Origin of the sequence: Gimesia algae, assembly GCF_007746795.1 — a bacterium.
GTDB classification, from domain to species: Bacteria; Planctomycetota; Planctomycetia; order Planctomycetales; family Planctomycetaceae; genus Gimesia; species Gimesia algae.
Window position 1 is genome coordinate 2,518,382 of sequence record NZ_CP036343.1, and the last position, 230,686, is coordinate 2,749,067.

Sequence of the window (230,686 nt, forward strand, 5' to 3'; positions counted from 1 at the left end):
GTGTTTCTTCTGTTGACAGGGTATGCCCTTCTCCTGTACTGCCACAAACCGCCAGTCCGTGTACTTTGGCAGTCGCAATCAGATATTCCGTTTCTGTGCGTAAGGCTCCTTCATCGATCGAACCATCTGCTCGAAAGGGAGTGACCAGGGGAGGGATGATACCAAATAGCTCTTCGTACATTCGCGTGCTCTTTAATTAAAATGAAATGCCTGGGCGACAGGGAAATCCCCAAATCTGCAATCACAGACGTTGTGTTTCTTCGGGGATAATAAAATCGTAGGTTGTATTTTCTTGGGGCAGTGTCACACTTAATTTGACTGGAGCAAAGAGTGAATTATCTACATCAGCCGAAGCAGGTTGTGTTCCATCAGTAGCCATAATCAGAACCTGATGCGGTCCTCCGACATGCCCTTTTCCTTCACGAGTGTCAAACTGACCGTTTTTGATATCGGCTACACCGGCAGGCCCCTTGTTTCCCTGTTCGTTATCAGGCTGGAGTAAAATCCGTCCGAAAGGAATCGGCTCTCCCTTGAAATATGCGGTCCCGGTCAGAGTAAATCGCTCAGGTCCGTCTGCAGCCGATTGACAGCCTGACAACAAGAGCAGACTGCAGCTGGCTAAAGCGAGCTTCCACATCCATTGAACAGGCATGGCTATTGCAGCCCTCCCAGCGGAAGACCATCGGCCCGTTGGGCTAACTGGCGATAGACACTCAGATCTATATTTTCGCCAATAAAATGCACGGAACCATCTGCCAGCGCGAAGTGCGTGCCCCCCTGATGCCAGCTGCCAAAACAACGCGTGTGCGTCCCGACGACAGCACCGATCCCGGCGGGATGATTTGTATAAGGACCATCGGAAGGAAAATAATCAACCAGCGGGGCATTGATCGGGTCTGTTGCACTCGCGACCACATTCACATGACTGGAACCACCCGCATTTCGTGTACTGGAGGCCCAGGTAAAGTAAGTGCCATACGGTGAATTTTGCCCTACCGCAAACCACCAGCGGGATTCCCCCACCAGAAAAGTATTCGATGTACCATCGATGACATCCCGCATCTTGACATTGGAATTGATATACAACATGCCATTCTTGTAAAACAAACGACGATTACTGGCTGTTCCAGCCGTGCAGAAAGCCTGTGATTCACCACCGCCCCCCTGCACTCCTCGATAATTAGTATTCGGTTCACTGGTAGCAGCATTCGGGTCCGTCGGGCATTGGAATTTGGAATTCGGGCGAATCTGTTCCGATTCATTAGTATGTGCCGATTCGTTAGCGATCCCGGCAAAGGTGCCTTCAAAGTTAAAGTTATTGTAGCGGGGAACATCATCAAGAAACGGGAGAATCAAAATCGTCCAGGTCGCCCCGCGTCGAGCTGATCCCGCAGGCGGACAACTTGAGCTGGTCACTATCGACCCTGGTGGAAAACAGCGATGTGTCTCGTGATAGTTGTGTAAAGCCAGCCCGATCTGCTTCAGGCGGTTCTTACAATCAGATCGACGTGCTGCCTCGCGGGCCTGCTGGACCGCCGGAAGCAGCAAGGCGATCAAAATTGCAATAATGGCAATAACAACGAGTAGTTCAATCAGCGTAAATCCACGACATTTCCTGGACATGAGCGAGCGCCTTTATTAAAAGGAGAGTCCGTGCGATTCATTTAAAACACTGTATTATTTCAAGTCTTTCATTCTACGGGTGGTTATAGTCGATACAATATTGCATAGATGCAGCCCGGCGCGCGAATTCACATAGTTTTGGAAACGGGAAAGTATGGAAATGACTCAGAGCCCGATGAAATCGGTTACCGAACTCCGGGCGACGCTGGAAGGTTTTGCAGCGAGGTGTGCTGCGTTCCAGATCAAACAAGGCAGTGATCCTCAAGGCCTGCTCAAACAGTTTATCGATCTCAAACGGGCATCTGACGCCGGTAATTACCGGCGGTTTGCCACCGCAGATCGTCGGCTGCATCAAACGATCATTGAGCTGGCAGATGTCCCCGGCCTGAAATCATCCTGGCTGGCAGCATTTGAAGCGCAGAATACATTTCGGATTAAAACCCTCGAACAATGCTGGCCTGATCTCGCCGTCCTGTTTGAATCGCATCGTCCCCTGGTCGATGCGATCGCCGCCGGGCATCCCGAGGAAGCAGAAGAGGAAGCGCTGGCGCATCTGGATGCAGTCTGGTTTCGACTGGCTGATGCGACTGACGATCAGTCTCTCCCTCGCGATCCTCTCTCTCGCGCATGTGCATTTCTGGCATTCCATTTTCATGAACCGATTCGTCTGCCGGAGTTGGCTCAGAAAATTGCCTGCTGTAGCCCCGGTCATCTGGCAAGACTCTTTCGCGATAAACTCGGCTTGAGCTTCAGCGATTATCTGATTGAACTCCGTATGCAAAAGGCGGCCCAGCTGCTACAACGCTCTGACAAACCGATTCAGGAAATCGCCCGCCGTCTGGGATATGCCGATCCATCCCGATTCACCATTCATTTTCGGCGCCGGTTTGGACTGGGTCCCCGTGAATTCCGTGCCTGTTTCACTCGGATCATGAACTGAATTTATTCTACATCACCCGATCAAGCCGTTATTTAATCGAATTCAAATAGGCAAGCAGGTCGGCCATTTCCTGTTTGTTGATCTGTTTTTCCATTCCTTCAGGCATGAATGACAGACGCGAACTGATCAGCTCATCAATGTCGATCCGCAACACAGTATCACTCGTGCCATCCGCCCGGGCGATCGTAATGCTGTTCGCGTTTTCCTCTTTGATCAGACCCGTAATCGTTCTCCCCTGCGTGGTTACCAGCAGGTAGGTCACATACTGCGGCTTCACCTCCCGGTTGGGGTCCAGAATATTCAGCAACACGGCTTCCGTCCCCCGGTCTTTAATCGCTTTCAGGTCGGCTCCCAACTGTATGCCGACATTCTCCAGGCGATGACAGGCCGAGCACGATTTCTTGAAGACCAGCTTCCCGTTGGCAGCACTCCCCTTGAGTTTCAGAGAGGACTGATACTCTTTGATCACATCGGAACGCCCAGTCAATCGCTCATTATCAAACAGGGACTCTGCCATTTTCTTGACCGTTTTGTCCTGATTCGTCTTCAACAGTTGCACACGGTCAGGACCAATATCACCTGGATTGATATCGCCCGCCTTCACTGCCTCCAACAAACTGACCAGCCATGGCTTACGGGAAAAGAGCGTCTCGACGGCACTCATCCGTAATTGAGGACTCAGGCCAGGCCAGGCTTCAATCAGCAGTTCCGCCACGCGATTATCGTTGATCAGCCCCAGCGCCGTGATCGCTTTCTGGCGAACCGGCAGAGGCTGTTGCACGGAAAGCAATTCCTCAAAAACCGGTTGCGTCTCATCGAATGATCCGATACTTAAAGTCGGAATGGCTGCTACGCGTGTTTTCACCACTGCTTTACCATTCGTCGCCTGAGAGATCGCGGTCTGCATCATCCCTTTCAGCAGTTTCGCGATTTGATCACTGTTAGATTTCGCAACGACCTGTTTTGTCTCATTGGAGGCACGAGAGAGCAGATTACGGAACAGAATCTCCGCCAGCTTCTGATGCGATTCAGGCAGAACGGCAATCGAAACCAACAGGCTGCTTACACTCTCCTCATTTTTCTGAGCGCCAATCTGGACGGCTAAGTCAATCAGAAAAGGCTCAATCCGTTTGTCATCCAGTGACTTGGGGTTCGCTAACAGAATTTCAAAAACATCACCGGCTCCCTGATCCAGCGAACTCTGTACCGCCATCCGCATCCATTGATTGGCAGCATGACGCTCCAGCAGATCCGCCAGCGCTGCGTTGCGTGCCAACGATTCAAATGCCCCCAGCGAGAATGCAGCCTGATACTGCACTTCCAGTGAAGGATCTTTAGCCAGAGCAATCATCTGCTGTTGAATTGCTTTCGCGCCAGCAGACTGTTCGGCAATTTTTAAAGACTGCTTGCGGACCTGGAAACTTTCATCCTGCAGCCCTTTCAGTAATGTAGATTCATCTAATGATTTCAAAGCCTCCAGGGACCAGAGTGCCGTCGCCCGCGTAATCGGTTTTGAGGAGCCGGTCGCCAGCTGTTTCAGATTTGCGGCGATTGACGTATCCTGACGTTCATACAACAACCTTTGAGCCGTATCGCGCGTCCAGCCATTATCACTTTCCAGTAATTCAACCAGTTCCTGTAAACTAAGCTTCGTCAGATCGGCTTGCTGAGGCTGCTGAAATCCTTTCGGAACGATGCGATAGATTCGCCCCTTGTCCTGTCCCCCCACCGGATCCAGATGCTTGATCACTTCCTCTGGAATAAAAGGAGCACCTTCAATCAATTCACGATACATGTCTAAAACGTAAAGCGCGCCTTCAGGTCCATTCTCAAATTGAACCGGTCGGAACCAGACATCCGTCGAAGCCAGAAACTCCGCATCCTGGTCAGCACGCGGAGCCACCAGCGACAGTCCGTCCGGCTGAGGAGCTGCACGATAAACAAGATTGTTCGCCGGTTCGCCGACAAAAAGATTTCCCTGATATTCCGCAGGCCAGGCTCCCCCACGATAAACCGTGATCCCCGTCGCCGCGGTAAAGAAACCGGAAGGCTGACCTTTTTCATAGTCACCCCGCTCACTTGCTGCACGAATCCGGGACCGCAGCACACGCCACGGTTCCACTTGACTGATACGCAGCAGCTTCGTGAACTTCCCCCCCGGCGCAATCGAAACCGGAGCTGCCGGCGGTGCCAGGTAAGGATTACGGGCGATATATCGGTCATCGTACATCAGCACCTGCATCGGGATACTGTTGGCACAGACAAACTCACGGTTCCAGTTCCCCAGGCTCATGCCATGCTGTCCGCCGCCAGTCGTCAGTTCAATCGTGCGGGTTTCGGGGTCCAGAATCACGCCCCGCCCCTTGGTATTGTATGTTTTCTTGTTCTCATCAGCGGCGAGAGTCACATTACCGCCATCAATGCCTGTCGAGAAATGGATTTTGTTATCCAGCCCCCAGCGGAAGGAGTTAATCATTCCCTCATCGCCTTTATCGCGACCAAATCCTGTCATCACCACTTCACGCACATCAGCAATGCGGTCACCATCTGTGTCTTCACAGTAATACACATAAGGCGGTGCCCCGACAAAGACGCCCCCTTTGTAGCTGAAAACAGCGGTCGGTAATGTCATGTCAGACAGAAACGGGTAGCTCTTGTCGAATCGGCCATCGCCGTCGGTATCTTCCAGCAGTTTGACCGAACTGTAGCCCTCCTTATTCGCATCATTGTATTCCGGCATTTCCACAACGTACGCACGACCGCGGGCATCAAAGCACATCGCAACGGGATCGCGTACCAGAGGTTCTGCCGCCACCAGTTGAATCTCAAAATCAGGATGGATCTTGAATGACTCGACCGCCTCTTCCGGCGTGAGCGGCAGTATCCGAGGCATCTCCGCGGAATAATCGACCTTGGGTTTGGTCTCGGATTTATCTGCCGACTGAACGGTCAGCGTCAGTCCCGTCAACAGAATCGAAATGAGAGCGAATGCGAACACAGAAAGACGGAAACGCGAGGCAGCAATAGAGGCAGGCATGAATCAATCCTGTTGAAGGCTCAGGAGGCGGGAAAGGGACTTTATTTAAGATCCCTAATTTATAAGTTTTCTGCATTATAAAGCAGGGATCATAGCAAGTTGAAGCATGTGATGCAGAAACTGATCCATTTTCTACAAATCAGTATCCGCTGATACATTTTACTATTTGTATTCAGAAATCCGTTAATCCTTCATCAGTTGTTTCAGCTCCGCCTGCAGCTGTTTGACCGTCTCTTTCGCCGCCGGATCGTTGATCAGGTTCTGCATTTCATACGGATCATGCTGCACGTCGTAGAGTTCGTTCATCCCATCCAGTTCATTGAATTGAATATACTTCCACCGAGGCGTGCGAACCGCCGTGTAACCCATTTTGACCAGCCGCGGAAACACGGTGTCACTGTTGTACTCCACCAGGAACGACTGCCGCCAGTCCGCCGGATGCTCCCCTTTGAGCAACGGAACCAGGCTGCGACCATCATACGTCTGATCCGTTTTGACATGCGCCAGATCCAGCATCGTCGGCGCCAGGTCCACACTCACCGCAAATTCGTCGATCAGCGTGCCCGCTTTGATCAGAGGCGGATAACGCACGAGTAAAGGCACGCGAATCCCCTCTTCATAAGGAAGCCGCCGTTCCACACTCAAACCATGCTCGCCATACCAGTACCCGTGATCGCTGGTGAAGACAAATACCGTGTCGTCAAGTTTTCCCTGCGACTCTAACAGTTTGCAGAGCGAACCCACCCCTTCATCAATGCCGGCCAGCATCCGCAGTCGATCGCGGATCACTTCATCACTGGTACCCGTCTTCTGACTTAATGGCGGCAGCCCGGCCACACTTCGTTTTAATGCTCGTTTGCCTTCGAGCGTGTCCACCACATTCAAACGACGGGGAATCGCATCATCGCTGTACAGTTTTTCGTGTCGCTTGGCGGGCATGAACTTCGCTGCGGAGGGATCGGTAATACTGCCATCGTCGCGTTGCGTCAGTTCCGGATGCAACGCCTTGTGTGCAATATACAGACAGAACGGTGTCTCACCCTGCGCTTTGACGAATTCATTCACCTTCTGATTCAGCACATCCGTTGTATGCCCCTTGATCTGAATCCGCTTGCCATTGATATTCAACGTCGGATCAAACGATGTCCCTTGCCCCTTCATACTTACCCAGTGATCAAAACCGGGGCGGGCTGTATCATCATTGCCCATATGCCATTTGCCCACATAGGCAGTCGCATAACCTGCTTTTCGAAGTTCCTGCGGAAATGTTTTCAGCGTATGACTGTGTTCGCTGCGGTTGATGTTATCGAAAATACCATGGTTGTGCGTGTACCGCCCCGTCAACAGGCAGGCTCGCACGGGAGAACAGAGGGGCGTCGAACAGAAGGCATTCCGGAACCGGGCCCCCTCGCGAGAAATCCGATCAATATGCGGCGTCCGCACAAACGGATGCCCCATGCACCCTATCTCGTCCCAACGCAGGTCGTCCACCAGAACCACAACCATATTAGGCTGCGTCGGGGCTTCTTTCGCAGAAACCACATTCAGAGTCGAACAGACAATCAGAACACACCAGACCAGAGCCTGCAGCATGACAAACCGGGGAAAACGTTTCACGAAAACTGCTCCTGGTTGAGATTCAATAATCATTGTCTGAGCACACTGACGAACAAGTTGAAACTTCACTGTATCAGACTGCTCGGGTGAATCAAGTAAACTGGTAGCTTTGATGAAACAGTAACCTGATCGGATTCCTATCTGGTCTTCCAGACCTCGGGAACCAGCACATCACCACAAACTGTACATTCACACAACAAAACCCCATACAGGTCATGCCGGTTATACGGGTTGCTCCCATGAGACGGCCCTTGAAACCCCTGCTGCAGTTCGAAACGGGAGAACGGGTTTATCAAGCATAATCCGAAGAACCGATCAGAGAAGAGGATTCGTATTCTCTTACTCATAGCCAGGATCTCAGGATGAGACAGTGGTTTAACAAATTGATCTGTCTCTGCTTTGCAGTGACGATACTCATACAGACGCTCGTGCCCTGCGCAGCCTGCTGCAGTCATCATCATGAGCCGGATGCACATTGGGAGGCAACTCATGTCTGTCACCATCATGGCCACGCCAATCCGGCTTTTGAAACCGCTCATCAAATTCCCGACTCACACTGCCCGTTTTGCGTTTGTGGGGTGAAGCGAAATCTGGTCCTGACTCCCAACAAAACACCTCGGTTACAGAACCCGAACCTGTGCTGTTTAAGCAGCCTGCTGGCTTCCGGCGATCAAACCTTTGAACTCGCCATAATCAGAATCGGGCCGCCGAATGATACTTATAAAAATCAATGCTCCATCGTCACAGCCCTGGGGAGGCATCTCATTTAAACCGGGCACAACTCCGTTTGTGTCTGATCTAATTCTTCTCCCCTGAAAAGTAACGATGTAAGGAATCTTCCATGATTCATTCACGACTGATTCGGTTCTGCATGGTCCTGCCATGCTCTTGCCTGGTCTCCTGCGCCCACTTCAGTGAGACGACTGTCACTAAACACAAGACGCCTGCCAGTATTGATGTTGTCCAGCAGGAAGACACTCCCCCATCGTCTCAAAAGACGGTTAAGAAGAAGGTCTCAAAGTCAAACCAACTCGCTGATGCCTCTCGTTCAGAAGTCACCGAAAACAGCAGAACGCAACAGGCTGATCAGGACATCATCATTCCGCTGGACGATATTTCCAGTGAAGCCGATCAATTCCTCCAGACCGGATTTCAACCCAAAAGCACAACCATCCCCCCTGCTCCCGGAATAGGCGCTGATGAAAACACACCGGCTGAACCGGACCTGATCTCTATGAACCTCGATCTGGACACCCTGCTGCAGATGGCGATGGAATCGAACCCCACGCTCGCGGAAGCGAACGCGGTCGTCTATAAAGCCGAGGGGATCAAAACCCAGGTCGGCCTGCGTCCCAACCCCGTCTTCGGATATTCCGGTAACGAAATTGGAAACGATGGCAGAGCCGGTCAGCAGGGAGCCTTCTTCAGCCAGACTTACGTGCGAGGCAACAAGCTGCAACTCAACCAGGATGTCGCCCATCACGATGTGCAGTCCCTCTCCTGGCAACTGGAAGCGCAGCGGTTTCGCGTCAGTAACGATGTCAAATCGCAGTTCTACGCCACCCTCGGTGCCCAGAAACGGCTGGAAATCACTTTGAAACTGGAGAAAGTTGCGGATGCCGGCGTCGAGATTGCACAGTCGCTTTATAAAGCAGGTCAGGCCGCTCAGCCCGATATCCTGCAGGCCGAAGTCCAGTTGGGAGAAGTTCGCATCCTGCGTCAGAACGCCGAGTACGATCTCGAATCTGCCAAACAGCAGCTCGCAAGCCTCGTCGGCCATGAAGACCTTTCCTATTATTCATTCAGCGGAGAACTCGACGTCGATACCGTGAAATGGGACTGGGACGAAGCATACAGCAACCTTGTCACCAACAGCCCGGAAATCCAGGCGGCGTGTGCACAAGTCAATCGGGCCCGCGCCCAGATCGCCCGTCAGGATGTCCAGGCCATGCCGAATGTCCTCGCCCAGATCGGTGCCGCCCACGACAATGCCACAGGCTCTGATATCGCGAACGTCCAGATCGGTCTACCCATCCCCATCTTCAACCGCAACCAGGGGAATATTGAAACAGCCAACTCCGAATACCATCGCGCCGTCAAAGAAGTCGAACGCCTTCAGCTCTCTCTCAAAGTCGAACTCTCCAAAGCGTACCGCGACTACAAGAAATCGCTGAAACAGGTCGAACGTTATCGGGAAGACATCCTGCCCCGCGCCCAGAAAAACCTCGATCTCACCACCCAGGGTTACGAAAGTCAGCAGTTTGACTTCCTGCGTGTCTTAACCGCACGTCGCACCTACTTCGAAACCAACATCAGTTATGTCAATTCGCTGATCAACCTGAGACAGTCCGAAGTCGGCGTCAATGGCATGGTCCTCTCGGGCGGTTTAAACAGTGTCCAGGATATCTCCCAGGGTGTTGGCGGCACCAGCAACCGCGGACAGGCCCTCAGCGGTCAGTAGTCTCCGTTGATCATTTCCACACGACCAGGTCAACACATCAGACCTGGTCGTGAAAGTTCATTGCTGTCTCTCTCCTCTCCATATCAATTCTGAAACACCTGCATAATCTGCCCTGCTGAGAATCGGATCACCTCGACTGCTCATACTGCACTTGACCCCGTCGCGCCGCCGGCGATTATGCGTTGAACTGAGTCGCGCGCGTGCCCAGTTTACAGTGCACTGAAACACGAGCCACCTGCTCTCGTTCTTCACTACAAATGAGCCTGTTTTTTCCAGATTATCAGTTCGCATATTCACACTCGTTCGTGGTGTATGCCTGCGGGTCGCCGCACTTCGCAGCCCTTCATCCCGGCACCACCTCAACATCGCAATATATCGTCCCGGTATCAACCCATATCGCCACTTCATTCCCCATCTCCACTTGATGCCCCCGCGCCCTTGCATAAGATTTATCCTCGAACAGAATATCCAATAACCGATTCAAAACGAAGCAAAAACCTGCCATATGAGAAACGCCGAATGCCCCGACCATCCAGACGAAAGCATTATTAAAAAGTGACCCAATACACTCAGAACCTGGCATCCAACCCAATCCTTTTTCGTGAAGTTTCGTATTTTTCGTGGTAGAAATAATTCTGTTGGTTGGCTCGTCCAAAAGTGCTGGCACAACCCTCTCATTTCAGAGTTCAAACATCATTATAAAAAAAGCACACCAGCCCCCGCAGATGAAAATCCCGAACCACTGACACCTTCTTCATCTACCTGGAGCAAATCCCATGTAACCATAGCGTCTCTCAATCTAGATACTCGGTACAAATGGCCTCAAAGATGCTACAGTATAACTGGACACCGTCTAACGTATTGTGTGGCCTTCGCTCCGCAATCGAGGAGCCGTGCGTGTCTACAGGAAGGCTGGATCTCGGTCTTCGGAACTGTCTGTTGAAGAACAGATTCGAATTTATGGACATGGGGAATTTTCAGATACGATTACCCTCGAATGCAACATGGTGTGATGACTGGATCATAGGACTCAATGCACATCCGGGGGGCAAAACTGAACAGTGGTCAGAAAATGTCGGAAAAACCTTTGAAAGTTTGACTCTGCATAGGTGTTTTATTAGTCTGGATTTGTTCTTCCCTCAACCCAAATGGGAAATCCCTGTTTAATAGATCCCGTTGCCGGTTACCGATAAACAGATGGTCTGAGGCTTGAAATTCGAGCCGAGAGTTTTCCGAACCAGGGACACTCTGCACCAAAAATAATAGATCAAAGACCGAATCAATCAGATCTATATTCAAAGCAAGGAAACAAAGATTGCACCCAATTACCGTCCTTATACTCGTGTTAATTCCGCTGACTGTGGCTTATGCAATTATGCTTATGGCGAAACGTCTGGGCGTTAATTATTTTGATCACTTTGTGGGTGAAGCAAGCCCTGAAGCTCTTGGCGCGATCCGATTTTGGGTATTTATGATTTTGGTCATGAACGTCGCCTGGGAAGACCTGCCAAGCGTATCCCATCTTCCTGCACAACTGCGGACTAAAATGGGCATTATGTCATTGCTTCACATGATACCGGATTGGGGCTCTGTCTATGCCAGCTACACTAAACTTCTCGCTCTGAAAATTGTAACCCTCACCTTCCTCGTCTTTGCAATGGTCGGATTTAAGACGCGGTTAAGCGTTCCGTGTGCCACTATTCTTGTCTTAATCCACGCTGGAATTTTGCGAGAACATTTTAATTACTATCATACAGGCCTGGTACCAATACTGGTTGGCATCGCATTGTCATTCATGCCCTGCGGACATGGATTGTCGGTTGATCAACACTTTTCCAGAAAAAAAACGGCGGACGCGATTTTACCTTTGGCCGTTTATGGCTGGTCCCGCTACTTATGCTGGGCCGTCATCGCCAGTGCATATGTAATGGCAGGCATTAGTAAAATCCGTAACGGTGGTTTTTGGTGGTGGCACGGTGCCAACTTGAAAAGAATCGTCATGACTGATACGCTCAATCCCATGCACTTCGAGTGGGGGCTCGAACACGAAATTGCCAGCTTGCCGGTCTTCGTCTTTTCAGCCCTGGGCATCTCCGCTGTCGTGGCAGAGTCGCTTTACGGCCTGGTCCTATTCTCAAAACGCGCCCGATTCGTGATACCGATGCTAACAGTGGGAATGCATCTTGGGATATTGTTTTTCCAAGGTATTTTGTTCTTCGACCTCATTCTAATTCAGGCTGTATTTTACAACCTCAGTGAGTGGGTCCCGCAAGCGTGGCGTGGGATAAATACAGTAAATCACGATCCACTGAGCGAAACGCAACGACGCAGACTGCACAAAAAATACTTCAGCGTGCTTATATTTATGACGTTGGGGTTAAGTATCTGCTGGTTATCACGGATCGAGTACTACCCCGCAACGGCAATGCAAATGTATAGCAACACGCAGACAGATGGTTTGATTCATTATAAAAAAGTTTGGGCAGTTTATGAAGACGGACACAAGGAAGAAGCACGCCTCGAAAAGTGGATTGGCGCCGTTGCCGACTCACGATACAGATTCGTTTTAATAAAAGCACCAGAAGCGCAACAAGCATTTTTCAAGGAAATAATAACAATCGCAAATCGTGATTCTCAAAAGAGAAATATTATTCGCTTCGATGTCGAAACCTATCAATGGAACTTCCTCACCGATCAAAACAATCCTGACTTCGGTAGGGTCATTAACATTGCTACGTACCCCAAAGCGGTCACCGAGAAAAAAACACCTTCAAACTCTCCGAACAACTCAAGTAGAAACTGATATCAGAGAAAAAAAAGATTCTACAGCTGGTTACGGACAATTATTGACGAAGACACCTTTGTAATTCCACCCAACAGGATTTTACTACCTCGAAAAACCGCACGAAAGAAACAATGGGTGGTTTTGTGTTATTCGTGGTAACAATAAGTGGTAGTAAAAAATAGATATAAACTGCGGCTGATATTGGTTCCTATTCAACCACCTTCTCACGACACGGAACCGTGATTGCGAAGGTTACGTTCTGCACAGAAGTATTCAATTGCAACATCTATATTCTCCGCAAATTCTTTCTCGTATGAAATTCCTCCAGCATCACCAAGAATTCCCGCTACTATCTGACATCCTTCCAGCGAGCGTATATAGACAGTTCCCTCGGATTCTATTGCAATCCCGTCGTCAGACTGCAATAAAATTTTTATTGTATCTCTGAATTCTTGCTCATTCTCAACCATCTCGATCTCATATAAAAAATGGGGTTTCAAGAATATACCAGCGACACCTTCTTAATTCTGTTCTGTTCTCCATCATGTTATTTGTAAAAGATCACCTGGAAGAAGTGGTGGAATCGCTGTGATTTGTTTCCCCAGATTAGTATAAACCGCGGCTAACACCCTACGGTTAATGTAAAAGAAAAGGGTGGCCCCGGATGCAATCCGGGGTTGTCGCAGACAACAGGAAACTGTCAGGGCAATCGCACAATTCAAAACAACATATCCCACCGGTTCATCATACTGCGTGCCCCATGCGTCCGCCCGCCTGGCAAGTATCGCCCCGGTATCACACACAATGGAAACAGAATGAAACATCTAAATCAGATTTTTCTACCACGAAAAACACGAAACCGCACAAAACAAACAATGGGTGGTTTCGTGCTTTTCGTGGTAGCAATTAATTTTCTTGAACCGCGTTAAAAGCCATCCGTGGTCCCTATTCAATCACTTCAGCACCGCAGCCCAGGCGCGGACCGCTTTTCTGATCGACTTCTCGTCAAAAGCCGCGAAGCCCAGGATCAGCCCGCGGGCCTGTTTCGGTTCCCGGGCATAGATGTGCACCGGATGAAATTCCAAACCGGCCCGCCTCGCAGCGTCCATCAGAGCCCGGTCCTGTTTCGCCGTCTTACCCTGCACCACCAGATGCATGCCCGATTCGGGCGGTTCCAGGTCAAGCTGATCCCCGAACTCGCTCTTTAATGAGTCATACAGGCACGTCTGACGCGTATGGTATAACGATCGCATCTGTCGAATGTGTTTCAGGAACTGACCTGATTCGATAAATCGATGCAGCACCATCTGCATCAACGGCGGCGAGAACCGATCGTTCAACCAGCGGGCGTACGCAAAAGCACCTGCGAGCTGTTCAGGCACAATCAGGAACCCCAGCCGAATTGCCGGAAAGAGCAGCTTGCTGAAAGAACCCATATAAATCGTTCTGCCGCGCTGATCCAGACTGCAAAGTGCCGGATGCGGACGTCCCGTGTACCGAAACTCGCCATTATAGTCATCCTCGATAATCCAGCTCTGCTGCCGTTCTGCTTCCGCCAGTAGTTCCAGCCGCCGATTCAGACTCATCGTCATCGCCAGTGGCCACTGTCCGCCCGGCGTCACATACATCAGCTTCGGAGATTTCTTCCGCGCGGGTACCCGCGTCAGGTCAATCCCTTCCCGATCCACGGGCACGGGGACAATTTTGAATCCCAGCAGTTCCAGTAACTGGTTGGCAGGTGCGTTGCCCGGCTCTTCTACCCAGATCTCATCACGTGGCTCCAGCAGAACCTGTGTCACCAGGTTCAATCCCTGCTGCGCCCCCGACGTGATAATCACCTGCTCCTTACTGCAGGAGACACCCCGCGAAACCCCCATGTACTCGGCAATCGCGGCCCGCAACGGTTCATACCCCTGGGCATCACACTGTTCCAGATGCCGCATCGACCAGCGGGCCTGTTCATTCGCCAGACGATTCCACGCCGCCCGCGGGAACTCTTTCACCGCAGGCAGATGCGGACGGAACGGTTCCGCCTGCGAAGCAAATTCCGGCATCCAACTTGCATACTCATCAAGCAGTTTCCCCGAAGTCGAGAGCGACGCTTTGAAATCATACTCCTGCGTCTGCGTCCCACTCACATTACCAAATTCAAACGCTTCAGGAGGAAACAGGGAGACCTGCGTTCCCGAACCGCTTTCCGATTCCAGGTAGCCTTCGGAAATCAACTGCTCATACGCGGTCAGCACCGTATTCCGCGACACCCCCAGCATCTGCGAAAGCTTGCGACTGGAAGGCACCCGCGATCCCGGCGTCAGCTTTCCGCTGGAAATCCCCTCGCGAATCTGATCTTCCAGCTGCTGATACTGGCTTACATCCGCCGATTTCTCGATAAAAATCGCTTCAAATTCGAATCGTTCTTTCGCGCGTCGGCTCATCAAAGTGGCCCCATCCGATTAACCCAAAGTGGTTCTTTAACGGGTCCATCGTACTGGTATAATCACAGCATCACAAGCAGCTCATTCTGACAATTTCACTGATACATTAAGGAGAGGAAATCATGTCCGGAACCCGCGTCAATTATTACAAACATGTCGGCAAAGCCGCCCAGCACCTGATGGCCATCGAAGAACTGCTCGAGCACACCACGCTCGGCCCGAAACTCCTGGAACTGATCCGCCTGCGCACCTCACAAATCAACGGCTGTTCTTTCTGTGTGAATTACCACACCCAGGTTCTCGGCTTACTGGAAGAGACTCCCGAACGCATCAACCAGGCCGCCGTCTGGGAAGAAGCCCCCTGCTTCACCGATCAGGAAAAAGCCGCTTTTCGCTGGGCAGAAACCCTGACCAAAATCGCCGACACCCGCTTTATCAACGATGACCTGTACCAGGCCACCCTCGACGCCTGGGGCGAAGCCGGCATCAGCGAACTCACACTCGCCGTCGGCATGATCAACACCTGGAATCGACTGGGCATCGCCTTCCACACCGATCACGGCTTCATCGATCAGCTCCTCCGCGCCAAACGCAACGAACTGGCACATGCTTAAAAGGTGTCAGGAACGAATGGCACTGCCTGTTGTTGTGAAAGAGTTTGCGTTCATACGGTTGCTTTTCTTTGTTGATGGTAATGGTATCTTGGTTGCTTCAGCAAAGCCAGCACTTTGGTTCGACGTTTATTAGCCCTGGGTTCTGTTCGGCCGATGCGATGCCCTACACGTTCGCTGCAGGGGACCTGCTGTCCGAGTGTGGCTAATTCCTCAGTCGTTTTTGTAACCGCGCCCAGCAACCAATTCGCAGCCAGCATCTGCTGAGTGGTGGTAAACGAGAGCGAGCGTGGATCTCGGCCTGTCGCCAGGCTACTCTGCAGCATCTTCAATCGAATCAGATTGTACGCCAGCAGACATGACCAGAGTTCGGTGAGCACCATGGCCGGAGACTTTGCACGCAGAATATCCATGCCCAGAGAACACTTGATACTGCGAATGTCCAGTTCGATCAGCCAGCGGCTCTGATACACGGCGGCGATCCAGCGCGCCGGGCATGCTTTCCGATCTGTGATCGTGGTGGCAATCGTAAACGTTTTGACGCGATACCCCGGCTGACTGACCTGCACATCGACCAGGCGCAGAGTGAGTGTCAGCGGCTGTCGCCGGTATTCCTGACGGGCCATCCAGGCAGGACGGACGGGGGGACGTAACCATGTCACCAGGCGCTCTCGCTTGTTCAGTCGGCGTGCGGTTTGCGGATGATCGTCTCGCAGGTGATGGTTCTTCATCAGGATCTGAACGCCCCGCGCATGGCAAGCACTCACCAGCCAGTACGTGCAGTAATACGAGTCTGCCACCAGAGTATCTCCCGGCCGGAGTACATCGAGCATTTGCCAAAGCAGGGCTGTTTCTCCACTCCCTTTACCGCTGTAAGGTCCGCTCACCAGGTCAACCAGCAGTCCGGTAGTCATCGAAATCAGAGAAACGCAGCGGAGAACGGGGAACCCGAGCCCTGGCTTCTGTGCCGGATTCTGCGGATAGGACCGCTGATTCTCAGGCGTATCGGCGGCCGTGATGGTGAAGCCGTCGACAAGCAGAATGCGACCGCCGGTGCTCCGTGATTTCACATCGGCGACGCTGGAAGGACTGAGGCGCGCCGCCGACTGTTCTCGGGACAGGACACTGTTCTGGTCACAGGCCGCTTCGGCATCAGCGGCAAGTTGCCGGACGATCTCACGGATGGCGGTAAAGGACAGTTTGAGTCGCGCCCGACAGTAAGCACCGGTATTCGTGCTGCAGACCCGTCGGCCCAGCGCCGCCCATAAGCTGGCAACACGGATGACGGCTGCCTTACAGCTGCGTTGCTCGCCGGAAAAGAACACCTGAGAGATTAACGCCCAGAGAGTGATTGCCGGTGTGTAAATGGCATCGCATGCTTAAAAGGTGTCAGGAACGAATGGCACTGCCTGTTGTTGTGAAAGAGTTTGCGTTCATACAGTTGCTTTTCTTTGTTGATGGTAATGGTATCTTGGTTGCTTCAGCAAAGCCAGCACTTTGGTTCGGCGTTTATTGGCTCTGGGTTCTGTTCGGCCGATGCGATGCCCTACACGTTCGCTGCAGGGGACCTGCTGTCCGAGTGTGGCTAATTCCTCAGTCGTTTTTGTAACCGCGCCCAGCAACCAATTCGCAGCCAGCATCTGTTGCGTGGTAGTAAACGAGAGTGAACGGGGATCACGGCCTGTCGCCAGGCTACTCTGCAGCATCTTCAATCGAATCAGATTGTACGCCAGCAGACATGACCAGAGTTCGGTGAGCACCATGGCCGGAGACTTCGCCCGCAGGATATCCATCCCCAGCGAGCACTTGATACTGCGAATGTCCAGTTCGATCAGCCAGCGGCTCTGATACACGGCGGCGATCCAGCGCGCCGGGCATGCTTTCCGATCTGTGATGGTGGTGGCAATCGTAAATGTTTTGGCGCGATACCCCGGCTGACTGATCTGCACATCGACCAGCCGCAGAGTGAGTGTCAGCGGTTGTCGCCAGAATTCCTGACGGGTCATCCAGGCAGGACGGACGGGGGGACGTAACCATGTCACCAGGCGCTCTCGCTTGTTCAGTCGACGTGCGGTTTGTGGATGATTGTCACGCAGGTGATGGTTCTTCATCAGGATCTGAACGCCCCGCGCATGGCACGCACTCACCAGCCAGTACGTGCAGTAATACGAGTCAGCCACCAGAATATCACCCGGCCGGAGTGCATCGAGCATTTGCCAAAGCAGGGCCGTTTCGCCACTCCCTTTACCGCTGTAAGGCCCGCTCACCAGATCGACCAGCAGTCCGGTGGTCATCGAGATCAGAGAAACGCAGCGGAGAACGGGGAACCCGAGCCCCGGTTTCTGAGCCGGGTTCTGCGGATAGGCCCGCTGATTCTCAGGGGTATCGGCGGCCGTGATGGTGAAGCCGTCAACGAGCAGAATGCGACCGCCGGTACTCCGTGATTTCACATCGGCGACGCTGGAAGGACTGAGGCGCGCCGTTGACTGCTCTCGAGACTGGACACAGTTCTGGTCACAGGCCGCTTCGGCATCCGCGGCAAGTTGCTGGACGAGATCGCGGATGACGGTAAAGGATAGTTTGAGTCGCGCGCGACAGTAAGCACCGGTATTCGTACTGCAGACCCGTCGCCCCAGTGCCGCCCATAAGCTGGCAACACGAATGACGGCTGCCTTACAGCTGCGTTGCTCGCCGGAAAAGAACACCTGAGAGATTAACGCCCAGAGAGTGATTGCCGGTGTGTAAATGACATCGGGGTCATTGCCAAAGTCGATTTCGTGTTCGTCAAACACCTGCTGCCAGCGTTGATCGTCAAGGACGTCGGCTAGCGGCAGGCTGCTCTCCTGCATCATCGAACGTTTGAAAAGAGAAAATGATGCTGCATTCACTCGGGAAGATGATATAAATGGCATAGGACCTTCCTTGGTCAAATGTTTTGCCCACACCAACCCAAGGAAGGCCCTGCCAGAACGCAGCATAATGCCAGGAGACGTTTTGCCAAACACAATTTCCAGCGAACTGGCAAAAAAATCAGAAAATCAAGCATGTGACGATGTCACATGGGAACCGTTGCGCATACTCAAAGCAAAAAAACACCGGCAGTGCCATTCGTGTCAGGAACCATTTACGAATACAGCCAAAGGAATATAACAGTGCAACAACAGATTTTATTCAAAGTAACCTTGTTCTTCAGTGGCTTTTGCTGCCTTGCTGCATTCACGTTTGCAGCAGGTGCAGCAGAACCGAAGGTCCACGTCAAAATCCTGCGCGCGGATGAACTCAAACTGCAACAGAACGGCAAAAGCATGACGGCCACCCTGCTGGAAGTCACCCTCGATCCCCTCGCAGGCAGTCCCCCGCATCGGCATCCCGGTTCCGTCTCCGGTTATATCCTTGAAGGCACCTTCGAATTTCAGGTCGGCGACGGTCCCCTGCAGACCTTCCAAGCCGGCGATACTTTTTTCGAACCTGTGATGGTCCTGCACCGCATCGGCCGCAACCCCGATCCTCACAAACGAACCCGCTTCATCGTCACCATGGTGCATCCCTCCGACGCCAAACAACTGGTGATCCCCGAACCCCAATAAAAAAGCATCATAAATTTAACCGTCGCACACACATTAGCCGCAGGGCCTTCCCGGTTGTATTACGAAATTGGCATCAACCAAACCTACCTCCTGATGACTGAAGCCGGGAAATCAACTACCACGAAAACCACGAAACCACACGAAATTTGTAAATGATCCACAGAAAGCAGCACCGTGAACTCCCCTGCTCCTGGACACAACCGCCTCACTCGACTCGCCCTCTGTTTCGTTCGTCTGGCTCTGGCGGCGTCTTTCCTCTCCGCCGTCGCCGACCGTTTCGGTTTGTGGGGTACAACCGGAACCGGTGAAGTTGCCTGGGGCAGCTTTCCCCCGTTCGTCGAATACACGCGACTGCTGCTCTGGTTTTTACCCGAACCGCTGATCCTTCCCTTCGCCTGGACGGCCACGATCCTGGAGGTCCTGCTGGCGATCGGTCTCATCATCGGCTTTCATCTACGCTATGTCGCATACGCCAGCAGCCTGTTACTCCTCACCTTCGCCCTGGCCATGACATTTGGCACCGGCCCCGAAGGCCCCCTCTCCTTCTCCGTCTGGACCGCCTCCGCCGCTGCATTTATGCTCGCCACACACCCGCAGGTGCAACCGGCGACTGTAATGAAGTAAGATTTTCGACATAGACAGTAAAAATTTCGGCCTTTCGGTTCCCTGACATATTTCCCCTGAAATCGCTATTTTGCTTCTCTGATCAATCTGACCGTGACTATAATGGAGGTCGCTGTTCAGGAATGACTGTTTACTCAATCAACCAGAGAGGAGAATGCAAATGAGAGGCCTTGGAATGAAAGTATTGACTGCCGCAGTGGCACTGGCAATCAGCCCCCTGCTCCTGTCCGCTGCGGAACCGGGTTCCCAAGCCAGTGACGCCATCCAGTTGGATCCCATCGTCCGTGAAGGGACCGCGCATCTGAATTACGACGACGCGACCCGGGCGCGTTACCACTTCCACAACGGTCACTGGATGTTTGAAGCCGTAGCGGGACAATGGCTGATCCATCAGAACGGCGTCTGGAAACGCTCCAGGCCAATGAAGGACATTACGCCGACACTGCAGATGAGTTCCTACACTTCACAGGTTCCCGCTGAGCCTGGGCTGGAGCCTGTTCCGGAAAATCCGCCTATGATTGAGTCTCTACCTGACGGCGGCGTCATCTTCAGACCACCCCCAGGAGGCAATCCGCTCGGCCCCTACTTCGATCAGTTCATCCCCAGCTACGCCAGCACAGGGCGCGGCGGTTATGGAGGATATGGTGGCGGCTGTTATGGCGGCAGCTATTACGGTTCGTACCGCCGCTGGTAAAGCCGGAAACAGGTTACCGCAACAGCGAACCTGCTTCAGGATTGATGAGAACAGATAGCAACCGGTGTCAGGTCCAGTATCTTTTGGACCTGACACTTTAGTTGGTTCCCATATGCTGCTCACAGGGAATGAACCTAACTCCGTTCAATTTGTGATCTCTGATATTCTGACACAGCTCACTCGAAACAATGATCGCCTTCCAGGCAGATGCACCACTCCCAAAATACTCTTGTGTTTTCAGAATGGGACCGGCGGGCGGTTCTGTTAAAGCGGGAAACAGCCCCTTGTTGATCGACAGATATTTTGTGCGACCACAACTGACACAAGTTTCACAGGGCTGATCTTTCGAGAGTCGCAGGCCAGATTTCCCGGACGCTTTGAGATCCAGTTGTACTACCGACTGTAAGACTTGACCGGTCTTATACTGGATGACCGGCTGGCAACCAACGCCTGATGTTTGGAATACACTCTCCCATACATCAGGAATAACAAAAAACTCATCATACAACCAATGCAGTTGCAAAATATTTTTTCTCCCCCATTTGGGTTCATGTTTCATTTGAATGGGAGCGACCTGCCGTTTACCAATCCCACATTTCTCACAATATTCAGAGAGATCAAAGCTGGTGGAGAGGTATCCCAAGTCATCATCAGGCTGGGGGTAACCGTGATACCAGTCTGATTGCATCCGCAATGAACGGGCTTGATTCAATTCACTTCTGGTAAACTTCATCATAATCACATCGCCCATCTTCCAGTCTTTGATGAGTGACGCTACTTCAGGCCAGGCTGGATGTGATTCTTCAATATCAAATGCCACCAGCCGTACAAGAGAACTTTGTGAGCCTTCAACATCAAGACCCAGATCACGAAGCTGTTCAAGCTGCCAGAGCTCAGGAGTGAATGATACTCGATGAATTGTTTTCATTCTCAGGTTAGACTCCCGATCTATCACAATCACCCAGATTAAAGAACAGACATGGATTTTTTCGCTCCATAACTGCACTACATTCGCGAAATGACTTCCCATTCGTCTTCACGTACTCGGAACTCCCACTCGGCTTGAGCGACGGCTTTTTCGATGGCTTCATGGAATGTATCTGTCATCTCAACCCCATACGGGTCACAATACAAGAGGTAGAAACCGGGCGAATGAGGATATTGGACAATTTTCAGTTCCGCTGGCGGCATCATTTCTTCGGCTGCCGCCCCGAAATAGTGACGGGTCTTTCCGGTTGGCTGATGATGGTCAGCAAGCTTGATGCGCCGCCGCAATATTTCTTCTGACATCGTTGAGTCCGAGAGTTCTCTCAAATTGAAACAATGAGCTCGATCTATGATATACTTCAAGGACAATTCACTTTGACATTCTATTCTCAAATCTGGAAAATATCATAATCCATTTTATGACACACTACATTTAGAAAATGTTCGTTCTTAAATCCACTCTTACGTCTTGTACTTATTATGGCGTCTCACACCATGCCCGTCTCTACTGAAATACAGGTTCGTGTTGCCCATGCGGATGTGGTCATGAATATGGCGTTCCAGCGCTCGCTGGAATACTGGCAGCGCGGCGAAAAGGAAAGCGATCCCTGGCTGCAGCGGGCGGGCGACTCGGGTGCCATCTTCCTCGAAGAAAAACAAGCCCTCATCATCGAAGGGGACTGTCTCCATCAAGTCTCGGCTCCGGAAGGGGGCACGATTATTGTCTGCGGCAATCTGTACTCCACCCTGGATGTCAACGGCTTCTCCGAAATCATCATTACCGGCGATGTCAGACCAGACGGTTATATCAGAGCAGATAACTTCTGCCATGCATTTATTGGAGGCCGCCTCGAAGGCACGCTGCAGTCAGCCGGTTCGACCAAAGCCTGGATCGACTCTGATTTTTCAGGAGTGCTGAAAACCGGATCCCCTTCCGCACGCATCCACGTCGGCGGTGATTACACCGGGCGCATCATCCCCCATGAACAACCATCCTCACTCTTTCTGAACGTCGCCGGCTTCGCTGCGAATGAATCACTCTATAGAATCATGGAATACTACCCCAACCATGTCAACGCATCTATCGCCGTCAGCGATGTCCCGCCAGGCCTGTACCCGCTGGAGGAGTCTCATCGAAGAAACGAACGTGGCTATTGTTTTACCCGCTGGTCTGTTCAACAACAGCGATAATCAGCAATCAGTTGGGCATAAAAAAATGCCAGCGAAAAGTCACATTTTTCGGCCCCCACTCTCAGGTAAAACAAGACTCCCCCTGGGACGACTGATATACTGACACAGAATAGAACTCCGGTTCGCTGACAGAAATGTCGCGTCCCCCTTAAATCCTGCACTCGATTTCAAGGACCACTGATAATGTACCGCTTGAGTCTGCTGCTGTTTGCGCTGTTCTGTACCGCTCCGATATTCGCTGCGGAGAGACCCAACGTCCTGTTTATCGCCGTGGATGACTTGCGGCCTGAACTGGCATGTTATGGTAAGCAGCACATTCATTCGCCAAATATCGACAAGCTGGCGGAGAGCAGTGTACTGTTCGAGCGGGCGTTCTGCATGGTGCCCACCTGTGGTGCTTCGCGGGCCAGTCTGATGACAGGCATCCGCCCTTCGCGGAATCGCTTTGTCAACTTTCTCGCCTGGGCCGAACGCGATGCGCCCAAAGCGACGACCATGAATACGCAGTTCAAACAGAATGGCTACTACACGGCCTCGCTGGGTAAAATCTTCCATCACCCCGCCGACAACAAGCAGGGCTGGTCGGAACCGGCGTGGCGACCGAAAGGGGTGCAATGGTATCAGCGACCGGAAAATCAGGAAAAGCACGCCGCACGACAGAAACTGGGTAACAAGAAAAAAGGCCCCGCCTGGGAATCAGCCGACGTCCCCGATAACGCCTACATGGATGGCGTGCTGGCAGAGAAAGCTGTTGAAGAACTACAACAGCTCAAAAAGCAGGAACAGCCTTTTTTCCTGGCGGTCGGATTCTTCAAGCCACACCTGCCCTTCATCGCACCACAGAAATACTGGGATCTGTACGACCACGACAAGATCCAGTTGCCCGACAATTACAAAGTACCGCAGGACGCACCAAAAGAATCAATTCACAAATTCGGCGAACTGCGAGCCTACGCTGACATCCCCGCGAAGGGACCAGTCTCTGAGGAAACCGCCCGCAATCTGATTCACGGTTACTACGCCTGCGTAAGCTACACCGACGCGCAGATTGGTAAGCTGCTGGCGGAACTCGATCGTTTGAAATTGAGCGACAATACCATCGTCGTTCTCTGGGGTGATCATGGCTGGAACCTGGGAGACCACACGCTCTGGTGCAAACATAGTTGCTATGAAAGTTCGCTGCACATCCCGCTGATCGTGCGGGCACCGGGTATTAAAGGAGGGGAGCGTCGCACCCCTCTTATCGAATCAATCGACATTTACCCCACGCTCTGCGATCTGGCCGGCATCCCGCAGCCGAAACACCTGAAAGGGCAAAGCTTCGTTGCCCTGATGAAAGACTCTAAAGCAGAATGGAAACAGGCCGCTGTCAGCCGTTATAGAAACGGCGACACGATTCGCACCGATACGCTCCGTTATTCCGAGTACACGCTTCCCAAAGGCAAGCTGGTCTCACAGATGCTTTACGACTACAGCACCGACCCACTGGAGAACGTTAACGTTTCCGCACAGCAGGCCGACGCCGTCAAAGAGTTGTCCGCACAGTTAAACCAGCTCAAAGGCCGTAACCGAAAGCCCGGCAAAAGCAAGCAGAAGCCATAACGGCATTTATGGAGGGTAAACTGCTTTATATTAAAATCAGAATCAGAACGATAATTAAAATCAATCCGATACCTCCACTGGGCCCGTAACCCCAGTTACGACTGTAGCCCCACGTAGGTAAGGCTCCGAGCAGAAACAGAATCAGGATGACTAATAAAATTGTCTCTAACATGACTTCACTCCTTAGATGTATATCTCATTGAATTGTTTAAAATTTGTCAGACTTGACGATTACTGGTAAATGCAGTTTGTATGCCAGTAAACCTCTTCCGGCATTATTTTTCTCACATTCAATGAGAACCCTGTCTTTAAAGGGCTTATTAACACTCCCATCGTCTGTTTTCCTAAATCAGCGGGCTCCGCGATCCTTGAATCCACCGTAAGATGAGCGATCACAAACCAGCCTGGCAGACAAACCGACTCAGCCAAAGCAAAAAAAAAGCAAAAAAGGTGTCAGGAACCATAAATTTAAGGTTCCTGACACCTTTATTTAAAAAGAACCCGGGAAACAGATTGTTTCTGTTTCCCGGGTCTGAACAGAAGGCCCCAGCCAGTGGAACGAATATGTTCAGATCCGTTCCGGCCAATTCCGCTATAAGCATTTCATAAATGCGACCAGGGCCTGCTTTTCCTGCTCCGTCAGATCGGTTTGCAGTACCAGGTTAAAGAACTCCACCGTATCCGCCAGCGTCATCAGACGGCCGTCATGATGATACGGGGGAGAATCTTTAATCCCACGCAGTGTGAAAGTTTTAATCGGACCATCGGGCATATTGTACTGATCACTAATCATTTCAGTCTTGTAGAAACGCTCCAGATGCAGATCATGCATTTTATCGTCCAGATAGAACGGCGCCGGATGACATTCGGCACAACGGCCTTTGCCAAAGAAGACCTTCTGTCCCTGCAGTTCCAGTTCGGTGGCTTTTTCAGGAACCAGTTTCCCGAAGACATCCAGCTTGGGAGCCGGGGGAAAATCAAGCATATTCTGCATCTGTGCCATCATCGCGACGGCGTCGCTGCGATCAGGAAGATGCACGCCTTTCTTGGCGGCAATCACATGGTCGCCATCGAAATAGGCGGTTCGTTGTTCAAACTCACTGAAATCTTCGACGCTCCGTAACGATCGCTTTGAGCCATGTATCTGTTGATTGAACATGCCTCGCAGACTGACGGTGTCAATCCGAAAACGAGCGGCTTGAGGTCGGGTATCAGGATTTAAATGAAAGGCCGCATTCGTATGACCGTTCACATGACAGTCCAGGCAGGTCACCCCTAAACTTGCTTCTTTCACTTTGCGGTCTTCTGTCTGGTTAAACTGCTGTTGCGGGAACGGCGTCAGCAACAGACGCATGCCTTCCATCTGCACGGGAGTCACTTTCCCTTTCAACAGTTTGTAATAATTTTTGATCGACAGCACCTGTCCTTGCGAAATATCTCCCAGGTCGGGACGATTGGAAAGAAAGATCGGCGGTGGAAATTCAGGGGTCAAGTGATCGGGCAGATCGAAATCCACATCAAAACGGGACAGATCGCGGTTTTCCAGCTTCTGGATCGCATCAATCTGATTCTTGGGAAAGACCTGCCCTCCGACCGGATGATTGGCGTGCGGCAAAGGACGGAAGCCATACGGAAAGGTATCGGTCTCTTTAATACGTTCGGGGGTCGCCGCCGAGAGTTGTTCCCAGGTTACGCCTTCGGGCAATTTCACGCGTACTCCCTCCTGCACCGCTTTACGACCGCCGGACATCATGGTTTCAGAGGGTTGATCGCTCATGTCATAGCGATTTTGAAACAGATTTTCCTGACGCTGCATCAACTTCGGTTTTTTCTCTACATCCGCCTGCATAACCTCTTCAAGAGGCTTCTCTTTGACTACTGGCATATATGTCTGATCGGGCAGTTTCGGTTTTGCCTTGTCTGCCTCCTGTGACTTCAAAGCGGGTGCAAAAGAAGTGCAAAGCACCCCGGTCATTAAGCTGAGCATCAATAATTTACTCAATCGCTTACGTCGCATTGTTTTGTTCCTTTTTCCTGGCGATTTTCTGTTAATGCTGATTCAACAATCACCCCTTCCCGTTCGGTATATTGAACCAAACGGGCGCAGAGCTAACCGACCCGAGAATTCCTCAAGCAGAGACAATCGTTTTCCTGTCGCGGCAGCTTGAAGTAAGAGCAGATGTTATGCCAAACCGAGAGAGGGTGAACAAGAAAGCGCAGACACATCCATCCACAACACGCTATTGTACCGAATAATTTCGCAAGCCAGAAAGCAGATTTTACCATAGGAGCGGTAGGGGAATCCCCGATGCGGAAGATTTCCGATCAGCGTGGTGGTTTTCAAGCCAGGAGAATAGACCTCGCACGGTCCCTGCTGATTCCTCTCTGCGGAACGGACGGAAGGTAGGAATTTTAATCGTCTGCGGCTATTTCCCTGCCTCAGTCAGCGGTACAATTTGAATCGCATTGAACATCGAATACCCGCTGGGCCCCCGATGGCTGATGAGCGTCACTTCTTCGCCCGCCCTCTTTTTGAAATTAAAACTCACATACTGCAGGCCTTCGCGGTAAGGCTGTGTGCGATATTCCCACGTGTCATCATTGGCGGTCGCTTTTTTACCGACCACCCGCTTGCCGACTTTCAGTTCAATCTCCGCATGCTGATCGGGCGCATCGCCATGAGCGAAGACATAGATTTTGTATTTGCCCGCCGGAAGATCAAGGACTTTAGTTTCCAGATCCACACAGCGACAATTGTGATAAATATAACCATGGAAGATCCCGCTCTGCCCTTGAATGCCCCACTCCCCATCGTGGCGGGTCACACGCAGTCGGGCTGTGCTGGGAGTCGCATCGCTATAACGCATATAGTCGACGGCGGTCGTCCCGATATCCACCGAGTTCCAGACATCACTGGGCCGCCCCACGATGCCATCATAGTTTCCGAGTCCCGGATCGTGGGCAAACACGATGTTCAATGACCGTACCGCCGGCCGATTTCGGTTCTGACTCAGATCCGGATGTGCTCCATTCTTCAATGTTCCTGGAACAGATGCGTCAGGGAGCGGCTTCAATTCATTTCGCTTCGGCTGTAAGGGGAGTGACTCCTGTCGGGACACTTGTTTCGGCAGCTGTGAATTTTGCGAATTCAGAAGCGCTGAGGGAACCGGCTTCACGGCAACGGAAGGCGCATCTTTCGTCACTGGCGGTTTGGCTTGAGATGTTTGCTTGAGAGACTCTGGATTAGATTGCTGCTCGGCAGCCTGATTTGTACTGCGCTGTTGCGCGTAGGCGGACCCGTTGAACGCCACCTGAAAGACTCCCAACAGGCCGGTCAAGCCGATAAACGTGATTGCCAGTGTGACCATGGTCCGCAGACGGACCGGGCGTCGATCCTGGGTCTCCTGGAGAATCGCCTGCAGCCGCTCTGCAAACCCATTGCGCGACGCCATCGAGACAGCCAGATACTTCAGCCTGCGACTTGCCTGAAATCGCGAGACTACCTGCAACAGTTGGTCGGCGTAGTCGGAAGCCCGTGTTCCATTTTGTAAGACAATATCATCGCAGGCACGTTCCCGTTCGAAATACACACAGCGGGCGGCGAACCAGACCAGTGGGTTAAACCAGTAGACTGCACACGTCAGTTGCACAAACAGTTGCAACAGGCAATCACGACGCGAGACATGCGCCAGCTCATGCAATAGCGCACAACGGACATCCTGCTCTGACCACTGCTCTGCTTCGCGCGGCAGCAGGATCGATGCACGCAGCATGCCCCAGGTCATCGGCATCGTCCACTCTTCTTTCACCAGCAAGGTAACGGGCTGCGCACAACCCAGCGTTTCGCGACAGGTCTGCAGCAGTTCAAACAACCGTCCCTCCGACACCATTTCACACTGCCGACGAACAGACCAAAGACGAACCGGCATCATCGCCAGCCGGAGACACATCAACGCGACTCCTGTTAACCAGCACAGGCTCAACCACTGCATCGACTGTGAAAGGTTAGAAATTGTCACTACCGAATCACTGCGTTGAACACGGTTCTGAGCTGCGAGTGCGGCCGCAGAGGGAATCTGAGGTAGTCTGGCCGAAACGCTTGTCAGAGCAGACTGTGCAGGATAATCAACCGGTTCGGTTGCAGGCAATGATGGAATCTGGTTCGCAGCGTTCGCCTGCGGCTGGGAAAACGCTCCCATCGTCCATTTCGGCAGACACACATTGATTACCGGCAAAGCAAGTACCGCCAGAAGCGCGACGCCCCAGACAGAATGCCGGACGGAGGCGCTCGCCTGTCGCAGCAGTCGCGTTATCAGGAAGGCGGCAACCAGTATCGCAGTCGACTTGATCATCAGGTCCAGCAGGAAATCGGGCTGCCCAAACAACGTAATGAGATTCAATTCTGTTGCCATCGCTTAATTTCCCTTTTCTCGTGCTGCTTTGATTAGTTTGACCATCTCACGCAATTCGTCGTCGGTCAGCGTATCGTCGCCACTGGTCAGCTGCGCCGCCAAAGCCTGTTTGAACGAACCATCAAAGAAAGTCTGGATCACATGCTTCAGCGCTTTCGTCCCTTCGGGTCGTCGTGGCGACGTGGGTGCGTACACAAACTCGCGTCCCTGCTTGTGCCTGCGCACGATGGTCTTTTCCATCAGGATACGCAGCATGGTCCGAATCGCGGTCGGTGTCGGGGCGTTCGGCAGATCACTCTGGATCTCCAGCACCGTCGCTTCCCCGCGCGAATAGATCGAATCCATAATCTGGCGTTCCCGCCTGCTGAGTTCGATGTGCTGTGACATTTCCCGTTCCCTGAATGGACTTTAAAACTGATACGCTAAATTATTAGCGTTTCTACGGGACGTGTCAATACGAAAAGCTAATTTATTAGCGAATGATAAAACAGAGAGTCATAAATTATCAGCTCTCAGACTGATCGTCGTTCTGATCCTGGCGATTAAGCAGCAGCGTTTTTTTATCCATGAGCGGCTTAATGGCGAAGAAATGAAACAACGCCACCCCCAGGACACAGGCTATCATCATCGGAACCTGGACATTTTTTGAACCAGCTAAATAGTAGAACAACAACAGATAACTCATCCACGCCAGCACATTCACGCCGATCTTCATTGCTTCCGTTTTCTGATCCATCGTCAGTCCCAGTTGACGTGCAAGCCGTTGGTCCAGGAATCGATTCGCCAGGAATTCAAAAACAGCGGTTCCGATTCCCCAGGCCACCAGCAGAAAATAATCGGGGGTGGTAGATAAGACAAACATCAGGAGCAGAGTGAAATAAGCAGCAAACGTCAGCAGTTGCACAATGATGAACGGAACGATCAATTTGCGATTCCAGAACTCCGGAACACTTTCGCCATACTTAACGAGAAATCTGGTAGCCCGGTGGCTGAACAATGCCGTTCCCCCCACCCCAAGCACTAGCACATGTGTGTTTCCGGCTGGTGTAAAATAATACCAGGCGAAAAAGGCAGCATAAAAAACAAATGCCAGAACCTTGACACCGATCCATAATTTTGCGACGAGTTTTAATTCCTGAACACACCGGGCAGACTGCGGATTGGTCATGTTCTCACCTTTTAAGCAGTAAACAGACAACCGTTGTCATTTCTGCTGCTCACAAATTAAGTCACCTCATCAACATAGTCACAGTAAAAACAGGTCTCTTCCGGATTTGAAAACAGGCACTCACAGTCGGGACTCTGACATCCCCAGACTTTGAATGTCGTCTTCGAACCCTCACAAATATTTGCAATGTCAACTGCATCCAGCTCGAGTTCCCATTTGGGGCGTCTGTTTGACACAGCGTTTGTTTCGGGAAAATAGGTAAATCCATATTCCCGAGAGCCCTCATCCATTAGACCGCCATAAGCCCTTTCATATTGCAACAGATCATCCGATTCCATCAGGGCTGACTCATCTTCGGTTTCAATCAACTCATGCACATGCTGCATGAATTCCCGGAAATCCTCCGGAATCGAAACCGTCTGCTGTAATTTCGGTTGCTTCTGTTCGCGACGCATCAAGAGATCACTACCTTCTATGAGAATTCGGGAACACCATTTCATCTAGTTATCAGAGAGATTCGAGAAAAAATGAGCCCCCCTTTTCAGGGATCTGCTTTTTCTTCTTTGCGTTCCGTGACGGTTCCCTCTTCTTTGATATAAACTCGAGTTCCTGCTGGGAAATCAAGACTCGAAAAAACAGTATCAGACAGTTGCTGCAGATCAAGCGAGATGCTGGTGACATGGAATTTTTCCCGCCAGGAAAGCTGCTGTTTCCCTTCCCGTTTGATCACGAACGAATCGTATCGGTCGGTGTGAAACCTGACAGGTATCCAGACGCCGGGTTGGACTTCCCGCCATTCATCGACCGTCGATTCCGCAACAGGCGACTCTTTTGACCAGCGATACGTATAACTCAAATTCCGCACAGGCAGCAGATTTCTGTCCACAGCCAGCCAGAGTTCCCAACCGTTATGGCGGGTTCCGTTGGAGAGAATGACATCAATCAGAATTCTCTTGCATTGAAGTCCCTGAAATTCACGATCTTCTAAAATTTGAGTTTCAATTTTCGAACCGGGAGTCACATACGATGGGTTCGGGTATGCCAATACCGCTGGCATCCCTTTCATATATGTTGAAAGAGGAACCTGGGGGCATCCGCTACCAAGCAGATACATATGCGGCCGAACCAGGTTCGTCAGGCTCGGGTACTCATCCGAAATCTGCCCCCTGTTCTGAGCTTGATTTTGTTTCGTCTTCTCTGTTGTCGGCATAATTTGCTTTCGCAGACTGCGAAACGTGGTTCCATCATAAACCTGAAGTGATACCGACTCACTATATCTGCTTTGGGGACGATTCCTGGGAATTTTCACTCTCCCAATATATCCCACCTTTAAACGTCCTTGGGATTTCTTCTCCAGTCGAAATTTCCGCCCCTGCAAAGTGAGTGAATAGTCCCACTGTTTTCGAATCTGCTGATCCGGGTCGTCCGCCTTGGGATAATCCTCGTAAACGCGTGTCAGCTTGAGCTGCTGGTCTACATAGAACTTCTCATTGCGTTCGATCTGGCGAATCAGATCCTGCAATGTTTCGACCTGCTGTCCCCCGGATGCAGGTTCCTTCGACTCAGCCTGCGCCCGGGGTTTATCTGGTTCCGCTCCTGTAGCAGAGACGGAGAATACATGGACTGGAATCAGTATCAGAAGAGAGAGTGGTAAGGAATTTCTCGTCAGATTCTTCTGTAACAGCACGTTGATTCTCCTGGTGACTCAATGAGAAACGAAGTCCAGCTTCTTCAATTCAGCTTTCTTCAATCTTTCGCATCCTGCTTGGGAATGATGTTCAGCTTGGCCAGCCATTCCATTGACTGCTTCTGCCAGGCGTCCCACATCGGGCCTTTGTATCCATTCAATCCATGTCCGCCGGAAGGAAGTTCCAGCAGTTGGGAAGGAATCTTCTGCGCCTGCAAAGCCGCATACAGATCCTGGCTGTTTTTGATGGGCACCGGTTTGTCGTCGACCGCATGCGCCAGGAAGATGGGCGGCGTCTGTTTGGTCACCTGCTTTTCATTGGAGAAGAGTTTCACCATTTCCGGCGTCGGATTGTTGCCCAGCAGGTTTTTACGCGAGCCCCCATGTGTGCTTTCTCCCATCGTGACAACAGGGTACACCAAAATCGCAAAGTCGGGACGACTGCTTTCGCGGTCGATCAGTTCTTTCGCCTGGGGGTTCCCATTATCAAAATGCGTCGCCGCTGTTGAAGCCAGATGGCCGCCGGCGGAAAAGCCCATGATACCGATCCGATCGGGATCAATGTCCCAGCGTTTGGCGTTCGCTCGTACCACACGAATCGCCCGCTGCGCATCCATCAATGGCACATACGTGCGACCGTGGGGCATCCGGTATTCCAGCACGATGCCGGTAATCCCGTGCTGATTAAGCCACCTGGCAATGCCGTGCCCTTCTCCGGCGGTTACCAGTCGCTGATAACCGCCGCCCGGACAGATCACAATCGCGGCCCCGTTTCCTTTAGCTGGTCGATGCACGGTGATTTTCGCGTCTTCCTTTTTGAAGTGCTCCCTGTCAATCGGTGCGTGACCGTTCCATAGCGACAACTCTTCCGGAGCCAGACTGGTGGCTTTGGTCGAGACACTGACCGTCGGCGGAACCAGCAACGCGGACAAGACCTGCGCGTAAACGCGATGCCCGAAATCATTCGGATGATTGACGCCGTTACCGGTCAGATCCCAGTCCTGTTTCTGCTTGAGAAACTCCGTCCAGATCGAAGTCATATCTGCCAGCGCGACTCCCGGCTCGCACAGTTCGGCCAATGCATCACGATACTGGGGAAACAGTTCGTGTTTGAGCCGCACCCAGTCCCGGTTGCCCAGCATGGGAGCAACGAGAATGAATTCGGCTTTCGGCAGTTTTTTTCGGACCGCTTCCATCAGGGCTTTCGTGTTGGCCTGATATTCTTTGGCAGAGCGACCGGCGGAATCGTTCATGCCAAACGCGATGATCACCAGGTCGGGCTGTGGTGCCACCACCTGATCCACTTCTGTCAAAGCCCAGCGCGTGTCTTTACCCCCGACTGAAGGATTGGTGACTTTGACCTTCGTCTGATACTGATGTTCCAGATGCTGCTGCAGCAGTTCCAGAAACGCCGGCTGAAACGGCGCCGCTCCTGCCCAGCCCGACGCATTACAGCCCGTGGAGATACTATCCCCCATTAATACGATGGAAACCGGTTTCTGGTCGCGCAGCTTGTTTATTGTGCGCGGCAGTGCTTTCTCATCAAAGGTCGCTACGATCGCCTGCCAGTCGACGGGTTCATGAGTGTAGGTAATGCTGGTCTGCATGTTGTGATATTCGAGTTTCCCTCCAAAGAAGATCTCACCATTCCCGTCGCGGTGCGTCAGTTTATGTCGCTGCGAATCATCGGGCCGCCGCAAGTCAGCCGGCGTCTGCGAATTGATTCTCGAATTCGCAGGCAGAACAATTTCGTGTGTGCCCGGTTTCCAGCGATAGTCGCGCCCTGCCTCATAGGTAACGGTGCCCGCGGAATTGGTCACCTTCAGAACTTTATCGACCGGAAACAACACCGATGCGCGTGCTTCCCCGGTTTTCGGATCTTTAATAAACAACACCGATTCCCCCCGCACCGTATCCTCCTGCCAGAACGGCTGCAGCAATTCCGGTTGATACTTCCACTTTGCGGAAGCGTCAGGATCAGCAGCGAATGTCATTCCTGACAGCAACAGGACTCCCACTGTCAGAACAGAGGTCAGTCGCCAGGATCTGTTGACTTTGAATGCAGAAAAGAAAAACCGACCGTTGATTCGATGAGGGCTGTTCACAAAAAACCTCCGATTGAGCTGCCTGGACGAGGATATCACTGTTACAATAAAATCGACCTGTATTGTACAGTGTTCGATTTCGTTTGTCTGCTGAATTGAAAGAAATGTCGACAAACCGAAAATATCAAGCAGATCGGAGACAATCATGCGTAATTCATTTCTTGTTGCCTCTATTTTCCTGATGATTATTCTGATCGGAACTGCAGATACGACCGCCCGGATTGGTGACGGAAAAACGCCGGAATTGAAACCGCCCGAGCCCACTCTGGATAATTCTGATGTCAGATTTGAGGGTAACTTTTTCGGTCTGGATCTCAGTATCTCCCGCCGCGCCGATCAGTTTGCCAAAAAACTGTCAGCCGACGATGTCAACTGGTTGTTGAAAAATCTGAAGCATAAAGATCGATTCGCGATCTGCCACGTCATCCTGTTAATGCACTGGGGACCTCCTGCTTCAGAAGAGAAAGCGGAACGGGATCTGGGAGACTGGTATGGATTGACTGTAGAAATTTCAGACAAAGTACGGTATCAGCTTTCGGATCGCGACAAATTGCATGCACTCTGGACTAAAGCGCTGTCTGATCCCAAATCGCAATTCAAATACGGCAAAGCGATGCCGATCGACCCGCCCTTTAAAAGAAAGCAGAAAAAGAAGCAGTAGGATTAAATGGCACTGTTGGCTGCTTCTCATTCCGAGAGTGAATACAACACATTTTCTTATTTATCCCTGATCTATTTATCCCTGATCTAAGTTACTCAACGACAACAGCCCGTTTGAATTTAGGGATGACTGGCGTAAGAACGCTGCTGATTTTTTGCTGGTCATCTCTGAGACGAACAGATTCAACCTTTCCAAGTGTCTGATCCAGCATTGAGAAAGCAGACGCTACGCTTTTGTGGAGGATTCTGAACTCGCTCTGAAAGTGATGCCCCGCATGCAGGCAGCGGGTGTGCCTGTGGTCTCAATAGATGAAATCAGGACGTAACGATTTTGCTGAATGGTCCTGCAAAAGAACGTCTTTTTCAGTGAAGTCATCACCATGCCCTGTCCGTTTGACCTGCAAGCTTTGGCAGCCTGTTTCGCGTTGTGTTTCTCAAGTCGGTCTTCAGCCGATCCCGCTCCGTTTTCAGATCAGGAATCGGCCAAGCAAATGACTCAAAAAACCGATTGCAGCCAGTAACTTTTTGTACCCTTATGTGAGCGCATATTCCTGCTGACTAAGACAAAATTAATCCGCTTTGCATTAGTTTTTACTGTTGCGTTGTGTATAGAATATAAGATACAGGTCCAGCCTGTCACTTCACTTGCAGTCTGGTACGCTGTCATATCTGAACAATTCAAGGAACGACTCTGGGAGTTATTGCATGTCAGGAAACCAAATTGGTCGCCGCGGTCTGATTGCGCGGCACTGGAAGTTAAGCAGTTGTTGTATTGCCGCCTTTGCATTCATCGTCTTCTCCAGCCTGCCCGACTCCGAGGCAGCACCACGACGAAAACCCGTCGCAAAGAAAGCCGCTCCGAAAAAAGCAGAACCGCTCCCGCCACGATTCACAGTCAAATCCAGGCCCGTCAGTACGACCAAACTTTCATCAGCCATCAAATCGGCAGAACAGATCGACAAGCTGGTCGAATCCAACTATCGGAAATACAAAGTCGAACCCAACCCGATGACGACCGACGAGCAGTTTCTGCGTCGCATTTACCTCGACATCACTGGCGCGATTCCGACTTATCGGGAAACAAAATACTTCCTGGCGTCACGCCACCCCGACAAACGTAAGATGTTGATCGACCGACTGTTGAACAGCGACGGTTACGCCAGCCACTTCTACAACTACTGGGCCGACGTATTACGTTACACCGACCGTTTGAACAACAACGTCGATGGTTCTCCTTATCGTCAGTGGATCAAACAATGCCTGGCAGAGAACAAGCCCTGGGACAAAATGGTCAGTGAAATGATCACCGCAGAAGGTCTGATCTGGGAGAATCCTGCGACGGGTTACATGCAGCGTGATTCCGGCATGCCGCTGGACAACATGAATAATACCGTGCGTATTTTCCTGGGAACCCGCATCGGCTGTGCCCAATGCCACGATCATCCCTTTGATCGCTGGAAGCAGAAAGAGTTCTACGAAATGGCGGCGTTCACGTTTGGTTCCTCAACCCGCGCCAGTGGCCGCGACAAACGCTTCTATACCGGTCAGGACCCGAACAGCCGTCTGCGTAAAGAATTTGCGGAACTGGATCAGGAAGAAAAAGACCGACGACGGAAACAAGGCAGATTCAATCGCATGATCCGCGTGAACATGATGGTTGTGCACGACAATAACCGGAAGATCCAGTTGCCCCACGACTACGCTTATACTGATGCAAAACCGAAATCAGTTGTGCAACCCAAAACCATCTTCGGCAAACCGGCTGACATTCGCAAAGGTGAAACACCTCGCCAGGCATTCGCCCGCTGGATGGTCGCTGAAGAAAATCCCCGGTTTGCCCTGACCATCGCCAATCGACTCTGGACACAGGCCTTTGGACGGGGTCAGATCGAACCTGTCGACGACATGATGGACAGCACCGTTGCAGAAAATCCCGAACTGATGAAATTCCTCGAATCTGAAATGAAACGACTGAATTTCGATATGAAGGAATACCTGCGAATCCTGTTTAACACCAAAACCTACCAGCGACAGGCCTCCACCAAGGATGTCCCGCTGAGTGAATTCTACCATTTCCAGGGACCGGTTCTGCGTCGCATGACAGCCGAGCAGGCCTGGGATTCCTTCCTGACGATCGCCGTCGTCGATCCCGAAGAATACCGGGAACTGCCCGCAGAAATGGAAACCGAAATCATCTCGGTCGACCTCAATAAAGCCACCGCCCAGGAGGTCCTGGATGCGGATGAAAAGAAACGGGAAGAAATTGACCGCACACGATACAAGCGGGAAAAGAAATATCGGTACAAAGGCCAGCTGCTGGCACGTGCTTCCGAACTTCCCTCACCGGTACCGCCCAGTCACTTCCTGCGTACGTTCGGCCAGTCTGATCGTGAGCTGATCTCAGGTTCGTCTGACACCGGCTCCGTGCCACAGGTACTGTTCATGTTTAACGGCCCGGTCACTCACATGATGCTGGAAAAAGGTTCCACGATCTATAACAACGTGATCGAGCAGAAAACGATCAAAGATGGCGTCGATGTCATTTTCATGACCATCCTCAACCGTCGTCCCGACGCTGACGAACAAAAAATTGCCATTAGTGAAATCGAAACGAATGGACCTGCGGGTTACGGAAACGTGATCTGGTCACTCGTGAATACACGCGAGTTTCTGTTTATCCAATAACACCACTCCGGCTCCCTCCGTTCGAAAGGCGGGAGTCGGTCATTAAATTCACAAATAATCCATATCAACATAAAAGGCATACAGATGAGAGAAATTTATAAAAAACTCGACGGAGTGGGTCGGCGGCAGTTTCTGGAATATGCTGCCAAATCTGCTTTGGGTGTCAGCGTTCTGCCCGTCTTTAACAACATGCTGGAAGCGGCTCCCACAAAAAAGAAAGGCCCTAAAGGCGCCCCCGTCACTGGAAAAGCCAAACGCCTGATTTACCTGTATATGGCTGGCGCCATGACTCACCTCGATACATTCGATCTGAAACCAGGCCATAAGAACCAGGGTGACACCAAAGGCATCAAAACCAGCGTTCCCGGGGCTCAGATCAGTGAGTTTCTTCCCACACTGGCAGAAGAATTTGACAAGATGGCCGTCATCAATTCCATGTATACCGAGACCGGCGCGCATGGACCCGGTGAATACATGATGCGGACCAGCTACAAAGAAATTGCTTCGACCCGGCACCCCTCCATGGGACCGTGGATCCAGCGCTTCCGCGGACGTCAGAATAAAAATCTGCCCGACACCGTTCTGATCAGTGCGCCCGCCCGACACCCGAGTTCAGGATTTCTGGACCCTTCTTTCAGCCCGCTGCCGATTGGTGACCCTAATCGAGGGCTGGAGAACACAGATACTCCTGCTTACCTGTCTGAAAACTCATTTGAAAAACGCATTGATCTGATCAATAAGTTCGACAAAAAGTTTCAGACCAAATTCAAGAATCAAAACGTCCTGGCTTACACGGACTTTTATTCACAGGCCACCAGCCTGCTCTCCAGCGATGAACTGAAAGCCTTCGACCTGAATGAAGAAAAAGCGGAAGACCGTGATAAATACGGCCGCAATTCATTCGGTCAGGGATGTATGCTGGCACGCCGTCTGGTCGAAAACAATGTCCGCTGCGTCGAAGTCAACTTTGGCGGCTGGGACATGCACCGTGATATTTACGACGACGGAATTCTTCCCACTCGAACCGGCATTCTGGATAAGGCACTCGGCAGCCTGTTGAAAGACCTGTCTGAGCGCGGGCTGCTGGATGAAACACTGGTGGTACTCACCACCGAATTCGGCCGTACTCCCGTAATCAACCAGAATGGTGGTCGCGACCATCACCCCGGCGTCTTCTCTGCCGCTTTAATGGGTGGCGGCATCAAGGGTGGTCACTTCTATGGGAAGTCTGATAAAGGGGGACAGAGCGTAGATGCAGACGGCGTACTGCCAGCCGACTTCAATGCCACTATCGCATCCGCATTGAACCTGCCGCTGGACAAGGAAATCTTCTCTCCCGATGGTCGACCCTTCAAAGTCGCCCACGATGGGGAAGCAGTGACGAAACTGCTCTAAACCAGGATATTTTTCACTGCAGAATTCAAAACGGCTTCCTTCATCGGGAGCCGTTTTTTTATTATTAGCAACCTTAAAAAATATTCGTCCTTCTCAGCGAAATATCCGGAAAATAGTAGACTACTAAAATTAAGCCGTTTATGATCAATATGTGCAATCATTGATATGAGCTTTGAATCTCCTTCCTCCATGCCAGAATGATTCACCAAAACAAAAGAGTATCCGAGCTTGAGTCCCGCCAGTGTTTCCTCAAAAACTGCAGTCTGAGAAAGCCGATGATGATACGATCCCGCCGCTTATGTTGGTTTCAGCTTATCCTGTCGCTGTCACTCTGTTGCTCTTTGGCTCACGCCGAAGACAATTGGCTACAGCTGAAAGGAGACAGCCAGCGTTCCGGTAACGCGTCTGCAAGTTCAATCCAAACGCCCCTCTCACTGGTTGCAGCTGTCCCCTTAACCGACGGCATCTACACATCGCCTGTCGTCAGTCAGGGAAACGCTTATGTCATCGATGGCGCAGGCATCGTTTTCGCAATCGAGGGACAGACTGGCAAAGTCCTCTGGAAACACGCTACCAAAGGGGGGCCGGGTAATTGCAATAACGTCGCGTCTCCCGCCATCATTGAGAACTACCTTCACGTTGGCACTGCCGCTGGCTACTACTACGTGTTCGATCTCAAAACCGGCGCTGTCAGCAAGGAACTGGACTGTCGGGAACCCATCTTCTCTGCCCCGCTGGTCAACAAAGGCCGCGTTTATTTCGCCACCCTTGGTGCCCAGGTTTATGCCGTCGAACCAAATGGTGAAGTCGCCTGGACCTGGGACTTTGTTAAAGAAGTTGTCGACTTTGACGGCAATCGCTGGAGCGGCGCCGACTGGCTGAAACACCGCAAGGATCGCGTCACCTGGCGGGATCACTTCGTCTGTTCCCGCGATATCTGCCTGGCCGGAGACTCCCTGGTCATCCCGGCGGGCGGGCGTACCGTCTTTCTGAAAGACACAGGCACCGCGCCGCAGCTGCAGGTCGTCGGAGAAATCCCCAAGTATGCCGGCGCTGAATTCCCCGCCACCTTCGGGCAAAGCGCGGATGCTGCCGGCAATGTATTCGTCCAGTGGCATCGTCGTGACAACGCGGGTCGCGTCGAAGTCATGCGACTGGATGGCGATAAAATCCAGGCAGATTATATCAAAGGCACGCAAACCTCCATCCGCGATCCCGGCCTGCTCAGCTTTGCCTCGGTCAGCATTCGCGGCAACAATGTCTTTCGCGTTCGTCCCGAAGCCGGCCTCGGCTTATGCCGTCACACAATCGACTCTGAAACAACCGAGGTGCTCTGTGAAGCCCCTTCCGTCTGCCCCCCTGTGATCACTGAGAACCACATCATCTATGGTGGACTGGACGGCGTCCTGTACGTCGTTTCGCTCTCCGATAAGAAAACAACAGAATTCAAGACCGCCTTCAACGCGCCCATTACTGCGCCCGTCGCCGTTGCCGACCAGAAGATCTATGTCCCCTGTGAAGATGGCTACCTCTACATCCTCAATGCCGACGGCTCACAACCTCAGACGCAGGCCGCGCTGCCAAAGCAGGATCTGGCGATCTGGAAGATTCGTAACCCCATCACCGGCCCTTTAGCCAAGCCCGAATTCGACTGGTACACCAACTATGGTGATTTTGGTGGCACGAACGCCAATGCCCAGGGCTTGAAGCCACCACTGCGAATGCGGTGGGCGCGGCGGCTGGAAGGCACGGTCAAACACCTTCCCGTCTGTGGCGGCGGTCGTCTTTATACGCATACTGCTGAAGGACAGATCATCGCCGTCGAACAGGATACCGGCCGTATGCTCTGGAGACGCTATTGGCCGGACGTTTATCTCTCATTTACTTCCCCCCTCTACATCGATGGCAAACTCTTGATTCCCCAGGCGGGCATCAAAAAGTCTGTCATGCGCTGTCTGGATGCTGCTACGGGAGACCTGCTCTGGGAAGCCCCCTTTACCGGTTCTCCCAGCTGGAGTCGACAGTTTCCCCCTGTCGTCGCAGGCAATATCGCTATCTACGCCTCGGGTTCCGGTGAATATGCGGCTCAGGGGACAGAGAAAGCCTTCACCTTCGGCGGTAAGCCAGCCGTCAAAGAAGACGGACGCGAAGTCATGAGCTGGATCTATTCCAATGACAATCCCTACTACCCCCGGGATCACCGCCCGCGGATCTGGGCCTGGGATCTCGATACAGGCAAAGTTGTCTGGGAAAAAGATTTCTCAGAATATGGTCGCGGCGGCAACGATTGTGGCATCGCTATTCTGGACGGTAAGCTGTATTACTCCACCTTCTTCGGTTACGCCAGCAGCCAGCGGAAACGACGTGGCTTACCCGTCGAGAATAACGGGATTACCGCCTGCCTCGATCCAGAGACGGGGGAGGTCATCTGGCTGACCAACAAATATTATGTCACATCCAAATGCACGCTCAGTGCCCGCGACGGACGCATTTACATAGGCGGCTACAACCGTGCGAAAGAAGACACGCAGGACCGGTTTGTCTGGTGCCTGGATGCAAAAGATGGTTCCCTGGTCTGGCAGTCCGATGCGGTCACATCCGCTTTAAATGTCGTTACCGTCGGCAAAGATTATATCTTTTCCAATGCGCTCCGGGGAAAAGGGAACGTCTTCGATCACAAGACAGGCAAAGTCCTCAACAGTATCGGACATAACTATGCCTGCTGCCGATTCACACTCTCAGAGCCTTATGTGCTGGGCGCCAATATGGATATGATCGATTTATCAGACGACGGCAAGCTGGTATCCACCGGTCCTGCGATCGACTCGCGCGAGTGTCTGGGAGCCGTCGTTTCCAACGGGCGGATTTTTTATACATCCCAGGCCAGCGGCTTTATCGTCTCTCAGACCTATGGGGAAGCTTCGAAAAAACTGCCCGCTGTCTGGGAACGCCCCTGATGAAAAAAGTTCCTAAATCACAAGTTGACTATTTCAGAGGTTAAGAAACAATGATATGACGTCGCAGTGTATCCCGAATTTTTCAGCCCATGGGTTTGCACTGTTGTTTCACACAAATTAGAATTTACCGATACGTTAGTATTAACGTATCATCTGCATCCCGCAGAAATTTTTGTCACGTATAGGAATTTGAGGAGAAATACATGAAAAGACTGCTTACACTTTCAGTCGCGTTGATGTTCGTTGCAGCCAGCTCATTCAGCTCAGCAGCCGAATTGAAATCTGGAATTGAAGTCGGTGGAAAACCCGGTGCATACACAGTCAATGATTGTACGGGACCCAACGCTGGGAAATCACTCTGCTATCGTTGCAGCTATGGCAAACGACCTGTTGTGAATATTTTCACTCGGGACATGAATGGCAACGTTCAGGATCTGATCACTCAAATCGACGCCAAAGTTGGCGAAAACCGGGATCAGAAAATGGCCGCATTCGTCGTGCACCTGACAGACGATGCTGACAAATCCAGCACTGAACTGAAAAAAGTTGCTGACAGCAAGAAAATCAAAAACACACCTCTGACCAACTACGAAGGCGAAGCAGGTCCTGCCGCCTACAAAATTTCCAAAGACGCTGACATCACCGTGCTGATGTGGGTCGATGGACAGGTGAAGGTCAATCACGCTTTCAAGAAGAGTGACCTCTCCAAAGCTAAAATCTCTGAACTCGTGAAAGAGACTTCCAAAATCTTGAACTAACGATTGATGAGATTGCTTTTTAACCAGGAATCGACCCCGCTTACCCTGACCGGTGAGCGGGGTTTCTACTTCCCGCCCGAAAAGTCTCAGACGAATCTACACAGTAACAAAAGGGGTTTACATGTTTCTTCGTGTCAGGTCCGTTCACTCTGCTCTACTGCTGACGCTCGTTTTATGTGCGAGCCTGTTATTCACCACGCGGCATCTTTCCGCCGGCCAGTCAAACAGTCTGCTTGACATTTCCACCGATGGGAAACTGCTGGCCTGCTCGAACAGAGACAGTGGCTCAGTCACCATCGTCGATTTGAAAACCAATCAGAAGCTTCACGAAATCAACGTCGGCAAACACCCCGAAGGGGTCACCTTCGTAGGTGACAGCCATCAGGTCGCAACCGCAGTCTACGATGAAGACCGGGTAGTGTTCCTTAATGCCGATTCAGGAAAACAGACCGGACAGACCGAAGTTTTCGATGAACCGTATGGCGTGGTTTCCACAACGGACGGGAAACGCATTTTTGTCACACTTGACTATCCCGGCCAGATTGTTGAGATCGATCCTGCCACTCAAAAAGTCGTCCGCGAGTTCTCATCGGGAAAGCATCTGCGAGGCATCGCTGTCTCCAGTGATAACCAGAGCCTGTTTACCACCGAATATTATTCCGCGCTGGTTCGCCAGGTGGATGTCAAAACAGGAGAAACCGTCGACGAATGGCCGGGTGGCAGTACCGATAACCTCTCGCGACAAATCACGCTGCACCCCCGTCGGGCCAAAGCCTACCTGCCCCATATTCGCTCACGGATCACCATGGCCCACGGTGCCGGCTCGATCTTCCCCATCGTTTCCATCGTCGATACGAAGCCCGGCGCAGGAAAACGCCGCCGTAAAATTCCCATGGATTCGTTCCGTGGTGCCCGCGTCACCTGTAACCCGTGGGATACCGCCATCACTCCCGATGGAAAAACATTTTTTGTCGTCTTCGCCGGCACCGACGATCTGTATGTCAGCAATGTAATTGATGACGACTACCGCGAACTCACCTTCCGCGGTTCACTCAATGTCGGATCAAATCCCCGCGGAGTGCGCGTCGCTCCGGATGGAAATACATTCTACGTTTACAATGCCCTCGACTTCGAGATCGTCGCTTACGACACACATTCACTCAGTCGACTGGCCACGATTAAAGTCACGGAGAATCCTTTAAGCGAGGAGGTCCTGCTGGGCAAGCGACTGTTCTATACAGCGCTGCAACCCATGACGAGCCGTCTGTGGATCTCCTGCTCCAGCTGTCATCCTGATGGGCAATCTGATGGTAAAACCTGGCATAATCCTGAAGGTCTGCGAAACACGCAGTCACTGGCCGGCATGGCCTGGACACACCCCATTCACTGGTCTGCAGACCGCGATGAAGTTCAGGATTTCGAACATACGATCCGTGGCCCCCTGATGCAGGGCAGAGGCCTCGTACGCGGCAAACTGAATGACGCGCTGGATAAACCTAACAAAGGCCTGTCACAGGCTCTCGACGCCATGGCCGCTTATTCCAATACGCACGACTTCACGCTCAGTCCGTATGCGAAACAAGGCTTATCGCCCGCTGCCCAGCGCGGGCGTAAGCTGTTTTTCTCAAAGCAGACCCAGTGTGCCACCTGCCACTCAGGTCCCTTCCTGACTGATTCGGTTCCTTCGGAGTCAATCACTCGTCACAACGTCGGCACCGCCGTCGATAACCCGGGTGAAAAAATGGGACCCGAATATGACACCCCCACTCTATTAGGCATCTATCGCACTGCTCCCTATCTGTCACATGGAAAAGCACAGACACTGGAAGAAGTCTTAACCACATACAACCATGATGATCAACATGGAAAAACCAGCCAGCTTTCCAAACAGGAACGCGCCGATCTGGTCGAGTTCCTGAAAGCACTCCCCTACGAAGACCCGGTACCACAGGCCAAAGCCGCCGGGCTGGTCAAAGTCACGAAATAATTTACCTCTTCTGAAACTCAATTTCTGGAAATAATAGAAACATGTCGCCTCAAGTACTCTGTATTCTCGGTTCACTCTTCCTATTCTTCGGCTGCAGCCAGGAAGGCAGCACAGCTGACACCCCGGTAGAACTGGATCCCCCGCTGCAGGCAGTTGATACTTCAGAAGCAGAGCCAGCAACAAAAAAACAGCAGGCCCCCGCCATTCCTGACGCGATAGCCATTGAACAGGATGGAATCATCGCCCAAATTGCCAACTGGGAACAGTTGCAGGAATTCATTGGCAGACAAAACGGCAAAATCGTCGTCGTTGATCTCTGGTCTACCTGGTGTGAACCCTGCCTCCGCGAGTTCCCGCACCTGGTCGCGCTACAAAAAAAGTATCCGGAAAAAGTCGTCTGCGTTTCGTTTAATCTGAACTACGATGGCAGTAAAGATTCTCCACCCGAATCCAGCAGCGATGAACTGATGGAATTCTTCACCAAACAGAAAGCAGAAATCGTCAACCTCATTTCCAGCACGCCTGACGAAGATCTTTACAAGAAGCTCAATCTCGCCGCGATTCCCGCAGCCTATGTATATGGCACCGATGGAAAACTGCAGAAACGGTTTGACAATGAAACCCTCGCCTATGGACAGGAAGGTTTCAACTACAAAGAACACATTGTCCCTTTTATCGATGATTTGCTCCAACAGCCACAAAAGCAGACAGAATAATCTTGCTCCCCTGTTTGATCGCTGATCAGGCAAACGTCACATAAATCCCCGACATGATTGCAGCTAATAGAATCGCAATCAGTCGCGGATCGGTCATTCCTGACAGGGGTTTCAGCACGATTTCTCTCAACGGATTTTGCCAGCACATCATTTTAATCTGATCTTCAGAGGGAGGTGGAGTCAGCAGGCTGACTGCCACAAACACCACCGAACAGATCACGAACAGCCACCACGCCTGCAGCAAAAAGGGAATTCCCAGATCTTTTGTGATCAATTCAAATCCAAAATCGAGCGCAAAAGTAAGTCCGCCCAGCATCGAACCGATGATTAAAGTTGCCAGTGAAGCTTGCGCGGTCCCGCGTTTCCAGAGAACGCCCCAGATGAATACGGCAGTGATGGGCGGCGCCAGGCAGGCGATCATGCTGTTCAACCCGGAAAAAATACTCTCAAATTTACTCCCCATGGTGGACCAGCCAATCGCCAGGATCATCACCACAACGGCGGTGATTCGCCCGACAACTACCAGTCGAGCATCACTCGTTTCCGGTTTCAGTTTTTTCACGACATCAATGCTGATTAAAGTCGCCGTGCTGTTCAAAGCCCCGGCAATCGTACTCATCAATGCAGCCAGCAAACCGGCGGCAATCAGTCCTTTTAATCCTTCTGGGACCAGTTGTTTAATCAACTCCGGCAATGCTTTGTTGGGATCATCGCCAATCTGATCCTGAAACAACACATAGGCAAGCACACCAGGGAAAACCATAATCAGCAACGGCAAGACTTTAATGAAGCCGGCGAATAAAGGCCCGGCCTGTGCATCCTTAACGGTCTCTCCCCCCAGAACGCGCTGCACGATCGTCTGGTCCGCACACCAGTACCAGATTCCCAGAACCGGGTAGCCCAGAATGAAGGCATACCACGAGTAGCCGCCGCTTTCGTGTAACATGCTCATATGTTTTTCAGGAAGCGCTGCACGCAGCTTCGTAAACGAATCGATTCCCTGTTCATTCAATGCGCCAGCTGCAAAATATGTCACCGCGATCGAACCAATGATTAACAGTACTGTCTGAATCGACTCGGTAATCACCACTGCTTTCAAACCACCTACCACGGTATACAATGTCGTAATCGCTGAAATCACCAGTACCGAAGTAATGACGTCAATTCCGAAGAATTCGTGAATCACAGTCGAACCGGCATACAGTGTCATGCCGATGTGAATAAACAGAGCAGCCACCACTCCCATAATCGCCAGCATAATTCGCGATCCTGCACTGAAACGCTGTTCCAGGTAATCGGGCAACGTGACCAGCCCACTGCGATGATAGATGGGCGCAAAAATCAGGCCCAGTAAAATCAGCGTAAATGCCGCCAGACATTCAAAATTACCAACGACCAGCCCTACGCGATATCCATCGGCAGCCAAGCCTATCAAATGCACGGTGGAAATATTCGTTGCAAATAAAGACAGTCCAATGGTCGGCCACTTCAAAGAGCGTCCCGCCAGGAAATAACTGTCGACAGTCTGTTTCTGTTTCCGACTGACGAACAATCCCATTCCGGTAATCAAAACCAGGTACGAGACTATGATTATGGAGTCGAGAACAGAAATATCCAGTTGATTAGCTGCCAGCAGGAATGGCGCGTTCATAGAGAGACAATCATGTCAAAGATTCGGTAGGCGAGACTTCTACTTCTGAAGCACTCTCTGTTTCGCAGATTGGTTCAGTTGTTTCCAGCGGTGGCAGACCGCTCGCGGAAGCCAGCTGGTTAAACTGATTGATCAATCGCAGTCCCACTGGAATCCCCGACCGCAGACGCTCAGCTCGCGTCAATGCCTCAGGTTCCCCCGGATAATAAACCTGCCCCCCCGCTTCCAGAGGCTGCAATGCCCCCCAGCGTTGAATGATTTCTGCAATGCGATCCTGAAATGTTTCCACAGTCGTAAAGCGGCTGATATCAATTGCCCCCACCATTCCCCCCAGCAGTCGTCGCTGTGTCAGATCGCCATACATTTTGGGAATATCGGGGCCGATCGGAGCACCGCCCAATAGCGCACACAAAACATCAATCATTAATCCCAGACCGGAACCTTTAAAACCACCAAATGGAAATAACGCTACCACCTCATTCGGATCTGTCGTGCCACGACCATTGGCATCCAGCGCCCAGTCCCCTGGGATCGAAACCCCTTCCGTCGCGGCATTCGCAATCGTATTCCAGGGCGTAATGCTCGTCGCCATATCCAGGCAGAGTGACTTTCCCTCTTTTCCCGGCGCGGTCATGCAGATTGGATTCGTCCCGCAGAATGGTTCCGCCGCTCCATGAGGAGTCACCATCGGATCAACGTGCGTAAACGCAAAGCCAATCATTCCCTCAGCTGCAATTCGTAACCCGTAATAAGCCAGAGCACCGCAATGAGAAGAATTACAGATCGACACCCAGCCGGCCCCCGACTCTCGTGCCAGTTCAACAGCATGATCGGCGGCTTTCACCATCGCCAGCTGCCCCAGCCCATGATCGCCATCCACACGACCTACCGCATCTCCCAGCGGTTCCCATTTCATTTCCGGTCGGGACTTGATGCTCTGCTGCCGAATGCGTTCCAGGTAATGCGGCAATCGCGCCACGCCATGCGAATCGATTCCACGCAGATTCGACTCCACCAGCGTATCCACAACCAGCACTGCATCCTCCTCGGTCAAATTTGCCTGCAACAGCAACTGCAGACAGAACTCCTTCAGAGATTCAGACTCAATCAGAGAACTCTCAACTTCGATCTGTGCCAAAGGTCACCTCTACTTATCATTCTTGTGACACATTCTTCAATGTGGCACGAAATACATTTCGACTCAATCAGGGTAGCGAATGAGTATAATCATCTCGTTATTCAAGCAAACAGGTCAGACATCACTTCGCCATGCACATCGGTCAGACGGAAATCGCGACCGGCGAACTGATAGGTTAATTTCTTGTGATTCAGACCCAATAAATGCAGAATCGTGGCATGCAGATCGTGTACGTGCACTTTATTCTGGACCGCATAATATCCATAATCATCGGTGGCTCCATACTGCAGCCCCCCTTTGATGCCGCCTCCCGCCATCCACATTGTGTACCCCTGGGGGTTATGATCGCGGCCGTCTGCTCCCTGGCTGACAGGCGTCCTGCCAAACTCACCGCCCCAGAGTACCAGCGTGTCCTCCAGCAGACCGCGGGCTTTTAAATCTTTCAACAATGCGGCGATCGGTTGATCGACCTCTTTACAGTTTCGAGGCATTGCCGTTTTCAATCCCGCATGCTGATCCCATTTATAACTGTGGGTAATCTGCACAAAGCGCACGCCCCGCTCCGCAAACCGCCGCGCCATCAGACACTGCCGACCAAAGTTTTTGGTCACATCCTGATCCAGACCATACCGCTTTTGTGTCGTCTCGGATTCATCGCTGATATCCTGGAGCTCCGGTGCCGCCGTCTGCATCCGATAGGCAAGTTCAAAAGAATTGATACGTCCCTCCAGTGCCGCATCCGGGCCGGACTCAGCCAGATGTTCGCGATTCATTTGACGCAGATAATTCAGTTCTTTCCGCTGCACCGACATCGGGATTCCGCTCTCATTTTTGATGAACGGAATCAATGCCCGATCCGCGGGGATACTCGCATTGCCGATTGGCGTTCCCTGAAAATCAGCGGGCAGAAACGAAGAGCTGTAAGCGTTCACGCCCCCATGCGTCAATGTGGGACAGACCGTAATGAAACCGGGCAGATCCCGATTCTCGGAACCCAGCCCATACGTAATCCAGGATCCCATACTGGGCCGGATAAATGTATCACTGCCGGTATGCAGTTCCAGCAGCGCCCCGCCATGCCGTGAGTTGGAACCATACATCGAATTGACAATACACAGATCATCAACGCAACCCGCCACATGCGGAAACAGTTCACTCACCCAGGCACCGCTCTCGCCATGCTGCTTGAACTGCCAGGGAGAACCCAGCAGGTTCCCCGTCTGAGCCGAAAATACCTGAGGTTTGTCAAATGGAAGAGGCTTGCCACTGTCTTTCTGCAGCTGCGGTTTATAGTCGAACGTATCCATATGCGACGGGCCGCCGTGCATGAACAGGAAGATCACGCGTTTCGCTTTCGGCGTGAAATGCGGTACCTGCTCCGGCTTCTTCCGGGACGCCTGTCCCTCATTCCCCAGCAAAGCCGCCAGCGCCAGACCCCCGAAGCCGGCAGAACTGCGTCGCAGCATTTCCCGGCGGGAGAGCGGCATTGATTTTCGATTCTGATTCCAATGATTCATAACTGTTCTCTTTTCAGTTAGACAATCCCATCTGCATCGTTGTCGCTTCAATCCACAAACAGAAATTCATTCGACGATATCAAGACCCGACACAGACTCTGCCAGGTGCGCAGCTCTTTTTGATCCGCAGGCAATTCCAAAGCAGCCAGCTCCCGCCGATACAAATTCAGATAAGCCAAAGCCTGTGTGGTTTCCTTTTCAGTCGCCGGTCGACCAAAGACGCGTTCATAAATCCGATTCACTTTCGCCGGCCCCTCCAGATGCGTCTCATGCAGGATTGACTCGGCAAAGTCCTCGGTATTCTGCATGATGAATTTGCTGTTCATCATGAATAAAGCCTGCGGCGCGACTGTCGTATGCACGCGGTTTCCTGACAGCACACTCGGGTCGGCAAAATCAAATGCCTGCAGTACGTCGTACAAAGCGCTGCGAATGATGGGCAAATAAACCGAGCGCCGATTGGTCTGGTACACCACCGGGTCCACATTTCGCGTGCTCGTCACATATTTGCGGTTTTCCACGTTCAGCAGCGAGCCTCCCATCTCATAATCAAGTTTGCCGCTGACGGCAAGAATCGAATCGCGAATCGCTTCCGCTTCCAGACGCCGTCGATTCATCCGCCATAACAGGCGGTTCTCAGGATCAATGGCCGCCATCTCCGGATTAAATTCCGTGCTCATCTGATACGTGGCTGACAGCATGATCAGCCGATGCATGTCTTTGATCGACCAGTCGTGTTCCACAAACTGCACTGCCAGCCAGTCCAGGAGTTCCGGATGCGAAGGGCGTTCCCCCAGCTTTCCGAAGTTGTCCGTCGTTCGGACAATTCCGGCTCCAAAATGCCAGCGCCAGATCCGGTTGACCATCACCCGCGCCGTCAAGGGATGCGAGCCACTGGTCAGCCACTCCGCCAGTTGTAGTCGTCCACTTTGCTGATCATCAATAGGCGTCTGCTCTTCACCTGCAATGATCCTCAGAAACTGGCGGGGCACTTCTTTCCCCAAAGTAAAATGACTGCCCCGCAGATGTACCTTGATATTTTCCGGTTTCTGATCGGAAACCGACATCGCTGTCGGATACTTGGGAAGTGCTGCTGTTAACTCTTTCTGCTGACTCCGTTTTGTTTTGAGTTGCGTCAGCAACTCCGCTGTATAACTCTGCTCACGATCTTCGGATAATGTAAAAGGCCCCTTGGGATCGTACAGCACATTGCGGATCGCTTCCCGCTCCGAATCGGGTAAGCCTTTCGCCTTCTGTCCCGCTTTAGTTTTCTGATAATCGTGCCACTCCTGCTCCACCTCTGCAAACAGAGACTGATACAATGCAGCCGCTTGAACCAGTCTTTGTTCCGGCGGCACGCTTTTCAAAACCTTGAAGCGTTGATAAGTCTTACTCAGCTCCTGCGGAACGGTTCCGCTGCGGACCAGTTCATTCCAGATCACAAACGGGGAATCCTTTTCACCCGCTGATTGTTGCAGGTAATCCGCCCACTGCAACAGGAATCCGCCCACCAGTGTTTCGTCCGGTGCTGTCAGAGCAGCGATCCTGTTTTCTTTTTGATCAGAAGATACGTTTGGTTTGGCAATCAACAGTTTATCAACATGCGGAAACGCCTGCTTACTTTCCAGGCGAACCCGGTTCTGTCCCGCTTTGAACTGATAAACCCCCTGCACTTTCCACTGCTGTGATTTGGGATACCAGCTGCCGGTCACTTTACCGGCGGCACTGTCATTGACCAGATCTCCATTGATCAACAGCTGAACCGGTCGCGCAGCCGCTGCTGCATAGCGAATCTCCAGTTGGTAGCGGCCCGCTTCCGGAATTTCGACTTCATACTCGGCGATATTCGGCAGCATCCCCGCGTTATAGATCACACCAATCCCCTCGCCATAGCCGGTCGTGGATTTCTTCACATTGCCCGTCTGATACGCTTCCGCCTCCAGCAGAATCGCAGACTGTGATTCATACTTTCGAGGATCAGCGCCAATCGACCGTGCATCGCTATTCTGCTGATCGTAGTAATTTTTGATCTCTGCCGCCAAAAGATAAGAGGCTGTCTTCCCCCGTTCCTGTTCCAGCAACCGCTCGTCTGCTTCTTTTATGATTGATTTGATCTCAGCGTCCAGCGCGGCTATCTGCTGTTGTTGCGTTTCCAGCGTTTCAATCTCAGCCGGACTGGCCAGTAACTGTTCCTGCCAGCGAGCCACCACCTTGAAGTTTTCCATCGTCTTCGTACTTTTGAAGATTCCGGCCAGCGAGTAATAATCTTCAATCGGAATCGGATCGAATTTGTGAGTATGACAGCGGGCACAGCCCAGCGTCAGCCCCATGAAAGTTCGCCCCACTGTATCCAGCTGCTCATCAATGATATCCATCTGCATTTTCATCTGGTCATCTTCAGCCAGCATCTTAGCGCCGATGGAGAGAAAACCGGTCGCCGTGATCTTTTCGTTACGATGTTCTGCAGCGCCCCGCGCGGCCAGAATGTCACCGGCCAGTTGTTCCTGTAGAAACTGATCGAAGGGTTTATCATTGTTGAAAGCAGCAATCACATAATCACGATACCGCCAGGCATTGGCGTACGCCAGATTTTCATCCAGGCCGTTCGAATCGGCATAGCGTGCCACATCCAGCCAGTGACGTCCCCAGCGTTCTCCATAGCGAGGCGAAGCCAGCAGCCGATCCACCACCCGGGCAAACGCCTCGGGCGACTCATCTTTGAGAAAAGCTTCGATTTCAGTCCGCGTGGGAGGCAATCCCGTTAAATCAAATGTAGCACGGCGGATGAGAGTCTCTCTGTCGGCAGCAGACGCGGGAGTTCCCCCCTGCGCTTCCAGCTTCGTCAGGACAAAGCGATCAAGTGGGCCTTTCACCCAATCGTTTTTATTGACTTCAGGTAACATCGGCTTATGAGGCGGCTGAAAGGCCCAGAATTCCTGCTGCGACTTCGTAAACAGAGGGCCATCTGACGATTCCTGTTTCAGTTCTGCGACTGGTTTGGCATCAGGCCAGTAGGCACCGCCGCGAACCCACTCTGTCAGATCGCTGATCTCTTTTTGAGACAGCTTGTCCTTGGGTGGCATATGCAGTTGGCCGCTGTGTTTGACAGCGCTGATCAACAGACTCTCAGCAGGCTTTCCTGCGACAATCGCCGGGCCACGTTCTCCGCCAATCACCAGGCCCGCGAATGTATCGACCCGCAAGCCGCTCTCGATCGAATCCTCGCTGTGGCAGTCATAACACTGGTTGATCAGCAAAGGCCGAATCCGCTTTTCGAAGAATTCCGCTTGCTTCAAATCAACTTCTGACGCGAACACCGAACGCAGCGCAGTCAGGCTGACTATTAAACTCAATCCCCAAAATACCAGGAGTTGTCGTTTCATTCATCTGCTTCCGGGAGGGCACGTATTTGTGAAGTAACTCTCTACTTACAACCGTTTTTCTTCAGGCAGGATTCGTACGAAACGGCACTGGGCAGCCAGTGACGCGAAGGATCATATATTATATATAATCATATCGGGCACACAAAATCAACCGCAGAATGGCACCAGATTCTGACTTTTAAGAAATGAACTTATCAGGCGAGTGATCCATCGTACCAGTCGGTGTCATCCTGCACCTGTTGTAAACCAGTTCTTCAGACCAGGCGTAAAAAAACACGCCCCGGAATCGAGGCGTGATCGTTTTATTTTACGACAGGAACTCAGCAGCCGCTTATCGCTGCACCACTCCATATTCGGCTTGCAACTGCTTCACCACATAATCCATCAACTGCTGGGCTTCCCCGGATGTCAGAGTGTGCAAAGCATCGCGGAACAGCATGCGAATCGTCAGGCTCATCGCTCCTTCACCCACGCTTTCGCCTGAGAAGGTATCCACGCAGATCACGCTTTCCAGTTCCGGCTGCAACACAAAGTCTGCACCAGCATCTTTCCGCGGTTCCGTTTCCAGATTTTCCACTGCGGCAGCGAATGCCTTTTCCAGAGAGGCTTCGATCTCGGCATAATGCAGATCACTGGGAACGACGAACGAAATATCGCGGGCAATCACCTGAGTTCGCGCCAGGCCTTTGAACATGCCCGGGGGTGACTTGACAGTGATCAGTGTCGACAGATCCAGTTCGAATCCATACAGAGGCACACGGGCCCGGTCTTTAATTCCCAGGGCATCCAGATCAATACGCCCCAGCGCTCCGATGCGATGTTCTCCCTGACTGATTACGGCGAACTCTTCACCGCGATATCCATGCGCCGGCGTATCACTGGCAAACGTGCAACCATCCACGTTCAGATGTGAGAGCAGATTCTCAACCAACCCCTTGGCACGCAGGAAATCAATCTCTTTCTCAGAGGCGATCCAGGCGGAATCGTTAACAGGTCCCCCCAGCACGCTTCCCAGCATCCAGCGTTCATCAATCTCATTATTCTGGCGGAAGGTACGGTCGACTTCGAAAAACCGGAAGCTGCTGGCACCACGACGGGCATTGCGTTCAGCCACTTCAATCAGGCTGCCAACCAGACTCTGTCGCAGTGTCGTCATCTCTTTAGAAATCGGATTCTGTACCTGAATGGCATCCCCGGGCCACTGGCTGAAAGAGAGGGCAATCTGTTCGGTCGTTAAAGGCGGCGTGCGGCATTCCAGAAAGCCGTTACTCGTCAGGAAACCGGCAACACTGTTTCGCAAACCATCGGTTTCTGAAACGCGCCCCTTGGTCGTGGTCGCCATCATCGGTTTCATATCGATACTGTCATACCGCAGCAGACGGGCCACATCTTCCGCCAGTACGACTTCATTATTCACATCGACGCGCCAGGTGGGAACAGAAATGGTGAGATCATCATCAGCCGTCATTTCCAGCTTGGTCAGACAGTCCTTGATCTGTTCGCCACTGATGTCCGTCCCCAGAATCTTGGAAATACGTGCGGCGCTTAATGTGAACTGAGTCGACTGCTTGATACTCGGATAACTGTCCGTGACCGCGGAAGCAGGACTGGCGGCTGACAGTTCCGCATCCTGCAGCAATTCTGCAGCGCGGTTAAACGCACCACTCAGCATGCCGTTCGGATCAGTACCCCGTTCGAAGCGATAGGACGAATCCGTGCCAATCCGCAGTTTGCGGGCAGAGGTCCGTATACAGACCGGGTCAAAGCAGGCCGCTTCCAGCAGAATCCGTTTGGATTCCGTTGTGGTCTGCGAATTCCAGCCCCCCATAATCCCGGCCAGCGCAATCGGTTTTTCGGCATCGGCAATCACCAATGGTTCGTGAGTCGCATCTACTTCTGCTTCATCCAGCAGTTTGAGTTTTTCACCATTCCGAATGCGGCGGACTTCAATCTTGTTTCCTGTGAGGGAATCGAAATCGAACGCGTGCAGTGGCTGCCCCCATTCGAGCATCACAAAGTTCGTGATGTCCACCACATTGTTAATCGGTCGTAAGCCCGCGGTCTGCAGACGACTCTGCAGCCAGTGGGGAGACGTGCGTACCTGCACGCCGTCAAACACCTGGCAGGCATACCGCGAACAGAGTGATTCATCCACAATTTCGACGGTGACCGCATCTCCCTTGCCTGACTGCGAATTCAACTCACGGGCACTGGGATATTTTAACTGCATATCCAGCACGGCGGCCACTTCACGGGCGACACCAATCATCCCCAGACAGTCGGGTCGGTTAGGAAGTACCGAGACTTCGACCAGCGATTCCTGAATGGGTGAGACGGAAGGCAGGCTCGCTCCCAGCATGGCTTCGTCTTTGAATACCTGCAAACCGGTCGAGCGGGCAATCAGCCCCAGTTCGCCATCCAGGCAGAGCATGCCCTGCGAGGAAACACCTTTGAACTTGCCTTCGCCAATCAACGCGCCACTCGGTAGCTTCGTACCGGAAACTGCGACAGGCACACCCCAGCCAGTTTCAACGGGATGCGAAGAGGCACAGACGATGGTAATCAGTTTCCCTTTTTCGATTTCCACCTGGCATTCATACAACGCACCGGTATCACCCAATGGTTTCTTCTCGCGAATAAATCCAATGCGGATCGGCGCCAGCGATTCTGCAAGATGAAATTCTTCTTCGACTTCCAGGCCGACGGTCATGAAGGCGTCGAGCAGTTCCTGTTCTTGACAGTCTGACGCCAGGTAATCGCGCAACCAACCAGTATTAATTCGCATCGTTCTCTCTTCTTATGCCAGAAAATTCGTGCCAGATTTCACCAGGATCAATGTCTTTAAAACTGACGCAAAAACGCTTCTTCATTTTCGTACATCAGCCGAATATCACTGATCCCGTGGCGGATCATCGCCATGCGGTCCAGTCCCAGCCCAAAGGCAAAGCCCTGCCACTGCTCCGAGTCAACGCCGCCAGCCTGCAGCACTTCAGGTCGAATCATGCCGGCCCCTAGAATCTCCAGCCACTTGCCGTTAAACATCACATCCACTTCCGCACTCGGCGTGGTGAACGGGAAGTAACTCGGCCGGAAACGCAGTTGTACGTCTTCGCCAAACAGGGCACTCGCCAACTGATACAAAACCCATTTCAGATCAGCAAAGCTGATATCTCGATCGATGGCAATCACGTCCAGCTGATGGAAAATCGGAAAATGCGATGCATCAATTTCATCGCGACGGTAACAGCGTCCCGAAGTCATAGCCCGTAATGGCGGTGGCCCGAACTCTTTCATTGCCCGGGTCTGAAACGCCGAGGTATGAGTGCGGAGCACATTCCCGACTGTCGTGTAGAATGAATCGTGCATGTCCCGCGCGGGATGCCAGTCGGGTGTATTCAATGCGTCGAAGTTGAAGAATTCGGTTTCGACTTCCGGGTAATCATCGTAGCGAAAGCCCAGGCCGATCAGAATTGATTTCACTTCTTCCATGGTCGCCATCAGGGGGTGACGATGACCAGGCAATGACCGTACCCCGGGCAAAGTCACATCAATGGCATCAATTTGGGGACCCGTTTTTTCGCTGGCTTCCAGTGCCTCTTTTTTCTCGGTGAGCGCGGTCTGGATACTCTGCTTGACGGCGTTCAGCGTTTTACCAAACTCGCGTTTTTCTTCTGGCGATAATGACTTCAACTGCTGCTGCAGTGATTTCAGCTTTCCCTTTTTTCCCAGATACTGGACCCGCACTTCGTCCAGCTCCGCAAGAGTTTGTGCTGCCGCAATGCTCTCCATGGCGGCTTCTACCAGCGCGTCATTATTGTCAGACATTTTGATTCTTCAGATGTTCGAATATTCTGTTTGTGGATTTAGCACCCTGCACCAGATTGACTCGCTCATATCTCAAGGATAGACAACGAGTTGCGCGCAAAGTCCGCCTGAGGTCGGGATTGTAACTATTCCGGCAGCATTCTGCAACTACTGCCATGCCCGGCTGAAGCCCATTCACCAGAAGCCCTGAACAGCTTTAAGTTTAGCGAGATCAGAGGTTTGCAAGGAAAAGCAGAGGCCGGCACAGGAGCTTAACAACCAGTGTGAGTCAAGGGTTCTCCTCATCCAGCGTACAGCTCAAATCGGTCGCGAATTATGTATCGAGAATCTCGGTGACGACATCACCGTACACGTCGGTCAGGCGGAAATCGCGGCCAGCGTAACGATAAGTCAACCGCTTGTGATCCATGCCCATCAGATGCAGCAGTGTGGCATGCAAATCGTGGATATGGACTTTATCGCGGGTCGCGTAGTAACCGTACTCATCGGTTGCTCCATGCACGTGTCCCTGTTTGACTCCCGCTCCGGCCAGCCACATCGAATAGCCTTGCGGATTATGATCGCGACCATTTTTTCCCTGCGCGATGGGGGTCCGGCCGAATTCGCCGCCCCACACAACCAGGGTATCTTCCAGCAGTCCCCGCTGCTTCAGATCAGCCAGCAGACCGGCGATCGGCTTATCGACCATTTTTGAATTTCGTTCATGACCATTTTTCAAGCCGCTATGCTGATCCCATTTGTTGTTTCCCAGCGCGACTTCAATATACCGCACCCCGGCTTCGGCAAAACGACGCGCCATCAGACACTGGCGACCGAAGTTTTCGGTGGTCTTGTCATCGATGCCGTACAGCGCCTGCGTCTCTTTGGTTTCTGAATTCAGATCCATCAGCGCAGGAACTTCCGACTGCATCCGGAACGCCAGCTCATACGAATTGATCACCCCTTCGATTTCATTATCCAGCTTGACCTGCGCCAGATGCCGTTCATTCATCGCCTGCAACAGCCCCAGTTGTTTGCGTTGTTGACTGACCGACGCACCGTTGTTGTCCAGGAAGCGGATCTGCGCCTCTTTGGCCGCGGTGTCGGCATCACCAATCGCGGTTCCCTGATACGCGGCGGGTAAAAAGGCACTGCCGTAATTTCGCACGCCCCCATGTCCTCGCGAAGGACAGATCGAAATGAAGCCAGGCAGATTATTGTTCTCGGTTCCCAGTCCATAGACCATCCATGAACCCACCGAAGGCCGTACCAGGCTGTCCGAACCAGTATGCAGTTTCATCACCGCCTGACCATGTGATTGCCCGTTGGTGTGCATCGAATTAATCACACACAGATCGTCGGCATGTTCGGCGACATTGTCAAACAGTTCAGAAATCCACAGACCGCTCTCACCCCGCTGCTTGAATTTCCAGGGAGACTTCATCAGCCGCAGATTTTCCTGCGAAGACTTTTCAATGTTCTTCGCCGCCTTGAATGGCAGTCGCTGGCCATCTTCTTTATTCAGACGGGGTTTATAATCGAACGTATCCACCTGACTCGGACCGCCGTGCATAAACAGAAAGATGACCCGTTTGGCGCGTGGCTCAAAGTGGGGTGTCTTTGTCATCAGCGGTGACTGAGACTCTAACGCCGCTTCCGCGCTCAAACCCGCCAGCGCTGTATAGCCAAAGCCGCAGGCCGAGGATTTTAACATCTGTCGTCGTGATAAATTAAGAGCTTCCATAACTGTTCATTCTTTATATAAATGCGGGTGAATCCTGTGATTCCTGCTTCTATTAAAATCAAAAGACTAATTCAAAAAGCGAAATTCAGTCGACGCAAACAGGATCTGACAGTACGAGGCCCATGCCTTTTGAACCGCCGCTTTGGGGTCGGAGTTCTCTTTCGCAGACTGCTGTTTGAGAGAATCAATATACTGCACGGCTTCGGTCTGTTCGGCTGCTGTCGCTTCCCGACCCAGGCAGGCCAGATACAACCGGGAAACACGCTGGCCATCACTCTGCTTTGAGTCTGTTAACAGTTTGGACGCGGTCTGCTCCGCCTGAGAAACCACAAACGGACTGTTCATCATAAACAGCGCCTGAGCAGGGACGGTCGTCACCGGGCGATTTCCCACCAGCATTTCCGGAGCCGGAAAATCAAACACAGTCAGCGCCGGGGGGACATTGCCACGCACGATCGGCAGATAAATGCTGCGACGAAATTCGGACGGGTTCTGCTCAACTTTTTTATTCCGATTTGGGCTGATCGCCTGCTCGGGATAGTGCGCCACCGAAGAGCCCCCCTGCTGCAGATCGAGTTTGCCTGAGATCGACAGGACAGCATCGCGGATTTTTTCCGCTGACAGCCGCCGGCGATTCATCCGCCACACCAGATGATTGCCCGGATCTTTCTGATATCGCTCTTCGCTGAAGTCGGAACTCATGCGATACGTATTGCTCACCATGATCTCACGGATCAAAGTCTTCATCGACCAGCCTTCGGCCACGAACCGTTGTGCCAGGTAATCCAGCAGCTCCGGATGCGTGGGCTGTTCTCCCAGGTGACCGAAATTATCGACGCTACGAACCAGTCCGTTTCCGAACAGATGTTTCCAGATACGATTCACCATCACACGACTGGTCAGCGGATTCTGTGACTGGCTCAACCAGTTTGCCAACTCCAGACGACCACTCTGCTGTGGACTCACTTCCGGCTGCTCCTTCAGCGAGGCAATCGTCAGAAACCCGCGATCAACCTTATCACCCAGTTGGTGAATATTTCCCCGCCGGGCAATCCGGTAGTCCGCCGGATCAGGCTGCTCACCCACGGCTAATGCCATCGGTGCCGGCGGCGGTGCATTCTCTTTTAATTTGGCCAGCTCTGATTTGAGCGATTTGACACTCGCCTGCAGTTCCTTAATCTGTTTCTGCTTCTCAGCAGCATCGGGTTTTGCTTCTGTTTTTTTTGCCAGCTTCGCATCCGGTTTCGGCAGGTCAAACTGGGGCAGGAACTGAACCGCATCGACAACCACGTAACCGGAAGCTCCTTTATTCGAGATTTCGACATAGCCGGCTTGACCAGCCGCGAATTCAAAACTGCCCAGTGAAGTGAAGATACCGTCAATTGGCCCCTGCTTCGTCTGGTCTACGTGGAACGTCTTCAACCCCTGTTCCGTCTGAATCGTTACAGGCACCTGACTCGAACGGCCGTTGCTACCCGGAAAGGCAAACCGGACTTCATACTTACCAGCGGCCGGCAGATCAGGCGTAAAGCGAATCGTTTTCTTGCCCTGCTCCTCGTTCATATCATGCACGTAGCCGACACCCAGGTAATTTTTGGAATAAACCGATTCCTGCCAAGCACCCGTTTTCTTCGCCTCGGCATCGTCCACAACAATTCCCGCCAGTTCTTTCAAACGCTGCTGCTGACTGGTAGCTCCCTGCAGTTTCTTCAACGCATCGGAATCTGTCTTCAGTTTTTCTTCCAACGTTTTCAGATCGGTTTCATGTTTCTTCAACGCAGACGCATGCTCTGGTTTGATCGGCAGTGGACGCGTCATCCAGCCGGAAACAAACTGGTTATTTAAGCGGTTCCCGTGCACGGTTTCCGTACTGCGAAAGATCCCGGCGAGTGCGTAATAATCGGTCATCGGAATCGGATCAAATTTGTGATCGTGACAGCGGGCACAGCCCAGTGTCATTCCCATGAATGCCCGCCCGGTCACATCAATCTGTTCATCGACCACATCCATGCGCAGCTTTTCTTTATCCCGCTCACTCAACATCTTGGCTCCCATGACCAGGAAGCCGGTCGCGACGATATTCTGCGTCCGCTCTTCGTCATTCTCAAACGGCAGCAGGTCGCCGGCAATCTGTTCGCGGATAAATTCAGTATAAGGCTTATCTTGATTGAATGCCTGAATCACATAATCGCGGTACCGCCATGCATTGTAGAACGTCAGGTTGATATCCAGGCCGTTCGAATCCGCATATCGTGCCAGGTCCAGCCAGTGACGTCCCCACGTCTCACCATATTGAGGCGTCTCCAGCAGGCGATCAATCAGATGCTCGTACGCCTGGGGAGAAGGATCATTCACAAACTGCTCAATCTGTTTCGGCGTAGGAGGCAAACCGGTCAGATCAAAATAAACGCGACGCACCAGCGTCTGTCGATCCGCGCCTTTAACAGGCGTGATCTGTTTCGCTTCCAGCTTCGACAGAATGAACCGATCAATATCGTTCCGCGGCCAGTCACTTTGTTTCACTTCCGGAACGTCAGGCTTCGTCAGTGGACGGAACGACCAGAATTCGCGTTCCTTCTCAAAATCAATCGCCAGTTCTGATTTCTTGGCTAGCGGACTGGTCTTCACTTGCCCTTCGCGCGGATCGGGTGCGCCCATCTGAATCCACTTGCGAAAGTCAGAGATGACGTTCGCCGATAGTTTCTCATCCGGGGGCATCGCGTAAAAATCGGGATCATGTTCAATCGCCTGCAGTATCAGGCTCGATTTCAGATTGCCAGGCACAACCGCTTTTCCCGAGTCGCCACCCATGCGAATTCCAGCTCGCGTATCCAATACAAACGAGGCGTTTTCCGGATCGGGTTCCCCGGCATGGCAGTCGTAACAATATTCTACCAGCACGGGACGGATTTTGTTCTCGAAGAATTCAATCCCGGCCTGCTTCTGCTGAATCGCTGTTTGTGGATTTTCTGCGTAGGCCCGCTGATTGATGATACAGACAACGGCAAGACTCAGGCAGGACAGATAAAGGAAAGGTCGCAAAGCAGTTCTCCTTCTCGAAGCTTTCAGATGAACGCACTCAATTTGCTTAGGGAAGCTCACTCTCTGGGATTGAAAGACAGGCAGGAGGGAATCAGTAAACTCTGATCAGGCCTGAATTTTAATCATCGTCCAGTATAACGCATCAACGTCGATCCATGAACTAAATAAACGCGATTTCCACTCAGTTTCAGACAGTTCTCACGCAGAACTTACCAGATCAGCACGAAACGCAGGCAAAGCACTTTTATTAACGAAATAAAGAAATCCCGAACCTGCTGGATCACACAAAATTTCACGGATCAGCGGCTTAAAACAGGTCGTTCTGATGGAGAATGGAGGCCCATTTACGTTCGGTTTTGCTACCACGAAAAACACGAAAGAACACGAAAAATCTTCGGGTAGGCCCGAATGCAATTCGGGCCGAGCGCAGCGAGCAGGAGGTTTCAGCTCACGAGATCAATTCATAACATAGCCACCAACTGAATAATTTATCTTGAGGAACGCATACGATTCACATCGTCTGCCCTGCAACCTCCTGTTGCCTCTGGCAATACCGGATTATATCCGGTACCACTCACAACCGCTCCTGTAACACAACCAACCTGTGTCAGCATTTTTTCGTGTCTTGCGTGGTAGCAAAAAAATCCGTGGTTGAAATATTTCGCGGTCCCACATACGAACAGCATCATTTCACAGGAAAGGGAACCGCATCCGATACCCCCAGGGACTTGCCACCAAATCCCTGGTTGCCGCTTGACTGATACGTTCCCCAGACACGGTATTCATCCCCCGCTGCCGGCAGTTTTACCTTGTCAGCAATGTGCGCAAACATCTCAGCTTCCACGGTAACATCCTGACCCGTTTCAAACAGAATCGTCACGGAGCCGGAATCGGATTTATTTACTTCCTTGACTTTGCCGGCAATCCCCAGCGACTTGCGTTCGATATCAAAATCGGAATCAGAATTTTCCGGCTTGTGAATATACTTCTTGTCCACAGCCGCTGAATCTTTCGCAAACTCGGCCGCAAGTTCACTGGCCTGAACCGCCGGGAAGGGCTTCCCTTCAACCGACACAATCTTACAGTCGACCGGCCGTGCTGAAAAATCACCCGAGTATTTAAATTCTACTGTGACCTTCTGGCCAGGCCCCACCGACCGCCAGACAGGCGGGCCGAAAAATTCACACGACACATCATTGACTGTATTCTCATCCTTGGGAAGGTACAGATCCAAAGCGGTCGCGGGCTTTTTTTCGTCATAGTAGCCGAAGTTGATTCCCAGATCACTCACTTCGCCCGTTATCTGAATCGTGCGTCCCTTCAAATGCTCCGTCTTATAGTCCAGCTCGTTCTTGTGGTCCTTCCACTGCCTGGCAGTCATGACAATCGGATTCGCTTCATAATCGACAGGCTTAGGTTCAGTAGCTGCGGAAGGTTTAGCCCCCTGCTCTTTCTTAGCAGCGTCAGGCATGCCTGTCTCAGGTTCGACAGTCTCAGGTTCCGCACTATCGGGTACCTCCGTCTTCGGCTCACCACTGCAACCCACACACATGAAACACATCAACAACACAACTAACGCTTGCCGAAACATAATCAGACTCCAGTGAGACTAAAAAAGAATACCACCTCTTCACAAAGAGACAGCGTCAGTCAAAGTGGAATTCACAGGCATCAATTCAGAGGTGTACCCGGGTAATCAGTACGAAGAAGCTACCTGAAACATGATAAGCACTGACATCAACTAAATTATTCTACCAGAAGCCTTGGTAATACACAAGCATACAGTGCTTCTGTAAAGTCATTCCATGAAATCTGAGCAAGTAGGTTTTCGTGTCTTTTCGTGCTTTTCGTGGTAATAAATACAAAAGGGCAACTAAAAGACTGCAGCCAACTGCTGGAATTTCAGACCCTCAATCAGATTTTTTTGGAAGAAACTGTAAACGCACCGATTGAATGCGTTCCAGGGGAACATCTTTCGATGTGGCGCTCACTTCTCCCCAATTGGATTTGCAGTTAGACGCGCCCTGCCTGCCCTTGATTTTGGAACCGGGAGTCAGGATATATTCCTGCCGATGTTCAAAATCAATCGCCGCGAAATAATGCCACTCCACCGTCGATTGACTCTCGACGCCCCGCTGTTCCTGTGGACGTTCCATCAATTCATAACCCAGCTGATTGCAGCTACAGCCTGAATACACTTTACCAGGCAGACTTTTGAAATGGACACGCAACGGGCTGAATAGTTCAGAGGTAAACTGGCGAGCCTCTCCGTCGACAGCAAAGTCGATCACAGGCAATGTCTGCCCTAATGTGCTGGTACGAGTTGGCAGTTGCAGCTTCTCAAAATAAATCGTTTCCGTTGTCACGTACGGTCGGATTTCGAAGTGGTCAATCTCCTCCAGAGGCAGCATAATCCGTATCGGCGCGTTTGCCATTCCGACAGAAAACCAGCCCCCCTCCTTCAGATTCCGTTTGCGGCCCTCTTTCGTCACAACCCATAGCGAAAACTTCAGCTGACTGTTCCCCGTCATGTCAAACATCACTTCGGAAGTATGCCCCGTACTCTGGGGCTCTCCGTAAAACCCATCGCGAGAACTCCAGCCAGTATGATTCCCGGCAATCAGATGAGTGATTTTCAGTGTAAGCCCCTGCTCTGAAATCGTAGCACCAGTCTGAGCCGGTATTCTGTAACGGAAGGAATCCTTTTGATAATTGTAAACCTTGAGAATCAGATCAACAGTCGCAGGCAGCTTGTCCCAAAGTGAAAACAGATGAATTTTTTTCTCGTTAGACCAGTCGAATCCTGCACCGTCCTGAAATCTTCGCAGCGGGATTTTCGTCTGTGAATCGAGAACATTGATCTCCTCAATCTCAAACTGTGAGGTCGCTGGTTCAGACAATTCAATGATCGCATGATCCATGAATGCCGCATTGGAAATCGTGGGCAAATCTGTTGGCAGCTTCGAAATCCGTTTCCCTTTTCCATTTTCGATACTGAAGCGACCGTCCGCCTCAGAGCGGGCGACGCCACCAATTTTATATGTATTGTCGTCGGACTTTAGTTGCAGTGTATTGGTTCCGGTTGCATCACGCAGCCGATACGACTCGGTGGCGGTCCGCGAAAAAACCCGGGGTCGTGACCAGGTCTTCCAGGTCAGAACATCGGGCATAATTCCATTCGCAGCCTCTGATTCAAACCAGCCCATCTGGTCGTATTCAATCGAATACCCACGTGGATGAGCGATGCCCATCACGCGTAACACTGTATCATAGACGGGCAGTTTGATATTACCGTCTGTATCGGTCAACAGGTCCACATACTTCAGCTTCAGGCTGGGATCCAATGAGTGATTCTGAACACGATTGCACTCAATTATCATTTCAGGGATTTTAAGTCCCGGCAGCGGTCGCTGATCCCCAGTATGAAACTTCTGGGTGAGTACCACTGGCGCATTGGCAAGGGCGGCATTCAACAATTGATTGGCGCGATCCAGATCCCCGCGTCTGCGATACCAGGTCCCCAGCAACTGTTGTGCATAAAAGAAATCTGGACGTTCCTGCAGTACGGCTTCCAGTGCCTGTCTTGTTTCTGGTTGATCGAACAACTTTTCGTTATTATTTGAACTGAAATAGGTCTGGGCAATTTCGTAGCATTTTTTGACAACTGCAGCTTCTTCAGCATCAATCTGAAAATCAAGATTCCTCCAACCACCCGAACCCTCTAAAGACGTCTCGGAGACAGGCAGCCGCTGCGGACGCATTCCAGGCAACATCAGGACTGCCACAAGCAAAACCATACACAAAGCGGAAAAACGCAGGCGGTCCACTCTCAATAGAGAACCATCCATCAATCTGCGAATCCGTCTGGCCACGGGATGCTCACGATGCACAAAGCCCAGCACAAGCGGTTCCACCAGTCTGACTGACTGGCGAGTTGCGGCATCAATCAGTGTTTCACAATACCGTTCGGGATCTGCCAGCCCATGCGTCAGCAGCATGTCATCACAGCAGTCTTCGCGCGTCTGCCGCAGCGATTTTTTCAACCACCACATCCCCGGATGAAACCACCAGACCAGGCTCAACACTGTCTCGAACCAGCCCATCAGTAAATCACGTCGGCGGATGTGAGCCAGTTCGTGCGCCAATACAATCGTCCGCTGATCCGGGTGTAAAGACTCTACCAGAAGTCGGGGAAACAAAATGCTCGGCCGGAAAACACCGATTGCAAATGGCGCATCGGTTTCATCAGAAATACGCAACGCCGGGATTTTTTTCATATTTAACTGTGTGGAAAGACGGACCATTTCAGCATGTAGTTCGCCTGCATTCAGGATATCACCTGATCGCACGATTCGTAAAATAGCTCGATAGCGGCGGACTAAGAAAACCCCGCAGACCAGCATTCCGCAGGCATAAACAGACATCAGCAACAGCGACCAGGGAAACTCGGCAGCGGTTTCCGATGCCTCAACCACCGTGGGAACTGTTGCACTGTCACTCCTCGAGACGGGATCAACTGAACTCCCTGCAGTGGGGGAAATTCGATTTGAGGGACCCGCTTCAGAAGCAACGCTGGTGACAGAAGACGTCTTTTCCGCAACAGAAATCTGCGGCGGATCACTGACAACAGTGTTACGAATTGTCGAGTAATAATTCGCAGATTGAGTAATCAAACCTGTGGACAGATCCAGAAATGGAGGCACTGCAAATTTCAACAGCACGATCAGCAGCAGCGCATAGCGGAAGGGGGCACTGGTAAAACGCTTCGTCACCTGTAAGAGCAGGAATACGATCCCGGCTACTACCGCTGCCTGCCAACTGGCATGCAGAAACCAGTTGCTCCAGTCTCCGGCTGCCTGGTTGAGAACTTCTTGCATCGGCTCTATTCCTTTTTCTTGCGTTTCGTATCGGGAGACCGCATTTCATCCAGCAGTTGCTGCAGTTGCTGAATCTCTTCTTCAGAAGGTTTACGCGTTTCAAAAAAAGAAGCCATAAAGGAAAGCGTATCGCCACCGAACACGCTCTGAAACAAATCATTCATCAGATGCCGACAGGCCCGAATCGATTCGGGAGTCGTGCGAAAGACAAACGCCTTGCCCTTGTCTCCTTTCCGCCGCGTCACCAGCTTGCGGGACTCCAGTCGCTTCAGCAGTGTCATCACCGACGACGGTTCCAGCTTCCGCATCGGCGTCAGCTCTTCACTGATCTCTTTAACGGTCGCCTCACCCAGTCGATTCAGACAGGCCAGGACATCACGTTCCGCATCCGGAATTTTAGCTTTGTGTTGGTTCATACCCCATTAATAACGACATTTGTCTTTTTGTCAATCAGAATATTACGACATTTGTCTTTTTTCTTAAAATGGGGGGAAACTTCGTTTTTAAAACTGTGTCTGCGCGTCAACCGCGGGTGGACTCGAATGCAATTCGGGCCGAGCGCAGCGAGCAGGAGGTTTCAGCTCACGAGATCAATTCATCACAGAGTGACCAACTGAATAATTTATCTTGAGGAACGCATACGATTCCCATCGTCTGCCCTGCAACCTCCTGTTGCCTCTGGCAATACCGGATTACATCCGGTACCACCCACTTCTTCTCCAGGCTTACCAACACAGTAATTTCTTGTCATTTCGTGGTAGCAACTTTTCACCCAAGCAATCAGTCAACTCAGTCAGTTTTTTCACTTCATCGCCAACTGAACTCCCGAACGTTTACAGCGTTCGCTCAGGTAGCATCCGCCCCTCTCTTTTCTTTCACGGATCGATATTCAAGTTCATTCCAGTCAAAGCGTCCGACCCAGTACTGGTGCTCTTCGTCATAGTCGATCACCGCAGGCGTTTCCAGAAAATCCGGTTGGCCAGCTCCATCGACATCATCCGGCTGACTTAAGATAACTTTCATCCCGCGCGAAAACTGCACTCCCTGTTCTTCCAGATCCTTCCATGTCCCAGCACAAAGCAGGATCGCATTACGATCCCGGTCCAGTTTATTAAAGTCAGCATAGATTCGCGGAATTGTCATGGGAACTCGTGAGCTTGAATCAAATCAAAAGTATTTCTGGCTTCGATATAATAACAAAATTCAGTCGTTCATGCCTTTCACAATACACTCTGTTGTTCGGAAGCACATCATCGACCGACCGTCAGCACAACCGTCGCGCCTTTTTGCCGAAACGGTGACTGCATGTAGCCGGTCGTAGGCAGATCTACCTGAATATGCAATCGCTGCCGCTGTCCCTCCGTTTCGACAGCATAGCCCAGCAGACGGTTGGAAATGTCCTCCCCGGCCGCCCGGACCTCGGTGACCTCGACAGAGTTGATAATCTGCCAGTCCTCCGGCAGATCGACGACAATCAGTGCGCGATCGTTAAACAGCTGTTTGTTCGAGGCCAGATCAGCGTGATACGTATCGGTATATTCGCTCTTTAATTGCAGGTTCGACAATACCGCACTGATCTGTAACTGATCGGGCTCGCTGCGCGTCGTCGTAATTTCAAAAGGTGGTTTGGTGAACGCCTCTGAAACAATCAGCGCAGGGTCTCCAAACAGGATCCGCGCCGCGGTCCCCTTGAGCATCACATCGCTGGGAGTCCATTTCGGAGAGGGCATCTGATCCACAAACGGCTTGAGTTCAGGCAGCCTTCCCCCATTCCCCAGGATCACGCCGTTATGCGTGTGCCGCATGACATCGCCCAGCGAACTTCCAGTATAGGCCAGGTATTCCATTTCCTGGTAAACCGGAATCCCGTGATCAGGATGCAGGGCGGCCAGGTAGGCGATGATACTGTTATCGAGCAGGTTCAGGCAAAAGCTTTTTTCTGCAGAGACGGTCTTACTCTCAACCTTCCCCTGCGCCGTCCATTGTTTAAACCAGCGACCGGTGACCCCCGTATAACAGGCACCGTTAAATATTACACTGGGAGAAAGTTTCAGTTGTTTCGCCTGCTGACCTTGCAGTCCGTCGATCACCCCGTCCGGATCGCCATGCCCGCCCAGATGAATCAACCCTGCTCCCTGCAACGCATCCAGTCGGCTGTCGGTAAATCCGTCTGCACCATGCGAAATACTCGCCAGTGCTGTCCGCTCCTGATAAACGGGAATCATAAAACAACCCGCATGCTGCAGGAACTGGCTCCGGGGAGCCTGGGGATTGGGGCCGAAATTATCAATCAGCTTACCCGGTAAAGTGGATTCACCATTCACGGCTCTGGCAGTCCGCTCCACGAATGAAGTGACAGCGTCTGGATTCGCACCGGTAATAAATCCACTGCTCACATCAACGAGTGGGTCATCATCAATCCGGGTGGTCAATGCCAGCCATTTCCAGGCAAAGTTCACATCAAGTTCGTCCGGCTTGATAAAGATGAGCGCATACCGCGGCTGTATTGTTTTGAGTTGTTCCAGAACCGATTCAACATTGTCGGTAGAAAACTTCAAATAAGTGGCTTCCGAATGCAGGGCCTGGGCTTTCTGAATTGCCTGATGGTAATCGCGATCGGCGGCTGCAGTCGCCAGAATCACATAGGGGCCTGAACTGTCCAGTCGCACGGACAAAGGTTGACGCGGCTTTGAGAACGCGAATGGCTGACAGGCGAAGAGCACTACAAAACTGGAAACAGCAATTCCAGCCAGACTCAGGGTCCAGATCAAAGTCTGACGTTTGTGTGACTGCATCACCATAGTTCATTTCCTGTCATTCAGCCGACACGAATCGATTCAGCGGCGATGCGTCGGTTTTCTGCCTGTTGATAATTTTTGCGAATCACCGGAATCAGTGCGCCGTTGACGATTGCAAAAACGAATCCCGCCATCAGAAACGGATACCAAATCCCATACGGTTGTCCTTTCAACAATGCGAATAGACCAGTCGCTATCAGAAGCAGTCCGATGATGGCAAACAGGAACATCCCGCCGAGGATGACTTTGCGTCCCTTCCCGCGCGGAGACAGAATTCCGAACAGAGCCCCCCATATGCCGCACAATGCTCCCCCGCCACCGCCGACAATCGCCCCGAACCAGGCGCCAAATGTAACAGGATCAAACCAGGGTGCATCCATAATGCTATTCCTCTTGCCTCCAGACTGTGTCCAGAATTAGTAAAGCGTCTCCAGGTCTATTGGGACCGAGTCTCTAAGATTGTCAGACGCTATGGTTCAATGTGAATCGCTCTAGTGAGTCGATCGATGTAATTCGAGAATGCTCTGCGCCGCTGCTCCCGTGAGCTGGCCGGTTTCAACAAGATTGGCCAGCAGATTCGCCATTTCATCGCGCTCACGGTTTTCGACCAGCATCTCCAGCCGCACGATCAGTTTATCCAGCCGTGCTCGCACTGTCGGATAGCTGATACCGTAATAACGGGCCACTTGTTTCAACGAACCCGACGCCAGCACCAGCTGCAATATGAACTCCAGATTCTCCTGATCCAGAGTCAGCAGGGGATGCTCCGGTCGGTGGGTTTGACCAGAAACCAGCCGCGACGGGACGGACATTTCCTTTACAGATTCAGATAGCTTGACATCGTTCATGTTTAATATTATTCAACACAACTTTAATATTGTAAATAACAATTTCAAATTATTTGAATAATTATTAAAATTAGCTCCAAATCTCAGACAGACAAGACTGTCGATTTCCAACCCCAACGACCAGCAAAGACTTTCGTGTTGTTCGTGGTAGAGAACTCCATATCTTCCGTACGTGGAATTTTTCGTAGTCCCCACAGTTTTCTTTTGCCCCGCGTTCCCTGTCCCCTATAATCAAAGTTCGTCTATCTGTTTCCTCCACCATGTCCCACCAGTCAGGAGCACACCTACCATGGATCGCAGGACGTTTCTACAGGGTTCAGCCGCCGGGCTGGCCTCACTCTCTCTGGAACAGGTTGCCAAAGCCGCTGCCAGCGAACGCATTCGTGTCGGCATGATTGGTGCTGGCGGTCGCGCCTCAGCCCTCAACCGTCACTTCGCGGAAAATCCCCATGCCGAAATCGTCACGATCGCCGAGATCGATTCCGCCCGGCTCGGCAACACTGTGGACACCGTGACGAAACTGCAGGGTAAACAACCTGCCGTCACGCAGGATTTTCGTCACCTGCTCGATGACAACAGTCTCGACGCCATTGTGGTCGGTGCCCCCGATCACTGGCATGCGATCCCCACCATCCTCGCCTGCCAGGCTGGCAAAGATGTCTATGTCGAAAAACCGGACGGCCACAACATCGTCGAAGGCCAGCGAATGGTCGCCGCAATGAAGAAACACAATCGCGTCGTGCAGATGGGTTCGCAGCACCGTTCCACCGAACGCCTCAAATCAGCACTTGACTACATTCGCAGCGGTGCCCTGGGTCGCTGCCTGGTCGCGAAAGCCTGGGAAAGTACGAAGCAGGGAAATATCGGCAACCCGCCGGATGGCACGCCTCCCGAAACCGTCGATTACGACATGTGGCTCGGCTCGGCGAAAAAACGTCCCTTCAATAAAAACCGCTTCCACGGACGCTGGCGCTGGTTCCACGATTATGGCACCGGTGATCTGGGCAATGACGGCGTGCATCGTCTCGACATGGCGTTCGCTGCGCTGAATGCTGCCTGCGAAGTGCAGGGAGACGCTGCGATTTCACTCCCCTCAAAAATCTCCGCGACCGGCGGCAAATGGTATTTCGACGACATGCAGGAATGGCCCGATACCCTGCAGGTCACTTACGAATACCAGAGCAAAACACCCAAGATTCTGACCTACGAAATGCGAATCTGGGCTCCCTATCATTATCATGGCGAATCAGAAGGCGCTGTCATCTATGGTGACAAAGCTCACATGACCATCGGCAACAGCCGCTGGCGCGTCTACGGAGAACGCGGCAAACTGATCAAGGAAGTCAAAGGGGATAGCGACGCGACACCGCATGTGGCCAACTTCCTCGACTGCATCAAGACCCGGAGCAAACCAGCCTGCGATCTGGAGACAGTCGGCCACCCGGCTTCGGTGCTCTGTCACGCCGGCAACATCGCCGCCCGCGTCGGTCGCACACTGGTTCTCGATCCGAAAACTGAAACCTTCGAAAACGACGACGCTGCCAACCAGCTCCGCGGCCGCGAAGAATGGCGCAAACCCTGGGTCTTGCCCGAAGTCTGATCCTGATCAAACAAAAAAGGGTCGGCCCGAATAAAATTCGGGCCGAGCGTAGCGAGCAGAAGGTTGCAGCTCACGAGATCAATTTACAACAGAGAAACCCACCTGTTCGATAAAAAGAGCTTGAGGCACACCCACACTCTACAACATCTACCCCACAACCTCCTGTTGCCTCCAGCAATATCGGATTACATCCGATACCACCCAACTTCTCTACCACACCCCCACCAGCAAATTTTCGTGTCGTTTCGTGTCTTTCGTGGTAGCAAAAAACAAAGAGTCCGTTTCGTTTTGCAATCATCGCAGCCCGCGTTACACTGGCTGGAATGATTTCACTGATTATCACACTCCTGTTCTACAGCATTGCGGGACTGATCGTCTTCCGTCGCGTTCCAGCGACAGCGCGCCTCATCGCCTGGGGCAGTCTACCCATCGTCTGGGTTTCGCTCCTCGGAATCAGTGGTCTTCTGCAGACACTTCTCAGGCTGCCGTCGCTGATTCCTCTGCTCCTGCTGTTTGCAGGAATGATCTTCTACCTCTTCCGTCTGCAGCCGCTGGCTAAATCGTCTGTCTCGCTTCCGTCACCGGTACTCTGGATCCTTCTATTAACAGTACTCACCGAATGCGGCGTTGCCGTGCTGGTTCACACGCGCGTCCCCTGGGGGAGCTGGGATCCGATGTTTACCTGGATCATGCGGGGCCGCTTTCTTGTCGATGGCGGTGCGATGTGGGTGCAGGGTTTCAGTAATGATCTCGCTCTGCTCCACCCCGATTATCCGCCCCTGTTTTCCTGGGCTCTGGTTCCTCTCTGGAGTCTGGATGACAGCGGTTCGTCACTGGCGGTCGCTGCGCTCACCCTTCCCTGCTTCAGCGGGCTCGCATTCATTCTCGCAGGCTGGTGGGATGCGCTCGGAAGAAAATCGTCTCTCTGGGCCGCCTTCACTCTGGCGGTGATTCTGAGTACTCCTTTTCTGATCTATCTGCACGCCGTCAAATCTCTCGACTTCATGCTCGCCTATGCGATTCTCACGTCTCTCGCCTGGTATTATTACGCAATGATTTCGCAGCAGCGACTGGCCTGGTCGATATTCGGTTTCATGGTGGTCTGGTCAGCGCTCGTCAAAAATGAGGGGCAACTCTGGATACTCTCCTGCTTCGGTTCCCTGATCCTGATCAGACTCAGCCATTCGTTCCTGGAAACACCAGAGCAGCAGACAGCCGAAAAAAGTAAAATTTCCATGCTGCCCGACCTGCTCAAAGGTGCTGCGATTCCTTTCCTGTTTCTGATCTGGTTCAAAGTCAGCCTGGCCCCCCCTAATGATTTAATCGAACCGCAGCGGGCCTTCGAAATCAGTCAGGTCATCCAACCTGAAGTCTTTATGAATCCCTATGGGCTTCTGATCCGCCTCGATCAGGTCGAATCCCCCGAATGGCATCAGATTATCTGGAGCCATTTCTGGAACGTACTGTTTGACTGGAAAACCGAAGCGATCCTGCTCTGGTCCATTGTAGCGTTGTTTCTGATCAATTTTTTCCGGCGCCAGCATCGACTGCCGCGGTTACTGCTGGCGGTGGGCTTTCAGTTGGGCGGTTATTATGCGGTTTACCTGCTGACTCCTTACAATCCGTACTGGCACGTTTCGACCTCCATGAATCGTCTGCTGCTGCACATTGCACCCGCGGCACTCTGCCTGCTCGGGTTTGCCCTGTATCGTATTTCGCCAACGGCAGGAGAAACACTCCCACACAAACAATCCCTGCGACTGGGATTACTATTAAGCCTGTCTCTGCTCGGGCCGCTGTTCTGCTTTTATCAGATTCAGAGCAACGCCTTTCCCTGGGATTTCCCCAATGAATCACTCACGGAAGAAGCCCGGTTGAAGGAACTACAGTTCCCCCGTGTCCCCCAGGCAACATTCATTACCGATCAATTCGAACCGGCGACTCTGTACCGCATGCAGTTCGCCGCGCTGCCCACCGTACTGCTCGTCGATCGGCGGGCACCCGTTCTGATCGCGCGTTTTCCAACAGAACAGGAGCTCAAAGCTTATTGCACCGCAAACGGCTGGGATCTCAAACAGCATCAGGGAGGACTGGGCTGGGCCGAGTCCACTAATCCACAAGGCCCCCTGCCACACATGGAACGCATTCTGGAACAGAGCAGATAGAACCAGAATACGCTATGGGACTATTTTTTCTGCTGTGTCAGCGGATTGGTTTCCAGAATGATCTCATTGATACCAGTCTGATTGAAGCCTTTAAACCCTTCTTCGCGCTGCAGAATCTCCAGATGCGAGCCGATGGCTCCCTGCAGCCGAAAGCGGTCTGCCGCCTCTTCGTTGATCATACCTTCATCCAGCAAAGACTGAATCCGCGCTTCCTTAACAGGCCAGATTTCTCCTGCCGTAAACGCCTGCTTGAGATGGGGCAGGTCCGTAAAGGGTTTCATCGTTTTGACTGCATTTTCGTCTGCCAGTTGTTCGCGTGCTGCGTCAAAGTCGAACTGGCATTCCAGGTGATGCATTCCCGCCTGCAGAAACGCTTCTCCATGCAGACGGCACCAGAGCCCGACAGTTCCCAGTTGCTTCAGTTCGGGCAATCGCTCATGCGCGAAATCCTGTGAAACTTCTTCCGGCGACAGATCCACATCGGCAAAGATCACAACTCCTGCTGACGGCTGTTCCAGCACCTGCGCTCCCCAACCTGCTTCTTTCCCTGCATAGAAACGCTCCCGCAACTGGAATCCCAGCAGCTCAAGCACGGAAATCAGCCGCGAGAAATGTTGGCGACTCGAGCGATACGTATGGTGATCGTGATTCGCCCAGCCCATACCCATGGAATCCTGGCGTGCCTTCTGAATCCTGGCGACTCCATTGCGCTGCTGCCAGTAAGCCCGCTCCGCAGCAAAAAACAGATCACAGGTCCGATCGACTCCCAGGTCGTCAATCGCCGCTTTAATCAGAGATTCCGCTGCGGTAAAACCGGCAACGTCATCGTCAAAATCACGCTTTCGTAATTGAAATGCTTCGGCATGTTTCAGCAGCCGTGACACATCAGCATCGGGTGCATTTGCTGCAGTAATTGGTGCACCGTGACGCTCAATCACATGCAGTTCGAGACCGTTTTCTGAGATCACAATCCGCTGTCGAACAGCAGATTCAACACCACCTATCACAGGCAGTTCCAACTCACATTGATGAATGGTTAAAAAGTCCGCGACTGACTCCACGCGGACAAACAGTCGTTCCGTTTGCGCAGCGCTGGCCTGAATTGCGGGAAACATCGCCTCAGGATGCTGATATAAATGAGACTTTGAGTTTTCAACGGCGACATATCCGAGTTGAATGAGTTGCTGCTGCAGCGTTTCAGACCAGTTCAACTCCAGATGATCCACCCAGTCGGTTAATCGGGTTCCCGTTTTAAACTGTAAATGGTCCGCGAAGTCCTGAATCAACGCAGAATGTTTACAGAAGCCGGATATCCGCTCGTATAGAAACGCTGCCGTTTCCGGATATCGTTTCCAGTCATACGCCGTAAGTAATTCGTTGGACATAACTTATCCCCTTTACATTTTCATTCTCTCATGCCAGACTGAAGAGTCAAGTCGCCATTCTCCTCTTAGTACGCAAAATGCAGGTAAAACAGAAAGTCAATCAGAAAAGTTCTTTTCAACGTATATAATCATAGTGAGCCTTCGACGAATAGACCACAACTTGAATCACTGACAGGAGGACCCGAAATGTCGCAGACTATTCTTTTAATCGGCGCAGGTAAAATCGGCCGCATGATCGCATCACTGCTGCATGCCAGCGGCGATTACCAGTTGCGCATCGCAGACCAGTTTCCCGCAGCATTAGAGCGCATCCAGAAACGCCTGCCCGATGTGGAAACGCGGGCGCTCAATGCCGATTCTCATTCAGAGCTCCTGCAGTTGATGCAGGGTTGTACCGCCGTCATTTCCGCGCTTAGCTTTCGTGAGAACCCCGGAGTCGCCCGCGCCGCACTTGAAGCGGGCATCAACTATTTTGATCTGACTGAAGACCGCCAGACCACCGCCGCCGTCAAGGAAATTGCCTCAGGTGCTGCCGCCGGTCAGGTCTTCCTGCCACAGTCAGGGCTGGCACCCGGTTTTGTCACCATTGTCACCAAACATGTCATGGAATGGTTCGAAGAAATCGACACCGTCCGCATGCGCGTGGGTGCCCTGCCCCAGCACCCGACGAACGCGCTGGCCTACAACCTGACCTGGTCGACAGATGGCCTGATTAACGAATACTGTAACCCCTGCGAAGTGATCCATTCGCATCACGTCAAAAATCACCTCCCCCTGGAGGGACTCGAACAGTTCACACTCGACGGCAATGTCTACGAAGCCTTCAATACCTCCGGTGGACTGGGCACGCTTTGTGAAACCATGCACGGCCAGGTGCGCGAGCTCAATTACAAAACGATCCGCTACCCCGGCCATCACATGCTGATGAAATTTCTACTGCAGGACCTGAGGCTCTCTGAACGGCGGGCCCTGCTCAAAGATGTCATGGAACATGCGATTCCTGTGACCTTCCAGGATGTGGTGGTCGTCTTCTGCACCGTGCGGGGTACCCGGAATGGTCAGTTCGTCGAAAAAAGCGATTTGCGAAAACTGTACGCCAAGGAAATCAATGGTGAAATCTGGAGTGCGATTCAGCTCACCACCGGTGCAGGTATCTGCGCCGTCGTCGATCTCGTCCAGCAACATCAACTGAAAGGGACCGGATTGATAAAACAGGAAGAAATCCCTTTCGATCAGTTCATCAACAACCGGTTCGGCCAGTTCTACGAATCAGAAACCTTTGGACTCGAAAAATTGAATTCAGACAGGTAAGGATCTCATGACGCATCCCATCCACGAAGTTCTCCAGCGCATCGACGTAGCTGATCATCCGGCAGCGGTCGCGATTGGCAATACCTGGCAGGTCGGCAGTGGAGAGACGTTGACAGCGATCTCTCCCATCGATGGTTCAACCCTGGTCAGGCTGCCGCAGGCCACCCATAGCGATGTCCATCTGGCCGTCGAAACCAGCAAAAATGCCTTTGTTCATTGGCGACAGGTCCCCGCGCCCCGACGCGGTGAATTTGTTCGCCTGTTGGGTGAAGCGCTCCGCAAACACAAAGCCGATCTCGCTGCCATCGTCAGCTGGGAAGCCGGTAAGATCACCCAGGAAGCGTTAGGCGAAGTGCAGGAGATGATTGACATCTGCGACTTCGCCGTCGGTCTCTCACGTCAGCTCTACGGTAAAACAATCGCCAGCGAACGACCGGGACATCGCCTGATGGAACAGTGGCAGCCTCTCGGACCCGTGGGCGTGATCAGCGCATTCAATTTCCCCGTCGCGGTCTGGTCGTGGAATACCATGCTCGCTTTTGTCTGCGGCGATACAATCGTCTGGAAACCATCTGAAAAAACCCCACTCTGCGCGATCGCCTGTCAGCAGATCGTCAATCAGGTTGCCCATGACTTTCCCGAAACGCCTGATGGCATCTCCAGTCTGCTGATAGGTGGCGCAGAGGTCGGTAAGGCCCTCGCCGCACATCCTGACCTACCCCTCATTTCTGCGACAGGCTCCGTGCCCATGGGTCGCGCCGTCGCCGAGACGGTCGCCCGTCGCCTGGGTCGCAGCCTGTTGGAACTGGGCGGCAACAACGCCATGATCGTCACTGAATCCGCAGATCTGGAAATGACAGTCCGCTCTGCCCTGTTCTCCGCCGTCGGTACCTGCGGTCAACGCTGTACGAGTCTACGTCGTTTAATCGTCCATGAAAGTATCGCCGAAAAACTCCTCACCGCGCTGAAAAAAGCATACCAGAAATTACCCATTGGCAATCCCCTTGATGAGGGAACGCTGGTCGGCCCGCTCGTCGATCAACGCGCGCTTGACGCCATGCAACAGGCGCTCCGCACGGCTGAAGAACAGGGGGGCACCGTTCACTTCGGCAATCCGATTCTCGCAGACATCCCCGCGGGTGGCAGTTACGTGCACCCTGCAATTGTAGAGATGCCCGACCAGACGGAAATCGTGCAGCAGGAAACCTTCGCTCCCATCCTGTACGTGATGCGCTATCAGCATCTTGAGGAAGCCATCGAAATGCACAACGCGGTCCCGCAGGGCCTTTCCTCCGCGATTATGACCAACGATATCCGTCAGGCAGAACAGTTCCTCTCCCCCGCCGGCTCGGATTGTGGCATCGCCAATGTCAACGTCGGTCCCAGCGGTGCCGAGATCGGCGGCGCATTCGGTGGCGAAAAAGAAACCGGCGGCGGTCGCGAGTCCGGCTCCGATGCCTGGAAAATCTACATGCGCCGCGCCACTAATACGATCAACTACTCGACCGAACTCCCCCTGGCACAAGGCATCAAGTTCGACCTGTAAGGAAACATCGGGTGGGCCCGAATAAAATTCGGGCCGAGCGCAGCGAGCAGGAAACTGACAGTGTTGCGTTCAAGCAAGAAACAGCTCCTTTGCTCTCAAAACCATTATGGACTGAGTACGGAAAAAGAATTACCAGTTCGCACCTTTACCCTGCAACCTCCTGTTACCTCCGGCAATATCGGATTATATCCGATACCACCCACCTTCTTTACCGCACACTCGCCAGTAATCTTTTTCGTGTCTTTTCGTACTGGCCGTGGTAGAAATATTTTAAGCAATGCACGAACTACCCGAACACCTCGCTGATCACTTCCCCGCCGAGAACTGTCGCGATTTCTTTTCGGTTGTTATGCCTGTAAAACAGTTTGTGCTGGTCCAGTCCCAAAGCGTGTAACAGCGTCGCATGCAGGTCCGCAGGCGAAACAGGACGTTCCACAGGCGTATAACCCAGCTCATCAGTCTCACCCAGAATCTGCCCCCCCTTCACGCCGCCCCCTGCCATCCACATGCAGTACGTCGTCGGCAGATGATCGCGACCGCGCCGATCTCCTTTGGCAGAACCTTCCGTGGTGGGCGTGCGGCCAAACTCGCCTCCCCAGATGACCAGTGTCTCATCCAGCAGTCCGCGCTGCTTCAGATCTTTGAGCAGTCCCGCGATCGGCACATCCGTGGCTCGCGCCTGCTTCAAGTGATTCCCCTTCAGCGAACCATGGGCGTCCCAACCGCCATTCCGCAGTTGCACCACACGCACACCCCGCTCTACCAGTCGCCGCGCGATCAGGCAATGCCGCCCGAACTCCGCAGTCGGCTTGTCATCCAGACCATATAATTTCGCTGTGTCCGCCGTTTCACTTTCCAGATCGAATACTTCCGGAGCCGACGTCTGCAGGCGAAAGCCAAGTTCATACGAAGCAATCCGCGCTTCCAGTTCGGAATCCTCTCCCAGCTGATTCAGATGTGCCTCGTTCATCCACTTAATAAAATCCAGTTGCTCGCGGCGATTCTCATTCGAATAACCGGCAGGCATACGTGTATAGGGAATGCCCCGTTTCCCATCGACCAGCGTCCCCTGGAAACGGGACGGCAGAAAGCCGGCGCCCCAGCCGGGAGTCTGTGGAGCCGGACCGGTACTGTTTGACAGCAGGGAAATAAAAGCGGGCAGGTCACGGCTTTCACTTCCCAGTCCATACGTCATCCACGCCCCCAGGCTGGGTCGGTCTCCGACTGCGGAACCGGTCAACGCAATACATTCCCCGGGTCCATGCACGGGGACACGATGATTCACCGATCGCAGCACACACAGTTCATCTACCATCTCCGCCGTCGCCGGAAACAGATTTGATACCGGAATCCCGCTCTCCCCGTATTGTTGAAATGTAAACGGAGACGCCATCAGTTTCGAACCCAGACCGGCCCGCGGAATATTCGGAACCCGCGCCGCAATCGCATCAGGCACTGCCTGTCCTTCCAGCTTCGTCAACAGAGGCTTGGGATCGAATGTATCCACCTGGCTCGGCCCGCCCGACATGAACAGGAAAATCACATTCTTCGCCGTCGCCGGGAAGTGGCTTTGACCAGCGTGCACAGGCGAACCTTCGTCTGCACACAGCAACCCCTCTTCCGCCAGCAATGACATCAGCCCGACCGCACCGAAGCCCAACACACTTTCTTTCAGCATCGATCGCCGACTGCGCTGCGGGAACACAAAACCATTTTTATAATTTGAATCAAATAACATTCAGGCCCTCTGATTTAAGGGATATAAACAAACTCATTCAGATTCAGCAGCGCATGGCACAGCATCGACAGCCGCCGCTCTGTATCCGCGTCTGAACCACCACTTTGCAGCAGTGAAACAGATCGTCCCTGTTCGTCGGGATTTGGCTTGCGTCCCAACACTCTCAGAAACACTGCTTCCACCTGAAGACTGGCATCATCGCCTGTCTCTTCAACAATCTTCTTCGCCAGCACATGCGCCCGTCGATCCATGAACTGGCTGTTCAACATGAATAAAGGCTGCAGCGCCACCGTCGAAACCTGCCGACGCGAACAGCTGGTAATACTGTCTGGTGCATCAAACATCGCCATCACTGACGGCATCTCGCTCCGACGCTGAAACAGATAAATCGTGCGTCGCAAGTTCTCTTCTTCTCGCTCCTGAGGTACGCTCGGCCCCCCCAGTTCCCGTTTCAATTCCCCCGTTGCACACAGGATCGAATCGCGGATCGCCTCTGCCTCCAGCCGCCGTCGTGGCCAGCTCCAGAGATACCGGTTCTCCGGGTCTTTCTCAAAGTTCGCTTCATCAAACGTTCGTGCCTGCCGATACGCTGACGACAGCACAATCAGCCGATGAATGTGTTTTGTACTCCAGCGCTGCTCCATCAGTTCGATCGCCAGCCAGTCCAATAGTTCGGGATGCGACGGCGGTTCGCCCTGCACACCGAAATCGCTGGGTGTCGACACCAGCCCCCGCCCGAAGTGATACTGCCATAACCGATTCACCCACACGCGCGAGACCAGCGGATTCTTGCGGTCGCTCATCCATTCAGCCAGCCCTGCCCGCGAGAGTTTCTCTGAATCAATGTTTGTCGCTCCCAGGACGGCGGGCCAGCCTTTCCCCACTTCCAGTCCCGGCTTATGTACATCGCCGCGAATCAGAATCTGCGACTTCATCTGTTTCAACCGTTCCGCAGAATACGGAATCGGATCGCGGTTCACCACCGGCAGCCGCTCAATATTTTCATGTCCTGTCAACGGAGAAAGATATCCCCACGTGTGTGGCTGCTTTGTATGCGCAAACCGTTTTCGGTTGATCAGTTTCTTCGCTTCACGCTGATAAAAATCAAACGTTCCTTTGGTCATCCACGAATTCAGATCGGTCGGGTTCGGCAGATCGTCTCCCTGCAGTGACAGGTTCCCCAGCTGACCATTCACAAAGAAACCCTGCAGCCGATAGTAGTCCCGCTGCGTCAATGGATCAAATTTATGATTGTGGCATTGTGCGCATTCCAGTGTGAGCCCCAGCAGCGCACTGCTTGTTACATTCACAATATCGACCAGCACGTCGTTCCGCTGCGCCGCCTTATCCATATTGTTCCCGCTGATCCGGGCCGACGCCAGAAATCCGGTCGCAACCACATGCTCGTCTTCGTAAGGCGTCAGTTCATCCCCCGCCAGTTGCTCTTTGATGAATTGATCATAGGGCTTGTCTGCATTAAAACTTTCAATCACATAATCTCGATACCGCCAGGCATAAGGTCGCGGCAGATCGTGCTGGTAACCGTGACTCTCCGCCCAGCGCGTCAGATCCAGCCAGTACCGCGCCCAGCGCTCGCCATAATGTTTCGACGCCAGCAAACGTTCCACCAGTTTTTCATAGGCCCGTGGATCGGTATTTTTTTTAAACGCCTCCACCTCAGCCAGCGTGGGCGGCAGACCTGTCAGATCGAGTGACAGCCGCCGAATCAGTGTTGCCTTGTCTGCTTCCTCCGCCGGTTTGATCTCCTGCTGCTGCCAGGCACGGGTGATGAATGCATCCACGGGAGTGCGTATCGGCTTAGGACCTGTCACCTCGGGAACCGCCGGTCGTTTGATCGTCTGAAACGCCCAGTGATCTGATTCCGTTCGCGGCGTCGGCAACACGGAAAAATCCCACTTCGCCCCCTGATCGATCCACGCACGCAACAACGCAATCTCTTTTTTTGACAATGCCGACGCTGAATCTGCAGGCGGCATCCGCGTTTCAGCCACCTGCGAGGAAACCAGTTCGATCAGCTTACTCTGTCCGCTTTCGCCCGGCACAATCAGTTTTTCGCCGGTGCTGAACCCCAGTAACTCATCATACACGTCCAGTCGATACCCCGAATCCGGATTCGTTCCGGCGTGACAGCTGAAACATTTTTGCTTGAGCAACGGGACGATCTCGTCTTTGAAATGCACCGGCTTATGCCACGCCGTCTGTGATTTTGTACCACCGGTCGGAATCTGTCCCGGCGAAACATCCAGTACATCGCTCCACGTGCGACTCAACACCAGATCGCTGACGTAAATCCGATCGTCCAGTTCGGTTTTATAACCGGTCGCAAAACCAACCCAGCGCACACCGTTCACACTTTGCGGATTCACCGTCGTTGCCACTGGTTTTTCCAGATCACCGGGTTTCGGATCGACCCATAACTCAAACCGCGTGAACCCGGCCCGCAATGATTTCTCCGGCTTCGACAGCCGCCCTACGATCAGATAATCCCGATCCCGTTCCAGTTCCACCGAACTCCAGGCGGTTTTCTGCGCACCAATCCGTACCATGAAAACCACTTTTCCCTTCTGCGGTCCACTGGAGGCAATGTGCACGCCGATATTCGGGACATGATTGGCATGTACGGCTTTATCCGAACCCTCGTAACGATCCAGCCAGAAGACGAAGAACTCTCCCTCATCGCGGGGCTTCTGATCGGCGGCATAGCGAAAGCGAAACCGCATAAACAGCTCCTGGTCCTGGTACGTCTTCGTCAGTTCACGCCGCAACGGATTGTTCCGCTGTACCGATCCTTGAATTAACGCTTCATGCTGAATTGCCTGCGGTTTACTCTCGGCACTCTCAGGTTTTGTTTCGACGAACAGCGCCGGTTGCCGCTGGGAAAGAATCCAGCCACCGTTCCAGCCAAACCCCTTCTGATCTTTTTTGACTGTATCAACCTGCCGATTCACCAGTCCCTGCGCAAGCCGCGGAGCTTCCCCGGCAAACGTCTGCACAGAACAGACCAGCAGTCCGCAAACCAACAGTGCCGTTGCCAGATGCCTGCACTTTCGATTCGATGTCAGAGCCCGATTTATCATCATGATTTCCATCTGATTAAACGTGAGCAGATTCGCCACGTAGCATTTTTTTAATGGTATTAAATGTGCTTCACACTTTGCCAGCCGGTATGACAAATTAGCCGCAGGGCCTTAGCCCCGGTTATGTATCTTTGGTAAGAACCATTTCGATTTTTTAAACACTAAACAACCCCCGGTTTCTCCCATTTATTTAGACTCATCCTGATAAAAAAATATGAATGGCATTACTCTACAGGTTGTGTCACTGATTCAAAAGTCTTTCCTATCACCAGTCGATCCACGAACAGTGAGTCGCCGACCTCTGTGTATTGTCCAATTCGCATGCCCAGAACGTGAACTGCATTCAGCTTCTTTGCCCCTTTACCCAACTCCACGACCGCATCAGGAGTCTCACTCCGATCCCCGACCGGATTCACCCAGATTTCCAGACGATTGAAATAAGACGACTGCTCTTTCATCACACGCCCCACCAGCAGAAAACATTCCCCTTCCACCAGTCCCGCGGAAAACCCTTCCTGATTCACCTCAAAACGGGCGAAGAACCGTTTCTCTTTCAAGCCGAAATTGGGCACACGCGAATGACTGTTCCCCTTGCTTCCCAGCGAATCGTCAAACCACAGTGCAAAGAAATCATTCTTGTCCAGCCCTTCATACTTCACCAGCAGACTGAAATAAAAGTCCCTGGTGAGCGGCGTTTCCAGTTTGCGCGCCATCCGATGTGCCAGCGCCGGATACGCATGATGATGTCCCCGCGACTGCAAAACCATCGGGTTCGCATCCAGTTCGCCCCACTGCATTCTCTGCTCGGGAACCATCAGCCGGGTAAAATTCGGATCGGCCCACCAGCCTTCATAGTGAAAACCCACGCCCCCGGTCTGCTGTAACAGTGACGTCGCCGGATACTCAAACGCTTCACCAGCCAGAATCCCTTTCGGCAACGCCGACTTCGTCTGAATCAAGGCATATTCATTCCGTGGTGTTTCGTGATCAAAGGGAACCGCTTCCACGGGGGGATAGTTCCCCGATTTGGCTGCCGTCAGCTGTTCGAGGGACGGCACATCGGCAAATTTGGTCGGAGTCAATCGGATCGCAGATCCCAGTTCATTCTGTCGTGAGAACAGCACCGCCTGACTCGCTTTCAGATTAAGCGTCTTTGCAGCGGCCTGCGGTTTGACATCCACCTGCCCTTCAAACACATGCACTTCCGCTTTACCCAGTGGATCAACGACTGCACCGAACCGTGTCCCCTGATCGACGATCTGAATCTCAGGGGTATCGATGGTAAAACCGTGTGCTTCGTCAGGGACATAAGCGGCAATCTTGCCATAGTTCAGCTTTGCATTCAGCGGCGAACACAGTTCAATCTGCGCCGGACCTTCCAGCACGATTCCAGCACCACTTTCAAAGCGTATCCTGCCAATCCCCGACTTCAACCACAGTTTTTTTCCCGCCGGAAACCGGGTTCCATAGGCAATCTCCTCGCCCAGTTCCTCGTCTTCCCACACTGCATCCTCCGTATCCAGCAACATCCCGACATGGCTTAGCGCAGGCGGAGCCGGTTCAGAAATTACAGCGACCTGATTCACCGGTTTCACATCCCACCAGCCCGCATTCAGCCACAGCGCAATGCCTACCAGCAACACGACAATCACCACAGTGACCGACTGCCACAACGAGATGGTTCGTCCCGCCTCGATTTCCACTTCTTCCGCGACGACCGTTGGATAGGCAGTGGTTTCCAGTGTTTCCAGGTCAACCCCTTCCGGCACCGCAGCATACAGATCAGCTGTCAGCACTGCATCAGCCTGGATCTGATTCGTATAGTCTTCGATCAGTTCAGGGTATTCAGACAGAATCTCGGTCAGTCGCGCGTCTTCTGCATGGGTCAGACTATGATCCAGAACCCGACAGGTCAGCGCGGCGAGTTCTTTTTGAATGGCGTCGTTTGATGAATTCATCACTGTGCCTCCCGGGCCACCTGTTTTTGAATGCATTCCATAAGCGCTTTTCGAATTCGATATAATGTCATCGAAACCGCATCCGCCGAACGTCCTGCCTGTGATGCAATCTGGTTCACCGGTGTCGCATCGCAGTAGCGACTCTCCACCAGCTGTCGATGTTCAAGAGGCAGCTTTTCCATGCAATGCGTCAGCGCGACGGTGTGAGAATGCGTCTCTACCGCTCTGCTGGTCGCAACAGCAGCAATCTGTTCCAGCGTCTGCTCGTCCACAGCCGACTGCCCGTGATGGCGCACCCGTTTGAAATACGCCAGCGACTGCAACTGTGCGATGCGACACGCCCAGGGAAGAAACGGACGATCCCGATCAAATTCCTGTCGCTTCCGCCACAGCACGGTATTCGTCTCCTGCAGCACATCATCCACGTCTGCTGCCCGACGAACCAACGCCCTCAACAGCCCCCGCAACGCAGGCTGACTGCCAGCAATCAACGCGACATATTCTTCATCGAGATCACTGTCCGACAAAACCAAGGCCCTTCCGCGCGAATCAGATAATTTAAAAACGTCCTGTATCAGTTCATTAGTTCAACAGACTCCAATCTAACGCAGATTCTGATAAAAAGAAATTTATTCATTAAAACGAGTGAAATAATAAAGACATAAAGCACTGCAATTATTGAACATGCGCAATATCAGCGGGGTGGGCCCGAATAAAATTCGGGCCGAGCGCAGCGAGCAGGAAGTTGCAGCTCACCAGGTCAATTCACAACAGAGCAACCAACTCGAATAGCACCTGAATGAGGTACGTCCACTCAACACATAACAATCCCCTGCAACCTCCTGTTGCCTCCGGCAATATCGGATTGCATCCGATACCACCCACTCACCAGCAAAATTTTTCGTGTCTTTCGGGGTAGATAATTTTCGAGCCCCTTAGTGGTCCTTACCGCCCGTCATAACCAAACACCCCGATCACCCGCACCGGCTCCCCCTTTGCCTGTAACCGAATCCGATGCTTCCCGAACGGCAGCCCCAGCACGCCGCGACGGTTCTCAATAAAGTGCTTCCTCCCCTGCGAATCGGTAAACGGCTCATTGGTCGGCTGTGCCCAGACCTGTTTACCATCCACTTCCGCTATCAGCGTGCCTCCGTCCGGATCATCCAGCCAGGCGATCGACAATTCATCCGCTTCCACATCAATTTCCAGCGTCTCACCCGGCTGCAGAAAGAACGCCTTCTCCCCGTAAGGTGCGCCCCACTTCGATTCGAATGTCTTTACCGCAGATGCTCCCTGCCAGTCCTTTGAGTCGACGCCAAAGAACCGGCGGTTCAGACCCACTTTGCAGTCCACGGTGTTCAACCGCGCATTCTTATGGGGAATTTCAATAATATGTCGATCGCCGCGCGACAGTCGACCATGCACGAACGTCGAATTGCGTGGATTGGGTCGCGACCAGCTATGCCGTCCATGTCCCGCGTGTTGCGCCGGCTGACCATCGATCTGCAACTGCATCTTCTCTCGTTTGTTATCCGCCCAGAGATTGAACGCGGTGTCTTCCAGAATCATCATTCGCCCGTCCACAATCCGCGGACTGTCGGCAGCGAACCGGACTATCTCCCCTTCCCAGTTCGCCGTAAAGTCATTCATCCGCGCAGGTAGCTGCTGCTGAGCGATTCCCGGCTGCGGATCGTCGGGCATCTCGAACACCTGCTCCAGCTGTTTGAACCAGAGATAATGACTGGCAGCACCAGGATGACCGCCATCAGGAGCAATCGCATATTGATTACACGTCGTCTTCAGATCGATCAACAATTCTCCCAGATCGACAAACGGAATTCCATAATGTGTACAGAGCTGCTGCATCGGCCCGGTCATCGAATTCGGCTGGCCTTTATCGCGGATCCACATGCAAGAAACGAACTCTACGCCAGGATAATGTCGTTGAAACCAGCGAATCGCCCCTTCATACGCGGCGATTTCATCGGGACGGTCAATATGCTCATTGTGCCCATGCCCGAAGATTACCAGATCAGGACCGGGCTTTTTTCCGTTTTCAAATAACGCAGGATAAAGTTCCTGCCACGACTTACCCGTAGGATGCCCGTTGTCATTCGGATCAGGCGGTAGCTCCAGCGCCGCGTATTCTTGAAAGCCGCTATGCGATTCGCCAATCGATGAACCATCGGCGGCCATCACGTTCAGCAGAATCTTGTCAACCGGATAATGAAACTTCCGCAGCAGTTCCCGCCGCATCCGGCCGGTATACATAAAATAATGTTGCGACCAGCCCACATAATCCTGCAGATCGGGACGCTCCATCCGTTCTGCGATCAGCTGTTTCATCGCATCTGGCTTTCCCGGTCGGGCTTCAACCAGGGGCTCTTTATAATGCGGACTCGCGGGATCTTCGTCGTAGAAATACAACCGCGGGTTGGCACTCCCCCGGTCGATGCTTGAACCGAGCGTCAGAATCGTCACCGGTTGGCCTGACGTCAGCTTCTCCATCGTACGGGGAATCCGTCGATACAAGTCCGGCAGCGCGCGGGACGCGGCAGCCTCAGTCACCACCTGATCCCTTTTAACCAGCACAGGCGAATCAATCCAGACCCGTTTGTCAGAGTCATTCACAAACTCCACCAGCACACCTACCACATTTCGGAACGCAGCATCCGACTCTCGCTGATGCTTAAACCGGGGATCGACCTTGAGGCCATTCACTTGCAGTTGAAATACTTTTCCGGTCTCCTTCGCAGACACATCCCGCTGCGGCGCACGGATCAGTTCCCCTCGCCCCTGCTTCGCAAACGTTCGCTTATCGGGCAGACGAAAATCCGAAGGCGACCACTCACCATCGGCACTTTCAATCAGCATCAGACTGAGCCGCGCTTTGAGGGCGCCGCTCGTTTCCTGGTACCCGTTGACCGACAGACTGACCGCATCGCCAGACTTCAGTCCCAGTTCCGGCAGCGTCGCAAACTGCCAGATCCGCTTGCCCGGCAGAATCTCCACCATATTCTCGGTTGGCTGGAGCACCAGTTTTCCGTTGCCCTTCCCGGCAATCACATCTCCCCAGCGATCCGTATTCCAGCAGAGAATCGATCGTCCCGGCTCTATTGCAGCCGTCTTCCGCAATCGGAACGCCGGGTTCTGCAGGAGATTCTGCACTGGCTTCGTTTCCTCAGCGCAGACAGCGGAAACCAGGGGACAGGCAACAACAGACAAAAATAAAAGAAATACGTTTTTCACGGCAGGACTCTCAGGTAGGGGAATTCAGGAAGTAGAAATAAGAAAAGAATCATCCATCGATCATACCGGAGACCACAACCGGATCACAACAAAACAAAGGTTTCCAACACAGAAAACACATCAGAATATAGATCAGGGGGTGGGCCCGAATGAAATTCGGGCCGAGCGCAGCGAGCAGGAGGTTGCAGCTCACGAGATCAATTCACAACAGAGCAACCAACTCGAATAGCACCTGAATGAGGTAAGTCCACTCATCACATTACAATCCACTGCAACCTCCTGTTGCCTGCGGCAATATCGGATTGCATCCGATACCACCCACTCTCTCCCGTACTCCTGCCAGAAACCGTTTCGTGTCTTTCGTGATTTTCGTGGTAGAATAATTTTCACGTCTTTCGTGGTAACATTAATTTCGCTGTAACACGCGTTTTGTAAACGCCAGTACCAGCGGTATCGCGGCCTGCACTACGGGAAATGTGTGCCCCCCTTTGAGCTCTACATATTGATGAGGTATCTCCAGCGCGGTCAGCCGGTCGCGAAAATGCTCGTTCATTGTTCGGTCAAAGGCATTATCAGCCGTGATGATCAGGACCGATGTCCCGCGTAGCTTTCCCGCTCCCTGCAGCGGATTAAACTTTTTCCACACTGCTTCATCGGAACCGAATCGTTCGACAGGCACTTTATACGACTGTCCTTTCGGTAATCCATCGCGCGGAAAATCCAGAAGCCCGATGATGGAGCTCACCGCTGCAAACCGACCGGGATGCTGTTCAGCAAAACGCACGCAGCCAAAGCCTCCCATCGACCAGCCGGCAATCGCCCACTGTTTTTGTGATGTCGGCAGTTCATACTGCTCAGAGACAATCGCCAGGACCTCTTCCAGATACGTCTCATACATATCCTGCTTCCGTAGCGGCGAATTAAGATACCAGCCATCATCACCGTCCGGCAGGATGACAAACAAGCCGGAATCTAAAAGCTGTTTGCGGATCAGCTTGTCATCAATCAGTGATCGCTCATGCCGCCCTCGTCCGTGTAGAATGACCAGCGTCCGCCGCTCCGCAGGTTTGATCGACCGCCACTCTTCAGGCAGCACGACCACTGCCTGCTTTCGTTTTTTCAAACTCGCACTCTCAAATGAAAGCGCAACAATCCGCGAAAAGAGTTCCTCAGTTTCCAGTTCTGCAGACCTCACTTCAACAACAGACAGCCAGACTCCCACCATCAGACCAACCCGCATCAGAGAACTCATAAATCGTCTCAGTAACATCACACTTTCCTGATTATTAAAAACATCATGGGTGGGCCCGAATAAAATTCGGGCCGAGCACAGCGAGCAGGAAACAGTCAGTGTTGCGTTCAATCAAGAAACAGTTCGTCAGCTCTCAAGTTGACTTTGCTGAGATTGGTAAAGAGAAATACCAGATCGCACCTCTTCTCTGACAGTTTCCTGTTGCCTGCGGCAATACCGGATTGCATCCGGTACTACCCTTTATTTTTCAAATCACATTATCAATACACCCGCACTTCACAGATCCGCGCGTGATCCACACCGTTCGTCGCAGTCACAACAATTCGCAACTGCTTCACAGCGATCTCTGATTCCAGGTGATGCACACGCCGCCGCTGAACATTCCCCGTAACGTTAACAATCTGTTGCCAGCAAGAATCGTCGTGCACTTCAATCTGATAATCCCGCACGGTTTCCGGTTGCGGCGTTCCCCACTGCATCTTCTCAGTATAACCATCGTGATGGCTCAAAGTCAGATGCCGATGCAGGCCCGTATCGAAAATCAACTGAATCTCACTGACGTTCGTCGGCGTCTCCCACTCCAGCAACAGCGTCGCCGGCAAACCTTCCGCAGGATCGGACAGCCAGCGATGTCCGCCGGGAAAGGCACGCCCCTCGGGTGCGCCGGTTACACCATGCACACTTCGCGTCTGCCCCGAGTTGATGTTGCACGCTTCGTATCCAGCCTGCTCACTACTGGCGATGATTTTAGCGGAGCGTGCGAGATCAACCGAATCTTTATTTCTTATCCCCACGAGATACGCATCATCGCGCAACAACTGCTGCTGAATCTGTAACATGATTTCCGAATTCGTACTTAACTCAGCTGGTTCCTGCTGTTGCTGAATCGCCAAAGCAGCCGCCGTCCCCACTCCCTGACCGATCGTCGCACAGGTCGCCATCACGCGAGTTGATGAGAACGCCACATGCGTCGCAGAAATATTGCGTCCCGCAAACATCAGATTTTTACGATTTACCGAAACACAGACCGAAAGCGGAATATCATATAAATGAGGCACCGGATGCTGTGTGCAGGGTTCCAGCCCGGGCGCATCGATGCCTTCTGGTGGATGCAGATCCAGCGACCAGCCACCATAGGCAATCGCATCTGGAAATGCGCGGGACGAGAGTAGATCGTGTTCAGTCAAAACATGTTGCCCAATGAAACGGCGGCTCTCGCGTTTGCCTGGCACGAAACCAAACCAGTCCAGCGCCCAGTGTGCGGCCTGAAATGGATCTTGCCTGGCAGGTGTGCCCGGCGGACCGTTTTTGACATGATCCCAGATCCCCATCACAATCGCCAGCAGTTCATCGCGGATCCGTTCATTCTCTTTGATTGTATCCAGCACACCTCCCCACTCGGCCCACCAGTATCCGTACTCATGCGTCGGCTCCTCTTCTCCCGGTGTCGCATACAGTCGCAGCTTCAACTCTGCGGGATCAAATTTCCGCGCCCACTCGGGCGCTGCAAACGGCATCGGCCGCTCATGACGTCGGGCCTGCATGAGAATCGTCGAACCCAGTCGATGCTGATCCGCCGTCTCAGGCGCCAGACTTTCATTGAACTGCTGCCGCCCTTCGCGCCCTTCCATGAATCGGGCTCCTGACTCCGCCGCCAGTCGACCATCGCCGGTACAGTCAATAAATATTTTCGCATTGATCCTGAAACGGTCTTCCGTACTCTGTCGCTCCGCAGTCGCACTTTCGATTCGATCTCCATTCAATCGAACTGCAGTCACGCAGGTATTGAGCATGAGTCTGAGATTCGGTTCCGCCTGGCATTTCTCATACAGAATCAGATCGAACATGGAAGCCGACCGTTGCGGATTGCGGATGCAATTCTCCAGCCGCAACTCTTCGATGATCCCCCCTTCGCGGGCTTCCGTCTCCAGCTCTGCTCCTCGATCAAATCGGCCCGTGCCATTCGCTCCCACGATATGCATGCGAACTTCACTCGATGCATTTCCGCCGAGTACCGAACGATCCTGACACAATATCACCTGTGCCCCACACCGCGCCGCCGCCAGCGCCGCACAGCAGCCAGCCATCCCTCCTCCGGCGATGAGAATCTCAGAATTCAAGACATGTTCTTCCAGAATCGTCATTTTGATTTCATAACCCTTTTCGTTTGACACACACTTTAAATGACATATAATAACCTTTAATACTGACTTTTCAATGTATTTTGCAACAACATCGATCTATAATGACACTTATTCAAAAAGTACCGCCTCATTCATTGGCGCTGGAACTGTCTGAACGCATTCGGCATCGAATCCAGTCCGCTGAATTTACGGACGGCGATTTTTTTCTAACCGAAGCCGAACTGGCTGAAGAATATCAGGTTTCGCGGCGCATTGCCCGCGAAGCAGTCAACCGCCTGTGTGCCCTGGGTCTGCTGGAAGGTCGTAAGCGTAAAGGGCTGATCGTCCGCCACCCCGATCCCGTGGAAGTCTGGGCCAACTGCCTCCCTTCACTGGCACGTTCGCAGGAAAAACTGGCCGAACTCGCTTCGTTCCGCTATGCCCTGGAAGTCGGCGCAGTCGAACTCGCTATCAAAAATGCCAGTGAAGCACAAATTGAAGCGCTGGCAGAACTCGCCGAACAGTTCAAACAGATTGCCCGCCAGAAGAAAGATCGCCCGCGCCGCATCGGAATTGAACGCGAGTTTCATGGCCTGATTCTGGAGATGTCCGGCGTGCCACTGATCGCCGACATGCAGAAACTGTTGGCCACTCTCTTTGAAACTTCGTATCCCACACGGAAGTCTCCCATGCTGGATGATGATGTCAATGAACGCATCATCTGGCAGCACTTTGAACTGGTCAGCGCGATTCAGGATCGCGACGTAGAACGGGCACGCTCAGTCATGCGGGCTCACTTGAAATATCTGTTGATGCCGGAACGGGAAATCGACTGAAGAACCAGGACACTCTTTCAGAAAGCGTAGCATAATGAGAAAAACACAATACTGCCTGATCACTCTGATAACACTGCTCTGCTGCAGCGTGATGACAACCTCTCCTCTCCCTGCAGGTGAGAATACTGACTTACCCGAAGTGGAAGTCAGCAATGTTCATAAAGTATTCGATAACGGCGAGCACAATGCGTTCACCGATATGATTGAATTCAAAGGCAAATACTATCTCACGTTCCGCACCTGCCCGGGCGGTCATATGCTGTTCCCGACTTCGCGCATTCTGATCATGCAGAGTGATGACGCGAAAACCTGGAAACAGGTCAATGAATTCTCAGTCCCCAAACGGGATGTCCGCGACCCGCATTTCCTGATCTTCAAGGACAAACTGTTCGTCTACACTGGCACCTGGTACTGCGGCGATTCTGCCCCCGAAACCCGGACCATCAACGAACATCTGGGCTTCGCCGTCTGGTCCGCCGACGGTAAAGCATGGTCGAAACCGATTATGCTGGAAGGAACCTACGGCCATTACATCTGGCGGGCCGCTGCCTATAAAGACAAAGCCTACCTCTGTGGCCGCCGTATCCGGCACTTTGCACAAGGAGATAAGGATCGCGAACTGATTGAAACCGCGATCCTGGAAAGCGACGACGGCCTGGTCTGGAAAACTGCCAGCCTGTTCAATGAAAAACAGGGAGACGAAACCGCATTTCTGTTCGAGAAGAACGGCGACCTGCTGGCCATCGGCCGCAGCGGCTCAAATCCTGCCTGGGTGATGCGATCGCGGCCCCCCTTCGAAAAATGGGATCGGAAGCAACTCGACCGTTATATCGGCGGACCGCTGCTTGCCAAGTGGGGTGATCGCTATCTCGTGGGTGGACGCCAGCGTAAGAATGGGAGATATGTGACTTCACTCTACTGGTTCAAAGATAATCAACTGCACGAATTCGCTTCCCTTCCCAGTGGCGGAGACAATTCTTACCCCGGAATTCTGATTCTGAGCCCTGAACATGCTTTGATTTCCTATTATTCCAGCCATGAAAAAGACGAAGACGGTAAGCCAATCACCGCCATCTACATGGCAGATCTGAAACTGAAAAACAAATAACATCGTTTCAGCCAATTCTTAAAGGGAAAGCGTCTTTCGGGCGACTTTCCCTTTTTTCTATCCTGCATCACGGTATAGCAGCAACACCGGTTGTCGCATTCTGAATGAACATCATTGCTTTCAAAACTTGACGGCGTTGATATATCACGATATATTAATAGTGTTAACTTAGTCTATCACCGAATGTACATACAGTGGACGCTGATGGAAGATACCTCAAAAAATCTCACCGAATATTCGTATCAGTATATCAAACAACAGATGGAGCAGAATGTGCTCTCCCCGGGTGCCCGCCTGGTGAACCGCAAACTGGCTGCGGAACTGGGGGTGAGTGCGATTCCCGTACGCGAAGCAATCTGCCGCCTGGCATCGGAAGGCTTCGTGGAACACATTCAGGGGTCCGGTGCATTCGTCCGGGAGATTGGACGCGAAGACCTGGACGAATTGTACGTGCTGCGGGATCTGCTCGAAAGTTTCGCAGCTGGCGAAGCGGCCCTGTATATCACACCGCAACAACTGGACGATCTGCAGTTTATCATTGACGAACTGCGCGAAATCACCGTCGCCATCACTGAGCGAAAGGCGAAACACACCACGCCGACCCAATTCAATCGCTGGGTGGACTGCGAAACGGAATTTCATGAAATTCTGATCGAAGCTTCGCGGAATCGACTGCTGAAAAAAGTCATCCAGGAACAGCGGGCGATTACCGATGTCTTTTATGCCCTGCGTCAGCTAAAGCATAAAATCATCACTCCCCAGAGTGCAGAAGAAACCTGCGCGGGCAAAGAGCAGATCCTGGCAGCGTTCCGTAACCGTGATGCGGACCTGGCGCGCCAGATTATGAGCGAACAGATTCAGGCAGGTCGTCGCGACGTCCTGGCTTTTATGCGAAAACAGGAACGAGGCCGCAATGCAACTTAAACAGCTGAAAACAGGAATCCTGTTCAAGAACGCCAAACCCCATGTCAAAAGCGTACACGCTTATTTTCCGTCAGTCGTATCCCTGCTTGATGGCTCGCTGCTGGCCATGTATATGCTGGGGGAAGCTTTTGAAGCAGTCAACCTTAAACTGCATCTGTCGCGTTCGAAAGACCAGGGACAGACCTGGGAATACCAGGGCCCGATTGACACCAGTGTCACCGAGCGACTGACTTCCACCTTCGGGCGGCTCGCAGTCACGGAATCAGGAGAACTGATTGCTAACCTGGTTCGCTTTGATCGTACCGATTTCCCCGGGGAAGGCTTATGCAATCCTCAGACACTAGGCATGGTCCCTTCCGAACTGCTAATGATTCGCTCCCTTGACCTGGGCAAGACCTGGGCAGAACCAGAACTCGTCTCTCCACCACTGGAGGGCCCCGAATTCGAAATGTGCAGCCCGATCACAGTCCTCAATGATGGCCGCTGGATCTGGCCCACTTCCACCTGGCGAGACTGGACAGGCCATCTACCTAATGGAAATCGCATGCTGGCGCTGGTCTCCACCGATCAAGGCAACTCCTGGGATGAATACCTCAACATTATGCACAGCGAAAATAACAACCTGATCTTCTGGGAATCCAAAGTTGTTGAATACCCTGAAGGACGTCTGCTGGCGGTAGCGTGGTGCTACGACGAAGCATCGTCAACCGATCTCCCGAATCACTATGCAATCAGTGATGACGGCGGAACTTCCTGGTCGGAACCTGCTTCCACACAGATTCAGGGCCAGACTTTGACACCCTGCCTGCTCGAAGATGGCAGCCTGCTTAATATCTATCGTCGTATGGATCAGCCGGGACTCTGGGCCTGCCTGTCCCGTTTAGATGACGCAGGCAACTGGATCAACGGCGACCAGCAGCCACTCTGGGGGCACAATAAGCTGGAAGGCATTACGTCCACGGGAGAAAACATGTCCGATAATTTCGCCGTGCTCAAGTTTGGTGCGCCCCATATTACCCGTCTCTCTGACGGCGAACTGTTTGTCACTTTCTGGTGCTACGAACAATGCGTCAGCGTGATTCGCTGGTTCCGCTTTCAGGTTGAACAGCAATCGATTGAACAACACCAGAAGACAGTCGTCAATTGTTAATCTGTAACTCACTGCTTGAGGTACACTTTTGACATTCATCAAACCAGGCCAGGCGTTACTTCAAGCAGCAATCGAACAACTACTGACCGGGAACGGCAGTTCGCATTGAAATGCGTGAGCTGAATATTTACTCCCCGCTGCCTTAATTCCCCTGGGACCTGCTTCCCCGGTCCGCATACCGTTCCCGATAATGACTTCGCTGGAACTCTCTGATTTTGGGTCAATTCTTCATTTTTCAGTTGACAATATTTCAAAACCACACAATGATATATCATGATATATATTTTACCCCTATAATATAACTCGTTGACTTACAGGGTTATCCTTTTGTGAGTTCTTATTTTTACACCTCATCGGGAGACTTGGAAATGACGACACGACATCGAGATACAGAAACGGCTACCAGGGGCTTTACCTTAATCGAGTTACTGGTCGTGATCGCCATCATCGCGATTCTGATTGCACTGCTGCTGCCCGCGGTTCAGCAGGCTCGTGAATCAGCGCGTCGCAGTACCTGCAAAAACAATCTCAAACAGCTTGGGCTCGCACTGCACAACTACCACGACTCTCACAGCATGTTCCCCTTTGGTCGCAGTTATACCGACAATTCCACTTCCGCTCCGCAGAACTTCGGCTCTCAAATGTGCTCCACCATGCTGCTTCCTTTTCTCGATCAGACGAACGTTTACAATCAGTTCAATTTCCTGGCAGCGTTTAATCACTCTTCGAATGCACCGATTACCCAAAACAAAATCAACGTGTTCCTCTGCCCCAGCAATCCACAGGATGAGGGCCTGAACTGGACAGGGGCTGGAGGTCCCGACGACTCCTGGGGCAGTCACTATCAGCCAGTCGCGCATAGCGGCCGAGATGGAAACCCCGCACGGGACGGACAAGACGCGGTCGGTTTTAATAAGGACGGCATGTTTTACCGTAATTCAAAAACCAAATTCCGCGACGTTCTGGATGGTACCAGTAATACACTGGCATTCGCGGAAACGGTGGGCGATGCCCCTGGCTCGCATGAAATCTTTGCCTGGGGCTCCTACGGCGGCGGTGGCATTGGCGTGCGCAGCGGGATCAATGCCAACTTTCCCCTGCTCACGGGCTGGAGCTGGAACGGCGATGATTTTACCGGCCCCGGCAGTTATCACACCGGGGGCTGTCACTTTCTGATGGGAGATGGTGCCGTCCGGTTCATTTCTGAAAATATTGACCTGGGAACACTGCAGGATCTGACAACCCGCGCAGGTCGTGAAGTCATCGGAGAATTCTAAAAGACATTGACCCTAATTCGCTGTTCCCCTTTGTTTTAAAGACGCCTCTTGTTACAGGTTTCGGAATATGAGCAATCGATACATCATCTGCAGCTGCCTGCTTTTACTGACTGGTTGCGGTCAAGCAAGCGACGGGATGGCACTTACCCCCGTGAGCGGAACAATCAATTACCAGGGGGAACCGATTCAGGAAGGGGTGATTCGACTCATCCCCCAGACAGGGAATTCCGCTCCGGCGAGAACTGCGCAAATCAATGCTGGAAATTATCAGTTCACCGACCGCTCCGCCGTTAAACCAGGCACATATCAGGTAAAGATCAGCGCCTACCAGGGTGAGACGGGACTGCCCGGAGATCAGCCCGGAGGCAGTTCTTCAAGCCGCAAGCAATACCTGCCAGAACAGTTTAATACGAAATCAACAATTGAACCAATCACCATTCCGCCGGATAGCGACCCGATCCAGCATGACTTTCATCTTCAATAAAAAAGGCCCCCCCATGAAATCGCATTTGAATTTTCCTACCATCTGTGAGCTCGGGATCAGCCTGTTGGTACTGGTTACGATATCGACCACTCAATTAAATAACAGCCAGGCTGAATCGCGTCTGCTGATCAAAGCCACCAAAGCGCTGCCGCGACACGGTGAGGGTTCATTGATTACTTTGGATGATGGTCGCCTGCTGCTCGTTTACACTCAATGGTACGGCGCCACCGGAAACGACCATGATCCGGCACGACTGGTCGAAATCCATTCCGACGATGGCGGCAAAACCTGGTCGGCCCCGCAAACCGTTCAGGAAAATATCGGCAAGATGAACGTGATGTCGGCCAGTCTCGTAAAAACAACCAGTGGGAAAATTTTTCTGACCTACATCCGCATCGACAGCAATCGCTTCGCCAATTTATGGTTTAAAGAATCCAGCGATGAAGGCAAAACCTGGAGCGAACCCAAACAACTGTCACATGGTAAAAAGGGATTAATTTTCACCGTCAACTCAGCAGCCATCCGTCTGAAATCCGGACGCATTCTGCTGGCAGCCTTTGGTTCTCCGAGCGCCTGGCAGAAAGACGAACACTTTGTCTCGTTCAGTTTTTACACCGATGACGAAGGTAAGACCTGGCATCGATCAGCCAATGAAGTGGATTGTCCTCGACGGGGTGCGATGGAACCGGAAATTGAACAACTCAACGATGGGCGTATCCTGATGCTCATCCGCACTCAGACCACCCGCATGTATCGCGCTTACAGCAGTGATGGGGGAGAAACCTGGAGTCCTGCTGAGAAAACCGACATTGTACATCCCGAAGCCCCCATGCTGCTGCAGCGTGTACCAGGCAAAGACGCGCCGCTGATCCTGATCTGGAACAATGCTGTTGTCCCCGGAGCCGACCATCAGGGACCACGCACGCCGCTGACACTCGGTCTTTCCTATGATGAAGGAAAAACCTGGGAGAACCTGACCCAAATCGAAGATGATCCGAAAGGCTCTTACTCTTATGCCAGCATGGATTTTCGCAATGATTCGCTGCACCTGGTGTATTACGGTCCGGGTGGACTGCGCTACCAGGAAATCCCATTAGCGACTCTGTTGCAGAAAAACAGTGAGCCCTGACAGACTTCGGCTGGCAGATTCAATCAGCAGAGCCTGCGTTGATTTCAGTGAAACAGGGAATAAATATAGGCGGCAGCTGCAACCTCCTGCTCGCTGCGCTCGGCCCGGATTGTATCCGGGCTCACCCACTGTCTCGCTTTCGTGTGGTTTCGTGTTTTTCGTGGTAGAAACATCCACTTCGATGGTTTCATCGGTTCCCATTACGGTGTGAAACGGGTTCGAACTTCGAGAGGCGGGCGGACACTTGGGTACCGCCTGTATGGGAAGGCAGGTTAGTGACGTGAAACTTAATTGGGTGATTTCACTGACAGTTTCCTGTTGTCTGCGACAACCCCTGTTTTCTTTCACCTTAGCCGTACGGCATTAGCCGCGGTTTCTGCGATTTCGTCTGACCGTGCCGAGTATCGTAGCAGCCCTGTTTCGAATTGAACGTAACAGCTGCAACCTCCTGCTCGCTGCGCTCGGCCCGGATTGCATCCGGGCTTACCCACTTTCACTTTCGTGTCATTTTGTGTTTTTCGTGGTAGAAACATTGATTTCGAAAGTTTCATCGGTTTGCAATGCGGTGTGAAACGGGGGCGAACTTCGAGAGGCGGGCGGACACTTGGGTACCGCCTGTATGGGAAGGCAGGTTAGTGACGTGAAACTTAATTGGGTGATTTCACTGACAGTTTCCTGTTGTCTGCGACAACACCGGATTGCATCCGGGGGCACTCTTTCTTTCACATTAGTCTTATAAAGCCAGCCGCGGTTCCTGCAGACTGGAAGACAACCGCTGCTAACGCACTGCGGCTTATGGGGTTCGTTTCGCGGAGGTTTACCCGTTGTCTGTTTTCAGTGGTGCGGGATTTTCATCTGCGGGGCGTGGGAGCTGATCTTTATAATTTGTGGTGAACCACGTCAGGGAACCGTGATCACAATCACAGTCGGACAAGCTGACTGTGGAACTCGGACGGTTCTCTTTTCTGGTTGATTTAGTCGTGGGGAATAAAATTTTACTACCACGAAAAACACGAAATGACACGAAAGGAGGTCGTGATGTCTGGGTTTTGGGGAATCGGGTTTGTTTTTTTGTTCGAGGGTTATCTTAAGGAGTGGAGTGTGGGGAGCAAGGAGAATTTTCGAATCTTGTGGCGATGTCTGTTGATACAGGTACGATGCTGGTGTGAGCAGTGGCGGTTCCGGTGTGAAAGACCGCGAAGTGCGGCGACCCGCAGGCATACATTCGGAACAGGTGCTGTTCTGCGAACTGCTTATCTGGAAAAAACCGGCTGTTTTACGGTGAAGATCAGGAACAAGTGGCCCGTGTTTCGGTGCACTGTAAACTGGGCACGCGCGCGACACAGGTCTACGCTTATCGCCGGTGGCGCGCAGCGGTCAAGTTCATTTTATGCAGCGGGAGTGCGAAAATGCGTCGCTACCGATGTGGAAAATTCAGTTCTACAGGCGAATGGCGGCGTGGGTGGTGATGAACTTCTAACAGTTGTTTTTTGACTGTTATCGGTGACAAGCCCGCAAACATGGATTAACATAACAGATCAATAAATCCTGATTCGTATTCCTGTCCGAATAAACTGACCTTCCGAGGCGTTCCATGAAACTCTTGTCTTCATTCGCTTTCCTGATCATCGGTTGTGCTTTCTCAACACCTGCGTCAGCAGACTGGCCGCAATTTCGCGGAGATGCGGCCCGCAGCGGCTACACCGAAGCCCCCCTGCCCAACCGCATGGAACTGCAATGGACGTTTCGGACAAAACACGCTCCCGCTCCCGCCTGGCCAACGCATACCCGCATCAAGTTTGATGAAGTTTTTCAGCCCATCATTGTCAATCAGACGGTGCTGTTCGGCAGTTCGGCTGATGACCAGCTTTATGCCCTGGATCTGAAAACGGGAGAATTGAAATGGAAATTCTTCACTGAAGGCCCGATCCGTTTTGCACCGGCGGCCTGGAAAGACCGCGTGTTTGTCGCCAGCGATGATGGCTGTCTTTACGCGCTGGCCATCAAAGACGGTGCTCTGCTCTGGAAAAAACAGGGAGGCCCCGAGAAAAAATATATCATGGGCAATGATCGGCTCATTTCACACTGGCCTGCTCGTGGCGGCCCGGTGGTGCATGGAGACCAGGTTTATTTTGCGGCCGGTATCTGGCCTTCCGATGGTGTTTATCTCTACGCCCTGGATGCGGAAACCGGAGACGACGTCTGGCAGAACCAGAATTCCGGTCAACTCCTGATGAATCAGCCTCACGGTGGTGCATCCGCGAGAAGTGGCGTCTCCTCCCAGGGTTATCTGGCTGCCAGTCAAGACCAGATCTTTATGCCCACCGGACGCGCAGTTCCCGCGGCCTTTGAACGGGCCAGCGGTAAGTTTCAATATTATCATCTGCAGAAGAACCAGCAGCGCGGCGGTTCGGATGTCGTGCTCGCCGATCAATTTTTCTGTAACGCAGGTTGTCTTTACGATCAGACGAACGGCGACCTGACACAACAAACGGGTACCGGCCCGATGGTGGCTACCCCCCAAGGCATTCTTCGCGGTAATGGCCAGTCCCTGATTTACAGCCAATGGTCAGATACACAGACTCGTGACCGCAAAGGAAAGCCGATTTCTGTCAGACAGCTTAAAGAGAAACGACTCATCCCCCTGGATTACACCATCACCGATGTCATTGTGGCGGGTAATGATGCGTATTGTGGTTCTCATAACAAAGTAACTGGCGTCGACTTTAAAGCACAGGCAAACTCCTGGTGGTCACATGAAATTGAAGGGACGGTTCGTGGCCTGGCGGCGGCGGATGAATGCCTCATCGTCAGCACCGACCAAGGCAGCATCAGCTGTTTCGCCAATGCGGAACCACGGGAAGAAAACAACGTTATTCCCGCCAGTCCTCTCGCGACAGATCCTGTTTCTCAGAAAGCCGCTCAAGCGATCTGCAATCAAACGGACGTCAAGACTGGCATCTGCGTCGACCTGGGTGCCGAAAACGCCAGGCTGGCTCTCGAACTGGCCCGGCAATCAGAATTACAGATTTATGTCGTTATGCAAGATGCTGAAAAAGCAACGGCCGCGCGTGAACTCTTGCACGAAGCAGGCCTGTATGGCTCGCGAGTCGTCGTGCATATCGCGAATCCGGAGCAGGCTCCTTACTCTAAGAACTTTGCGAATCTGGTGATCTGCTCTACTTCTCTGAAGCAGGACGTGAGCCCGCAACTGCTGCAGGAAGCCCGTCGCCTTCAACGTCCGTATGGAGGACAGCTCTGCTGGGGACCTGTGGAAAAACTGCAGGTAGAAACCAAAGCTGACCTGAAAGGGGCCGGCAGTTGGACTCACCAGTATTCCAATTCTACAAACACGGTCAACTCCGATGATGAAATCGTCAAAGGACCACTCAAAATGTACTGGTACCGTGATGTCGATTTCCAGATTCCCAATCGTCACGGCCAGGGTCCCGCACCGCTGGTGAATCGGGGCGTGATGGTTGTGGGCGGTCTGCATGGCTTATGCGGTCTCGATGCTTACAACGGACATACGCTCTGGAAATACAAGCTCAAGAATAATCTCACTGACATGAATGGCATTCACCATGATGTCAGCACCGCGGAAGTGGGTAGCAACTTTTGTCTGGGAGGTGACTATGCTTTTGTCTGCAAGGACGAGTTCTGTCATCAGATTGAATTGAAAACCGGCAAACTGGTGAGAAAGATTTCTACGCCCGTCAGCCGTGACGATCCGAATCAGAACTGGGGCTATCTGGGTTATCATCAGGGTGTGATCTATGGTACCGTCAGCAATGACGCACATTACACCAGCCCCCGCTACAAAGGCCTGACACTGCGAAACGAATCCGTTCTGTTTTACGCCATTGACGCCAAGACCGGAAATGTGCTCTGGACTTATCAGCCCGAATATTCGATTCGCAACAACGCGATCACCATCGGCAACGACAGTGTATTTCTGGTCGACCGGGAAATCGCTAAAGCTGACCACATCAAAGAAGCACGGCGAAACGGACGCCCCAATCCGCCCTCTGCTGAAGATGCTCAGCGCAAAGGGAAGCTCAAAGCATTTCAGGCCAAAACCGGTAAGGATCTCTGGGAGGATGACCAGGACGTCTTCGGCACCCAGTTGGCGGTTTCAGAGGACCATGAAATCCTGCTGATGTTCTATCAGGGAATCCGACATAAGTTTTTCAGGCTTCCCTCCGAAGTCGGCGGTCGCCTGGCCGCCATCGATGCGAAGTCTGGAAAGCGAATCTGGGATATCAAAGCGGAGTACCAGTCGCACCCTATCATCAATGGCGACAAGATCTATGCACAAGGCGGTGCCTGGGAACTGAAGACGGGGACCCCCGTGGATTTCCAATTCGACCGATCTTATGGCTGCGGACAGATCTCCGCGAGTAAGCATATGATGGTCTTTCGCTCGGCTACACTTGGATATGTTGATCTGACCCGCAAAGCAGGGGTAGAAAACTTCGGGGGTATCCGCCTGGGTTGTTACATCAATGCCATCCCCGCTGGCGGCCTGGTGCTCGTTCCTGATGGTTCATCCCAGTGTAACTGCTCCTACCAGATGCAGGCCTGGTTCGCACTGGAGGGGAGCGAGTGAGCAGATGTATGGTCAGAAAACCTATTGAAACAGGGGATCCTCAATTATTTAAGAATTAAGCAGTAGTTCTCCTGCAATGCGTGCGTTAGGGTTTCTGACGGATCTTGTTCTACGAAATTTCTAAGGAGATGAAATTAAGTAAACAGGACAAATCGAACTTACAGGGCCCCCAGCAGGGAGATCGATTCTGATGAAATTTTTGATTGCGTTTGCAGCTGTCGCCATATTGATTGCGACGGGAGTCTCTTCTCATCCGCCACGTGACCAGAGAGATCGGGGCTGCCAGCGACCGGAGGGGCCCCCTCCTGACCCGTTTATGATTCTGTTTGATACTGACCAGGATGGCGAGATTTCACCCCGGGAAATCGAACAGTCAGGCTCTGTGCTCAAGAAACTGGACCGTGACCAGAGTGGCACACTGACACGAAATGAAATGCCACGCCCCCCACATCCTCCACGAGATCATCAACCCGGTGAGAGTCATCACCGACGACCAGGAGCCAATCGCCCCCCTCGCCGCAGAGCAGAACCAATGCCAGACCAAAGACCACAGAAAGCATTCTCAAAAAACACGCCCGCTGACACGGTCATTTTCACAGGCGGTTACGAAACGGATCCTCGCGATCACGGACGCCCTGTCACTCTGATTGCCGCGGCACTCGGCGTGAAACCGGAAGTCTTTCGACAGGCATTCAGTAACGTGAAACCGGCACGAGGCGGTGACCCTTCACCTGCAAGGGCGCGAGCTAATAAAGAAGTCCTGATGGCAGCTCTTGGTAAACATGGTATTTCTGACGATCGGCTGGATACCGTTTCCAATTATTATCGCTATCAGCCTGAGCGTGGAGGGCTCTGGAAACATACACCGGCCACCGCCCAGGCCATAATCAAAGAGGGAAAGGTGACCGGCTTGCAGATCACCAATGCAGGTTCAGGTTATATGACGCCTCCCACAGTAACGATAGCAGGCCATAAGGAAGTGAAAGTACAGGCGACACTCGAATTCAGTCAGGACTTTTCAAAAAATGGCAGCATCAAGTCACTGATCATCGTGAATTGATGTCATCGGTGATCGCACGCGATTGATTGTGCGCGCGATCACCAGATTCCAATTCAGTCGGCAGACGACAGGGCATTCGCTTTTTGCTGCAGCACTTCCAGTTGTGCATCGATTTTATCTTTCGCAGCCGAACTCTGATACAGCGACAACAGTTCTTTGGCCGCATCACGCAGATCGATGTACGGTCCTTCGTATTCGCTGGCGTAAGCATCCAGGGACTCCATCAGAATTGTCAGATCCTTTTCAGCCGTCTTGGGACTTTTCTTTGCCGCTGCGACGAATTCATCAATCGACTTTTTCGCAACTTCACTTTTCTGAGTCTCTGAAGGAGGCGGTGCTGAAGGCGCTCCACACCCAGTTAATATTGGCGAGAATAGAAGCAACATTGCCAAGCAGATCAGCCGCCTGCAGAGCCCCAGACTGTTTTTTTTCATTTCTTTGTTCCTGTTTTTGTTTAAAAAAGCAGCTCCAATGTAAAACACGGGAGCTGCAGATTCATGCTATAGTTTCAGTACGTCTTATTGGTTAATACTCACCAAGTACGTTTCCATCGTCAATCGACAGCAGGTTCAGATAAGTATTCTGATCCACATTTTCGGAGACGAATCGTACCGAACCATCAGCCAATGTCACATGCACACCCCCCACATGGAAGCTGCGTGCCCCTTGACCGGCACCGGCACCTGTGATGTCTGCATTATTACGCCGATTAAAATTCTTATCTGTAGTATTATTTGAAGCATAAGGAGTACCATCAGTGACCCTGGTTGTATTGGGAGTCAGGATACCGTTGTTGTTTCTCCCGCTGAACAAGGCTCCGGTACACCAGCCCCAGGCACCTTTGTCGTCACCCGTGTTGGTTCCCACTACGATTTCCGACAGCATGATTGCATTAGAGGTACCATCAGTAATATCGCGAATTTTGGCACCGTTCTGGGCGATCGGACTGAAAATACCACGGCGGGTGCTGTTGAAGTCGGAAATGTTCAAACTCGAACCAGCGCCGACAGAACCAGCATAGGTAATTTTGGAAAAGTTTCCATCTGCTGGTTGAGTCAATAAATAACGATCAATGCCTGGTTGAGAGGGACAACGCAGGATCGGAATCTTCGCCTGAAGTACGCTGTCCGAGGTGTTTGAATTCGCACTTTGAGCAGGCAAAGTCATGTTGTATTTATTGTACAAAGGAGCCTGATCCATGAATGGCAAAACCTGAACAACCCAGGTGGTTCCCCAGCTAGCATGCCGCCCATCGGCAGGCGCTGAACCAATACCATACCACACAGCTCCCGGAGGAAAGGTGCGATGTGTATCGGCGTAGTTGTGCAACGCCAGTCCAATTTGCTTCAGACTGTTTTTACAGGTACTCCGACGGGCTGCTTCACGTGCCTGTTGGACAGCGGGAAGTAACAGCGCAATCAGAATCGCGATAATGGCAATGACCACCAGCAATTCGATCAATGTAAAACCTCGCTTGAGTGAGACGTTCTTCGATCTCATGAGTTCAACCCTTTTAACAATAGAAATATGAATAGAGACAATACCGGAATAACAGGTATTGAAATAAGAGCCCAGGTTTACCGCTTTAATAGATTAAAGCAGGGCGGATAAGAATGGCTTAACAATTGGAGGGAACACCAACACACTGAAAACAGAATCAAGTAAAGCAGCACTCTTCTTTCGTTAATCTGTCGTGAATTTTATAGTTTTATCGGTTTGAGGCAACTAGTAGAATTCTTTTATTCACAGAGTAGTTGAAAAAAAGAGATCCCGTACAGTGCATTAACAGTGAACACGCATTTCTCAACAAAGCTAAATATTAGTTTATACATAAACTATACCCCTACGTATCAATCCAGGATGACCTCCGCATCCCATAAAATATGATCGTTCATGATGCCAAATCCGATTTCCTGGCTGCTGCTGTTTTGCAGGGAAAATTCACTTCCAACTTGCGACACCGCCTTTCTTAACTTACATTAGAAAGCTCGTGCATCACAGACCCAATCGTGTTAACAATCAGGATCAGCTCACAAGGAAAACCACATGAAAATATTGACCGCAAACCTGGAGTCAACTGCCAGACTCGCGATCTGGTTCAGTTTGTTGATCGTCAGCATTTTTCATTCTGGACAATCTGAAGTCCAGGCCGCCACACAGTGGAAAGCGGGTATCGCCAAGGCAGTCATCACACCTCAAACCGGCGTCTGGCTCGCCGGCTATGGTTCGAAACGACTACCGGATGGAAAGCTGCATGACATCTGGATGAAAGCGCTGGCTCTGGAAGATGACAAAGGTCATCGGGCCGTGCTGATCACCAGTGATTTTCAGGGTGTGCCTCGCAGCATGAGCGACCGTGTCTTCGCAGAAATCAAACAGAAGTTCCAGCTGGAACGCCAGCAGATCATGTTTACCTTCTCACACAATCATTGTGGCCCTCGCCTCGGTGATGACCTTTACGATTACTATCCCGTCGACCCGATGCAGGTCAAACTAGTCAATGAATACACCGACCGCATGGTTGTTAAAACCGTAGAGATGATCGGCGAGTCGCTGAAAAACCTGGCCCCTGCCCGACTGCAAATGGGCACAGGTCACACCACCTTCGCCGTCAACCGTCGCAATAATCGCGAAGCCGATATTCCCAATCTCATCAAAGCCGGTAAGGAACTGGTCGGCCCCGTCGACCATAATGTTCCTGTTATGACAGTCACGCGCCCCGATGGCAAACTGGATGCCGTTCTGTTTGGTTATGCCTGTCACCCCACGACACTCAGTTTCACCAAAGTCTGCGGTGATTATCCCGGCTTTGCCCAGCTGGAACTCGAAGAGAAACATCCCGGCGTCACAGCCATGTTCGTCAACACCTGTGGAGGAGACCAGAACCCACTCCCCCGACGCAAAGTCGAGCTCTGTGAAAAATATGGACACATGCTGGCAGTCGCTGTGGAAGAAGTCCTGCAGAAACCACTACAACCCATCTCAGATGGATTATCGACCGCGTTTGAATACGTTGACCTCCCCTATCTGAAAACCGTCACCCGTGCTGATCTGGAAGCTGACCTGAAAAGCAGCAGTGCCATCAAAAAACGCTGGGCTGAACGACTGCTGAAAAAACTGGACGCCGGAGAAATATTCCCTTCCGCCTATCCTTACCCGCTCCATGCCTGGCGACTGGGCAGCGAAATGCTGATGATCGGCATGGGTGCGGAAACGGTTGTTGACTACGCATTGAAATTCAAACGCGAATTCGGTCCGGGTACCTGGGTCTGCGGTTATGCAGATGACATGATCTCCTACATCCCCTCCAAAAGGGTCTGGCTCGAAGGGGGCTACGAAGGAGGTTATAACCTGTATGAATATGGTCGTCCTGCTTATCGCTGGGGACCAGATACAGAGACACTGATTTCAAACAGTGTTGACAAACTGGTCAAACAGGTTGAACCCAAGTCCGATTAAATCAGTTCGCATCAACTTATGCTTCGACCGCAGAGGTTGGTTTCCCTGCCAGTACCTTTTGTACCAGCGGATGGGCGCGCAGTTGCTCCCGTTCTGCTGCAGTCACAGGTCGCATCGGCTGCGGTGCAAAGTTGCCGGGAATGCCTCTCAAATTCATCAGAGTCGTTACCGTCGAAAACAGGGGTGCAGAGAAAGTCGTCAGCAATTTCAGTAAAGCCGACAGATCCTGTTGCACCTGCGCCAGCCGGTTCCAGTCTTCGGCAAGAGTCGCTTCCACCATCGCTTCAATCCACTCCGGAACTACAATATAAATTCCATCCAGATGTTCGCGTACCCCTGCCTGCAATAACACATCCATGAGATTGGGTTGCGCGACGATTACGCGGAACTCTTCACCCACGGCATCGATCACAGGACGAATCGTCGTGAATTGATCCGAACATTTAATCCCTCGAATATTGGGATGCTTCGCCAGTTGCAGAACGGTCTCCACCTCCAGTTTCGTACCCGTTGTTTGCGGCAGATCGTAGAGAAACACCGGCCTGGTACTCAGATCGGCCAGCGCCTCAAAGTAATCAATCAGATCACTCTGACTGTACTTGAGGAAGTAGGGGGAGATCACCACGATTCCATCAATGGCAAAATCCTCAACCATCCGTATCCGCTCACGCGTACGTACGAAACTGGTATCCCCCACTCCCACCAGCAGCTCGGCATGCCCCGCATTGAACTGCACGCTCTGCTCCACAAGCTGTCGGCACGTAGAATCTTTCAGCAGCTGCATCAGCCCCATTGTCCCGGCGACCAGAAAGCCATTGATCCCATGCGCCAGCTGGTCCCGAATCTGGGCTTCCAACCCCGCTGAATGCAGATCCTCTTCCGCTGTCAGAGGTGTTCCTAAAGCCGTAATCATTTTCAATGAATGGGTCATCATCTTAACTTTCTCAATAAGGAATTAAGCCGTCTGTTCGATAAATTCAGATAAGGAAATGACAGGACAGGTTGTTTCAGCTAACATGCGATCAACCGATTCCTGATCTTTAAACCCGCTGCCTGTGATCACACAGACAACGGTCTCTTCACTCTTAATATTACCCTCGGCGGCTGACTGTAACACACCTGCCAGTGAAACCGCTGCAGCAGGTTCGCAGAAAATGCCTTCCTGGCGCGCGAGCAGCGCCTGGACTTCATATACATATTCGTCTTCCACCAGATATCCTCTGCCTCCGGTTTCCCGGCAGGCGGTAATCACATCATCTCCATCCAGTACATTGGCCACCTGCAGACCACCAATCTTCGTTGTACTCTGACAGGTTTGGGCACGATCACTTCCCGCACGTAACGGGCCGGCGATCGTATTGTTTCCCACGGGCTGCACACAATGAAACGACGGTAAGCGTTCAATTTGCTGCTCCCGAAGGGCTGCCTGAAATCCGCGATAGACTGCCAGCAACAGTCCTCCCCCTCCGGCACAGCAGAACAGATGATCGATGATCCCCTGCTCTTCAGAGAGCTGTTCTACCAGCTCCTTACCTATGGATTCGACTCCCGCCATCCCGGTGGGACTATACTGATAGCTGCTCACCTGCAGCTCTGTCTTCGCGGCGGCTCCCAGATGTTTCAGATATTTGAATACTCTCCCCGAAATTTGTGGATCTGCACCAAACCCCTCAATGCGCCACACCGTAGCGCCATACGCCAGCATCTGTTTCAATTTGTTTTCCGGAGCGCCAATAAATACCGCAACCTGACAAGTCATTCCTGCTGCCGCACAATATGCCGCCAACGCCGAACCTGCGTTTCCACTCGAACAGGTCACCACTCTACTCTTCCCCTGAGACAGCATGTCTGTCATGGCAGCAGCAGCAAAGCGGTCTTTGTAAGAACCAGTGGGGTTCACCGTTTCCAGCTTGAAATATAAGTTATCAAGTCCCGCGTCAGGACCGATTCGACGCGATTTGATCAAAGGCGTATTCCCTTCTCCCAGCGTAAAAAACGCCGACTTCATAACACTTCCTCTAACAAAGATGCCAACCGGGATACCGCATGACTCACAGAGACCATGAGGAGCTATTCAATCAGAATCCCGCTCTCGACATCAGTAATATTCGTCAAAACTTCATGAAAAGTCTTGACGCGTTTATAACCGGTTATATGATAATAAATCAGATTGTCATATAATCTTTCGATTTATAGTATAATGCGAGAGCAGAGACAATGAACACCTCTTCTGGAATTTCAAACCAGATTTTAACGGGCTGTCCTGCTTTCATTTTAAATACCCTTCTACTGTCATCTATCGCGCTCACAGGAAAGCAGTTAACCGATGGAAGTATCGCGTGAAGATATCTCAGTTTCAACAACGGAATCCAAAACATTGAGTGCCGAACTCGCAGACCATCTTTGTGAACGCATTCGCAGCGATCGCCTGGCTCCAGGCGATCGACTGGGAACGGAAGCAGAACTGGCAGACCAGTTTGGTGTTTCCCGAACGGTTGTTCGTGAAGCTGTTGGCTCCCTCAGAGGTCTGGGCGTGGTCATTGGGCGACAGGGACGCGGTCTCTGTGTAGCAGAAGCGGATAATTTTTCCAATGTACTCAGAAAAGCGCTGGTCCCCCAGGTAGCCAGCCCCCAGGGTTGGCGGGAGTTACAGCAGTTACGTGCCGTGATCGAAATCGGCTCGATCGCACTGGCAGTCGAGCTGATCACTTCAGAAGAAATCATCCGCCTGCAGACCATCGTCTCGGAAATGAAACGCGTGATGAAAAAAATGAAGCAGGACCCTAAGGGGACCAGTAAAGCATATAAAGAGATGGATTGTCTATTTCATCAGACGATTCTGGCAGCCTCGCATGGTAACTTTGTCAAGCAGTTCCATGGGGTCCTGCTGGATTATTTTCATGCTGGTGACCTGTATGGTCAGTCCCCCACGCTGCAGGGACTCCGGCAACATGAATGGATCGCCAACGCGATTGCCGACCGGGATACCGATCAGGCCACCAGACATCTGACTGACCATTTGAAACCTCAATTAAAAGCACCGACCCAGTAAGAACGGAGACGAGTGAGTCGCTCTGACATCAGAATACAGAAATAGAAACTACGATACTTCCGGCGCGAATATCGGAACAAAAAACAACAGCTTCAGCTTGATGAATTTGATTCCTGCAGACCTCAGACAGAACCAATGGTGTTCCGTCTCGCATTATAACATGCACCTGTGTGCCAGGGTGATTATATCGTTTATATTTTCTGAGCTTCGTTTGATGGAGACGATTCAATGTTGCTGATTAATAACGAAAAACGACGTCGTGGATTCACTTTAATCGAGTTACTGGTGGTGATTGCCATTATCGCGATCCTGATCGCCCTCCTGCTGCCTGCGGTCCAGCAGGCCCGCGAAGCGGCCCGCCGCTCATCCTGTAAAAACAATTTCAAGCAGGTCGGACTGGCTTTGCATAATTACCACGACACATTTACTGCCTTTCCCATCGGGGCAGGCATCAGTGGAGGATGCAGTGGCTACTCGGGTGCCCATCTGTTTTCCTGGGGCGTGCGAATTCTACCTTATCTCGATCAGTCAAATATTTACAACAACCTCAACTTTTCCGGCTCGACTCCCTTCGTACCAGCAAACTTCAATTCCAGTACCTGCCTTGCTCCCGTTCAGCCCTTCCTCTGCCCCAGTAACCCACAACCTGATACCATCGTCAACAGGGCAGGCGCTTTTGCCGGCGCGCTACCAAACGGTATGGGTAGAACCGATATGGGAGGCGTTGCCGACTCGATCAGCTGGAAATGCAACAGTGGCTCCGGTGTGCGTCCGACTTCGGTGGGTAATGGCGTCCTGTTTGCCATCTCGCGAGTCAAAATGCGTGATATCATTGATGGTGCCAGCAACACACTGATGGTCGGAGAAGTTACAGGTTCTCTAGCCTCTTCCGGTCTCAACGGTAACTCTTATACCGGTTACGATGTCTTCGACACCAGCAACGGTATCAACAGCATCGACACTGTTCCTGGCGGGGGCACATTTGCTTTTCGCCCCCAGGGATTCTCCAGCTTTCACGTTGGTGGAGCCCATTTTGTGCTCGGCGATGGCTCCGTTCGCTTCATCTCGGAAAACGTCGATCAAGGCACACTCTCCGGAATTAGCACCCGAAATGGACGCGAAGTTGTAGGTGAATTCTAGAGCGCATCACATTTAACCATAGCGTCTCTCGTACCATTATACTTGATCCAAAGGGAACCGGAGCCGCTACAGTGAAACGGAGCTAATACCAGCCTACCGGGAATCAACGGTTAAGCTCACAATCACAGAGCAGATCAATCTGTCGAAAGGAGGCAGAAATGCCTGAACTGAGAATTGGATTATACATTCTGATCACTCTGCTGCTGGCAGGCTGTGGAGGGATCGGCGATGCCCCCGACCGCCGCATTGTCACGGGAACAGTTACCCTCAATGGCACCCCACTTGAGGGAGGCGTCATTCGTTTTCTCCCTCAACCCACTGGCCCCATTGCTGCGGGAAAAATCCGTGACGGCAAATACGAAGTCATCAATAAAGGGGGAGTCCCGCTCGGAAAACATCGCGTCGAGATCAAAGGCACTCCGATTCTTCCTGACGATACCACCGGCATGTCACTCGGGGAAATGGATGCAGCGACCAAACCTGCCATCAAAGTTCCCGAAAAATATTATAAAGACTCCCAGCTCGAAGCGACCGTGGAAGCAGGCAACGCCCCCTTCACTGTTGACTTTGAATTGAAAGACTGACTCAACAAATCGAACGACACCTTACATCTGGAATCATTACTCCTCAATTAATATCAAGGCCCAGAGAAATGCCACAGCGCTTCATCATGACCTGCTTCTTCGTTTCACTTTGCTTTGCGTCAGCAGTTGCACAGGCAGAATGGAATCACCCCCAGACAAAAAAACTGCCGCATCAGCATCTGGGCCCCTTCATTAAACTCCAGCATGGCAGCCTGCTTGCTCCGGACACTAAACAGTCTTTACTCAGCACCGATCAGGGAGCAACCTGGGAACCCACGCCCCTGTATCAGGAACCAGCAAAGTTCCATACCAGCAACGAACGCGCGCTGCTTCAGACTAAAAAAGGAACCATCGTCCTCGCCTACATGAATCTGGCTGAACGGAAATTCCACTGGAACGACAAACAGGGTGGTCCGCAATCCGACTGTTATCTGCCCGTGTACATTGTCCGTAGTACCGATAACGGAAAATCATGGCTCCCGCCTCAGATCCTGCAGGATCATGGCTGGTGTGGCGCTGTCCGCAGCATCATTCAGACCCGCTCTGGTCGCATCATTGTTGTTGTCTCCCAGGCCATCGCCAACCCGGGTCGACACGTGATGTTGACCTATTACTCTGATGACGAAGGGGCTACCTGGAACCATAGCAACATGATTGACCTGGGTGGCTCCGGCGATCATGACGGAGCCATGGAAGGGACGATCGTCGAACTGAAGGATGGACGTATCTACGCTTTGATCCGTACGAAATTCGGACGCTTCTGGGAAGCCTTCTCCACCGATGAAGGCGCTTCCTGGCGTACCATTCGTCCTTCGCAGATCCCTGCCAGCAGTTCACCTGCGATCCTGCAGCGGCTGGAAAGTGGACGGATCGTGATGCTCTGGAACCGTTTCCGTGACCCCGAACACAAACGCGGTCGACGCGAAGAACTCTCGATCGCCTTCTCCGACGATGAATGCAAAACCTGGAGCGAACCGGTGGTCATTGCCCGCGATCTGACACCAGCCGGAAAGAAATACGAAAACCGCGTCTCCTATCCTTACGTGACAGAAGTCACACCCGGAGAACTCTGGATTACAACGATGCAGGGCCCCGTCCGTTTGTCCCTGAAGGAAGCCGATTTCATCGCAGAATAAATATTCTACGACTTCAAAAGAAGTGCACCAGGCTTGATTTCGATTCTTATTTTATCAACCCTCTGATTCTTCTCTGCTGTCAAATTCATTTGAAGCCGAGGTATCTTCGACACCTTTTCCAGAGGACTTTTTCCAGCCTGGGAAATGATGTGATGCCAGCACTCCAAAAATAATGAGAGAAGTGAGCGTCGCCAGCAGATACATCCCAAAACCGACAGCAGTCCCCACGGCGGCAGTCGACCAAATGGTCGCCGCAGTCGTCAATCCAACCGTCCGACCACGGTCCCGCAGGATGATACCAGCACCTAAAAAACCTACGCCGGTCACAATATTTGCAGCGAGTCGTGATGGATCAGCTCCAGGAATATGCGACGAGACAAGGGCAAAGACGCACGAGCCAAGCGCTACCGAAGCATAAGTTCGTATACCGGCTTCACGTCCATGCCATTCGCGTTCCCAGCCAATGAAACCACCCAATACCGCAGCGACGAAAGCACGTACTGCGAACATCAATTCTAATTTCCAATCCATAATTCATACCTGACGTTTCATGTTCCTGATTCAAAACAGTCAATTTCCCATCGCAGGGCTATCCGTTTCAATACCCGATGTCAGTATCAGATCCCTCAACTTGAGAGACTTATCAAGTTTCGAATAACTTTGGATTATCACAATACAGGGTCCCGTTCAACTTAGCTTCAAAGAGAAAGCCTTTCTGGCAAAACAAATCTCACTTGCGGATACGACTGCGCCCCAAAACACTCGACAGTATCTTCATTTAATTCAGTCATCCCACCCAAACACATCAAAACAAACATATGCAATTAAACACTATTTGCGTAATTCATTCTTAGTTCTCTCTGCGCTCGATTTTCATCAATTTTAGTACATATGTTTTAAATCCACTTTACATCTATCACTCAATCGTTTATCTACAAGAGTAAAGCGAGCAAACAGCGTATTTCGATAACACGCAACTTCCGGTTATATGCATTTACTTGCGTCACATCAATTATTAACGATCATTACACCAACGAGGCCCCCTGTGAGTAAAACTGCTGAACTCGTCACAGTCAAGACGGTCGCGAAAGCAGCCGATTGCGCAGTCAGCACTGTCAGCCGTGCATTGCGAGACGATCCCTCGATTAGCGATGCAGCCAAACAACGCATTCGCCAGGTCGCTGAGTCTTTAGACTATCGCCCGCTCCGGCGTCGACGCCCGAAGAGGGAGACCAGCCACAACTCCACCAGCATCCTGACTGGTAAACGACTGCTCGTCGTCTCTTTAGGTCTGGATCGATCCCTGATCTCCCTCCCGGTAGTCAGCTCTGCCATCAGCGGCGTTGAAGACGCGTTCTCCGAACTGGGCGTTCGTTTTCAGATCGCCCATATCCCCGACCTGCAGGCTGTCCCTGCTCACCTGGATTTCAACCAGACGGATGGCCTGTTTCTGATAGGTGCCCTGCAGGGAAAAATGCTGATCGAATCAAACAGAACGTTAATGGATCGACTCTCAAACATCCCGTCGGTCTGGCTCCTCGGACGGCCACAAGGTTGCTGGGGTGACTGTGTCGGCGCCAACGATGTGCAACTGGGTGCAAAAGCAGCCGACTATCTCGCCGATCACGGACACCAGCATGTCGCCTTCCTCAGTCCTAAACCAGATCACCTGATTATGATGAATCGCGAAACCGGTTTCGTCTCACAGGCGATGCGGCGTGGACTGGAAGTGCAACGCTTTGTCGATCCTCCCTCCCGCGGCTGGAAACTGCCGATCAAACCTCCGCTTTCCACAGACGCCGTACAGCATCTGGTTGATCAACTGTTGAATGCCAGCAAACGTCCCACAGCGATTTTCGCAGGAGCAGACAGTGTCGCGGCTGTCGTCTATGGATCTCTGGCCCGCCGCGGAATCAAAGTGGGTGAAGAGATCAGTGTCATTTCAGGCAACAATGACCACGCATTTATTACCGGCCTGTATCCACAACTGACCACGTTTGACATTCACGCGCATGACATCGGTCGCCTGGCAGTCCGGCAGCTGGAAACCCGCCTGACAATGTACAACTCCATTGCCAATGTTGACTTAACTCTCGAACCACATTTGACTCCAGGCGAATCAGTCCGCCAGCTCAACAGCTAACTTACATCATTCTGCAACCATTGAGGAAATCCCGATATGCAGCCGCTCAACAGACGTCAGTTTCTCACCACCGCCAGTGCCGGTGCCGGCACCGCTGGTCTACTGGGGCTCAACAGATTACAGGCAGAAAAACCAGCCAAACCGGAACTCACGCTCGGCTTCAGCCTGTATGGCATGCCCCACATGAAAACCGAAGAAGCACTCCACATCGTCGCCGACATCGGCTATGACTCGGTGGAACTGACTCTCATGGATGACTGGGATGCCACACCTGCCAAACTGAATGCCGAACGTCGGGCAGCAGTCTCCAAAACACTTGACGAAACCGGTTTAAAACTGACTTCATTAATGGAGCACTGTAACCTGACCGGTTCCAAAGCCAGTCAGCAGAAAGTAATCGAACGCCTCAAACAGACCGCCGAACTGGGACATGATCTGCGACCAGCACAGCCACCACTCATCGAAACAGTAGCCGGCAGTGGTAAATGGGATGCCCTCAAAAATGAAATGCGAGATAACCTGGGAGAATGGGCCAAAGTCGCCGCCAGTACGAAAACCATCATCGCCGTCAAGCCACATCGGGGCGGAGTAGTGGATCACCCTGACCAGGGAGTCTGGCTGGTCGAACAGATCAACAGCCCCTGGATTCGCCTCGATTATGACTACAGCCACTTTACGCATCGAAATATCTCTCTGAAAGAGTCGCTGCAAACCATGCTGCCTTACACCAGTTTCATCCAGGTTAAAGACACTGTCATGAAAAATGGTAAGGTTAGCTTTGCGCTGCCCGGTGAAAGTGGTGAGATCGACTACGTTCGCCTGCTTAAACTGGCCGTCGCAGGCGGCTACCGGGGAGATATCTGCTGCGAAGTCAGCAGTATGGTCTTCCGCCAGAAAGGCTACGATCCCGTTGCTGCTGCTAAAACCTGCTACCAGAACCTGGCCCCCGCTTTCAAACAGGCGGGAATTGCACGAGGTTAAACCATTTTCAGAACTTGAGCACAAATGATTCCTCTATGACTCAGCACAAACAAATTCAACGACTTGTTCTGACACTGGCAGTATCTTTCAGTCTGCTCTGTTCTGTGCGCGCAGCAGAACCTGTGAAGCCTGATGCCAGCCAGCTTGAATTCTTCGAACAGCATATTCGTCCTGTGCTGATCGAGAAATGTGCGGACTGCCACTCAGGTGATGCCGACGCCGAAAGTACTCTTGCCGTCCACTCTCGCGCAGCTCTCATGAAAGGCGGTGATTACGGCCCCGCGATTCTTCCCGGAAATGCGCAACAGAGCCTGTTGTTTCAATCCATCCAGCGGACACACAAAGCTCTGAAAATGCCCCCTGATGCAGAGGAGAAACTGAAACCGGAAACCATTGCCCATTTCAAACGCTGGATTGACGGGGGTGCTCCCTGGCCTGCTGAAAAACCAAAACCACTTCCGACATCACAAAAAAACAAAGCACAGAAACTGACTACCTCACACTGGTGTTTTCTACCGCGAACAACAGTCGCTCCCCCCGCCGTCAACAATCCCCAATGGTCGGCATCTCCCATAGATCGCTTTGTCTACGCACGACTGCAGAAAGAAAATCTTAAACCGGTCGACCTCGCTCCCCGGAGAACCTTAATCAGACGCGCTACCTTCGATCTCACAGGACTGCCTCCCACGCCACAGGAAGTCAAAGAGTTCCGGAACGACACGGCATCTGATCAGACAGCGTTTGCAAAGGTCATCGATCGACTGCTGGCATCACCGGCGTACGGCGAGCGCTGGGGACGTCACTGGCTCAATGTCGCGCGCTATGCAGACACACAGGGCGATGTGGGTGATTTCCCCATTCCCGGCGCGTACCTCTATCGTAACTGGGTCATTGATGCGTTCAACGCCGATCTCCCCTATGATCAGTTTCTGAAAGCCCAGCTCGCCGGAGATATCTTGGCAGAACGGGAAGCCGATCCAAAACAGGCACAGCAGCTCAAAATCGCGACAGGCTTCATCGCGCTCTCTCGACGCTTCGGAAATACACGCTATGAAGACCAGAACCTGACCATCGATGATACCATCGACACCGTCGGGCGGGGCATCATGGGCGTTACTTTAAAGTGTGCACGCTGTCATGACCACAAATTCGATCCGATGCTGGCCACCGATTACTACGGCCTCTACGGTATTTTTGAAAGCACGCTTTATCCCAGCATGGGTGCTTCCAATCAACCCTCACCCACACAACTCGTCTCTGCAGAGAACGATCCCGACTCGCAACAGAAAATCGACGAATACTGGGATTTGCTCAGCTATTATCAACATCAGATTCGCAATCACTTCCGTCCCTGGTTAAAGCCGACTCTCGAAGAATACAAAGAAGTCACCGCTCAAATCGAAGCAGCGAAAAAAGCGGGAAACCCGACAGACAAACTTGAACTGCGCCGTCAGAAACTTCTGGCGACACACAAAGGCAAATTCAGGGAACTCATGCTGCACGGTTTACCCTGGCTCAAAGCCGAAAAAGCCCGAATGGTGAAAGAACCTCCCGCGGAAATGCTGTATGCGGTCATCGATGGCAAGCCCCACCACTCCCGACTGCATCGACGCGGCAATCCGGAAAATCCAGGAGACATCGTTCCCCGCCAGTTCATCAACGTCATCTCCAATTCAAAACCGGAGATCGATAAAACGGAATCCGGTCGCGAAGAACTGGCCGACTGGCTCACCGCCCCGGCACATCCCCTGACCGCACGCGTCATCGTCAATCGGCTCTGGTATCACCACTTCGGACAGGGGCTCGTCAAAACAGTCGATAACTTTGGTGTCCTCGGCGATACCCCGTCTCACCCGCAACTGCTAGATTACCTCGCCGGTCAACTGATTGAACAACAATGGTCGCTCAAAGCCCTGCATCGTCAAATCATGTTGAGCCGCGTCTATCGACTCGACAGCCGTGATCTCACCGAAAATATGAACCGTGATCCAGACAACGTGTATCTCTGGCAGCATTCCCGTAGACGGCTGGATGCCGAATCCATCCGAGACGCCCTGCTTTCAGTCTCTGGCGAACTTGATCGCGAACAGGGGGGACCGCATCCCTTCATCCCCTGGCACAAAAAAGGATACAGCCTGAATCGTCCGTTCCATGAGGACTTTCCTACCAAGAAACGCAGTGTCTATCTGATGACGCAGAGACTCTATAAACACCCGTTCCTCGGACGATTCAATGGACCGGAAACCAATGAAACTTCGGGAACTCGGGACAGCTCCCATCTGCCGACACAGGCGCTTTACCTGATGAATGCACCACTCCTTCCCGAACTGGCAGCAGCATTTGGCAAACGAATCCAACAGGCAGCAGCGACAGAAGAATCGCAGATCATTCAGGCGTACCAGCTCGCCTTCTGTCGCAACCCGACCGCTGCAGAGTTGTCAGAAGCAGCGCAGTTTCTGGAATACTATCGCGAGGAATTAAAAACAGAACGATCAGATAAAGACACGAAAACCAACCAGATTGCCTGGGCAGGGCTCGCGAAAGTCCTGCTCACGAGTAACGAGTTCTTTTTTATCGATTAATGTTTAACGTCTGGAATTGAAAACGATCAGGTTCGAACTAATGCACGACTCATCCTTATCCTCACGTCGTCAGCTTCTGCAGGCAGGACTCGGTACAGCCGCCGGGCTCGCCTTGCCGATAACACTGTCCGCAGGTCTGGAATTGCCTCATCATCGCCCGGCAGCCAAACATGTCATCATGCTGTACATGTCAGGCGGTTATTCGCATGTTGACACGTTTGACCCCAAACCCGAACTGACCAGACAACATGATCAGTCAATCGGTGATGAAAACAAAGCCGCCGTCTCCGGGCAGCCAATTGTCGAACGCTACTTGAAAGCGCCGCTATGGAAATTTCGCCCCAATCAGGAATGTGGTACGGAAGTCAGTGACCTGTTTCCTCACATTCGCGAGATCATGCATGAGACGGCTCTCATCCGCTCGATGAACTGTGATCATCGCGATCACGGCGAAGCCACGCTCCAACTGCATACAGGCAGCACCACAGCCGCCATGCCCGGTATCGGTGCCTGGTTAAGTTACGGGCTGAAATCATTCAACCCGAATCTGCCTTCGCATGTCGTCATTTCAGAACATCGTCCCTACAATGGTCCCCAGCTCTGGGACTCCAACTTCCTGCCCGCTGCCAATACAGGCGTACGCGTGGTTCCCGGCGATGATCCGATCCCGTTTCTCAAGTCGCCCACTTCACAGTCTCGTCAGCAGTTGGAACTTGCTTTGTTGAGAAAGATGAATCAGCGTCACTTCAGTCAGCGTGATCACGATGCCCAACTGGCAGGCCGCATGTCGACGTTCGCCACGGCCGCCGGTCTGCAGAAACAGGCTCCCGAAGCACTTGATTTATCAAAAGAAAGCAGTACCACGCTCAAACTTTATGGTGCCGACAAAAAAGATCAGTCGAGCTACGCCGCGCAATGTATTATGGCACGTCGACTGGTTGAACGGGGAGTCCGCTTTGTCGAGATCATCGACGCCGTCGGTGCCTGCCGAGACAACTGGGATGCCGCCCACCGCGATATCGCTTCCCACGAAAAATATGCCCGCCGTGTCGACCAGCCGGTCGCCGCTTTACTACAGGATCTGAAACAACGCGGCCTGCTGCAGGATACGCTGCTGGTCTTCTGCACCGAATTCGGCCGAACTCCCTGGGCCCAGGATGGCAAAGGAACCAAATCGCGCAACCATCACCCGGAAGCCTTTTCCTGCTGGCTCGCTGGCGGCAATGTCCGCGGCGGCGTGATTCACGGGCAGACCGACGACATCGGCAATTATGTCGTGAAAGACCTGGTGCACGTGCACGACTTTCACGCCACCATTCTGCATATCATGGGACTGGACCACGAAAAACTGACCTACCGCCACGCAGGTCGTGACTTCCGACTGACCGATGTGCATGGACACGTCGTCAAACAAATACTCCACTCCTAAAACCTCATTTCTGTAAAACAGGCAACGGCTGGCGTTTTTTTCGACAGCACTGATGTTTTTTTCAACGCTCCTTCTGAAACAAAATCACTGACTTTTGAATTTTGTCTCCCTATACTGAAGTGGGCTGCCGCATCTCAAATCGGAACAGCTTTTGCGGCTTCTTTAAGAAAAACACCTCTCAGTAATCATATTCTGGAGCATTAAAAATGAACTGGTTTCTTCGCCTGATGATTATCGGCTGTCTCTGTTGGAATGTCAGCCCTCTCTCAGCAGCAGGCCCGGATGCAGCAGAGCTAAAAGCATCGCGTGACAAAGCGATCAACTTCTTAAAGAACTCACAGAACGAAGATGGCACCTGGACCTTCAGTGAAGCGGCGGGAATCTCGGCTCTGGTCACATCTGCTCTGATTGAATCAGGAGTTCCGCTAAGCGACCCGACAGTAGACAAGGCATTAAAAAAACTGGTCTCCTTCTGCCAGGAAGATGGCCGTATCTGCTCTGCCCGCAGCCAGCACTCCGGTTATGAAACGGCTGTCGCCTTGATGGCGTTACAGGATGCCAACCAGTCAGGCAAGTACACGCCTCAGATCAAAAAAGCAGAACAGTTTCTCCGCAGCCTGCAGTTTGACGAAAGCAAAGACGTCAAACCCAGCGACCTGGAATATGGTGGCGCAGGTTATGGTCCGGATGGAGGCCGCCCTGATCTGTCGAATACCGTCTTCATGATTGAAGCCCTTAAAGCCGCTGGCGCGAAAGCCGATGATCCCGATATTCAGAAAGCACTCACTTTCGTTTCCCGTTGTCAGAATCTCGAAAGCGAATTCAATACTTCCCCGGCTGCCGCCAAAGTCAATGACGGAGGTTTTTATTATAATGTCTCAGCCGGCGGTGCCTCACCCTCAGGAAAAAATCAAGATGGAGGCCTCCGCTCCTATGGCAGCATGACTTATGCCGGTCTGAAAAGCATGATCTACGCCGGGCTGACTCCCAAAGATCCTCGCGTCAAAGCAGCCCTTGACTGGATTCAGAAAAACTACACCGTCGAAAACAATCCCGGCATGGGAGATAACGGCCTCTACTACTATTACCAGCTGTTTGCCAAAGCCCTCGACACTGCGGAGCTGAAACAGGTCAAAGACAGCACAGGCCAGGAACACGACTGGCGCAAAGAACTTGCCAGTCACCTGTTGAAAATCCAGCAGGAAAACGGCAGCTGGGTCAACTCCAAATCCAATCGCTGGTTTGAAGGAGACCCGAACCTTGTGACCGCTTATTCGCTGCTCGCGTTGAAGAACTGTGAACCCACGCCAGCGGCTGACTGACGATCAGTCCTTTGTACTCGAATTCGCCAGAGATCGCTGTCGCAGCCAGTCTGTGGCGCGATCCGGCCAGGTATCGACGTAAGATTCATCGACGGGTCGCATCCCGTAACCATGGCCCCCATTCTCGTAAATATGCAGCTCACTGGGCACGCCGTTTTTCTTGAGGTCAGTATAAAACAGAATACTACTGATGGGCGTCGCATGGTCATTGTGTGCATGAACCATCAGTGTTGGCGGCGTGGTCTTATTGATCGTCAATACCTCGTTTAACTCCCCTGTTTTTTCATCGACCAGTCGCCAGGGATAAATCAGCATACTGAAATCGGGGCGGCACGAAACCTGATCCACATCGTCAGCTGCTGCATAGGCTCGTTCCTCATATCGGGTAGTAATCAAAGCCGCAGCCTGACCTCCGGCGGAAAAACCAATCACCCCGATCTGATCAGGCTTGATTCCCCATTCCGCAGCCCGTTTGCGAACCAGACTGACAGCACGTTGTCCATCCTGTAAAGGCCGTTCTGAAAAGGGAGGCAGATGAGAATCCGTCTGAGCGCGAGGCTGCGGTTCCTTGGTTCGATAATGCGCAACAAACGCTGTGATTCCCAGAGAATTCAACCATTCAGCTGTTTCAGAGCCTTCCTTGTCAGCCACTACATAATTATAAGCGCCTCCTGGAAAAATCAGGACTGCGGACCCGTTACGCTTTTCTGCCGGGGGTTGAAACAGATGCAACTGAGGTCGTGTGATCTCTTTGATGCGAGTTGCCGGGGGATTTTCGTTCGCTCGCCGGTCCAGTTTGACGCCGGTCTCACGGGTCGTTTCTCCCGGTGCGTTCTGCTCCCAGAGATCAATCACCGCGTCGGGCTCGCGCGCTTCCACCAGCGAACTGAGACTCAAGCCTGCCGCGAACACCATTAACCATGTTATGTTGAACCGTCTCATGCCAGTATCTCCTTGATGATGTTTGACGGTTCGACGCCCGTCAGTTTGAAATCTAATCCCTGATGTCGATAAGTAAATCGCTCATGATCGATGCCCAGCAGATGCAGTACAGTCGCATGCAAATCACGCACATGCACCGGGTTTTCGGCAACATTGTAACTGAATTCATCAGTGGCACCGTAGGTCAGCCCCGCTTTAACGCCGCCGCCAGCCAACCAGGTGGTGAAGCACCGTGGATGATGGTCTCGCCCCCCTTCAGGACTGTCCCACTTCCCCTGTCCGGCTACACCGCGACCGAATTCACCACCCCAGATTACCAGTGTCTCATCTAAGAGACCGCGCTGCTTGAGATCTTTGACGAGCGCGGCACTCGCCTGATCTGTATCGCGACAGCGGGCGACGCACCACGAGCTCAAACGACTGTGATGATCCCAGTCGGGGTGGAACAACTGCACGAACCGCACGCCCCGTTCAATCAACCGCCGGGCCTGCACACAATTGGCCGCATAACTTCCCGGACGTCGTGAATCGGGTCCGTATAACTCGAACGTTGATTCCGGTTCATCACTCAGATCATTCAGTTCGGGAATACTGGACTGCATTCGCCACGCCATTTCATATTGACGAATCCGCGTTTCTATTTCCGGATCACCTGTCTGTTCCAGTCGCATCTGGTTCAGTTCTGAAATTCCGTTTAACATCCCTCGACGGACACTGCGAGGCATGCCATCAGGGTCGCGCAGGTAAAGCACAGGCTCTTTCGCATTTCTGAGTTTGACGCCCTGATATTGTGAGGGCAGAAATCCACTGCCCCAATAATGATCATACAATGGTTGATCACTGGGCCGTTTCATCTTCGAAATCAGCACCAGGTAATCAGGCAGATTCTGATTTTCGCTGCCCAGTCCGTAACTGCTCCAGGCACCCATAGAGGGTCTTCCCGGCAATTGGTGTCCGGTCAGGAATTTGGTCATCGCAGGCGCATGGTTGATCTCATCAGTCACCATCGACTTGATGAAACAGAGCTCATCAGCGATTTCACCATGATAAGGCAGCCACTCACCCAATGTCGCACCACTCTCACCATACCGTTTAAACTTCGTGCGGGACGGCATGATCAGTTGCTTCTGATTGGCGGTCATCGTTGTCAGCCGCTGTCCGCCACGAATACTCTCAGGCAGTTCCTTGCCCGCCCACTTCATCAGATCCGGTTTATGATCGAACAATTCAATCTGAGAAGGGCCGCCCGACTGAGTCAGGAAAATCACATTCTTCGCTCGTGGTGAATTGTGAGGCAGATCCGGCAGCCCGAGATTCTGTTTCGGTTCTGCGATAGCCTGGCGTAAATTTTCTAACAGACCGAGCGCCATCGCCCCCAGGCTGACGCCTGCTCCCCGCCCCAGAAAATAGCGGCGGGTCTCCTCAAGTGCTGCATTTTCAAATCGATTATTCATGGGTGATCGCCTCATCCAGATTAAAGACCATGCTGGCAACCACCATATAAGCAGCCAGTTCGTCGGGCGCAACTTTGTTTACGACAGGTGGCTGTCCACTGGAAATCAGCTTTAAAGCTTCTTCCTGTTTTCGCTGATAAAATGTGAAAGACTGCTGCTGTTCCTGTTTCAGAACTTTCATCTCCCGCTCCTGTAGAGCTCGCGACAGAATATGCTGTGCGATGAAATCCAGTCGATCCTCAACCGTTTTCTTTTGCTGGATCGCCGTTCGCGCCAGTTCCCGTGAAGATTCCAGAACACTTTGATCATTAAGTAACGTCAAAGCCTGCAGCGGTGTATTGGTACGCCGTGGCTGTACTTCACACACTCGCCGCTGTGCACTGTCGAACAGAAACGTCGGTGCGCTCGAACGACGCCAGAAAGCATACAGACTGCGTCGATACTGGGCTGCTCCCTGACTGGGTTCGTAGCGGAAGCGGCCCATAAACATTTCGGTCCAGACTCCCTGTGGCTGATAAGGCATCACCGGAGGTCCCCCGAGTGCCGGGTTGAGCAGTCCACTTGCCTGCAGAGCCGCATCACGAATCATCCAACTGGGCAAACGGAAACGAGCCCCGCGTGCCAGAAGACGATTTTCCGGATCGCGTTCCAGCAGTTCCGCGGTGACTTTGCTCTGCTGCTGATAAGTCCGGCTGGTGACAATCAGCCTGAGAATATGTTGTAGGTCCCAGTCATGTTCCATCAACTCCACTGCCAGCCAGTCAAGCACCGCTGGATGTGTGGGCAACTCGCCCTGCAAACCAAAGTCTCCAGGCGTGCGAACCAGTCCCGTTCCAAAACAATTCTGCCACAAGTGATTCACTACAACCCGCGCCGTTAATGGATTCTGACGTGAGACCAGCCACTCTGCCAGATCCAACCGGTCTTTAGTCTTCTCTGCAGGAAAAGAGAGAACCGCAATGGGCAGGGCACGTGAAACTTCTTTGCCATGCTTGTCCCAAACGCCCCGCTCCAGCACAAATGTTTTACGGGGTTCCTTGCGCTCTGCCAGAACCATCACATTCAAATCGCCTGCCGCCTTTTTCACCTGTGACAGCTGTGTATTTGCCTGATCCAGCTCTGCTTTTCTCTGCTGATAGATCGCGTGATCGACCAGAAACTGATCCAGCAGTCGCTGCTTCAATTTCGGATCGAGTTTTTCAGGTTCGTTATTTTTTGCAGCCGCGAGTGCTTCTAAAGGCATCGGATCCAACGATCGAACAGCGGGCCCCGGTTGATCGGTCAGCATGACACGAAAACGGCCAATATTCGCATCCCCCTCTGTGGACCGATGCAGCATCACAAAGATCAACTCTTCACCCTTATCCAGAATCAATGGCTCTGCCAGTTCGAATACGGCGACATGTTTTTTCAGTGGATCATGAGATTCGGTCGTCCAGCCGTTCCGGGGATCGTCATCGAGCGTATCTTTGATTTTTCCGTAGTTACGACCTTTGACATCTTTTTCCACATCGGCAATCGCGGAGACAAAGTCAATATCTTTCAGCTGAGAACTCCCTTCGCGACGGACCTGCAGTTTCACGTCGGTCAGAATAAATTCGCCGCTATCGCCGCGACTCAACTTTGCTGCCGTATGAGATTCATGCGGAAATACTTCCAGCCTTAAACCGGTGACTCGGGGTAAGTCTGTCGCTGCGATCAGTCGATAATCATCCTGCCTGAGTTTCGGACCGCTGCTTTGAATCACCCCCGTTTTCTCTGCCGTCAGCATCGTCCCTTCAACAGAATTAACCGATCGGAGTTCCGGCAGATGCCAGGCGGTAAACCCCTTCTGTGTCCGCTGCATCTGTTCCATCAGCCATGGTTCGAATTCCTGTTTCGCCTGCTGAAGTGCTGCCGCTTCCAGTGGCCTGCGATCGTCAACCACCTGCTGAGCTTCTTTGACGGCACGTGCTGCCAGCGGAGATTGATAGTTTAAATACGGCTTCGCACGACTGCCGGCTTTGCCATCTTCATCGATACTGTTGAAGAATGCATACAGACTGTAGTAGTCCGTCTGCGAGATGGGATCAAACTTATGAGAATGACATTGACAGCAACCCAGCGTCAATCCGAGCCAGACTGTCCCCGTTGTATTGACCCGGTCAATCACATAATCGACGCGCGACTCTTCCGGATCGCGGCCCCCTTCTCCGTTGGTCATGTGATTCCGGTGAAAACAGGTCGCCAGTTTCTGCTCGTCCGTCGCATTCGGTAACAGATCACCGGCGAACTGCTCAATCGTAAACTGATTGAAGGGTTTATTCTCATTGAATGACTGAATCACCCAGTCCCGCCACGGCCAGTTTGTCCTGGTAGAATCCTGCTGAAAGCCGTCCGTATCAGAGTAGCGTGCCAGATCCAGCCACCACATCGCCATCCGCTCGCCATAATGTTTTGATTTGAGCAGACGATTTACCAGTTTCAAATCGGCATCGGGTGACTTGTCATTGACAAAGGCATCTACTTCCTGAACCGTAGGAGGCAGTCCCGTTAAATCAAAAGACAACCTGCGAATCAACGTCTGTTTTGCTGCGCGCGGTGATAATTTCAAGTGTTCTTCAGAAAGCCTGCGCTGCACCAGCACATCAATGGGATTCAGCTTCGCCTCTGATTCGTTCAGAGTTACTTTGACGGGAGCCTCGAACGACCAGTGTTTCCCCCATTGTGCCCCTTCTGAGATCCATTGGCGGATAGTTGCGATCTGTTTTTTCGTTAATGGTTTGCGATGCGAATCAGCGGGCGGCATTAACAGATCAGCATCCGAACTGGTAATCCGCGCCAGGACTTCACTGAGTTCCGGCTTCCCCGGTGCAATGGCGTATGTACCATCTCGATTCTCAGTCGCCGCTTCGACCAGATCCAGCCTGAGATCGGCTTCACGATGTGTCGGGTCTGGACCATGACAGTGAAAGCAACGATCCGAAAGAATCGGCAGGATATCATGGCTGAAGTTGATCTTGTCCGCGGCGCGCAGCACGTTTCCTGAGGAGATCAATATAATGACAAGGATCAGCTTGGAAAGATCAGGCATGCACGCTCGATTCGGTCTTTCAAGGCAGGGAGAGAGATAGAGGGAAAATACCATGTGGAGACTTTAATTTCATGTTACGTGCGACCGTTACTCAGGTCTAGAGAAACCAGCAGAAACAGCAGACATGATTTGTTTTCAAAGGGTTTTCAAGGAACGCATTTGAAAAAGAATTAAATTTCTCTGAAAAACAGTCTCCAACCACAATATTTTTACACAAATTGTACGGAACCCACACTCTATAAAATAAATACATAAGCAGTTTTACTAATAAATGATTGACAACCCGGCTTCTTAGTATACCATTTTGTTTAGGATGTTTATTAAGTTTTTTAACAGAGAAATACGAGACCGATATAAAAAAATAAATGACTCAATCACCCAGCCGCTCACTATTTCCTTTTTCCATACCATATTCATTTTATATGAGGAAAAACCATGGGCAATTTATCCAGAAAAAAAGCGTTCACGTTAATTGAATTACTCGTTGTCATCGCGATCATAGCAATTCTGATTGCTCTGCTGCTGCCGGCAGTCCAACAGGCACGGGAAGCGGCTCGTCGCTCTCAATGCAAGAACAACATGAAACAGTTGGGACTAGCCTTTCACAACTATCACGACACCTTCACCAGCTTTCCTAATGGCAGCCATCCGACACCCACATATGTTGGTGGTGGTTATCACATGGGCTGGGCTCCCAAGATTTTCCCTTACATTGATGAAGCCAACCGTGTAAACGCCATGCAGAGTTTCTCGGCGAATCCCATTACACAACTGGCACCCTGGCGGTATGATAGCGCCCCCCATAATGGGTCGAATCAGATCTGGGGGCCGGTACCTGTCTTTGCCTGTCCTTCCTCAGCTCTGGGAGATCGCTCACCAGATATTGTGAACTCCACACTCCCCTGGATTGTGGGACATGGTGCCCTGCACTATCGAGGCTGTGCGGGTCGCATAGAAGATGTGACGAACCCCTCAGACAGTAATAACTATCGCTGGGCTAACACAGGGCTAATGTTCCCTCACAGTAAAATTCGTTTCCGAGATATTACTGATGGAGCCACAAATACAATTCTACTGGGAGAATCTTCCTCATCACACGGCTGGTCCTCCTCCATGAAGGCAGGCTGGGGTGGAATCCAACCCTGGACGTGGGGAATGTACTGGTATACCGATACCCGCAGACTGACACTGGACAGTAAGAACATTCAGTTCCCCATCAACTATCGAGGAGATTTCGGTACCAATCATACGCCTTTTACCAGCTACCACATTGGGGGAGCTCATTTCATGATGGGAGATGGTTCGGTTCACTTTATCAGTGAAAATATCGATTTGGCACTGTTCAAAGCCTTGGGAACACGTGCCGGCGGTGAAGTTCTCGGCGAATGGTAAGTCTCAAATCGAATGCACTCTGCAAGCGGAAGTTACCGATCGCGGAAAAATTCGTCCGGAGTACTGTCACAATTCATATTTCACTATTCTCATTCTACATCGAAAAGTGTTTCCCATGATTATCGTACAACATTTTTTTTTGAGACATTCTTTGATCTTTTCATACTCAGTTTTATTTCTGATCTGTTTAATCATGGTTACCATGACAGGGTGTGGCGACGGTCACCCGGCGCGATCCCCGGTTTCGGGAACCATCAGTTATAATGGAAAGCCTTTAAAAATCGGCTCTCTACTTTTTGTCCCAGTCAAAGGGGGGCCTCCTGCTCAGGGAAAAGTCAAAGGTGATGGTTTTTATGTGATGGGAACTTTTGGCACAACAGATGGTGTAATACCCGGCGACTACAAAGTAATGATTACTGCTCTCACCAGTTCCGGAGGCTCCGGGCTACCCGAAGATACCGTGAAGGCAAACGCGGAACCGGTCTCCGTCATTCCCGAATGGTATGGTGACCTGGAAAATTCTGGGCTGCTCGTGACAGTTGTTGCCGACAAACCAAATACCATTGATTTTCCCCTGACAGACGACAAACCCAAAGACCCTGTCACAAAATAATTTATCTGACCACAGCAGTACGGAACATCGATTCCCTACTGCAATACTTTCATCCTGTCATCTCTCGAACCCCTTTAATTACTGGGTAATTCTGGTATTTTTCCAAGTGTCTGATCGGGCCAGGCGCGGCTGATGCCTGCAAAAGCCCCCTGCACTTTCCCTGCTGCAGAAGATTCCAGCATTCAATTCGCTTTCAGGCACGCTGTTGAATATAATCACAGTTACCTGTAATTCCCTGCATTCGCACGCCTCTCCTTAGATGATTTCGAGTTACAGAAATCATCAATACAAAGATCATTCATGAGTACAAATTCGCCTTCGAGTCGCCAGCAGTTTGAAGAATATAAAGAAGAATTTCTGGAAGTACAGACCGCCGCTCAGGGAAAGCAATCCAAAACACGCGACCGCTCTTCGTGGGAGTTGGTCAAGAGTTTTCTGAGTTTGCTCAAAGTTCATCGCCGGTCGATGATTTTATCTCTGTTAACATTAACGGTCGCAACCTTACTCGCTTTGATCCCGCCAGCGGCAACGAAATTTGTCGTTGATTATGTGCTCGATAAAAAACCGCTGCCGAAATTTATGCCAGCCTGGTTCCCGCATGACCCCTGGCCGATGCTGGTGTCGATTACGGTGGCCGTTATTCTTATTTCCCTGATTCGCATCGGACTGCAGATCTGGGGACGCTGGCACGCGACACGCGTGACCAAAATGATTCAGATGAAAGTTCGCAAGGATGTGTTTGCGCAAGCGGTCCGACTGCCTCTGCATCGAGTACAGGAACTCAAATCAGGAGGCGCTGCGAGCATTTTGCGCGAAGATGCCGGCAGTGTAGGTGAACTTGTTTTTGGCATGCTTTACAACCCCTGTCGTGCCATTATTCAATTGCTGGGCAGCCTGATGATCCTCGCCTGGGTCGACTGGCGCCTACTGCTGGGTGCCCTCTTTCTCGTCCCTCTGGTCTATCTGTCACATCGTACCTGGATTAGCCAGATCCGGCCACAACATAAAAAGATCCGGGCACAACGCGTCGCCGTTGATGCCTTGGCGACGGAATCGTTTGGCGGAATGCGCGTGGTCCGTGCCTTTGGACGCCAGCGATCAGAAACCAGCCGCGTACTGAGAGGTAATCACCTGATGGGACGCCAGGAACTGTATGCCTGGTGGTGGGCACGCTTCATTGAAATTGTCTGGGAAACTCTAATCCCCATCGCTTCGGCCTGCCTGCTCCTGTATGGAGGCTGGCAGGTCCTACAGGGACAATTAACACTCGGTGACCTCGTCATGTTCCTGGCCTACCTGCTGATGCTGCTCGGTCCACTGGCAATTCTCGCCCAGAGTGCAGCACAGTTTCAGAACAGCCTGTCCGGGTTCGATCGCGTCCTGGAGCTGCTGGATGAACCACGTGAAATGGAATCGGCAACCGCGCGCACAATCAAGAAAACGGAAATCGAGGGACAGGTCACATTTGAAGACGTCAGCTTCCAGTATCCGAATTCAACACAGTATGCATTACAGGAGGTCTCACTCGATATCGCTCCCGGTGAAACAATTGCCCTGGTTGGCCCCAGCGGTGCCGGCAAAACCACCTTCTGCAATCTGGTCGCCCGCTTTTACGATCCCACATCGGGGCGAGTCCTCCTCGATGGTCGGAATCTGATCGATCTTGATGTGGAAAGCTACCGGAATCATATCGGCGTCGTCGAACAGGATGTATTTCTGTTTGATGGTTCGATCGCCGATAACATTGGATACGGAGATCGCAAAGCGACAATCGAACAGATTCAAAATGCTGCAGAAGTTGCGAACGCAGACGAATTCATCAGAATCTTACCAAACGGCTATCAGACTTTAATTGGGGAACGCGGCGTTAAACTGAGTGGCGGTCAACGTCAGCGACTGGCGATCGCCCGCGCCATTCTCGCTGACCCCAAAATATTAATTCTTGATGAAGCCACCAGCAATCTGGATACCGAAAGTGAACGGCTGATTCAAGATAGCCTGACTACGCTTATGCAGGATCGCACCTGCTTTGTAATTGCACACCGCTTAAGTACGATCACCCACGCCAGTCGTATTGTCGTTTTCGAAGGGGGACGTATCATCGAAAGTGGCCCACATGAAACCTTAATGGATGCCGGCGGAAAGTATAAGGAGATGGTGCTGCTACAGACCAGCCCTGCGAGCGTTACTTAAGAACCCCTATGTGGTGCACATTCGTTTTTTGAATTATGGACTTCTTGGTCACATTTTCAAATTGAAATCACGCACTCGCATGTTTACAATTTTATGTATCACACCTGAATCGTGAGTGCATCACGATCCCACCAGAAGTTGAACTGAAAATAGATTCACTCATTTCAACTGCGTTCACAAGAAACAAACAGATAATCATTACCTTTTTCAGTTAATGATTTGATACCGAAACCAACTCGAAAAGGAAATCAGTAGAATGAAATCCATCGTTCTCAGTCCTGGTCAATCATTTTTTAAATTCAGCATCATTTGCGGAATGATAATTGGCTGCTTTCATCAGAGTAATCTGCAAGCTGAAAAACAGACCATCCAAAAATCAAATCAAGTGCTGCTGGGAACAGCAGAGTTGACTTCAGGCATTCCTGGAAAAGGTCCTTTGACCGAGCAGGAAATCAAAAACTGGCTCAATGATCCTGAAAACCATGAAGTCCTGGAAATTACTCTGCCACTCGGCTTAAGTGCAGGTGCTACTCAGATGGTCGGACTCAAAGAGAACCCGCTTACCCGTGCCAAGGTCGAACTCGGGCGTCAGCTCTATTTTGATACGCGTCTCTCTGCAGACAATACCATCAGTTGTGCCAGTTGTCATCACCCCGATGAAGGCTTTGGTAAACACACTCAATTCGGCATCGGAATCAGAGACCTTGAAGGGGGACGAAACTCACCCGTCAGTTACAACCGGATTTTGAGTGGCCCTCAATTTTGGGATGGCCGCGCTGCTACGCTGGAAGAACAGGCCGTCGGCCCCATCGCCAATCCAATTGAAATGGGACACACCCATGAAGCCGTCGTCAATTCCATTAAAGAAATTCCCGGTTACCGACTTCAATTCCATAAAATATTTAACGATGGCGTTAACATAGATAACATTGGCAAGGCCATTGCCGCCTTCGAACGCACACTGGTCTCAGGCCCTTCCCCCTTCGATTATTATGAGCAGCTGCGTCCGTTTCTGAAACTGGATAAAGAGGATCTGGAAGACTTCAAAGAAGAATACACGGCTGCTTTGAAACTCACTGAAGCGCATCCTATGTCCGAGAGTGCCAAACGGGGGCGCGAACTCTTTTTCAGCGAAAAGGTCAACTGTGCCGCCTGTCACCTGGGTCCCAACCTGGCTGATGAAAAATATCACAACCTGGGAATCGGCATGTCTGCCAAAGAACCAGACCTGGGACGTTATGTCGTCACGAAAAAAGAAGAAGACAAAGGCGCCTTCAAAACTCCGACCATCCGAAACGTCGAATTCAGTGCTCCATATATGCATGATGGATCCCTGGAGACACTTGAAGAAGTCGTCGAACACTATAACAAGGGGGGGGCCCCCAATCCTTATCTGAGTGAAAAGATCAAGAAGCTGAATCTTTCTGACCAGGATAAAAAAGATCTGGTCGCATTTATGAAAGCCTGCAGTGGTCCCTTTACCAAAGTTGAATCGGGACGGCTGCCTCAATAACTCACCTGTTTTATCTATCTCCTTACAGCCCGGTTTCCAGACCGGGCTGTTTTTTTGTAGCATAGAACCGGTCCAGTTTCCTGTTGCATCTTTCGAAAGTCAGGTATCCTTAAAATTTATCGTAAAATCAGTGCCTGCTACGGCGCCGCTTTATTCAAGAAGGATTCAATTTGTCCGGTGTACTGGAAGTCATTGTACTGACAACGCTCGCGGGTATCACCATTCCGCTGGGTGGCTTTCTTGCCAAAATCGAACACTTACATCCCCAATGGCTGGAAGACGAGTTTCGACACTCAGTCATCGCCTTTGGTGGCGGAGTGCTGTTGGCTGCGGTCGCTCTGGTGCTGGTGCCGGAAGGCATCTCTGAACAACCACCCTGGATTGCCTCCCTCGCCATTTTATCGGGTGGCATCTGCTTTATGTATTGCGACATTTTCCTGGCAACCCATCGCAGTTCTGCGGCGCAGCTGCTCGCCATGCTGCTCGACTTTGTTCCGGAATCTCTGGCATTAGGCGCCTCTTTTGCCACCAACAGTCAATCAGTCGGACTGCTGCTGGCCATCCTGATTGGACTGCAAAACCTGCCTGAAGGCTTCAACGCCTATCGAGAACTGGATAGTTCCTCAACCATGAGAAAGTCGGTCATCCTACCCGGTTTTTGCCTGCTGGTCCTGCTGGGCCCTGCTTCAGGGTTAACAGGTTATTACCTGCTGTCTTTATTCCCCAGACTGGTGGGCCTGATCATGCTCTTCGCAGCGGGAGGCATTCTCTATCTGACATTTCAGGATATCGCACCCCAGGCGCAAATTGAGCAACGCTGGGCTCCCTCACTGGGTGCAGTGATTGGTTTTGTTTTCGGGCTGGTTGCTCAAATGATCATCGCCTGACCATCAGCAGAACTTCGTGTAAGTACTGCTTCCTGGATTCCGACTGTTTACTCTTTGACATTCCCATCTATAGTGGATTGGTGTCTTATCAGACCTGGAATGACACGTTGGCAGAAGTGGTCCGCACGCTCGTTGGCGTGCTCGCCTGACATTGGTCACTTGTCAATACAGGTTTGATGGTCCACTGGTTATCATCTGTATTCAAGTATTTCTGACATTATTATAGAAGGGATGAGCGTGCTGAACTCCAATCCATCGAAACCGAGTTCCGCTGTCTGGAAATCTCTGGAAACATTGATTGCCATATTTACGATCATTATGATCACCGCCCATTTAATTCTGCGATTTGGAACAGGTAGCTCTGAACTCGTTCAGAATCTACCGCTCTGGTCCGTATTGGCGCTGGGAGGGACTCCGCTGGTCTGGGGACTGCTGGTCAAAATGGTTCATCGAGAATTCGGTTCTGACCTGCTGGCGGGAATCTCCATCGTCGTATCCGCGTTGCTCGATGAATATCTGGCTGGCTCTCTGGTCGTGCTGATGCTGTCCGGCGGAGAAGCCCTCGAAGCGTATGCCGTCCGCAGCGCTTCTTCTGTCCTGCAGGCACTCAGTAATCGCATGCCTGCGGTCGCCCATAAAAAAACGGATGCGGACATCGACGATATCTCTCTGGATCAGATCGCCATCAATGATACGATTGCCCTCTTCCCGCATGAAATCTGTCCCGTTGATGGAATTGTCATCGAAGGACATGGCGTAATGGACGAATCCTATCTCACGGGGGAGCCTTACATGATGTCCAAAACGCCGGGCTCCCAGGTACTGTCCGGAGCCATCAACGGCGAAGCGGCTCTGGTCATCCGCGCGGAAAAACGAGCCGTCGACTCCCGCTATGCCAAAATCATGCAGGTGATGCAGACCTCCGAACAACATCGCCCGCGCATGAGACGTCTGGCCGACAGACTTGGCGCCTGGTACACCCCCCTGGCAGTACTGATTGGACTGGCTGCCTGGGGACTGTCCGGTGAGCCAGTTCGCTTTCTGGCAGTCATGGTAGTTGCTACTCCCTGCCCGCTGCTGATTGCCATCCCGGTTGCCATTATTGGATCCATCTCCCTCGCCGCGCGGAGGGCCATCATTGTCCGTGACCCTACCGCGTTGGAAACGGCGGACACCTGTCGCGTCATTATCTTCGATAAAACGGGAACTCTAACTTATGGAGAGCCTCATCTCACCGACCAACTCTGCGCACCGGGCTTCGATCCGCTGGAAGTCCTTTCACTCGTGGGTAGTCTGGAACGTTTCTCCAAACATCCCCTCGCCGGGGCGATTCTGAAGACAATGCAGGAAGCAAATGCGGTCAGCCATGAAGCCACGGAAATCAGCGAACCCCCGGGACAGGGGATGCAGGGAACCGTTGCCGGGCATTCTGTGCAGATCACCAGTCGTAAAAAGTTGCTCAAACAGCAGCCGGACCTGGAAACGCAACTCCCCCCACAGGCAGGAGGCCTGGAATGTGTGAACCTGATCGATGATCAATACGCCAGCATCTATCGATTTCGTGATACTCCGCGAACAGATGGCCATTCTTTCATCTCGCATCTTTCACCACGACATCAGATTCAGAAAACCATGCTGGTTTCCGGCGACCGGGAATCAGAGGTACGTTATCTGGCCGAGCAGGTCGGCATTGAAAATGTCTACTTTAGCCAGAGTCCCGAACAAAAACTGGAAATTGTCAATGCGGAAACCAGTCAGGCGAATACGATCTTTGTCGGCGATGGCATTAATGATGCACCTGCACTCATCGCAGCGACCGTCGGCATGGCCTTTGGTCAAAACAGTGATGTGACTACCGAAGCCGCCGATGTGATTGTCATGGACAGTTCACTACAGAAGATTGATGAATTCCTGCATATCAGCCGCCGTATGCGGCGCATCGCATTGCAAAGCGCCATCGGAGGCATGGCTTTGAGTATGTTGGGGATGCTGCTTGCTGCCTTTGGATATCTCCCTCCCGTAGCCGGTGCGCTCTCTCAGGAGGTCATCGATGTGCTTGCCGTACTCAATGCACTGCGTGTTGCCATTCCGCTCAAAGCACTCATTGATTTCAATCCCGAACGCCCCGTCTGATCTGATCTGCAGAATCATGTTTGCAACGCTTCACTTCGCTTCAAATCGCACGGCAGGAATTCCGTTCGCATAGGAAATCACATAGCGACCATCCGAAGTCGGATAGATCACATCCTGCTTCAGCTCAAAATCGGTCGGCGACTGACGCAGGCGAAACTTCTTTTTCCCGGGGATCATATAAGGGCCACCATATTCCACAATCATCTTTGTCCGGTCACCCAGTGAATGTCCCGTTGACTTGAAGATCACTCCATCCAGATCCGCCTGCGTGACAAATTTGGCTTCGACGTCCAGTTCCGCCGCCTGCATATTCTGAACCATCTGTTTTGCATCCTCATAAGGACAGGTCGTATCCCCTGCTCCATGGATAACCACGATTTTCCCTGCATGCCCCATCGTTTTCATGGCTTTCAGATGATCCGGATTACCAATAAAACGAAGTTCCTGTGCCCCGGGTGAAAGATAATCAGCTGAGTTTTGATCCCGACTGTAGCGGGCATCCAGACTGCTCCCCCCCGGCAGATGAAAGGCGATATCATCCGAGAGACGAGGCATCCCACAGATATCAACCACACAGGTAAATGTATGTGGTGCAAACTTATTACACATCAGGGTCACATTCCCCCCTCCCGAGCCACCGGCAGAATAAATCCGACGCGAATTAAATGGGATGTTCTGTTCGTTCAAAGCATGGAATACATGTGAAAGTGCCCGTAATGCATCGATAGCCTGCAGATAACCAAAATCATAGGGAGCCCCTGACTGATTTTTCCAGGAACCACTCTGCACATAATCCACCGAGATGACAATCACATTCAACTCTTTCGTGAGCACTGCCGGATTTCCAGCTCCCGAGATATTCGTACCACCCCAATTATGCAGATTGAGCATCAGTCCGGTATCGGCATTCACATTCTTCAGTTCTTTTCCCGGATAATACAGATACACTTTGACCGAGCGGGGACCTGGTTGAAACGGCCATTCCTGAGTCGCGATAGAAAAACTACTGTCGCGTTCAGGTAATTCTGCTGCCCGCAACTCAGTACACACAAATCCAGACAGAAAGAGAACAAGAATAGAAAACAGAAATTGGATCATGAAAAGAACTTTCATTGAAAGCGACGACACAGAAACGGATTTACGGGAATTCAACAATCGATCGCTTGACGCTCCCCCAGAGATCGATCATGGTAAATGAGTCCCGCAGAGTCAACACTGACAATACTATATCAGGAATTAGCCGATGACTACGCTGCCAATTGTCAAACCTCAGGAAATCAATCTCGACAGTCAGAGACTGCAACAGGCGGGAAGTTTGCTGAAAGAGTGGACTGCGGAAGGCAGCGTTCCCGGAGCGGCCATCGTCGTCGGGCGGCACGGTAAAATGATCGAGCCACAATTCTTTGGAAAACAGGGGCCTGAAAAAAACGCAGAAGACATTCGATCTGATGGCATGTTTCTGCTGGCTTCCATCACTAAACCAATTGTCTACATGAGTGCCCTGCGTCTGGTGGAACGAGGCGAACTTGTCTTGTCTCTGCCCGTCACACACTATCTTCCCGATTTTGCGGCGCACCATAAAGAATCTATTCTGGTTCATCACCTGTTTACCCACACTTCCGGTATGCCTGATATGCTGGAGAACAACGTCGAACTCCGCCAGTCCAGAGCCCCTCTCAAACAGTTTATCCAGGGTGCCATACACGATACCGTCCCGCTGTTTCAACCGGCGGGAACTGGACTCAGCTATCAGAGTATGGGAACTCTGATCGTAGCAGAAATTGTGCAGCGGCTGACTCGAAAAACGATTGCGCAGCATGTTCGAGATGAAATCATCAAACCACTGGGCCTGCAGAATACCTGGCTGGGACGGGGAGACTTCCCCCGTGAACGACTGGTCCGCGTCGAAACGCCGGAATACCAGATTGGTTCCAATTTTGGCTGGAACAGTGATTACTGGCAGTATCTGGGAGTCCCCTGGGGGGGCATGTTCAGCTCTCCCGCAGATATGGCAGTTATCTGTCAGTGCATGCTGGATTATGGCGAAGTACAAGACCGACGTCTGCTCTCCCGTTCCATGCTGGAGATGGCAACAACCAACCGATTGAATGACTATCCAGATCTCCCTGAACCCATTCGCCGATCTCAACCCTGGGGACTGGGCTGGCGATTAAATCATCCCGGTCAGTCCGGAAGCTGGGGAAACCTGCTCGACCGCAGTGTATTTGGACACACAGGCGCCACTGGAACCATGGTCTGGATGGATCGCCGCCGCGATGGATTCGCAGTACTGCTGACAACCGCCATTCGTTCCCAGGCTCCCTGGCGCCTGGTAAAGCTGTCGAACATGATTGCATCTGCGTTTCAATAATCAGAATTGCTGTCCAGAAATACGTGACACACTTTAACGATAAATTAAAGTCTGACTCCTTCACATTACGATGGAAATGATGACCGTTGCTTGAAATTGCTCGAATTCTTATTCACATAGGTAAAATAGTTCAACTGGGTCCTGAACTATTTTGTCAGTGGATCAGTTTTTTTCATATTAGAAATTGATGAATTCACATTCATTAATCAGACTAATGCACTATACTGGGACACATCCATTTTAAAGAACGCATCTTCAATGCACTTATTCCTGATAAGAATGAACGGGAAGAGGTAGATTTAAACCGGATTACTGCTGAGATCATCTCGCCGACTCAGTAACACATCAGCACGAAACAGACACCTTTGAATACCAGATGCCAGGCATTGATTATGAACTCTGTGATTCCTGTTCTTGACCCCGCGTCTCCGCAGGCAGAGGCCATTAACAATTTATTTCTTCAGGTGTTACTTATCAGTGCCGTCATCTTCGCGATTGTGTCAGGCTTAATTCTGATCGCTATCTCCCGTGGTCGACGTCGTGACACACTGCCAGAACAGGATTTCGGCAGCGAACGATCTGAAATCTTCTGGATGATTGGTCCTGTGATCATCGTCATCTGGCTGGTTGCCATCAGCGCGAATCTGGTCATCACCCTCAACGCCATGCCTCAGGCTGACCCCGATGGAAAGACCAATTTTAATGATGTCGATCTGATCGTGACCGGTCATCAATGGTGGTGGGAAGTGAAATATCCCAAATCGGGGATCATTACTGCGAACGAAATTCATATGCCCGCGGATAAAGACAAAAAATTCCGCATTCTGGTTACTTCTGCTGATGTGATTCATTGTTTTTGGGTCCCGCAACTGGGACGTAAGATCGATGCCATCCCCGGACGAGATAATTATATCTGGCTGCAGGCCACCAATCCGGGCTCGTACCAGGGACGCTGCTCCGAGTATTGTGGTGCTCAGCACGCCTGGATGAATTTCAAAGTCTATGCAGAGACAGATAAAGAGTTTCAGACCTGGCAAGCCAATGAGAAACAGGCGACCGAAAAGTCCCGATTACTCTCTCCCCTGGCCACTGACGGCAAAAAGTACTTTTTCCAGGCAACCTGCCCTCAATGCCACACCATTCAGGGAACGGAAGCGGATGCCACGATCGGTCCAGACCTGACGCACTTTGCCAGCCGGAAAGAAATTGGTGCAGGCGTCATTAAAAACACATCAGAAAACCTGGCTTTGTGGCTCAAAAATCCCCAGGCGCTTAAGCCGGGATGTAAAATGCCAGACTTCAAGCTGAGTGACACAAATTTAAAACAACTCGTAGCTTACCTGGAGACACTCGAGTGACGACAGGATCCGTCGAACAAACACAACTCACGATGCTTGAACCCCAGCAGACTTCAACGCGTATGCTGGACTGGGTCAGTACGCTTGACCATAAACGCATCGGAATCATGTATATCCTGACCGCCGTATTCTATCTGGCGGTCGGAGGCTTCGAAGCCCTGCTGATGCGCATTCAACTGGCTTTCCCCAACAATACGTTTCTTTCACCGGAAATGTTCAATCAACTCTTCACCATGCATGGCACGACGATGGTCTTCCTGGTCGGTATGCCAGTCTTAACCGGCTTTGCCAATTATTTCGTTCCCTTGATGATTGGCGCCCGCGATGTCGCGTTTCCCCGTTTGAACTCCTTCGGATTCTGGATGTTCTTTTTCGGGGCTGCCTTGTTGCACTTCAGCTTTCTGACCGGGTCGGCGCCGAACGCCGGCTGGTTCAGCTACGTGCCCCTCTCTTCGAAAGCTTACAGTTCCCTGCAGGGTGTCGATTACTGGATCATCGGGTTGCTCATCATGGGCATCGGCTCCGTCTCTGGAGCGATCAATATTTTTGCCACGATTATCAATCTGCGAGCCCCCGGCATGAGTCTGCAGCGCGTCCCCCTGTTTGTGTGGATGATGTTGATGCAGACGATTTTAATCATCCTCGCCCTGCCGGCACTTAACTCGGCGCTCGCCATGTTACTGATCGATCGCTGGCTGGGCTCCGCCTTTTTCGATCCCACCCGAGGCGGTTCTGCGGTCCTCTGGCAACACTATTTCTGGATCTTTGGTCACCCCGAAGTTTACATTCTGATCCTGCCTGGCTTCGGCATGATCTCAGAAGTCATTCCCGTCTTTTCGCGAAAACCGATTTATGGATACACCTTCGTCGCAGCTTCGTCGGTGGCGATTGTGCTGTTGGGCTACGGTGTCTGGGCGCATCATATGTTTGCGGTTGGCCTGGGCATGTATGCCGACATCTTCTTTGCTGTTGGTTCACTGCTGATTGCCATCCCCACGGGAATCAAAGTCTTTAACTGGACCGCTACATTATGGGGGGGAGAAATTCAGTTCAATACCTCTCTCCATTTTGCAGTCGCGTTTCTGCTGCAGTTCGTGATTGGTGGACTCACGGGAATCATGTTTGCTGCTGTCCCCATCGACTGGCAGTTGACAGACACCTATTTTGTGGTTGCTCACTTTCACTACGTGCTGATCGGAGGACTGGTATTTTCGTTGTTCGCGGCAGCCTACTACTGGTTCCCGAAAATGACCGGACGCATGCTGAATGAGCGTATGGGAATCCTGCAGTTCTGGCTCTGGGTACTCGGATTCAACATGACATTCATGGTGCAACATTTCCTGGGCTTGATGGGCATGCCCCGCCGCGTCTACACGTATGCTGACAATCCCGGTTGGGCACTGCTCAATGGAATTGCCACTCTGGGTGCAGTGTTCATGGCCGTCGGAACTCTGGTCTTCCTCTGGAATATCTACAGCAGCTTACGCAGCGGTAAAATTGCCGGCGACAATCCGTGGGACGCCTTTACACTCGAATGGGCCACCACTTCGCCACCTCCTCCGGAAAACTTCACCGAAGTTCCTGAAATCAAAAGCCGCCGTCCGGTCTGGGACACTAATCATCCCGAACATGCTGACTGGAAGAGTGATAAGACTCCGGAAGACAAAGGCAGACGTGGCAACCTGGCCAAAATCGCTGCCTGGTCATTCATCGCATCCGAAGCGGTCTTTTTCCTGCTGCTCCTGGTCGCATACGTGGTCTTCAATACAAAACTCATGGCACCGGTGGGCGAAGCCAGTTCCCCCGAGACGCTGTCTGATGTGACTTCATCCGTCTTAGACGTCAAACGGACCGGCATCTTCAGCCTGTTTCTGATTGCCAGCAGTATCACCTTTTGGATCGCAGAGCGTTTTTTGAAAGCCGGAAAAAAGTCTGCGTTTGTCTTTTCCCTGGGACTCACCATTCTGTTGGGCATCATCTTCCTCGCCGGTCAGGTGTGGGAATATACGGGACTCCTGACGAGTGATATCAGTATCAATACAGACCTGTTCTCAGCGACTTTTTTCACGGTGACCGGGTTCCATGGAATTCACGTGACCGCCGGCGTGATTGCTTTGTTTGTCATGCTCCTGATGGGGCTCAAAGGTAATTTGTCATCTGAGAAAACACACGTCTTCGGAGCCGTCGGCGTTTATTGGCACTTTGTCGATGTCGTCTGGATTGCCGTTTTTGGAATTATTTATCTGGGGCTTCTGCAATGAGTTCGTATTTCGATCTGACAAGCGAATTATGGAAGTGGAATTCACCCGTCTGGCTATTGGTTTTCACACTGGCTGGGCTCTATTTCCGGTTTCAGAGAGGCGCGACAGGAAAACGTGTAGCAGCATTCACTGCGGCAATGTTAGCTCTGACATTCGCCTACGTCTCTCCGATTGGTGTTCTCTCGGACGGATACCTGTTCAGCGCGCACGTGATTCAGCATTTACTGCTCCTGTTGATTGTCCCTTTATTTCTGCTGCTCAGTCTGTCTGAATCCGCCATGGAATCACTCTTCAGCCGTCCCTTGATGAACCGGCTGGGATCGGTGATCGCTGTCCCCTTCCTGGGCTGGCTCAGTGGCCTGGGAGTGATGTGGTTCTGGCATATTCCATCCTTCTGCAACGCTTCAACCGTCAACTACTCACTCGGAATTTTTCGGGATGCCACCTTCCTGCTGGCCGGTCTGGCATTCTGGTGGCCCGTCTTTTCACCTGTGAAACGGTATCATTTGAATCCATCGGTGGCGGTTGCTTATCTCTTCTCTGCCTGTCTGGCCTGTACGCTGCTGGGCATCTATATCACGTTCACCGTTATCTCGGTCTGTCCCGCTTTTGCCAGCCCCGTGGATCGAATCGGCATCCTGAATCTGCTCTACGATCAGGGATTAACGCCTGCTACTGACCAGCGACTGGGAGGACTCCTGATGTGGGTTCCCCCCTGCTCACTGTATGTGACAGCGATTATGGTCGTACTCAAACGCTGGTATACTGACATCGCATATGTCCCGGCTCCACAGTCGACGGCAACACCAGGTTCTCTCAGGGAGGCACATCAGTGAATCAGTCCGATTTACCCGAAACACAATCTGAAGAAACCACGGAACCGGAACTGCAGCCCACGTATGCCCCGGCGACACTCGCTTTTGGGATCATGTTTATGTTCTGGGGAATTCTGACACACTGGAGCATGTCACTGATCGGGGTCATGGTCATGGTCGGCGGCATCTGGTCCTGGATGAAAGAGATCAACAGCTCATGGAGTGAAACGCCTTGAATACCGAACAACCTCAGTCAGATCAACCATGTTGCCAGCAACAGCAACGCAGAACGTTTCTGACCCGCCTGTCAATCGGGTTATCAGCGCTGATTGGACTCATTATCACCTTACCCGGAATCGGCTTCGTTCTGGCACCGGTCTTTCGTAAACCAAAACAGCTGTGGAGAACGGTCGGCAAACTCGAAGACTTCAAGGTGGGCGGATTCGTGCTCGTACAATACGAAGACCCCTCCCCGGTCGTCTGGGCTGGTGTGACGGCCAAAGCGGGTGCCTGGATCAGGCGGGCCAGCGAATCTGAATTCATCGCCTTTTCCATTAACTGCCGACATCTGGGCTGCCCGGTTCGCTGGGTTGAAGACCCGCGTCTGTTCATGTGCCCCTGTCATGGCGGTGTTTATTATGAAGATGGAACCGTAGCTGCTGGACCGCCCCCCGAACCACTGGATCGACTGAAAGTGCGTGTGCGTGATGGTCTGGTGGAAATTGAAACGACACCCACACCTTTGACGCTGACCAAGTTAACCTGAAAACCACTTTTGATGAATAGCGAGTATCCGGCTGAATGAGTGACAACTTCCTGACTCGAACCTGGAACTGGATTGACAATCGAATTGGTTTTTCCGATTACATTGTTCCGCTTATGGTCCATCTCGTGCCCGACAACGCCCGCTGGTGGTATATCTTCGGCAGCGCCACTCTATGTGCCTTCGTGGTCCAGGTGCTGACCGGAATCAGTCTGGCCATGTCCTATGTTCCCGGCGGTGAAAACACTTACGAAAGCCTGGTTTACATTACAAATACAGCACCGCTGGGCAGTCTGGTTCGCGGCATGCATTACTACGGTGCCTCCGCCATGGTCATGCTGGCCGTCATTCACATGGTGCAGGTCTACATGCACGCAACCTATAAGTACCCGCGCGAAATGAACTGGATGAGCGGGGTCGTGCTGCTGTTCGTCGTGCTCGGCATGGCATTCACCGGTCAGTTATTACGCTGGGACGCGAACGGCGTCTGGTCTGTGACCGTCGCTGCGGAAATGGCAGGGCGAACCCCTATCATCGGCCCGACACTGGCTCACTTCATACTCGGTGGCGAAACGGTCGGCGGTTCCACCATCACCCGCTTTTTTGCCATGCACGTTTTCATCATGCCAGCCCTGATTTTTGCCGGCATCGGATTGCACATGCTGCTGATCATGAGGCATGGGATCTCCGAAATGCCCGATGTCAAAGAACCGGTTGATCCGGACACCTATAAAGAAGAATACGAAAAGCGGATTCACAAAACAGGCGTCCCCTTCTGGCCTGATGCCATGTGGCGGGATATGATCTTTTCCACGATCATCGTGGCTGTCATACTGGGCTGCTCCATTTTCCTCGGGCCGCCCGCTCTCGATCCGCCTCCCAATCCCAGCAGTATCAATGCAAACCCACTACCCGACTGGTACTTCCTCTGGTACTTCGCCGTGCTTTCACTACTGCCTCCACAACTGGAAACCTGGGTCATTCTGGGCGTGCCGATCCTGGGCTTTCTGGGACTCTTCTTCCTTCCCATGATCTCCAACAAAGGACACCGGGCTCCTTCCAAACGTCCCTGGGCCGGCTTCACCGTGATCTTCGGATTTGTCGCCTTCCTGGTATTAACAATTTATGGATATAAAAAACCCTGGTCTCCCGACTTTGGCGTAAAATTTCTGCCAGCTTCCATCGTAGGCACCGATCAGGGACCACTGGCCGAAGGCGCTAAACTGATGCACATTAAAGGCTGCCTGTATTGTCACGACATCGGTGGCTATGGCGGACACCGCGGTCCTGAACTGACCGAAATAGGAAAACTGCTGACGCGCGATGATTTGATTATCCGCATCAACAATGGCGGCCATAATATGCCCGCCTTCGCCAGTTCGATGAGTGATCAGGAATTACAGCTGATTGTTGATTTCCTGCTGACACGGGGAGTGATGCATGAAGACAATACTCAGAACACTTCTTCTCCCTGATCACAGTTGATTACGAGTGATTCCATCGAGTTCAGATCAATTTAGCCATCACTTCTGACAGGTAAGTTCCATGAGATATTCGGCGTATATCCTGACAATCGTTCTCGCTTTGCTCTGCCTGATCCTCGGGCTGACCGTCGATGGGGATTTTCTCTGGGCTCTGCTCGTCTTGATTCCCCTGGCCTTGCTGGGAACCTGGGACCTGATACAGACGCGTCACAGTATCACCCGTAATTACCCGATCATTGCTCACATGCGTTTCCTGCTGGAAATGATCCGTCCGGAAATTCATCAGTATTTTATCGAAAGCAATATCGATGGGCGTCCCTTCAATCACGATGCCCGATCTTTGATTTATGAACGTGCCAAAAACATTGATGGTTTAAAACCTTTTGGAACCGAACTGGATGTTTACGGCGAAGAATACGAATGGCTCAACCATTCCATGGCCCCTCGTCCAAAATCAAAAGAACTCTTCCGTACCACCGTCGGCGGCCCTGAATGCAAGCAGCCTTACTCCTGCTCCATTCTTAATATCTCAGCCATGAGCTTTGGTGCGCTCAGCCCTAATGCCCTGCTGGCATTAAACGCGGGTGCCAAGAAAGGTGATTTCTATCATTGTACGGGCGAAGGGGGAGTCAGCCCTTATCACCTCAAAAATGGGGGTGACCTGGTCTGGCAAATCGGTACGGGTTACTTTGGCTGCCGTAATAACGATGGGACTTTTAACCCTGATCTGTTCCAGGAACAGGCGGCTCATGAATCCGTCAAGATGATCGAAATCAAAATCTCCCAAGGCGCCAAACCAGGACATGGCGGCGTCCTGCCGGCTGCCAAAATCACTCCCGAAATTGCCTCTACCCGCAAGATTCTGATGGGGCAGGACTGTATTTCTCCCCCCGGCCATAATACCTTCAATACGCCCATCGGTCTCTGCGAATATATTGCCCAACTCCGCGAACTCTCGGGCGGCAAACCGATTGGTTTCAAACTCTGTATCGGCCACCCCTCTGAATTCCTCAGCGTCTGCAAAGCCATGCTGCAGACAGGTATTCTCCCCGACTTCATTACTGTCGACGGAGGTGAAGGGGGAACCGGGGCAGCGCCGCTGGAATTCTCTGATAACATGGGAATGCCTTTGAAAACAGGTCTGATCTTCGTTCACAATGCACTCGTTGGCTGTAATCTCAGAGACAAAATTAAAATCGCCGCCGCAGGAAAAATCAGCTCGGCCTTCACCCTGTCCCGTGCCCTGGCGATCGGTGCCGACTGGTGCAACTCCGCCCGTGGCTTCATGATGGCAGTCGGCTGCATTCAGGCCCAGTCCTGCCACACCAATGAATGCCCCGTCGGTGTCGCGACCCAGGACCCCGGACGTCAACGTGCCCTGAATGTCGGAGATAAAAGCGAACGCACGTATAATTTCCACCACAATACGATGGAAGCACTCGCGGAAGTCATCGCTGCGGCAGGTCTCGACCATCCCGATGAACTTCGCCCCTGGCACATCTATCTCCGAAGCAAACGCACCGAAGTTCTTTCCTACCACGAAGCCTTCGATTTCCTGAAACCAGGTGAACTGCTCAACGAGTGCCCTTATCCCGTCTATAAAAAAGTCTGGGACCTGGCTTCCGCCGAAACATTTGAAACACACCACGGTTAAACAGCACTCCGGCTGACAGCCTTTCAACACCTGCAATCTCAGCTGATCTTTCATCAAAAAGATTGCACTCCGTTCCTCCATAAAATCAGATCGTTGGCACAGATCATTCCGGTACCAATCCGAATACTGTTCAGTGGTATTCCATCAATTCTTTGATACCATCCCCGCATGGTTACCACACTCATTGGACATATTGACTCAGACTGCTTCTACGTAAGCTGCGAAAGAATCCGATCTTACAGCCTGCGTGGAGTTCCCTGTGGTGTGCTGGGTAACCAGGGAGCCTGTGTCATCGCCAAGAGCTACGAACTCAAAGCCTATGGTGTCAAAACCGGACACCCCATCTGGGAAGCCAAGAAACTCTGCCCGCACGCCGTTTTCGTGAAGCGGGATTTTCGCTGGTACGAAGTCATTTCCCGGCGACTGCTCGATCTGCTCAAAACCGTCAGCCCCCTGGTCGAATATTACAGCATTGATGAAATGTTTTTCGATGCCTCCGAGCTTCAGCGATATTTTCGACTCCCCCTGGAAGCTGCCACCCGGGCTTTGCAGACACTGGTTCAGGAACAAATCGGCGTCCCGGTCTCGATCGGAATTGCTCCCTCCCGCTCCCTCGCCAAACTGGGCAGCGATGCCGCCAAACCGTTCGGCATTCAGGTGATTGAGCGAGACTGTGAACGGTTTCTTCGCTCACAACCTGTGGGAGAACTATGTGGTATTGGCAGCCGCAGCGAGCGCAAACTCCGCGACAGAAACATCCATACCTGCTGGGACTACCGTCAGGCAGATCGCCTGCTGATTCGTAATCTGCTCACCATTAAAGGGGAAGCCCTGTGGTGGGAGCTGCGGGGCGACGCGGTCAATCCGATTCAGACCACCCGCCCCCCTCACAAGGCGATTGCCCGCGGCGGTTCGTGTGGCGGAAAGACTATGGATGCCGACCGCATTCGCGCCTGGGCGGTACGAAATATCGAGCGCCTGATTGAAGCCCTTGATCATCACCGCGTCTATGCCCGGCACATCAGCCTGCAGATCGACGCCAATAAAACCGCACTCTGGCTGGGCCGTACACCGCTGGCGGTCCCTTCCGCCTCCTTTCGCATGATTTATGATGCGGTCATGCCCATGCTGGCGACGGCTCCCACCACGCACCCGGTCAGCCATATGCATATCATTGCCGAAAATCTGACCTGGCGGGACCGGATCCAGAAATCGTTATTCTTCGAAGACGCGCAAAGCCCCCTCGATCAGATCAAACGGGACATCAATCAAAAACTGGGCCGGTTTGCCATTCGCAGCGCCGAGACGCTGCCGCTGCATGAAATCTACCACGACGCAACACACAACTACGACATCTGTGATATTTCTGGAAAGATGTGCTTCTAATGTGCACCGGAATCACCATTGCCTGGCGGGACATCCCCACCAGACTCATTCGTAAACACCAGCTCGACGAACGCATCATCCAGCGATCAGAAACAGCAGACAAAGAAATCCTGTTCATGCAGCGGCATCGCCAGCCCCTGCTCCCCGTCTTTTACCAGGGAGAACTGCGGATCCTTCCCTGGGGCAATCGACAGCGTCACAGCAACGCCCCCCTCGCCTGGTGGTGTGAAGTCGCCACCCTCGAATCAGGCGCCTGGTCCATGTACCACCCCGAACCGGTAGAAATCCTCGCGAACTTCGGCCTGGAACGCGGTGTCTGGTTTCAGATCAGAGAAGGCATTCAAGGCGTCCTCATTCATGACCAGCACGAACAACCCTGCGTCTACCTGCTACTGCAACCCGCGTCCCACTACTACCAGGTCATGACCGGTTATCACCGCGAACCGGTTTTTCTAGGTGAGCAGATTTGAGAACACCAGAAACATTTCGACCCGACCAACGAAAACTAATCTATTGAACACAGGCTCATCAGGCGATATACTCCAGCAAAAGCCCCATCACTCAGGAGAGATGATTATGAACGGATATCGCTTCTATACTGCTGCCAGCCTGCTGTTACTCACGGCGCTATTCACCGCCTGCCAGAAGTCAGCACCTGCTCCTCAGGAAGAATCTGGTGTGAATGCTGAAACCGAGATCATTCCCGAACCGAATGCCGGCTCCGAAAAACCGCAGCTGACGGTCGCTATCAGCGTTGACATTGCTCCTTATGTCATGAAAAACGCGACCACCGGCATCGAAGTCGACATCGCCACCCAGGCACTCCCCGGTTACCAGCTCAACTTTATTCAGTTGCCTTATGAGAAACTGCAGTCGGCGGTCGCTCAAGATCAGGCCGATATGGCGCTGGGCGTACAGAAATTTAAAGACGTCGAAGGTATTTTCTACTCCGAAAATTTCATCGACTTCGTGAACGCGGCAATCACCAAAAAATCAGCGAACCTGAAAATCGAAAAGGTCGCCGATCTGGCTGACCATAAAGTGCTCACCTGGCAGGATGCGTACCTCGAGCTCGGCCCCGAATTCGAAAAGCTGTTCGCTCCCGACAGTCCGCAGCGTAAGAACTATGTGGAAGTCGCCGATCAGAGTGAGCAGGTCCAACAGTTCTGGGACGCTAAAGACGTTGTGATTGTGATTGACCGCAGCATCTTCAACGCCATCAGCCAGGCGAAAGGACACAAACTGAGTGAAGTTGACTATGCGTCTATTTTCCCCGAAGCCACCTATTTCAAAGCCAACTTCGAAGAGGCTGACGTCCGCGATGCCTTCAACGCCGGTTTGAAAAAACTCTGCAGTAGCGGCGAATATGCCAAGCTGCTCAAGAAATACAACATCGAACTGCCAAATACCATCTGCGATTCTAAAGCTCATCCATGACCGAGATCACTTATTTGAAAGGTGATGCCACCACGCCGCAAGCCAGAGGAAATAAAATCATCGCCCATGTCTGTAATGACCTGGGTGGCTGGGGAAAAGGTTTCGTACTGGCAATCAGTAAACGCTGGCCTGAACCGGAAGCAGAGTACCGTCAATGGCATCGGGACCGAGCCCAGAACAATTTCGCCTTGGGTGAAATACAGTTGATCAATGTCGAAAAATACATCTGGGTGGCCAATATGATAGGTCAGCGCGGCATGAAAATCGGCAGCAAAGGCCCGCCCGTCCGCTATCCGGCCATCGAACAGAGCCTGAAATCAGTCGCAGATAAAGCCCGGGAACTTTCGGCATCAGTCCACATGCCTCGCATCGGCTGCGGACTGGCGGGTGGAAAATGGGACATGATCGAACCACTGATTGAACAGACACTCTGTACTGCGGAGATCAAAGTTTATGTATATGACTTCGGCAAATAACCCGGACAGTACTCTCCGTTCCCTTAGTCGGCGGCACCAATGTCATTATTGAACGCGTCCTGCAGAATCCGGCGTTCGTGGCGTTGATGGGCAATGTAACTGGTAATCCAGTCGCGGAGTTCATCCCGCAATTCAGCCGCCAGCTGTTTCATCTGCTGCAGTGGTTGAGAATCCTGCAAACGGGCTCTCAGTTCGTCCAGCTTCTTCAATAGTTCGCAGCGTTCCTGATACAGGTTCCTGACCTGTCCCTGCCAGTTGGGATGCTCTTCGAGCACTTCTTCCAGGTAGCCCCCTTCATCCTGCAATTCGAATTCGCGAGGCATTGCTTTCAACAGCGTGTCGAGCACCTTTGAAATCCACTTCCAGGCCCCGGCATCGCCATCGGCTTCGTGCAGTAAATCCAGTAGGTCTCCTAACAGGATATATTCCAGCGCGGAAATTTCTTCCAGCGCGCCATCAACAAGACATGAATTTTTCCTGGCCATACTAAACTCCTTGATTCGAAAAGAGACCACTCCGCGCAAGACGCTCTCTCTGTTACGGGATAGATTGATGTGACGTAGGCAACTCCTGCTTGAAATTTGCTGGATCAATCGGAAATGAAATTAGAACACTGTGATTTGCTGATATCAATTTACCATCCTGAAGAGAGCCCGTCAAAAAAACTTTTCGCAGACTAAGATTTCCACAGCCTCACACACAGATACTCGAATTCCATTTCCCTGAAACAGGAGCCTTTAAAACTATATGGTCTTAAGAGTTAAGGCATTCGCGGCGGAATGATTCCACCACAGCAGACAACTGTACCATCTATCACCGACAATCTGGCCGACCCGACACTGACATTGATTGATGTATGAAATCACCCCTCATCCTGTCGACTCCAGCACCCCGGTGTTCAATAGATTCACTCGCCTCATTCCGCTACACTAGTCTGTGTCCAGTTTTGCTGTAGCGTCTCTAGAGCTATTTGAACCGAGTATAATAGATCGAGTGACGCTATGGTTAAATGTGATGCACTCTAGACTATGACACCAGATAGATTGAACCTCTGCCCATAAGTAAACCAATAGCGTCAGGTTCCATTTGAAGCGGGATGAAAACCATGCCAACCACCACCGGTATGAAAGGGGGCGGCTATTACGATGCCAACTCCAGAGAGCAGCGTTCTGCATCCCAGATCTTTCTTCCCTGGCTGGAAGCAGCCATAGCCGATCTTCCTGAACCACCGCCACACCAGCAGTCATGGAATCTGCTCGACATCGGTTCGTCTGAAGGCGCTAATGCCATCTATACCACCGAACGGCTCATTACCGCACTACGCGAAAATAGTGATCTGCCCATCTGGGCACTCTTCGATGATTTGCCGACCAATGACTTTAACCAGATGTTCCTGAACCTGTTTCCCACCGGGAAATCTGTCATTCCTGCCAACGACGTTTATACCGCCGCTATTGGTGGCTCTGCTTTTGGACGACTGGTCCCGCCTGCCAGCCTGCATGTGGCGACTACATTTAACGCCATCGGCTTTTTTGAGACCCGACCAATAGCAGTTCTACCGGGATTTATCCTGCCCATGCGACCCAACCCTCAAGCGCCACGAGAAGGCGTGCAGGTCAGCGAAGACGAATTGATCCCGTTTCAAAAGCAGGCACATCAGGATCTCTGTCATTTTTATAGAGCACGAGCGGCGGAACTGGCTCCCGGTGGAAAGCTGCTGGTTCAAATCTTTGGGAGAAATGAAACCCATTCTACGGGTCATGGCATCTGTGATGTGCTCAGTGACGCCTTACTTGATTTTGTCGAAGCAGACATGCTCCCCCGCTTCTTCTATGAGAACTTTATCTTCCCTGCCTCATATCGAAATACCGCAGAACTGATCGCGCCGATTGAAAGCGAACGCGAACTGGCGTCAGCATTCCGAATCGAGCAGGTCGAGGCTCGCGATGTACCGGTCCCCTTTAATGATGCATTTACTGCGAATGAGGACCGGGCTGCCTGGGCAAAAAGTTACACCGGCTTTCTGCGCGCCTTTACAGAACCCGTTCTCGCTGCTGCCCTGCCGGATGGTTTACCCCAGGAAAATACCATCGAAAAAATCTATCACCGCATCGATCGCCTGCTGCAGGATTATCCTGATCGATACGAATTTCATTTTATCTCGATTGCTACTTTACTGACGCGACTTTAAATGCTTGATTTACAGGAAGATAATTATGGCCCCCGAACCATCTGAAACAAAATATAATCCGCTCACACCAGAAGAGGCTCGCGTCATTCTGCATAAAGGAACCGAGCGTCCCTTTATCGGTGAGTATACCAGCCTCAAATCAGCGGGAACATTCATCTGTCGTCAGTGCAACGCGCCCCTCTATCGCAGTGAAGATAAATTCGAGAGTCATTGTGGCTGGCCCAGTTTTGACGATGAACTGGAAGGCGCAGTAGATCGTGTCCCAGATCCGGACGGCTCACGCACCGAGATCGTCTGTCACAACTGTGGAGGTCATCTGGGTCACGTTTTCCTGGGGGAACGCATGACCGATAAAAACACCCGGCACTGTGTGAATTCAATTTCAATGAAATTCATACCCGCCGGTGAAGAACTGCCCTCCGTTATTTCAGCAGATAATTCCTGAATTTTCACGAGCTGCAGGAGAGCATCGAACAGCCGGGACGATTGCGGGCCCACTCCGGTCGCTTCCCGGCGTATTCTTCCTGCTCAGGCTGCTCATCATAAGGACGTCTCAACAGTTCCAGCAGCTCATTCACCAGGGAGAAATCGCCCTCTGCTGCTTTATCAATCGCCAGTTGCGCCAGATAGTTTCGCAGCACGTACTTGGGATTCACGCGATTCATCCGTTCCCGTCGCACCGCGTCTGAAGCCTGTTCCTCACGCAGACGATTTAAATATCGCTCCAGCCAGTCCGTAATTTTTGTACGCACATCACCCGTCAATTTTGCAGGATCGTAATAGGCATCCATCAGGGGAGCCAGCAACTCAGCTGCGTCTGACGCTGGTTCACATTCGGCTTTCAATAATGCCAGTCGACGGAAGAAAATTGTCATATCCGTTTCTACCAACTGCAGCACCTGCTGCAATTCTTCAATCAGAGGCAAATCAGTGTCCCTCTGCAATGAACTGAAACCCAGCTTCTCTGCCATCATCTGCTGGAATCCCTGTTCGAACCCGTCTACATATTCATCCAGAGACTTCTGTAGCGGTTCGGCATCTTCAATTAACGGAAAGATGGCATTCGCCAGTTGCACGAGATTCCACAGCGCGATCTGTGGTTGATTACCGAATCGATAGCGTCGCCCCGCGGCATCGGTGGTGTTGGGCGTCCAGTTAGGATCATAATCTTCCAGCCAGCCATACGGCCCATAGTCAATCGTCAGTCCCAGGATTGACATGTTATCCGTATTCATCACGCCATGCACAAAGCCGACGCGCATCCAGTGAATAATCATGTCCGCTGTACGACGACAGACTTCTTCGAACCAGCGCAGATAGACTTCGCGACCCGGTTCACCCAGCTCGGGGAAATCGGTGCGAATCGTATAGTCGACCAGTTTGTGTAACGGTTCAATTTCACCACGGGATGCGAAGATCTGATAATTCCCGAATCGCAGAAAAGAAGGCGCGACGCGACACACCACAGCCCCCGGCTCATGCTCGGGATTCCCATCATAAAACATATCGCGCAAAACCTGTTCCCCGGTAAGAACCAGACTCAGCGCCCGTGTTGTCGGCACTCCGAGATGATACATGGCTTCACTGCATAAAAATTCGCGCACGGACGACCGTAACACCGCCAGTCCGTCAGCAGTGCGAGAATAAGGCGTCGGCCCTGCCCCCTTTAACTGTAATGTCCAGTGTTCCCCTTTTTGATTGCGAACCTCTCCCAGGTTGATCGCCCGGCCATCTCCCAGTTGACCGGCCCAGTTCCCAAACTGATGCCCGCCATAACACATGGCAAACGGGTCCATCCCTTCCAGAACCTGGTTCCCGGCGAAGACCTCAGCAAACTCAGCTGATTCGACCGCAGCAGTGGAAAGATCTAAAAGATCCGCCACTTCTTTCGAATACGAGACCAGTTGCGGCTGACTCACTTTAGTAGGGATGACGCGGGAGTAACAGGCCTGGCTCACCTGCCTGCGGAAGTTCTCCGTCTCCGGATCAGCGGGCATTTCCCGGGTAAACTGGTTATCAAATTCAAGATCATGCAGATTTTTTATTGTTTGTTGACTGTTCATACCTGAATTCTATCAGCTGAACAGTCTGAAGAAAAGATATGCACTTTCAGCAACCGCTTACCGAACTCTAAAACAACATTCAGAATTCCAGCTGTTTAACCTTCCGTGAAGCGAGATACGCGGTTAAGACCGTGATTGCAGAAATCGTACCAAATACCGGGGGAAAATGATTTCCAGAGAGATCAAACTGCCCCTGACTCTCAGCGGTAAACAGATTGTTATAGACATACATCGGGTCGAATTCCATGATTCCAGGAATAGATTCAATGACCATGGTACTGATAAAAAAGATCGCTAGCGCCATCACGGCGCCCCGTACAGGCTTTTTCCACCAGCAAACCCCCAACACAGCGAGAGAATACATCATGGCATGTAAAACAGGAAAACAGGCGATATACGACCAGCTTAACAGATTTCTGTCATGGATATACTGATTATTAATATAAGGATCCAATGGGGATCGGGAGAGCATGTTCCAACCGAGAAGAATGGTAGTGCCATCTAAGACGGTCAGCACAGCGAACAACCCTACCAGATATTTTAACCAGAACCAGTGGTTCATTTTGAGAGGTCGAGACATCCAGAAATGCCCCAGTCCTGGTGTAAGCTCCGCGGCAAATATTCCCGACCCGACAACCGTCGCCCAGAGTATTCCAATAATCCACATTGCCGATGATAGACTATAAACTGTTAACTGTATCGTTCCGCCTTCCGTATAACTACTCGTAAGAATATTCGCAAACGACATCAGACAGGCTAAGGCGAGTCCAGCCAAAGCTAATGGAACTGACTGTCTCAAATTAATCCAGGTGAGCGAAAAATATTGTCCCCGATGTGGGAACGAAATCCACGAGAAGAAAAGGGGCCAACTACAGCGACGCTTCTTTCTTCCTGTGAGATCCAAACTCCGCGTTCCATAACGCTGCGTGAACCAGTAACCCAACCCGCAGAGCATCAGTACATTCAAACACAATGGCAACCAGATACGATTTGAAATATCAAGATCACTGAATCTGCCGACTCCATCTCCATAGCCATAAGATATAACCATCGACTGGGGAAACAGCACACCAATCCAGTCTTCCAGGTAAAACAACCCCGCTCTGGATAACATCACGCGGGCTTCCGTTGGTAGAATCCAGGCAAACGAAATCGCTGCTCCCAGGAAACCGATGTGTGATTCTTGTCGTCGTCGCGCACCAGCCAGCACTAGAACCATAAATAAAGCAGTCGCCGATACGGAAGCGACACTGGTAATTTTTGCCAGCAGGATCAAGCCTGCCGCGGGTGTCAGACTCGTAAGTTCCCCAATGGAGAAACCGGAAGGGTACCCATCTCGACGCTGAGGAACCTGCTCCAGTATCCCCAAAGCCAGAAGTAAAGCGAGTATCATTGATCCCAGAAAGATGGGGCCCACGAGAGAAATGATCCCCCCAACCAACCTTATAACCGCCACCCGCGAAAGAGTTATCGGTAAGGACGAAGTAAACGGAAGAGTGCCTTGCGTGACTTCGCTCAAACAAACCCGCATCGCAAGAAACACGGTCATGAACATACTGTAGACCATACAGATCGAACCGAAACGGGCAACCGGTGTGCGATAACCTGAGACCAGTTCATAGATCGTCACATAAACCACACCACACAGAATCCACGCCAGACAGACAAAAAAGGTCCGCCTGCGTTCCCGCCATTCTTTCCAGACCAGAGACTGTAATTCTAAATCCATCTGACTGTTCCTTGAAACGAGCCCACTTTTTCAGCAGTATTGCTCACACAACGACGGGCATCCCCGCCTGAGGCCAGGCTTGCGTACGACCAATCACAAACGACTCAAAAATTTCATCCAGGCTCAACTCCACAATTTCATGTTCGATACCCAGTGAATTCAGCTGTTCCACGAACCGTTCCGCTCCGTCGACGGTCACAACGAACTGTGACTCCCACACTCGGACATCCAGTAATCCGGGAGGAGGCGTGACTCCTGCGATTTCCACTGAATTCAGTACAAAACGTTTGACCTCGGACCGCAGTGTTTCCGTCGCAGACTGTCGAATGATTCTTCCTCCATCCAGAATTGCGACAGCATCAGCCACTGCTTCGACTTCATCCAGCAGATGTGAGCTGAACAGTACCGTGCGACCCGCTGCCTGCAGATGTTCAATCAGATCACGGTTAAATTCTTTGCGGGCAATCGTATCCAGACCGAGAGCGGGATCATCGAGAATCACCACATTCGGCTCATGCGCGAGCGCCAGCGTCAGTCCCAGCTTGACGTTCTGCCCTTTGGAAAGCCGTTCAATCCGCTGATGCCGGGGAATATCAAACCGCTCCAGATAATCATCCGCCAGCGATTGATTCCACGCGGGATAAAAGGGATTCAGAAAATGAGTCAATTCCACCGCCGTCATCCAGCCATACATCGTCTGATCTTCCGCCAGATAACCGACCCGGCGACGCAACTCGATCGCTTCTCTCGTGGGATCGCAGTCATCCACTTGTATTGAACCGGCATCCGGCTTGAGCAATCCCAACAACATGCGAATCAGTGTCGTCTTACCAGCGCCATTTCTGCCGAGCAAAGCCAATGTCTGCCCGCGGGGAATCTCCAGTGAAACATTTTCCAGTACGACATTCTTACCAAACTGTTTTTGGACCTGATCAATTTTGATAGCTGCTACTGACACGTTCGACTCCTGTGAAATAGATGACTTTCCCAATTCTGTCTCGTGTTATTGACGCGTTGCTGCTTCTGTTTTTAATTCCCGTTTCGACTCTGCAATCGAGGTCGTCAACAGCTTTCGGAGTTCAGCCGCGGTGAGTCCGAGCAGTAACCCCTGGTGAACCACTGCGGAAAATTCCCGTTCCAGTTGCTCCCGTTGCTCCGCCATCTGCTGTCGATTTTCGGAGAAGGCAGCCTGGTGTAATACAAAAGTGCCTTCCCCATGCCTCATTTCCACCAAAGACTCGGCAGCCAGTCGCTCATAGACACGCACCACCGTGTTGACATTCACCCCCAGCCGCGATGCCAGCTTGCGCACGGAAGGCAGACTATCCCCCGGTTGCAGCGTTCCAGACAGACAATGTGCCCGGATCTGCTCCATGATCTGCCGGGAGATCGGCGTTGAAGAGCCACGTTCGATTCGGATATGCATAAAACTCACCTCAAAGAGTACACAGTACTATAACAGTACTTATTCGGACGTCAATCTTGATTTATGAGAATCAGCTGCAAATCATTCTTACTATCAATGTGAGAATCACTGTTTCCGCAAAAAAGACTTGAAGAACGCACAGAGACACCTCATAGTTAACATAAACCTGCCTTGATATTTCCTGCCTTACTTTTGCTCACAGTAATTCGTGAATCACGCAGACCCCGACAGGAGTGAAACATGAGTCACATCAATCGCCGCACCTGGCTGCAACAGGCTTCCGCAGCCACCCTCCCCTGGTTGATGACACAACCTGTCCCTGCAGCTGGCACCACCAAAAGATCAAAGCTACCAGTTGCTGCTATAGTGACCGAATACACGCCGAACTCGCATGCAGATGTGCTGGTCGGAAAAATCCTGGAAGGCTTCCAGCAACAGGGAGGCGTCGGTCCTGACTTAAAACTGGCTGCACTCTATACCGATCAGGTTCCCGCGCGGGACATGAGCCGCAGCCTGTCACGCAAATACAAATTCCCTCTGGCAGGAACGATTGAAGAAGCGATCACGCTCGGAACAGATCAGGTCCAGGTCGCAGGAGTTCTGATTGTCGGCGAACATGGCAACTACCCTTTTACACCTGACACGAAACAACACATGTATCCCCGTAAACAGTTCTTTGATGAAATCACAGCCACGTTCAAGAAATATGGCAAGTCGGTTCCCGTGTATAATGACAAACACATGGGTTATCGCTGGCAGGACGCCAAAGCCATGTACGATACGTCACTCAAAATGAATTTCCCCATGATGGCCGGTTCTTCCCTGCCCATCGCCTGGCGCAAACCGAGATTAACGCTACCCGATAATTGTGAAATTGAATCCGTGCTGACAATCGGTCGCGGCAACTTTGAAGCACATGGCTTTCATTCGCTGGAAGCGCAACAATGTTTAATTGAACATCGCAAAGGTCCGACGGGAGTTGCCGCTGTGGAAACCGCTCAAGGCAAACAGATCTGGGCAGCCGAACAGGACGGTAAATGGAATCGCGAAATGTTACAGGCAGCGCTGGATGTGATGCCGCATGTTGCGAAAGGAAATTGGAAAGACATTCTGAAAGATGACAGCGCCTTCTTTTTCCTGGAACATCAGGATGGTTTGAAAAGTACGGTGTCAATGGCGAATCGTCTCAGTCGGCACTACGCAGTCGCCGTTAAATTAAAAGGGGAACACAAACCCCAGGCTACCTGGTTCAAACTGGAGCTCAATCCTCCCTTCGGCCATTTTGCCTATCTGCTTCAGGCGATCGAACACATGATTCATACAGGTGAACCCGCCTACCCGGTTGAGCGTACGCTCCTAACCACCGGCACTCTGGATGCGATTATGCACAGCCTGGCAGCGGACGGAAAACGCATTGAAACGCCGCAACTAGCCATCGACTACACGCACGTCAGTTGGCCGTATACAAATCAGCCTGCTCAACCCTGACCCGTTCAAATAAACCTTATTTCAAAAGTTCACACAAACGTTGTGCCAGCACGCTGACCTGATCTGCTTTCAGACACAGAGGGTTAATCGTCAGCAGTCCTGCATGCAGACGGGCATGACCGACATAAACCGCAGGCGTACCCTCTCTCAATTTCCGGCAGACATCAAAGGCCGTTCCGACTTTGTCTTCTTCAATCTGAATCTCCAGCAGCGGCCAGCGTTCACTGCATTCCGGTATTACCAGAGAACAGACAGCGTTCGCATTCTCCCGTTCCAGCTCCTCAGCGATCTGCTCCAGCCAACGGCGGTACTCATGATTCTGCACATCATAGGCACCGCAGGAAAACAGTTCTAATGCGGTCAGCAACGCAATGATCTCTTCTTTCGAAACTTTCAGAGAGCGTCCAATCCCGTGCCGGGGAATGCCATCGAACATTGTCAGATCAATCAGGTCGGCCGGAGGCTCCCACAACTGCCCATGATCATCCATGTCCAGCATCTGCAGTGCTGCCGAAGAAATCAGTTCCCGCTTTCCACATAACATGCCTGTCGACTGCGGGCCGCGAATCGCTTTCCCACCACTATAGGCAACCAAATCGGCTCCCGTAGCAGCAATGGCTTTCAGATTGGATCGTGGAGGCACTTCTCCTGCTGCATCAACGAGAATAGGAATCTCCCGCTGTAAAGCAACTTTAACGACTTCACTTAGCGCTGGCTCTGAATCCGCTGCATGGACATAGACGATGCCCGCAGTATGCTCATTGATGGCAGCGGCGTATTCCCACGCTTCGGTCCGTCGAACCCCCGCATTGGAAACAATCTCATTAAAACCGACTTCCACCAGCCGCGCACCCGAAGCTCGCACCGCATGGTCGTAACCACTTCGCTGTTCCCGCGCGATAATAAACTCATGCGGAAAACTGTCACAGTGAGGCAGTTGTTCCATCCGCCTCAAATCATGCCGGGCCAATATCGCCGCTGCTCCCAGTGTCAACGCTCCTGCAGCGCCGGAAGTCACCAGGCCGGCTTCCGTACCGGTATGCTCGGCAATCTTGCGTGAAGCTGCCGCCTGTAGCTGCTCTAACGAAACAGAAACTTCAGACGCCTGTCGAAATGCCTCCAGCACTTCATCAGGCATCGGTGCGCCCCCCAGTCGAGTCACGCTGCCACAAGCGTTGATAATTGGCTCCACACCGAAGCGATGATAAATACTCACTAGCGACTCACTTTCCATATCTCTGGCGCGCCCAGTTTTTGAAGGCACCCTGCGCTTCTTTCCCTTTCCCGGGGAATCCACCATGCTGCACCATCCAGATCGTAACAATTCCGTCTTCAGGTCGAATTTCCATATTTGTGGCGTGCGCACCCCCATGTCCGAACCAGTCTGGTCCCACAGCCAGCCCCAGTCCATAGCTCTGCTTGACAGTTTCGGGAGTCTGTCGCGTTGTCAGTTCTTTAAAAGCAGCTTCACTCAAATAATGTTTGCCCTTGAATTCTCCACCGTTCAGCAGCATCTGACAGAATATCGCTGTGTCCTGCGCTGTCGAAAACAATCCCCCCGCCGGCATAGGGAAACGGTGCGCGGTATCAGTGAGAGGATAAGTCAACTGGTTTAAGGGGAATTCAGCCAGATCGGTTTTTGAGGCATCAGGTCGATACGACTTCGCCAGTCGCGCGACCTGTGCTGCATTTGGCCAGAAGGTGGTATCTTTCATTCCCAGTGGATCAAATAATCGCTCCTGCATGAAATCTTCATACTTCTTCCCTGACACGACCTCAAGAATCCGCGCCGCCGTATTAATGCCCGCATTTGAATATTGATAATGCGTTCCCGGCTCAGTCTGCAGAGGCGTCATTGCATAACTCCGGACGGCTGCTTCCAGCGGCAGCGCATCCAGGGTTGGTACTTCCATCACGGACTTGAAGGGCAGACCACTCACATGATTCAACACTTCACGAATCGTAATCGGATGCGATGGCTTACGGAGCAGTACGTGGTTATCATCTTTTTCTGCAATGACCATCTGTCCTTTGAATTCTGGTAAATATTTCTCCACCGGGTCATCCAGAGAGATTTTCCCTTCGTCAACCAGCATCATCACTGCTGTTGCCGTCATTCCCTTGGATTGCGAGGCGATCCAGAACATCGCATCCGCAGGCATCGCTTTTCCACCTTCTAAATCAGCAAAACCGACGGTCTCTACCGAGAGAATCTGATCCTTATCAGCCACCAGTGCAACAGCCCCCGCCAGCTCATGCCGATCAACATATGGTTGTAATACAGAGACTGCGGATTCAGGAGTTCCCGCAGATGCGATATTTTGTGGGAATACAGTCGCTACCAGAATAAGAATTGTGAGGAATCGAATGTGAGACTTCATAAGTGTCCTTCCTCTGTAGGAGTGGTATTTTCAAAACATTAATCTTACCGAAAGATCATGTCCAGGGTAAAGCGGGCAGCCTGAACCTGATCGAGCCGTGGTAGTCAAGTAGAGGAAATCCACATCCATTGAACAGCATCACCCGCGCTTTTTTCCTGAATCCGGGCAATCATGAACAACTGCACTATAGCCGAGACTCTCGTTTTGTCTATGATTGATGTTAGACTGCAGGTTCGCTAATTCGCCTGCCCAGCGCAATATAGACTTAATAATCCAATTATCAAATCGGAATGAGATAACTTTATGAATCGTCCCACCAATCTGGCGGAACTCCGCGAAAGCGGCTGGAAGAGTAAAACAGTAAAACGCGAAATTTATGATAATCTCATGCAGGCTTTGCAGGACGGCGATGAGCTCTTTCCCGGAATTGTGGGCTACGACGACACAGTGATTCCCGATATCGTCCTGGCACTCCTGTCAGAACATGACATGCTTTTCCTGGGAGAAAAAGGGCAGGCGAAAAGTCGTATCATGCGATTACTGATCCGATTTCTTGATCCGGAGATCCCCTACCTGGACATCCCGGAATCACCGGTCCACGACGATCCCTACCAGCCGATTACCAGTATCGGAAAAAAGTTTCTAGCGGATACCCCGGAACACGAAGTCCCCATCGCCTGGTGGCCTCGTGAAGATCGTTACGCAGAACGTCTGGCTCCTGGTACAAAATTCGCCGATGTGATTGGTGAAATCGACCCGGCGAAACTCGCGCACGGCGAAAGCATGTCTGCGGAAAGTGCCCTGCACTTCGGATTGATTCCCCGCATGCATCGTGGCATCTTTGCCATGAATGAACTTCCTGAACTGGATGAACTCGTGCAGGTCGGCCTGTTTAACATTCTGGAAGAACGGGACGTGCAGATTCGCGGTTATCCCATCCGCTTCGATCTGGACATGCTGATTCTGTTTTCATCCAACCCGTCCACTTTCAATCGCAGCGGAAAAGTCATCCCGCAGTTGAAAGACCGGATTGGCTCGGTCATTCATACGCATTATCCCCGCGATCGCGCCCTGGGGATCGAGATTATGGAACAGGAAGCCAGCGTCGAGCTGGCAGGTGAAGTCCCCGTGGTGGTTCCTTATTTCATGCGGGAAATCATCGAACAGATCACCGTTGCCGCCCGGGCTTCCAAATATGTCGACCATGATTCTGGAGTGAGTGCTCGCTTCAGTATTGCCAATTATCGAATGATGGTTGCTGCTGCCCGCAGACGGGGTGCCGTGCTCAATGAAAAGCCGGCGGTCCCCCGCATCAGCGATCTGGGACACCTCTACTCTTCCTCACTGGGAAAACTGGAACTCGATCTAATGGGCGCCAATCAGATGTCCGAACGACAGGTTCTGGATGCCATCGTTGCCCAGGCAATTCAAGATGTCTTCCAGGAATACATCGTCGAGCACGGACTGGCAGAGATCGGCGAAATCTTTGCGCAGGGGATCAAAATCGAAGTCGGCAACATGCTGCCTTCCTCCGAGTATGCCGAACGACTCAAACGGGTTCCCCCTGTCTGGGATAAAGCCTTCGAAGTCAATGCGTCGGGCGATGAAGCCATCCGGGCCTCCTGTATTGAATTCGTTTTAGCAGGACTGTACGCCAACAGCAAGATTTCTCGTTCGCAGGACCATGGCCGTATTGTCTATGAAACTTGAGCATACCGATCACTACTATTTCACAACTCTCCTGAGAGAGATTGAGACACGACTATGTCTGATAAACGACTGACTGGCGGGATTATTCATACGTACCAGAAGTACGACCCGAAACGCATTCCCGACCCTATGCAACCCCCACCCGACCTCGTCTCTCCTGCGTTGAACCACATGATGTATTATGGTTCCATGCGGGAACTGACTGAGGAAGAACTGGCACGGGCGATCAAACTGGACCCCAGTCAGATTGCAGGCCTGGGGCCCAGCCTGGATGCACTCGTCGCTATGCTGGAAGAACGCAAACGTAAAATCCTGGAAACATATGAGACCGACAGCGTCAGAAAAAAAGCCCGCCGTACTTACCGTGACTACGCCAAACAGATGCAGCCGCCTCGTCGATTGAAGGACTTCTTCCGACAGGCGGTCCGCGAAGAACAGATCTACGACCTGGAACGGATCTGGTACAAAACGGAAGATGATAGCAGCCCCTTTGCCCGCGGCCTGGTTCAACTGGTGGATCGTCTGAGTGATAAATACGAAATCGATGAGCTGGCATCCAACTATTACTTCACCGGCCAAACGTCGATGACCATTCCGGAAGCCCTGGAAATCAAAGCAGAGCTCGAGAAGATCGATGAACTGCTTAAGCAGTTAGAAGAAGCCCGCGAGACTGCACAGATCGCCATTATCGATATGGAAGCCCTGTCCGAATTCACGCAGCCCGGTGATATGGAAACCCTGAACGCACTGCAGAAACAGGTCCGCGACCTGATGCGAGAAATGGCCGATCAGCAGGGACTCGAGTTTTCCAAAGGTCAGTTTCGCCTGACGCCCAAAGCATACCGCCTGTTTCAAAGTCGTATCCTGGAAAAAATATTCAGCGACCTGCAGGCCTCACGCACCGGACGGCATACAGGCCCCGTGGTGGGCGAAGGAGCCGTTGAGCTGCCCACCACCAAACCATATGAGTTTGGTGATTCCGTCTCAAACATGGACATCACACAGTCCTTCACGAATGCGATTCTCCGCGATGGTCCCGGCTTACCCATTCGCTTGAAATCCGATGACCTCGTGATTCACAAAACCCGCAACACACCGAAATGTGCCACCACCGTGCTGATGGACATGAGCGGTTCCATGCGATATGAAGGGCAATACGTCAATGTCAAGCAGATGGGTCTGGCGCTGGAAGCCTTGATCCGCGGTGAATATCCAGGCGACTATCTGCAATTCATCGAGATGTATACCTTCGCCAAACCGCGAACGGCGGCAGAAATTGTCGAGCTGATGCCCAAACCGGTCACCATATTTGATCCGGTCGTACGTCTGAAAGTCGACATGAGCGACGAAAATATCAGCGAGCAGATCGTGCCACCGCACTTCACGAACATTCAACATGCCTTGCAGCTCTCAAGACATTTTCTCGCTCTTCAGGACACCCCTAACCGCCAGATCATTCTGATTACCGATGGCCTGCCTACTGCACACTTCGAAGGCGAGCAACTGTATCTGCTCTATCCCCCCGACCCGCAGACCGAAGCAGCTACGATGCGGGAGGCCCATCTATGCAAGCGTGAAGGCATCACGATCAACATTTTTCTGATCCCCAGCTGGTCTCAATCCAGCGAAGATATTCAGTTCGCCCATCGCCTGGCCGAAGCAACACAGGGCCGCGTCTTCTTCACAGCCGGCCGCGATCTGGATCGCTACGTTGTCTGGGACTATGTTTCACATCGCCGGGATATTATCGGCTAAGAATTTTAGACTGTTAAGTAACAGTCTAAAATTGCAGGACTCTGGTACCCCCTGTCTGATCTGGATCAGCGACTGCTTCCCTGCCAGACATTCAGGCAACCAAAGTGCTGCTGTTGCAGTGAGGTGATCAGTTTCTGTCCGGATTTCCCATAGCGATCTGCATTCAATGACATCGCCTGTGTGGCGTGTTCCCGTGCCTTGCTTGTCTGTTGAGTATCTTCATAAAACTGCGCGAGCAAATAATGCTGGTCAGCCGTGGGTGCCAGTGACAACGCCGATAAATACGCACTTTCTGCTTCTTCATAGTTCCCTCGTTTCCTTTCAGCAAATGCAATCCCTTTCCAGGCAGAGACGATCCCCGCCTGTTGCTGTTCTGAATGCGTCAATCGTTTCCAGGCATTCAGGGACTTTCGGTACCACCGCTCACTCTCTCCCCACAGCTCCTGATGCTGGTAGATATTCCCCAGCAACTGACAGGTGAGAGGGCTGACAGTCTTTTGATCTTTCCAGGGAGCCAGCAGGCGGAGCGCTGCGGAACGTTTCCCCAGAATGGTCAGTAACCGGGCACGTTGATAGGTGGCTTCTTCGCTCTCGTTAGATTCAAGCTGCATGTACTCGAGGTTGCGTTCAATTTCAAAACAGCTGCGATCCAGATCGCGGGCCAGATCCCCTGCGGGCAGGCCACCAATTTTCTGCCAGGGTGCCAGCACACAGACTTCGCGGGTCAAATGCCGGGCATCCCCCAGACGACCACTGCCCAGAGATTCGTCAACGGTTGTTACGATCTCATCCACCCGCGATTGTATATAGATCGATGGAACCAGAACCGCTGTAATCAAAGCCAGCCCCCAGAGCAGAACCCCCGGTTTAAAGGTTGGATCAGAGCATTTCCCTCTCCCCGAGATTTGCCCTTCGATCAGGCACAGCGTCAGCATCAGCCAGAAAGCCAGAACGGGTCGCAGGATCATGGACTCCCAGGCATCGTAACTGCTCAGCGTGCCATTCGGATGATTGTTGGTCAAAGCAATGATCAGAATCCCTGCCGCACCAGTATAAAAAATAATCTGAACCAGTTTAAACAGTGGTGGACTGTGATGACTGAAGACACGGAACAGCCAGTCAGAACTCAGAATGGCTAGTGGCAACATGCAGACGAAACAGACAATCGCAATATCGACACGCAGATAAGGCAGACTCAGACTTCCCGCGCCACGGACCATTGATACCCACCAGCCAGTCAGACAAGCTAGAATAATCGCCAGCAGGATTATCAGGCTGCGACCCTGCGGTAAATCCGTTGCCTCGTTAATTTCAATGTCTATAGCTGCTGTCGTATCGAGAGAATCATTCTGACATTTCATGCGCGAGCGGGCCTCTTTGATTTCCAAAGGAACCCATCATAGGCATAATGCAAGAACGCCATGATCAGATTGGCTGTAAGCCAGATTTCCAGCAACTGGGACTCCAACAACCAGGCCCCCATCCCCAATATCACAATAAACACAGCCAGAATCAGTCCCCAGCGAGGCATCAATTTTTGAAATAATTGCGTTGTCGATTGACCAGATTTCCGGGTTCGATCGACTGACCAGTTGACGATCGCCAGATATTCAATGGAATGAAACAAAGCAGAAGCTGTCGCCAAAACCAGTAACATCATCGGATTTTGAGCGGCCACTGCCCCCAGCATCGCCAGATACAAAGTCATCACGCTGGTAAAGTAGAGACATCGTCCCACTGTTTCCGCTCTCAGTTGCCAGAGTTCTCTGATAATCATGGAGACTGGAATCACAGCCAGGACATAATCCAGAGTTCCCCACCCCTGACTGGCAGCGGCACCCACAGAAGCCCAACTCGCGATACGGAACGTCACATATAACAGAAAACCCCGCATCAGCCATTTATCTACCCTTAACCGCCCGGGTGATAGTCCCCCCGTTTTACGACCGTAAATGCTGTAGATACCATGATGCTGAGCGGCAAAATGCCAGGCATTCCAGATATAATCTATCGTGAGCAGACAGGTGAGCGCCCCTGTGGAGATCTTGACCGCCAGTGGAATGGTCAAGAGGAAGACCGTAATCAGAATGTACTTTGTCTTGTTCGTCTGCAGGCGATCGCGCTCTAAAAACAACAGCGCGGGTGTAATCCAACGATGAGGGGTTGTGATAAAATAAACCTGCCAGAAGCTGATACCACTATGAATCTCCAATCCTCCCCACCACTGGAATAATACCAGTAAAGGCCACCCCAGGTTTGCCAGGAAAAGCAGATCATAGCGAGGATCCACAAGCCAGGCCGCCTGTAGTGACTGACGAAAACTGCGCACTGCGGATTCCGGATTTTCAACAGCCGCCTGAGGCAAAAGTGTAGATTGAGTAATTTGAGACATACTTAAGATTGTCCTGGAATCATACCAGGTTCAAAAAACAGATTTCGAATGAATAATAATTTGAGTGCATCTCACAGATATTCGAACAGAACTTTTAAACCAGGTTCGTAACTATCAATCTGTATCTCGAGGAACCTGAAGAAGAGATTGCTGATCTTTTGAATCAGTAACAATCTGAATATGGCAGGCATCTTAAACGTGAATTATTAAGAAATTGTTAGCAAATGAAGAAATAGAATTGGCAGATGGACTTGTAAGTTTAAAAGGCTGTTTCAGTCGATCCGTTCCCACCAATAATTTTCTACATTATTTTTTAGTGAAGCACATCTTAAGATCAGAATAAGAACTGAGAAACGGGCATCATGCGCAGCAGCCAGTGATCCACACGTCAGAGAGACTGAAACGTGAATTGAGAAGCCTGAAATTCATGGATTTGCTAACCGGCGGGCTGTTCGGGATTAAAACCCTTAATATTCTGGCCATGCGGTTTCACCGCGCTGTTATCATCTGCGACTCGAAAGAAGGCAGTAGTACTTTTTCCTGAAGCCAGTTCTTTCACCTTCACTGTCCAGATTCCGGCTTTATCATTCGGAGCAATCTGGACCTGAAAACTTTGCTCGCCATCCTGGAGAGCACGATAACCGGACATTTCCGCCATGCGTCCTTCCGCATCTTCAATCGATACTTCCACAGGAATGACAGCTGAAACCGGAGCCCCCTGCTCATCAAGAACCTTGATCGAAACCGTGGCTGTTTCTCCCCGTTTCAGTTTCGCCGGAACTTGAACAGCCACCTGATCAATGGGCTGATCCGTGCGCAGATAAATCCCGCCTGCACCGGGGCCCAACTTCACATTTGCTGTCTGCTGCTGATTAGAAGACTTCGTCTTGACCTGCTGATGTTGAACCAGATCATAAAAATAGCCAGCTTTGCGATTCACCGACAAAGTCGCTTCTACAGGGAGACCGTTTTCCATCACGCGACCATGATGACCAACATAATTGCCGAATTCGCGATTGTCATTCACTACAAAAATGTAGTCGGCATGCGAAGCACTGCGACAATAAGGAACCACGTTCGGATTAGAAGAATCCACATCGCGTGTGTATTTACCAGCAAGTGCCTGTCGCAGTTCGACGGCCTTCTTCTGTAACTCCTGTTTATCAAGATCTGCTTTGCCGGTCCGCGTGTAGGATGAAATCCGAATATCGGGTTTGACAGCGGGCGACACCCGCTCATCGGCAATCACAATTCCACCCCGCTTCTGGAAGTCTTTAATCGCCTGCAGGATCGATTCGGTCAGTACATCACAATCCATCATCACCAGTACCTTGTACTGATCCAGCCCTGTCTGATTGATCGTTTCATCAAACACAACATCCGTTTGTAAGCCCGCCCACTGCAGCATCTGATGCGCGTCACCCAACCAGTAACCATTCCAGCCATAAGTCCCGCGTCTGGCAAACACTTGTGAGGCAAAACTTTCATAGAAGGCAATATCATTCTTTGCAGCAGGCATTGTTTTTAAGGCCGGACCCAGAGGCTGAACGACTTCGTGAATCAGTCGCGTCAATTCGTGCTGAGTTTGCGGATTGGTATAGCGATAACCACCGGCCCCATCAGTTGGCACCAGCGATTGCCAGCCATGATACATGATCCCCTTGATGGGTCGTGACATTTTAGCCCAGAACGCTTCCCGCAAATGCATCGGCGAAATGGTGATGAAAGCCGCATCTGGTTGCTCCACCTCCCAGTGCGCCAGATTTTCCGGCGCGTCACCCGGTTTCTTCGCTATCGGCGCGGTCTGCGAACGATACCATATGATCTGCGTCATATTCATCACATCCTGATGTTTTTGAGATCCACGGGCCATGGCAAACAATTCGTCACCAACGACATTGATACGAATCGGATCGGGATAACTGTAAGTCCAGTGGGAAAGCACATCCACATTACCCCCGGAACCAAACACACTGGCAACTCGCATCGCCGGGTCATACCAGGTCCAGAATTTTTTAGCGGTTGAATTCAGGCCCCGTTCCAGATCGTTGTTCAAGTCATTCCAGCCATCACCGGTTTTCCAGTGCCACTTGTAATAGACATAGAGCGGATCATCATCAGGCACGACGCGATCAGCAGGAAAAGCTTTCAGTTTTTTGTAGTCGACTCCTCGGGGAGGCCCGGCTTCTGCAGGAATATCAATGCCGGCAAATTTCTTAAAGGCTGCGCGGTCATGTTGATGAAAACAGGGGCGTGAATGACCACGAACCTCAGTGTGCAGCAGAGCAGAATCTAATGCCGGATAGTCCTGATACGTCTCTGCTAATGAAGCCCCCACATTATAGGTGAACTCTTTAATCTCAGGAATCAGCGGGCAGATGTCTTCGCGTGAAGAATGCGTGGTTCCATCCCGGTTCACACGCTGCAAGGTTTCTCGATTTCTCAAGTAGGATCCAGGGGACAGTGATGCATAAAAAGAAATGCCATTGGCCAGTCCCCGATCCAGTCCAGCCCGCATCTTGGCAACATTTTCTTCGGAATCGGCCAGTGTGGGTTTTCCTGCTTCCAGCACTTTCGCGTAGTTGACTCTGGTTCCGACCGCGTGGGTAAAACCAATTTTTTTTAAGCGATCAATTTCACCGATCCCGGCCCCCCACATGATCACGGGAAACTGGTCTGGTAATTTCCGACTCACAATTTGAATGGGAAATCCAGCCTCCGCTGTTGTCCCGGCAGGTCCCGCTGTTTTCAATTTCGCCGTCAACTCATATTGATCCGGACGTAAAGTCGTATTCAATGGAAACAGAACCTGTTGTGGTTTCCCTGACTCCAGATTTTTCAACGTGGATGTTCCCTGAACATCACCATTCAGTAACCAGGTGACGGTCGCTTCCTCAAGCAGTTCCGGCTGCAGATTTGTTACCTGAAAAGTAAGCGACGGGTTCTGCTCCATGCGGATATAACAGGCCCGCTGTGTAAGTCGATCAAAGCGGACAGGGCGAAATTCCAGTTCTCCGCTGCTAATACGGACCTGATCAATCAACCCTGGAAAGCCACCATAATTACTCCCGTTGCGATCCCCGATCGTCAGCGGTTTCGTTCCTGGAGTGATTGCGCCCACACTGGAAACCGTTTTTTCACCATGGGGCAGTCCATTGACCAGAAAACGCCCTCGACCGGCACCGTTGTACATAAAAACAATGTGATACCAGTCACCTGGATCCAGCTGAAGCGGATCGGAATACCAGGTTTCAGAAAAGTCACCAAAGCCGAGAACAGCTCTCAAAGTTCGAGTTCCGGTTCGTCCTGCCGGATTGAACATCAGTTGATAATCGGTGTGACTGACATACTTCTTATCGAATAGATAGGCGGTCTTTGCTTTTTCCATGTCCGCCTCAGGTTTGATCCACATCTCCAGGGTAAACGCACCACGCGGTGAAAGTTTAGAAGAATTCTTGACTGAGGCAGAGTGGCGTTTGTCTTCCACGGGAAATCCAGGAAAGGATCGCAGCGCAGCGCCAAATTTTCCCTTAGATTCAATTTCGGTCCCGTTAAATGTGGCTGTATGACCATTTCCTGAAAGATCGGTCCCCGGATTCGAACCATCAAAAGTCCATAAACCCAGAACATGGGAACCAGTGGCATTCGCTTGCGTGTATTGCGACTGCCAGGGTTCCTGTAACGCGAATGAACCGGAATCAGCAGCAGACAGACTGAAAACAGAGCCGAGTGATAAAAATAATAGAACGGCAGATTGAATTAATTGGTGCATGAACTCGAGCTTTCAAATTCCACGTTGCAGGATTCAATGGTCTAGACGTTAATTAGTTAATACAGTTTACCAATGCCTGTTACTGAAGAAAACTGACTCGCTCCTGACATTTGCCTAAATTCAGCAACGTAAAACCTGCTGCTGAATCGCATGTAGTGTCTTTCGCAGACCGATCAGAGCTATGACTTAAGAAAGTCCATTGCGATCGAAATCCGAGGCGCATTTGTTTGCCGATACGATACCTGTTAGGATGTTGACAGCGTTTCTCATAAACTGCTTCTAATTGTCTCCCCTTCACTGCATCTGCCAGATTATGCCGACTGAAACACAACAGACTCCAGAAAATGATCCACCTTTAATCGTCATGAGTGATCTGGATGGTACATTGCTGGATCATGATACGTATTCCTTTGCGCCTGCTTTGCCTGTCATCACACGATTACGAACTGCGGGAATTCCATTGATTCTGAATACCAGTAAAACGGCAGCCGAACTGATCGCATTGCGTGGCGCACTGAACAACACCGATCCCTACGTCGTCGAAAATGGTTCTGCCATCTATTTACCAGCTTCATCATTTATCCACACAATCGGCTCAACTGCACAAATTTCAGGAATTGACGTGCATGTTTTAGGGGCACGTAGAACTGAAATCCTTTCGATCATTCAAAAAAAACGCCGTGAAGAAAATTTCCTGTTTACCGGATTTTCAGACATGGAAGTCTCTGAAGTCATTACATATACGGGATTATCAGAATCCGAAGCTGAGCAGGCGATGACCCGGGAATTTTCAGAGCCGTTAATTTGGCAGGACTCGGCACATCAATTGCGTAAGTTTGAAGCACTGATTGCCAATCATGGTCTACGGCTGCTGCGAGGTGGCCGGTTTGTGCATGTGATTGGCGCGTGTGACAAAGGAAAATGTCTGCAATGGTTCAGGGAGTGTTTTACCCGTTCTGGCAAAACCATTCCCCAATTCGTGGCGCTCGGTGACAGCCAGAATGATGTCGCCATGCTGAATGCAGCAGACATCGCGGTCATTGTGCGCTCTTCCCATCACGAACCTCCCGATCTTGAGAAGCAATCTTCAGTCATCATTACTGAAAAAGCCGGCCCACAGGGTTGGGCTGAGGCGTTAACCCAAATACTGGATGAAACCTTGACCTGATTATCCCGGTTTTGGCGCTCAAACATCGATCATGGAGATCTGGATATGGGAGACTTTTACCAAAACGGTATCATTACGACCTTGCATAATCTCTCGTCACGCTCAATTGACGAGATGGAAGCAGAACTGCTTCAGTTTTCTAAAATACGCCCGATGAGTCTGGTGCTGCCCTGTCTGTATAGCGAACTGGAAGGGCCTGCACTCGATAAAATTGTCACAGAACTGGCGAAAGTCCGATATCTGAACGAAATCGTCATTGGCCTGGATCGGGCGAGTGAAGAACAATACAAACACGCCATTCAGTTTTTCAGTCGACTGCCCCAGAAACATCGAATTCTCTGGAATGATGGTCCTCGACTGCAGGAAGTCAATTCTGTCCTGCAAAACCAGGGACTGGCTCCCAAAGAACTGGGAAAAGGCTGTAATGTATGGTATTGCCTGGGTTATATTCTGGCTCAGGGAACGTCCGCCTCCGTCGCTTTGCACGATTGTGATATTCTCACCTATGACCGCAATCTACTGGCACGATTGATTTATCCTGTTGCGAATCCCAGTTTCAACTATCAGTTCTGCAAAGGCTATTATGCTCGGGTAGCTGACAGCAAAATGAATGGTCGGGTGACCCGTTTGCTGGTGACACCGCTGTTAAGAGCTTTGAAGAAAATTCTCGGCTCACTGGATTATCTTGAATACCTCGACAGCTACCGCTATCCACTGGCCGGCGAGTTTTCGTTTCGCGTTGATGTTATCAACGATATCCGGATTCCCAGCGACTGGGGACTGGAAATCGGCGTGCTCTCGGAAGTGAATCGGAATTATTCGACCAACCGTTTATGCCAGGTCGACATTGCTGATCGCTATGATCACAAGCATCAAAATCTGTCCGTGGACGATGCCCAGGCGGGTCTGTCAAAAATGTCGATTGATATTTCGAAAGGCATCTTCCGCAAGCTGGCCACAAATGGCGTCGTTTTTTCCACGGAAACGTTTCGTTCTATTAAAGCCACTTACTATCGGATTGCACTCGACTTCATTGAAACATATCGCAACGATGCCATTATTAACGGATTGGCCTTGGATATTCATAATGAAGAAAAGGCCGTTGAGCTGTTCGCAGAAAATGTGTTAAAAGCGGGTCTGCATTTTCTGGATAATCCGATGGAAACACCGTTTATCCCCAGCTGGAATCGTGTGCAAAGCGCGGTCCCCGATATCTTTGCGAGCTTGTGCTCTGCAGTTGACGATGACTACCAGGAGTTTGCCTGAAACCATGAGCGAACCAGTTGAGCATTCAGCAGTCAGTGAGTATCAGTTCCTGGTAGAAAATCATTTAAGGATCATTTATCCCGAAATCGATCATACTACCTTTGCCCGGGATCTGATTCAAATCATGTGTCCCGACGGAAAATGCCAGACGCCACAGACGCATCAGAACCACTGGGATCAGAGTAATGTCGTCATGATTACGTACGGCGACAGCCTGCTGACGGAAGACCAGCAGCCATTGGAAACACTGCTCCAGTTTTCGGAAGAATTCCTGAAAGAAACCATCAACGGAATTCATATCCTGCCGTTTTTCCCCTACAGTTCTGACGATGGATTTTCTATTATTGACTATCAACAGGTGAACCCGCGCCTGGGTGACTGGACTCACATCAATGCCATCGCGGAAAAGTTTCAGCTGATGTCAGACCTGGTGATCAACCACTGCTCCAGCCAAAGTGAATGGTTCCAGCAGTTCAGGCGCGGAGAATCGCCGGGCAAAGATTATTTTTTCTGTGCTGCTCCCGAAGACGATTTATCTGAGGTAGTCCGTCCCCGCACTAATGAATTATTGTGTCTGATTGAAACTCCCAATGGCACGCGTTACGTCTGGTGCACGTTCAGTCCTGATCAGGTTGACCTGAATTTTGCTAATCCCGAACTGCTACGGGAACTGGTTAAAATTATCAAGCTCTACCTGGACCACGGAGTCGATATTTTTCGGCTCGACGCGATCGCCTTTATCTGGAAGGTGGCTGGGACAAGTTGCCTGAGCCTGCCGGAAACACACGAGATCGTGCGTCTCTTCCGTACTTTAATCCAGTTCGTTGCACCGAAGGCGATGATTATTACGGAAACCAATATTCCCAACCGGGAAAACCTGGCTTATTTCGGAAACTCAAACGAAGCACATGCCATCTATAATTTTTCGCTCCCTCCGCTGCTGGTGAACGCCATGCTCTGTGGAAGCTGTCAGCATTTAAAAACCTGGATGATGAGCATGCCCCCTGCTCTGCATGGCACAACTTATCTGAATTTCATTGCTTCACATGATGGTATCGGCCTCAGACCCGCTGAAGGTCTGATGAGCGAAGAGGAAATCGGCAACATGGTCGCCATGATGGAACAGTTTGGCGGACGCATCTCGATGCGGACTCTCGCTGGAGGAGTCATGCGTCCTTATGAAATCAACATCTCGTTAATCGACGCGATGAAAGGGACTCTGGCTGGGGAAGACGAATGGCAGGTCGAACGGTTTCTGTGTGCGCACGCCATCATGTTCGCTCTGGAAGGAATCCCTGCAGTCTATATTCACAGTTTTCTGGGTACATTGAATGATCAGGCCGCAGTAATGGAGACCGGACACAACCGTTCCATTAACCGACATCGCTGGGATTACCACAAGCTGGCACTGGCACTGGCCGATGAAACGTCCATTCACTCTCAGGTCTTTCAGGGAATGTGCCACCTAATAAAAGTACGTCGCCGTCAACCGGCCTTCCATCCCAACGCCACCCAGTTTACCTTACACTTGGGAGACAGTGTGTTTGCCTTCTGGCGCCAGAGTATGGATCGGCAGCAGAGCATTTTTGCGATCAATAATATTTCGAATCAGGAACAGATCGTCCCCTTATCGGAAATCAATCTGATCGGCACCGATAACTGGACCGATCTGATCAGTGGAGAATTATATACTGACCTGCGCGCCGAACTGGTCCTGAAACCCTATCAGGTGATCTGGCTGACCAATCGGTGGTCGCGCGATTAACCTCTGGCGGTCGTTCCGCGAACATCAGACCTGATTCTGAAAGCAGAGTTCATATCCATCCGGATCTTTGAGAAACAGTTGATTCATTCCATAGAAGGCCACCCGGGGAGGTTCCAGGTCTAATCCGTTTGCTGAGAACTCTTCATACATAAGTTTTGCATCATCACAGAAAAAAAAGAAACCCACACCTTTGATCCGTTCTTCTCTGACTCCATCTTCTTCCGGACAGGCCGGTTGCAACATCAGCGCCGCCGAACCCCGTTCCAGTCGACACCACATTATTTTCCCTTCGGGCTCCCATTTCATACTGCTTACAAACCCCAGCCTGTCCGTGTAAAAGGCGATCGAATCCTCAATATCGTCTACAAACAGGAGAGGCACCAGCCCCTGAACAGGATTGCTTTCTATGGACATGACTGCTCCTTATGATTTAAGGAAATGACAGAAAATACTGCATTTTAATTATCTGCTTCACGATGAACGGTTTCAGGAGAAAATGCAGGCAGACAGATGGCGATGTACTCCGCACCTGCTTCTCCAGGAGTGCTGTAGCGGACCCATTCACCCGGGTCCAGAATAATCGCCTGTCCCGTTTTGACTTCGAAGTTTCCCTGCTTCGTTTCTACATGCAATACGCCTTTCAAAACGACAGACATCTCCTGAAACGCAGGGGATTGCGCAGGCTCAACCCAGCCACCTGGAGACACCATCCGGGCCACACTGATGGATTCGTCCCCCGTGCTCACGCGCCCGACAAATTCTTCGATCTGTTTCGGTTTATTCCCCGCAGCTTTTACGATCGTGGGGAGTTCAATAAAACGAGGCATGCTGGCTCCTTATGTAAAAATAATCGTTTTGATGAATCTGAGTAATGTGATGTTCTTCTGACAGTATATCCGGAAGCAGTCTTCCTGTTTTACGCATTCGAAATAATGCCTCTGCAGACCGACTCGGATCAGAAAATAATTTGTCATGAACGGGCTAGGAATGCAATGGGTGAATTCTTATCATGAAACCAGATTCGTACAATCAAGCCATTTTAAAACACTTATGTCACTCTGTTCCGTTCGGACCTGTTGAATACATTTTTTCCGGAGCCCAACATGTTGACAAGTTTACTGCTACCCGTCCTGTTGTCAGCGGTCGCCCTGTTTTTCGCCAGTTTTCTATCATGGATGGTCGTACAACTCCACAAAAATGACTGGAATAAAATGGAGCAGGAAGACCAATTCCTCAAAACAATGCAGGAACTCAATGTCCCTGTAGGCAGCTACATGTTTCCGGGATGCAATTCAGCTGATGAAATGAAGAGCGAAGAATATCAGGAGAAATGGAACAAAGGCCCCTGCGGTGTGTTGACTGTGTACCCCAAAATCAACATGGGAAAAAACCTGGTCCTGACCTTTGTGTTCTTTCTGGTCATCAGTTTTTCACTCGCCTATCTGGCCACTCTGGCGATTCCACCTGGTGCAGAATTTATGGTCGTCTTTCGTTTTATGGCCACTGCCGGCCTGTTAACCTTTTTATCGGCGACGATTCAACATGCGATCTGGTTTCATAATCGAATCATCGGTCATGTAATAGAATCCATTACCTATGCCGTCATCGTTGGTGCCATTTTTGGCCTGATGTGGCCAACTGTCTAACTTCTCCCATTCCTAAAATCAACTTGAAAACTGAGGTATATAAATGGCTGTCTCTCTTCCACTGTCGGGTCAAAAGTTTTTACTATTTACGGGTGAGGACTACGAAGATCTGGAACTCTGGTATCCCAAACTCCGACTGGAAGAAGCGGGCGCGGAAACCACTCTGGCAGGCCTGGAAGCAGAGAAAACCTATCTGGGAAAACATGGCTACCCTTCCGTCTCAGAAGTCACCATCGACAGCATCAACTCAGCTGATTTTCACGGAGTCATCTGTGCCGGCGGCTGGATGCCTGATAAACTCAGACGATCTGAAAAGGTACTCTCACTTCTACAGGAGTTCAATGAAAGCGGAAAACTGATCGCCGCCATCTGCCATGGAGGCTGGATGCCCATCTCGGCTGGAATCTATTCCGGTGTCAAAGTCACCGGTTCACCGGGAATCAAAGACGATTTAATTAACGCAGGCGCTATCTGGGAAGATGCCCCCGTGATCGTCGACCGGCATTTCGTCTGCAGTCGGCGTCCCTCTGATCTACCTGATTTCTGCAAGGGGATCCTCGAGGTCCTGAAGGCAACTTAGGCGGTTAATCAAAGATTTGAGTTGCAAGCTGCTGTACTTCTGCAGTCTGATGTGCCTTCAGTTGCTGCTGCAGTTCGGCATCAATTAACGTCGCTAAGCGCCGTTGCTGTTGAATTGCTTTCAACAAGGCGATCGCGCGCGAATCTATTCTGATTAACGCCTGCGTGGCAATTTTCTGATTTCGGGCAGTCAGTACGGGCAGCGCTTCGATCAAATCCTCTGTTGCAGCAGGCTCATCGATATCGCCGATCCCACTGACAGCCCCCATCTGCAATTCGGAATGACTGGAATCATTCAGGTACCGCTTCAGTTGTTTCCGACAGATCTCATAATCCAGCATGGCCACCATCCGCAGCGCATCATAACGGGTGCCCCCTTTCACATCTGGCTCATCAGCCATCTTGACGGCCCGCTGGAGTGCCTGCTTCCAGCGGACCGTCAATTCCGGCCTATCTTTCAGTAGTGACTCGATTTTGCCGCGAGGCCAGTCACCGGCAATCGTAATCCCATTAATGACTCCGCCTCCAATCACTACCGCCTGCCAGCATTCTAGTGGTCCATCCCGCTTTGGTAGAGACGCTTCTAACAGGCCGCAAAGCTCATCTGCCTGATTTCGTTTTCCGACAGCGATAGCGGTGCGCCAGATCTCAGGGATATTGCGATATTCATCCGGGGTTCCTACTTTGACTTCTGCCATAAGGGCTTTGATCTTTGTGCCGGGCTCTACCTCTTTCGGCTTGGTAGTTTTCTCAACGGGCAGTACCGGTACCGCTACATTTTGATTTCCCATTTCAGTGCCAGGCAATGAGATCTCGGAAAGAAAGATCCAACCCTGCTTCCCTTTAAAGTCGATGCGAACAAACTGCGCCCGTTGCTCGGGTATATTAATTAACGTTGTCCGTCGATCAATCTCATAGAGCCCCAGGCCATCAGCGTGATCATCAAAGCCAGAAAATTTGTGAGGATTTCCATACTGTTTGTTGTTATTACTGAAAGCAACCTGGATTGAGGAGGGGGCATGAATCGATCCCGGTTCATGATTCACGCCATAGACAATTCTCAAAGCATTAACAGGCATTTTGCGCTGCAGATCTATCACGATGCGAGGCTGCGGCTCTGTTCCGGTAAAGCGAAAACCAACCCACTGACCATCGTTAAATCGTGATGATCCCGTAGAACGATTTACCAGTTTTAATTTCTGCGGATCGTCCGCGTAATTGACATCTGGTTTGACAGTTCCTGCATAGGAGTATTTCAAAGGTGCACTATGTTCCTGCAAAAACACCAGCAGATCCGCCATCGCATCGGGAGGAATCTCTCGTTCGAGGCCTTCAGGCATCAGCGACTTTCCGCTATTACTTAATTCTTCCAGTTGTGTTCTGAGAATGGTCTGCACCTTTCCCTGCTGCGCTTTTAAAGTAATACTGTTACTTTGCTCTGAGACCAGAATCCCGGTATTGATGCGACCATCATCTGTCACTGCCAGATACGAAGCGTAACGGCCGTCGACCGCTTTATTCGGGTCGAGAATGGAAGTCAGTAGAAATGACTTCGACTGATCTGTCAGCGCAGCCAGGTCAGGACCGACAACATGACCTTTTCCGTTCAGGCGATGGCAGTTGGCACACTGTTTTTCAAAGATCATGCTGCCGCGCTCTACACTTCCCTGCTTTAAATTAATCGACGCGTACTGTTTCAGGATCGCTTCACGACTCGCGCTGGTGGCGACGGAAAACAATTTGCTCGCACGCATTTTGATCTTTTCATTTTTATGATCAATCAGAGTCTGACGGTTTGTTAAATCAATTTGTGCAGGTTGAATGATCTTCTGTTCAATTTTGTTTAAAAGATCCAACGTTGACGATTCGCGAGACAGTAACTGACTGATGACCTCAGTTTGTAAGGCAGGTGTAAATTGTTTCCAGTGATTGAAAACCACTTCGAGCGCGGCGGGACTCTGCGACTGGACCAGACTTTTCAAAGCAGCCATCTGTATATTCAATGCAGTTTGCGGTGATAACAACTCTGAAACCAGCTCAAGACTGGCCGAACTTTGATTCACTGACAGCACAAACTGTAATGCGGCGATTCGCATTCCCTCTGGTTGCTCGGTATCGGAAACCTGTTCGCGGGCAAGACTGCTAAGCAGCTTTAATTGCGTCTCCTGTTTATGAATCCACGATTTATCACGACTTTTTATGGCTACCAAAACCTGTGTCAAAGCCTTCCATTCCCAGGCCTCCGATTTCTGACTTTCAACCACATGCGCAGAAAGTGCTGCAAAAACCTGTTTCAATAAGCCAGTGTCTCTGGTTGCAACCGCCATCTCCAGCAATGAATGAAACATGGGCAGTAATTGGGGATTCCCTGCCATTCGGGGCAGCAGACTGACCAGCGCCGGGCTTAAACGTGCGGGTTCAAAACTGGTCAATACAGCTGAGCGCAGATAGACATTCCCCGAATGCTGCTCCAGCAGCTTTAACAGTGCGTTGGTCGCCGCCTCCTCTTTAAGATAACTTAGCGTGTACGCCAGCTGAAGTTGCACTGGAAGCTCCCGTTCTTGATTGACTCGTTCAAGTACTGCTTTTGCCAGAGCCCCTGACTGCTCCAGGAACGGCTCAGATAATCGAAGAGCTTCCCTGCGCACTCCCGGGTTCCGATCGTCAATCCGATGCAATAAGATTTCCGGAGTCAACGCCTGCAGCCCATCCAGAGTACACAATGCCTGCAACCGGGATTGAGCTAACTTCGTTTTACTGGCGATCTGTGACAGGGATCGAATTATTTTTTTATCGTCACGTAAAATCAGTTCCTGTTGAACCATATCACGCAGCGTTCCATTCTCACTCTTGAGCAACTGGGATAGTTTCATAGAAGGCAGCAGTTTTAAATTAGGAATGGGCTGATCCGATTGACCTTTCGCGGATAGACGATAGATCCTGCCGCGCGTCTCGCCAGCGCGCACATTTAATTTCTGTACTGCCTCTGGAGAGAGGAACTTGGGATGCTCAATCAGATACCGGTACATGTCCACGATCAGCAGCGAGCCATCAGGGGCCATTCTCGCCTGGACAGGTCGAAACCAGTTATCAGTGGATGTTAAAAATTCCCGCTCCTGTTCTTCAGGGGCTCTCAGGCCCGAAAACGTCACCCCCTCCGGTTTCACTACCAGGCGATGCACCAGCTGGTTGACGGGTTCACAAACAAATGCATTTCCATAATATGCTTTTCCAAGTTGATCATCCCGATACAGCCCCAGACCACAGGCAGAGGTCGGGCGTCCCCGCTGTCCACTTAGATGAAACTGAACCAGTTCCCCCACGGGGAACAGCTGGTTGGCATTATTTCCTTTTGGAATCGAGACTTCAGGTGGCGGCGATCCCACATAAGGGTTCTTCTGAAAATAGGATTCATTGACCGGGTAATGCACACATAGCGTACCGTTACGACATCCGAACCAGTTTCCCCAGTCGTCACGCACGCGTCCCTGCTGGGTTCGGCCACTGACTGGCTCCAGAACACCGGTCTCCGGTTGAAACCGAAAATCCCGGTTGGTTACGTTCACAGTCTGCCCGTTAAAGGACTGTATCATTCCACCAAACAACCCACCGGAAGCATAGACCCAGTTATCAAGCCCGGGAACCAGACTGTTGACCCGCGCCTGATAATTATGCGTCGCGAAGCCGGACAGAATTTTCTTCTGTAGATCCGCTTTGCCGTCGCCGGTGGTATCTTCTGCATAAATAACATCCGGTGCCGTACATACCAGTACCCCCTGTTTCCAGACCATCAATCCTGTCGGAAAAGCCAGACCTTCCAGGAACACAGTGGCTTTATCATACCTGCCATCCTGATCCAGGTCCTCCAGATATTTGACCACCCCACCAGGTTTATAATTTCCATCCATGCCCGCAGGATAATCCCGCATCTCCACGACCCACAATTTACCATCCGGTCCGAATTCCACCGCTACCGGATCTATCACCAGAGGTTCCGCAGCAATGACTTCCAATTGCAGATCGTCTGTCAAATTCATGCGGGAAATGGATTCCGCTGGAGTTAACGGTCGTTTGCCCCCGGTACGACTCACATCATCGGCTGCCTTGTAGGAAGCAGGAATCTGCTGTGAAACGACATCCAGAATCTTTTTCTCCAGCCCTGGAGCGAGCGGACCTGGCAGGTCATACCAGACCATGGCATTTTTCCCTTCATAGCCACCTTCCTGTAAAACGCGTTCGGATGGAATATAGCAGGGAACATCATTCGCATAAGAATTCACCCAGACTTTCGCGCCATGTTTTTTCTTGATCGCCAGGGAATAATCAACGACCACTTCTCCGCCGAGAAAGACCATCGCCAGATCATCTCCAAAAGACCAGGTCTTGATCGGGTATTCGACCTGAGCTGTTAACGCCTCTCCTCGCTTTAAACGGTTTAGATTTTTTGTCGCATGGTATCCGGTAATTCCCGGTTTACCAGCACGCTGTTTCCACTCCTCTTCCGTTGGCAGCGTCGCCAGAGGCAAAGCAATTTCATCACTCTGGACAGAGAGATTTCCTGTAATGGCTGTGAGGCCGTTTTTAAGACGTTGTTGTACTCCTGTAGCAATGGCCTGACCGTTCACGCGTGCAGCTCCCTGGTCATCACCTCTAAATTTTGGATTTTGATCCGCACCACAACCGATCACCACCATTGCCATACAGCCGGGAATGTCGGCTTCAATCCCTTCGACAGCACAACCAGCCCAGTCACCGGACATAAAGGAAACCCCACCCAATGTAGTACAGTGACAGGCGTATCCGACCAGAATGGCTCGTGAATTACCATCCTGACTTTGTACGTGTAAAATCGGCAAGTCATAATCATTCGGCCCGGTAATGTCTCTGCGATTTTTGGCAAAAGTTGCCGTTCCGACACCCCACTCCAGCAACGCAGGCTGTGCATCTTTGATCGCCTGTTGTGCAACGGACGTTAATTTTTGAATCAGATCCCTGGTATAACGGTCCACAACAGCCTGTTCAGCTGTGGAAAGATCTTTTGTGTAAATATTGGGAAGCACTCCTGTAAGCATAGGAGCAGCATGAGTGTGTGTCGAACAGACAACGAGGCCAGCAGGAGTGATTTTGTGTTGTTCTTTCAAATTCGCGACAATGCTCATTGTCACAGATGCGGGCACACCACAATTTTCCACTGAGATCAGGACATGGGGCTGTCCCTGCGGATTCAGGACAGCAATCGCACGAGCCCAGAGTGGTTGTTCGACCTGATCGATTAACTCAGTCCCTCGTGATGCATAACCATTCAAGAGTACCGGATAATCAGGCGTGATGTCGACTTTCGCCACTCCGACCTGATAGGATTGATCATTATCTGCATGGCAACTGGAAAAAGAAATAATTAAAACGACGAGTGACAGCAACGGACGTGTAAGATGCATTAACTTCTTTCCTCATCCAGTATCATATTTTGTGAGCGAAGCGCGCCAGCCTATCCATCATCTAAGTCAGGCACACTTTTTAAAATAATCAGATTTCTTTAATATCATCCGGAGCTTCAGTGTACCAGCAGCATTCAGGCCGGATCAATCCAGTGATGCGACAATCTCTTTCATTTTTGCGACAACAGAAAACTGATAGATGAACTCCGACTCAACTCCGCAAGTTGCAATTTTTATCGAAACGTCGAAAACTTTTGGTCGTGAAATTCTACAGGGAATTTCTACCTACTCCCGTACGCATGGCCCCTGGTCAATTTATATTGATGAGTGGGGTCCACAAACCCCTTTACCTGAGTGGCTCAAAATCTGGCAAGGGGATGGCGTCATTGCCCGCGTTCGCTCACGCCAGATGGCGGAACGACTTGCACAACTTAAAATCCCGGTAGTTGACACACTGCAACAGGTACCCAACCTGGAGATGCCTGCAGTTTATACTGATGATTCACTGATCGCTAAACTGGCTTTTGAACATTTACACAATCGTCATCTGCGGCAATTTGCATTTGTTGGTGTTGAGAAAACAAACTGGTCCCATCGTCGTCGTGATACTTTTGCAGAGATCGCGCGCGAACAGGGGTTTCCCTGCGAAATCTATTCTCCCCTTTCACGCCGACGATTTGTAGAAAGCTGGAATGGAGGACAGGACGATCTGGCTGACTGGCTGAAAGCGCTCCCCAAACCCATCGGCTTATTTGCCGCCCACGATCTAAGAGCGTTATGTGTTCTCGATGCCTGCCGAAGGCGCAATATCGCAATACCAGAACAGGTCGCTGTCGTAGGAGTCGATAATGATGATGTCTTTTGTGAAGTCGTTGATCCCACACTCACCAGTATCGCACATCAGGCAAAAGAGATTGGTTATCAGGCTGCTGCTCTCCTCGATCAAATGATGCGCGGCAATCGTCCTGCCCAGACCCCACTGCCCGTCCCCCCCCGGATACTGATCCCACGCCGGTCTACAGATATTATCGCCGTCGAAGATCCCGCCATCGCCTCTGCTCTGGAACTGATCAGAAGAAAAGCGTGTGAAAAAATCAGCGTCTCGATGATCGCCAGCCGAGTCAATCTGACACGACGCTCTCTCGAACGTCGCTTTATAAAACTAGTAGGTAAAACACCTCATCAGATCATTTCTGAAGAGCGTCTGAGACGAGCCAGGCAATTATTGATTGACACTGATTTTACACTTGAGCAGATTGCGCAAATGGCGGGCTTTTCCAGTGCCGCTTACCTGAGTGTGATTATTAAAGAACACGAAAACTGTACCCCTACCGAATTTCGTCAGAAACCGTGATGCTGCTGACTCAAGACATATTTAACACTCCTGATTTTCTGCCCCTTGAACAGGTCGACCTGTCTGCATACCTGACATCTTTCTCACAGTGATTGCCACACTATGCCGCAACTCTGCCTTTTCACTATATTCCAGATCATCATGATTGAACAGAAGTCCTACAGCCTATTGACGATTCATTAGTTTACTCATAAAATGGCCGGATTACGTTCCATTAGCCAGGGGTCAAAATGTCACACAGCAAACTGCAGCATGAGATTAAAAAAAAACAACCTTTTGACTCTTTAGAACAGGCTGCCATTTTAAATATTCTCAGAACCAGTGATGTCTTTCATAACCAGTTTGGCAGGCTCTTCCGGGAATATGGTTTAACCCCTTCACAATATAATGTTCTGCGTATTTTGCGTGGTGAAGGTAAACCTATGCCCTCTCTCGAAATCGCAAGCCGTATGGTTCAGGTTGTACCCGCGATTACAGGTTTACTCGATCGCCTGCAGGCACAAGAATTGGTCAAGCGAAACCGCTGTACTGAAGACCGACGCGTCGTTTATATCGAAATTACTGCCAAAGCCCTGAAGTTATTAAAAGAGGTCGATAAACCAGATCTGGACCTGCATCGTAAATTGATTGGTCATCTCAGTTCTGCTGAACTCACTGAACTTTCCCGCTTACTGGAAAAAGCAAGAACTTCATTGAAAAGCGTGGAATAGTTACCGCACAATCGATCAGCCGTTCTCAATAATATCGCTCAACGCCTTAGAGAACTCTATAGATCACTGAGGCAGTTCGACACTCGCTCCAGAATGCAAACCTGTTTCTCACACAGTCATAGACTTCAGATAGCACTACCTGATTTCGATGGCACTCTGGTGGTGTACTAGAGCGCATCACATTAAACCATAGCGTCTCTCAATCTATTATACTCGCCCCAAATCGCCCTGGAGACGCTACAGTAAAACTGGACACATTCTAACTCAAGTATTCTGGAACTGGTGTCTCATCTGTAGTGATTTTCAATTGAATTTAGACACTCTTCTCAGACTTACCGGATATTTTTATTTCATTCGAGCACCAGTTTGAGTAAATTGAGTCTTAGACCAATCCATCTTCTGAAACAGGAAATGATTATGCTGTTGCATTGAATGGTCAATGAGTCGCAAACTGAGATTCATAGGTTCACTAAACGAAGCTGGCAAACAAACACATAGAAGCCCTTCACCGAGGAACTGATTCATGAACTATAGCCCTGACTGGCCTTCGACTCATATCACTCTTTTGAATCGAGTTCGATTTCAGACAGATTCCGAAGCATGGAGGGAATTTGTTCGCATCTACGGTCCTCTTATTTACAATCATTGCCGTAAGTTTCGCCTCAGCGAATGCGACGCTGAAGATGTATGCCAGGAAGTGTTTCAACAGATCAGCAGTTCAATGCATTCATTTGAATATAATCGTAAACTGGGGCGGTTTCGTTCCTGGCTGGGAACGGTAACCTATCACGAGATCTGCCATTATTTCAAGAAAAATAAACGATTCCAGAATCAGTCAGGAACGCCCGGCCTACAGGAGGCGATCAATGAGCAGGCAGGTGAATCAGATGCCGCCTGGGCTGATGAATTCTGCAGCCATATTTACACGACTGCCCTGAAAAATATTCAACCCCTGTTTGACGATCAGACCTGGAAAGCATTCGAACTGACCTGGATCGAAGATCTTGGCGCGCAGCAGGCTGCAGAAAAACTGAGTTCGGAAATCACCTGGATCTATAAAGCAAAATTTCTTGTGCAGAAAAAACTGAAAGAGGAGATACAGCGCCTTTCATTCGACAGTGTTGTGTTTCAAAAATGACGTTAATTTCGGGCTATTTATGCAAAAGTGTATTTCAGACAGCCAAATCGTTCATTATCTCTGCAATGAGCTTGATGAACTTGAGAATCAGTACGTCCAAGAACATCTGAATCAATGCGCAAGTTGTCAGAAGCGAACCGAGAACTACTCGGAGGACAAGGAACTGAAGAACTGGCAAGAATGCCAGCAACGGCAAAATCAGTCCGGTAGTTCAGAGCACCATCCTTTTTCAGAACAACAACTGGATCGTATTTTCAACTCGACAATCTCTTCCATCAATCAGCCACCGTCAACCGCCTATTCGCCGAGCCCACACCCCGGATCTGGAATTCACAGTCAAGTCGATGAGGAATTGAATCAGATTACAATCAGGGTCGTTGGAAATTACCATCTCGTTGAGAAAATTGGCCAGGGAGGGATGGGTGTAGTCTACAGGGCCATCCATGCTCGTCTGAAGAAACAGGTTGTCCTCAAATTACTGTTAAATAACCAATGGGACAATGACACACAGACACAAAGGTTCTATCGAGAGATGGAACTGATCGGACGGTTAGATCATCCCAATATCGTCAAAGCCACCGACGCCGGTGAGGTCGATGAAACTTGTTTTCTAGTCATGGAATATTTATCTGGCCATGATTTGAAAACAATAATCAAATCTGAAAAAAAAATCTCAATTACTTCTGCCTGTTATATTGTGCGGCAGGTCGCCAATGGTTTGCAATATATTCATAATCACAATCTCATTCACCGAGATATTAAACCATCAAATCTTTTTCTCACCCTGCAAGGTGAAGTGAAAGTTTTAGACCTCGGGTTAGCTGGCCTGAGCCAGACGAATAAACACTTGAGTGATCTGACAGACAGTCAGTGTATCATGGGGAGTGTGCATTATATGGCGCCCGAACAGGCACACAGTGTCAAAACAATCGATCATCGGGCAGATATCTACAGCCTGGGATGCACGTTTTATAAACTGCTGACCGGACAGACTCCGTTTAAACAGGAAACCCAGATTGCCACAATTCTTGCACATCGTGAAGAGACGGCTCCCCGACTGTCAGATCTGATTCCGGAGATTCCAGAACAGCTGGAGGAACTGTTTCAGTCGATGATGAAAAAAGATCCTGTCGATAGAATTCAGACTATGGCAGAAATTGTGGAAATACTGGACCGATTTCTGAGCCAGCAAAACGAAATTCCTCTCAATGAATCGGCGGAAACCTATCTAAGCGAAAGCCGGGAATTAATTGAACTCTGCAAGCATACCATTCTGACGCCACCGATTGAGGTCATGTCCACAGATGTCAGTACACAGATGCAAGCGTCGAAGCATTTCGTGAATCAAAAACGGGGCATTCTGTTTTTGGCACTGATCCTGCTGTTTGGTCTGGGAACATGGGGCATTGGCAAGGCCCTGTTCCCTCTCCCTCCCCCCTTAGAGGAACCAGATCCAGCGCCAAGACATCTTATTATGCCATCACCTGATCAGGCTCAAATTGAACGCGAAGCAGCAGTCTGGCTCCTGAATCATGACTGCGAAATCGTGATCGATGGAATCTATGAACCAGTAACCCAATCGCAGAATTTACCAGAAGCCGATTTTTTTATCAGACAGATCAAGTTTCATCCCCAGAAAGTCACGCGCGAGATTATGGCACCACTCAAGGGGTTGGCAAAACTAGAGATCCTGCGTCTGGAAGACTGCCATGTCATGGATGATGCACTTGCTCCTCTCAATGGAAAGTTAACCCTAAAAACTCTGGATTTGCATGAAACGGGTTTGACAAATGCAGGCCTCTCTCACATTAGCAGCCTGCTTAACCTGACGCACATTTCGCTTCAGAAAAATCGTGAGATCACTGACGAGGGTCTCCTGGCTCTGGCTGATCTAAAAAAGTTGAGTTCAATCAACCTGGACCGACTCAATATCACTGACAGCGGGCTCAAATTTATAAATCACAATCCCCGTCTGGAGTGGTTGAATATTAAAGACACGCAGATTACTGATAATTCAATTCCAGATCTGATTAAGCTGAACCGAATGAAGCATCTGTATCTTGAAGGTTCTAAAATTTCAGATCAGGGAATTCAGGAAATCAGAAATGCTTATACGGGTAGAGACCCCATCAAATATTAGAGCGCATCACATTAAACTATAGCGTCGCTCAATCTATTATACTCGATCCAAATGGCCCTGGAGACACTACATTAAAACTGGACACGGTCAAAGCGATTACAACCACACTTTCTCTAGTTGAACTGCATTATTCTGCATTAACTCCCGTAACCCTCACTATCAGATTTGATTCATTACCTGAAACAGACGAAATCTGATTTCTCATCTTGACCCGTCCGTGCCCTTCTGAATACTACATAAATGCTGATTTTTTTCTCCACATTATCCATGAATAAAGGGCTACACTCATGGTTGGAAACGCGATATGGCCGTATGACACTCAGTCTGCCATAAAACAAAAACCTTGCAAGCAACACATCCCCGCTCGATCTCCACAGATCAGTATTGTCATAGCAGCCCGTAATAACTCAGCCTATCTGGCTGAGACGATCGAGTCAGCTTTCAATCAGAGCATTCCGTGCGAAGTGATTTACGCAGATGACTGCAGCTTTGATGATTCAATCAACATCGCTCGACAGTATCAGAATCAGGGATTGATTCTTCTAAAGTCTCCCTGTCATACCGGTGTTTGTGAAACACGAAACAGAGGTGCAGAACTCGCAAAAGGGGAATACCTCCTGTTTCTGGATGGGGATGACATCCTGCCGAAAGACTATGTGGAAAAACATCTCGAAAAAATGACCCCAGAGACCCCGTTTGTCTATGGGGGTGCAGAAGCGTTTGGAGATTACTCCACGCTCTGGAATGCCCCGGAATGGACAGATGGAAGGCTCTGGTTAAGAAATTTTGTGAATACATCGGCCCTCTGGAATCGCCAGGCATTTGAAACTGCAGGCCGTTGGCGAAATAAGATCAATACCATGTGGGACTGGGATCTGGCATTACGAGGTTCCCGGCTGGGCACACCTGTACGCAGTAATGCGATTCTACTGTATCGTCAGCATGCAGGTTCCTGGTCAGCAAATATCAAAACGAAATATCAGCAGCGCCAGGAAATCCTACTGCCACAGATGCGCCAAATCTGCTCGCGTATCAGTATCGGTTCGATAATCAGTGGTAGAGTGGCTGACTTCTTTCCCCAGTGGATTTCTGCCATCACACAATCAGTGAATCTGATCAACAGCTCTGAACCAGCAGAATTGGTGCTTCTCGATAATACAAACAACACCGATACACTGAGAAAGATAAGAGCCGAAGCCAGTCGATACGTCAATACATTTGAAACCATTCGAATACTTCCGTACCCGAGTTCTGTCACTTTTTCCAATGAAAAAGAACGCAGAGACCAGACAGCACGTTTTATGGCCCGGGCTTGCAATCGATTGCGGGTTGAAATGCGGGGGGACATTCACTGGCTGATTGAAGATGACATCCTGGTCCCACTGGAAGCAGGCGTGAATTTAATCTCAAACTTGACAGCTGATTGGGTCCCCCCCAATGCGGTCTCCGGATGCTATCGCAATCGACATACAGAAACACAATTTGTCGGCGGTCAGTTTGATGACCATCATGTTGTGAAAGCCTTTTCTGATATTGGCAACGAAACCCGCGCAGTAGATTATTGCGGAACTGGCTGCCTGATGTACTGGAAAGATCGAACACCTCGTTACTGGAATAGCCACTACAGAAATATACCTGCTCATGACTGGGAATGGTGTTCCCAACTGAAGTCATTGGATGGTGTCCTACTGATGCTGCCATCGGTGCACTGTGGCCATGCAAAGTCTACCAACGAGATATTGTACTAAGGGCTACAATAACGGGAGACAAAAAAGAAAGCACGAGCCCACGTACACAATGATAGGAAGCAGGCACTAGTCCCCTAACCTTGTGTGCTCAATAAGCAAGTGAGCCCGTGCATTTCTATGATGAGTTCATTGATGCATATCACAAAAATGAATAACACCCTCTACCATGCATATAGTGACCAAGATTCGATTTCTTCCCAAAATATTTCATATTTTGATCTCTTTTTGAAAAGAAAAATAACAAGAACAGATCTTTTGTTCATTTATATATATTATTACAGAACTTTATTCTAATCAGATGTCAACACAACAGCAACCCTTGAACCAACCTACATTAATAGGCACAAGCCTTTTAATAATAACACCTTATAAACAATACGTTATCATCACATCAACTGAATTATATTAATCCAGGCAACAGATTTGTCTTTTGTCCACAATTCAGGAATTATCATTTACAGACAACACAACTAAGTGATATTTAGAACACCTAACGTCATATTACGGTAAATTTGCATCTAGTAGGTCAGTCTCATCTATTTTCATTTGACTTTCCATTGTTAACAATTAACATTAAACGATAAATACGACATAAGAACTTCTACTGCTCAAGGATTCCAAATGAATGAGCCTCAGTTGGTCCGTGGACTCGGCGAACAGATCGTGGAACGTCTTCGCGAAGATATTCTCTCCGGCAGGATAGCTGAGGGAGAACGACTGCGCGAGGTCGACCTTGCGAAACGATTCTCTGTCAGTCGTGGCCCGATCCGGGAAGCCATCCAGAAACTGGCCTGGGAAGGCGTTGTCGAGACGGATCGGAATAAGGGAGCACTGGTCTCCACATCAGCTCCCGATGAAATCACCGAATTAATTATCCCACTTCGCTGTACTATTGAAAAATATGCCATTCGACTGTTATTCGACCAGTTGACGGAAGACGACTTTCTTGCCTGGGAAACGATTCTGAATAAGATGAAACAGGCGTGCGAGGCCAAAGACTTTGCCCTGATTTCCGAACATGATATTGCCTTTCACCGTGCCCTCGTCAAGCAAGCCAATTCTCCTGATCTGTTAGCCATCTGGTCGGCCATGGTTTCACGTATCCGCAGGCACTTTCGGGAATCACATCTGCAATATCAAAATCCCATCCAGATCTATGAGGAACATCTACCGATCATCGAGGCGCTTCGTGACGGCAGTCTGGCAGAAGTATTACAGACCATAGAAAATCACATCGAATAATTCAGCTGAAATGCTGATTGGAACTATCCGGAAAATCAAGCGATGAAATTCTTTCTGTACAGTCTGATCGGGCTTTTCATACTGATCTGGCTCTCACCCGTCGAATGCCTTTCAGCAGAACCGACTCAGCCCACTCACCGCGAAAAAGAGCTGTATTTTGAACAACATGTGCGTCCCTTATTGATCAAGCACTGTCAGGAATGTCATGGCGCGAAAAAACAGTTTGCCGAACTGAGACTGGATTCCCGTCCCGCGCTGCTGAAAGGAGGGGAAAGTGGCCCGGCTGTTAAGGTGAATCATCCAGAAAACAGCCTGTTGATGAGTGCCGTCCGTCGTGAATCTCTGGAAATGCCGCCCGATAATTCTCTGACACCAGGTGAAATAGAAATCCTGTCAGTCTGGATCAGACAGGGAGCCGTCTGGCCTCAATCTGCAGATTCGAAACAGCCAACCACCATTGACTACACAAAACACTGGTCATTTCAGCCTATTCAAGACCCCGCCATTCCACCGGTAAAAAATAAGGACTGGCCACATAATAACATCGACTATTTTATTCTCTCCCGACTCGAAAAGGCAGGACTGCAGCCAGCGCCCACAGCGATATCTGCCGTACTCCTGAAACGCATTTTCTGGGACCTGACGGGATTGCTGCCCACACAGGAGCAGATTCAGAGCTTCACAAGTAACGATCAGAAATCGATGGTTGATTCAGCAGTCACAGCACAACTGGCTTCCCTGCATTACGGTGAGCGCTGGGGCAGACACTGGCTCGATCTGGCACGTTATGCGGATACCAAAGGATACGTTTTTTTCGAGAAACCTGCCTTCCACTTCGCCTACACATACCGTGACTATGTGATCAACAGCTTGAATCAGGACAAGCCCTTCGACCAGTTCATCCGTGAACAACTCGCCGCCGATTACCTGAAAGAAGAGCTGCCTCATGAATCACAGGCAGCACTCGGTTTCATCACCCTTGGACCACGCTTCAAAAATGATATACATGACATCATTTCTGACCGCATCGATGTGGTCACGCGTGGTTTCCTGGGTCTAACCGTCGGATGTGCCCGTTGTCACAACCATAAATATGATCCTGTTTCCACCGAAGATTATTATTCGCTGTATGGTGTCTTTCGAAATTCACTTGTACCCCTTGATCTTCCGTTTCGCAAACAGAATCATCTCTCGTCTGAGCTTCAGGAACAAGCAGTAAAAATGCAATCCGCAGCCAGAGAGCTGAACAACCTGTACGAAGGACAACACCAAAAAGTATTACAGGACACTTCGGAACGCCTGGCAGAATATCTGATTGTCGCACAGTCACGCAGACAGGGTCCGGACACCGTCAAATTCGACGTGATCGTGGATGGCGATGATCTCAATCCTGAAGTGTTACTGCTCTGGCAGGAATTTCTTGACATCACTGAAAAATCTGCGGACCCGGTGTTTTCGATCTGGCAGAAACTGGACTCGATTCCTGAGCAAATGTTTGCCTCCCAGGCGGCGGATGTACTCGAACGGATCATTGCTGCATCTAATCCTGATTCAGTTCAAAGCCTGCTTGCCTCTCATCTGTTGAAAAAGAATCCACGGCAATTCAATGACATCATTCGTGGCTACGCAACACTCTTCCATGAGATCGATCACGATTGGGCTCACAGAATTGTCGTGGCCAGAAAACCAGAACAGAAACAAAATCAGCAACCGTTTCCTATTGCCAGACGGCAATATCTGGATTCGTTTTACAGCCCACATTCACCCCTGACCATTCCTTTGCACGGGTATACGGTTCTAAAACTCTTTCCAGACAGAAAACTTCAGGAAAAAGTGAAAGCATTAAATGCCGCGCTCGATCAGGCGCGCGCTCAGGCACCAATTGAACTCGCGCAAATGATGACGCTCCGTGACGCCGATCAAATCATCGAACCGCGCGTTTTCAAACGGGGTAACCCCGGATCACCGGGTCAACCGGTCACCAGAAAGTACCTGAGTTATTTCGAACAGGTATCGGACGAACAGTTTCAACAGGGAAGTGGGAGACTGGAACTGGCCAACGCGATTTCCTCTTCCCGGAATCCACTCACCGCCCGCGTCATCGTGAACCGAGTCTGGCAGCATCATTTTGGCCAGGGTATCGTCTCCACTCCCAGTGACTTTGGAATACAGGGGGCTCGCCCTTCGCATCCGGAGTTGCTGGATCATCTCGCTACCTGGTTCATACAAAATGGCTGGTCGATTAAAAAACTCCATCGCTACATCATGCAGTCAGCAACTTACCAGCAATCAAGCATTTCCCACGAAACGGGGGAGAAACTTGATCCCGCCAACAAACTGCTATGGAGAATGAATCGTCGTCGACAGGACTTCGAATCGATGCGCGATACCCTGCTCCAGGTAAGCCATCAACTGGATTCAACAGTCGGCGGCAAATCGGTCTCGGGGATTACCTCTGATTCCAATCGTCGTCGTACCCTCTACACTTTCATCAACCGCCAGGAGGTTCCAGGCCTGCTGCGAACTTTCGACTTCCCCTCTCCAGATGTCAGTACAGGCACCCGCAATTCGACTTCGGTTCCCGGACAGTCGCTGTTTCTGATGAATCACCCTCTGGTCCTGAAATCTGCGTTCATCCTGGGTAATGAATCAGAACAGGCTGAAACTCCAACAGCGGGGATTCAACATCTCTATCGGAGCATATTGCAACGCGATCCGACTCAATCGGAAATCAGTGAGATGCTTGAATTCGTCGCTAAAGATCAGATCAAACTCAAAACAGAACCAACTCGTTCCGAATGGGAGTACGGCTATGCCTCCTATGACCTGATTACAAAAACTCTGAGCGATTTCCAACCCTTACTGCACTGGAATGGTAAACAGTATCAGGGGGGAGATCGTCTGCCCGATTCCAAAATCGGTTGGGTCTTTTTAGACCAGACCGGCGGGCACCCCGGTAATGATCTGGATCATGTCGCTGTAATCCGCTGGCGCGCTCCTGACGAAATAACGGTGTCTCTGACAGGCGTTCTCAAACACGAACTCCCACAGGGAAATGGAATTCGCGGTCGAGTACTCGTCAATAATCAGTTGGCACTCGGTCCCTGGACACTACATGAAAACACTGCAAAAACTGATATTAAATCAATCAAACTGAAGAAAAATCAGACGATCGATTTCGTCGTCGATATTGCAGGACATCTTGGCTTTGATTCGTTTATCTGGTCGCTGGATATCACAGCAAACTCACCTGAATTAACAACCGTCTCCAAATCCGAACCACAGCCACCACTGGTTCGACAGTGGAACTATTCCAAAGATTTTCGCAAACCCGCACCAGTACCAGTTACTTCCTGGCAGAGTCTTGCTCAGATTCTCCTCTTATCCAATGAATTTCAGTTTATCGATTAACCAGCAGGAACGTATTATGTCCCTCACCCAGCTTACACGACTGGCACCACAATTTTCCCGGCGTGAATTGCTGACCCGCTCTGGCATGGGAATGGGTATGCTGGCGCTGGCAGAACTCACCGCGCGGGAAAATGCCCAAGCTGCCGGCAGAGAAATGCCAGTCACACGACATCATCCGGCTCAAGCCAAGCAGGTCGTGCATCTGTTTATGAACGGGGGCCCCTCACATGTCGACACCTTCGACCCTAAACCGCTACTCAAAAAGTTTCACGGAAAACCTCTGCCCAATCCAAACCTGCCCACAGAACGTAAAACAGCCGGCGCACTGGGGTCCCCTTTCCAGTTTAAAAAGTATGGCGAGTCCGGCATTGAGGTCAGTGAACTGTTTGACAAAACTGCAGCCCATATTGATGAGATGTGTATCATCCGCTCAATGCATTCTGATATTCCCAATCATGAACCTTCTCTATTACTCATGAACTGCGGAGACAATGCACTGCCACGCCCCAGCTTCGGATCCTGGGTGAATTATGGCCTCGGTTCACTCAATGAAAATCTACCCGGCTTTGTCGTGCTCTGCCCGAACGGCTTTCCCGTCGTCGGACCCAAAAACTGGCGTTCCGCCTTTCTGCCAGGTGCCTTCCAGGGAACACATCTCGATACCAAAGAGACTTCAGTTTCCCGCCTGATTGAAAATATCAGCAATCCCCAAACGCCAAAACGACAACGACGTCAGCTGGATCTACTACAGAAAATTAATCAACGCCATCTGGATCAACGGGGCCACGACTCACTGCTCGAAGCGCGAATCCAGTCTTTCGAACTGGCTTACCGCATGCAGTTTGCAGCATCGGATGTGCTCGATCTCTCCAAAGAACCCAAACATATACAGGAAATGTATGGAGACGGCTTACAGGGACGCCAACTGTTAATGACCCGTCGTCTTCTGGAAAAAGGAGTACGCTTCATTCAGGTCTGGCATAGTGGCGGACAGGAATGGGACAATCATAGTGGCATCGAAAAAAACTTGCGACGTCTATGTGGACAATGGGACCAGCCCATCGCCGCGTTTCTGACGGATTTGAAACAACGGGGTATGCTTGATTCCACCCTGCTGCTTTGGGGAGGCGAATTTGGCAGAACCCCGGTCGCAGAACTCCCTTCCATGAGTGGACGTGACCATAACCACTACGGCTTCAGCATGTGGATGGCCGGAGGCGGCGTCAAAGGGGGATACGTCCACGGTGCCACTGATGAAACAGGTTTCGCTGCATCAGAAAATAAAGTCCACGTCCATGACCTGCACGCGACAATGCTGCATTTGCTGGGAATCGATCACGAACGACTCACCTATCGATACGCCGGACGGGACTTTCGTTTAACCGACGTCCACGGTCATGTCGTCAAAGACATTATCTCATAACCTACTGTTCCCTAATTCTTTTCTGCCAAGGCTCACAACATCAATGAAAATTGAACAAATCACCTGCCAGATCTTACGTTCCGGTTCTGTCACCAACAAAACAGCCAGCTGTCAGGATTCGGTGCTGGTCCGCATTAAAACGGACAATGGCCTGGAAGGCATCGGGGAAGCGGACTCCTCACCAGAAGTCGTCAAAGCCATCATTGATGCCCCCTACAGTCATAATGTGGCCTGCGGTTTGCGAGAACTACTCATCGGAGAAAACCCGCTCGAAACTGAACGTCTCTGGCAGAAAATGTATCGCCACACCATGTACTTCGGCAGAACCGGTGTCACCATCACCGCGATGGCAGCCATCGATATGGCTCTCTGGGACCTGAAAGGCAAACACTTTGGGGAACCCATCCATCGCTTGCTGGGGGGACAGTATCACTCTGAATTCCAGGCGTATGCCTCTATCCTGTTTGGTAAAGATGGTCAGGAAACCTGTGACATCGGTCAGCGCTGGATTGAAAATGGTTACACTGCAGTCAAATTTGGCTGGGAACCAATGGGTCAGTCAGAACAGCTTGATATTGAACTGGTCGCGGGAGCACGTGAAGGGATGGGCGATGGTATTTTATTGATTGATGCCGGCTGTGTCTGGGATGCTCGTACCGCATTACAACGGGCACACGCTTTCTCCGAATACAATATCGGCTGGCTCGAAGAACCTCTCTTTCCTCATGACATCGCCGGCTATGCCTGGCTGAAAGATCGCTCTCCGGTTCCCATCGCTGCCGGCGAAGAAGAGTGTGGTCGCGAATCGTTCCGCCCCTACTTTGAACAACGCGCCCTGGATGTCTATCAGATCGACCTCGCCCGCAATGGATTTACCGAAGCCAGTTACCTGAAACAACGGGTCGCAGAAATCGGTGCCCGTCCCTGTAATCACTGTTACACCAGTCCAATTACTGTCGCCGCCAGTCTGCACTGGCTGGCCACCTGCAAAGATGCCTTCATCTTCGAAGACTGTGTGGAAGATGAGCCACTGCGACACGAGTTGACTCTCGAAAAAGTACAAGCTGAAAATGGAGTGATTCAGGTACCCAACCGTCCCGGTCTCGGCATCACTCTGAATGAAGATTTCGTTGCAGCACATATCGTCGCTGAATCGAACTGAAATTAATGCAGTTCCCCCACTTATTAAAAGAAGCTTCAACATGTCTCAAACTCCAATCAGCACCAGGATTGACTTCAATAAGCCCGGCATTCAATGGGGGACACTCAATATCCCCTTTTCTTACAATTTGAGTGGCTGGGCACAGCTGCAGATTCCCATATCAACAATGGCGCGCGGCGAAGGACCCACCGTTCTACTGATGGCGGGAAACCATGGCGATGAATATCCTGGTCAGATTGCCATCATGAAACTGATGAAATCGTTAAACCTGGAAGAAATTTCCGGACGCATTATCTTCATCCCGGCAATCAACATGCCCGCTGCCAAAGCTGCAACGCGTCTCTCTCCCCTGGATGGAAAAAATCTGAATCGCTCTTTCCCCGGAAATGCCGAAGGCACTGTCACTGATATTATGGCCCATTACCTGACCCATGAAATCTTTCCCAACGTCGATGTCGTCATTGACCTGCATACCGGTGGTCGCGGCGTGTATTTCTATCCTTGCGCTCATATGCATCTCGTCGAAAATCGCGAACAACTCCGTCGAATGGCGGCTGCGACGGAAGCTTACAATACAGATTTCTCCTTTTTGTATGCCGACATCGCCGGTAAAGGACTGCTCCCCGTCGAAGCAGAAAATATGGGCAAAACTGTCGTCACAACGGAAATGGGCGGTGGCGAAGTCACCAACGCAGCCGTACATCGACTCTGCCAGTCTGGGCTGCAGAACGTACTCATCCACCTGAAAGTACTTGCCGGTCAAGAAACCTCACGCGTTGATCTGGGTCTGCCACCGACTCGCTGGATCCAGGCGCTGGACGCGGAAGATTATATTTTCTCACCGGAATCAGGTATCTTCGAAAGCTTTGTCGATGTCGGTGCGGATGTCTCAGGAGACCAGCCTTTAGGGGCACTGCATTTTCTGGAACGCCCCGATCGAGAACCGACCATCATCCACGCTCCCTCGAAGGGAATCGCAATAGCTCATCGGGGTCCCACCCTGACCAGTCAAGGCGATATCCTGTTCTGTCTTGCCCATGATGTGGATGCTGATGTTCTGAAAACGTTTTCCTAACGGCAGCTTTCGAATCAAGAGGGATGACATATATGAGTTGGCTGGACTGGATGATCGTGTTCGTGCTCAATGGATCGGTAATCGCCTTCGGGTTTTACCTGGCCCGCAGCACCCATTCCAGCAGCGACTGGTTCCTGGGAGGTCGTTCACTCCCCTGGTGGGGACTGGGGCTCTCCATATTCGCTACCAGTGTGGACAACGCCGATGCAGTCTCGCTCACCGGCTACGCCTACAACCATGGCATGCACATCATCACAGCGTTCACACTCGCTAGTGTATGTGGTGCCGTGCTGGCGTCGTTTGTCGTGGTACCTGTGCTCTACAAAGGTGGCTTTTACACAAACGCAGAATACCTGGAAACCCGGTTTGGAAAATCGATCCGCACTATCAGCGCCCTGATTCAGATTCAGTATCGCACGAGCATGCTCGGCCTGATGATCTGGTCCATCTATCTGATGCTGCAGGGAATTCTTGATTTTTCACCCGTTCAATGCTGGGCCCTGATTGTACTCCTCGTCATTTTCACCGCCGCTTATACAACCTGGGGTGGTTTGACGTCTGTTGTCTGGACCGACGCCCTGCAGAGCCTGATTATGATCGCCGGCGGCATTACCATCTTTTGTGCTGTCTGGTCAGCCAGCGGCGGCTGGACAGAGACGGTTCAAAAACTCTCAGGGGCAACCGATGCCAAAGGGCAACCACTGATCAACTGGCTGCACATCGGACAATTTCAGGACAGCCAGTCGACTTCCCCTTATCTGATCGTCATGGGCTGGTCGATTATCGGTCTGGGTTATTACACTGTAAACCATACGCAGACCATGCGACTGATGGGTGCCCGCTCTTTGTGGGATATGAAAATGGCGACGCTTTTCGGCTGTCTGCTGATTATGCCTATCATGATTGGTACGACGCTGATGGGCGTCATGGGACGCGTCCTGGTGCCCGAATTCACGCAGCATTCCTCTGCTGACCAGTTATTCCCCTATTATGCCAACCAGTTTTTAGCACCCGGATTCAAAGGGCTGGTCGTAGCCGGGATTCTGTCCGCCGCCATCAGTACCTTCGATTCGATCGGCTCTGCGTTATCCGCATTATTCACACGCGATATCTATGCCCGCTGGCTCTGTACTGATCAGACTGAAAAGCATTACCTTAAAGTCACTCGCTGGGCGACTGTCGGCATCCTGCTGATTGGGTTTCTATATATCCCCTTCATTGTGCGCTATGACAATATGATCCAGGCATTTCGCACACTGATTCCGATTTTTGTCACACCATTGTTTACCATTTATCTATTGGGGGTTCTCTCACGCGTCCCCCGTCAAAGCGGTCTTGTCGGACTGATCGTCGGCTCATCGTTCGGATTGCTCGGCTTCATCGATCGCGAACTGGTCGACCACCAACTATTCAGCCCGCTGCTGACTGAACAATGGTATGCCTTCCCGGCTTCGATGCTGGTGACTGCCCTTGCCATGTTTTTGTCAGCAATTAAATGGGGCTGGCTGGAAAAAGAAAGTGCACTAGTATTGAAACAGGATGACGTGATCAAAGAACAGACCTGGCTCACAGAAAGCCGGGAGGAATTGCTCGATATCAAAATCAGTCCCTTCAAAAAACCGACGCCACAATACCTGAATCCTAACTGGTACGCTCTGGTCTTAATCGCCATTTCTTTTTGGATTATTTTTGGATTCTTCTGGTAAATCACAATCTGACAGACAGGTAAGTAGAAAAATTCTCAGTATGAATCGATTACAGATCAGTTTGTTGTTAATGCTATCCTGTTTATTAATGATCCCCTCAATACGCGCGGCAGATCCCGAACTGAAACTGTCTGCTCCTCAAGACATCGCATTCACAGCCAGCTGTGATCAGAGCCAGCAACATTACGTCCTCATGCTGCCGGAATCATTTAATTCTCAGAAGCCCCATTCCCTATTGATTGCATTGCATGGCCATGGAGCTGATCGCTGGCAGTTTGTGAAAGAAACGAGAGGCGAATGTCAGGCCGCCCGCGATTTTGCTGCGAAGCATCAGATGCTGTATATATCACCCGACTATCGCGCCCGCACTTCCTGGATGGGTCCGAAAGCCGAGGCAGACCTCGCCCAGATCATTGCTGATCTCAAAAAACAATATCAGATCAAGAATGTCTATCTTTGTGGCGGTTCCATGGGAGGCACTTCCAGTCTGACCTTTGCAGCCCTGCATCCCGAACTCATTGATGGCGTCGCAGCGATGAATCCCACAGCCAATCACCTGGAGTATGACAAATTCCAACCCGCGATCCAGGCATCATTCGGAGGCACTAAACAGGGGATTCCCGAAGAGTATAAAAAGCGAAGTGCCGAGTACTGGCCGGAAAAGTTCACTATGCCCGTTAGCATTTCTGTCGGAGGAAGGGACCAGCTGGTGCCTCCTGACAGTGCGCGTCGCCTGGCTCAGATCCTTAAACAGCTTAACAGGCCAATCCTGTTGATTGATCGTCCCCAGCAGGGGCACTCAACATCCTATCAGGACAGTTATTCTATCCTGGAATTCATGATAGAAAAATCAGCGCAGCAGAAACGGCGTTGAAATCGGTCACTGACCAATCTGTGTATCGCTGCGTAACATATTCCCGCGGTTCAACAACTCTTCCGTAGGCACAACTACCTTGGGCTGCAACTGGTATGTGAACTCGTGACGATTGGTCACTTCGAAGGGCAGCAGGTTGTCCGACACCGCATCCAGAGGAAAGACCTGATACCAGGGAGTTTTTACCTTCTGCATCACGGTCTGCGTTTCATAACCATCCTTGGTCAACGTAATTTCCCGTGTCGCATAATACGTAAAGTCGACCGAGACCGGCGTATAACCGATTTCATCTCCATCCACTTTGACCAGTGCCCCAGCGGGAATCGAACGGATCGTCATTCTCCGATGCACACAGCCAGATTGGGTGATCGCCAGCAAAGCCAGTAGCGCAACCAGACACCACCGCTGTGTATTCGCAGTTGTATCGCGACAAAAATCAGATGTGTCGGACTGACAGGAATCGGACATGGATTATTAGAATCAGAAGTAACGTGAACGGCAAATAACTCGATCTCGGGTCGGGAAACCCGATAGAAGAGCGAGGATTCTACAGCGATGCTTGATTTCTGCCAATACCTGTTTCTCTCTAACAAATAATCCACATCTACCATAAGTCACTTCTAAATAACACGTTACAAACACAACTCAAACATATCCCACTCTGGAAAACTGTGAACCCCTTCACTATATCCTGTTTCGTTATGCTAAAGCGCATCATATTTTTTAGTATCGCGTCTCCCGTACTATGATACTCGATCCAAATGCCCCTGGAGACGCTGCAGTAGAACTGGACACAGTTTCAATAGATCTTGAAAACAGCAGATTTGCGGTATGCAGGAAATTATTTTGTAGACAAAGGCGGGTAAGTGTGCCTGTTATCTTGAATTTCTTGCCCGAGCGTGCGATAAAGTGCGTATCAACAGCAAGTTATAGAACTCTGAGCAATTCAACCAGAGTTTTCAACAATCGGGACGTAGCGCAGCCTGGTAGCGCGCTACACTGGGGGTGTAGAGGTCGCAGGTTCAAATCCTGTCGTCCCGACTATCTTTCAAAACAAGCCCTTTGGCCAGCAGGTCAAAGGGCTTTCTGCTTAGATTCACGGCGTTTACAACCGATCTTGGTCGGTTCAAACAGTGTCCTGATCCCAGTGCCGTGCCCGAACGACATTGCTGATACTTGTTCGGCTCCACTCAGTCTAATTTTGCCTAAACGGCTGCTCATTCATAAAAACGGGTGTTGGCAAATCTAAAGTGAACGAGATGACCGGCAACTCCGCAGAAAGCGGCAGCGATATGAGTCCCGACTTAAGTCTCGGAACTTTCTCTACGGTTTCGACGCCAAATATGTTGACTTCATCAAAACCTCGCACCCGCAGTTTCGTTCGCTCAAAAGAAAAAGAAAATGATGATTTCTCTGAGAGGTGCCCTTACAAAAATCGTTTTAGCCATTGTTGTGTCTGGCTGCTCGAGGCAATCCGCTGACACATTCGACTTACCCGAAACGGCAAGAAAGGGAACGATCGAGAACATCATTTCCATCGAATTTCCAAAGAAGCCATATCGTTTCTCCCTTGCGAAGATAGCAAACGGCGTGACCATTGATTACACGATTCGTGTCAAACAAGACATCGACAACGTAATTCCACGTCCACAAGACGATGGGGCTGCGGCCGGGCCGGGGCCAAGCGGCCTATTTCCATTCGAAATCATTTCTGGCAATGGCCAGTCCTATTCATTACGGGATATTGGACTTGGTCCACCAAATGAAAAACCAGCACGCACGATAAAAAACGGCGTCTATTCGGCATCTTTCGAGTGGGATGGGCGCAACTGGAATGGACCTTCCGACTTCGACCCACCGAAGGGTGATCCATTTCCCCCTGGTAGTTACACTTTGACAGTAAGTATCGTTGGAGAAGTGAGAACTGAGGAAGGAAAAAAGCCCTACGATATCTCCAACAACATTGAAGTAATTCTCGTACCTTAAACTCCTATTTCTCAGACAGCATCGTTTCGTTTTTGAGTGAACAACTGTGGTGAGTTTGTGAGGCATATTCTTAATTCGACTAATTAAGAGCAATGAGACATGCAACTTTTACGCCGCCCACATTTCTACAAAACGATGCTTTACACACAGCCATTATCCAGGAAGTGATCATTTCCCATAATTCGATTCTGAGTGCCCTTAAATGTCATCTGGCAGCATCTATCACTCCGATTGACTCTGATGCTGATTAATGTGTTCTTGCATTGCAGACTATATCCGCTCTGAATCCTGCCATTGCATCCCACATCAGACACCACTAAGCTTGATTAAGAACGGTAACGTCTGCTGGAAGATACAATAACAAGATCGAGCAGGCAGCGCGGAAGCCAGCAAGCTGCATTAACCGTTGATGATAGCATAGAAAGAGAAGAACAATGAAAAATCGCACACTCGGCACCAGCGGTCTGGAGGTTTCCGCTCTCGGGCTTGGTTGCATGGGAATGAGCTTTGGTTATGGTCAGCCCGTTGAGGAAGCAAAGGGCATTTCGCTGATCCGTGCAGCCGTCGACTTGGGAGTGACTCTGTTTGACACAGCTGAAGTCTACGGTCCTTTTACGAACGAGAAACTGGTCGGCAAAGCACTCGCTCCGGTACGTAACCAGGTCAAGATTGCCACCAAATTCGGCTTCGCTATCGACGAACAGGGAATTCAGACCGGATTGAATAGCCGACCAGAGCATATCAGGAAAGTAACAGACGCCTGCCTGAAAAGACTGCAAACGGATCATATTGACCTGATGTACCAGCATCGCGTTGATCCCGATGTACCGATCGAAGACGTCGCTGGTACCGTAAAGGAACTGATCGAAGCAGGTAAGATCGGTCATTTTGGTTTGTCAGAAGCGGGGGTGGACGTCATCCGGCGGGCTCATGCAGTTCAACCCGTCGCGGCATTACAAAGTGAATACTCACTCTGGTGGCGCGAACCAGAAGAAGAAATCCTGCCCGTTCTGGAAGAACTGGGAATCGGATTTGTGCCCTTCAGTCCGTTGGGAAAAGGCTTCCTCACTGGCAAAATGGATGAAAACACCACCTTTGAAAGCAGCGATTTTCGCAACAAGGTCCCGCGTCTTTCTGCCGAAAACCGAAAAGCAAATCAGGCATTCGTCGATCTCCTGGCAGAGATTGCCAGTCAGAAGCAGGCGACCTCTGCCCAGATTGCCCTGGCTTGGATGCTGGCAAAGAAACCCTGGATCGTCCCGATACCCGGTACAACCAAACAACATCGACTGGAAGAGAATATGGCTGCCGCTGCGATTGAGCTCACAGAGACGGAACTCAGTCAAATCGAAGAGGGTGCAGCACAGATTGAGGCCAGTGGCGAGCGATACCCAGAAGCCGCGATGAAAATGATTAATCGCTGAACGACGAGAACTACGGGGCTTGAGCCGGCTTCTGCGACTCAGGCCCCTTTTGTAACCAACCCGATTTTATTTTTCTGCCTTTAATCCGACCGCTTTGCCATCCAGTTGCCACTGTTTGTCAACTTTCCCCAGCAGATGCGCCAGCGCGGTTGCTGCCACATCTACCAGATAGGCCTGTTGCTGAATGCGCCCCGGTTTCACAGACGGGCCATGGACAATCAGAAAGACCCGGCGAATTTCTGGTACCTGATGTCCCTTACTGTGTCCACGCTTCAGACCACCATGATCAGTACAGACGATGGTCAGCCAGTCCTCGTTTTCATAATTGGGCCGGGACTGCATTGCTTTGAGAACGGTATTCACACACACGTCAACATTTTCAATCGCAGAAATATATTCCGGGACTTCGGGGCTGAATCCAATCGCATGCCCGGTCGCATCGGTCTGATGAAAATAGACAAACATCGCATTCGGATCCTCTTCTCTCAGTATCCGTGCTGCCTTGGCCGCGATAATCTTGTCCCGTTCTCCTTCCCGCGCCAGAGAGCTGGCATTCCGCGGATCGGCAGGCTGAACATAAACTCGCACAGTATTATCTTGATGCAATTCCAGATTCAATGCACCGGCTTTTCCATCATAATTTCCGAATAGAATGTTACGGCCCTGATCTGTTGTTTTGAAACGGGCTTCGATAGTAAAGTCTGATCGGGTAACACCTCGAAAGGGTGCCGTCATCGCAATCTTCATACCATGCGTTTTGTCTCCTGTCGCAGGCAGATCAAGCGCCTGTGATTCAGAACCGGCTCCCGACTTCACTCTACGAAGTTCTGAAGTAGGCGAAACTGCTTTCGCCGGGAAAGGTCCTCCCGCATCACCGGCTGTATCAGAGAACTGACTGACTTTTGCATCGCTCTCCGGGCTGGTTTCAAATAGGTACTCAGCCAGCAGCCCCGTTCGATCTACAGACTGATCTGCCTGGGCCGTTTCTGTTGCTGACAATGCGATTTCCTCAGCCGACAATGCCCGCTTCCAGATGCGGACGTCATCCAGTTGACCATGAAAACAGGTTTGCCCTGCACGGGAATCTCTTCCAAGGTAATAAAAATCTCCCCCCAGTGGAAAGTCCAGATCCACACCAGACAGTGAAGCGACCTGTTTACCATCGAGATACAACTGCAAAAGATCCTTCTTTTGGACAGCCAAAAGATGATGCCACTTGCCGTCCCGTGTCTCAATATTAAACCTTGAAGCCGACACACTGAGATCTGCTGTCTGATTTTTCATACGTGGTAACGACTCGACCTCTGCAATATCTGCTTCAGACAAAATGTGTTCATGAATCGGCTCCCACGAGACCAGAGATGCTGTCTTTGCATCGGGTCGTTCCCGCTTCAGACGCTTGAAAAAATGCGGAAACAGTTCGTAGTTCTTCCCTTTGAAATTATTATCGTGTACGCCATGTTTGTCGGCCCAGACGCCTGTCAGAATGCTCGACCAGCCGGGGCCACTGATCGTATCATTTTTCTGATAGCGTTTCCCTAAGATCTGCGTCTCATCTGTAAATGCACCTTCACGCATCAGTCTGTCAAACGTGGGAGTCTTCGCTTTTAACAACGCATCCGGCCGTGTGCCATCCATGCCGATGATTAACACGCGTTTTTTTGTTCGATTTTCGTCGGGTTCAGCCGCCGACAATGGAGGTATCAGAATAGTTCCAGAAAAAAGCAGACAGAAAATTCCGGTAATCTGTTTCAAGTTGCTCATCACTATTCTTTCCCTCAGGCGAGTGATTGGAACTGGCTTCTGTAAAAGTCTGTTTAGCCAGATAAAACTACAGTATAGCGCGCCCTGTTTTCGATTCTCAACCGCGTCGTGATGAATTTGCGATGAAGTTTTCCTCAGTCCGGAAATGCCTGCAGTGCCAGATCAGCGACTTCACACAATTGTTTCTGGCCTGCTCCCCCTGCCGCTTGCACGGCGATCCCATAAGAAACCGTCGATACATATTTCGCCAGTTGCTGTGCATTGGAATCAGCGGGGAGATCCCCTTCCTCGATAGCACGTTCCAATCGTTGACACAACAGCTTCTCACACTTGGTGCGGCGTTTGACCATCTCTTTGCGAATGGACTCCGCAGCATCCCCACAGGCCAGAGCACTTTGCACCAGAAAACAACCACGCGGATTTTTTGAATTAGAAATCAGTTCGATATTGCCACTCCACAGTTTTTTTACAACTGCACGGGCCGTCGGTTCGTCCAGCGAACTGAGAAGATGGCAGGCACGTATTTCCATATATCGATCAATGGCCTTATGGAATAACGCTTCTTTGTTTCCGAAGGTGGCATACAGGCTCGGACGATTGATTCCCATCGCCTTCGTCAGTTCCAGAATGGACGTACCTTCATAGCCGTTCCGCCAGAATACATCTAACGCATCGTCTAATGCCTGATTCGTATCAAATTCACGTGGCCGACCAACCGACATACTGGGGCTACCTCCTTTTCTTACTGAATAGTACACAATAAGACTTGACTGGCCAAGTCGAATGGTATATTTCTTACCTGTCAGTATATAATTCAACCGCATAGGAACTTTCAATAGTGAAGACCTATCATATCAACATATAAAGATTTTTCATTGCAGTTTGGAAATGATTCAGAAATCAGCGCCTTTTGACTGCAATCTCAGCTTTGGAAACGGTGTCAGCTTCATAAAAGGCCGCCAGAAGCATTCAAGCCGAACCCGTTACCGAAATCAGGGTCTGTCCCTTTGAGCCCGATGTGATGATCCCGGATCAATGCGTTCAAGAGATTTCGAGACTCAACCAGATACCGCCAAAATCAATTTTGTCTTCTGATGCGATCTCAGGTATCTGTCAATTTCACGATGGAGATATTTACACGATGGAGATATTTAAATGTCACGATTGACATTGATCATTTTTCTAATCCAGCCACTGGTTTTAATGGCCTGCAACCAGAACACCGCCCCGCTGGCTGCTCCCCCACCAGCGAAGGTCACCACTGCCCGGCCTCTGGTTTTACCTGTCATCGAATGGGATGAATACACCGGACGTCTGGCGGCCATCGATGCCGTTGAAGTCAGAGCCCGCGTCAGCGGATATCTGCAATCGACTCATTTTGAAGAAGGACAGTTGATCAAAAAAGGAGATCTGCTGGCAATCATTGACCCGCGCCCGTTTGTGGCTGAATTGAATGCCTCCCAGGCGAGAATAGAAGAAGCCCATGCCAAGCTGGCTGAATCAAAATCTCTGCTCAAACAGTCTCAGGCAGAAAGAGCGGATGCAGCTGCCCAGTTGACCCTGGCAGACCAGCGTGTGAGCCGCGTTCAGCAACTTGCACGCAAAAATGCCACAACCCAGGATGATGTCGACGTCAGTAAAAGTGAAAAATCACAGGCAGAAGCCAGCCTGGCTGCAGCCGATGCCATGATCGAATCCTCGAATGCCCGGATTAAAACTTCTGAAGCAGCCATAGAAACAGCGAAAGCTAATCTGGAAGCTGCACAGTTAAATATTCAATACACTCAAATCCGGGCGCCCATCAGCGGTCGCATCAGCCGACGTTATGTGACGGAAGGAAACCTGATCAGCGGTGGTTCTGAACAATCGACACTCTTAACAAATATCGTCTCAGTCAATCCGATCCATTGTTATTTCGATGCGGACGAACAGGCCTTCCTCAAATACGGCCGACTCTCAAGAGAAGGAACACGTAAAAGTTCGCGGGACGTTAAAAACCCCGTCTACATGCGGTTGATCGATGAACAGGGATTCCCCCATATCGGTCATATGGATTTCGTAGACAACCGCATTGACCCCAATACGGGGACCATGCGAGGACGTGCCATCTTCGCGAACAATGATGACACGCTTACCCCCGGACTGTTCGCCGAAGTCCGTCTGCCCGGCAGTGGTCGTCACGATTCCGTTCTCATTCCCGACAGCGCCATCGGCAGTGATCAGTCAGAAAAATATGTGTATCTGGTTGATTCTGAAAAACAGATCAAACGACAGGCCGTAAAGTTGGGCCCCATCGTCAAAGGGTTAAGAGTGATTCGTTCCGGGCTGGATGGATCGGAAGTGCTGGTCACACACGGGTTGCAACGCGTATTCCCCGGTGTCACTGTAGACCCGACTCTGGAAACCCTTAAAGCTACTTCCGGTTCTGGCTTGCCGGATGACTATGAGCCGGTACCACCTGAAAAATGGCTCACGCGTCGATCCGCCCCTGCACCACCGGGAATTTCCTCAAATATTCACCAGACAGGGGCGCAGACATCGGCCCGCTCAAATGGGGGACAATAGGGTATGAAATTCCCCCACTTCTTTATTGATCGTCCCATTTTTGCATCCGTACTCTCGATGGTCGTGCTACTGGTGGGAAGCCTGGCTTACTTCCTGTTACCTGTCGCGCAGTATCCGGAAGTCGCACTCCCCACCGTTGTTGTCCGTGCCAGTTATCCGGGAGCCACACCAGATACGATCTCTAAAACGGTCGCCACTCCCCTGGAGCAGGAAATCAACGGCGTTGACAATATGGTTTATATGGAGTCTCAGGCGACGACTGACGGCTCCATGACGCTGACGGTTTCCTTCGCTTTGGGAACCGACGTTGACCAGGCCCAGGTGCTCGTACAAAACCGTGTCGCAATTGCGGAGCCAACACTTCCCGCTGAAGTAAGGCAGATTGGCGTCACCACACGCAAAAGTTCACCCGACCTGATGATGGTGATTCATCTCTATTCACCGGACGATTCACGCGATCAACTCTATATCAGTAATTATGCCTACCTGCAGATTCGCGATGTGTTGTCACGCCTGGATGGCGTCGGAGACATTCAGGTCTTTGGAGGGACGCAATACAGCATGCGTGTCTGGCTGGATGTGGAACGTCTCGCAGCACTCGACCTGACACCCGGTGATGCCGTACAGGCCATGCGCCAGCAGAATATTCAGGTCGCGGCAGGTGTCATCGGACAGCAGCCACTTCCTGAGACCAAAGAAGCATTTCAAGTCAATGTGAACACGCTCGGACGCTTGCAGACCGCAGAAGAATTTGGCGAGATCATCCTCAAAACAGGTGAGGAAGGTCGCCTGGTACGTCTCAACGATGTCGCGCGAATTGAGCTGGGTGCCACCGACTATTCCGTACGCAGCTATCTAGGCGACAAAAATGCAGTCGCCCTCGCCATGTTTCAGCGCCCCGGTTCCAATGCGGTCGCGACGGCAGAACGCATCATCAGCAAAGTAGAAGAACTTGCACAACAGTTTCCGCCTGGCCTGAAACACGAAGTCATTTACAACCCGACCGCCTTTGTCGAGGATTCGATCGACGAGGTCTTTTCCACGCTCTGGCAGGCAGGCCTGCTGGTAACGCTCACAGTATTTGTCTTTCTGCAAAACTGGCGATCTACAATCGTGCCCACCATCGCCATCCCGATTTCGCTCGTCGGTACCTTTGCTGTCATGCATGCCATCGGCTTCAGTTTGAATAACCTCTCACTGTTTGGCCTGGTCCTCGCCATCGGCATTGTCGTAGATGATGCTATCGTGGTTGTAGAGAATGTCGAACGACTGATCGCGACCGGGCTTTCGCCTCGGGATGCAACTCGCAAAGCCATGGACGAAGTCGGTTCAGCTTTGATCGCGACGACACTGGTCTTGATCGCGGTCTTCGTTCCGACTGCTTTCATTGCCGGAATCAGTGGCCAGTTTTATCGACAGTTTGCTATCACCATTGCCGTCTCGACTGCGATTTCCACCTTTGTCTCTTTAACACTCACACCCGCAATGTGCGCCCTGCTGTTGCGTCCGCCCAGACAGGCTGCTGAAAAAGCAGCTTCTGCCAGCCGCTACCGCGTGATTCGTGGTCTGGTCTACCTGCGTGAAATTCCCTTCCGCCTGTTTAATAAAGTTTTTGATTTCACGAGCGAACTCTATGCGGGCATCGTCGCTCGAGTCTTGCGATTGAGCTTCCTGATGCTGATCGTGTATGTCGGGCTGCTGGGACTGACATGGTTCGGTTTCACAAAAGTTCCCGCTGGGTTTATTCCTGCTCAGGATCAGGGATATCTGATTATCGCCATCCAGCTGCCTCCCGGAGCGAGTCTGGATCGAACCGATACGGTCACGCGACAGATTACCGATATGGCTCTGGACGTCCCGGGTGTTGCCAATGCGGTGTCGTTTGTCGGGTTCTCCGGAGCAACGCGTGCTAACAGCTCCAACTCAGCGGCTATTTTCCCCGTACTCGAAGACGCCAAGCTCCGCGCAACAAAAGGCCAGTCGGTCAATGCCGTCCTCGCAGAACTGCGTAAGCGGGTCAGCGTGATCCAAGATGCCAACGTATTCGTGATACCCCCTCCTCCTGTCCGAGGGATTGGAACCGGGGGTGGATTCAAAATGCAGATCCAGGATAAATCCGGTGCCGGTATGACTGCCCTGCAAGATGCCACCAATACAGTGATCAATCAGGCCAGACAGGAACCGGGGCTGGTACAGGTTTTTTCGAACTATACTATCGGAACTCCACAGTATTATGCAGACATCGACCGCACCAAAGTCCGCATGCTCAATGTTCCGATCAGCAACGTGTTTGATGCACTGCAGATTTATCTTGGTTCTGCTTACGTGAATGACTTCAACTTCCTGGGTCGCACCTATCGTGTGACGGCACAGGCAGACTATCGCTATCGTGATGAACGCGAAGACATCGCGCGGCTACGTACTCGCAGCAGTACAGGTGCTATTGTTCCACTCGGGTCGATGGTCACACTCCGTGAAACAACTGCGCCGGACCGAATTGTCCGCTACAATCTGTATCCCTCGGCTGATATTAATGGTGACACTAAGACCGGCTTCAGTTCCGGTCAATCAATTGCCACCATGGAACGTGTCGCCCGGGAAAATCTGCCACCCGGCTTCGGCTTCGAATGGACTGATATCGCTTACCAGCAGAAAGCCGCGGGAAATACCATTATTTACATCTTCCCGCTGTGTGTGCTGTTTGTATTTCTGGCCCTTTCCGCACAGTACGAAAGCTGGATTCTGCCGCTCGCTGTCATTCTGATTGTGCCGCTCTGTCTCTTGTGTGCCATCTTTGGAATCTGGTTACGGGACATGGACAATAACATCCTGGTACAGATCGGCTTTATCGTCCTGATCGGACTCGCTTGTAAGAATGCGATTCTAATCGTCGAATTTGCCAAAGTAGAAGAGGATGCAGGTAAGAGTCCGTTTAATGCTGCCGTCGATGCCTGCCGCTTGCGCTTGCGGCCGATTCTGATGACCGCTTTTTCCTTTATCCTGGGTGTCATTCCACTCGTGATTGCCACAGGTGCCGGTTCGGAAATGCGACAGGCACTGGGTACGGCAGTTTTCAGCGGGATGCTGGGTGTCACTCTGTTTGGACTCTTTCTAACTCCTGTGTTCTACGTCGTGCTCCGAAAAATGGCATCCCGTCGTGAGCAGGCTCACCCAAAACATGAGAAACTCGAGACCGTTCTTCTGCCTGAAATCGAAAACCAGGCATAAAATAAAACCCCAGAATCGATTGATAAACGATTCATCGATACTGGGGTTCTCTGAATTCCGATAGTATTACATCAGTCGACCAAAGTCACATCCAAAGTAATATCAGCATTGAACAGTTTCGAGACGGGACAGCCGGCCTTCGCCATTCCGGCCAGTTCTTCCAGCTTGGCAGCATCTGCTCCGGGAACACTGGCTTTCAATGTCAGGTGAACCGCGTTAATCGCAAACCCCCCTTCAACCTGATTTAAAGAGACCTCAGCAGAACTTTCCAGCTTGTCGGCGGTGAGGCCGGCATCCCCCAGAATCTTCGAGAGGGCCATTGAGAAACAGCCGGCATGTGCTGCTCCCAGTAATTCTTCAGGGTTCGTCCCCTGCTCACCTTCGAAGCGGCTGGAGAAGCCATAGGGTAAACTGGTTAAGGCGCCACTCTCAGTTGAGACAGTCCCTTTTCCATCCTTAAGCCCACCCTGCCAGACTGCAGATCCTGTTCTTTTAATTGTCATGACAAATTCCTTTATTTTGAATTGATACTATTAACAACACTGTCCCGTCAGCTTAATCAATTCTCGGCATGATGTCACGTACTAGACGGCAAACACATCCAGACTAAATATTGAATAATCAAAATCAACAAGATTGAGAAGCCCACTATTGCCAGGACCCGTCTTCAAGGTTAGAATCTATCATTCTGACGAACTTGCTAATATCTGAATATCAAAATCAGACTGAAACAGAGGAATTGATTTCATGTTCCAACACAGATCACTTTTTCATCTGTTCGTATTGTTATTCATCCTCACCCTGATCCCCTGCACCAACATTTCTGCGGAAACGCCGTCTCCACTAAAACCGGACACCCCTTATACAGCGAAAAAAAGCGAACCTGTCACTCATGACGTCGAGTTTTCGATCATTGTGACTCCCCCCTACCATTGCAAGTCGCTGAAAGTCTGGGTTCCTGTCCCCCAATCCGATGCAGTGCAGGAAATTGAAGACAGTCATTTCACCACCTTTCCAGTCAATGTTAATCCGCAGATTTCCAGTGAACCGGTCTACGGAAACCGCTTTGCTTACTTTGAGTTTCACAATCCGCATGGCGCCCAGATCATCACTCATCGCTTTCAGGCAAAGGCCTGGAACCTGAACTGGCAACTTGAGCCGGAAACTGTCGAAACCGTTTCCAACTGGCCTGACCAGTTCTCTCTTTATCTGACACCTCAAAATATTCAGGACCAGCAGCAGTTTCAACAGGTACTGAAGCAGATCGGTAAAGAGACTCAAAGTAAAAGCCCCGGTCTCATACAGGCTATGAACTGGATCGATCAGAATCTGACCTACGATCATATCAACGCATCGTTACAGGCAGATGCCAACCATGCCTTGAGTCAACGACGTGGCCACTGCAGTGATTATCATGGCTTGTGTGCCACGATGGGGCGGGCCATGGGTTATCCGACGCGTGTCACCTATGGATTGGGCCTCTATCCCAAGAACTCACCCTCTCATTGTAAACTGGAAGCCTTCCTGCCCCCGTATGGCTGGGTCAGTTTTGACATTTCGGAAACGCAGAAACTGGTCAAAGCGATTCAGTCATCAAGCGATTTAACAACGCAGCAAAAACAGAATTTCACTACCGCTGCTCGTCAACGGCTTCGTTCCGGATTTCGTGAAAACAGCTGGCTGCTGCTGACAAAAGGAACCGACTATGAACTCGCGCCTCCCGCTTCTAAACCAGTACGAATCATTCGCACCGCCTATGTCGAAGCAGATGGCATCGCCCTCCCTGAACCAGACCCGGCCAATATCAACAAGCGTGAATTCTCCTGGATGACTTCACACCGCTACACGGCTGACAAAGCCTTTAAGAAACCATTCAAAGACCTCTCAACGCTCAACAGCGATTAGCTGGTCCGGGATTGCTATCCTTAACAATTCAATCTCGACTGTAATTTCAATGAGCGGAAAGGAATCAGCTTCCACAATCGTTTATCACGGAGAAACAGGCTGAGCCAGACTAATACGCCTATCCCCGCCTGAACCACAAACGGATCACCCACTCGCCAATGTGTGCAAATCGCGCCTCCCAGATAACCAGTCAATAAAATCGCTCCCAGAACCGACGTCCAGGGAAGGAGATAGAGTACCAGACAGGTCAGTTCCAGAATCGCGAGCGGGAAGACCATTGAGTCCGGCAGTCCCAGATGGGCCATTCCTTCGGCCAACTCGGGCCCCCCTTTGAGTTTCATTATCCCACTCATTCCAAACAGGAATGCCATGGCAGCGGCGATCAGACGACCAATCCAGACAAGTGCAGTATGAGGACGTTGACTCGGTATGGAAACGGCGTCATTCATGATTAATTCCTTGTTGAGAGCCGGGAAGCAGTGATAAACAGATCAAAGCATATACAACAAATAGAGAACCCTGTTGTTCTGTTTAAGATCGTGATTAAAATTCACTCAGCTGCAGAAGGATCCATATAGAATACTTCCCAGATATGACCATCCGGGTCCTGAAATTCATGTCCATACATAAAGCCATGGTCCTGGGGCTCATTATAAGTACTTCCCCCGGCAGCAACAGCTTTCTTTACCAGATCGTCTACCTGCTCCCGACTCTCGCAGGATAATGCCACCAGGACTTCCGTACTTTTTGTCGCATCACAGATTTCATTGGGCGTAAACATCTTAAATTTGGGATAAGTCAGTAGCATGGCATAAATTTCCTCGCTGATCACTACACTCGCAGCGGTCTCATCCGTCCACTTTTCGTTGATTGAATACCCGAGCGCCTGATAGAATGCCATCGACTTTTCCAGGTCTTTGACAGGCAGATTTATGAATACTTTTTTCGACATCTCTTCTCCAGAATCCAGTGTGAGAAATGATTGATTAGTTTTCCGATCTCTGAAACGCAAATTCCAGGGACCATGATCACGATTATTCTGCCGTGTTCAACCGCTCCGCAGCTGCCCGGATGCGATCTTCCTGTGCCTGCAATTCCGGTGTAAATTCCTCACCAAAATCTTCTGGTTCAAACAGCGGACGTATTTCTATGTCCGATTCTTCAGACATTGGATTGGGACAGCGTTTGACCCACTCAATCGCTTCTTCCATGGAATCCACCTGCCAGATCCAGAACCCGGCGATCAGCTCTTTTGTCTCTGCAAAGGGACCATCCATCACCGTCCGATTCGTACCGGAAAAACGAACGCGGGCACCGCGTGAGCTGGGGTGCAGCCCTTCTCCAGCGAGCATAATTCCGGCTTTTACCAGTTCCTCATTGAAGTTTCCCATGTCGGTCAGCAACTGTTCGCTCGGCATTTCACCTGCTTCTGAACTGGGAGTTGCCTTGATCATCACCATGACTTTCATGTGCATTTCCTTCTCTAATGACATCTAAATTGCTGTCCATTTCCGTCTGTTGCTCAATCGTCGAACAGGCATTGCCGGTATTGACAGAATGGTTTATTTTTTGACAGGTATTTCTGGCAACTCGAAAATGGGTCGAATTTCCACAGTCCCTTTCTTCGCCGGTGGAAGACGACTGGCAATGGCGATCGCCTCGTCCAGATGATCAACGTCGATGATATAATAACCTCCCAGTTGCTCTGTCGTTTCCGCGAAAGGTCCATCAGTTACAATGCGGCGGTCCTCACGAACCCGCACGCTGGTAGCTGTCGAAACCAGATGTAAGGGCGAAGACGCCAGGTATTGCCCTTTATCATTCAACTCATGACAAATCTGCATTGACTCTTCCATGCAGGCAGACCGTTCTTCTTCGGTCCAGTCTCCTTCTTCACCATAAATCAGCAGCATATATTTCATCGTTTTCACCTTTAATACTTCGATTAATAATCAGTAACGCAAGTCAAATGGAATCCCGTTTTATGATTTCGAATCAGGCAGATTATCAAGTTCGACCACAGGACGCACCTCAACCGTCCCGACTCGCGCACCGGGAATGCGAAGTGCCACCGCTATAGCAGCATCTCTATTTTCCACATCCACTAAAAAATAACCTCCCAGGTGTTCCGTCGTTTCTGCAAAGGGACCATCTGTAATAAATGCTTCACCTTCACGAACTCGCACACTCACTGAGGTCGTCACCGGCTGCAGTGGTGCAGCCGAACAATACTCGCTATCCGCGTCCAGTTCGTAACACAACGCGACTGACTCCTTCAGCGCCCGCTTGCGTGCTTCTGCTTCCCAGGCATCTGCTTCTGCATAAACCAGTAACATAAATTTCATAATCGGAATGCTCCCGTTAAGTCTTTCGACGGTAGTGTGATGTCATAATATGTTGCCACTCTCCCTCTTCGGTCAGCATTTCACTTGTGAGTACCCAATGTGAATCATCGATCAGTTCAACAATGTCCTTATATGACGTCATCCCTTCACCGTGATAATTCGGTCCCTCTGTATCCAGAATGAGCTTCGTACCCTCCGAAACAACGCCATTGCTGTAGAGCCAGAGATGCGTCATCATGGACCCTACGAATGTTCCCGTGTAACAGCTCTTTTTCGAATCGTAACCTAAACACATCAAGGTCGACCAGCGCCCACCCTCGGGTTCCTCTCCATATCCTTCCAGTAGATACCACATTCCTTCCATTGAGCGACATATCGTTTCACCTGTTGAATGATGAGTTGGCTCTCCGGGCCCCATCTGGCATTCCGCTTCCGTCAACCAGTTTCCCAGCAAGGGATCCAGCCAGCTGTGTTCCGCCTGGGGTTTATCAAACATCGAATTTTCCTTTAATAAAAGTATTGGAAGTTTAATTTCATACTCTCAGGAATTCTTGATGGCGGCATCACGTGCTTTAATTAACGCGTTGATCTCATCATTCGCAGGCCGAATTTCAAAAGGTCCGAAACGAACTCCTGGATGCTTTGACATCAGAGCAATGGCATGGTTCAAATCCCGGGCTTCCAGAAACAATAAACCACCAATCTGTTCTTTCGTTTCCGCAAAAGGACCATCGGTCACATCAACCTGCCCCCCCTTCATCCGCAGTGTTACAGCTGCTTCCGCGCGCTGTAATGCTTCGCCTCCGACAAAATGACCGCCACGTCGCAGCTCATCATCGTAAGCAAAACATTCTTCCATAAACTCTGCCATTTCGGCTTCAGTTTTGCCCTCCATGGTTGCATCATCGTAGTAACCCAGACAGACAAATTTCATCTTTCTCTCCTTAACAATTTATGTAATTTGATCGTGATAATGTTGCACCGGATTTAATCTCCAGCTGCGGCCCCCTGCAAACGCACGATATCCGGCTTTGTCATCTGCATCAATTCCTGCATCACGCGTCCGGGGACAGCGGGATCAGGATCTGACATCAATTCAGGCAATATGCTGGGGACGATCTGCCAGGAGAGCCCGAACGCATCTTTCAACCAGCCACACCGTCCCGGTTCCCCTCCTGCCGATAACTTTTCCCACAATTCATCAATTTCATCCTGAGTATCACAGTTCACTGCAAATGAAATCGCTTCTGTAAATTGAAACATGGGTCCGCCATTTAACGCCAGAAACTGCTGACCTTCCAGTTCAAACGCAGCTATCATGACTGATCCCTCAGGTCCCGGGGCCCCTGCGCCATACCGGTTCACTTTCAGTTTCTTCGAGTTTTGAAATACCGACAGATAAAAATCCATCGCCTGTTCGGCATTATCATTAAACCAGAGAAACGGAGTGATTTTACTTCCCTTAGACATGTTGTTGATCTCTTCTGAATTGATTATGGAACTACAGAAAACTGACAACAAAAGCGAATCAGCACTGCTTGAACATCTCCTGCATGCCTTCCTGAATTTCATCCAGACTCAGATCACGCACATGTGTCGCGATCGCCCAGCAATGCCCAAACGGATCTTCCACCTGCCCGTAACGATCTCCCCAGAACATGTCGGTCACAGGCATTTTCAATGTGGCTCCTGCTGCGACTGCCTGCTCAACCAACGCGTCTGCGTCTTCTACCTGCAAATGTAGTGTCACGGGGGAACCGCTCAATTCTTTGGGCCCCTGTATGCCACAATCACTGTTTGCATCCACCAGCATGACTTGTGAGTCACCGATTTTGATACAACCATGCATCAGCCTTCCATTCGGACCGGGCATCCGCATCTGTTCGACGGCACCAAAGGCTTTTTCATAAAATGCGATTGCATCAGCGGCTCCGTCGCAGACCAGGTGAGGTGTGACCGTGTGCATGCCTGCGGGAACTGGTTTGACATCTGTTTTCTGTTTTGCTGAATTCATGTTTTCGCTCCACTGAGAATCTGAAGTATTGAGAAAGCGTATTTGACCCTGCGGAGAATCGAATCCGCATGATTACCCTGTAGTCGAACGTGCTCCGTCGGAATCGACAACCTGATAGAAATATTTTTTTATTTGAGGGAAAATAACTTTCCGAAAGGACACATCTTCCTCGTAAGACCAATAAATTCAGTGCCTTACACAAGAAACACCTTATTGAGACTGAGCCTGAATCTGCGCCAGTTCCAGCAGACGTTTTTCCAGGAATCGAGATTCTGCGGTCTGATTCGTCAGGGAGAGTGCCTTCTCATAAGCGGAGCGCGCTGCCTCAATCTGCCCCAGTCGCCTGCAGAGATCGGCCCGGGCAGCATAGATCAGATGGTACTCTTTGAGATCCCCGCGAGTCAGAATCGCATCAATGAGCTGCAAGCCAGCTTCCGCCCCATCACGCATCGCAATCGCCACGGCACGGTTTAATTCGATGATCGGCGTCGGTGTCGCCTGCAGCAACAGATTGTACCAGGATATGATTCGTGACCAGTCCGTGTCCGCGCCGCGCGGTGCAGCAGCATGGATGGATGCGATTGCCGCCTGAATCGTATAACTGCCCACTTCCCCGGATGCAATCGCCTGCTCTACAAGATCTGTTCCTTCTCGGATCTTTGCCTGATCCCATAAAGAACGGTCCTGATCTTCCAGTAGAATCAGATCACCGTCAGTAGTCGAACGGGCTTCACGGCGCGACTCGTGGACCAGCATCAACGCCAGTAAGCCTTTCACTTCCGGGTCATCCAGCAGATCCAGCAGCAGGCGTCCCAGTCGAATTGCTTCTTCCGACAAATCTTTGCGGGTCAGTGAATCACCTGACGAAGCAGAATATCCTTCGTTGAAAACCAGATACACAACCGTCAATACAGCATCCAGTCGCTCAGGCAGATCTGCCCGGTTTGGTACAACATAGGGAATGCCCGCATCACGGATCTTCGACTTTCCCCGAACGATCCGCTGCGCCATGGTGGAAGGCGAAGTCAGAAACGCACTCGCGATTTCCTCAGTTGATAAGCCACACACTTCGCGTAAAGTCAGTGGAATCTGCACCTGGGGTGCAATCGCCGGGTGGCAGCAGGTGAAAATCAACCGCAGACGATCATCTTCGACTTCACTGTCCGACTTGTCGGCATTCAGTCCCGCAATCCCCTCCAGTCGCTGTGCGACTTCAAGTTGTGCCTCATCAAAGCGAACACGCCGGCGAATATGATCAATGGCTTTAAAACGCCCCGCTGAGACTAGCCATGATCGGGGATTTGCGGGAACTCCATCACGGTGCCATTGTTCTACCGCTGCAGCAAAGGCTTCATGCATCGCCTCCTCAGCCAGATCGAAATCACCAATCAATCGAATCAATGTCGCGAAGACACGACGTGACTCGGTTCGGTAAACTTCGTCTACCTTCTCTCGAATTTCTGCAGAGGAAATCTCACTCATCTGACTTCTTCTTTTATCTCAGACGGAAACAATGTGCTTCAGCGATCTACATGTAAATACCGGTCAGGAAAGACAGACCGGCTCTATTTTCCTTTAATGATCTTACTCAAAATAGGATGATTATCCCGAATGTGATAGGACAATGCCTTGCGGGCTGCACGCCAGTCCTTCTTGATCAAAGCTGTCAGAATGGCACGATGCTGCCTGACCGTTTCGATGGCTGTTTCCCGGTCCTGATCCTCCCAGTCAAACAGGATATCATAGTACCTGCCCTGTCGCTGAAAAAAATCCTTGATGTAGTAATTGCCCGCTTTTTCAATCAGATATTCATGTAAAGAATTATCGATCTGAACGGCTTCTTTCGCTGACTGAGGAACTCTATTCCCATCCAGAATCTTCTGTAGATCTTCTTCTTTAAGATGAGGTTTCGCCAGCTCCAGTGCTTTGAGTTCCAGCAGTTCCCGCACTTCCAGAAATGCCTGCATGTCTTCCTGGCGAAACGGCCGAAGTCGCCAGCCACGCCGTGGAATATGATCCAGGATACCGGTCCCCGCCAGGCGATTTAAGATAATCCGCAGCGAAGAACGACTGATCTTGTATCGGCGCGCCGTCACTTCTTCACGGATATCGATTGGCTCTCCCTTCAGACTGAGCTTCACAAAATCATTTGTGATCACTTCAAACATGTCTGCCGGCGGTTCGGGTAACGCGGAGCTCTGTCCCTGTTTGAGAGGCTTAATCTGCGAAGCGTTTCGAACCAGTCTGCGGTTTGCCCCTTTCTGCAGCAATCCTTCTTCAACCAGTTCTGCCAAGGCGATTCGAACCGGCGAGAAACTGACCTGGTAATGTTCCGCCAGCGATTCCAGAGTCAGTTGGGCCGGCAGTTCCTGACCGCTCCGTAAGCGAATTTCCAGATCATTCTTGATGTAGTTCTTGAGAGACATGACGCGATTCTGAGACCAACGGTCTTCGTAGTGAAGTGCTTAAATCCAAGGAAGAATCAGTAAACCAGAGGCGAAAGAATACAGGTTCTCCATCCAATCCAGTTTACAATTCACACTTCGCGTATGAAAGCCTACACCTTCAGAAAAGCATAAAACACTCTCTCACAGCTCTTACGACAGTACACTCGACTACACGCCCAGCTCATCCCAGGGACCGGTGATCGCAAACGTCGCTCCGGGATCATGAATGTTGACAAACAGCCATTCCCCATCCGGACTGAAGCAGGCCCCCGCCCATTCACCGCCACTGAAATTTCCTTCCAGTGAACCGCGCTGACCAGGCTTCAACTGAATATTATTGACGGCGACGGTCTTCAATTCTCCCTTGCGCGAAAGGGCATGCAGACGCAGAGGTTTCAGATCAGCGTCTTCACACAGGATCAATCCGCCACGAGGACTGACTGTCAAATTGTCCGGACTGTCGAGGATCTCATGACTCGGCGATTGAAATACCAGTTCCAGGGTATGATCCTGAGGTGAGTAGGACCAGACCTGCCCCAGACCAGCTTCACCACCATTGGTGCAGTTAAAGTACACGACTCCATCGCCAAACCAGCAGCCTTCCAGGCGACCAAACGTCGTTGCCCCCTTGGCTTTTCCCTGTGAATAAACCCCGAGTCCGTCTTCTTTGCCTGGTGTATTGCGGCGCTGGGGATCTTCAATATCAACCCACTCTGCTTCATAACGCATGCCACTTCTGGCACCGGTTCGCAAATCATCTTTGCCTTTGATCTTAATCATCTGCAAGCGGCCCCCTTTTGTCAGGACCTCCGGTTCGTTCGGCAGGAATCGATAAAAACCGGCGGTATCGCGGTCCTCAGTTTCGTAGATCGTCCCATCAGCGGGATCAATGGCCAGCGCTTCATGGACGAAACGGCCCAAAGCCTGCAGAGGTTCCACAGAAGCCTTCCCTTCGGCGGGAACTTCGAAGACCCAGCCATGATGTTTTTCATGCTCGTACTGAATGTCACGGAAACTTTCTTTCGGACCGATCACCGTTTCCTCGCAGGAGAGCCAGGTCCCCCAGGGAGTCGGGCCGCCGGCACAGTTCTGTACGGTACCTGCCAGACTCGTCCAACTCCTCAACCATTTCCCCGATTTGACATTGAACTGCAGATTGGCACAACCGCCGCCTGCCTTGGGATCAAACGTCAGCTCAGCGGGACCAAAGCTTTTCGAACCCTTAATTTCGTGATTACGACACAGCGTCACCACATCGCCAGTCTGGGAAATCACCCCCATCCCATCGTGTCCCTCCGGTGTAATCACACCATCTGACATCACATCACCTACCCAGCCAAATGACTGGTAGCGAAAACCTTCCGGCAGTTTTAACAGAGGCAAACCGGTGGCATCATCCCGGACCGGGTTGAGACCGGAATCATTTTTCTCAAGCCCTTTGGCTTCGACCGTAGACAGAAAACGGGAAAAGACAGTTCCTGCAGCCGGAGCTGTAATAGCTGTTTTTAAAAATTGACGCCGCGATGAGGATGTGCGCACGAGTCCCTCTGTGAAATTAGAAAGCAGGACATTGTGTCAGGTTGTGGTTCCGACCATAGAACCCGGGAATGAACTGGCACTTTTGCAAAATAATACAAGGTATTATTAAGTTTTGATGAACAAACAATGAAGATCCCTAAATCAGATCTTCTTATTCCCGCAACAATGGCTATTTTGGACAAGCGACGACCGAATCGATGGTTCCCTCTCCTGTGTTGAAAATGATCACTTTAGCTCAATTTCAGCTGAAAATATTCAACTTGACCTGCTCCTTGCTTCCAGCATACTTCCCTTGTTATGCGTCGCGCGCGTTGACCGTTTTTTCTCAAAGTGAGAATGCATCCATGCCTGTTGTTTTTTTCACTATCAAAGTCCCTGAAAATAAGGCCATTTCACAATAGCTGCTCTCATTAGTCAGCATCCATTCACCCTGTTTATGTCTATTTTGAACCACATTCAGCCTCTTTCAGTACCATGTTTACGCTTTAACACGCCCTAGTTTACGCCAGCACGACGACAATGTGGCACTTACTTCAGCCAACCGGCCTGTACTCCTTTAGAATTCCAATCCTCTGTCTGCGGGGAGAGGACTCAGGTGTTTGCTGAGCAGCACATTGGCATCCCATGTATTTCCAGCCCCGGGATATCCGCGTTATTTTATCAGTTGCGCAGCAGCCAGCAGAGATGAAAAACCGGCAGTACCATCAGATAGCAAAGCCACCAATGCCTGCGAGCAACCTGCTGGAAAGGCCGCTTGTCTAGGGGCCTTTCGACGAAGGAAATGAGAACCCGGACTGACGGACCCGCGAAGGTTGCTGTTGGGGTTGATCCCCGGCATCTTTCAGTCCCGAACTTCCTTTCATGGCACCACTCACACCCAGCACTTCCGGATGGCGGGCAATCTTATCGCTGAAGACTCGAATATCCCGTGCGATCGGCTCCAGGTTATTCAACAATACCGTCAGTGAACTGGCGGAACGGTTCATATTCCGATAGAGCTCCGGATCCGACATGAATTTTTTCAGCGAGCCATCTCCCTCGTTCAATGCCCGAGAGAACGAGTTCAGTTCTGCCAGAATCGCATCCAGCCGTGATAAACTGCGATCCATCTTGATGACCATTGACTGGCTGTGTTTTGCCAGCGGGTCGGTCACCTGTGAAAGATTATCCAGGTTCTGCCCGGCCTTCTGAACTGCGATTTCGACTGAGGCAATCGTGCGTTGTGTGCTTTCAATCATTGCCGGCATGGCAGCCATCGAACGTTTCAGGTTTTCCTGCTGTACTGGGTCAGCCACCAGCTGGTTCACGCTGGTCATCATCTGATTCATCTTACGCATCGCCAGTGAGAACTCTTCCAGGGAGGTCGCTGTGCGTTCAATAACCACGTCCAGATTGCCCTCTTTGGTCTCCATCAGACGATTCATATTACTCGCTACTTTTTCCCATTCCTGGCTGGTCGTGGAAAAAGCATCAAGGGTTTTGGTCACCTGCTGTTCCATGCGATGCACAATCTCCATCGGATCGCTGGACTCACGTCCCACCAGTCGGTCCCCCGGATTCAGGAAATCAGCGCTGACGCCGGGCTCGATCACAATTTTCGAGTCTCCCATAATCGAACTGACGATCTGCGGTCTGGCGTCTTTGCGCAGATGCTGTGACTCGCCGATATTCACCAGCAGCATGACTCCCGGTTTACTGTCACTGGTGATAATTTTATCCACTTCACCAATCCGAATTCCGTGCCGCACGACAGGCGTGCCACGATGCACGCCCGAAATCGATTCGAACCTCATGGCAATCGTGTATTTTTTCTTCCACAGTGTTTCCAGTTGGCCAAACTGAAAGATCATCCCGGCACCGGTGATCATTGCGGAAATCACAAACAGTCCTACGCGAAATTGAATCTGGCGGTCCGTCATAAATAACCTCTATCTCGATCTCATCCTTGAGATCAATTACTCTGATCTGAATTTAAAAAGATTCTTTTATCTGTCTCGTAACGAAACGGTTCAGCTGGCTTCTGCCATTTCCCGTATCCGGTCTCCGGCTTCGCCATGCACAAACTGGTGCACTCGTGGTAAGTCACACTGAAATGCTTCCTCTGCCGTACCTTCAAAGACAATCTGTTCCTCGGTTGGATGCAATCGCGCCAGTGGATAAAGCATAATGATCCGGTCTGCCACTTTTTTCACAGTACTCATGTCGTGCGTCACTACGATACTGGTAACCGGACGACTGGCGCGTGTCTGCAGTATCAGTTCGTTAATCACATCGGTCATCACCGGGTCGAGCCCCGTGGTTGGTTCGTCGTACAGCATGACTTCAGGAGTCATCGCCAAAGCCCGTGCCAGACCCACTCGTTTCTTCATCCCTCCGGAAAGCTGAGCTGGTTTTTTCTGACTGATACTTTCTGACAGCCCCACTTCCCTCAACCGTTCCAGTACGATCTGATCAATCTCTTCCGTTTTTAATCGCGTATTCTGTTTCAATCCGAAGGCGACATTTTCGTAAACGGAGAGGCTGTCAAATAATGCAGCCCCCTGAAACAGATAGCCGATACGCAAACGGTCACGATGCAGTTCACGCGGACTGCGATCCGTGATCGAGCGACCATTCCACAGGACATCGCCCTGGGAAGGCTGCAGCAGATTCATGACCATTTTCATGGTCACGCTCTTGCCACATCCACTCTCGCCGATCACGACCAGCGTTTCGCCGCGACGCACTCCAAACGAAATATCGCGCAACACCTGTTGTGTCCCGAACTGGCGGGAAACATTCCGCAGTTCTATCACATATTCATCGTTGGCGGTTCGGTCATTCATTACATTTTTTTCTGTTCAAATTCGAACGGATACGTTACCTGAGAACACCCGGATAAACGGTCTGCATAAAGTGATAGAAGTTCACAATTGTGACTCCGAGCAGGAAGTCCAGAATCATGATTACAATAAAGGAATACACAAACGCTTCGGTCGCCGCCTTACCCACACCCTCAGCACCCGCACCACAGTGAAAGCCTCGGTGACAGGAAATCAGCGAAATCGCAGCACCAAAAAAGAAACTTTTGAAAATCCCTCCCATCACATCGTAGGCATATACAAACTGTTCGGAATAATGCCAGTAATAAAACGAATCCACGCCCAGGATCTGTGTGCTGAAAAACCAGCCTCCCAGAATCCCGACCGCGTCGGCAATAATCGTTAAGAGAGGAATCAGTAAACAGCAGGAAAGAAACCGGGGGACAACCAGATAGTGAATCGGGTCCGCACCCAGTGCCCGCAAAGCATCGATCTGTTCGGTCACCCGCATCGTTCCCAGTTCTGCGGACATGGAAGTTCCCACACGACCGGCCAGCATGATCGCTGCCAGCACCGGTCCCAGTTCTTCCACCAGCGAAATGGCAATCACGGCACCAATCTGGTTTTCCATATGCATTAATTTAAACTGATCATACGACTGGACTGCCAGCACCATGCCGATGAACCCACCGGTAATCAGAATCACCGGGATACTCTGAATACCGATATGGTACATGCACGACCAGAGATTGCTCCGGGGAGGCAGCCGGGTAATGATCCAGCCCAGCATCTCCCAGCCAAAGAGAAACAGATCACCCAGCAGGCAGACAGTATTAATAACTCCGCGTCCCAGAGCATGAATCAGGGTGTCTCGAGGGACTGTAGGAGAAGCAGATGACATTAATTCTTTCCAGTTCAGACTTTACTATATCCATTAATAGAAGCTTCCGCGGGCGGCAGGTTAATGGATTTTCGGATTTGAATCGAGACCATTTCTACGGTGCCGGCTCAAATCGGCCCCTGGGGGATTTTCTAAGCAGAAGGGCACATTTTTTGTATTGACTCTTTCCGTACGACCTTTTCTCCTGATAAAATGCATCAAGATCAGTTGAATTGATAAATTGGGGTGTATCTCCAAGTCACATATTGATTTAATGCACGTCGGTCACTCCCGAAACTGGTCAAACGGATCGATCAACTTCGATGTGCTACCCACTTTGACACCAAATCCGATGAACAACCGAGAAAGTAAGGATAGGTAAAATGAGATTTTTTTCTGTCGCGCTGATTTCCGTTATCTCTTTTAGTCAGGTTGCTCCCCTGTCAGCCGAGGATAAAAAAGCCAATCCCGCCTCTGAACAGGCCAAAGCCAAAGTCATCGCCGCGGGAGGATCCGTTCTGGAACTGGCACAGAATGATGACCGACTCGAAATCGCCTTTCACCTGTCAGACCAGAAAATCACTGATGAGACCCTCAAAACCCTCGCGGGACTCTCGAAAGTCGCTTCACTCAACCTGCGTGGCACAGAAGTGACATCCGCCGGTCTGGTACAGCTCCAGGGGCTGAAAGATCTGACCCATTTGCACCTGGAAAAAACCAAGGTCAACGATGCCGGCCTTAAACACCTGCAGCAACTCCCCAATCTGGAATATCTGAATCTGTATGGCGATGACATCACAGACGCTGGTCTTTCCCAGCTGAGCTCACTGAAAAAACTAAAACGACTTTACGTCTGGCAGACAAAAGTCACCCGTCCCGCGGGACTGGCGCTGCAGGAACAGATTACTGGTCTGGAAGTCATCGGTTTGCCCGAAGAGCCCAAACCGGTAGCAGCCGAAAAACCAGAACTCCCCAAACCGGCAGAAAAGAAACCGGAAGCGAAAAAGACCGCTGAGAAAAAACCAGAGCCCAAAAAAGAAAAGAAACCAGACCCCAAGCCTGCTAAGAAGAAAGCAGAAAAGAAACCCGCTGAAAAGCCAGCAGAAAAGAAAGAGGCTGCCAAACAGCCAGAGAAAAAAGAAAAAAACAAGTGATCCGGATCGAATAACAGATTAAAACGCAGGGCTGTCACAGTCCTGCGTTTTTTTACTTACTGATGAAGAGTCGCTCACTTTCCCAGAGCGCATCACATTTAACTATAGTATCACACAATCTACTATACTCGGTCCAAATGGTCCTGGAGACGCTACAGTAAAACTGGAGACAGTCCAGAGGCTGTCTTTCTGACCTGAACAGCCGACTGGACACTGATTCGTGTCCCACCAGTTTGCGTAAAATCTCATCAATCCAGTTACAAACGTGATCACTCTGGCAGTAAAAGCATGTTACAATGCTGCGTGAGCTACGACTGGAAATTCACCATTGAACAGTGTGATCGACTTCAAATTAAAATCACATAAAAACAAGTCAGAACCGACCGGGGAGAGAGCGCCTTTGGAAATCGCACACCATCAGGAGATTATTGCTCCCGTCGAAGTCGTATTCAGCTACCTGAATGACGATGAAAAAATGAAACTCTGGATGCAAGGCCTGGAATCGATTGAATATCCCAAGGGGAAAAAACCGGGATATAAAGTCGGGGCAAAATTCATCCATACGATTAAAGAAGGTCTGAATACACAAAGGTATAAGGGAATTGTCACTGTATACGAACCACCCACACTGCTCGCTGTAAAACTGGCCCACCCTGCACATCGGATCGAAGTCACTTATGAATTAACTTCGCTCGGCAGAAAAACGAAACTGGACTATCACTGCGAGTTGGAGTTCGCCTCATTTTACTACCGCTGCATGGGTCTCTTATTCAGCTGGTTCACGAAGCGGATCCTGAAATCACAGGTGGCAAAGCTGAAGGAACTGGCGGAGCAGGAATCGGTCCGACGTGCCCCGCCGGTGAAATGACCGCTATTTCTTCTTGACCTTGTCTTTTTTTCTGGCTGCCAGCTCTGAAGGAGTTTCGGGGCCCAGATGATAGAGTCGCGCTGTCTTGTCAAAGCAGGCCACACACATCCGCAGGCCGTCAGGATGGAAATCCAGATCGTAAGGTACGCTTTTGACCTTTTCCGATGCGAAAGGCTTGTCTTCCCCGAGTTTCCAGAACCAGATCATACCCGACGAATTTCCCCCCGCGGCTGCGATGAAATCATTTTCAGGATGAAAGCGGACTCCCCAGCAGGTTCCTTTAAAATTATCATCGGGTGTCATGACCGCCAGTCGCTTACCGGTCGCCCAGTCAAACAGAATTACGGTTGGCACCCCAATGCCGGCGAAGGCATTTGAAACTTCACCGATTCCACTAATGGCAAAGTATTTGCCATCCCGGCTGATATCCATTCCCCGTACCCCGCCGATATGCCCGTGAAATGTCGTATCGTATTTGTAAATCGCACTCCCGTCGAAATCACGCACCAGATCTCCGGTTTCGACATCCCACTGTTTGAGATTCCCCCGCAAATCACCGGAAATCAGCCAGCGGCCACTCGGGTGAAATTTCACGTTATAAACCTGATATTCATGGCCTTCCAGTGTCCGGACCAGTTTCGCGGTTTTCACAGACCAGAGTTTCACCAGGCAGTCATTTCCCCCCGTTGCCACCAGCGTTCCATCAGGGCTGATGGTCACTCCGCGCACGTAACCTTGATGGGCGGCAACTAAATGCTGTGGCTTTGGCTGCTCGGCCTCCAGGTCCCACCAGGCGATCTTGCCTTCATAGGCGCCCGTGATCAGCAACGGATCAGAACGCCCCACATCAAATCGACGGATCCAACTCTGATGTCCCAGCAGTTCCGTATTCTCCGCACTCACCAGATCCCAGCGATTAAAGGCTGATCCCTGGGCGCCTGCCAGCATGTAATTTCCACTGGCGTCAATTTTACAGGAATACAAAGGCCGCGAATGGGAAAACGCAGCGACTTCACGAAACCGTTTCGGATCTGCTACAGGCGGCTGCTTGCGAAAGAGTTCCACAAATTCCTGAAACTGTCCCGCTTGCGTCCGCTGTTCTGTCAGATTTTTATCAGCAACTGCTACCTGCTTTTTCAATTCTGCCTGTTGCTTCTGTTTTTCAGGAAGCGACTGCTCCAGCAGCTTAACCTGCTGTTCCAGTTTTTTCAGTTCCAGCGACAGCGTTTCTACTTTGAGTTTCGCGGCTTCAGCCAATTCATCATTCTGATCTTCCACCTTCTGCTGGCCTGATTTCTTCTCCGGTAACGCTTTGAGTTCCTCTTGCAGCATTTTCAAGGCATCCGTTTCAGTTTTGATTTTCTGCTTTGCCTTCTGAATCTCTGACTGAATCTTACTGATTTCAGAGTCGGCCTGCTTCAGTTCTGCAGTGATCTGATTGACGGCTTTCACTTGAGCCTCAGTAATTTTTGACGCTTTGGCAGCATCCAGTTCAGCGAATTTCAAAGCAGTGGGTAACTGCGTCGGTCCATGATTCAGGATCGGTTTGACTGCCTGTAACGGTGATTCACTGGCAGCCGTTTTATCGGCTGGATTATCTGCCGCCGACAGCAGGGACGTGCAGCACAACACCGCCACTGTCTGTAGACATAAAAATTGAAACCGCCGCGCTGGTAATCCATTCACGCCAGAATCTCCTTAATTGCTTCAGTCTTGGGATCGGCTTTCGCAATTGGCTGGCCATTGGGATAAAATTCTTCTGATGAATCCAGTCCGACCGCCTGATAGTAGGTGTGGAACAGATGCCCGCCATTGACTTCACGATCAATTACTTTGGTGCCGGTTTCATTCGTCTTACCGGAAACCGCGCCCCCTTTGATTCCGGCCCCGCCAACGGCGATGGACCAGGCGGTCCCCCAATGATCACGGCCCACGCGCGAATTAATTCTGGGGGTACGGCCAAATTCGCACATGCAGATAATCAGCGTATGTTCCAGTAAACCCCGATCGTAGAGATCAGAAATGAACATCGCAAAAGGTCGATCGAATTCGCCCAGTTGCTCGATATGAAAGTTGAAATTCTCGGAGTGCGTGTCGTAGTTCGTATGTCCCACTTTGACAAACGTCACACCTTTCTCAATTAATTGCCGCGCCATCAGGCAGTGCTGGCCGAAATCATGTTTGCCATAGCGTTCCACGTCTTTATCAGAAAATTGACTGAAGTCAAAAATCTCCCGCCGGGACATCAACGCCGCCGCCTGATCGAACGATTCATTATAAACTTCGGTATGTGCAGTCTTGCGTTTCTGTTCAAATCGCTGACTGACCTTACTTCGCAGACTCCGCCTGAGCGCGTCCCGCTCTGCAGTCATGGAAGAATGCATCGCCAGATTCGCGGGCGCCCTACCACCTGACAGTACCAGTGGCGCATGGCGGGGTCCCAGGAACGTTGCTTCCTTGGAAGAGCCGCCGGCACCGACAGAAATATAACCCGGCAAGGGGCTGTCAGGCGGAGACAGATGGCTGGAAAACGAGGAGCCCAGATAGGGATAGGCAAAACCAGGTTGCTCTTTCCGCCCGGTCTGCATGATGTACGCCCCTTTGCCATGGTCGTTTACTTTAGTATTAATGCCTCGGACCAACGCCAGGTGATGCATCTGCTGCGCAGTAAAAGGCAACAGCTCACTGATCTGCACGCCAGGTGCTGAAGTGGAAATCGCCTGGAAAGGTCCTCCCGTTTCTGTTCCCGGCTTGGGATCCCAGGTCTCCAGCTGACTGACCCCGCCGGACAGCCAGAACACGACCACCTGTTTCTGTTGCGAAGCCAGTTTTTTCGCTGCCTGAACCTGAGTCATTCCGCCAAAGCCAAGCAAACTTAATGCACCAGCGGCAGAGCCCCCGAGAAAAGAGCGGCGCGTCAGTGATTCATGTGATCCACAAGCATAGTTACAACGCATTGTCACACCCTCTCCCTGAATTCAATAAGACTGACTGTGATTGAATCAACTCAATGATGTTCTATCAGTGATTAAACCGAAACTCCGATGACATTAACAATGCCCAGATCAGATCGGTAACGATCACTGCTCGATCTTGCCCTTTTTTTCCCGCCAGCAAAGCTGTCACTTCTTCAGTTTCAGCCTGAAGTGGATGTCTCGTTAAGACACTGAGATACATTTCTTCCGCCAGTTGATCCGCTTGATCCGCTGGAATTTTCATGAGACGATCGGCCAGATTTCCCGGACGCGCCGGCAGGATGACCTGAATCCGCTGATCATTAGACAGATATAAAATCTGATCTGCGGTCGCTTCGAAGTCTTTGACGGGCTCACCCGGCACCCCACCAAACAGGGAGACAAACTGGCGTTCATAACCCAGCAGATTTTTCCTGAGTGTTGCTTCACTCAACTTCTTTTTCAGACTGTTCCGATGCACTTCTGCCAGCCCGGTCGC

At 51.2% G+C, this 230,686-nt stretch carries 174 protein-coding genes and 1 tRNA gene (2 of these 175 cut by a window edge); 88 read left to right on the forward strand and 87 right to left on the reverse strand.

All coding sequences use genetic code 11. The features are described 5' to 3' along the window. The 3 genes in view from Pan161_RS09140 to Pan161_RS09150 are tightly spaced (at most 60 nt apart) and all read right to left on the reverse strand, a layout consistent with a single transcriptional unit that may run on beyond the window. Positions 1–181, reverse strand: partial view of a dihydrodipicolinate synthase family protein gene (locus tag Pan161_RS09140; protein ID WP_145226059.1) — the beginning only. The gene continues 707 nt to the left of window position 1, outside the view; only the first 181 of its 888 coding nucleotides appear in the window; it begins with the start codon at positions 179–181; its stop codon lies off the left edge, out of view. A gap of 60 nt (positions 182–241) precedes the next feature. Beyond that, positions 242–652: a hypothetical protein gene (locus Pan161_RS09145; protein WP_145226060.1), complete on the reverse strand. Its 411-nt coding sequence runs from the start codon at positions 650–652 to the stop codon at positions 242–244. A 2-nt stretch (positions 653–654) separates the two neighbouring features. Beyond that, entirely contained in the window at positions 655–1,623 is a 969-nt protein-coding gene (locus Pan161_RS09150) for a DUF1559 domain-containing protein (RefSeq protein ID WP_145226062.1), read from the reverse strand. A 160-nt stretch (positions 1,624–1,783) separates the two neighbouring features. Here Pan161_RS09150 and Pan161_RS09155 point away from each other — a divergent pair, with 160 nt between their 5' ends. Continuing rightward, positions 1,784–2,563 (forward strand): helix-turn-helix transcriptional regulator, encoded by a 780-nt coding sequence (locus tag Pan161_RS09155; protein WP_197995794.1) that lies wholly within the window; start codon positions 1,784–1,786, stop codon positions 2,561–2,563. Between the two features lie 28 nt (positions 2,564–2,591). Here Pan161_RS09155 and Pan161_RS09160 read toward each other — a convergent pair whose 3' ends face one another. Continuing rightward, positions 2,592–5,600: a PVC-type heme-binding CxxCH protein gene (locus Pan161_RS09160; RefSeq protein WP_145226066.1), complete on the reverse strand. Its 3,009-nt coding sequence runs from the start codon at positions 5,598–5,600 to the stop codon at positions 2,592–2,594. A gap of 183 nt (positions 5,601–5,783) precedes the next feature. Beyond that, complete coding sequence (locus Pan161_RS09165) at positions 5,784–7,217, reverse strand: sulfatase family protein (RefSeq protein WP_197995795.1); 1,434 nt, start codon at positions 7,215–7,217, stop codon at positions 5,784–5,786. Positions 7,218–7,579: 362 nt separating this feature from the next. Here Pan161_RS09165 and Pan161_RS09170 point away from each other — a divergent pair, with 362 nt between their 5' ends. Together Pan161_RS09170 and Pan161_RS09175 are read left to right on the forward strand one after the other, a co-directional pair. After that, positions 7,580–7,987, forward strand: coding sequence for a hypothetical protein (locus Pan161_RS09170; protein ID WP_145226069.1), 408 nt, complete (start codon positions 7,580–7,582; stop codon positions 7,985–7,987). Between the two features lie 71 nt (positions 7,988–8,058). Beyond that, complete coding sequence (locus tag Pan161_RS09175; RefSeq protein WP_145226071.1) at positions 8,059–9,678, forward strand: TolC family protein; 1,620 nt, start codon at positions 8,059–8,061, stop codon at positions 9,676–9,678. A gap of 343 nt (positions 9,679–10,021) precedes the next feature. On the opposite strand, the gene Pan161_RS09180 is transcribed toward Pan161_RS09175, so the two are convergent. Further along, positions 10,022–10,345, reverse strand: coding sequence for a hypothetical protein (locus Pan161_RS09180; RefSeq protein ID WP_145226073.1), 324 nt, complete (start codon positions 10,343–10,345; stop codon positions 10,022–10,024). A gap of 648 nt (positions 10,346–10,993) precedes the next feature. Between Pan161_RS09180 and Pan161_RS09185 the strand changes: the two genes are divergently transcribed. Continuing rightward, positions 10,994–12,481 carry a hypothetical protein gene (locus Pan161_RS09185; RefSeq protein WP_145226075.1) on the forward strand — a complete coding sequence of 496 codons (1,488 nt, stop codon included), beginning with the start codon at positions 10,994–10,996 and terminating at the stop codon, positions 12,479–12,481. A 206-nt stretch (positions 12,482–12,687) separates the two neighbouring features. Here the strand turns inward: Pan161_RS09185 and Pan161_RS09190 are convergent, their stop codons facing one another. Beyond that, a complete protein-coding gene (locus tag Pan161_RS09190) occupies positions 12,688–12,963 on the reverse strand; it encodes a hypothetical protein (RefSeq protein ID WP_145226076.1) in 276 nt (91 codons plus the stop codon). 453 nt (positions 12,964–13,416) lie between these two features. Then, entirely contained in the window at positions 13,417–14,898 is a 1,482-nt protein-coding gene (pdxR, locus tag Pan161_RS09195; RefSeq protein WP_145226078.1) for a MocR-like pyridoxine biosynthesis transcription factor PdxR, read from the reverse strand. Between the two features lie 122 nt (positions 14,899–15,020). Between pdxR and Pan161_RS09200 the strand changes: the two genes are divergently transcribed. Continuing rightward, positions 15,021–15,512, forward strand: a complete 492-nt coding sequence (locus Pan161_RS09200) for a carboxymuconolactone decarboxylase family protein (protein WP_145226080.1) — start codon at positions 15,021–15,023, stop codon at positions 15,510–15,512. 50 nt (positions 15,513–15,562) lie between these two features. Here the strand turns inward: Pan161_RS09200 and Pan161_RS09205 are convergent, their stop codons facing one another. Beyond that, positions 15,563–16,876 (reverse strand): IS4 family transposase, encoded by a 1,314-nt coding sequence (locus Pan161_RS09205; RefSeq protein WP_315851561.1) that lies wholly within the window; start codon positions 16,874–16,876, stop codon positions 15,563–15,565. Positions 16,877–16,942: 66 nt separating this feature from the next. Beyond that, positions 16,943–18,421: an IS4 family transposase gene (locus Pan161_RS09210; protein WP_232103358.1), complete on the reverse strand. Its 1,479-nt coding sequence runs from the start codon at positions 18,419–18,421 to the stop codon at positions 16,943–16,945. A gap of 240 nt (positions 18,422–18,661) precedes the next feature. Between Pan161_RS09210 and Pan161_RS09215 the strand changes: the two genes are divergently transcribed. The 3 genes from Pan161_RS09215 to Pan161_RS09225 all read left to right on the forward strand — a co-directional run bounded on the left by Pan161_RS09215 (position 18,662) and on the right by Pan161_RS09225 (position 20,414). Then, positions 18,662–19,096 (forward strand): cupin domain-containing protein, encoded by a 435-nt coding sequence (locus Pan161_RS09215; protein ID WP_197995796.1) that lies wholly within the window; start codon positions 18,662–18,664, stop codon positions 19,094–19,096. A gap of 174 nt (positions 19,097–19,270) precedes the next feature. Next, positions 19,271–19,720, forward strand: coding sequence for a DoxX family protein (locus Pan161_RS09220; RefSeq protein ID WP_145226084.1), 450 nt, complete (start codon positions 19,271–19,273; stop codon positions 19,718–19,720). Between the two features lie 160 nt (positions 19,721–19,880). Then, positions 19,881–20,414 carry a hypothetical protein gene (locus tag Pan161_RS09225; RefSeq protein ID WP_145226086.1) on the forward strand — a complete coding sequence of 178 codons (534 nt, stop codon included), beginning with the start codon at positions 19,881–19,883 and terminating at the stop codon, positions 20,412–20,414. A gap of 97 nt (positions 20,415–20,511) precedes the next feature. Here the strand turns inward: Pan161_RS09225 and Pan161_RS09230 are convergent, their stop codons facing one another. Next, entirely contained in the window at positions 20,512–21,342 is an 831-nt protein-coding gene (locus tag Pan161_RS09230; RefSeq protein ID WP_145226088.1) for a hypothetical protein, read from the reverse strand. Positions 21,343–21,419: 77 nt separating this feature from the next. After that, the gene (locus Pan161_RS09235; RefSeq protein ID WP_145226090.1) at positions 21,420–21,704 is read right to left on the reverse strand and encodes a hypothetical protein; all 285 of its coding nucleotides are present in this window, start codon (positions 21,702–21,704) and stop codon (positions 21,420–21,422) included. Between the two features lie 192 nt (positions 21,705–21,896). On the opposite strand from Pan161_RS09235, the gene Pan161_RS09240 reads away from it, so the two are divergent. Then, the gene (locus Pan161_RS09240) at positions 21,897–22,592 is read left to right on the forward strand and encodes a hypothetical protein (protein ID WP_145226092.1); all 696 of its coding nucleotides are present in this window, start codon (positions 21,897–21,899) and stop codon (positions 22,590–22,592) included. Positions 22,593–22,775: 183 nt separating this feature from the next. Next, positions 22,776–24,194 (forward strand): sulfatase, encoded by a 1,419-nt coding sequence (locus tag Pan161_RS09245; RefSeq protein ID WP_145226094.1) that lies wholly within the window; start codon positions 22,776–22,778, stop codon positions 24,192–24,194. Between the two features lie 25 nt (positions 24,195–24,219). Here the strand turns inward: Pan161_RS09245 and Pan161_RS09250 are convergent, their stop codons facing one another. From Pan161_RS09250 to Pan161_RS30960, 8 genes are all read right to left on the reverse strand, one after another. Continuing rightward, positions 24,220–24,366: a DUF3309 family protein gene (locus tag Pan161_RS09250; RefSeq protein WP_145226096.1), complete on the reverse strand. Its 147-nt coding sequence runs from the start codon at positions 24,364–24,366 to the stop codon at positions 24,220–24,222. A 420-nt stretch (positions 24,367–24,786) separates the two neighbouring features. Next, a complete protein-coding gene (locus Pan161_RS09255; RefSeq protein WP_145226098.1) occupies positions 24,787–26,211 on the reverse strand; it encodes a cytochrome B6 in 1,425 nt (474 codons plus the stop codon). A gap of 409 nt (positions 26,212–26,620) precedes the next feature. Continuing rightward, a complete protein-coding gene (locus Pan161_RS09260) occupies positions 26,621–28,606 on the reverse strand; it encodes a M56 family metallopeptidase (protein WP_145226100.1) in 1,986 nt (661 codons plus the stop codon). A gap of 3 nt (positions 28,607–28,609) precedes the next feature. Beyond that, on the reverse strand, positions 28,610–28,993 hold the full coding sequence (locus Pan161_RS09265) for a BlaI/MecI/CopY family transcriptional regulator (protein ID WP_145226102.1): 384 nt from the start codon (positions 28,991–28,993) through the stop codon (positions 28,610–28,612). A gap of 118 nt (positions 28,994–29,111) precedes the next feature. Next, on the reverse strand, positions 29,112–29,774 hold the full coding sequence (locus Pan161_RS09270; RefSeq protein ID WP_145226104.1) for a hypothetical protein: 663 nt from the start codon (positions 29,772–29,774) through the stop codon (positions 29,112–29,114). A gap of 56 nt (positions 29,775–29,830) precedes the next feature. Beyond that, a complete protein-coding gene (locus tag Pan161_RS09275; RefSeq protein WP_145226106.1) occupies positions 29,831–30,229 on the reverse strand; it encodes a hypothetical protein in 399 nt (132 codons plus the stop codon). Positions 30,230–30,315: 86 nt separating this feature from the next. Then, positions 30,316–31,461, reverse strand: coding sequence for a hypothetical protein (locus tag Pan161_RS09280; protein ID WP_145226107.1), 1,146 nt, complete (start codon positions 31,459–31,461; stop codon positions 30,316–30,318). A 59-nt stretch (positions 31,462–31,520) separates the two neighbouring features. Continuing rightward, positions 31,521–33,566 (reverse strand): GDSL-type esterase/lipase family protein, encoded by a 2,046-nt coding sequence (locus Pan161_RS30960; protein ID WP_232103674.1) that lies wholly within the window; start codon positions 33,564–33,566, stop codon positions 31,521–31,523. Between the two features lie 145 nt (positions 33,567–33,711). Between Pan161_RS30960 and Pan161_RS09290 the strand changes: the two genes are divergently transcribed. The 7 genes from Pan161_RS09290 (at position 33,712) to Pan161_RS09320 (ending at position 44,724) form a co-directional block, all read left to right on the forward strand. Further along, positions 33,712–34,227: a hypothetical protein gene (locus tag Pan161_RS09290; protein WP_145226109.1), complete on the forward strand. Its 516-nt coding sequence runs from the start codon at positions 33,712–33,714 to the stop codon at positions 34,225–34,227. 704 nt (positions 34,228–34,931) lie between these two features. Continuing rightward, positions 34,932–36,911, forward strand: a complete 1,980-nt coding sequence (locus tag Pan161_RS09295; protein WP_145226111.1) for a DUF1549 domain-containing protein — start codon at positions 34,932–34,934, stop codon at positions 36,909–36,911. A gap of 84 nt (positions 36,912–36,995) precedes the next feature. Then, positions 36,996–38,306, forward strand: coding sequence for a DUF1501 domain-containing protein (locus Pan161_RS09300; protein ID WP_145226113.1), 1,311 nt, complete (start codon positions 36,996–36,998; stop codon positions 38,304–38,306). A 275-nt stretch (positions 38,307–38,581) separates the two neighbouring features. Further along, a complete protein-coding gene (locus tag Pan161_RS09305; RefSeq protein ID WP_197995797.1) occupies positions 38,582–41,263 on the forward strand; it encodes an outer membrane protein assembly factor BamB family protein in 2,682 nt (893 codons plus the stop codon). Positions 41,264–41,466: 203 nt separating this feature from the next. Beyond that, positions 41,467–42,021, forward strand: coding sequence for a hypothetical protein (locus tag Pan161_RS09310; protein WP_232103675.1), 555 nt, complete (start codon positions 41,467–41,469; stop codon positions 42,019–42,021). A 121-nt stretch (positions 42,022–42,142) separates the two neighbouring features. Further along, positions 42,143–44,008 carry a beta-propeller fold lactonase family protein gene (locus Pan161_RS09315; RefSeq protein ID WP_145226117.1) on the forward strand — a complete coding sequence of 622 codons (1,866 nt, stop codon included), beginning with the start codon at positions 42,143–42,145 and terminating at the stop codon, positions 44,006–44,008. A 41-nt stretch (positions 44,009–44,049) separates the two neighbouring features. Then, the gene (locus Pan161_RS09320; protein WP_145226119.1) at positions 44,050–44,724 is read left to right on the forward strand and encodes a TlpA family protein disulfide reductase; all 675 of its coding nucleotides are present in this window, start codon (positions 44,050–44,052) and stop codon (positions 44,722–44,724) included. A 25-nt stretch (positions 44,725–44,749) separates the two neighbouring features. Here the strand turns inward: Pan161_RS09320 and Pan161_RS09325 are convergent, their stop codons facing one another. The 15 genes from Pan161_RS09325 to Pan161_RS09395 all read right to left on the reverse strand — a co-directional run bounded on the left by Pan161_RS09325 (position 44,750) and on the right by Pan161_RS09395 (position 69,490). Continuing rightward, positions 44,750–46,375: a sodium:solute symporter gene (locus Pan161_RS09325; RefSeq protein WP_145226121.1), complete on the reverse strand. Its 1,626-nt coding sequence runs from the start codon at positions 46,373–46,375 to the stop codon at positions 44,750–44,752. Positions 46,376–46,385: 10 nt separating this feature from the next. Beyond that, entirely contained in the window at positions 46,386–47,513 is a 1,128-nt protein-coding gene (locus tag Pan161_RS09330) for an Ldh family oxidoreductase (protein ID WP_145226123.1), read from the reverse strand. 101 nt (positions 47,514–47,614) lie between these two features. Continuing rightward, the gene (locus Pan161_RS09335; RefSeq protein ID WP_197995798.1) at positions 47,615–49,030 is read right to left on the reverse strand and encodes a DUF1501 domain-containing protein; all 1,416 of its coding nucleotides are present in this window, start codon (positions 49,028–49,030) and stop codon (positions 47,615–47,617) included. A gap of 47 nt (positions 49,031–49,077) precedes the next feature. Then, positions 49,078–52,413, reverse strand: coding sequence for a DUF1553 domain-containing protein (locus tag Pan161_RS09340; RefSeq protein ID WP_145226125.1), 3,336 nt, complete (start codon positions 52,411–52,413; stop codon positions 49,078–49,080). A gap of 331 nt (positions 52,414–52,744) precedes the next feature. Then, a complete protein-coding gene (gene pheT / locus Pan161_RS09345; protein ID WP_145226127.1) occupies positions 52,745–55,198 on the reverse strand; it encodes a phenylalanine--tRNA ligase subunit beta in 2,454 nt (817 codons plus the stop codon). 56 nt (positions 55,199–55,254) lie between these two features. Then, complete coding sequence (gene pheS, locus Pan161_RS09350) at positions 55,255–56,238, reverse strand: phenylalanine--tRNA ligase subunit alpha (RefSeq protein ID WP_145226129.1); 984 nt, start codon at positions 56,236–56,238, stop codon at positions 55,255–55,257. Positions 56,239–56,551: 313 nt separating this feature from the next. Continuing rightward, complete coding sequence (locus Pan161_RS09355) at positions 56,552–57,961, reverse strand: DUF1501 domain-containing protein (protein WP_145226131.1); 1,410 nt, start codon at positions 57,959–57,961, stop codon at positions 56,552–56,554. 66 nt (positions 57,962–58,027) lie between these two features. After that, positions 58,028–61,003: a DUF1553 domain-containing protein gene (locus tag Pan161_RS09360; protein ID WP_145226133.1), complete on the reverse strand. Its 2,976-nt coding sequence runs from the start codon at positions 61,001–61,003 to the stop codon at positions 58,028–58,030. Positions 61,004–61,688: 685 nt separating this feature from the next. Continuing rightward, complete coding sequence (locus tag Pan161_RS09365; protein ID WP_145226135.1) at positions 61,689–62,594, reverse strand: hypothetical protein; 906 nt, start codon at positions 62,592–62,594, stop codon at positions 61,689–61,691. Between the two features lie 319 nt (positions 62,595–62,913). Further along, a complete protein-coding gene (locus Pan161_RS09370; RefSeq protein ID WP_145226137.1) occupies positions 62,914–65,880 on the reverse strand; it encodes a M56 family metallopeptidase in 2,967 nt (988 codons plus the stop codon). Positions 65,881–65,885: 5 nt separating this feature from the next. After that, positions 65,886–66,296, reverse strand: a complete 411-nt coding sequence (locus tag Pan161_RS09375; RefSeq protein WP_145226139.1) for a BlaI/MecI/CopY family transcriptional regulator — start codon at positions 66,294–66,296, stop codon at positions 65,886–65,888. Positions 66,297–66,726: 430 nt separating this feature from the next. Next, positions 66,727–67,023, reverse strand: a complete 297-nt coding sequence (locus Pan161_RS09380) for a hypothetical protein (RefSeq protein ID WP_145226141.1) — start codon at positions 67,021–67,023, stop codon at positions 66,727–66,729. Positions 67,024–67,130: 107 nt separating this feature from the next. Then, positions 67,131–68,675: a hypothetical protein gene (locus tag Pan161_RS09385; protein WP_145226143.1), complete on the reverse strand. Its 1,545-nt coding sequence runs from the start codon at positions 68,673–68,675 to the stop codon at positions 67,131–67,133. A 23-nt stretch (positions 68,676–68,698) separates the two neighbouring features. Then, complete coding sequence (locus Pan161_RS09390) at positions 68,699–69,058, reverse strand: hypothetical protein (RefSeq protein WP_145226144.1); 360 nt, start codon at positions 69,056–69,058, stop codon at positions 68,699–68,701. A 111-nt stretch (positions 69,059–69,169) separates the two neighbouring features. Next, a complete protein-coding gene (locus tag Pan161_RS09395; protein ID WP_197995799.1) occupies positions 69,170–69,490 on the reverse strand; it encodes a DUF2089 family protein in 321 nt (106 codons plus the stop codon). Positions 69,491–69,815: 325 nt separating this feature from the next. On the opposite strand from Pan161_RS09395, the gene Pan161_RS09400 reads away from it, so the two are divergent. Both Pan161_RS09400 and Pan161_RS09405 read left to right on the forward strand, forming a co-directional pair. Then, positions 69,816–71,126: a Gfo/Idh/MocA family protein gene (locus Pan161_RS09400; protein ID WP_145226147.1), complete on the forward strand. Its 1,311-nt coding sequence runs from the start codon at positions 69,816–69,818 to the stop codon at positions 71,124–71,126. Between the two features lie 323 nt (positions 71,127–71,449). Continuing rightward, entirely contained in the window at positions 71,450–73,291 is a 1,842-nt protein-coding gene (locus Pan161_RS09405; protein ID WP_145226149.1) for a hypothetical protein, read from the forward strand. A 20-nt stretch (positions 73,292–73,311) separates the two neighbouring features. On the opposite strand, the gene Pan161_RS09410 is transcribed toward Pan161_RS09405, so the two are convergent. Continuing rightward, positions 73,312–74,676, reverse strand: coding sequence for a hypothetical protein (locus Pan161_RS09410; protein WP_145226151.1), 1,365 nt, complete (start codon positions 74,674–74,676; stop codon positions 73,312–73,314). Positions 74,677–74,862: 186 nt separating this feature from the next. Between Pan161_RS09410 and Pan161_RS09415 the strand changes: the two genes are divergently transcribed. After that, positions 74,863–75,987 (forward strand): saccharopine dehydrogenase family protein, encoded by a 1,125-nt coding sequence (locus Pan161_RS09415; protein WP_145226153.1) that lies wholly within the window; start codon positions 74,863–74,865, stop codon positions 75,985–75,987. A 7-nt stretch (positions 75,988–75,994) separates the two neighbouring features. Then, positions 75,995–77,533: an L-piperidine-6-carboxylate dehydrogenase gene (gene amaB / locus Pan161_RS09420; RefSeq protein ID WP_145226155.1), complete on the forward strand. Its 1,539-nt coding sequence runs from the start codon at positions 75,995–75,997 to the stop codon at positions 77,531–77,533. Between the two features lie 286 nt (positions 77,534–77,819). Here amaB and Pan161_RS09425 read toward each other — a convergent pair whose 3' ends face one another. The 7 genes from Pan161_RS09425 to Pan161_RS09455 all read right to left on the reverse strand — a co-directional run bounded on the left by Pan161_RS09425 (position 77,820) and on the right by Pan161_RS09455 (position 90,972). After that, entirely contained in the window at positions 77,820–79,271 is a 1,452-nt protein-coding gene (locus Pan161_RS09425) for a DUF1501 domain-containing protein (RefSeq protein WP_145226157.1), read from the reverse strand. 14 nt (positions 79,272–79,285) lie between these two features. Then, positions 79,286–82,372 carry a PSD1 and planctomycete cytochrome C domain-containing protein gene (locus tag Pan161_RS09430; RefSeq protein ID WP_232103676.1) on the reverse strand — a complete coding sequence of 1,029 codons (3,087 nt, stop codon included), beginning with the start codon at positions 82,370–82,372 and terminating at the stop codon, positions 79,286–79,288. A 221-nt stretch (positions 82,373–82,593) separates the two neighbouring features. Next, positions 82,594–84,327: a FecR domain-containing protein gene (locus tag Pan161_RS09435; RefSeq protein ID WP_197995800.1), complete on the reverse strand. Its 1,734-nt coding sequence runs from the start codon at positions 84,325–84,327 to the stop codon at positions 82,594–82,596. Further along, entirely contained in the window at positions 84,327–84,854 is a 528-nt protein-coding gene (locus Pan161_RS09440; RefSeq protein WP_197995801.1) for a sigma-70 family RNA polymerase sigma factor, read from the reverse strand. Before Pan161_RS09440 ends, Pan161_RS09435 begins: the two co-directional genes overlap by 1 nt. A 418-nt stretch (positions 84,855–85,272) precedes the next feature. Then, positions 85,273–87,495 carry an SGNH/GDSL hydrolase family protein gene (locus tag Pan161_RS09445; RefSeq protein ID WP_145226164.1) on the reverse strand — a complete coding sequence of 741 codons (2,223 nt, stop codon included), beginning with the start codon at positions 87,493–87,495 and terminating at the stop codon, positions 85,273–85,275. A gap of 487 nt (positions 87,496–87,982) precedes the next feature. Further along, entirely contained in the window at positions 87,983–88,846 is an 864-nt protein-coding gene (locus Pan161_RS09450; RefSeq protein WP_145226165.1) for an alpha/beta hydrolase, read from the reverse strand. Positions 88,847–89,088: 242 nt separating this feature from the next. Next, positions 89,089–90,972 carry an FAD-dependent oxidoreductase gene (locus tag Pan161_RS09455; RefSeq protein WP_145226166.1) on the reverse strand — a complete coding sequence of 628 codons (1,884 nt, stop codon included), beginning with the start codon at positions 90,970–90,972 and terminating at the stop codon, positions 89,089–89,091. A 101-nt stretch (positions 90,973–91,073) separates the two neighbouring features. On the opposite strand from Pan161_RS09455, the gene Pan161_RS09460 reads away from it, so the two are divergent. The 9 genes from Pan161_RS09460 (at position 91,074) to Pan161_RS09505 (ending at position 103,528) form a co-directional block, all read left to right on the forward strand. Next, positions 91,074–91,787, forward strand: coding sequence for a FadR/GntR family transcriptional regulator (locus tag Pan161_RS09460; RefSeq protein ID WP_145226167.1), 714 nt, complete (start codon positions 91,074–91,076; stop codon positions 91,785–91,787). Between the two features lie 34 nt (positions 91,788–91,821). Beyond that, positions 91,822–92,895, forward strand: a complete 1,074-nt coding sequence (locus Pan161_RS09465) for a hypothetical protein (RefSeq protein ID WP_145226168.1) — start codon at positions 91,822–91,824, stop codon at positions 92,893–92,895. A gap of 204 nt (positions 92,896–93,099) precedes the next feature. Next, entirely contained in the window at positions 93,100–93,819 is a 720-nt protein-coding gene (locus tag Pan161_RS09470; RefSeq protein ID WP_145226169.1) for a GntR family transcriptional regulator, read from the forward strand. Next, positions 93,809–94,969 (forward strand): sialidase family protein, encoded by a 1,161-nt coding sequence (locus Pan161_RS09475; RefSeq protein ID WP_145226170.1) that lies wholly within the window; start codon positions 93,809–93,811, stop codon positions 94,967–94,969. Before Pan161_RS09470 ends, Pan161_RS09475 begins: the two co-directional genes overlap by 11 nt. Positions 94,970–95,337: 368 nt before the next feature. After that, positions 95,338–96,246 (forward strand): DUF1559 domain-containing protein, encoded by a 909-nt coding sequence (locus tag Pan161_RS09480; RefSeq protein ID WP_145226171.1) that lies wholly within the window; start codon positions 95,338–95,340, stop codon positions 96,244–96,246. 67 nt (positions 96,247–96,313) lie between these two features. Beyond that, positions 96,314–96,730 (forward strand): peptidase associated/transthyretin-like domain-containing protein, encoded by a 417-nt coding sequence (locus Pan161_RS09485; protein ID WP_145226172.1) that lies wholly within the window; start codon positions 96,314–96,316, stop codon positions 96,728–96,730. A 13-nt stretch (positions 96,731–96,743) separates the two neighbouring features. Beyond that, a complete protein-coding gene (locus tag Pan161_RS09490) occupies positions 96,744–97,859 on the forward strand; it encodes a sialidase family protein (RefSeq protein ID WP_197995802.1) in 1,116 nt (371 codons plus the stop codon). A gap of 1,594 nt (positions 97,860–99,453) precedes the next feature. Continuing rightward, positions 99,454–102,468, forward strand: coding sequence for a PQQ-like beta-propeller repeat protein (locus tag Pan161_RS09500; protein WP_145226174.1), 3,015 nt, complete (start codon positions 99,454–99,456; stop codon positions 102,466–102,468). A 190-nt stretch (positions 102,469–102,658) separates the two neighbouring features. Continuing rightward, positions 102,659–103,528: an EF-hand domain-containing protein gene (locus tag Pan161_RS09505; RefSeq protein ID WP_145226175.1), complete on the forward strand. Its 870-nt coding sequence runs from the start codon at positions 102,659–102,661 to the stop codon at positions 103,526–103,528. Positions 103,529–103,581: 53 nt separating this feature from the next. On the opposite strand, the gene Pan161_RS09510 is transcribed toward Pan161_RS09505, so the two are convergent. Continuing rightward, positions 103,582–103,962 carry a hypothetical protein gene (locus Pan161_RS09510; protein WP_145226176.1) on the reverse strand — a complete coding sequence of 127 codons (381 nt, stop codon included), beginning with the start codon at positions 103,960–103,962 and terminating at the stop codon, positions 103,582–103,584. A gap of 91 nt (positions 103,963–104,053) precedes the next feature. After that, on the reverse strand, positions 104,054–105,028 hold the full coding sequence (locus Pan161_RS09515; RefSeq protein ID WP_145226177.1) for a DUF1559 domain-containing protein: 975 nt from the start codon (positions 105,026–105,028) through the stop codon (positions 104,054–104,056). Between the two features lie 546 nt (positions 105,029–105,574). Between Pan161_RS09515 and Pan161_RS09520 the strand changes: the two genes are divergently transcribed. After that, positions 105,575–106,987: a neutral/alkaline non-lysosomal ceramidase N-terminal domain-containing protein gene (locus tag Pan161_RS09520; protein ID WP_145226179.1), complete on the forward strand. Its 1,413-nt coding sequence runs from the start codon at positions 105,575–105,577 to the stop codon at positions 106,985–106,987. Positions 106,988–107,003: 16 nt separating this feature from the next. On the opposite strand, the gene Pan161_RS09525 is transcribed toward Pan161_RS09520, so the two are convergent. After that, positions 107,004–107,921: a dihydrodipicolinate synthase family protein gene (locus Pan161_RS09525; RefSeq protein WP_232103677.1), complete on the reverse strand. Its 918-nt coding sequence runs from the start codon at positions 107,919–107,921 to the stop codon at positions 107,004–107,006. Between the two features lie 21 nt (positions 107,922–107,942). Continuing rightward, positions 107,943–108,995 carry a pyridoxal-phosphate dependent enzyme gene (locus Pan161_RS09530; RefSeq protein ID WP_145226180.1) on the reverse strand — a complete coding sequence of 351 codons (1,053 nt, stop codon included), beginning with the start codon at positions 108,993–108,995 and terminating at the stop codon, positions 107,943–107,945. Between the two features lie 318 nt (positions 108,996–109,313). Here Pan161_RS09530 and Pan161_RS09535 point away from each other — a divergent pair, with 318 nt between their 5' ends. The 4 genes from Pan161_RS09535 (at position 109,314) to Pan161_RS09550 (ending at position 112,899) form a co-directional block, all read left to right on the forward strand. After that, a complete protein-coding gene (locus tag Pan161_RS09535; RefSeq protein WP_145226182.1) occupies positions 109,314–110,039 on the forward strand; it encodes a FadR/GntR family transcriptional regulator in 726 nt (241 codons plus the stop codon). A gap of 228 nt (positions 110,040–110,267) precedes the next feature. Beyond that, on the forward strand, positions 110,268–111,179 hold the full coding sequence (locus Pan161_RS09540) for a DUF1559 domain-containing protein (RefSeq protein ID WP_145226184.1): 912 nt from the start codon (positions 110,268–110,270) through the stop codon (positions 111,177–111,179). A 158-nt stretch (positions 111,180–111,337) separates the two neighbouring features. Next, entirely contained in the window at positions 111,338–111,763 is a 426-nt protein-coding gene (locus tag Pan161_RS09545; RefSeq protein ID WP_145226186.1) for a hypothetical protein, read from the forward strand. Between the two features lie 68 nt (positions 111,764–111,831). Beyond that, positions 111,832–112,899, forward strand: coding sequence for a sialidase family protein (locus Pan161_RS09550; RefSeq protein ID WP_145226188.1), 1,068 nt, complete (start codon positions 111,832–111,834; stop codon positions 112,897–112,899). 54 nt (positions 112,900–112,953) lie between these two features. Here the strand turns inward: Pan161_RS09550 and Pan161_RS09555 are convergent, their stop codons facing one another. Continuing rightward, positions 112,954–113,430 (reverse strand): MgtC/SapB family protein, encoded by a 477-nt coding sequence (locus Pan161_RS09555; RefSeq protein WP_145226190.1) that lies wholly within the window; start codon positions 113,428–113,430, stop codon positions 112,954–112,956. Positions 113,431–113,944: 514 nt separating this feature from the next. Here Pan161_RS09555 and Pan161_RS09560 point away from each other — a divergent pair. The 5 genes from Pan161_RS09560 to Pan161_RS09580 all read left to right on the forward strand — a co-directional run bounded on the left by Pan161_RS09560 (position 113,945) and on the right by Pan161_RS09580 (position 121,356). Further along, on the forward strand, positions 113,945–115,042 hold the full coding sequence (locus tag Pan161_RS09560; RefSeq protein ID WP_197995803.1) for a LacI family DNA-binding transcriptional regulator: 1,098 nt from the start codon (positions 113,945–113,947) through the stop codon (positions 115,040–115,042). Between the two features lie 36 nt (positions 115,043–115,078). Beyond that, positions 115,079–116,023, forward strand: coding sequence for a sugar phosphate isomerase/epimerase family protein (locus Pan161_RS09565; RefSeq protein WP_145226194.1), 945 nt, complete (start codon positions 115,079–115,081; stop codon positions 116,021–116,023). A gap of 35 nt (positions 116,024–116,058) precedes the next feature. Beyond that, entirely contained in the window at positions 116,059–118,605 is a 2,547-nt protein-coding gene (locus Pan161_RS09570) for a PSD1 and planctomycete cytochrome C domain-containing protein (protein ID WP_145226197.1), read from the forward strand. A gap of 40 nt (positions 118,606–118,645) precedes the next feature. Then, positions 118,646–120,034: a DUF1501 domain-containing protein gene (locus tag Pan161_RS09575; protein WP_232103678.1), complete on the forward strand. Its 1,389-nt coding sequence runs from the start codon at positions 118,646–118,648 to the stop codon at positions 120,032–120,034. A 206-nt stretch (positions 120,035–120,240) separates the two neighbouring features. After that, positions 120,241–121,356, forward strand: a complete 1,116-nt coding sequence (locus tag Pan161_RS09580; RefSeq protein ID WP_145226201.1) for a prenyltransferase/squalene oxidase repeat-containing protein — start codon at positions 120,241–120,243, stop codon at positions 121,354–121,356. Positions 121,357–121,359: 3 nt separating this feature from the next. Here the strand turns inward: Pan161_RS09580 and Pan161_RS09585 are convergent, their stop codons facing one another. Genes Pan161_RS09585 through Pan161_RS09595 form a run of 3 tightly spaced genes read right to left on the reverse strand, consistent with a single transcriptional unit; the run spans position 121,360 to position 126,825 of the window. After that, on the reverse strand, positions 121,360–122,298 hold the full coding sequence (locus tag Pan161_RS09585; RefSeq protein ID WP_145226202.1) for an alpha/beta hydrolase: 939 nt from the start codon (positions 122,296–122,298) through the stop codon (positions 121,360–121,362). Then, a complete protein-coding gene (locus tag Pan161_RS09590; protein WP_145226204.1) occupies positions 122,295–123,752 on the reverse strand; it encodes a DUF1501 domain-containing protein in 1,458 nt (485 codons plus the stop codon). Before Pan161_RS09590 ends, Pan161_RS09585 begins: the two co-directional genes overlap by 4 nt. Next, positions 123,745–126,825: a PSD1 and planctomycete cytochrome C domain-containing protein gene (locus Pan161_RS09595; RefSeq protein WP_145226206.1), complete on the reverse strand. Its 3,081-nt coding sequence runs from the start codon at positions 126,823–126,825 to the stop codon at positions 123,745–123,747. The genes Pan161_RS09590 and Pan161_RS09595 overlap by 8 nt, the downstream gene beginning before the upstream one ends. Positions 126,826–127,260: 435 nt before the next feature. Between Pan161_RS09595 and Pan161_RS09600 the strand changes: the two genes are divergently transcribed. The 6 genes from Pan161_RS09600 to Pan161_RS09625 all read left to right on the forward strand — a co-directional run bounded on the left by Pan161_RS09600 (position 127,261) and on the right by Pan161_RS09625 (position 135,556). Then, positions 127,261–128,217 (forward strand): DUF1559 domain-containing protein, encoded by a 957-nt coding sequence (locus Pan161_RS09600; protein WP_145226208.1) that lies wholly within the window; start codon positions 127,261–127,263, stop codon positions 128,215–128,217. A 193-nt stretch (positions 128,218–128,410) separates the two neighbouring features. Next, complete coding sequence (locus Pan161_RS09605) at positions 128,411–128,830, forward strand: hypothetical protein (protein WP_145226210.1); 420 nt, start codon at positions 128,411–128,413, stop codon at positions 128,828–128,830. A gap of 300 nt (positions 128,831–129,130) precedes the next feature. Beyond that, positions 129,131–131,023: an ABC transporter ATP-binding protein gene (locus Pan161_RS09610; protein ID WP_145226212.1), complete on the forward strand. Its 1,893-nt coding sequence runs from the start codon at positions 129,131–129,133 to the stop codon at positions 131,021–131,023. A gap of 256 nt (positions 131,024–131,279) precedes the next feature. Continuing rightward, complete coding sequence (locus Pan161_RS09615) at positions 131,280–132,536, forward strand: cytochrome-c peroxidase (protein WP_145226215.1); 1,257 nt, start codon at positions 131,280–131,282, stop codon at positions 132,534–132,536. Positions 132,537–132,706: 170 nt separating this feature from the next. Beyond that, positions 132,707–133,423, forward strand: a complete 717-nt coding sequence (locus tag Pan161_RS09620; RefSeq protein WP_145226217.1) for a ZIP family metal transporter — start codon at positions 132,707–132,709, stop codon at positions 133,421–133,423. 231 nt (positions 133,424–133,654) lie between these two features. Further along, on the forward strand, positions 133,655–135,556 hold the full coding sequence (locus Pan161_RS09625; protein WP_232103679.1) for a heavy metal translocating P-type ATPase: 1,902 nt from the start codon (positions 133,655–133,657) through the stop codon (positions 135,554–135,556). Between the two features lie 30 nt (positions 135,557–135,586). Here the strand turns inward: Pan161_RS09625 and Pan161_RS09630 are convergent, their stop codons facing one another. Continuing rightward, positions 135,587–136,654, reverse strand: a complete 1,068-nt coding sequence (locus tag Pan161_RS09630; protein WP_197995804.1) for a DUF2920 family protein — start codon at positions 136,652–136,654, stop codon at positions 135,587–135,589. Between the two features lie 145 nt (positions 136,655–136,799). Between Pan161_RS09630 and Pan161_RS09635 the strand changes: the two genes are divergently transcribed. The 12 genes from Pan161_RS09635 (at position 136,800) to Pan161_RS09690 (ending at position 149,561) form a co-directional block, all read left to right on the forward strand. After that, positions 136,800–137,927 carry a serine hydrolase domain-containing protein gene (locus Pan161_RS09635; protein ID WP_145226222.1) on the forward strand — a complete coding sequence of 376 codons (1,128 nt, stop codon included), beginning with the start codon at positions 136,800–136,802 and terminating at the stop codon, positions 137,925–137,927. 392 nt (positions 137,928–138,319) lie between these two features. Continuing rightward, the gene (coxB, locus tag Pan161_RS09640) at positions 138,320–139,285 is read left to right on the forward strand and encodes a cytochrome c oxidase subunit II (RefSeq protein ID WP_145226224.1); all 966 of its coding nucleotides are present in this window, start codon (positions 138,320–138,322) and stop codon (positions 139,283–139,285) included. Positions 139,286–139,317: 32 nt separating this feature from the next. Beyond that, positions 139,318–141,546 (forward strand): cytochrome c oxidase subunit I, encoded by a 2,229-nt coding sequence (gene ctaD / locus Pan161_RS09645; RefSeq protein WP_390620747.1) that lies wholly within the window; start codon positions 139,318–139,320, stop codon positions 141,544–141,546. Next, entirely contained in the window at positions 141,543–142,382 is an 840-nt protein-coding gene (locus Pan161_RS09650) for a cytochrome c oxidase assembly protein (RefSeq protein WP_145226228.1), read from the forward strand. The genes ctaD and Pan161_RS09650 overlap by 4 nt, the downstream gene beginning before the upstream one ends. Then, positions 142,379–142,597, forward strand: a complete 219-nt coding sequence (locus tag Pan161_RS09655; RefSeq protein WP_145226230.1) for a hypothetical protein — start codon at positions 142,379–142,381, stop codon at positions 142,595–142,597. Before Pan161_RS09650 ends, Pan161_RS09655 begins: the two co-directional genes overlap by 4 nt. Continuing rightward, positions 142,594–143,127 (forward strand): QcrA and Rieske domain-containing protein, encoded by a 534-nt coding sequence (locus Pan161_RS09660; RefSeq protein ID WP_145226232.1) that lies wholly within the window; start codon positions 142,594–142,596, stop codon positions 143,125–143,127. Before Pan161_RS09655 ends, Pan161_RS09660 begins: the two co-directional genes overlap by 4 nt. A gap of 35 nt (positions 143,128–143,162) precedes the next feature. Next, positions 143,163–144,599, forward strand: coding sequence for a cytochrome b N-terminal domain-containing protein (locus Pan161_RS09665; RefSeq protein WP_145226234.1), 1,437 nt, complete (start codon positions 143,163–143,165; stop codon positions 144,597–144,599). Positions 144,600–144,669: 70 nt separating this feature from the next. Next, positions 144,670–146,262 (forward strand): FMN-binding glutamate synthase family protein, encoded by a 1,593-nt coding sequence (locus Pan161_RS09670; protein ID WP_145226236.1) that lies wholly within the window; start codon positions 144,670–144,672, stop codon positions 146,260–146,262. A gap of 168 nt (positions 146,263–146,430) precedes the next feature. Then, the gene (locus Pan161_RS09675; protein WP_145226239.1) at positions 146,431–147,648 is read left to right on the forward strand and encodes a DNA polymerase Y family protein; all 1,218 of its coding nucleotides are present in this window, start codon (positions 146,431–146,433) and stop codon (positions 147,646–147,648) included. Beyond that, entirely contained in the window at positions 147,648–148,118 is a 471-nt protein-coding gene (locus Pan161_RS09680; protein ID WP_145226241.1) for a hypothetical protein, read from the forward strand. The genes Pan161_RS09675 and Pan161_RS09680 overlap by 1 nt, the downstream gene beginning before the upstream one ends. A 106-nt stretch (positions 148,119–148,224) precedes the next feature. Further along, entirely contained in the window at positions 148,225–149,085 is an 861-nt protein-coding gene (locus tag Pan161_RS09685; RefSeq protein ID WP_145226243.1) for a substrate-binding periplasmic protein, read from the forward strand. Next, entirely contained in the window at positions 149,082–149,561 is a 480-nt protein-coding gene (locus Pan161_RS09690; protein WP_145226245.1) for a macro domain-containing protein, read from the forward strand. The genes Pan161_RS09685 and Pan161_RS09690 overlap by 4 nt, the downstream gene beginning before the upstream one ends. Positions 149,562–149,584: 23 nt before the next feature. Here the strand turns inward: Pan161_RS09690 and Pan161_RS09695 are convergent, their stop codons facing one another. Next, positions 149,585–150,046 carry a hypothetical protein gene (locus Pan161_RS09695; protein WP_145226247.1) on the reverse strand — a complete coding sequence of 154 codons (462 nt, stop codon included), beginning with the start codon at positions 150,044–150,046 and terminating at the stop codon, positions 149,585–149,587. Positions 150,047–150,666: 620 nt separating this feature from the next. Between Pan161_RS09695 and Pan161_RS09700 the strand changes: the two genes are divergently transcribed. Continuing rightward, positions 150,667–151,752: a class I SAM-dependent methyltransferase gene (locus Pan161_RS09700; RefSeq protein WP_145226249.1), complete on the forward strand. Its 1,086-nt coding sequence runs from the start codon at positions 150,667–150,669 to the stop codon at positions 151,750–151,752. Between the two features lie 25 nt (positions 151,753–151,777). Beyond that, positions 151,778–152,197, forward strand: a complete 420-nt coding sequence (locus Pan161_RS09705; protein WP_145226251.1) for a methionine-R-sulfoxide reductase — start codon at positions 151,778–151,780, stop codon at positions 152,195–152,197. 4 nt (positions 152,198–152,201) lie between these two features. On the opposite strand, the gene Pan161_RS09710 is transcribed toward Pan161_RS09705, so the two are convergent. The 4 genes from Pan161_RS09710 to Pan161_RS09725 all read right to left on the reverse strand — a co-directional run bounded on the left by Pan161_RS09710 (position 152,202) and on the right by Pan161_RS09725 (position 156,970). Further along, positions 152,202–153,815, reverse strand: coding sequence for a protein adenylyltransferase SelO (locus tag Pan161_RS09710; protein WP_145226253.1), 1,614 nt, complete (start codon positions 153,813–153,815; stop codon positions 152,202–152,204). A gap of 79 nt (positions 153,816–153,894) precedes the next feature. Then, a complete protein-coding gene (locus Pan161_RS09715; RefSeq protein ID WP_145226255.1) occupies positions 153,895–155,544 on the reverse strand; it encodes a hypothetical protein in 1,650 nt (549 codons plus the stop codon). A 43-nt stretch (positions 155,545–155,587) separates the two neighbouring features. Beyond that, on the reverse strand, positions 155,588–156,502 hold the full coding sequence (locus Pan161_RS09720) for an ABC transporter ATP-binding protein (RefSeq protein WP_197995805.1): 915 nt from the start codon (positions 156,500–156,502) through the stop codon (positions 155,588–155,590). Positions 156,503–156,547: 45 nt separating this feature from the next. Further along, complete coding sequence (locus Pan161_RS09725) at positions 156,548–156,970, reverse strand: GntR family transcriptional regulator (RefSeq protein WP_145226260.1); 423 nt, start codon at positions 156,968–156,970, stop codon at positions 156,548–156,550. A 240-nt stretch (positions 156,971–157,210) separates the two neighbouring features. Between Pan161_RS09725 and Pan161_RS09730 the strand changes: the two genes are divergently transcribed. Continuing rightward, positions 157,211–158,458 (forward strand): hypothetical protein, encoded by a 1,248-nt coding sequence (locus Pan161_RS09730; RefSeq protein WP_145226262.1) that lies wholly within the window; start codon positions 157,211–157,213, stop codon positions 158,456–158,458. A gap of 16 nt (positions 158,459–158,474) precedes the next feature. On the opposite strand, the gene Pan161_RS09735 is transcribed toward Pan161_RS09730, so the two are convergent. Then, a complete protein-coding gene (locus Pan161_RS09735; protein WP_232103680.1) occupies positions 158,475–159,722 on the reverse strand; it encodes an aminotransferase class V-fold PLP-dependent enzyme in 1,248 nt (415 codons plus the stop codon). Continuing rightward, on the reverse strand, positions 159,682–160,839 hold the full coding sequence (locus Pan161_RS09740; protein ID WP_145226264.1) for a serine hydrolase domain-containing protein: 1,158 nt from the start codon (positions 160,837–160,839) through the stop codon (positions 159,682–159,684). Before Pan161_RS09740 ends, Pan161_RS09735 begins: the two co-directional genes overlap by 41 nt. A gap of 303 nt (positions 160,840–161,142) precedes the next feature. Between Pan161_RS09740 and Pan161_RS09745 the strand changes: the two genes are divergently transcribed. Both Pan161_RS09745 and Pan161_RS09750 read left to right on the forward strand, forming a co-directional pair. Then, a complete protein-coding gene (locus Pan161_RS09745; RefSeq protein WP_145226266.1) occupies positions 161,143–162,549 on the forward strand; it encodes a magnesium chelatase in 1,407 nt (468 codons plus the stop codon). Positions 162,550–162,603: 54 nt separating this feature from the next. Beyond that, the gene (locus tag Pan161_RS09750) at positions 162,604–164,304 is read left to right on the forward strand and encodes a vWA domain-containing protein (RefSeq protein ID WP_145226268.1); all 1,701 of its coding nucleotides are present in this window, start codon (positions 162,604–162,606) and stop codon (positions 164,302–164,304) included. A gap of 65 nt (positions 164,305–164,369) precedes the next feature. Here the strand turns inward: Pan161_RS09750 and Pan161_RS09755 are convergent, their stop codons facing one another. From Pan161_RS09755 to Pan161_RS09765, 3 genes are all read right to left on the reverse strand, one after another. After that, positions 164,370–165,665, reverse strand: coding sequence for a tetratricopeptide repeat protein (locus tag Pan161_RS09755; RefSeq protein WP_145226270.1), 1,296 nt, complete (start codon positions 165,663–165,665; stop codon positions 164,370–164,372). Beyond that, on the reverse strand, positions 165,662–166,696 hold the full coding sequence (locus tag Pan161_RS09760; RefSeq protein ID WP_145226272.1) for a hypothetical protein: 1,035 nt from the start codon (positions 166,694–166,696) through the stop codon (positions 165,662–165,664). The genes Pan161_RS09755 and Pan161_RS09760 overlap by 4 nt, the downstream gene beginning before the upstream one ends. Before the next feature lie 436 nt (positions 166,697–167,132). Then, entirely contained in the window at positions 167,133–170,468 is a 3,336-nt protein-coding gene (locus Pan161_RS09765) for a LamG-like jellyroll fold domain-containing protein (RefSeq protein WP_145226274.1), read from the reverse strand. Positions 170,469–170,781: 313 nt separating this feature from the next. On the opposite strand from Pan161_RS09765, the gene Pan161_RS09770 reads away from it, so the two are divergent. The 3 genes from Pan161_RS09770 to Pan161_RS09780 are packed head-to-tail and all read left to right on the forward strand — an operon-like array spanning position 170,782 to position 174,667. Then, positions 170,782–171,636 carry an HAD-IIB family hydrolase gene (locus Pan161_RS09770; protein WP_145226276.1) on the forward strand — a complete coding sequence of 285 codons (855 nt, stop codon included), beginning with the start codon at positions 170,782–170,784 and terminating at the stop codon, positions 171,634–171,636. Positions 171,637–171,681: 45 nt separating this feature from the next. Further along, entirely contained in the window at positions 171,682–172,902 is a 1,221-nt protein-coding gene (locus Pan161_RS09775; protein WP_145226278.1) for a glycosyltransferase family protein, read from the forward strand. A 4-nt stretch (positions 172,903–172,906) separates the two neighbouring features. Beyond that, entirely contained in the window at positions 172,907–174,667 is a 1,761-nt protein-coding gene (locus Pan161_RS09780; RefSeq protein ID WP_145226280.1) for a sugar phosphorylase, read from the forward strand. Positions 174,668–174,691: 24 nt separating this feature from the next. On the opposite strand, the gene Pan161_RS09785 is transcribed toward Pan161_RS09780, so the two are convergent. Both Pan161_RS09785 and Pan161_RS09790 read right to left on the reverse strand, forming a co-directional pair. Further along, positions 174,692–175,081 carry a VOC family protein gene (locus tag Pan161_RS09785; RefSeq protein WP_145226282.1) on the reverse strand — a complete coding sequence of 130 codons (390 nt, stop codon included), beginning with the start codon at positions 175,079–175,081 and terminating at the stop codon, positions 174,692–174,694. Between the two features lie 44 nt (positions 175,082–175,125). After that, the gene (locus Pan161_RS09790) at positions 175,126–175,494 is read right to left on the reverse strand and encodes a cupin domain-containing protein (protein WP_145226284.1); all 369 of its coding nucleotides are present in this window, start codon (positions 175,492–175,494) and stop codon (positions 175,126–175,128) included. Positions 175,495–175,770: 276 nt separating this feature from the next. Between Pan161_RS09790 and Pan161_RS09795 the strand changes: the two genes are divergently transcribed. After that, entirely contained in the window at positions 175,771–176,313 is a 543-nt protein-coding gene (locus Pan161_RS09795; protein WP_145226286.1) for a hypothetical protein, read from the forward strand. Positions 176,314–176,356: 43 nt separating this feature from the next. Next, positions 176,357–176,893 (forward strand): type 1 glutamine amidotransferase domain-containing protein, encoded by a 537-nt coding sequence (locus Pan161_RS09800; RefSeq protein ID WP_145226288.1) that lies wholly within the window; start codon positions 176,357–176,359, stop codon positions 176,891–176,893. 4 nt (positions 176,894–176,897) lie between these two features. On the opposite strand, the gene Pan161_RS09805 is transcribed toward Pan161_RS09800, so the two are convergent. Beyond that, positions 176,898–182,330: a PVC-type heme-binding CxxCH protein gene (locus Pan161_RS09805; protein WP_145226290.1), complete on the reverse strand. Its 5,433-nt coding sequence runs from the start codon at positions 182,328–182,330 to the stop codon at positions 176,898–176,900. 199 nt (positions 182,331–182,529) lie between these two features. Here Pan161_RS09805 and Pan161_RS09810 point away from each other — a divergent pair, with 199 nt between their 5' ends. The 12 genes from Pan161_RS09810 (at position 182,530) to Pan161_RS09865 (ending at position 200,313) form a co-directional block, all read left to right on the forward strand. Further along, positions 182,530–183,684: an AraC family transcriptional regulator gene (locus tag Pan161_RS09810; protein WP_145226292.1), complete on the forward strand. Its 1,155-nt coding sequence runs from the start codon at positions 182,530–182,532 to the stop codon at positions 183,682–183,684. Positions 183,685–183,914: 230 nt separating this feature from the next. Beyond that, on the forward strand, positions 183,915–184,394 hold the full coding sequence (locus Pan161_RS09815; RefSeq protein ID WP_145226294.1) for a MarR family winged helix-turn-helix transcriptional regulator: 480 nt from the start codon (positions 183,915–183,917) through the stop codon (positions 184,392–184,394). 523 nt (positions 184,395–184,917) lie between these two features. Next, complete coding sequence (locus Pan161_RS09820) at positions 184,918–185,532, forward strand: RNA polymerase sigma factor (protein WP_145226297.1); 615 nt, start codon at positions 184,918–184,920, stop codon at positions 185,530–185,532. A 19-nt stretch (positions 185,533–185,551) separates the two neighbouring features. Next, positions 185,552–187,672, forward strand: coding sequence for a serine/threonine-protein kinase (locus tag Pan161_RS09825; protein ID WP_145226299.1), 2,121 nt, complete (start codon positions 185,552–185,554; stop codon positions 187,670–187,672). A 287-nt stretch (positions 187,673–187,959) separates the two neighbouring features. Further along, on the forward strand, positions 187,960–189,420 hold the full coding sequence (locus tag Pan161_RS09830; RefSeq protein WP_145226300.1) for a glycosyltransferase family 2 protein: 1,461 nt from the start codon (positions 187,960–187,962) through the stop codon (positions 189,418–189,420). 621 nt (positions 189,421–190,041) lie between these two features. Continuing rightward, on the forward strand, positions 190,042–190,662 hold the full coding sequence (locus tag Pan161_RS09835; RefSeq protein ID WP_145226302.1) for a GntR family transcriptional regulator: 621 nt from the start codon (positions 190,042–190,044) through the stop codon (positions 190,660–190,662). Between the two features lie 42 nt (positions 190,663–190,704). After that, positions 190,705–194,073, forward strand: a complete 3,369-nt coding sequence (locus Pan161_RS09840) for a PSD1 and planctomycete cytochrome C domain-containing protein (RefSeq protein WP_145226304.1) — start codon at positions 190,705–190,707, stop codon at positions 194,071–194,073. 16 nt (positions 194,074–194,089) lie between these two features. Next, positions 194,090–195,496 carry a DUF1501 domain-containing protein gene (locus tag Pan161_RS09845; protein ID WP_145226307.1) on the forward strand — a complete coding sequence of 469 codons (1,407 nt, stop codon included), beginning with the start codon at positions 194,090–194,092 and terminating at the stop codon, positions 195,494–195,496. 43 nt (positions 195,497–195,539) lie between these two features. After that, positions 195,540–196,658: a mandelate racemase/muconate lactonizing enzyme family protein gene (locus tag Pan161_RS09850; RefSeq protein ID WP_145226309.1), complete on the forward strand. Its 1,119-nt coding sequence runs from the start codon at positions 195,540–195,542 to the stop codon at positions 196,656–196,658. A 40-nt stretch (positions 196,659–196,698) separates the two neighbouring features. Next, complete coding sequence (locus Pan161_RS09855; RefSeq protein WP_145226311.1) at positions 196,699–197,733, forward strand: succinylglutamate desuccinylase/aspartoacylase family protein; 1,035 nt, start codon at positions 196,699–196,701, stop codon at positions 197,731–197,733. A gap of 32 nt (positions 197,734–197,765) precedes the next feature. Next, positions 197,766–199,439, forward strand: coding sequence for a sodium:solute symporter family transporter (locus Pan161_RS09860; RefSeq protein ID WP_197995807.1), 1,674 nt, complete (start codon positions 197,766–197,768; stop codon positions 199,437–199,439). Between the two features lie 40 nt (positions 199,440–199,479). Further along, the gene (locus tag Pan161_RS09865; protein ID WP_145226315.1) at positions 199,480–200,313 is read left to right on the forward strand and encodes an alpha/beta fold hydrolase; all 834 of its coding nucleotides are present in this window, start codon (positions 199,480–199,482) and stop codon (positions 200,311–200,313) included. Positions 200,314–200,319: 6 nt separating this feature from the next. On the opposite strand, the gene Pan161_RS09870 is transcribed toward Pan161_RS09865, so the two are convergent. Beyond that, positions 200,320–200,781 carry a PEGA domain-containing protein gene (locus tag Pan161_RS09870; protein ID WP_145226317.1) on the reverse strand — a complete coding sequence of 154 codons (462 nt, stop codon included), beginning with the start codon at positions 200,779–200,781 and terminating at the stop codon, positions 200,320–200,322. 499 nt (positions 200,782–201,280) lie between these two features. Between Pan161_RS09870 and Pan161_RS09875 the strand changes: the two genes are divergently transcribed. From Pan161_RS09875 to Pan161_RS09885, 3 genes are all read left to right on the forward strand, one after another. Further along, a tRNA-Pro gene (locus Pan161_RS09875) sits at positions 201,281–201,354 on the forward strand. 360 nt (positions 201,355–201,714) lie between these two features. Then, a complete protein-coding gene (locus Pan161_RS09880) occupies positions 201,715–202,299 on the forward strand; it encodes a hypothetical protein (RefSeq protein WP_145226319.1) in 585 nt (194 codons plus the stop codon). Positions 202,300–202,733: 434 nt separating this feature from the next. After that, the gene (locus Pan161_RS09885; RefSeq protein ID WP_145226321.1) at positions 202,734–203,723 is read left to right on the forward strand and encodes an aldo/keto reductase; all 990 of its coding nucleotides are present in this window, start codon (positions 202,734–202,736) and stop codon (positions 203,721–203,723) included. Positions 203,724–203,789: 66 nt separating this feature from the next. Here Pan161_RS09885 and Pan161_RS09890 read toward each other — a convergent pair whose 3' ends face one another. Then, complete coding sequence (locus Pan161_RS09890) at positions 203,790–205,487, reverse strand: LamG-like jellyroll fold domain-containing protein (RefSeq protein WP_145226323.1); 1,698 nt, start codon at positions 205,485–205,487, stop codon at positions 203,790–203,792. A gap of 134 nt (positions 205,488–205,621) precedes the next feature. Then, positions 205,622–206,209 carry a TetR/AcrR family transcriptional regulator gene (locus Pan161_RS09895; RefSeq protein WP_145226325.1) on the reverse strand — a complete coding sequence of 196 codons (588 nt, stop codon included), beginning with the start codon at positions 206,207–206,209 and terminating at the stop codon, positions 205,622–205,624. Between the two features lie 433 nt (positions 206,210–206,642). On the opposite strand from Pan161_RS09895, the gene Pan161_RS09900 reads away from it, so the two are divergent. Next, positions 206,643–208,052, forward strand: coding sequence for an efflux RND transporter periplasmic adaptor subunit (locus Pan161_RS09900; protein WP_145226327.1), 1,410 nt, complete (start codon positions 206,643–206,645; stop codon positions 208,050–208,052). 3 nt (positions 208,053–208,055) lie between these two features. Continuing rightward, positions 208,056–211,280 (forward strand): efflux RND transporter permease subunit, encoded by a 3,225-nt coding sequence (locus Pan161_RS09905; protein WP_232103681.1) that lies wholly within the window; start codon positions 208,056–208,058, stop codon positions 211,278–211,280. Positions 211,281–211,351: 71 nt separating this feature from the next. On the opposite strand, the gene Pan161_RS09910 is transcribed toward Pan161_RS09905, so the two are convergent. Continuing rightward, complete coding sequence (locus Pan161_RS09910; RefSeq protein WP_197995808.1) at positions 211,352–211,783, reverse strand: OsmC family protein; 432 nt, start codon at positions 211,781–211,783, stop codon at positions 211,352–211,354. Between the two features lie 244 nt (positions 211,784–212,027). Here Pan161_RS09910 and Pan161_RS09915 point away from each other — a divergent pair, with 244 nt between their 5' ends. Continuing rightward, a complete protein-coding gene (locus tag Pan161_RS09915) occupies positions 212,028–213,185 on the forward strand; it encodes a transglutaminase-like domain-containing protein (RefSeq protein WP_232103682.1) in 1,158 nt (385 codons plus the stop codon). A 20-nt stretch (positions 213,186–213,205) separates the two neighbouring features. Here Pan161_RS09915 and Pan161_RS09920 read toward each other — a convergent pair whose 3' ends face one another. From Pan161_RS09920 to Pan161_RS09990, 15 genes are all read right to left on the reverse strand, one after another. Beyond that, entirely contained in the window at positions 213,206–213,634 is a 429-nt protein-coding gene (locus tag Pan161_RS09920; RefSeq protein WP_145226329.1) for a DoxX family protein, read from the reverse strand. A gap of 101 nt (positions 213,635–213,735) precedes the next feature. After that, positions 213,736–214,137 (reverse strand): VOC family protein, encoded by a 402-nt coding sequence (locus Pan161_RS09925; RefSeq protein ID WP_145226331.1) that lies wholly within the window; start codon positions 214,135–214,137, stop codon positions 213,736–213,738. Positions 214,138–214,219: 82 nt separating this feature from the next. Beyond that, on the reverse strand, positions 214,220–214,654 hold the full coding sequence (locus Pan161_RS09930; protein ID WP_145226333.1) for a YciI family protein: 435 nt from the start codon (positions 214,652–214,654) through the stop codon (positions 214,220–214,222). A gap of 93 nt (positions 214,655–214,747) precedes the next feature. After that, positions 214,748–215,107 carry a YciI family protein gene (locus tag Pan161_RS09935; RefSeq protein ID WP_145226335.1) on the reverse strand — a complete coding sequence of 120 codons (360 nt, stop codon included), beginning with the start codon at positions 215,105–215,107 and terminating at the stop codon, positions 214,748–214,750. A 60-nt stretch (positions 215,108–215,167) separates the two neighbouring features. After that, positions 215,168–215,530 carry a YciI family protein gene (locus Pan161_RS09940; protein WP_145226338.1) on the reverse strand — a complete coding sequence of 121 codons (363 nt, stop codon included), beginning with the start codon at positions 215,528–215,530 and terminating at the stop codon, positions 215,168–215,170. A gap of 16 nt (positions 215,531–215,546) precedes the next feature. Beyond that, complete coding sequence (locus Pan161_RS09945; protein WP_145226340.1) at positions 215,547–216,026, reverse strand: DUF1579 domain-containing protein; 480 nt, start codon at positions 216,024–216,026, stop codon at positions 215,547–215,549. A 45-nt stretch (positions 216,027–216,071) separates the two neighbouring features. Then, positions 216,072–216,464 (reverse strand): YciI family protein, encoded by a 393-nt coding sequence (locus Pan161_RS09950; RefSeq protein ID WP_145226342.1) that lies wholly within the window; start codon positions 216,462–216,464, stop codon positions 216,072–216,074. Between the two features lie 53 nt (positions 216,465–216,517). Further along, positions 216,518–217,000 (reverse strand): VOC family protein, encoded by a 483-nt coding sequence (locus Pan161_RS09955; RefSeq protein WP_145226344.1) that lies wholly within the window; start codon positions 216,998–217,000, stop codon positions 216,518–216,520. A 58-nt stretch (positions 217,001–217,058) separates the two neighbouring features. Further along, on the reverse strand, positions 217,059–217,544 hold the full coding sequence (locus tag Pan161_RS09960) for a VOC family protein (protein ID WP_145226346.1): 486 nt from the start codon (positions 217,542–217,544) through the stop codon (positions 217,059–217,061). A gap of 210 nt (positions 217,545–217,754) precedes the next feature. After that, positions 217,755–219,026, reverse strand: a complete 1,272-nt coding sequence (locus tag Pan161_RS09965) for an RNA polymerase sigma factor (protein WP_145226347.1) — start codon at positions 219,024–219,026, stop codon at positions 217,755–217,757. 83 nt (positions 219,027–219,109) lie between these two features. After that, the gene (locus tag Pan161_RS09970; RefSeq protein WP_145226349.1) at positions 219,110–219,970 is read right to left on the reverse strand and encodes a GntR family transcriptional regulator; all 861 of its coding nucleotides are present in this window, start codon (positions 219,968–219,970) and stop codon (positions 219,110–219,112) included. A 189-nt stretch (positions 219,971–220,159) separates the two neighbouring features. Continuing rightward, positions 220,160–221,530 carry an alkaline phosphatase PhoX gene (locus Pan161_RS09975; protein ID WP_145226351.1) on the reverse strand — a complete coding sequence of 457 codons (1,371 nt, stop codon included), beginning with the start codon at positions 221,528–221,530 and terminating at the stop codon, positions 220,160–220,162. Between the two features lie 758 nt (positions 221,531–222,288). Further along, positions 222,289–223,449 carry an MlaD family protein gene (locus tag Pan161_RS09980; protein WP_145226353.1) on the reverse strand — a complete coding sequence of 387 codons (1,161 nt, stop codon included), beginning with the start codon at positions 223,447–223,449 and terminating at the stop codon, positions 222,289–222,291. A 90-nt stretch (positions 223,450–223,539) separates the two neighbouring features. Next, complete coding sequence (locus tag Pan161_RS09985; RefSeq protein ID WP_145226355.1) at positions 223,540–224,355, reverse strand: ABC transporter ATP-binding protein; 816 nt, start codon at positions 224,353–224,355, stop codon at positions 223,540–223,542. A gap of 34 nt (positions 224,356–224,389) precedes the next feature. Then, entirely contained in the window at positions 224,390–225,232 is an 843-nt protein-coding gene (locus Pan161_RS09990; RefSeq protein ID WP_145226357.1) for an MlaE family ABC transporter permease, read from the reverse strand. Between the two features lie 362 nt (positions 225,233–225,594). On the opposite strand from Pan161_RS09990, the gene Pan161_RS09995 reads away from it, so the two are divergent. Both Pan161_RS09995 and Pan161_RS10000 read left to right on the forward strand, forming a co-directional pair. Beyond that, complete coding sequence (locus Pan161_RS09995) at positions 225,595–226,365, forward strand: leucine-rich repeat domain-containing protein (protein WP_145226359.1); 771 nt, start codon at positions 225,595–225,597, stop codon at positions 226,363–226,365. Positions 226,366–226,765: 400 nt separating this feature from the next. Then, positions 226,766–227,233 (forward strand): SRPBCC family protein, encoded by a 468-nt coding sequence (locus Pan161_RS10000; RefSeq protein WP_197995809.1) that lies wholly within the window; start codon positions 226,766–226,768, stop codon positions 227,231–227,233. Between the two features lie 3 nt (positions 227,234–227,236). Here the strand turns inward: Pan161_RS10000 and Pan161_RS10005 are convergent, their stop codons facing one another. The 3 genes from Pan161_RS10005 to Pan161_RS10015 all read right to left on the reverse strand — a co-directional run. Beyond that, positions 227,237–228,919 (reverse strand): hypothetical protein, encoded by a 1,683-nt coding sequence (locus Pan161_RS10005; RefSeq protein WP_145226363.1) that lies wholly within the window; start codon positions 228,917–228,919, stop codon positions 227,237–227,239. Continuing rightward, entirely contained in the window at positions 228,916–230,190 is a 1,275-nt protein-coding gene (locus Pan161_RS10010) for a DUF1501 domain-containing protein (RefSeq protein ID WP_145226365.1), read from the reverse strand. The genes Pan161_RS10005 and Pan161_RS10010 overlap by 4 nt, the downstream gene beginning before the upstream one ends. Positions 230,191–230,254: 64 nt before the next feature. Further along, on the reverse strand, positions 230,255–230,686 hold the end of the coding sequence (locus Pan161_RS10015) for a DUF1549 domain-containing protein (protein ID WP_197995810.1). It continues 1,302 nt past the right edge of the window; the window shows 432 of its 1,734 coding nt (coding positions 1,303–1,734); the start codon falls outside the window, past its right edge; its stop codon occupies positions 230,255–230,257.

Coding starts and splice junctions, on each gene's coding strand:
- Pan161_RS09145 (WP_145226060.1), bottom strand. CDS start 652: ATGCCTGTTCAATGGATGTGGAAGCTCGCTTTAGCCAGCTGCAGTCTG.
- Pan161_RS09150 (WP_145226062.1), bottom strand. CDS start 1,623: ATGTCCAGGAAATGTCGTGGATTTACGCTGATTGAACTACTCGTTGTT.
- Pan161_RS09155 (WP_197995794.1), top strand. CDS start 1,784: ATGACTCAGAGCCCGATGAAATCGGTTACCGAACTCCGGGCGACGCTG.
- Pan161_RS09160 (WP_145226066.1), bottom strand. CDS start 5,600: ATGCCTGCCTCTATTGCTGCCTCGCGTTTCCGTCTTTCTGTGTTCGCA.
- Pan161_RS09170 (WP_145226069.1), top strand. CDS start 7,580: ATGAGACAGTGGTTTAACAAATTGATCTGTCTCTGCTTTGCAGTGACG.
- Pan161_RS09175 (WP_145226071.1), top strand. CDS start 8,059: ATGATTCATTCACGACTGATTCGGTTCTGCATGGTCCTGCCATGCTCT.
- pdxR (WP_145226078.1), bottom strand. CDS start 14,898: ATGAGCCGACGCGCGAAAGAACGATTCGAATTTGAAGCGATTTTTATC.
- Pan161_RS09200 (WP_145226080.1), top strand. CDS start 15,021: ATGTCCGGAACCCGCGTCAATTATTACAAACATGTCGGCAAAGCCGCC.
- Pan161_RS09210 (WP_232103358.1), bottom strand. CDS start 18,421: ATGCCATTTATATCATCTTCCCGAGTGAATGCAGCATCATTTTCTCTT.
- Pan161_RS09225 (WP_145226086.1), top strand. CDS start 19,881: ATGAGAGGCCTTGGAATGAAAGTATTGACTGCCGCAGTGGCACTGGCA.
- Pan161_RS09230 (WP_145226088.1), bottom strand. CDS start 21,342: ATGAAAACAATTCATCGAGTATCATTCACTCCTGAGCTCTGGCAGCTT.
- Pan161_RS09235 (WP_145226090.1), bottom strand. CDS start 21,704: ATGTCAGAAGAAATATTGCGGCGGCGCATCAAGCTTGCTGACCATCAT.
- Pan161_RS09240 (WP_145226092.1), top strand. CDS start 21,897: ATGCCCGTCTCTACTGAAATACAGGTTCGTGTTGCCCATGCGGATGTG.
- Pan161_RS09245 (WP_145226094.1), top strand. CDS start 22,776: ATGTACCGCTTGAGTCTGCTGCTGTTTGCGCTGTTCTGTACCGCTCCG.
- Pan161_RS09250 (WP_145226096.1), bottom strand. CDS start 24,366: ATGTTAGAGACAATTTTATTAGTCATCCTGATTCTGTTTCTGCTCGGA.
- Pan161_RS09255 (WP_145226098.1), bottom strand. CDS start 26,211: ATGCGACGTAAGCGATTGAGTAAATTATTGATGCTCAGCTTAATGACC.
- Pan161_RS09260 (WP_145226100.1), bottom strand. CDS start 28,606: ATGGCAACAGAATTGAATCTCATTACGTTGTTTGGGCAGCCCGATTTC.
- Pan161_RS09265 (WP_145226102.1), bottom strand. CDS start 28,993: ATGTCACAGCACATCGAACTCAGCAGGCGGGAACGCCAGATTATGGAT.
- Pan161_RS09270 (WP_145226104.1), bottom strand. CDS start 29,774: ATGACCAATCCGCAGTCTGCCCGGTGTGTTCAGGAATTAAAACTCGTC.
- Pan161_RS09275 (WP_145226106.1), bottom strand. CDS start 30,229: ATGCGTCGCGAACAGAAGCAACCGAAATTACAGCAGACGGTTTCGATT.
- Pan161_RS09290 (WP_145226109.1), top strand. CDS start 33,712: ATGCGTAATTCATTTCTTGTTGCCTCTATTTTCCTGATGATTATTCTG.
- Pan161_RS09295 (WP_145226111.1), top strand. CDS start 34,932: ATGTCAGGAAACCAAATTGGTCGCCGCGGTCTGATTGCGCGGCACTGG.
- Pan161_RS09300 (WP_145226113.1), top strand. CDS start 36,996: ATGAGAGAAATTTATAAAAAACTCGACGGAGTGGGTCGGCGGCAGTTT.
- Pan161_RS09305 (WP_197995797.1), top strand. CDS start 38,582: ATGATGATACGATCCCGCCGCTTATGTTGGTTTCAGCTTATCCTGTCG.
- Pan161_RS09310 (WP_232103675.1), top strand. CDS start 41,467: ATGAAAAGACTGCTTACACTTTCAGTCGCGTTGATGTTCGTTGCAGCC.
- Pan161_RS09315 (WP_145226117.1), top strand. CDS start 42,143: ATGTTTCTTCGTGTCAGGTCCGTTCACTCTGCTCTACTGCTGACGCTC.
- Pan161_RS09320 (WP_145226119.1), top strand. CDS start 44,050: ATGTCGCCTCAAGTACTCTGTATTCTCGGTTCACTCTTCCTATTCTTC.
- Pan161_RS09325 (WP_145226121.1), bottom strand. CDS start 46,375: ATGAACGCGCCATTCCTGCTGGCAGCTAATCAACTGGATATTTCTGTT.
- Pan161_RS09335 (WP_197995798.1), bottom strand. CDS start 49,030: ATGAATCATTGGAATCAGAATCGAAAATCAATGCCGCTCTCCCGCCGG.
- Pan161_RS09340 (WP_145226125.1), bottom strand. CDS start 52,413: ATGAAACGACAACTCCTGGTATTTTGGGGATTGAGTTTAATAGTCAGC.
- pheT (WP_145226127.1), bottom strand. CDS start 55,198: ATGCGAATTAATACTGGTTGGTTGCGCGATTACCTGGCGTCAGACTGT.
- pheS (WP_145226129.1), bottom strand. CDS start 56,238: ATGTCTGACAATAATGACGCGCTGGTAGAAGCCGCCATGGAGAGCATT.
- Pan161_RS09355 (WP_145226131.1), bottom strand. CDS start 57,961: ATGGAAGCTCTTAATTTATCACGACGACAGATGTTAAAATCCTCGGCC.
- Pan161_RS09365 (WP_145226135.1), bottom strand. CDS start 62,594: ATGTTTCGGCAAGCGTTAGTTGTGTTGTTGATGTGTTTCATGTGTGTG.
- Pan161_RS09370 (WP_145226137.1), bottom strand. CDS start 65,880: ATGCAAGAAGTTCTCAACCAGGCAGCCGGAGACTGGAGCAACTGGTTT.
- Pan161_RS09375 (WP_145226139.1), bottom strand. CDS start 66,296: ATGAACCAACACAAAGCTAAAATTCCGGATGCGGAACGTGATGTCCTG.
- Pan161_RS09380 (WP_145226141.1), bottom strand. CDS start 67,023: ATGACAATTCCGCGAATCTATGCTGACTTTAATAAACTGGACCGGGAT.
- Pan161_RS09385 (WP_145226143.1), bottom strand. CDS start 68,675: ATGCAGTCACACAAACGTCAGACTTTGATCTGGACCCTGAGTCTGGCT.
- Pan161_RS09390 (WP_145226144.1), bottom strand. CDS start 69,058: ATGGATGCACCCTGGTTTGATCCTGTTACATTTGGCGCCTGGTTCGGG.
- Pan161_RS09395 (WP_197995799.1), bottom strand. CDS start 69,490: ATGTCCGTCCCGTCGCGGCTGGTTTCTGGTCAAACCCACCGACCGGAG.
- Pan161_RS09400 (WP_145226147.1), top strand. CDS start 69,816: ATGGATCGCAGGACGTTTCTACAGGGTTCAGCCGCCGGGCTGGCCTCA.
- Pan161_RS09405 (WP_145226149.1), top strand. CDS start 71,450: ATGATTTCACTGATTATCACACTCCTGTTCTACAGCATTGCGGGACTG.
- Pan161_RS09410 (WP_145226151.1), bottom strand. CDS start 74,676: ATGTCCAACGAATTACTTACGGCGTATGACTGGAAACGATATCCGGAA.
- Pan161_RS09415 (WP_145226153.1), top strand. CDS start 74,863: ATGTCGCAGACTATTCTTTTAATCGGCGCAGGTAAAATCGGCCGCATG.
- amaB (WP_145226155.1), top strand. CDS start 75,995: ATGACGCATCCCATCCACGAAGTTCTCCAGCGCATCGACGTAGCTGAT.
- Pan161_RS09425 (WP_145226157.1), bottom strand. CDS start 79,271: ATGTTATTTGATTCAAATTATAAAAATGGTTTTGTGTTCCCGCAGCGC.
- Pan161_RS09430 (WP_232103676.1), bottom strand. CDS start 82,372: ATGATGATAAATCGGGCTCTGACATCGAATCGAAAGTGCAGGCATCTG.
- Pan161_RS09435 (WP_197995800.1), bottom strand. CDS start 84,327: ATGAATTCATCAAACGACGCCATTCAAAAAGAACTCGCCGCGCTGACC.
- Pan161_RS09450 (WP_145226165.1), bottom strand. CDS start 88,846: ATGTTACTGAGACGATTTATGAGTTCTCTGATGCGGGTTGGTCTGATG.
- Pan161_RS09455 (WP_145226166.1), bottom strand. CDS start 90,972: ATGACGATTCTGGAAGAACATGTCTTGAATTCTGAGATTCTCATCGCC.
- Pan161_RS09460 (WP_145226167.1), top strand. CDS start 91,074: ATGACACTTATTCAAAAAGTACCGCCTCATTCATTGGCGCTGGAACTG.
- Pan161_RS09465 (WP_145226168.1), top strand. CDS start 91,822: ATGAGAAAAACACAATACTGCCTGATCACTCTGATAACACTGCTCTGC.
- Pan161_RS09470 (WP_145226169.1), top strand. CDS start 93,100: ATGGAAGATACCTCAAAAAATCTCACCGAATATTCGTATCAGTATATC.
- Pan161_RS09475 (WP_145226170.1), top strand. CDS start 93,809: ATGCAACTTAAACAGCTGAAAACAGGAATCCTGTTCAAGAACGCCAAA.
- Pan161_RS09480 (WP_145226171.1), top strand. CDS start 95,338: ATGACGACACGACATCGAGATACAGAAACGGCTACCAGGGGCTTTACC.
- Pan161_RS09485 (WP_145226172.1), top strand. CDS start 96,314: ATGAGCAATCGATACATCATCTGCAGCTGCCTGCTTTTACTGACTGGT.
- Pan161_RS09490 (WP_197995802.1), top strand. CDS start 96,744: ATGAAATCGCATTTGAATTTTCCTACCATCTGTGAGCTCGGGATCAGC.
- Pan161_RS09500 (WP_145226174.1), top strand. CDS start 99,454: ATGAAACTCTTGTCTTCATTCGCTTTCCTGATCATCGGTTGTGCTTTC.
- Pan161_RS09505 (WP_145226175.1), top strand. CDS start 102,659: ATGAAATTTTTGATTGCGTTTGCAGCTGTCGCCATATTGATTGCGACG.
- Pan161_RS09510 (WP_145226176.1), bottom strand. CDS start 103,962: ATGAAAAAAAACAGTCTGGGGCTCTGCAGGCGGCTGATCTGCTTGGCA.
- Pan161_RS09515 (WP_145226177.1), bottom strand. CDS start 105,028: ATGAGATCGAAGAACGTCTCACTCAAGCGAGGTTTTACATTGATCGAA.
- Pan161_RS09520 (WP_145226179.1), top strand. CDS start 105,575: ATGAAAATATTGACCGCAAACCTGGAGTCAACTGCCAGACTCGCGATC.
- Pan161_RS09525 (WP_232103677.1), bottom strand. CDS start 107,921: ATGATGACCCATTCATTGAAAATGATTACGGCTTTAGGAACACCTCTG.
- Pan161_RS09530 (WP_145226180.1), bottom strand. CDS start 108,995: ATGAAGTCGGCGTTTTTTACGCTGGGAGAAGGGAATACGCCTTTGATC.
- Pan161_RS09535 (WP_145226182.1), top strand. CDS start 109,314: ATGGAAGTATCGCGTGAAGATATCTCAGTTTCAACAACGGAATCCAAA.
- Pan161_RS09540 (WP_145226184.1), top strand. CDS start 110,268: ATGTTGCTGATTAATAACGAAAAACGACGTCGTGGATTCACTTTAATC.
- Pan161_RS09545 (WP_145226186.1), top strand. CDS start 111,338: ATGCCTGAACTGAGAATTGGATTATACATTCTGATCACTCTGCTGCTG.
- Pan161_RS09550 (WP_145226188.1), top strand. CDS start 111,832: ATGCCACAGCGCTTCATCATGACCTGCTTCTTCGTTTCACTTTGCTTT.
- Pan161_RS09555 (WP_145226190.1), bottom strand. CDS start 113,430: ATGGATTGGAAATTAGAATTGATGTTCGCAGTACGTGCTTTCGTCGCT.
- Pan161_RS09565 (WP_145226194.1), top strand. CDS start 115,079: ATGCAGCCGCTCAACAGACGTCAGTTTCTCACCACCGCCAGTGCCGGT.
- Pan161_RS09570 (WP_145226197.1), top strand. CDS start 116,059: ATGACTCAGCACAAACAAATTCAACGACTTGTTCTGACACTGGCAGTA.
- Pan161_RS09575 (WP_232103678.1), top strand. CDS start 118,646: ATGCACGACTCATCCTTATCCTCACGTCGTCAGCTTCTGCAGGCAGGA.
- Pan161_RS09580 (WP_145226201.1), top strand. CDS start 120,241: ATGAACTGGTTTCTTCGCCTGATGATTATCGGCTGTCTCTGTTGGAAT.
- Pan161_RS09585 (WP_145226202.1), bottom strand. CDS start 122,298: ATGAGACGGTTCAACATAACATGGTTAATGGTGTTCGCGGCAGGCTTG.
- Pan161_RS09590 (WP_145226204.1), bottom strand. CDS start 123,752: ATGAATAATCGATTTGAAAATGCAGCACTTGAGGAGACCCGCCGCTAT.
- Pan161_RS09595 (WP_145226206.1), bottom strand. CDS start 126,825: ATGCCTGATCTTTCCAAGCTGATCCTTGTCATTATATTGATCTCCTCA.
- Pan161_RS09600 (WP_145226208.1), top strand. CDS start 127,261: ATGGGCAATTTATCCAGAAAAAAAGCGTTCACGTTAATTGAATTACTC.
- Pan161_RS09605 (WP_145226210.1), top strand. CDS start 128,411: ATGGTTACCATGACAGGGTGTGGCGACGGTCACCCGGCGCGATCCCCG.
- Pan161_RS09610 (WP_145226212.1), top strand. CDS start 129,131: ATGAGTACAAATTCGCCTTCGAGTCGCCAGCAGTTTGAAGAATATAAA.
- Pan161_RS09615 (WP_145226215.1), top strand. CDS start 131,280: ATGAAATCCATCGTTCTCAGTCCTGGTCAATCATTTTTTAAATTCAGC.
- Pan161_RS09625 (WP_232103679.1), top strand. CDS start 133,655: ATGAGCGTGCTGAACTCCAATCCATCGAAACCGAGTTCCGCTGTCTGG.
- Pan161_RS09630 (WP_197995804.1), bottom strand. CDS start 136,654: ATGATCCAATTTCTGTTTTCTATTCTTGTTCTCTTTCTGTCTGGATTT.
- Pan161_RS09635 (WP_145226222.1), top strand. CDS start 136,800: ATGACTACGCTGCCAATTGTCAAACCTCAGGAAATCAATCTCGACAGT.
- coxB (WP_145226224.1), top strand. CDS start 138,320: ATGAACTCTGTGATTCCTGTTCTTGACCCCGCGTCTCCGCAGGCAGAG.
- ctaD (WP_390620747.1), top strand. CDS start 139,318: ATGCTTGAACCCCAGCAGACTTCAACGCGTATGCTGGACTGGGTCAGT.
- Pan161_RS09650 (WP_145226228.1), top strand. CDS start 141,543: ATGAGTTCGTATTTCGATCTGACAAGCGAATTATGGAAGTGGAATTCA.
- Pan161_RS09665 (WP_145226234.1), top strand. CDS start 143,163: ATGAGTGACAACTTCCTGACTCGAACCTGGAACTGGATTGACAATCGA.
- Pan161_RS09670 (WP_145226236.1), top strand. CDS start 144,670: ATGAGATATTCGGCGTATATCCTGACAATCGTTCTCGCTTTGCTCTGC.
- Pan161_RS09675 (WP_145226239.1), top strand. CDS start 146,431: ATGGTTACCACACTCATTGGACATATTGACTCAGACTGCTTCTACGTA.
- Pan161_RS09680 (WP_145226241.1), top strand. CDS start 147,648: ATGTGCACCGGAATCACCATTGCCTGGCGGGACATCCCCACCAGACTC.
- Pan161_RS09685 (WP_145226243.1), top strand. CDS start 148,225: ATGAACGGATATCGCTTCTATACTGCTGCCAGCCTGCTGTTACTCACG.
- Pan161_RS09690 (WP_145226245.1), top strand. CDS start 149,082: ATGACCGAGATCACTTATTTGAAAGGTGATGCCACCACGCCGCAAGCC.
- Pan161_RS09695 (WP_145226247.1), bottom strand. CDS start 150,046: ATGGCCAGGAAAAATTCATGTCTTGTTGATGGCGCGCTGGAAGAAATT.
- Pan161_RS09700 (WP_145226249.1), top strand. CDS start 150,667: ATGCCAACCACCACCGGTATGAAAGGGGGCGGCTATTACGATGCCAAC.
- Pan161_RS09705 (WP_145226251.1), top strand. CDS start 151,778: ATGGCCCCCGAACCATCTGAAACAAAATATAATCCGCTCACACCAGAA.
- Pan161_RS09710 (WP_145226253.1), bottom strand. CDS start 153,815: ATGAACAGTCAACAAACAATAAAAAATCTGCATGATCTTGAATTTGAT.
- Pan161_RS09715 (WP_145226255.1), bottom strand. CDS start 155,544: ATGGATTTAGAATTACAGTCTCTGGTCTGGAAAGAATGGCGGGAACGC.
- Pan161_RS09725 (WP_145226260.1), bottom strand. CDS start 156,970: ATGCATATCCGAATCGAACGTGGCTCTTCAACGCCGATCTCCCGGCAG.
- Pan161_RS09730 (WP_145226262.1), top strand. CDS start 157,211: ATGAGTCACATCAATCGCCGCACCTGGCTGCAACAGGCTTCCGCAGCC.
- Pan161_RS09740 (WP_145226264.1), bottom strand. CDS start 160,839: ATGAAGTCTCACATTCGATTCCTCACAATTCTTATTCTGGTAGCGACT.
- Pan161_RS09745 (WP_145226266.1), top strand. CDS start 161,143: ATGAATCGTCCCACCAATCTGGCGGAACTCCGCGAAAGCGGCTGGAAG.
- Pan161_RS09750 (WP_145226268.1), top strand. CDS start 162,604: ATGTCTGATAAACGACTGACTGGCGGGATTATTCATACGTACCAGAAG.
- Pan161_RS09755 (WP_145226270.1), bottom strand. CDS start 165,665: ATGAAATGTCAGAATGATTCTCTCGATACGACAGCAGCTATAGACATT.
- Pan161_RS09760 (WP_145226272.1), bottom strand. CDS start 166,696: ATGTCTCAAATTACTCAATCTACACTTTTGCCTCAGGCGGCTGTTGAA.
- Pan161_RS09765 (WP_145226274.1), bottom strand. CDS start 170,468: ATGCACCAATTAATTCAATCTGCCGTTCTATTATTTTTATCACTCGGC.
- Pan161_RS09770 (WP_145226276.1), top strand. CDS start 170,782: ATGCCGACTGAAACACAACAGACTCCAGAAAATGATCCACCTTTAATC.
- Pan161_RS09775 (WP_145226278.1), top strand. CDS start 171,682: ATGGGAGACTTTTACCAAAACGGTATCATTACGACCTTGCATAATCTC.
- Pan161_RS09780 (WP_145226280.1), top strand. CDS start 172,907: ATGAGCGAACCAGTTGAGCATTCAGCAGTCAGTGAGTATCAGTTCCTG.
- Pan161_RS09785 (WP_145226282.1), bottom strand. CDS start 175,081: ATGTCCATAGAAAGCAATCCTGTTCAGGGGCTGGTGCCTCTCCTGTTT.
- Pan161_RS09790 (WP_145226284.1), bottom strand. CDS start 175,494: ATGCCTCGTTTTATTGAACTCCCCACGATCGTAAAAGCTGCGGGGAAT.
- Pan161_RS09795 (WP_145226286.1), top strand. CDS start 175,771: ATGTTGACAAGTTTACTGCTACCCGTCCTGTTGTCAGCGGTCGCCCTG.
- Pan161_RS09800 (WP_145226288.1), top strand. CDS start 176,357: ATGGCTGTCTCTCTTCCACTGTCGGGTCAAAAGTTTTTACTATTTACG.
- Pan161_RS09805 (WP_145226290.1), bottom strand. CDS start 182,330: ATGCATCTTACACGTCCGTTGCTGTCACTCGTCGTTTTAATTATTTCT.
- Pan161_RS09810 (WP_145226292.1), top strand. CDS start 182,530: ATGAACTCCGACTCAACTCCGCAAGTTGCAATTTTTATCGAAACGTCG.
- Pan161_RS09815 (WP_145226294.1), top strand. CDS start 183,915: ATGTCACACAGCAAACTGCAGCATGAGATTAAAAAAAAACAACCTTTT.
- Pan161_RS09820 (WP_145226297.1), top strand. CDS start 184,918: ATGAACTATAGCCCTGACTGGCCTTCGACTCATATCACTCTTTTGAAT.
- Pan161_RS09825 (WP_145226299.1), top strand. CDS start 185,552: ATGCAAAAGTGTATTTCAGACAGCCAAATCGTTCATTATCTCTGCAAT.
- Pan161_RS09830 (WP_145226300.1), top strand. CDS start 187,960: ATGGTTGGAAACGCGATATGGCCGTATGACACTCAGTCTGCCATAAAA.
- Pan161_RS09835 (WP_145226302.1), top strand. CDS start 190,042: ATGAATGAGCCTCAGTTGGTCCGTGGACTCGGCGAACAGATCGTGGAA.
- Pan161_RS09840 (WP_145226304.1), top strand. CDS start 190,705: ATGAAATTCTTTCTGTACAGTCTGATCGGGCTTTTCATACTGATCTGG.
- Pan161_RS09845 (WP_145226307.1), top strand. CDS start 194,090: ATGTCCCTCACCCAGCTTACACGACTGGCACCACAATTTTCCCGGCGT.
- Pan161_RS09850 (WP_145226309.1), top strand. CDS start 195,540: ATGAAAATTGAACAAATCACCTGCCAGATCTTACGTTCCGGTTCTGTC.
- Pan161_RS09855 (WP_145226311.1), top strand. CDS start 196,699: ATGTCTCAAACTCCAATCAGCACCAGGATTGACTTCAATAAGCCCGGC.
- Pan161_RS09860 (WP_197995807.1), top strand. CDS start 197,766: ATGAGTTGGCTGGACTGGATGATCGTGTTCGTGCTCAATGGATCGGTA.
- Pan161_RS09865 (WP_145226315.1), top strand. CDS start 199,480: ATGAATCGATTACAGATCAGTTTGTTGTTAATGCTATCCTGTTTATTA.
- Pan161_RS09870 (WP_145226317.1), bottom strand. CDS start 200,781: ATGTCCGATTCCTGTCAGTCCGACACATCTGATTTTTGTCGCGATACA.
- Pan161_RS09880 (WP_145226319.1), top strand. CDS start 201,715: ATGATGATTTCTCTGAGAGGTGCCCTTACAAAAATCGTTTTAGCCATT.
- Pan161_RS09885 (WP_145226321.1), top strand. CDS start 202,734: ATGAAAAATCGCACACTCGGCACCAGCGGTCTGGAGGTTTCCGCTCTC.
- Pan161_RS09890 (WP_145226323.1), bottom strand. CDS start 205,487: ATGAGCAACTTGAAACAGATTACCGGAATTTTCTGTCTGCTTTTTTCT.
- Pan161_RS09895 (WP_145226325.1), bottom strand. CDS start 206,209: ATGTCGGTTGGTCGGCCACGTGAATTTGATACGAATCAGGCATTAGAC.
- Pan161_RS09900 (WP_145226327.1), top strand. CDS start 206,643: ATGTCACGATTGACATTGATCATTTTTCTAATCCAGCCACTGGTTTTA.
- Pan161_RS09905 (WP_232103681.1), top strand. CDS start 208,056: ATGAAATTCCCCCACTTCTTTATTGATCGTCCCATTTTTGCATCCGTA.
- Pan161_RS09910 (WP_197995808.1), bottom strand. CDS start 211,783: ATGACAATTAAAAGAACAGGATCTGCAGTCTGGCAGGGTGGGCTTAAG.
- Pan161_RS09915 (WP_232103682.1), top strand. CDS start 212,028: ATGTTCCAACACAGATCACTTTTTCATCTGTTCGTATTGTTATTCATC.
- Pan161_RS09920 (WP_145226329.1), bottom strand. CDS start 213,634: ATGAATGACGCCGTTTCCATACCGAGTCAACGTCCTCATACTGCACTT.
- Pan161_RS09925 (WP_145226331.1), bottom strand. CDS start 214,137: ATGTCGAAAAAAGTATTCATAAATCTGCCTGTCAAAGACCTGGAAAAG.
- Pan161_RS09930 (WP_145226333.1), bottom strand. CDS start 214,654: ATGAAAGTCATGGTGATGATCAAGGCAACTCCCAGTTCAGAAGCAGGT.
- Pan161_RS09935 (WP_145226335.1), bottom strand. CDS start 215,107: ATGAAATATATGCTGCTGATTTATGGTGAAGAAGGAGACTGGACCGAA.
- Pan161_RS09940 (WP_145226338.1), bottom strand. CDS start 215,530: ATGAAATTTATGTTACTGGTTTATGCAGAAGCAGATGCCTGGGAAGCA.
- Pan161_RS09945 (WP_145226340.1), bottom strand. CDS start 216,026: ATGTTTGATAAACCCCAGGCGGAACACAGCTGGCTGGATCCCTTGCTG.
- Pan161_RS09950 (WP_145226342.1), bottom strand. CDS start 216,464: ATGAAATTTGTCTGTCTGGGTTACTACGATGATGCAACCATGGAGGGC.
- Pan161_RS09955 (WP_145226344.1), bottom strand. CDS start 217,000: ATGTCTAAGGGAAGTAAAATCACTCCGTTTCTCTGGTTTAATGATAAT.
- Pan161_RS09960 (WP_145226346.1), bottom strand. CDS start 217,544: ATGAATTCAGCAAAACAGAAAACAGATGTCAAACCAGTTCCCGCAGGC.
- Pan161_RS09965 (WP_145226347.1), bottom strand. CDS start 219,026: ATGAGTGAGATTTCCTCTGCAGAAATTCGAGAGAAGGTAGACGAAGTT.
- Pan161_RS09970 (WP_145226349.1), bottom strand. CDS start 219,970: ATGTCTCTCAAGAACTACATCAAGAATGATCTGGAAATTCGCTTACGG.
- Pan161_RS09980 (WP_145226353.1), bottom strand. CDS start 223,449: ATGACGGACCGCCAGATTCAATTTCGCGTAGGACTGTTTGTGATTTCC.
- Pan161_RS09985 (WP_145226355.1), bottom strand. CDS start 224,355: ATGAATGACCGAACCGCCAACGATGAATATGTGATAGAACTGCGGAAT.
- Pan161_RS09990 (WP_145226357.1), bottom strand. CDS start 225,232: ATGTCATCTGCTTCTCCTACAGTCCCTCGAGACACCCTGATTCATGCT.
- Pan161_RS09995 (WP_145226359.1), top strand. CDS start 225,595: ATGAGATTTTTTTCTGTCGCGCTGATTTCCGTTATCTCTTTTAGTCAG.
- Pan161_RS10010 (WP_145226365.1), bottom strand. CDS start 230,190: ATGCGTTGTAACTATGCTTGTGGATCACATGAATCACTGACGCGCCGC.